178 protein-coding genes, 6 tRNA genes and 10 pseudogenes (2 of these 194 running past the window's edge) are annotated in these 230,686 nt (G+C 58.3%); 79 read left to right on the top strand and 115 right to left on the bottom strand.

Going from position 1 to position 230,686, the window contains the following annotated elements:
- Positions 1-456: the 5' portion of a GntR family transcriptional regulator gene (locus tag FFH21_RS09335; RefSeq protein ID WP_011168204.1), read on the bottom strand. It extends 297 nt beyond the left edge of the window; 456 of the gene's 753 nt are visible here — the first part of the coding sequence; its start codon is at positions 454-456; its stop codon lies beyond the left edge, outside the window.
- Between the two features lie 111 nt (positions 457-567).
- Complete coding sequence (uraH, locus tag FFH21_RS09330; RefSeq protein WP_004658401.1) at positions 568-921, bottom strand: hydroxyisourate hydrolase; 354 nt, start codon at positions 919-921, stop codon at positions 568-570.
- Between the two features lie 388 nt (positions 922-1,309).
- Between uraH and puuE the strand changes: the two genes are divergently transcribed.
- The 6 genes and pseudogenes from puuE to FFH21_RS09300 all read left to right on the top strand — a co-directional run bounded on the left by puuE (position 1,310) and on the right by FFH21_RS09300 (position 6,987).
- Positions 1,310-2,239 (top strand): allantoinase PuuE, encoded by a 930-nt coding sequence (puuE, locus tag FFH21_RS09325; RefSeq protein WP_004658400.1) that lies wholly within the window; start codon positions 1,310-1,312, stop codon positions 2,237-2,239.
- On the top strand, positions 2,236-2,751 hold the full coding sequence (uraD, locus tag FFH21_RS09320; RefSeq protein ID WP_004665858.1) for a 2-oxo-4-hydroxy-4-carboxy-5-ureidoimidazoline decarboxylase: 516 nt from the start codon (positions 2,236-2,238) through the stop codon (positions 2,749-2,751). The genes puuE and uraD overlap by 4 nt, the downstream gene beginning before the upstream one ends.
- Positions 2,752-2,792: 41 nt before the next feature.
- Positions 2,793-3,788 (top strand): allantoicase, encoded by a 996-nt coding sequence (gene alc, locus FFH21_RS09315; protein WP_004665859.1) that lies wholly within the window; start codon positions 2,793-2,795, stop codon positions 3,786-3,788.
- Positions 3,789-4,030: 242 nt separating this feature from the next.
- Complete coding sequence (locus FFH21_RS09310; protein WP_004643995.1) at positions 4,031-4,543, top strand: ureidoglycolate lyase; 513 nt, start codon at positions 4,031-4,033, stop codon at positions 4,541-4,543.
- A 5-nt stretch (positions 4,544-4,548) separates the two neighbouring features.
- Positions 4,549-5,823 (top strand): urate hydroxylase PuuD, encoded by a 1,275-nt coding sequence (locus tag FFH21_RS09305; protein ID WP_004665860.1) that lies wholly within the window; start codon positions 4,549-4,551, stop codon positions 5,821-5,823.
- A 391-nt stretch (positions 5,824-6,214) separates the two neighbouring features.
- Positions 6,215-6,987, top strand: a pseudogene (locus tag FFH21_RS09300) (outer membrane protein OmpK).
- 178 nt (positions 6,988-7,165) lie between these two features.
- On the opposite strand, the gene FFH21_RS09290 reads toward FFH21_RS09300, so the two are convergent.
- Entirely contained in the window at positions 7,166-8,074 is a 909-nt protein-coding gene (locus tag FFH21_RS09290; protein ID WP_011168203.1) for a DUF808 domain-containing protein, read from the bottom strand.
- Between the two features lie 149 nt (positions 8,075-8,223).
- Positions 8,224-8,730 carry an Lrp/AsnC family transcriptional regulator gene (locus FFH21_RS09285; RefSeq protein ID WP_004658394.1) on the bottom strand — a complete coding sequence of 169 codons (507 nt, stop codon included), beginning with the start codon at positions 8,728-8,730 and terminating at the stop codon, positions 8,224-8,226.
- Positions 8,731-8,916: 186 nt separating this feature from the next.
- Between FFH21_RS09285 and FFH21_RS09280 the strand changes: the two genes are divergently transcribed.
- The 3 genes from FFH21_RS09280 to FFH21_RS09270 all read left to right on the top strand — a co-directional run bounded on the left by FFH21_RS09280 (position 8,917) and on the right by FFH21_RS09270 (position 10,606).
- Positions 8,917-9,933: a 1-aminocyclopropane-1-carboxylate deaminase gene (locus tag FFH21_RS09280; protein ID WP_011168201.1), complete on the top strand. Its 1,017-nt coding sequence runs from the start codon at positions 8,917-8,919 to the stop codon at positions 9,931-9,933.
- Positions 9,934-10,092: 159 nt separating this feature from the next.
- A complete protein-coding gene (locus FFH21_RS09275; RefSeq protein WP_011168200.1) occupies positions 10,093-10,332 on the top strand; it encodes a CopG family ribbon-helix-helix protein in 240 nt (79 codons plus the stop codon).
- Positions 10,322-10,606, top strand: a complete 285-nt coding sequence (locus FFH21_RS09270) for a type II toxin-antitoxin system RelE/ParE family toxin (RefSeq protein ID WP_004658391.1) — start codon at positions 10,322-10,324, stop codon at positions 10,604-10,606. The genes FFH21_RS09275 and FFH21_RS09270 overlap by 11 nt, the downstream gene beginning before the upstream one ends.
- Before the next feature lie 36 nt (positions 10,607-10,642).
- On the opposite strand, the gene FFH21_RS09265 is transcribed toward FFH21_RS09270, so the two are convergent.
- Positions 10,643-11,497, bottom strand: a complete 855-nt coding sequence (locus tag FFH21_RS09265) for a LysR family transcriptional regulator (protein ID WP_004658390.1) — start codon at positions 11,495-11,497, stop codon at positions 10,643-10,645.
- 74 nt (positions 11,498-11,571) lie between these two features.
- Between FFH21_RS09265 and FFH21_RS09260 the strand changes: the two genes are divergently transcribed.
- Entirely contained in the window at positions 11,572-12,504 is a 933-nt protein-coding gene (locus tag FFH21_RS09260) for a DMT family transporter (protein ID WP_041924491.1), read from the top strand.
- Positions 12,505-12,534: 30 nt separating this feature from the next.
- On the opposite strand, the gene FFH21_RS31015 is transcribed toward FFH21_RS09260, so the two are convergent.
- The 3 genes and pseudogenes from FFH21_RS31015 to FFH21_RS09250 form a co-directional block, all read right to left on the bottom strand.
- Positions 12,535-13,239 carry a methyl-accepting chemotaxis protein gene (locus FFH21_RS31015; RefSeq protein WP_371217786.1) on the bottom strand — a complete coding sequence of 235 codons (705 nt, stop codon included), beginning with the start codon at positions 13,237-13,239 and terminating at the stop codon, positions 12,535-12,537.
- Between the two features lie 201 nt (positions 13,240-13,440).
- Positions 13,441-14,334 (bottom strand): annotated as a pseudogene (locus tag FFH21_RS31010) (methyl-accepting chemotaxis protein); the annotation flags it as partial.
- A 397-nt stretch (positions 14,335-14,731) separates the two neighbouring features.
- Positions 14,732-15,859, bottom strand: a complete 1,128-nt coding sequence (locus FFH21_RS09250) for a saccharopine dehydrogenase family protein (protein ID WP_004658386.1) — start codon at positions 15,857-15,859, stop codon at positions 14,732-14,734.
- Between the two features lie 154 nt (positions 15,860-16,013).
- Here FFH21_RS09250 and FFH21_RS09245 point away from each other — a divergent pair, with 154 nt between their 5' ends.
- Positions 16,014-16,529, top strand: a complete 516-nt coding sequence (locus FFH21_RS09245; RefSeq protein ID WP_004665866.1) for a GNAT family N-acetyltransferase — start codon at positions 16,014-16,016, stop codon at positions 16,527-16,529.
- A gap of 42 nt (positions 16,530-16,571) precedes the next feature.
- Here FFH21_RS09245 and FFH21_RS09240 read toward each other — a convergent pair whose 3' ends face one another.
- From FFH21_RS09240 to FFH21_RS09225, 4 genes are all read right to left on the bottom strand, one after another.
- Positions 16,572-17,441 (bottom strand): TauD/TfdA family dioxygenase, encoded by an 870-nt coding sequence (locus FFH21_RS09240; protein ID WP_004665867.1) that lies wholly within the window; start codon positions 17,439-17,441, stop codon positions 16,572-16,574.
- 98 nt (positions 17,442-17,539) lie between these two features.
- A complete protein-coding gene (locus FFH21_RS09235; protein WP_011168197.1) occupies positions 17,540-26,692 on the bottom strand; it encodes a non-ribosomal peptide synthetase in 9,153 nt (3,050 codons plus the stop codon).
- Complete coding sequence (locus tag FFH21_RS09230) at positions 26,692-30,804, bottom strand: non-ribosomal peptide synthetase (RefSeq protein ID WP_011168196.1); 4,113 nt, start codon at positions 30,802-30,804, stop codon at positions 26,692-26,694. Before FFH21_RS09230 ends, FFH21_RS09235 begins: the two co-directional genes overlap by 1 nt.
- Positions 30,801-39,836 carry a non-ribosomal peptide synthetase gene (locus tag FFH21_RS09225; protein WP_011168195.1) on the bottom strand — a complete coding sequence of 3,012 codons (9,036 nt, stop codon included), beginning with the start codon at positions 39,834-39,836 and terminating at the stop codon, positions 30,801-30,803. The genes FFH21_RS09230 and FFH21_RS09225 overlap by 4 nt, the downstream gene beginning before the upstream one ends.
- A 619-nt stretch (positions 39,837-40,455) precedes the next feature.
- Between FFH21_RS09225 and FFH21_RS09220 the strand changes: the two genes are divergently transcribed.
- The gene (locus FFH21_RS09220) at positions 40,456-40,974 is read left to right on the top strand and encodes a GNAT family N-acetyltransferase (protein WP_004665871.1); all 519 of its coding nucleotides are present in this window, start codon (positions 40,456-40,458) and stop codon (positions 40,972-40,974) included.
- A gap of 25 nt (positions 40,975-40,999) precedes the next feature.
- Here the strand turns inward: FFH21_RS09220 and FFH21_RS09215 are convergent, their stop codons facing one another.
- Positions 41,000-41,722, bottom strand: coding sequence for a haloacid dehalogenase type II (locus FFH21_RS09215; RefSeq protein ID WP_011168194.1), 723 nt, complete (start codon positions 41,720-41,722; stop codon positions 41,000-41,002).
- 157 nt (positions 41,723-41,879) lie between these two features.
- Between FFH21_RS09215 and FFH21_RS09210 the strand changes: the two genes are divergently transcribed.
- Together FFH21_RS09210 and FFH21_RS09205 are read left to right on the top strand one after the other, a co-directional pair.
- Positions 41,880-42,875, top strand: coding sequence for an aldo/keto reductase (locus FFH21_RS09210; RefSeq protein WP_004658376.1), 996 nt, complete (start codon positions 41,880-41,882; stop codon positions 42,873-42,875).
- A gap of 288 nt (positions 42,876-43,163) precedes the next feature.
- A complete protein-coding gene (locus FFH21_RS09205) occupies positions 43,164-44,804 on the top strand; it encodes a methyl-accepting chemotaxis protein (RefSeq protein WP_011168193.1) in 1,641 nt (546 codons plus the stop codon).
- 60 nt (positions 44,805-44,864) lie between these two features.
- On the opposite strand, the gene FFH21_RS09200 is transcribed toward FFH21_RS09205, so the two are convergent.
- The 7 genes from FFH21_RS09200 to FFH21_RS09170 all read right to left on the bottom strand — a co-directional run bounded on the left by FFH21_RS09200 (position 44,865) and on the right by FFH21_RS09170 (position 51,121).
- Positions 44,865-46,064 carry an MFS transporter gene (locus tag FFH21_RS09200; RefSeq protein WP_011168192.1) on the bottom strand — a complete coding sequence of 400 codons (1,200 nt, stop codon included), beginning with the start codon at positions 46,062-46,064 and terminating at the stop codon, positions 44,865-44,867.
- Between the two features lie 250 nt (positions 46,065-46,314).
- Complete coding sequence (locus tag FFH21_RS09195) at positions 46,315-47,607, bottom strand: sorbosone dehydrogenase family protein (protein WP_004665873.1); 1,293 nt, start codon at positions 47,605-47,607, stop codon at positions 46,315-46,317.
- On the bottom strand, positions 47,604-48,032 hold the full coding sequence (locus FFH21_RS09190) for a DUF2231 domain-containing protein (protein ID WP_002552775.1): 429 nt from the start codon (positions 48,030-48,032) through the stop codon (positions 47,604-47,606). Before FFH21_RS09190 ends, FFH21_RS09195 begins: the two co-directional genes overlap by 4 nt.
- A gap of 146 nt (positions 48,033-48,178) precedes the next feature.
- The gene (locus tag FFH21_RS09185) at positions 48,179-48,322 is read right to left on the bottom strand and encodes a DUF2256 domain-containing protein (protein ID WP_004658371.1); all 144 of its coding nucleotides are present in this window, start codon (positions 48,320-48,322) and stop codon (positions 48,179-48,181) included.
- On the bottom strand, positions 48,319-49,857 hold the full coding sequence (locus FFH21_RS09180) for a cryptochrome/photolyase family protein (RefSeq protein WP_011168191.1): 1,539 nt from the start codon (positions 49,855-49,857) through the stop codon (positions 48,319-48,321). The genes FFH21_RS09185 and FFH21_RS09180 overlap by 4 nt, the downstream gene beginning before the upstream one ends.
- Before the next feature lie 254 nt (positions 49,858-50,111).
- Entirely contained in the window at positions 50,112-50,696 is a 585-nt protein-coding gene (locus FFH21_RS09175; RefSeq protein WP_002552773.1) for a glutathione S-transferase family protein, read from the bottom strand.
- On the bottom strand, positions 50,693-51,121 hold the full coding sequence (locus tag FFH21_RS09170) for a VOC family protein (protein WP_005731427.1): 429 nt from the start codon (positions 51,119-51,121) through the stop codon (positions 50,693-50,695). Before FFH21_RS09170 ends, FFH21_RS09175 begins: the two co-directional genes overlap by 4 nt.
- Before the next feature lie 115 nt (positions 51,122-51,236).
- On the opposite strand from FFH21_RS09170, the gene FFH21_RS09165 reads away from it, so the two are divergent.
- The gene (locus FFH21_RS09165) at positions 51,237-52,145 is read left to right on the top strand and encodes a LysR family transcriptional regulator (RefSeq protein ID WP_011168190.1); all 909 of its coding nucleotides are present in this window, start codon (positions 51,237-51,239) and stop codon (positions 52,143-52,145) included.
- A gap of 185 nt (positions 52,146-52,330) precedes the next feature.
- Complete coding sequence (locus FFH21_RS09160; protein ID WP_011168189.1) at positions 52,331-54,499, top strand: TonB-dependent siderophore receptor; 2,169 nt, start codon at positions 52,331-52,333, stop codon at positions 54,497-54,499.
- A gap of 917 nt (positions 54,500-55,416) precedes the next feature.
- Here the strand turns inward: FFH21_RS09160 and FFH21_RS09155 are convergent.
- Positions 55,417-56,520 carry an IS5-like element ISPsy19 family transposase gene (locus FFH21_RS09155; protein ID WP_004665003.1) on the bottom strand — a complete coding sequence of 368 codons (1,104 nt, stop codon included), beginning with the start codon at positions 56,518-56,520 and terminating at the stop codon, positions 55,417-55,419.
- Between the two features lie 86 nt (positions 56,521-56,606).
- Complete coding sequence (locus tag FFH21_RS09150) at positions 56,607-57,290, bottom strand: helix-turn-helix transcriptional regulator (protein ID WP_004664385.1); 684 nt, start codon at positions 57,288-57,290, stop codon at positions 56,607-56,609.
- 73 nt (positions 57,291-57,363) lie between these two features.
- Between FFH21_RS09150 and FFH21_RS09145 the strand changes: the two are divergent.
- The 3 genes and pseudogenes from FFH21_RS09145 to FFH21_RS09135 all read left to right on the top strand — a co-directional run bounded on the left by FFH21_RS09145 (position 57,364) and on the right by FFH21_RS09135 (position 61,501).
- A pseudogene (locus tag FFH21_RS09145) lies at positions 57,364-58,591 on the top strand (MFS transporter).
- A gap of 297 nt (positions 58,592-58,888) precedes the next feature.
- A complete protein-coding gene (locus FFH21_RS09140) occupies positions 58,889-59,137 on the top strand; it encodes a hypothetical protein (RefSeq protein ID WP_004660712.1) in 249 nt (82 codons plus the stop codon).
- A 59-nt stretch (positions 59,138-59,196) separates the two neighbouring features.
- Positions 59,197-61,501 (top strand): annotated as a pseudogene (locus FFH21_RS09135) (glycoside hydrolase family 3 C-terminal domain-containing protein).
- Positions 61,502-61,575: 74 nt separating this feature from the next.
- Here FFH21_RS09135 and FFH21_RS09130 read toward each other — a convergent pair.
- Positions 61,576-62,229: a TetR/AcrR family transcriptional regulator gene (locus FFH21_RS09130; RefSeq protein ID WP_032704098.1), complete on the bottom strand. Its 654-nt coding sequence runs from the start codon at positions 62,227-62,229 to the stop codon at positions 61,576-61,578.
- A gap of 341 nt (positions 62,230-62,570) precedes the next feature.
- On the opposite strand from FFH21_RS09130, the gene FFH21_RS09125 reads away from it, so the two are divergent.
- The 6 genes from FFH21_RS09125 (at position 62,571) to FFH21_RS09100 (ending at position 71,991) form a co-directional block, all read left to right on the top strand.
- On the top strand, positions 62,571-65,441 hold the full coding sequence (locus tag FFH21_RS09125; protein ID WP_011168186.1) for a PAS domain-containing protein: 2,871 nt from the start codon (positions 62,571-62,573) through the stop codon (positions 65,439-65,441).
- Between the two features lie 106 nt (positions 65,442-65,547).
- On the top strand, positions 65,548-66,156 hold the full coding sequence (locus FFH21_RS09120; protein ID WP_004660707.1) for a TetR/AcrR family transcriptional regulator: 609 nt from the start codon (positions 65,548-65,550) through the stop codon (positions 66,154-66,156).
- Positions 66,157-66,511: 355 nt separating this feature from the next.
- On the top strand, positions 66,512-68,143 hold the full coding sequence (locus FFH21_RS09115) for a methyl-accepting chemotaxis protein (protein ID WP_081002624.1): 1,632 nt from the start codon (positions 66,512-66,514) through the stop codon (positions 68,141-68,143).
- Positions 68,144-68,246: 103 nt separating this feature from the next.
- A complete protein-coding gene (locus FFH21_RS09110; protein ID WP_011168184.1) occupies positions 68,247-69,068 on the top strand; it encodes an aldo/keto reductase in 822 nt (273 codons plus the stop codon).
- Positions 69,069-69,238: 170 nt separating this feature from the next.
- Positions 69,239-70,258: a transporter gene (locus tag FFH21_RS09105; protein WP_002552763.1), complete on the top strand. Its 1,020-nt coding sequence runs from the start codon at positions 69,239-69,241 to the stop codon at positions 70,256-70,258.
- A gap of 116 nt (positions 70,259-70,374) precedes the next feature.
- Positions 70,375-71,991, top strand: coding sequence for an inorganic phosphate transporter (locus FFH21_RS09100; protein WP_011168182.1), 1,617 nt, complete (start codon positions 70,375-70,377; stop codon positions 71,989-71,991).
- Between the two features lie 173 nt (positions 71,992-72,164).
- Here FFH21_RS09100 and FFH21_RS09090 read toward each other — a convergent pair whose 3' ends face one another.
- A complete protein-coding gene (locus tag FFH21_RS09090) occupies positions 72,165-73,322 on the bottom strand; it encodes an HlyD family secretion protein (RefSeq protein WP_011168181.1) in 1,158 nt (385 codons plus the stop codon).
- Entirely contained in the window at positions 73,319-74,998 is a 1,680-nt protein-coding gene (locus FFH21_RS09085) for an MFS transporter (RefSeq protein ID WP_041924490.1), read from the bottom strand. Before FFH21_RS09085 ends, FFH21_RS09090 begins: the two co-directional genes overlap by 4 nt.
- 278 nt (positions 74,999-75,276) lie before the next feature.
- On the opposite strand from FFH21_RS09085, the gene FFH21_RS09075 reads away from it, so the two are divergent.
- Both FFH21_RS09075 and FFH21_RS09070 read left to right on the top strand, forming a co-directional pair.
- On the top strand, positions 75,277-76,374 hold the full coding sequence (locus tag FFH21_RS09075; protein ID WP_011168179.1) for an enoyl-CoA hydratase/isomerase family protein: 1,098 nt from the start codon (positions 75,277-75,279) through the stop codon (positions 76,372-76,374).
- Positions 76,375-76,377: 3 nt separating this feature from the next.
- Positions 76,378-77,529, top strand: a complete 1,152-nt coding sequence (locus tag FFH21_RS09070) for an acyl-CoA dehydrogenase family protein (RefSeq protein WP_011168178.1) — start codon at positions 76,378-76,380, stop codon at positions 77,527-77,529.
- Positions 77,530-77,572: 43 nt separating this feature from the next.
- Here the strand turns inward: FFH21_RS09070 and FFH21_RS09065 are convergent, their stop codons facing one another.
- Both FFH21_RS09065 and FFH21_RS09060 read right to left on the bottom strand, forming a co-directional pair.
- On the bottom strand, positions 77,573-82,798 hold the full coding sequence (locus FFH21_RS09065; protein WP_011168177.1) for a dermonecrotic toxin domain-containing protein: 5,226 nt from the start codon (positions 82,796-82,798) through the stop codon (positions 77,573-77,575).
- Positions 82,799-82,935: 137 nt separating this feature from the next.
- Positions 82,936-83,505: an NADPH-dependent FMN reductase gene (locus FFH21_RS09060; RefSeq protein WP_004660698.1), complete on the bottom strand. Its 570-nt coding sequence runs from the start codon at positions 83,503-83,505 to the stop codon at positions 82,936-82,938.
- A 211-nt stretch (positions 83,506-83,716) separates the two neighbouring features.
- Between FFH21_RS09060 and FFH21_RS09055 the strand changes: the two genes are divergently transcribed.
- Complete coding sequence (locus FFH21_RS09055; RefSeq protein ID WP_002552753.1) at positions 83,717-83,932, top strand: hypothetical protein; 216 nt, start codon at positions 83,717-83,719, stop codon at positions 83,930-83,932.
- A gap of 46 nt (positions 83,933-83,978) precedes the next feature.
- On the opposite strand, the gene FFH21_RS09050 is transcribed toward FFH21_RS09055, so the two are convergent.
- Positions 83,979-84,533 carry a GNAT family N-acetyltransferase gene (locus tag FFH21_RS09050; RefSeq protein ID WP_011168175.1) on the bottom strand — a complete coding sequence of 185 codons (555 nt, stop codon included), beginning with the start codon at positions 84,531-84,533 and terminating at the stop codon, positions 83,979-83,981.
- A gap of 21 nt (positions 84,534-84,554) precedes the next feature.
- Positions 84,555-85,334: a DNA polymerase III subunit epsilon gene (dnaQ, locus tag FFH21_RS09045; protein ID WP_002552751.1), complete on the bottom strand. Its 780-nt coding sequence runs from the start codon at positions 85,332-85,334 to the stop codon at positions 84,555-84,557.
- Positions 85,335-85,593: 259 nt separating this feature from the next.
- Here dnaQ and epsC point away from each other — a divergent pair, with 259 nt between their 5' ends.
- Both epsC and FFH21_RS09035 read left to right on the top strand, forming a co-directional pair.
- A complete protein-coding gene (gene epsC, locus FFH21_RS09040) occupies positions 85,594-86,358 on the top strand; it encodes a serine O-acetyltransferase EpsC (protein ID WP_004660721.1) in 765 nt (254 codons plus the stop codon).
- Positions 86,359-86,373: 15 nt separating this feature from the next.
- Positions 86,374-87,279: a VOC family protein gene (locus tag FFH21_RS09035; protein ID WP_004664362.1), complete on the top strand. Its 906-nt coding sequence runs from the start codon at positions 86,374-86,376 to the stop codon at positions 87,277-87,279.
- A 21-nt stretch (positions 87,280-87,300) separates the two neighbouring features.
- Here the strand turns inward: FFH21_RS09035 and rnhA are convergent, their stop codons facing one another.
- On the bottom strand, positions 87,301-87,750 hold the full coding sequence (rnhA, locus tag FFH21_RS09030; RefSeq protein ID WP_011168174.1) for a ribonuclease HI: 450 nt from the start codon (positions 87,748-87,750) through the stop codon (positions 87,301-87,303).
- Between the two features lie 46 nt (positions 87,751-87,796).
- Positions 87,797-88,558: a methyltransferase domain-containing protein gene (locus FFH21_RS09025; protein ID WP_011168173.1), complete on the bottom strand. Its 762-nt coding sequence runs from the start codon at positions 88,556-88,558 to the stop codon at positions 87,797-87,799.
- A gap of 81 nt (positions 88,559-88,639) precedes the next feature.
- Between FFH21_RS09025 and gloB the strand changes: the two genes are divergently transcribed.
- The 8 genes from gloB (at position 88,640) to fabI (ending at position 99,446) form a co-directional block, all read left to right on the top strand.
- Positions 88,640-89,419, top strand: coding sequence for a hydroxyacylglutathione hydrolase (gene gloB, locus FFH21_RS09020; RefSeq protein WP_004664360.1), 780 nt, complete (start codon positions 88,640-88,642; stop codon positions 89,417-89,419).
- A gap of 99 nt (positions 89,420-89,518) precedes the next feature.
- Positions 89,519-91,105 (top strand): lytic transglycosylase domain-containing protein, encoded by a 1,587-nt coding sequence (locus FFH21_RS09015; protein ID WP_002552745.1) that lies wholly within the window; start codon positions 89,519-89,521, stop codon positions 91,103-91,105.
- Positions 91,106-91,242: 137 nt separating this feature from the next.
- The gene (locus tag FFH21_RS09010) at positions 91,243-93,072 is read left to right on the top strand and encodes an extracellular solute-binding protein (protein ID WP_041924764.1); all 1,830 of its coding nucleotides are present in this window, start codon (positions 91,243-91,245) and stop codon (positions 93,070-93,072) included.
- Positions 93,069-94,925 carry an extracellular solute-binding protein gene (locus FFH21_RS09005; protein WP_011168171.1) on the top strand — a complete coding sequence of 619 codons (1,857 nt, stop codon included), beginning with the start codon at positions 93,069-93,071 and terminating at the stop codon, positions 94,923-94,925. Before FFH21_RS09010 ends, FFH21_RS09005 begins: the two co-directional genes overlap by 4 nt.
- Position 94,926: 1 nt before the next feature.
- On the top strand, positions 94,927-96,000 hold the full coding sequence (locus tag FFH21_RS09000; protein WP_002552742.1) for a microcin C ABC transporter permease YejB: 1,074 nt from the start codon (positions 94,927-94,929) through the stop codon (positions 95,998-96,000).
- Position 96,001: 1 nt separating this feature from the next.
- On the top strand, positions 96,002-97,021 hold the full coding sequence (locus FFH21_RS08995; RefSeq protein WP_002552741.1) for an ABC transporter permease: 1,020 nt from the start codon (positions 96,002-96,004) through the stop codon (positions 97,019-97,021).
- Between the two features lies 1 nt (position 97,022).
- On the top strand, positions 97,023-98,633 hold the full coding sequence (locus FFH21_RS08990) for an ABC transporter ATP-binding protein (protein ID WP_011168170.1): 1,611 nt from the start codon (positions 97,023-97,025) through the stop codon (positions 98,631-98,633).
- A gap of 18 nt (positions 98,634-98,651) precedes the next feature.
- Positions 98,652-99,446 carry an enoyl-ACP reductase FabI gene (gene fabI, locus FFH21_RS08985; RefSeq protein ID WP_011168169.1) on the top strand — a complete coding sequence of 265 codons (795 nt, stop codon included), beginning with the start codon at positions 98,652-98,654 and terminating at the stop codon, positions 99,444-99,446.
- 112 nt (positions 99,447-99,558) lie between these two features.
- Here the strand turns inward: fabI and FFH21_RS08980 are convergent, their stop codons facing one another.
- From FFH21_RS08980 to tig, 6 genes are all read right to left on the bottom strand, one after another.
- Positions 99,559-101,442, bottom strand: coding sequence for a SurA N-terminal domain-containing protein (locus FFH21_RS08980; RefSeq protein WP_011168168.1), 1,884 nt, complete (start codon positions 101,440-101,442; stop codon positions 99,559-99,561).
- Positions 101,443-101,647: 205 nt separating this feature from the next.
- A complete protein-coding gene (locus FFH21_RS08975) occupies positions 101,648-101,920 on the bottom strand; it encodes an HU family DNA-binding protein (protein WP_002552737.1) in 273 nt (90 codons plus the stop codon).
- A 146-nt stretch (positions 101,921-102,066) separates the two neighbouring features.
- Positions 102,067-104,463 (bottom strand): endopeptidase La, encoded by a 2,397-nt coding sequence (gene lon / locus FFH21_RS08970; protein ID WP_002552736.1) that lies wholly within the window; start codon positions 104,461-104,463, stop codon positions 102,067-102,069.
- A 210-nt stretch (positions 104,464-104,673) separates the two neighbouring features.
- Positions 104,674-105,957 carry an ATP-dependent Clp protease ATP-binding subunit ClpX gene (gene clpX / locus FFH21_RS08965; protein WP_054088562.1) on the bottom strand — a complete coding sequence of 428 codons (1,284 nt, stop codon included), beginning with the start codon at positions 105,955-105,957 and terminating at the stop codon, positions 104,674-104,676.
- 106 nt (positions 105,958-106,063) lie between these two features.
- Positions 106,064-106,705, bottom strand: coding sequence for an ATP-dependent Clp endopeptidase proteolytic subunit ClpP (gene clpP, locus FFH21_RS08960; RefSeq protein ID WP_002552734.1), 642 nt, complete (start codon positions 106,703-106,705; stop codon positions 106,064-106,066).
- Positions 106,706-106,796: 91 nt separating this feature from the next.
- Positions 106,797-108,107 (bottom strand): trigger factor, encoded by a 1,311-nt coding sequence (tig, locus tag FFH21_RS08955; RefSeq protein ID WP_011168166.1) that lies wholly within the window; start codon positions 108,105-108,107, stop codon positions 106,797-106,799.
- Between the two features lie 1,122 nt (positions 108,108-109,229).
- Between tig and FFH21_RS31005 the strand changes: the two are divergent.
- Positions 109,230-109,412 (top strand): annotated as a pseudogene (locus tag FFH21_RS31005) (hypothetical protein); the annotation flags it as partial.
- Positions 109,413-109,578: 166 nt separating this feature from the next.
- Here FFH21_RS31005 and FFH21_RS08945 read toward each other — a convergent pair.
- The gene (locus FFH21_RS08945; protein ID WP_011168164.1) at positions 109,579-110,223 is read right to left on the bottom strand and encodes a hypothetical protein; all 645 of its coding nucleotides are present in this window, start codon (positions 110,221-110,223) and stop codon (positions 109,579-109,581) included.
- A 696-nt stretch (positions 110,224-110,919) separates the two neighbouring features.
- On the opposite strand from FFH21_RS08945, the gene FFH21_RS08940 reads away from it, so the two are divergent.
- On the top strand, positions 110,920-111,705 hold the full coding sequence (locus FFH21_RS08940; RefSeq protein WP_041924762.1) for a class I SAM-dependent methyltransferase: 786 nt from the start codon (positions 110,920-110,922) through the stop codon (positions 111,703-111,705).
- Between the two features lie 39 nt (positions 111,706-111,744).
- Here the strand turns inward: FFH21_RS08940 and FFH21_RS08935 are convergent, their stop codons facing one another.
- The 7 genes and pseudogenes from FFH21_RS08935 to FFH21_RS08905 all read right to left on the bottom strand — a co-directional run bounded on the left by FFH21_RS08935 (position 111,745) and on the right by FFH21_RS08905 (position 116,349).
- Entirely contained in the window at positions 111,745-113,853 is a 2,109-nt protein-coding gene (locus tag FFH21_RS08935) for a hypothetical protein (protein WP_011168162.1), read from the bottom strand.
- A gap of 24 nt (positions 113,854-113,877) precedes the next feature.
- Positions 113,878-114,492, bottom strand: a complete 615-nt coding sequence (locus tag FFH21_RS08930) for a hypothetical protein (protein ID WP_011168161.1) — start codon at positions 114,490-114,492, stop codon at positions 113,878-113,880.
- Positions 114,431-115,471 carry a hypothetical protein gene (locus FFH21_RS08925; protein ID WP_138858491.1) on the bottom strand — a complete coding sequence of 347 codons (1,041 nt, stop codon included), beginning with the start codon at positions 115,469-115,471 and terminating at the stop codon, positions 114,431-114,433. The genes FFH21_RS08930 and FFH21_RS08925 overlap by 62 nt, the downstream gene beginning before the upstream one ends.
- Positions 115,472-115,602: 131 nt before the next feature.
- Positions 115,603-115,818, bottom strand: a pseudogene (locus FFH21_RS08920) (IS5/IS1182 family transposase); the annotation flags it as partial.
- A 186-nt stretch (positions 115,819-116,004) separates the two neighbouring features.
- A tRNA-Leu gene (locus FFH21_RS08915) sits at positions 116,005-116,089 on the bottom strand.
- 56 nt (positions 116,090-116,145) lie between these two features.
- Positions 116,146-116,221 (bottom strand) — tRNA-His (locus FFH21_RS08910).
- Between the two features lie 51 nt (positions 116,222-116,272).
- Positions 116,273-116,349, bottom strand: a tRNA-Arg gene (locus tag FFH21_RS08905).
- Between the two features lie 293 nt (positions 116,350-116,642).
- On the opposite strand from FFH21_RS08905, the gene folD reads away from it, so the two are divergent.
- Positions 116,643-117,497 (top strand): bifunctional methylenetetrahydrofolate dehydrogenase/methenyltetrahydrofolate cyclohydrolase FolD, encoded by an 855-nt coding sequence (gene folD / locus FFH21_RS08900; protein ID WP_004664354.1) that lies wholly within the window; start codon positions 116,643-116,645, stop codon positions 117,495-117,497.
- A gap of 62 nt (positions 117,498-117,559) precedes the next feature.
- Here folD and FFH21_RS08895 read toward each other — a convergent pair whose 3' ends face one another.
- The 6 genes from FFH21_RS08895 to FFH21_RS08870 form a co-directional block, all read right to left on the bottom strand.
- On the bottom strand, positions 117,560-119,332 hold the full coding sequence (locus tag FFH21_RS08895) for an ABC transporter substrate-binding protein (RefSeq protein ID WP_011168159.1): 1,773 nt from the start codon (positions 119,330-119,332) through the stop codon (positions 117,560-117,562).
- An 85-nt stretch (positions 119,333-119,417) separates the two neighbouring features.
- The gene (locus FFH21_RS08890) at positions 119,418-119,690 is read right to left on the bottom strand and encodes a DUF2160 domain-containing protein (RefSeq protein ID WP_002552730.1); all 273 of its coding nucleotides are present in this window, start codon (positions 119,688-119,690) and stop codon (positions 119,418-119,420) included.
- A 12-nt stretch (positions 119,691-119,702) separates the two neighbouring features.
- Positions 119,703-120,503: a carbohydrate ABC transporter permease gene (locus FFH21_RS08885; protein ID WP_011168158.1), complete on the bottom strand. Its 801-nt coding sequence runs from the start codon at positions 120,501-120,503 to the stop codon at positions 119,703-119,705.
- 10 nt (positions 120,504-120,513) lie between these two features.
- A complete protein-coding gene (locus FFH21_RS08880) occupies positions 120,514-121,380 on the bottom strand; it encodes a carbohydrate ABC transporter permease (protein ID WP_002552729.1) in 867 nt (288 codons plus the stop codon).
- Complete coding sequence (locus tag FFH21_RS08875; RefSeq protein WP_011168156.1) at positions 121,373-122,488, bottom strand: ABC transporter ATP-binding protein; 1,116 nt, start codon at positions 122,486-122,488, stop codon at positions 121,373-121,375. The genes FFH21_RS08880 and FFH21_RS08875 overlap by 8 nt, the downstream gene beginning before the upstream one ends.
- On the bottom strand, positions 122,488-123,582 hold the full coding sequence (locus FFH21_RS08870) for an ABC transporter ATP-binding protein (RefSeq protein WP_004664348.1): 1,095 nt from the start codon (positions 123,580-123,582) through the stop codon (positions 122,488-122,490). Before FFH21_RS08870 ends, FFH21_RS08875 begins: the two co-directional genes overlap by 1 nt.
- A 299-nt stretch (positions 123,583-123,881) precedes the next feature.
- Between FFH21_RS08870 and FFH21_RS08865 the strand changes: the two genes are divergently transcribed.
- Entirely contained in the window at positions 123,882-125,735 is a 1,854-nt protein-coding gene (locus FFH21_RS08865) for a sigma-54-dependent Fis family transcriptional regulator (protein ID WP_011168155.1), read from the top strand.
- A 166-nt stretch (positions 125,736-125,901) separates the two neighbouring features.
- Here the strand turns inward: FFH21_RS08865 and cysS are convergent, their stop codons facing one another.
- Positions 125,902-127,284: a cysteine--tRNA ligase gene (cysS, locus tag FFH21_RS08860; RefSeq protein ID WP_011168154.1), complete on the bottom strand. Its 1,383-nt coding sequence runs from the start codon at positions 127,282-127,284 to the stop codon at positions 125,902-125,904.
- Between the two features lie 19 nt (positions 127,285-127,303).
- Complete coding sequence (locus tag FFH21_RS08855) at positions 127,304-128,998, bottom strand: glutamine--tRNA ligase/YqeY domain fusion protein (protein ID WP_041924489.1); 1,695 nt, start codon at positions 128,996-128,998, stop codon at positions 127,304-127,306.
- 207 nt (positions 128,999-129,205) lie between these two features.
- On the opposite strand from FFH21_RS08855, the gene FFH21_RS08850 reads away from it, so the two are divergent.
- Both FFH21_RS08850 and lpxH read left to right on the top strand, forming a co-directional pair.
- Positions 129,206-129,709 carry a peptidylprolyl isomerase gene (locus FFH21_RS08850; RefSeq protein WP_004661308.1) on the top strand — a complete coding sequence of 168 codons (504 nt, stop codon included), beginning with the start codon at positions 129,206-129,208 and terminating at the stop codon, positions 129,707-129,709.
- Positions 129,706-130,452, top strand: coding sequence for a UDP-2,3-diacylglucosamine diphosphatase (gene lpxH, locus FFH21_RS08845; RefSeq protein WP_004664344.1), 747 nt, complete (start codon positions 129,706-129,708; stop codon positions 130,450-130,452). Before FFH21_RS08850 ends, lpxH begins: the two co-directional genes overlap by 4 nt.
- A 258-nt stretch (positions 130,453-130,710) precedes the next feature.
- Here lpxH and FFH21_RS08840 read toward each other — a convergent pair.
- The 3 genes and pseudogenes from FFH21_RS08840 to FFH21_RS08830 form a co-directional block, all read right to left on the bottom strand.
- Positions 130,711-132,048 (bottom strand): annotated as a pseudogene (locus FFH21_RS08840) (MFS transporter).
- 148 nt (positions 132,049-132,196) lie between these two features.
- A complete protein-coding gene (locus FFH21_RS08835; RefSeq protein WP_011168149.1) occupies positions 132,197-133,141 on the bottom strand; it encodes a 1-aminocyclopropane-1-carboxylate deaminase/D-cysteine desulfhydrase in 945 nt (314 codons plus the stop codon).
- A 25-nt stretch (positions 133,142-133,166) separates the two neighbouring features.
- Positions 133,167-135,206 (bottom strand): NADPH-dependent 2,4-dienoyl-CoA reductase, encoded by a 2,040-nt coding sequence (locus tag FFH21_RS08830; RefSeq protein WP_004664342.1) that lies wholly within the window; start codon positions 135,204-135,206, stop codon positions 133,167-133,169.
- A gap of 203 nt (positions 135,207-135,409) precedes the next feature.
- Between FFH21_RS08830 and FFH21_RS08825 the strand changes: the two genes are divergently transcribed.
- Together FFH21_RS08825 and FFH21_RS08820 are read left to right on the top strand one after the other, a co-directional pair.
- Positions 135,410-136,543 (top strand): nitrilase-related carbon-nitrogen hydrolase, encoded by a 1,134-nt coding sequence (locus FFH21_RS08825; protein WP_004661297.1) that lies wholly within the window; start codon positions 135,410-135,412, stop codon positions 136,541-136,543.
- Positions 136,544-136,545: 2 nt separating this feature from the next.
- On the top strand, positions 136,546-137,586 hold the full coding sequence (locus tag FFH21_RS08820) for an AraC family transcriptional regulator (RefSeq protein WP_004664340.1): 1,041 nt from the start codon (positions 136,546-136,548) through the stop codon (positions 137,584-137,586).
- Positions 137,587-137,592: 6 nt separating this feature from the next.
- Here the strand turns inward: FFH21_RS08820 and FFH21_RS30520 are convergent, their stop codons facing one another.
- Entirely contained in the window at positions 137,593-138,012 is a 420-nt protein-coding gene (locus tag FFH21_RS30520) for a hypothetical protein (RefSeq protein ID WP_230383580.1), read from the bottom strand.
- Between the two features lie 121 nt (positions 138,013-138,133).
- Here FFH21_RS30520 and ilvA point away from each other — a divergent pair, with 121 nt between their 5' ends.
- Positions 138,134-139,669 (top strand): threonine ammonia-lyase, biosynthetic, encoded by a 1,536-nt coding sequence (gene ilvA, locus FFH21_RS08805; protein WP_011168148.1) that lies wholly within the window; start codon positions 138,134-138,136, stop codon positions 139,667-139,669.
- A 158-nt stretch (positions 139,670-139,827) separates the two neighbouring features.
- Here the strand turns inward: ilvA and FFH21_RS08800 are convergent, their stop codons facing one another.
- The 32 genes from FFH21_RS08800 to FFH21_RS08645 form a co-directional block, all read right to left on the bottom strand.
- Positions 139,828-140,646 carry a DUF2242 domain-containing protein gene (locus tag FFH21_RS08800; protein ID WP_004664337.1) on the bottom strand — a complete coding sequence of 273 codons (819 nt, stop codon included), beginning with the start codon at positions 140,644-140,646 and terminating at the stop codon, positions 139,828-139,830.
- A 233-nt stretch (positions 140,647-140,879) separates the two neighbouring features.
- Positions 140,880-140,956 (bottom strand) — tRNA-Asp (locus tag FFH21_RS08795).
- A 115-nt stretch (positions 140,957-141,071) separates the two neighbouring features.
- Positions 141,072-141,148: transfer RNA gene (locus tag FFH21_RS08790), tRNA-Asp, on the bottom strand.
- A 66-nt stretch (positions 141,149-141,214) separates the two neighbouring features.
- A tRNA-Val gene (locus FFH21_RS08785) sits at positions 141,215-141,290 on the bottom strand.
- Positions 141,291-141,439: 149 nt separating this feature from the next.
- Entirely contained in the window at positions 141,440-142,258 is an 819-nt protein-coding gene (locus FFH21_RS08780) for an SDR family oxidoreductase (RefSeq protein WP_041924488.1), read from the bottom strand.
- Complete coding sequence (locus FFH21_RS08775) at positions 142,255-143,466, bottom strand: O-succinylhomoserine sulfhydrylase (protein WP_004664336.1); 1,212 nt, start codon at positions 143,464-143,466, stop codon at positions 142,255-142,257. The genes FFH21_RS08780 and FFH21_RS08775 overlap by 4 nt, the downstream gene beginning before the upstream one ends.
- 21 nt (positions 143,467-143,487) lie before the next feature.
- Positions 143,488-144,996, bottom strand: a complete 1,509-nt coding sequence (gene purF, locus FFH21_RS08770; RefSeq protein ID WP_004657889.1) for an amidophosphoribosyltransferase — start codon at positions 144,994-144,996, stop codon at positions 143,488-143,490.
- 12 nt (positions 144,997-145,008) lie between these two features.
- The gene (locus FFH21_RS08765; RefSeq protein WP_002552712.1) at positions 145,009-145,596 is read right to left on the bottom strand and encodes a CvpA family protein; all 588 of its coding nucleotides are present in this window, start codon (positions 145,594-145,596) and stop codon (positions 145,009-145,011) included.
- A 118-nt stretch (positions 145,597-145,714) separates the two neighbouring features.
- A complete protein-coding gene (locus FFH21_RS08760) occupies positions 145,715-146,374 on the bottom strand; it encodes an SPOR domain-containing protein (RefSeq protein WP_011168146.1) in 660 nt (219 codons plus the stop codon).
- Positions 146,358-147,662 carry a bifunctional tetrahydrofolate synthase/dihydrofolate synthase gene (folC, locus tag FFH21_RS08755; protein ID WP_011168145.1) on the bottom strand — a complete coding sequence of 435 codons (1,305 nt, stop codon included), beginning with the start codon at positions 147,660-147,662 and terminating at the stop codon, positions 146,358-146,360. Before folC ends, FFH21_RS08760 begins: the two co-directional genes overlap by 17 nt.
- On the bottom strand, positions 147,659-148,579 hold the full coding sequence (gene accD / locus FFH21_RS08750; protein WP_002552709.1) for an acetyl-CoA carboxylase, carboxyltransferase subunit beta: 921 nt from the start codon (positions 148,577-148,579) through the stop codon (positions 147,659-147,661). The genes folC and accD overlap by 4 nt, the downstream gene beginning before the upstream one ends.
- A gap of 249 nt (positions 148,580-148,828) precedes the next feature.
- Positions 148,829-149,449, bottom strand: coding sequence for a phosphoribosylanthranilate isomerase (locus FFH21_RS08745; RefSeq protein ID WP_004664334.1), 621 nt, complete (start codon positions 149,447-149,449; stop codon positions 148,829-148,831).
- A gap of 61 nt (positions 149,450-149,510) precedes the next feature.
- Positions 149,511-150,335: a tRNA pseudouridine(38-40) synthase TruA gene (gene truA, locus FFH21_RS08740; RefSeq protein WP_011168144.1), complete on the bottom strand. Its 825-nt coding sequence runs from the start codon at positions 150,333-150,335 to the stop codon at positions 149,511-149,513.
- Positions 150,336-150,496: 161 nt separating this feature from the next.
- Entirely contained in the window at positions 150,497-153,328 is a 2,832-nt protein-coding gene (locus FFH21_RS08735; RefSeq protein WP_011168143.1) for a FimV/HubP family polar landmark protein, read from the bottom strand.
- Positions 153,329-153,437: 109 nt separating this feature from the next.
- Complete coding sequence (locus FFH21_RS08730) at positions 153,438-154,448, bottom strand: aspartate-semialdehyde dehydrogenase (protein WP_004664332.1); 1,011 nt, start codon at positions 154,446-154,448, stop codon at positions 153,438-153,440.
- A gap of 85 nt (positions 154,449-154,533) precedes the next feature.
- Positions 154,534-155,094 carry a DUF1285 domain-containing protein gene (locus FFH21_RS08725; RefSeq protein ID WP_004664331.1) on the bottom strand — a complete coding sequence of 187 codons (561 nt, stop codon included), beginning with the start codon at positions 155,092-155,094 and terminating at the stop codon, positions 154,534-154,536.
- A 20-nt stretch (positions 155,095-155,114) separates the two neighbouring features.
- A complete protein-coding gene (locus FFH21_RS08720; RefSeq protein ID WP_002552702.1) occupies positions 155,115-155,717 on the bottom strand; it encodes a DUF4823 domain-containing protein in 603 nt (200 codons plus the stop codon).
- 123 nt (positions 155,718-155,840) lie between these two features.
- Positions 155,841-156,503, bottom strand: a complete 663-nt coding sequence (locus FFH21_RS08715; protein WP_004657874.1) for a TetR/AcrR family transcriptional regulator — start codon at positions 156,501-156,503, stop codon at positions 155,841-155,843.
- A 155-nt stretch (positions 156,504-156,658) separates the two neighbouring features.
- Positions 156,659-157,312 carry a LysE family translocator gene (locus FFH21_RS08710; RefSeq protein WP_011168142.1) on the bottom strand — a complete coding sequence of 218 codons (654 nt, stop codon included), beginning with the start codon at positions 157,310-157,312 and terminating at the stop codon, positions 156,659-156,661.
- Between the two features lie 358 nt (positions 157,313-157,670).
- A complete protein-coding gene (locus tag FFH21_RS08705) occupies positions 157,671-158,456 on the bottom strand; it encodes a TatD family hydrolase (protein WP_004664327.1) in 786 nt (261 codons plus the stop codon).
- Positions 158,457-158,470: 14 nt separating this feature from the next.
- Positions 158,471-158,827 (bottom strand): PilZ domain-containing protein, encoded by a 357-nt coding sequence (locus FFH21_RS08700; protein ID WP_002552698.1) that lies wholly within the window; start codon positions 158,825-158,827, stop codon positions 158,471-158,473.
- Positions 158,828-158,861: 34 nt separating this feature from the next.
- A complete protein-coding gene (locus FFH21_RS08695; RefSeq protein WP_005758283.1) occupies positions 158,862-159,848 on the bottom strand; it encodes a DNA polymerase III subunit delta' in 987 nt (328 codons plus the stop codon).
- Positions 159,841-160,473, bottom strand: a complete 633-nt coding sequence (gene tmk / locus FFH21_RS08690; RefSeq protein ID WP_004667786.1) for a dTMP kinase — start codon at positions 160,471-160,473, stop codon at positions 159,841-159,843. Before tmk ends, FFH21_RS08695 begins: the two co-directional genes overlap by 8 nt.
- A gap of 22 nt (positions 160,474-160,495) precedes the next feature.
- Positions 160,496-161,647, bottom strand: coding sequence for an endolytic transglycosylase MltG (gene mltG, locus FFH21_RS08685; protein ID WP_041924487.1), 1,152 nt, complete (start codon positions 161,645-161,647; stop codon positions 160,496-160,498).
- 3 nt (positions 161,648-161,650) lie between these two features.
- Positions 161,651-162,466 (bottom strand): aminodeoxychorismate lyase, encoded by an 816-nt coding sequence (gene pabC, locus FFH21_RS08680; RefSeq protein WP_011168140.1) that lies wholly within the window; start codon positions 162,464-162,466, stop codon positions 161,651-161,653.
- Positions 162,466-163,710, bottom strand: a complete 1,245-nt coding sequence (gene fabF / locus FFH21_RS08675; RefSeq protein ID WP_011168139.1) for a beta-ketoacyl-ACP synthase II — start codon at positions 163,708-163,710, stop codon at positions 162,466-162,468. The genes pabC and fabF overlap by 1 nt, the downstream gene beginning before the upstream one ends.
- A gap of 128 nt (positions 163,711-163,838) precedes the next feature.
- Positions 163,839-164,075, bottom strand: coding sequence for an acyl carrier protein (gene acpP / locus FFH21_RS08670; RefSeq protein WP_002552692.1), 237 nt, complete (start codon positions 164,073-164,075; stop codon positions 163,839-163,841).
- A gap of 191 nt (positions 164,076-164,266) precedes the next feature.
- A complete protein-coding gene (fabG, locus tag FFH21_RS08665; protein ID WP_003318510.1) occupies positions 164,267-165,010 on the bottom strand; it encodes a 3-oxoacyl-ACP reductase FabG in 744 nt (247 codons plus the stop codon).
- Between the two features lie 15 nt (positions 165,011-165,025).
- Positions 165,026-165,964: an ACP S-malonyltransferase gene (fabD, locus tag FFH21_RS08660; protein WP_011168138.1), complete on the bottom strand. Its 939-nt coding sequence runs from the start codon at positions 165,962-165,964 to the stop codon at positions 165,026-165,028.
- 116 nt (positions 165,965-166,080) lie between these two features.
- Positions 166,081-167,103 (bottom strand): phosphate acyltransferase PlsX, encoded by a 1,023-nt coding sequence (gene plsX / locus FFH21_RS08655; RefSeq protein WP_011168137.1) that lies wholly within the window; start codon positions 167,101-167,103, stop codon positions 166,081-166,083.
- Positions 167,104-167,107: 4 nt separating this feature from the next.
- Positions 167,108-167,290 (bottom strand): 50S ribosomal protein L32, encoded by a 183-nt coding sequence (gene rpmF / locus FFH21_RS08650; RefSeq protein ID WP_002552688.1) that lies wholly within the window; start codon positions 167,288-167,290, stop codon positions 167,108-167,110.
- A gap of 13 nt (positions 167,291-167,303) precedes the next feature.
- Positions 167,304-167,831 carry a YceD family protein gene (locus FFH21_RS08645; RefSeq protein WP_011168136.1) on the bottom strand — a complete coding sequence of 176 codons (528 nt, stop codon included), beginning with the start codon at positions 167,829-167,831 and terminating at the stop codon, positions 167,304-167,306.
- A gap of 106 nt (positions 167,832-167,937) precedes the next feature.
- On the opposite strand from FFH21_RS08645, the gene FFH21_RS08640 reads away from it, so the two are divergent.
- Positions 167,938-168,516 (top strand): nucleoside triphosphate pyrophosphatase, encoded by a 579-nt coding sequence (locus tag FFH21_RS08640; protein ID WP_011168135.1) that lies wholly within the window; start codon positions 167,938-167,940, stop codon positions 168,514-168,516.
- Positions 168,517-168,571: 55 nt separating this feature from the next.
- On the opposite strand, the gene FFH21_RS08635 is transcribed toward FFH21_RS08640, so the two are convergent.
- Genes FFH21_RS08635 through rluC form a run of 3 tightly spaced genes read right to left on the bottom strand, consistent with a single transcriptional unit; the run spans position 168,572 to position 171,203 of the window.
- On the bottom strand, positions 168,572-169,570 hold the full coding sequence (locus tag FFH21_RS08635; RefSeq protein ID WP_004664322.1) for a S49 family peptidase: 999 nt from the start codon (positions 169,568-169,570) through the stop codon (positions 168,572-168,574).
- Between the two features lie 24 nt (positions 169,571-169,594).
- The gene (locus tag FFH21_RS08630; RefSeq protein ID WP_004664321.1) at positions 169,595-170,257 is read right to left on the bottom strand and encodes an HAD-IA family hydrolase; all 663 of its coding nucleotides are present in this window, start codon (positions 170,255-170,257) and stop codon (positions 169,595-169,597) included.
- Positions 170,247-171,203: a 23S rRNA pseudouridine(955/2504/2580) synthase RluC gene (gene rluC, locus FFH21_RS08625; protein ID WP_002552683.1), complete on the bottom strand. Its 957-nt coding sequence runs from the start codon at positions 171,201-171,203 to the stop codon at positions 170,247-170,249. Before rluC ends, FFH21_RS08630 begins: the two co-directional genes overlap by 11 nt.
- 726 nt (positions 171,204-171,929) lie before the next feature.
- On the opposite strand from rluC, the gene rne reads away from it, so the two are divergent.
- Positions 171,930-175,262, top strand: coding sequence for a ribonuclease E (gene rne / locus FFH21_RS08620; protein WP_041924486.1), 3,333 nt, complete (start codon positions 171,930-171,932; stop codon positions 175,260-175,262).
- Positions 175,263-175,550: 288 nt separating this feature from the next.
- On the opposite strand, the gene murB is transcribed toward rne, so the two are convergent.
- From murB to FFH21_RS08565, 10 genes and pseudogenes are all read right to left on the bottom strand, one after another.
- Positions 175,551-176,570 (bottom strand): UDP-N-acetylmuramate dehydrogenase, encoded by a 1,020-nt coding sequence (gene murB, locus FFH21_RS08610; RefSeq protein WP_004657846.1) that lies wholly within the window; start codon positions 176,568-176,570, stop codon positions 175,551-175,553.
- A 34-nt stretch (positions 176,571-176,604) separates the two neighbouring features.
- Positions 176,605-177,369: a 3-deoxy-manno-octulosonate cytidylyltransferase gene (gene kdsB, locus FFH21_RS08605; protein ID WP_004657844.1), complete on the bottom strand. Its 765-nt coding sequence runs from the start codon at positions 177,367-177,369 to the stop codon at positions 176,605-176,607.
- Complete coding sequence (locus FFH21_RS08600) at positions 177,366-177,551, bottom strand: Trm112 family protein (RefSeq protein ID WP_002552679.1); 186 nt, start codon at positions 177,549-177,551, stop codon at positions 177,366-177,368. The genes kdsB and FFH21_RS08600 overlap by 4 nt, the downstream gene beginning before the upstream one ends.
- 17 nt (positions 177,552-177,568) lie before the next feature.
- Positions 177,569-178,564: a tetraacyldisaccharide 4'-kinase gene (lpxK, locus tag FFH21_RS08595; RefSeq protein ID WP_054088529.1), complete on the bottom strand. Its 996-nt coding sequence runs from the start codon at positions 178,562-178,564 to the stop codon at positions 177,569-177,571.
- On the bottom strand, positions 178,564-178,995 hold the full coding sequence (locus tag FFH21_RS08590; protein WP_002552677.1) for a biopolymer transporter ExbD: 432 nt from the start codon (positions 178,993-178,995) through the stop codon (positions 178,564-178,566). The genes lpxK and FFH21_RS08590 overlap by 1 nt, the downstream gene beginning before the upstream one ends.
- Entirely contained in the window at positions 178,992-179,669 is a 678-nt protein-coding gene (locus FFH21_RS08585) for a MotA/TolQ/ExbB proton channel family protein (RefSeq protein ID WP_004667789.1), read from the bottom strand. Before FFH21_RS08585 ends, FFH21_RS08590 begins: the two co-directional genes overlap by 4 nt.
- Before the next feature lie 81 nt (positions 179,670-179,750).
- Positions 179,751-181,956: pseudogene (locus FFH21_RS08580) on the bottom strand (DNA internalization-related competence protein ComEC/Rec2).
- Positions 181,957-182,092: 136 nt separating this feature from the next.
- Complete coding sequence (locus FFH21_RS08575) at positions 182,093-182,881, bottom strand: ABC transporter permease (RefSeq protein ID WP_002552673.1); 789 nt, start codon at positions 182,879-182,881, stop codon at positions 182,093-182,095.
- A complete protein-coding gene (locus tag FFH21_RS08570) occupies positions 182,878-183,810 on the bottom strand; it encodes an ABC transporter ATP-binding protein (protein ID WP_005733932.1) in 933 nt (310 codons plus the stop codon). Before FFH21_RS08570 ends, FFH21_RS08575 begins: the two co-directional genes overlap by 4 nt.
- 183 nt (positions 183,811-183,993) lie before the next feature.
- Positions 183,994-184,617, bottom strand: coding sequence for a glutathione S-transferase (locus tag FFH21_RS08565; protein ID WP_011168130.1), 624 nt, complete (start codon positions 184,615-184,617; stop codon positions 183,994-183,996).
- A gap of 162 nt (positions 184,618-184,779) precedes the next feature.
- On the opposite strand from FFH21_RS08565, the gene FFH21_RS08560 reads away from it, so the two are divergent.
- The 3 genes from FFH21_RS08560 to FFH21_RS08550 all read left to right on the top strand — a co-directional run bounded on the left by FFH21_RS08560 (position 184,780) and on the right by FFH21_RS08550 (position 188,771).
- On the top strand, positions 184,780-187,227 hold the full coding sequence (locus FFH21_RS08560) for an acyl-CoA dehydrogenase (RefSeq protein ID WP_011168129.1): 2,448 nt from the start codon (positions 184,780-184,782) through the stop codon (positions 187,225-187,227).
- A 77-nt stretch (positions 187,228-187,304) separates the two neighbouring features.
- On the top strand, positions 187,305-187,715 hold the full coding sequence (locus FFH21_RS08555; RefSeq protein WP_011168128.1) for a PA2817 family protein: 411 nt from the start codon (positions 187,305-187,307) through the stop codon (positions 187,713-187,715).
- A gap of 201 nt (positions 187,716-187,916) precedes the next feature.
- On the top strand, positions 187,917-188,771 hold the full coding sequence (locus FFH21_RS08550) for a pirin family protein (RefSeq protein ID WP_004664316.1): 855 nt from the start codon (positions 187,917-187,919) through the stop codon (positions 188,769-188,771).
- Positions 188,772-188,878: 107 nt separating this feature from the next.
- Here the strand turns inward: FFH21_RS08550 and aceE are convergent.
- Positions 188,879-191,547 (bottom strand): annotated as a pseudogene (gene aceE / locus FFH21_RS08545) (pyruvate dehydrogenase (acetyl-transferring), homodimeric type).
- Positions 191,548-191,691: 144 nt separating this feature from the next.
- On the opposite strand from aceE, the gene FFH21_RS08540 reads away from it, so the two are divergent.
- Positions 191,692-192,144: a MarR family winged helix-turn-helix transcriptional regulator gene (locus FFH21_RS08540; RefSeq protein WP_004657820.1), complete on the top strand. Its 453-nt coding sequence runs from the start codon at positions 191,692-191,694 to the stop codon at positions 192,142-192,144.
- A gap of 2 nt (positions 192,145-192,146) precedes the next feature.
- Here FFH21_RS08540 and FFH21_RS08535 read toward each other — a convergent pair.
- Positions 192,147-193,250 (bottom strand): annotated as a pseudogene (locus FFH21_RS08535) (pyruvate dehydrogenase).
- A 331-nt stretch (positions 193,251-193,581) separates the two neighbouring features.
- Here FFH21_RS08535 and FFH21_RS08530 point away from each other — a divergent pair.
- Positions 193,582-194,283, top strand: a complete 702-nt coding sequence (locus FFH21_RS08530; RefSeq protein WP_004667792.1) for a LuxR family transcriptional regulator — start codon at positions 193,582-193,584, stop codon at positions 194,281-194,283.
- A gap of 1 nt (position 194,284) precedes the next feature.
- On the opposite strand, the gene FFH21_RS08525 is transcribed toward FFH21_RS08530, so the two are convergent.
- Positions 194,285-194,965: an acyl-homoserine-lactone synthase gene (locus FFH21_RS08525; protein ID WP_011168127.1), complete on the bottom strand. Its 681-nt coding sequence runs from the start codon at positions 194,963-194,965 to the stop codon at positions 194,285-194,287.
- 218 nt (positions 194,966-195,183) lie between these two features.
- Between FFH21_RS08525 and FFH21_RS08520 the strand changes: the two genes are divergently transcribed.
- Genes FFH21_RS08520 through FFH21_RS08500 form a run of 5 tightly spaced genes read left to right on the top strand, consistent with a single transcriptional unit; the run spans position 195,184 to position 198,755 of the window.
- Entirely contained in the window at positions 195,184-196,380 is a 1,197-nt protein-coding gene (locus FFH21_RS08520) for an aminotransferase class I/II-fold pyridoxal phosphate-dependent enzyme (protein ID WP_011168126.1), read from the top strand.
- On the top strand, positions 196,373-196,891 hold the full coding sequence (locus tag FFH21_RS08515; RefSeq protein WP_004657811.1) for a DUF6190 family protein: 519 nt from the start codon (positions 196,373-196,375) through the stop codon (positions 196,889-196,891). Before FFH21_RS08520 ends, FFH21_RS08515 begins: the two co-directional genes overlap by 8 nt.
- The gene (locus tag FFH21_RS08510) at positions 196,881-197,678 is read left to right on the top strand and encodes a dihydrodipicolinate synthase family protein (RefSeq protein WP_011168125.1); all 798 of its coding nucleotides are present in this window, start codon (positions 196,881-196,883) and stop codon (positions 197,676-197,678) included. Before FFH21_RS08515 ends, FFH21_RS08510 begins: the two co-directional genes overlap by 11 nt.
- A complete protein-coding gene (locus FFH21_RS08505) occupies positions 197,678-198,535 on the top strand; it encodes an iron-containing redox enzyme family protein (RefSeq protein WP_004664311.1) in 858 nt (285 codons plus the stop codon). Before FFH21_RS08510 ends, FFH21_RS08505 begins: the two co-directional genes overlap by 1 nt.
- A complete protein-coding gene (locus FFH21_RS08500; RefSeq protein WP_002552658.1) occupies positions 198,519-198,755 on the top strand; it encodes a Rieske 2Fe-2S domain-containing protein in 237 nt (78 codons plus the stop codon). The genes FFH21_RS08505 and FFH21_RS08500 overlap by 17 nt, the downstream gene beginning before the upstream one ends.
- Positions 198,756-198,796: 41 nt before the next feature.
- Here the strand turns inward: FFH21_RS08500 and FFH21_RS08495 are convergent, their stop codons facing one another.
- Positions 198,797-199,978 (bottom strand): patatin-like phospholipase family protein, encoded by a 1,182-nt coding sequence (locus FFH21_RS08495; RefSeq protein ID WP_011168124.1) that lies wholly within the window; start codon positions 199,976-199,978, stop codon positions 198,797-198,799.
- 33 nt (positions 199,979-200,011) lie between these two features.
- Positions 200,012-200,944, bottom strand: coding sequence for a lipid A biosynthesis lauroyl acyltransferase (locus FFH21_RS08490; RefSeq protein ID WP_002552656.1), 933 nt, complete (start codon positions 200,942-200,944; stop codon positions 200,012-200,014).
- A 120-nt stretch (positions 200,945-201,064) separates the two neighbouring features.
- Here FFH21_RS08490 and minC point away from each other — a divergent pair, with 120 nt between their 5' ends.
- The 5 genes from minC to FFH21_RS08465 all read left to right on the top strand — a co-directional run bounded on the left by minC (position 201,065) and on the right by FFH21_RS08465 (position 204,966).
- A complete protein-coding gene (gene minC / locus FFH21_RS08485) occupies positions 201,065-201,805 on the top strand; it encodes a septum site-determining protein MinC (RefSeq protein ID WP_002552655.1) in 741 nt (246 codons plus the stop codon).
- Between the two features lie 231 nt (positions 201,806-202,036).
- A complete protein-coding gene (gene minD, locus FFH21_RS08480) occupies positions 202,037-202,849 on the top strand; it encodes a septum site-determining protein MinD (RefSeq protein ID WP_002552654.1) in 813 nt (270 codons plus the stop codon).
- Positions 202,849-203,103, top strand: coding sequence for a cell division topological specificity factor MinE (gene minE, locus FFH21_RS08475; RefSeq protein ID WP_002552653.1), 255 nt, complete (start codon positions 202,849-202,851; stop codon positions 203,101-203,103). The genes minD and minE overlap by 1 nt, the downstream gene beginning before the upstream one ends.
- 90 nt (positions 203,104-203,193) lie before the next feature.
- Positions 203,194-203,829 (top strand): RluA family pseudouridine synthase, encoded by a 636-nt coding sequence (locus FFH21_RS08470; protein WP_004657795.1) that lies wholly within the window; start codon positions 203,194-203,196, stop codon positions 203,827-203,829.
- Positions 203,830-203,880: 51 nt separating this feature from the next.
- Positions 203,881-204,966 (top strand): IS5-like element ISPsy19 family transposase, encoded by a 1,086-nt coding sequence (locus FFH21_RS08465; RefSeq protein ID WP_082227000.1) that lies wholly within the window; start codon positions 203,881-203,883, stop codon positions 204,964-204,966.
- Positions 204,967-205,080: 114 nt separating this feature from the next.
- Here the strand turns inward: FFH21_RS08465 and FFH21_RS30515 are convergent, their stop codons facing one another.
- The gene (locus tag FFH21_RS30515; RefSeq protein ID WP_230383616.1) at positions 205,081-205,338 is read right to left on the bottom strand and encodes a DNA cytosine methyltransferase; all 258 of its coding nucleotides are present in this window, start codon (positions 205,336-205,338) and stop codon (positions 205,081-205,083) included.
- Positions 205,339-205,922: 584 nt separating this feature from the next.
- Here FFH21_RS30515 and FFH21_RS08450 point away from each other — a divergent pair.
- The 7 genes from FFH21_RS08450 to FFH21_RS08415 all read left to right on the top strand — a co-directional run bounded on the left by FFH21_RS08450 (position 205,923) and on the right by FFH21_RS08415 (position 212,803).
- Complete coding sequence (locus FFH21_RS08450) at positions 205,923-207,389, top strand: DUF6861 domain-containing protein (RefSeq protein WP_011168121.1); 1,467 nt, start codon at positions 205,923-205,925, stop codon at positions 207,387-207,389.
- Positions 207,389-207,973, top strand: a complete 585-nt coding sequence (locus tag FFH21_RS08445) for a hypothetical protein (protein ID WP_041924485.1) — start codon at positions 207,389-207,391, stop codon at positions 207,971-207,973. The genes FFH21_RS08450 and FFH21_RS08445 overlap by 1 nt, the downstream gene beginning before the upstream one ends.
- Positions 207,974-208,006: 33 nt before the next feature.
- Positions 208,007-208,582: a hypothetical protein gene (locus tag FFH21_RS08440; RefSeq protein ID WP_230383615.1), complete on the top strand. Its 576-nt coding sequence runs from the start codon at positions 208,007-208,009 to the stop codon at positions 208,580-208,582.
- Between the two features lie 33 nt (positions 208,583-208,615).
- Positions 208,616-209,185 (top strand): hypothetical protein, encoded by a 570-nt coding sequence (locus FFH21_RS08435; RefSeq protein WP_081002582.1) that lies wholly within the window; start codon positions 208,616-208,618, stop codon positions 209,183-209,185.
- Positions 209,186-209,221: 36 nt separating this feature from the next.
- On the top strand, positions 209,222-209,788 hold the full coding sequence (locus tag FFH21_RS08430; RefSeq protein WP_041924484.1) for a hypothetical protein: 567 nt from the start codon (positions 209,222-209,224) through the stop codon (positions 209,786-209,788).
- Positions 209,789-209,836: 48 nt separating this feature from the next.
- Positions 209,837-210,940 carry an IS5-like element ISPsy19 family transposase gene (locus tag FFH21_RS08425; protein WP_004663854.1) on the top strand — a complete coding sequence of 368 codons (1,104 nt, stop codon included), beginning with the start codon at positions 209,837-209,839 and terminating at the stop codon, positions 210,938-210,940.
- Between the two features lie 573 nt (positions 210,941-211,513).
- Complete coding sequence (locus FFH21_RS08415) at positions 211,514-212,803, top strand: M18 family aminopeptidase (protein ID WP_002552650.1); 1,290 nt, start codon at positions 211,514-211,516, stop codon at positions 212,801-212,803.
- A gap of 252 nt (positions 212,804-213,055) precedes the next feature.
- Here FFH21_RS08415 and FFH21_RS08410 read toward each other — a convergent pair whose 3' ends face one another.
- The 4 genes from FFH21_RS08410 to FFH21_RS08390 all read right to left on the bottom strand — a co-directional run bounded on the left by FFH21_RS08410 (position 213,056) and on the right by FFH21_RS08390 (position 219,387).
- Complete coding sequence (locus FFH21_RS08410; protein ID WP_306110114.1) at positions 213,056-216,484, bottom strand: Ice nucleation protein; 3,429 nt, start codon at positions 216,482-216,484, stop codon at positions 213,056-213,058.
- Between the two features lie 50 nt (positions 216,485-216,534).
- On the bottom strand, positions 216,535-217,794 hold the full coding sequence (locus FFH21_RS08400) for an IS256-like element ISPsy17 family transposase (RefSeq protein WP_004666928.1): 1,260 nt from the start codon (positions 217,792-217,794) through the stop codon (positions 216,535-216,537).
- 14 nt (positions 217,795-217,808) lie between these two features.
- The gene (locus FFH21_RS29920; protein WP_155490952.1) at positions 217,809-218,177 is read right to left on the bottom strand and encodes a hypothetical protein; all 369 of its coding nucleotides are present in this window, start codon (positions 218,175-218,177) and stop codon (positions 217,809-217,811) included.
- A gap of 487 nt (positions 218,178-218,664) precedes the next feature.
- Positions 218,665-219,387, bottom strand: coding sequence for a UTRA domain-containing protein (locus FFH21_RS08390; RefSeq protein ID WP_004667794.1), 723 nt, complete (start codon positions 219,385-219,387; stop codon positions 218,665-218,667).
- 354 nt (positions 219,388-219,741) lie between these two features.
- Here FFH21_RS08390 and FFH21_RS08385 point away from each other — a divergent pair, with 354 nt between their 5' ends.
- From FFH21_RS08385 to FFH21_RS08360, 6 genes are all read left to right on the top strand, one after another.
- On the top strand, positions 219,742-220,809 hold the full coding sequence (locus FFH21_RS08385) for an ABC transporter substrate-binding protein (RefSeq protein ID WP_002552647.1): 1,068 nt from the start codon (positions 219,742-219,744) through the stop codon (positions 220,807-220,809).
- A gap of 78 nt (positions 220,810-220,887) precedes the next feature.
- Positions 220,888-221,694, top strand: a complete 807-nt coding sequence (locus tag FFH21_RS08380; protein WP_004657771.1) for an alkaline phosphatase family protein — start codon at positions 220,888-220,890, stop codon at positions 221,692-221,694.
- Complete coding sequence (locus FFH21_RS08375) at positions 221,691-222,533, top strand: ABC transporter permease subunit (RefSeq protein ID WP_002552645.1); 843 nt, start codon at positions 221,691-221,693, stop codon at positions 222,531-222,533. Before FFH21_RS08380 ends, FFH21_RS08375 begins: the two co-directional genes overlap by 4 nt.
- Positions 222,520-223,317 (top strand): ABC transporter permease, encoded by a 798-nt coding sequence (locus tag FFH21_RS08370; protein WP_011168120.1) that lies wholly within the window; start codon positions 222,520-222,522, stop codon positions 223,315-223,317. The genes FFH21_RS08375 and FFH21_RS08370 overlap by 14 nt, the downstream gene beginning before the upstream one ends.
- Position 223,318: 1 nt before the next feature.
- The gene (locus tag FFH21_RS08365) at positions 223,319-224,308 is read left to right on the top strand and encodes an ABC transporter ATP-binding protein (RefSeq protein WP_002552643.1); all 990 of its coding nucleotides are present in this window, start codon (positions 223,319-223,321) and stop codon (positions 224,306-224,308) included.
- A 110-nt stretch (positions 224,309-224,418) separates the two neighbouring features.
- The gene (locus FFH21_RS08360) at positions 224,419-225,072 is read left to right on the top strand and encodes an HAD family phosphatase (protein ID WP_004657763.1); all 654 of its coding nucleotides are present in this window, start codon (positions 224,419-224,421) and stop codon (positions 225,070-225,072) included.
- 19 nt (positions 225,073-225,091) lie between these two features.
- Here the strand turns inward: FFH21_RS08360 and FFH21_RS08355 are convergent, their stop codons facing one another.
- Positions 225,092-226,054, bottom strand: coding sequence for an NAD(P)H-quinone oxidoreductase (locus FFH21_RS08355; protein ID WP_011168119.1), 963 nt, complete (start codon positions 226,052-226,054; stop codon positions 225,092-225,094).
- A gap of 138 nt (positions 226,055-226,192) precedes the next feature.
- Here FFH21_RS08355 and FFH21_RS08350 point away from each other — a divergent pair, with 138 nt between their 5' ends.
- Both FFH21_RS08350 and FFH21_RS08345 read left to right on the top strand, forming a co-directional pair.
- A complete protein-coding gene (locus tag FFH21_RS08350; protein ID WP_004657761.1) occupies positions 226,193-228,274 on the top strand; it encodes a carboxy terminal-processing peptidase in 2,082 nt (693 codons plus the stop codon).
- 117 nt (positions 228,275-228,391) lie between these two features.
- Positions 228,392-230,164: a bifunctional diguanylate cyclase/phosphodiesterase gene (locus tag FFH21_RS08345; protein WP_038820298.1), complete on the top strand. Its 1,773-nt coding sequence runs from the start codon at positions 228,392-228,394 to the stop codon at positions 230,162-230,164.
- 136 nt (positions 230,165-230,300) lie between these two features.
- On the opposite strand, the gene FFH21_RS08340 is transcribed toward FFH21_RS08345, so the two are convergent.
- Positions 230,301-230,672 carry a hypothetical protein gene (locus FFH21_RS08340; protein ID WP_002552638.1) on the bottom strand — a complete coding sequence of 124 codons (372 nt, stop codon included), beginning with the start codon at positions 230,670-230,672 and terminating at the stop codon, positions 230,301-230,303.
- Positions 230,669-230,686, bottom strand: partial view of a helix-turn-helix domain-containing protein gene (locus tag FFH21_RS08335; protein WP_011168116.1) — the final stretch only. 324 nt of this gene lie beyond the right edge of the window; the window shows 18 of its 342 coding nt (coding positions 325-342); its start codon lies off the right edge, out of view — the gene reads right to left on this strand; the stop codon is at positions 230,669-230,671. The genes FFH21_RS08340 and FFH21_RS08335 overlap by 4 nt, the downstream gene beginning before the upstream one ends.

Here is a 230,686-nt window from a genome sequence, read left to right as displayed (position 1 = left end):
CAGATGGAATTCGCCGGAGAGACGGATGCCTGCACCTCGATCACCGCGGGCAAAGCTGTCGCGCTCGTCGCTGACCATCTGACGCAGTTCGGCCAGTTGCTCGGCAGTGGCGTGCTCGACCGCCAGTTCAGTGATTGCCTTCTCGACCATACGCCGGGCGAAAAACACCTGGCGCGCCTCTTCGACGCTGGGGCTGGCGACCACCGCACCACGATTAGGGCGTAACAGCACCACACCTTCATGCCCCAGCCGTGATAAAGCGCGACGAATGATGGTGCGGCTGACACCAAAGATCTCGCCCAGCGCCTCTTCACTCAATTTGGTGCCCGGCGCCAGCCGCTGCTCCAGAATGGCATCGAAAATATGCTCGTAAACGACATCGTCCTGAGTAACGCTGCGGCTGGCGCTGGTCGTGCCGCGCGGCTTTTTCTTGAGAGGCAGGGACTGGTCGTTCATGGGCACTCGTGCGCAGATGGATTACGGCGTTGGGACTGGCGCATTGTACACAGGGCAAAACCGGAAACGCGCGCAAAAAAAGGCCCGCAGTGTGGGGCGGGCAAGAGGCACTCAGCTGCCCCGATACGTCGAGTAGCTGTACGGCGAGATTAACAGCGGCACATGAAAGTGTTCCTGACCTGCATCAATGCCAAAGCGCAGCACCACTTCATCGAGAAAGGCCGGTTCATTCAATACCACGCCTCGCGCACGGTAATAATCGCCAGCCTGAAAGTGCAGTTGATAAACCCCGGACTGATAAGTGTCTCCCTGCAACAGGGGCGCATCGCAACGTCCGTCGCTGTTGGTGACAGCGCTGACAACGTGCAGAAGCTGCTGGCCTTCGACCCGATACAATTCAATGCGGATGGCATTGCCTGGGCAACCGTGGGCAGCGTCCAGCACGTGTGTGGTCAATTTCCCCAAAACTTCACTCCTCACATCCGGCGATGGTGAAACAGTGCACCAATGAAGTGCTCTGCATGGTGCGATTGCGACCGATTAAGACACTTTCGCAAAAACCTGTACACAATAAAATCTTCAGTGGATTGCAGCTGACGCCTGTGCTGCTCGCCAATCGTCGAATTACCTGAAAAGAAAGGAAGCAAAGGAAAAATATCAGATTTTTTTCGATTAGCTGACCACTCAGGCAGGTTTCTTGCTTGCTTTATTTGAACCGGCACAAATCGGTAACGAAACCTACAGGGTTACAAGCCGAAAATAAAATTGTATACAATCTGCGCGTTGCAGTGCCTTGTCTGCCATTCGCACCGCACTTGGCTTAACGCACATAACGCACAAAAGGAAGCTTGCAGTGAGCGCTGACTACCCACGCGACCTGATCGGTTACGGCAACAACCCGCCTCATCCACGCTGGCCGGGCAACGCGCGCATTGCCTTGTCATTCGTGCTGAATTACGAGGAAGGTGGCGAGCGCAATATTCTGCATGGCGACAAGGAATCAGAAGCCTTTCTGTCCGAGATGGTTGCCGCGCAGCCATTGCAGGGCCAGCGCAACATGAGCATGGAATCGCTGTATGAATATGGCAGCCGCGCAGGTGTCTGGCGCATTCTCAGGCTGTTCAAGCAGTTCGATATTCCCCTGACCATCTTCGCCGTGGCCATGGCTGCGCAGCGTCACCCCGAGGTGATCCGCGCCATGGTCGCCGACGGTCACGAAATCTGCAGCCACGGTTATCGCTGGATCGACTATCAGAACATGGAAGAAGCCGACGAGCGTGAACACATGCGCCAGGCGATTCAGATCCTCACCGAGATCAGTGGCGAACGGCCGCTGGGCTGGTACACCGGGCGCACCGGCCCCAACACCCGGCGACTGGTGATGGAGGAAGGCGGTTTTCTCTATGATTGCGACACCTACGACGACGACCTGCCGTACTGGGAGCCGAACAACCCCACCGGCAAGCCGCATCTGGTCATCCCCTACACGCTGGACACCAACGACATGCGCTTCACCCAGGTGCAGGGCTTCAACAATGGCGAGCAATTCTTTCAATACCTCAAGGACGCGTTCGACGTGCTGTATGCCGAAGGCGAAGACGCGCCGAAGATGCTTTCCATCGGTCTGCATTGCCGCCTGATCGGTCGCCCTGCCCGGCTGGCCGCGCTCAAGCGTTTCATTGAGTACGTCAAAGGCCATGAGCAGGTGTGGTTCACCCGACGTGTCGATATCGCCAGGCACTGGCACACTGAACATCCGTTTACCGGCAAGGCCGAGCAATGAGCACGTTTAAAACACTGACACCTTCAAGCCTGGGCCGGGATGCATTCATCGCAGCCTTTGCCGACATCTACGAACACTCGCCTTGGGTCGCGCAGCAGGCCTTCGACGAGGGCGCTGGCCCCGAACTGGATCAGGTCGAGACCCTGCATGCGCGCATGAGCAAACTATTGCTCGGTGCCCCTCACGCGCAACAGCTGGCGCTGATCAATGCTCACCCGGACCTGGCCGGCAAGGCGGCTATCCAGGGTGAGCTGACTCAGGCCAGTACCGATGAACAGGCAGGCGCCGGTATCCACCACTGCACGCCTGAGGAGTTCCAGCGCTTTACCGAGCTGAACGAGGCTTACAAGGCCCGCTTCGGCTTTCCGTTCATCATGGCGGTCAAGGGCAGCGACAGGCACAAAATTCTGGCAGCGTTCGAACAACGCATCCACCACTCGCCCGAGGCCGAGTTTGCTTGCGCCCTGGCCGAGATCAACAAGATCGCACTGTTTCGTCTACAGGCGCTTTGAGCGTCGCAGTCATAACCGTATTCAGAAGGCAGACAAAGAGCATGAAAGTTTACGCCGCACCGTTCGAGAAGTTCGTGAACCTGGCCGACGCGCGTCTGGGCACCAAAATCCTTTCGGTCACCGATGACTGGTTCGCCGACGCCAACCGGCTGTTCCAGCCGACCCCGGCGGTCTGGAAAGAAGGCGTGTTCGACGACAACGGCAAGTGGATGGACGGCTGGGAGTCGCGCCGCAAGCGTTTCGAAGGATACGACAGCGCAGTGATCCGCCTCGGTGTAGCTGGCACCATCAAGGGTGTAGACATTGATACCTCGTTTTTCACCGGCAACTTTCCGCCTTCCGCTTCGCTGGAAGCGTGCTTTCTGGCCTCGGGCGAACCCGATGAAAACACCGCCTGGACCGAAGTGCTGCCGTCTGTGGAGCTGCAAGGCAACAGCCATCATTACCACGAGATCACCAACGATCAGGCGTTCAGCCACCTGCGCTTCAATATCTACCCGGACGGCGGCGTAGCGCGCCTGCGGGTCTACGGCGTGCCGCATCGCGACTGGTCGAAAGTCAGCGAGGACGAGCAGATCGATCTGGTGGCGGCACTCAACGGTGGCCGGTCGATTGCCTGCTCGGACGAGCACTACGGCAGCATGAGCAACATCCTCAACCCCGGCCGTGGCGTGAACATGGGCGACGGCTGGGAAACCGCGCGCCGCCGCACACCCGGCAACGACTGGGTGATTGTGGCGCTGGGGCACAAGGGCGAAGTCGAGAAAGTCATTGTCGACACTCTGCACTTCAAGGGCAATTACCCGGACAGCTGCTCGATCCAGGGTGCTTTCGTCAAGGGCGGTACCGACAGCCAGATCGAAACCCAGAGTTTGTTCTGGCGCGAGCTGCTGCCAAGCCAGAAGCTGACCATGCACGCCGAACACGAGTTCGCCGAGCAGATCAACGCCATCGGGCCGATCACCCATATCCGCCTGAACGTATTCCCTGACGGTGGCGTGAGCCGCCTGCGAGTGCTGGGCAAGGTGTCCAGGTAACAACGTGTGAACTCTCGTTCCCACGCTCCGCATCATACACAGGCCTGATTTGGATTCTGGCCGAAGGCTGTAGGAGCGAACTTGTTCGCGAAGGCTTTGTTCCAAACGGTACATCTTCAGGGGGTGTACCGGCCCTTTCGCGAACAAGTTCGCTCCCACGCCCTTCGGGCAGAAGCAGGCGAGAACCGTATTCCAGGCGCGCCAAGTGCGATAAACCCTGAAGCCATTGAAGAAGAACCCGCATGCGCAAACTGATAATCGAGCCACTGACCAAGGAAGCTTTTGCGCCATTCGGTGATGTGATCGAAACCGATGGCAGCGATCATTTCATGATCAATAACGGCTCGACCATGCGCTTTCATCGTCTGGCTGAAGTGCAGACCGCGCAACCGGATGACAAGGCGATCATCAGCATATTCCGCGCCGAAGCGCTGCCGATGCCATTGACCATTGGCATGCTGGAGCGTCACCCGCAGGGCAGCCAGGCCTTCATCCCGCTGCTCGGCAACCCCTTTCTGATCGTGGTCGCGCCGGTTGGCGATGCGCCTGAATCAGAGCTGACCCGCGCCTTCGTGTCGAACGGCAGGCAGGGTGTCAATTACCATCGCGGCGTCTGGCACCATCCGGTGCTGACGATCGAAAAGCGGGATGACTTCCTGGTGGTTGATCGCAGTGGCGAAGGTAACAACTGCGACGAGCATTACTTTGCCGAGAGCCAGTTGCTGGTTCTCGATCCCAACCCACTGGAAGGGTAAAAACCGTGCTGGCACATATGATGGAATGGCTGAATCTGGGCGTACGCTGGATTCACATGATTGTGGGCGTGGCCTGGATCGGCGCATCGTTCTACTTTGTCTGGCTGGAGAACAACCTCAACCGCAGCAACCCGCGTGAAGGGTTGTCCGGTGATTTATGGGCGATCCACGGCGGTGGCATTTATCACCTGGAGAAGTACAAGCTCGCGCCGCCGACCATGCCGGAGAATCTGCACTGGTTCAAATGGGAAGCGTATTCAACCTGGCTGTCGGGCGTGGCCCTGTTGTGCGTGGTGTTCTACGCCAATCCGACGTTGTACCTGTTGGCGCCGGGCAGCAGCCTCAGTGGTGCCGAAGGCGTACACATTGGCCTGGGTTCCTTGTTTGTCGGCTGGTTCATCTACAGTTTTTTGTGCGACTCGCCACTGGGCAAGCGCCCTGCACTGCTGGGCGTGGTCCTGTTCGTGCTGCTGGTCGCGGCGGCATACGGGTTCAGCAAAGTGTTCAGTGGTCGCGGTGCCTATCTGCATGTGGGCGCGATCATGGGCACCATCATGGTCGGCAACGTGTTCCGCATCATCATGCCGGCCCAGCGCGCGCTGGTAGCCGCCATTGCCGAGAACCGCACGCCGGACCCAAGCCTGCCGGCAAAAGGCCTATTACGTTCACGACACAACAACTACTTCACTCTGCCTGTGCTGTTCATCATGATCAGCAATCACTTTCCGAGCACATACGGCAGTGAGTACAACTGGCTGATTCTGGCGGGCATCGCACTGCTGGCGGTCCTGGTGCGCCACTATTTCAATACAAGACATGACAGCCATCGATTCGCCTGGACCCTGCCGGTCGCTGCGCTGGGCATGCTCTGCCTGGCGTACGTCACCGGCCCTGCGCAACCTCCCGCGAAAATCGTCTATCAACCGCTGCCCGGCACCGCAGTTGGCGGTCATCGGGCCGACGAGAAACCTCCGGAGCCGGTCACCGCGCCGGTCGAGGCCAAGCCTGCCAGTACCGGCGCGGACTTCGCCAAAGTGCATGAAGTGATTCAGCATCGTTGCACGGTGTGCCATTCGGCCACGCCTACCAGTCAGTTGTTCAGCGTTGCGCCTGCGGGAGTGATGTTCGATACGCCAGAACAGATTCAGCAGCAGGCCCCGCGCATCAAGGCGCAGGCCGTCACCTCGCCGATCATGCCATTGGGCAACATCACCCAGATGACTCAGCAGGAACGCGAACTGGTCGGTGCCTGGGTCGATCAAGGCGCACACACTAACTGAGCCCCTCGCTAACCAAGCGCTCCTGACACGGGGCGCACTCGCCCCACTTTCGCTCCAGACGCCCTGCGCTGGAGCACTTGAGCCAGACAACGCAAGTCAGTATTCTCCGCCGCCGCTGCAAAACCGGACAACCGCTCCTTGTACGCTGACTTTGACCGAACAGCCAACTAGCTGACTGTACGGTCAGGACTCTGTCGACCCGGAAAAATGACTTGAAACCGACACGTTGATGCCGGTTTGGGGATTACTTCAACTTTTTTCGCTGTTTGGCGCAGCTCTTGCTAACAACACAAAGCTGACCAGACAGACAAATTACTGCAACCACAGACAAGGCGTCATTTAGAGAACGCCAGTCTGAAAAAATCACGATCTACTTCAAGGGACTCACCGCATGAACCGTACGTTTTCCAGCGTGTTACTGGCCAGCAGTCTGCTGGCCGCTGCGCCAGCCATGGCCGGGGATATCTTCCAGTGGCAGAGCAATAGCCTGACCTATCTCAATGGACGAGACTTTGCCGTCAACCCGGCAAACCAGCAGACGTTCACCTTTGAACATGCTGACAGCTGGAAGTACGGCGACAACTTCTTCTTCGTCGACAAGATCTTCTACAACGGCAAGGGAGACGCAACGGCTGGCGATAACACCTATCGCCACGCTTGTCGCTGGGCAAGATATTTGGCCAGAAGTTCGAGTTCGGCCCGATCAGCGATGTGCTGATTGCGGCAACTTACGAATTTGGTGAAGGCGATAACGAGTCTTACCTGATCGGCCCGGCGTTCGATTTGAAGATCCCGGGTTTCGACTACTTCCAGCTGAACTTCTACCAGCGCCAGACCGAAGGCAACCGTCCGGGCGATGGTGTATGGCAGATTACCCCGGTGTGGTCCTACACCATACCCATGGGCAAATCGGATGTGCTGATCGACGGTTTCATGGACTGGGTAGTGAACAACGACAAGACGTCGCGTGGTACTTACCACTCCAACCTGCACTTCAACCCGCAGATCAAATATGACCTGGGCAAGGCACTGAATTACCCTGAGCGTCAGCTGTACGTCGGTATCGAATACGATTACTGGACCAACAAATACGGCATCAAGGACAGCCGCTCGTTCGACACCGACCAGAACACCGCGAGTTTGCTGGTGAAGGTATTCTTCTAAGCACGATCCGGTTGTGACGCTCGTTCCCGCGCTCAGCGCGGGAACGCATTTCTGAAGCCTCTGCGCCCAACCTTGAGAGGGTGTTGCTGCGCAGATCTGTGACGCGGAGCGTCACGGGATGCATGCCAACGCGGAGCATTGGCACGATATTCAACTCCTGCGCGGCGCCCGCCTCCACTCACTCCCTAGCCGCTTTCCAGACCTTGCCAATCAGCGTCACGACCAACACCAGCACCGCGCCAGCGATAACCCCGGCGACCGCATCGATCAGCGTCGGGACGACCATCGACAGCCCGCCCACCGCACCGGCTGCAGCTTCGGTCACGCCTTCGGCCCAATGGTGAGCAAATGGCAGACCGTGAACCAGAATCCCGCCGCCGACCATGAACATGGCCGCAGTACCGACAATCGACAGTACCTTCATCAATACCGGCGCAAGCCATAGCAAAGCACCACCGATTTTCTGCGCCGCAAAGCTTGCAGTCTTTTTCAGGTACAGGCCCAGGTCGTCAAGTTTGACGATACCTGCCACCAGTCCATAGACACCCACGGTAATCAGCACAGCGACAATAACCAGTACACCGACCTGATCCATGAACGGTCGGGCCGACACTACGCCCAGCGCCAGCACGATGATTTCTGCCGAAAGAATGAAGTCGGTGCGAATCGCGCCTTTGATACGGTCCTTTTCGAACGCCACCATGTCCACTGAAGCATCCGTGGCCGCCTGCTTGCGCTGATCATGCTCTTCGCCGGTTTCGGGATGCAGCCATTTATGGGCGATTTTCTCGAAACCTTCAAAGCATAGGAACGCGCCGCCGATCATCAACAAGGGAAGAATCGCCCAGGGCGCGAAGGCGCTGATCAACAGTGCCGCCGGAACCAGGATTGCCTTGTTGAGCAACGAGCCCTTGGCCACGGCCCAGACAACGGGCAGTTCGCGATCGGCTGAAACTCCGGTGACCTGCTGGGCATTGAGCGCCAGATCATCCCCCAGCACACCCGCGGTTTTCTTGGTGGCCAGTGCCACATCATCCAGCAGGGTCGCAATATCGTCGAGCAGGGTAAGCAAGCTTCCAGCAGCCAAAATAAAAATCCTTGAGCAAGTAAAAAAAGGAAATAGCACTGATTTAATCATGCGCCAGGGTCAATCGTGTGGCAGTCAACAACTCTGACCTTCATCAGACGTGAACGTTTGACGCGGCGTAGTACAAGCAGGCCACGTCGAGCAACCGGTTAAATGGGTAATTGCGTGGTCGACACCACCTGACGCAGTCCCATGAACGAGCGGATCTGTCTGACACCGGGCAAGTACAGCAGCTGTTCGGCATGCAGGCGGTTGAAACTCTGACTGTCTTTGGTGCGCAGCAGCATGAAGTAATCGAACTCGCCGGTGACCACATGAAACTCCATGCAGCCGGACACCTTCTGCGCGGCTTGTTCAAATTGCGCAAATGAGTCCGGTGTCGAGCGGTCGAGCACCACACCGATCAGCACCACCATGCCCGCGTCCAGAACGTCACCATTGAGCAACGCCACCACGCCCTTGATAACGCCCGCCTCCTTCAACCGCTCGACGCGCCGCAAACAAGCAGGCGGACTCAGCTTGACCTTCTCGGCGAGTGCCACGTTGGAAATCGAGGCGTCACGTTGCAGGGTCTTGAGAATGGCGCGGTCAATCCTGTCCAGCAGCGGTGCTACATCGCCAGCGGACTTTTTAGTGCGTTCATTTATTGCTTTCATGATGAATTTCACAAAATAAAAGTTTGCATTAGTGGCATGACACTAACGCTGATTTTGCAAATAGACAATTCTTTGCAACCACGATTATTCAGCTATTTCCTATGATAGGAACCACTTCAGGCACGCCGTTCAAACGTCGAACTCATTCCTTGCAGGCCTGAATCAACTTATCAACGGAGCCCCAATATGAACCTGAGCAAGTTCAAGCGCTACCCTCTGACCTTCGGCCCCTCGCCCATCACCCCTCTGAAACGCTTGAGCGAGCATCTGGGTGGCAAGGTCGAGTTGTATGCCAAGCGCGAGGATTGCAACAGCGGTCTGGCTTTTGGCGGTAACAAGACCCGCAAACTGGAATACCTGGTGCCGGAAGCCATCGACGGCGGCTACGACACACTGGTGTCGATCGGCGGCATCCAGTCCAACCAGACCCGTCAGGTGGCAGCAGTCGCGGCGCATCTGGGTATGAAATGCGTGCTGGTTCAGGAAAACTGGGTCAACTATTCAGACGCCCTGTACGACCGAGTGGGCAATATCGAGATGTCACGCATCATGGGGGCCGATGTGCGCCTGGACTCGGCAGGCTTCGATATCGGCATTCGGCCGAGCTGGGAAAAGGCCATGTCCGACGTCGAGGAAAGCGGTGGCAAGCCGTTCCCGATTCCTGCGGGCTGCTCGGAACACCCTTATGGCGGCCTGGGATTCGTGCGTTTTGCCGATGAGGTACGCCAGCAGGAAGAAGAACTCGGCTTCAAATTCGACTACATCGTGGTCTGCTCGGTGACCGGCAGCACTCACGCAGGCATGCTCGTCGGCTTCGCGGCCGATGGCCGGGCACAGCGTGTGATCGGTATCGATGCGTCGGCCAAACCGGAAAAGACCCGCGCACAAGTCCTGCGCATCGCTCAGAACACCGCAAAACTGGTGGAACTGGGCCGCGAAATCACCGCCGAAGACGTGGTGCTCGACACCCGCTACGCCTACCCCGAATACGGCCTGCCGAACGAGGGCACCCTTGAAGCCATTCGCCTTTGCGCGCGCCTTGAAGGCGTATTGACCGACCCGGTCTACGAAGGCAAATCCATGCACGGCATGATCGACATGGTGCGCAATGGTGAATTCCCCGAGGGCTCAAAAGTGCTCTACGCACATTTGGGCGGCGTACCGGCGTTGAATGCCTACAGTTTTCTGTTCAAGGACGGTTAAGCCATCCCGAAAGTTGCCTGAATGGCCCGCGAATTCGCGGGCCATTTTGCACCTGCTCAAAAAGCCGACAGACCTGAAACGGAAACTGCATCCACAGGTGTATTCACATGTATTACACTGCACCCTTATGTAATACAAATAACTACGTGTGAGGTGTATATGTCCACAATGTCTCTACGTCTGCCGGACGAAATGGCGGATACCCTTGCACACCTTGCAAAGGCGACCGGGCGCAGCAAGTCATTTTTGGCCCTCGACGCGCTCCGCGAATACCTGACTCGCGAGGCATGGCAGATTGCCGAAATTCAGCGCGCGATTGAAGAAGCCGACGCTGGCGAGTTCGCCAGTACAGAGGACGTAAAAGCTGTCATGGACAAATGGTCTGGCAATGCAGGTTGAGTGGCTTAAAACGGCGCTAAAGAATCTGGATGAGGAGGCAGCGTATATCGCACAGGACAATCCAGCTGCTGCCGCAGCTTTCGTGAAAGCAATTCAATCAAGCGTGACGCAGCTCGCGAGCTTTCCCGCCATGGGCCGGGAAGGACGGATTGCCGGAACCAGAGAATGGCCTCTGCCAGACCTGCCTTACCTGATTCCATATCGCATCCGTAGCGGCCGGCTACAGGTTCTAAGGATTTTCCACACCAGAAGACAATCGCCCCCCGTGTGGTGAACCGCAGACACGTTTACTGTGCACACAGCTTCACTATCAAAGCCGAAAATACTTCTGCAGCGCCTGCGCCAGCAGGCTCACCGCCTCGTCGTTCTGTGACGACGGCGAGCGCAGGAAGACGATTTCGTGCTCGGGAATTTCAGGCAGGTCATCGAGAATCTGCATGGCTTCCGTGACTCCGCTCCGATCAATAAGGCTGATCGCCAGGCCCGCTTCCACACAGGCTTTGATCGCCTGATTGGACGGGCTTTCGAGAACTACACGGATTTTGCGGCCGTTGTCTTTGAGTGACGCCATCATGGCTTCACGATAAGGACATTGCGCTGCGTGAATGGCCAGCGGCAACGGGTCCGCAGGTCCCAGTGCGACGCTGGCCGGCCCGACCCAGACCGGCTTGGTAGATACCAGAAACTGCGTATCAGCACTTGGCTGCCCTTTGGGTTGCGCGATCACTGCTGTCTGCAACTTGCCGCGCGCAACCTGCTCGCGCAGGGTGTAGCTGGGTGCGGTTTTCAATTCCAGCACCACATTGGGCCAGGCCGCAGCGAACACCGGCAGGATGTCGCGGATGACATGAACGGCGTACTCATCCGGAACACCCAGCGTGATGCGCCCAGCCAGATGAGTCCCTTGCAGGTCAGCCAGCACGCGGTCATGGGTGGACAGCAATTCCGTCGTCGAGACCAGCAAACGCTTGCCCAGCGCAGTGAGAGACACTGCCTGGTTGTCCCGATTGAGCAAACGCCCGCCCGCTACCGCCTCAAGCCGCTGGATATGCACACTGACTGCCGCGGGGCTTTTGTGAAGTTGCTCGGCAGCCGCAGAAAACTTCCCTATTCGCGCCACGGCATGAAAAGTACGTATCAGTTCGATATCGAGAATTGCGCTCATGATTCATAAATCCCGAACAACTACTGCACTTAATTTTGATTTATTAGATTACGCTGACTTCGTAACCTGTGTCCATGAATCAGCACCTATCGATTTCTCCGAGCGTAACGCGGCCTGCCTGGCATCAGGCCATTCCCCTTATCTTGCTGGAAGCAGCCCTTGTCCTGACATGGAGCTCGGGTTTCATCGGCGCGCGGTTTTCGCTTGATTACGCACCACCATTGCTGGTGGTGTTCTGGCGTTGTGTGGTGGTCACGTTGATCCTGATGCCTTTCGTCACCAGGCAACTGAGATCAATACCGCTTGCCACGCTGTTGAAAAATGCGGGCATCGGTCTGCTGGCCATGGCGGGCTATGTCGCAGGCGTTACGCAGGGCATCGCGCTGGGCGTACCTGCGGGACTCGCGGCGCTGTTTGCCGACTTGTTGCCGATGGGCATGGCACTGCTGGCTGCCGCCGTGCTCGGGCAGCGGCTTGTCTGGCAAATCTGGGCGGGGCTGGTGGTCGGTCTGGTCGGCGTGGTGCTGGTCACGTACAGCACGCTGGCGGTGGGAGATGCGCCGTTGTGGGCCTACGGCCTGCCACTGCTGGGCATGTTGTCACTGGCCATCGCGACACTGTGGCAGAAACATTCGACCCACATGCAGCCCATGGACCTGCTTCCCAACCTGTGGCTGCAATGTTTTATATCGAGCTTCGCGTTCGCCATTATCCAGGGAACACAGGGCAGCCTGGCCCCCATTCCCAGTACCGGGTTTGCGTTGAGCGTGATCTGGACGGTGGGGCTGGCAACTTTGGGCGGGTACGGACTTTACTGGGTGTGTCTGCGCCGCGCATCAGCCACCCGCGTTGCCAGCGTGCTGTACCTCAGCCCACCGGTGACAATGCTCTGGGCCTGGGTGATGTTCAACGAGCCGCTGTCCTGGCAGATGGCGTCAGGCATGGCGGTGTCGGGTGTCGGTGTGTGGATGGTCGTACGGGCGGAAGCGCGGCAGGTCGCCTCGTGACCGAGTCACAAGGCGCCTGATGCAGGGAAGTTAAATCTTGAAACGCGCCACCATGCTCTGCAAGTCGCTGCCCAGGCGGGCCAGTTCTACAGTCGATGCGGCGCTTTGCTCGGTTGCCGAAGCCGATTGATCGGCAATGTCGCGCACGCTAAGCACGCTGCGGTTGATTTCGTCGGTCACGGCGCTCTGCTGCTCGGCCGCGGCAGAAATCTGCTGGCTCATCTGTTCAATGGTGCCGATGGACTGATTGATCTCAACCAGTGCCTGCTCGGCCTGACGAGCCAGCACTACAGTGCCTTCGGTGCGTTGCAGGCTGGCATCCATCAGACCCGATGCGGCACCTGTACCTTTTTGCAACGCCTGAATCAGCGCTTCGATTTCCGTGGTGGAGTTCTGGGTACGCTGAGCCAGCGAACGTACTTCGTCAGCCACCACCGCAAAACCACGGCCCTGCTCACCCGCACGTGCAGCCTCGATGGCCGCGTTGAGCGCCAGCAGGTTGGTTTGTTCGGCAACGGCCTTGATCACGTCAATCACGCTACCGATCTTGCCACTGTCTTCGGTGAGGCGCTGCATGGCTTCGCCCAGCTGTTTCACTTCACCGGCCAATTGGCCGATTTCGCGAGTGGCGTGCTGCACCACACTGCTACCGTGAGCGGCACGTTCGCTGGCCTGTTTGGCCGCCAGCGAAGCGTCTTCAGTATTGCGTGCTACTTCCTGCACGGTCGACGCCATTTCGTTCATGGCGGTGGCAACCTGGTCGACTTCGTTTTTTTGCAACGTGACGCCGGCACTGGTCTGTTCACTGACAGCAGACAACTGTTCGGCCGCCGTGGCGATCTGCGTCACACCATTGCCGATGCCACCGATCAGGCCGCGCAGAGAAACCGTCATGTGCTGCATGGTGTTCTGCAACAGGCCCAGTTCGTCCTGGCGGGTGGTGCTGCTGTCATGGGTCAGATCGCCGTCGGCAATCCGGCGCGCCGCAATTACGGTGCTGTTCAACGGCACGGTAATCTGACGTGTGATCAGGAACGCAGCAAAGATGCCGACCAGCAGCACGACCAGCGCTACGCTCAGCAATTGCACCACAGCGGTTTGTTGTTCCTTCTTGGCACTGATGACCTGCAACGCCGCCAGATCATCGGCACGGGCAGCGGTCGCTATGGATTGCTGTTGCAGATCGGTACGGACTTGCTCGGTCTGCTGCAGCATGTCCGAAATCGACGACATCAGGACCTTGTATTGTTTCAACGCCACCAGCGCGGCATCCACTGCAGCATTTGCCTCGACAGGCAATTGGCTGCGAGCGGCGTCCACTTGTGCGATCAGGGCGTCGGCGGACTTATAGGTGGCCTGACGGTTGTCGGCATTCGGAACGCTCAGGTAGCGGCGAAACACCAGACGGAAATTGGTCATGCCGTTACGCAGGTCGCCAGCGATCTTGACCTGCCTGATGCCGGTTTCATTCGGCGAACGCAAGGTGTCGTCAATGGTCTTGTTCAGCAGATTCTCAAAGGTCGCGCTGACGTCATCGGAAACCTTGATGATCGGTTTCAACGCCTCGTCGACTTTCTGATTGATGCCGACCAATTGGTTGAACGTCTGCTTTAGACCGCCCACCTGTTCCTTGATATCGCGCAGTTTGGCCAGGTTGCTCGATATCACGAACACCTGCAGGCCCTGATCGACACTGCGGCTCAAGGTATCCAGCGCGCTGGCGTAGTTCTGCACACCCGCAGCGGTAGGGCCGGTCGCATAGGCTTGCGCAGCAATCCGGGCATTCAGAACGTCAGCCTTGATCTCGGCGACCTTGCTGCTTTTGCCCATGCGCTCGATCAGCAGGTTGGTGCTGGAGTAACCGATGGCGGTAACGGTCAGCACGCCCAGCAAAATAGCGGCAAAGCCCAGCCCTAATTTCTTGCTGACTTTCAAGTTGTCCAACCATTTTGCGCTCATTACGTGTGTGCCTCTGATTTTTCGGGATGCACGTGAATCGGCGCTGAAAGATTTAACTTGATAGTTAACGTTATCGGAATCACGCACGCGCCAATCGAAGGCACCCTGAAGCCCAAGAATTACATGGCCGGAGCGCGATGATGAATATTTATTTAAATCGCCTGAGCAGAATTTTTCCGATGATTGGCACCGCGCGAAACCGGAAGATCACGCAATGAAACTGCCTTGATCTTCGCCTGTACGGAGCCATCGGAGATTGGCAACAGCGTCAGACGTTGCGGTCGGTGAAATGAACATCCAGCCGGATGTTTTCCGGCTCGTTGATCGCTGCCAGGTACTCGTCTACGGTGATTTCTCCGACGCAGGCCCGTGCACCCGGTTGTGGGCGATAGCCACCGGCCATTTTGCCGCTCAGCGCGACGGCAGCACTGCCGGGGATCTCTGGGCCCTTGTCGTTCAGTGCAGTCAATTGCGCACGCATGTGCAACGGCTGGCCGGTGAGGTCGACGCCATCGACATCGATGTACATCGCGCTCTTTCGATCACCCCAGTGTTCAAAGCGCGCGCCCCAACGGTACAGGCGCTCGGCCCACGACGCAGGATCGCGCAGCAGCCCACAGCGAATCGCCAGCGCCAGCAGCCAGGTCGCGATGCCGCCGGCCTTGAGCGCGGAGCCGGCCTTGAAGCTCAGATGCTGCGCGGCATAACGTGTCGCGAATACATCCAGGTCCGGGACGTCGACATTGGCCACCAGCCGTGTGCCCATGCCGGGCATCCGGCGCAGGGTCAGGTCCATCCAGCCATGGACTTCGTGGACCTTGCCGTTGCGCAGTTGCCTGATCGGCCGCCCGGCATTGGCCAGCACGCCACGCACGGTCGACAGACCGGGCATTTTCGCTGCCGAGGAGATGCCATGCTCTATCGAATCGATGCGCAGAAAACGCTGGCGATGCTGATCGATGATGGCCGCCGAAAGCGTCGGTACCGAGCTGCAACCGCTCAGCACACAGACGCCCGCCTCACGCGCTAAGGCATCCAGAGTGGCGATACCGGAGACGAAGGTCCGGCAATCCGACAGGTCGCAATAATTCACACCCGCCGCGATGCAATGCCGGGCCACGGCATACGACTGCCCCTGAAAAGGCCCCGCCGTGTGGATAAGCAGATCAATGCCCAATTCACCCAGCTCACTGCCCGCGCCGTCCTGCATGATGTCCACGCACCAGCTCTGGCAGAATCTGCCAGCCAGCGTTTGCAGTGCGGCAACCTTTTCCGCCAGCTTGCGCGGGTCGCGACCGGAGATGACCAGTTCGATGTCCGGCATCATCGCCAGATGATTGCAGATAAGGCTGCCGAAGTTGCCGTAGCCGCCGATGACCAATACGCGAAATGCCATTGACTCGTCCCTGAAATGCTGAAGGGTATGACCATGCCTTGCTACTCAGCGATTGCCGCGAGCGATGGCGATGAAATGCGCGTGCATTATTGATCATTGGCCGAATGCCGAGTACAAAACCCTGTGCCTTTTTTGATTGTCCCGGGAGCAACGGATGCTGGAACTACACACCGAACGACTTTATCTGCGGACCCTGCTCGCCAGCGACTGGCCGCTGTTTTTCAGGCTGCACTCCGAGCCCGAGACCATGCGCTACGTATTCGGAGAAATCGAAGAAGCGCAGATCCGCAAAGGCTTCGATCATCGCCTCCCCGAATGGACGCCGGAGTCCGATCACTGGCTTTGCCTGGTGGTCACAGACACACAAAACGATGCAGAGCTGGGGGCCAGCGGCTTTCGCATCATGTCGCCAGGGCATGCCGAAGTAGGCTGTCTGTTGCTGCCGGAACATCAAGGCAAAGGCTTCGGCACCGAATCACGCCGGGCAATCATCGACTACGCTGCCGCCATCGGCCTCGATTCACTGGAATCGACCGTGACCGATGGCAACATTGCCTCCTGCAAGGTGCTGGAGAAATGCGGTTTCTCTTTCGAACGCCGCGTCCCGCAGGCCTATCAAATCGGCGATCAGTGGTTCGACGACCTGATATACCACCTGCCACTGCGCTGATGAAGCAGCTGACCGGCGTTCGCCGGTCAATCGCAAACGCCTTCAGGCTTTGGGCCGCCCTCCCAGAATCGTCACCCGCTCGCCATAGCGCGAGTGTGGAAAGTAATCCCACACCGCGTGGTGCTGAGTGCAGCGGTTATCCCAGAACACCAACGTGTTCGGCTCCCAGCGCACACGACAACTAAGCGAAGGTTCACGGGCGATCAGGTCGAACAGCATGTTCAGCAGCGTGCGGCTCTCTCCTGCGGACAGTTGCACGATATGCGAGGTGAAACCGGAATTGACGAACAGGCTGCGGCGTCCGGTTTCAGGGTGGCGAACCACCACCGGGTGCTCGCTTTTGGGAAGGTTGGCAGGCGGCTGATAGCCCTTCCACGGAATCTCGCCATCGTGAATGGCCGTCAGTTCGCCAAGAAACGCCTGCATCGCAGGCGAGAGCATTTCTATGGCCAGGTGCATGTTGGCAAACAGCGTGTCGCCACCGGTTCCAATGGCGGGCGTCTCTTTGACATACAGCATCGAGCCCATCGACGGCTCCAGGTCAGCGGTGCCATCGGTGTGCCACAGCTCGCCAGCAGCGAAGCGTGACTGGGCGTTGGCGCGCACCACGACCAGCTCCGGGTCATCGCCATCAATGCTTTCTACCGGCAAGGCACGTAACGGTCCAAACAGCCGGCCAAAGGCTTTATGCTGTTCGACCGTCAAGTGCTGATCACGAAACACCAGCACGTGATTCTCCAGAAAGGCACGGCGGATTTCCGTCAGTTGCTTCGCACTGAGTGGCTGCGACAGGTCGACACCGCCGACTTCGGCACCGATGATCGGTGTCAGGCGGTTGACCGTGATGCTGTGATACGGCGCGCGAGGCGCCCCCGCGGTGCCTTCGATGGCCTTGAGTGCCATTTGATCCATGATCCCTCACCCTTGAATGGTTGGCATGGTCGATCACCATGTCCGTAACTGGTTTACCGGGACATCAGCCCCGTCTGAAAAGCGTGCCGGTAACGCGTTCAGCCCTCCCCTGCTGGCAGGTCTGCGTTGATCATCTCGGCAATCAATTGCGCCCACGGCGCTGCGACAATGCCGTAATGATCAGTGTCCAGAGGCTGCCAGCTCAGCAGGTGCGGCAACAGGTCTTGCCAGGCACGCTGCAGGTCTGCCATTTGCCAGGCGCTGCCCATGCCATATGGATTTGGACGCGTGGCAATGAACAATCGCGCTCTGGTATCAATCAGTTGCGCGGGCCGATGATCAGCCATGCTCGCCATGTTGTTCTGGCAGCAGACGATCAGGCTTTGCAGGTAACGTGATGCGTCTTCACTGGCCGTGCTGGCGGCAGTGTTGAGGGCCCGCCGTGCAGAAAACTCGCGCTGGAAGACCTGCTGAATATGTTCTTCGTCGATCCGCGCCAGCTCGGTGCCAGCGTCCGGCGCAGGCGGATCGATCAGGTACAGCAACGGCTGCTCGCAACCGTCCGCCAGCAGGTTGCACATCGCCTGCGCCACCCACGCGCCGAACGACCAGCCGGCCAGCCGCCATGCTGTGCCGTCGGGGTGATGGGCCTGCAACGCGTCAAGATACAGCTGCGCCCGTTCGGCCAGGCTGATATTCGGCAGCTCGGGCAGGCGCAAGGCCGGGTCGGCAATTACCCACACACCCAGATCAGGGTGCAGCGCCGAGGCCAGCTCGCGATACGCCTGAACATCGCCGCCCACCGGATGGATCAGGTACAGGCGCTCGCGGTCAGCCCCCGCATGCCATTGGTCAATCCTAACCGCGTCGGTCCATTGGTCTTCGACTGCAGCCGCACCGCCCTGCGCTGACTGCACCAGCGCCAGTACCTCGCGCAGGCTGACCTTGTGGCTGAACTGTGACAACTGGAATACCACACCCGTCGCGGCCTGCAATTCGTCGATCAGGTCCAGCAAGGTCAGGGAATCAGCGCCCAGCTCGTACAGCGAGTCATCCGGATCCAGAGCGCTTACGCCAAGCCATTTGCACAGGCAGCCATGCAGACGCTCCGGCAGACCGGTTTCTGCCGCAACGGCTGGCGCAGTGTCGACCAGCGTCAAGCCAGCACCGCTATGACGAGCCGGGTAAAACTGGCGTGCGGTGTTCAGATCGGTCGTCGAAATCAACAATTGCGGCAGTTGTGCAGTCATGGCGGCGTCGAATACCTGGCAGCCCTCTTGCGCCGACATGCCGACCGCGAGATGCCGCTGATGCGCTTCATCGCCGATGCCGCTGGCAGCGGCCATACCGGTTTCCCTCCAGATATCCCAGTTGATACCCAGGCGCACGCAGCCATTTTCGGCATTCGGGCGATAATGGGCGAAGCCGTCTAGCACCGCACTGGCGGCGGCGTAATCCAGATGTCCGGCACCGCCGAACAGCGCCGACATCGATGAGCAGTACAGCACAAACCCTGGCGTCATCTGTTCGATCAACGCTTCGACCGCCAGCATGCCGCGGGTCTTGCTCGCCATCGCTTCAGACAGCAGGTAAGCATCGCGCTGACGAATCAGGCTGCCTGCTGCGGTCCCGGCAGCATGGATTACCCCGTCGAAGTGTCCATAACGCTCGCGCAGTTGCTCAAGCACCTTGGGCCAGCGTGCCAAATCGGCGATATCCGCCTGAACGCTATCGATACGCGCGGCATAATCGCCCAGCTCCTGCGGACATTCCCCACGGCGCGACAGCAGTACTACCCGCCGCTGGCTTGATCGCAGCAAGTGTTCACACAACGTGCGGCCGATGCCTCCTGTGCCGCCGAGCACCAGAAACGTGCCATTTACCGGCAGTAGATTCGAAGCGACCTTTGGCAGCGCGAGCGGGCCGGGCTGCAGTTGTGGTTGCCACAGATAACCGTCACGAATGGCCATGCGCCGTGGCAGCGATGTCGGTTCGGCAAGCAGCGACGCCAGTTGCAGCGCCTGGCTGCCCCATTGCGCAGTGGGGAGATCCAGCCAGTGACAGCGTATCGGGTATTCCTGCGGGGCCACTTCGGTAATACCTGCCAGCGCCGCCAGTTCCGGACGCATGACCTGACCATTTACCGGGCACGCCTGCCAGGACAGCAGCCAGAGTCGCAAAGCGGTCTTCTGTGCGCATTCCCCCCAGGCCTGCAAAAACGCGCTGAGCGTGTCCAGACACGCCCATTGCGCGGCGGCAAGGCTTTGCTCGTTGACCACCCCGCCAACCGAGAGTGGCAAGGCATGCAACCAGTCGAGTTCGGTCGCCACCTGCCCACTCTGATCAAGCTCGGCGATCAATCGGCTAAACGCCAGCGGGTCCAGTGGATCAAGCTCATAAAGGTTCGGGCCAAGCTGCTGATAACCATTACCGGCCTGCACCTCGATGACGTGCCGATAAACGCCCTGCAGGCTGCCAAGCAGTGCGGCATCAATGCGCTCGTGACTGCACACCACCAGCCTGTCGCGACGCTCGCCAATCGGTTGTGTGCCCAGACGACGCACTCGCTGCCACTGGCGCTGATAAAACCAGTCCGCCATTAACTCGCGCTCAGCGGTTTGCGGCGGCTGCTCGACATCGGCAGATGGCTTGAAGCGGAAGGTCTGCAGGTCGAACGCCGAGGGCGGCAAGTTCCACGGTGGCGGTGCCGAACGCGTCGCCACCTCGATACTGGCCCCTGCATACCAGGCTTCCAGCAACGCCTGCGGCGAGTGCTCACTGGCCTTCAGACGCAGGTCCGAGATCGTCACCCGTTTGATCGAAGAAGGTTGCAAACGCAGCGTTTGACCCTGCTGGCAGATCACCGCAAAGCGCCAGGGCAATGCGCGTCGCCCATTTTGCAGGTAACGCAGCAGCGCGGTCTGTTGTTCGGGAAAGGTATTGAGCCACGCATCGATTGCCGCGACGTCCCGCTCCAGCGCTGTACGGCTGTGCGCCGACAGCAGCAGGCACGGCGGGCATTCCTCGGCGCTGTCTGCCTGCGATGGCGGCGCGCCGACAATCACGTGCGCGTTGGTGCCGCCGATACCGAAACTGCTCACCCCGGCCAGCCGCCGACGGCCTTCGGGCCATGGCCGTGAGGTGGTGGGTATGTAGAACGGTGAGTGCTGCAGGTCGATTTGCGGGTTAATCCGGGCGAAGCCCAGATTGGGCGGGATCACCCCATGAAACACCGCAAGCGTCGCACGAATCAGCCCGACCACACCCGCTGCCGCGCCCAGATGGCCAACCTGGCTTTTCACTGACGCCAAAGCGCAACTGGCAGCGGGCGTTGCGCCGAACGCCTTGCTCAGTGCCGCCACTTCAATAGGGTCGCCCAGCAGCGTGCCTGTGCCGTGGGCATCGATGTAGCCCATGTCTGCACCTGTGACACTTGCCTTGCGCAGGGCCTCACTGATCACCGCGCTCTGCCCCGCCACCGACGGCGCGGTGTAGCTCATCTTGGCCCGGCCATCGTTGTTCAGCGCAGAGGCCTCGACCAGCGCATAGATTCGGTCGCCATCGGCTTGGGCGCGGGCCAGCGGTTTGAGCACCACCACCCCATAGCCGCTGGCCCCGATAGTCCCGCTGGCATCGTCACTGAAAGGACGGCACAGCCCGTCGCGAGAGAAAATGTGTTGCGGGCGATAACGGTAGCCATTCGTCAGAGTCGGGTCGACGAGCACCCCGGCGGCCAGCATTACATCACTGTCGCCCTGGCGCAGCATCGCCGCCGCAAGGTGCACTGCAATCAGCGAACTGCCGCACGCTGCCTGAACACTCAGCGCCGGGCCGCCGAGGTCCAAGTGGTACGCCGCCTTGGTGGCCAGAAAGTCCTTGTCGTGGTGCAACGCCATCTGAAAGCCGTCCGGCAGATCGCCCTCGGCGGTTTCGCGCAGCATTTGCTGGAAATACGTGGTTTCGCCGCAACTGGCGATCAGGCCAATGCGTGGGCCATCGGCTGTGGGCGTGATTGCAGCATGTTGCAGCGCCTGCACACAGCCCATCAACAGGTGCCGCTGTTGCGGGTCCATCAGCCGCGCTTCCTGAAGGCTGATGCCGAAGTATTCCGGGTCGAAATCCAGCATCCCCGCCAATTGACTACGCGCGCCGACCAATCCATCGGCGGCGTCGAACAGCTCGATGCCCAACTCGTTTCCCTGGACCATTGCCCAGAACTCGGCGAGGTTGCCGGCCCCCGCCACATTCACCGACATGCCGATGATTGCCATCGGCTGCTCGCCAGCATCGGAGCCTTGCGCACGCGCCACTGAAACCGATGGCGAGGCCGAAAGATGCTGCGCCAGACGGCGCACAGTGACATGTTCGAACAGCGCTGCCATCGCCACTGGTTGTGGCAGTTGTTCGTTGAAACGGGCATGCAGGCGCATCAGGCCGAGGCTGGTGGCACCGGCCTCGAAGAAGGTCTGATCAAGCTCGATATCACGGCCGATGACCGCCACGAACAACTCGCTCAGTTGCTGTTCAAGCGCGCTCAGCGGCACTTGCGCAAGTGCACTGCGACGCCGTTGCAGTGCCTCGCCCAGCGAACTCAACGCCTTTCGGTCGATCTTGCCGCTGGGCGTACGCGGCCAGGCATCGACACAGCGGTATTCGTCGATACGCACATGCGCAGGCAAGTGCAGCGTGACCTGGCGATCCAGCTGCTGCACGTCAGGCGGCGTGCCTTCGACCTGCAACCAGGCCACCAGACGTGGCGGTTGGCCGTGCATGGCCAGCACCGCATTGCTCACCTGAGCGTCCTGCATCAGTGCGGCTTCGATCTGCCCCAGCTCAAGACGCTGGCCACTCACCTTGACCTGTTGGTCGTCACGGCCAAGGTAGTGCAGGCAGGCATCGGCATCAGCCCGGGCGAGGTCGCCGGTGCGGTAGAACAGCATGTTGCCCTCGGGCTGCGGCAACTCGACAAACCGCGCGGCATTCAGCGCCGGGTCGGCCAGGTAGCAGCGCGAAATCATCGGCCCCGCCACCAGCAGATAACCCCGGCTGCCAACTGGCACTGGCCGGTCGTGTTCGTCCACCAGCAGCAGCTGCGCGTTGTTCACCGCCAGCCCGATGGGCGCTCGCAGTGGCCAGTCCTGAACCGCCGCTGGCAAACGCCAGGCGCTGACCACGTGGGTTTCGGTCGGCCCGTAATGATTGAACAGACGTGCCTGCGGCATGCCACCAAACCAGCTGCGCAGTGCATCGGTGCAGAGCAGTTGCTCGCCGGCCGTGATCACCTCACGCAACGCCTGCGGGTAAACGCCCTGGCTGACTGCCGTCTGCGCCAGATGCTGCAAGGCCACGCACGGCAGGAACAGCCGCTCGATGCGCGCCTGCTGCAGATAGCTCAACAATGCCTGGGCATCCTGCCGCCAGCGCGGGTTAATCAAGTGGTAACAGCCCCCGCCACAGAGGGTGCTGAAAATCTCCTGAAACGACACATCGAACGACAGCATGGAAAATTGCAGGGTCACCGACCTGGCTGGCAACTGACCTTGGTTACGCTGCCAGTGCAACAGGTTGCAGAGGGTTCGGTCCGGCACCTGAACGCCTTTCGGCGTACCCGTCGAGCCGGACGTGAACAGCGTGTACAACGGTCGCTCGCCCGCGTGACGGCGACGTTCGAATGACCGTGGCGCAGCGCTCAGGTCGACCCGATGACGGGCCACCCGACCAGCATTCAATTCATCCAGTGCCGCCTCGGTGACAGTGCTGTACAGCAGGCAACACGGCTGTGCCTGCTGCATGACCTGACGCTGCACCGCCAGTGGATAACCAGGGTCCAGCGGCACGGCCGTCAGGTTGAGTCTGGCCAGCGCCAGCAAGGCCACGATGTGCTCGACCGACGCTTCGAGGTACAGCACCACTTGCAGCGGTGCGTCATACCCTTCCGGTAATGGGCATCGCTCGACCAGAGTCGCCGCCAGGGTGTCGGCCAACGCATCCAGTTCGGCATAGCTGATACGCTGCTGATCAGCGACCAGCGCCGGGGCATCCGGTGTGCAATTGACCTGATGTTCGAACCAGTCGGCCAGGGTGCCGAACGGAGCCTCATCGCTGCCACCCTGACTGGCGGGCGGCAGGCTGAAGCGGTACGGCGTGAGCAGATCGTCAAGGATGGCCGAAGGTTTTTCCAGGAGCAGATCAAGCCCCTGTTGAAACACCTGATTGACGGAAGTCATTTGTACGGCGTCGAAATAGCTGCACTGGTATTCCCACCAGCATTCCAGTTGCGAACCGGCATCGACCACCGACAAGGTCAGCGGGCATTTGGCCTGCACGGTCTCGGTGAGTTCGAACGTCGCTCGCAAGCTGGTACGAGCGAGTCTGGCGTAGTCGGTGTTTTCCAGCACGAACATGAAATCGAACAACGCACTGCTCGACGACAGCCGCAGGTCTTCGACCAGATCAGCCAGGGCGACGTCCTGCAAGGCCAGCACCTCGCGCACTGTGCCAGTCTGGCGGTGCATCTGCTGGTCGAGCGTCATGCTGTTGTCGAGTACCGTCGGGATCAGCACGGTGTTGGCAAACATGCTGATTGCGTCTTCGAACTCGGTCAATGGACGGTTGGAGACCGGGCTGGCGATTCGCGGCCGTTCGCAGCCAGTCAGCGTGTACACGCTCCAGGCATAAACGCTGAACAACACTTCATAGCGGGTGACGCGTTGCTGGCTGCAAAACCGATCCAGTGCGGCACTGCGCATGGCCCCCAGCGGCTGGCGGTACAGCCGTGCCTGCGGGCCTGGTTCGCGAACCGCCACCAGCGGTGGAGAACATGCTGGCTGCTGGCGATGCAACCCGGCCAGGGCACGGCGCTGGTCGCGATAGTGCGGGTCGACACGCCATTGCCGTTGCCAGAGCGCAAATTCCAGCGTGCCCAGCCCAGGCAAAGGCTCCGCATTTGCCCGCCCGTGCAGCGCATCGTCGTACAGTTGCACCAGATCATCGAACAACAGGTTCATCGACCAGCCATCGATGACAATGTGGTGCAGGTTCATAAGCAAGCGACAACTGCCATCGGCAAACGGCAATAGCCAGGCCTGGCACAGGGCTGATGTCGCCAGATCGAAGGGTGTATCGAACACCAGCGTAGCGAAGCTACGCCAGGTCTGTTCGCTGAACGCCCCCACAGCAAAGGTGCGGCACAGCACGTCTCGCTCGCAAACCTCCTGATACAGCCCGTCGGCCACGGACACGAAGGCCGTGCGTAACCCGCTGTGTCGGGCCAGCAGGCGCTGCACGGCTTCGGCCAGCGCGGGCAATTGAATGCCCGCCGCAAGGTGCAGAATGAGCGGCACGTTGTAGGCCGTGGCTTGCGGCGTGCGTTGCTGCATCAGCCACAGGCGGCTTTGCTCGGCAGTGGCTGGCGCACGCCCGAACCTGTTGACGGGTGGCGCGGGTGGATAGGCAGACGCAGCGCCCTGTTCATCTCTCAGGCGTTCGGCCAGTGCTGCGAACGATTCGCCCAGCACCGCACCCAGCATAATTTCGCGTCGCCAGTGCGTGCGGATTGCAGAGCGCAGGCGCATGGCCTTGAGAGAGTCGCCACCACTGCCCAGCCAGTCATCCTGGCCGTTGAGGCCGGGCTGTGCCAACAGCCTGCGGGCCTGGGTCAACAGCCAGTCCAGTGCGGGCGAGTGCTGATCGTCAGGCAGTGAGCAGGCTTGCGGTCGCCATGGTTTCAAGGGCTGCTCCAGCAGCGCACGCTGATCGATCTTGCCATTGGCAGTCAGCGGCAGACGCTCAAGCAGAAACAGCTGATGCGGGCGCATCCATGCCGCCAGGTGTTCACGCAGGTGCTGGTCCAACTCGCGATAGTCCAGGCCTTCGCGTGGCACGATGAACGCCAGCAACTGATGGTCTTCGGCCGCTTGCCTGCGGGTACAGACATGCGCCTGCACTACCCGCGGATGGTCCAGAATGCGTTGTTCGACTTCACCCGGCTCGATACGAAAACCGCGCACCTTCACCTGTCTGTCGACGCGGCCCAGGTACTCGATCAGCCCCTCGGCATTGACCCGCACCTGATCGCCGGTGCGGTAATAAAGTGTGTCTGCAGCGTCGAGCGCGGGCAGGCGCACGAAACTGTGTTCGGTCTCTGCGGGACGGTGGCGGTAACCCCGTGCCACCCCGCTGCCACTCAGGTAAAGCTCGCCCGCCTCGCCGGTAGCAACAGGTCGCTGTTCCGGGCTCAGCACACGCACGCCTGTGTCAGGCAATGGCCGGCCAATTGGTACCGTATCACCGGTAAAGTCTCGGGCAATGGAATGGCACAGCGCAAAGGTGGTGCATTCAGTGGGTCCGTAGGCGTTGAAAATCCGGCAGCGGCTGTCGGGATTGGCCTGATACCAGGCGCGCACCGCAGCGGCGCTGACTTGCTCGCCGCCGATCAGTAGCTGGCGCAGGCTGGCAAAACAGCCGGGGTCATCCGCACTCAGCGTGTTGAACAGCGAAACGGTCATGAACAGGTTATCGACCTGTTGTGTTTCCAGCACTGTGGCCAGCCGCCGTGCGTCCTGCAGGTCTGCGTCGGCAATGATGACGCAGCAACCTCCATTGAGCAGCGGTGCCCACAGTTCGAAGTTACAGGCGTCAAACGCCGGGTTGGACAGGCAGGCGAAACGGTCGCCTGCACGAATCTCGATGTAGCTGTCGGCCCGGGCCAGACGCAACAGGCCGCGCTCGCCCACTTCCACTGCCTTGGGTGTGCCGGTGGTGCCCGAGGTGTAGAACAGAAAGCTCAGCTCGGCGAAGTCATCAGGCACAGGCTGCGGCGGCTGATCAGGGTAATCCAGCAGCGCCTCGACGCTGATGTGCCAGCCACGCAGCGTCGAAACGGCATCAGAATCTTGACCCAGGGTAACCAGCCCGACACACCTGCCATCTTCCAGCATCAATTCCCGACGCCGTAGCGGGCTGGCGCGATCCAGTGGCACCACGACGGCCCCCACCTTCAGGGCCGCCATGATTGTCGCCACCCACTGCCAGCCACGCGGCATGCACAGGGCAAGTGGATCACCGCGCCCTGCGCCTTGTGCCAGCAACCCCCTGGCGATGCGCTCGCTGGCGCTGGCCAGTTGCGCGTAGCTCAGCCTTACGTGCTGATCGATCACCGCCAGTGCCTCGGGATTGCGTCGCACCTGCTCGGCAAAGCGCAACAGCAGAGTCGCGGGGTGCCGGACCATACCCTCCTTGTGGCTGCTCATCATTGCGCCTCCTGCGTGTCGAAACGTTGCAATTCCTGCCTGAGCGTCTGCGAGACCCGATGCACCTCGGCACTTTCCAGCATGTCCCAGTGCCCGCCGTGCACCAGCTGGGCCTTGTAACCGTTACCCGCGCGGCGACGCCAGAAGCTGCGCAGCTCATGCAACTGCGCGCGGCTGAAGCCTTCACGGGCCTGAATCAGCACGATGCGCCCGGCGTGCGGTTCGCATTCGTAAGCAGCCATTGCCAGGCGGTTGTGGTTGTAGAGGTGGAAATAACGCTCGACCTGAGCGTCTTCGATACCGGGGTACATGCCGTTGAAGCGCACCAGCTTGTCGCGAAATTCAGCCATGTCGACGGTGCCGATCTGTTGCCGAAACCCCGAATCATCCGAGCCCTGGGTATCGAGCAGCACCACCGTGACCTGACGATTGCCAGCAGCCGTCAGGCGCCGGGCCATTTCGTAAGCCACCAGACCGCCGAACGACAGCCCGGTGAGTATCAGCGGTTGAGACGTTAATGGCGCGATGCGCCGTAGATAGGCGTCGGCCATCGCTTCGACGCTCGGCTCGGTGCTCTCTCCAGGGTTCAACCCCGGCGATTGCACACCGTACACACCGATAGCGTCCGGCAGTTCCTTGGCCAGCGACAGGTAGCAGAACGCAGTGCCGCCCGCCGGGTGAATGCACACCACGTTGCGTTGCCCGGCACCGCGGCGGAATTCGATCAGGTTGCCCTGCGCCGAAGTCAGGCTGGCCCCGGTACGCAGCCAACCGCCCAGCGCCTCGATGGTCGGGTGGCCGATGATCACACGCACCGGCACTTCGACGGCGAAGGCCCGGCCGATCTCGTAGGCCATCTTGATCGCCGCAATCGAGGTGCCGCCGACGTTGAAGAAGTTGTCGCGGATGCCGATTTGCGGCACCAGCAGCAGGTCTTTCCAGATCTGATACAACGCCAGCTCGATATGGTCCCTGGGGCTGCCGAGGTTGACCTGCCGTTCGGCCAGGTCCTGATCGGCCAGTGTCGCGAGAGCCACACGGTCGACCTTGCCATTGACCGTCAACGGCAAGGCGTCCAGCCACAGATAAGCGCCGGGCATGACGGCGCTGGACAGGGTCGTCGCCAAGTGAGCCCGCAGCGCGGACTCGTCCACTGCGCCGTCGGCGACACAGCACGCCACCAGACGCTGGTTCTGCGCGGTATCGCCAACGATCAGTGCCACACTGCTACGGATGCCGGGAAACAAGTCGAGCCGCGCTTCGATTTCACTCAACTCCAGGCGGATGCCGCGCAGCTTGACCTGAAAGTCATTGCGACCGAGAAACTCCAGCTGACCGTCCGGGCGATAGCGCGCCAGATCACCACTGCGGTAAAGCCGGTCGCCAGCAACAAACGGGTTGTCGATAAACCGCTCGGCTGTGAGTTCGGCCAATCCCATATAGCCCCGCGCAACACCGACGCCGCCAATGTGCAACTGACCGGTAACACCGGCTGGAACTGGCGCATTGCGCTCGTCGAGCACATAAAAACGGGTGTTGGCGATAGGTCGGCCGATGGGCAGTTGGCGCGGCGGAACCTCTGCGCCAGGCTGCAGCGTCCAGACACTGCTGATCACTGTGGTTTCGGTCGGGCCATAGACATTGTGCAAGCGGGCATGCGGCAGACGCTTCTGAAACAGTCTGGCCACTGCGGGCGACAGCTCCCCGCCGCCACTGAACACATCCTTCAGGGAGTGACAGGCGCTGACCTCTTCGACCTCCAGAAACAGTTGCAGCATGGCCGGGACAAATACCATCGCGGTGACGCTTTGTTCACGCACCACCTGCGCCAGATAACCGGGTTCGAAATGCCCGCCGGGACGGGCGATGACCAGTCGGCCGCCCGTGAGCAGCGGCCAGAAGAGCTCCCAGGCGGAAGCGTCGAAACCGAATGGAATCTTGTGCAGCATGCTTCCGGATTCGCCACAGAACTGCTGACACCAAAGCAGCAGGTTGCTCAGCCCCCGGTGCGTGACCATCGCCCCTTTGGGCAGGCCGGTAGTGCCCGAGGTGTAAAGCACGTACGCCAGATGGTCGGCGTTGACCCTGACACGCTGCGGGTCTGGATTGTCTGGCGAGCATTGAGCCCAGAGCGCGGCATCAGCCTGCACATCGAGGATCGGCACCTCGCAGTCTGCACCTTGCAGGGCATCGCGGAGAATCTTGCGCGTCGGCCCGAGAGCAAGCAACACCACCGGGCAAGTGTCGTCGAGAATATGACGCAAGCGTCCTGATGGATAATCCGGGTCCAGCGGCACATAGGCGCCACCGGCCTTGAGCACCGCCAATAAAGCCACCGGCAGTTCCAGCGAGCGCTCGATACAGACGGCTACGCGCACATCCGGGCCGACGCCAAGGGTGAGCAAGTGCTGCGCCAGTCGGTTGGCCTGGCTGTTGAGCTGGCTGTAACTCAGTGACTGACCTTCGAAAATGACCGCGCACTCATCTTCGCGACGCGCTACCTGAGCTTCGATCAGGCGATGCACGCAATCGACAGGCTGCGTCAGCGCCGCCGGGCTGTTCCAGCCGTGCAGAATCTGTTCACGTTCGGCGTCAGTGATCAGCGTCAGTGCGCCGACCGGCTGTTTCGGGTCCAGCGCAACCTGCTCCAGCAGGTGTCGATAATGCCCACTCAGGCGCTCGATGCTGGCCTGATCAAACAGATCAGTGTTGTATTCCACCAACAGGTTCAGCGCACCGTCGCGCTCGACCCATTCGAAGGCCAGATCAAACTTGGCCGTGGCACTGCCGGTGCCATATGGCGTCATGCTCAGCCCCGGCATCTGCACAGCGGTACCCGGAGTGTTCTGTAGCACCATCATCACCTGAAACAACGGCGAATAACCGGTATCACGCTGTGGGTTGACGGCCTCGACCACCCGGTCGAAAGGCACATCCTGATGGGCGTGGACATCCAGCAGCGTGGCACGTACCTCGCGCAACAGTTCAGCAAAGGTCTGCTGCGCATCGAGACGCTGGCGAATCACCTGGGTGTTGACGAAATGGCCGATCAGAGGCTCGATTTCAGGACGGCTGCGGTTGGCAAACGGCGTACCGATGCACAGGTCCCGCTGACCGCTGTGGCGCCAAAGCAGCACGGAAAGCGCGCCGATCAACACGTTGAACAGCGTGCCATGGGTTTGTCTGGCCAGTGCATTAAGACCGCGCAAGGTGCTGCCATCGACTGTCGAGCTGAAGGTCGCCCCAGCGTAACGCTGCACGGTCGGGCGTGGTCGGTCGGCAGGCATGTCGAGCAGCGGCGGCGCGTCGGCCAGCGTGCGCTGCCAGAAAGCCAGTTGCCCCGCCAGCGCCTCGCCGCTCAGACGCTGTTGCTGCCAGCAGGCGTAGTCGGCGTACTGCACCGCCAGCGGTGCCAGACTGGACGCCTGACCGCGCAGAAAATCGCCATACAAGGTGCTCACTTCGTGAAGGATCACTCCCATCGACCAGCCATCGGCGATGATGTGGTGCACGCTGTACAGCCACAGATACTCGTCATCGGCCAGACGCAGCAGCGAAGCCCGCAACAGCGGGCCGCTGGCCAGGTCGAATGGCGCTTTGGCCTCCCGATCGACAGCCATTCCGACCTGCACTTCACGCGCCTCTGGCGACAGGTCACGCAGGTCGACCTTCGGCATCGCCAGCGCCATCACCGGGTGCACGATCTGCCGTGGCTCGCCGTCCACACTGGCAAACGTGGTGCGCAGCATTTCGTGGCGCATGATCAATTCGTTCAGCGCCTTTTCCAGCACCGGCACATCCAGCGTGCCCTTCAGCAAGATCGCAGTGGGAACGTTATAGAACGCATTGCCCGGTTCCATCTGGTCGAGAAACCATAGCTGGCGTTGCGAAAAGGACAGCGGCAGCGCCGTTAGCCCGACAGCACGACGGGGGATCGCCGCCGGGTCGGTGCCGCTCAGCAAAGCGATCAGCTCTGCCTTGTGTTGCTTGAGTGCCTGCAACATCTCGTCATTGAGAAACCCGCGCGGAGCCTTGCAACGCAGTTTTTCGCCGTCCACTTCAAGCACCACGGCATGACGACCGAACAACTCCAGCAATTGATAGGCATTCATATCTCTATCTCCTCCATGTCGCTGGCGTCGTCCGTTTGATCCGCAGCAGAAGCGAACGCCTCGATCTGCGTGCGGCGATGTTCATCAGCAGTGCGCAGGCCGCCCACCATCGAGTAGATCAACTGATGATTCGGTCCCAGGTCGAACAGCGCCGACAATTGCTGCTCTTCGAGCGAGCCCATGCCGCACAGGCCAAGGCCCTGCTCCACCGCAGTCATGGTCAGCAATTGCGCCATGCCTCCGGCTTCGATATGGCAGAAGTCGCGACTGCGCTCGCCATACAGCGGCCGGATTGCGGCCATGTCGGCGATGAAGAACAGCGAGAACGCAGCGTTTTCGAACACCGGACGATTGACGAAATAGTCGTAGGTGTCCGGGTCCAGCACGTCAATGTCCAGCCTCAGCAGGCGGTGCTGAACCGGGTCGTAGTAATAGGCACCCGCTGCGACACCGATTACCCGCTGCGGCTTGACGTACAGGTAGCTCTGAATCGGGTACAGGCCGCCTGCGGACGGAAACTGGTACTTGATCTCTCCATCCAGTTGCCCCTGGGCCAGGCTGGCCAGCAAGCCGGCGAACGCCTCGGTAGGGATCGGCTGCGCAGCGAACTGACGTACCGAGCGGTAATCGCTGAAGCGCCGCACCAACGCCGGGTCATCCGGGCGCGCAAGGTCCAGCCCCGGAACCTGTGCGGTGAAGTTCCGACGCCCACGCTGATCGGCCTTGAAGCGCGCCCGCTGCTGCGGATCTTCAATCACCTGCTCGGGCGAAGCTGCCCGTTGCCGGACGCTGTCGACCACGCTGCCATCGGCCAGAGTCTGGCGGTACATGCCGAGCAGATTGAGCAGGGTCGGCTGCGCCAGCAATTGCGCAACGTTGGGGCGGAACTGCAGCTCGCCAGACAGCGCATTGCTGATCCTGACAATGTCGATCGAGGTTGCGCCCAGGTTCAGCAGATTGGCGTCGGCAGCAATCGAAGGACGCTTGAGCACGCCCTGCACAATCGTCACCAGTTGTTGCTCCTGTGGCCCTTCGACTTCAAGCGCGGGACCTGACGTCTGAGACTGCGTCGGCTCCGGCAGGCGTTTCTTATCGACCTTGCCGTTGGCCGACAGCGGCCATTCCTGCACGAAGGTAAACGAGCTCGGCACCATGTAGGCGGGCAACTTGTCTGCCAGGTACTGGGCAAAATCACTGGCCTGCAACGAGGCATCGGCCTTGAGTACGTAGCCCGCAAGCCGCTTCTCGCCCAGCGCTTCGCCCAACACCCGCACCACGGCGCTTTGCACGCCGGGATGGCGATTGAGCGCAGCTTCGATCTCGCCCAGCTCGATACGATGCCCCTGAACCTTGACCTGGGTGTCTTCGCGACCGAGAAACTCGATATTGCCATCGGGCAACCAACGGCCCAGATCGCCAGTGCGATACAAACGCTCGCCCGTCAGCGGGTGAGCGTAGAAGCTCCCGGCACTCAGGGTTTCATCGCGCCAATAGCCCTTTGCCAGACCGATACCGCCGATATACAACTGACCGGCCACCCACGTCGGGCGAACCTGCAACGCATCATCCAGCACATAGAAGCGCTGGTGATCCAGAGGTTTGCCGTAGGGAATGCTGCGCCAGTGGGGATCGACCTGTTGCAGCGGATACAGTATCGACCAGATGGACGCCTCGGTCGCCCCGCCCAGGCTGATCAGCTGCAACGTCGGCTGCAACGCCCAGGCGCGTTCGGGTAGCGTCAGGGGAATCCAGTCGCCCGACAGCATCGCTACCCGCAGGCTCGACGGCAATGCACTGCGCTCGCCTTCGGCATACTCCAGCAACATGCTGAACAAGGCTGGCACCGAATTCCACAGGCTGACCTGATGCCGCTCGATCAGCGCCAGCCAGTGCGCCGGGTCGAGCGCCTGCTGCGGTTCGAGCAACACCACCGCAGCGCCCGCAGCCAGCATGCCGAAGAAGTCATAGACCGACAGGTCGAAACTCAGCGAAGAAATCGCCAGCACCCGGTCCCTGGCACCGACGGCAAAACGCCGGTTGATGTCGAGCAACGTGTTGACCGCACCGCGATGATCGATGACCACGCCCTTGGGCATGCCGGTCGAGCCCGAGGTGTAGATCACATAGGCCAGGTCGTCTGGCGTGAGGTCTACAGCGTGCAATTCAGGCTGATCGGAAATGGCATCGCCGGAAATGACCGGGTCGGTCACGCTGATGACCTTGATCTGCTCGGGCCATTCGATACGTTGCAGCAGTGCGGGCTGAGTCAGGGCCAGACTCGCTTCGGCACGCTGCAAAATGTGCTCCAGACGCTCCGTCGGCAGCGTCGGGTCGAGCGGCAGGTAGGCACCGCCTGCGTACTGGATCGCCAGGGTTGCCACTACCTGTTCCCAGCCACGTTCCATGACCACCGCGACCAGCCTGTTGGGCACCACGCCCATACGCTGAAGCCGCGCCGCCAGATGCCGCGCTTCGGCTCGCAGCTGTCGATAACTCAACTGGCGCTGCGTGCCGATCACTGCCAGTGCGTCCGGGGCAGCAAGCGCCTGGCGGTCGAACAATTCGTGCATCAGCGCCGAGTCGACAGGAGCGGCATCCGGCATAGGCAAGTGTGCCAGCGGTATCAGCTGCGCGGTGTTGGCGCTCCAGGCATCCGGCGCCAGCAGACGGTCCAGCAGCGCGTTGTAGGCGACGAACATCTGCTCGATCATGCCCACCGGAAACAATTCGTCGATGCTGTCCCAGTTGAACAGCAGGTGCCCTTCCAGCTCCAGCAACGTGTGGTCCAGCCACACCTGCGGGGTCTGGGTGATGCTGTGCATGTGCTCGGCGTTCAGGGCGTCGGCCAGATTGAATTCGGCCAGTTCCGGCGCCGCCTCCGACAGCGTGCTATTGAAGACAACCGGCATGGCGGTCTGCTGCACACCACGGGCCTGAGACAGCTCGCGCAGCACTCGGACCCCACTGACCACTGAATGGTCGATGTCTTGCCACAACCTTGCCTGCACGGCACGCGCCTTGTCAGTGAAGCTCGCTGCCGCTTCGAGGCTGACTTCGAGCAAGATCAGCGAGGTGAAGTCGCCGATGATGTCATCGACATCCGCGTGCAAGGGCATGCGGTTGAACAACGGCAGACTCAAGGTGAAGCGCGGCTGCCGACTCCATAGCGCCAGCACTTCACTGAACGCGGTCAGCAGCATCACCGACGGCGTCACGGCAAATTGTCTGGCCAGTTCCTTCAGTCGCGACCACTGCTGCACCGACAGTTCGCGGTCGCGGCGGGTAAAGTGCGGCTGGCTGATGCTTTCCGGCTGACACACCAGCGGCAGGTCCGGTGCGGGTGCCAGCGTGGCAACCTTCTCGCGCCAGTAGCCCAGCGCCTGTTCGTAGCGGCGGTCACTGCGCAGGCGCTGTTCGGCCAGCACGTAGTCGCGAAAGGTCAAACCCGGCTCAGGCAGTTGTAACTGCGGGTCGGTATAAAATGCCATCAGTTCGCGAGCCAGAATCTGCGTGCTCGCCGCGTCGACGATCAGTGCATCAAGGCTGATGTGCAGATGGCTGATGCTGTCATCGAGCAACGACAGACTGAACTCGAACAGCGGCCAGCAACTGGCGTCCAGCACCTGATGGGACTGACGTTCGCGAGTGTCTTGCAGGGCCTGCTGCGCAGCGGCGACGGGCAAGCCGCGCAGATCACTGCGTGGCATCCAATACGTCGGCACGTCTTCCAAAACCTGCTGTGTGCCGTCGCTGCGAAACACCACGCGCAGCATGTCATGCCGCTGGATCATGCGGTTCAGCGCCTGCTCGAAACGTGGCACGTCGAGGCCGGGAATGCGCAGTTCTTCGTAGCCGTGGGCACTGACACCGCCGAGGCTGACCGAAGACTCGCGGCCAAACCAGTACGCTTGCTGGATATCGGTCAATGGAAATGGCGCGTAACGTGCGCCGCGATCAGCTTCAATCGGGGTAAACGGCGTTTCAACCAAATGGCCTTCGCCACGCCCGAGCCGTACCTGCTCTGCCAGATCCACCAACACAGGCGTCTTGAACAGGCTGCTCAGGGACAATTGCGCGCCCATGCGCTGGTTGATCATGTAGACCATTCGCGTGGCCAGCAGCGAATGCCCGCCCAGGTCGAAAAAGTTATCGTGGAGGCCGACCTGCGCGCATTTGAGCACCTCGGCCCAGATCTGCGCCATCTGCCGCTCGGTCTCATCACGCGGGGCCACGTAAGTGCTTGCGTTCTGGCGCTCTAGCGCAGGCAGGGCCGGACGGTCAAGCTTGCCGTTGCGGGTCAGTGGCAGTTGCGCCAGGGAAACCCAGGCGGTCGGGACCATGTGTTCCGGCAGGTGGCGCTGTAGCTCGGCGCGCAGGGTTTCAGCGCTTGCCGGGCCCACCACGTAAGCCACCAGACGCTTGTCGCCCGGCATGTCCTCGCGCAGCAGCACGACCGCTTCCTGCACGCCCGGCTGTTGTTGCAGAAGGCTGTCGATCTCGCCGAGTTCGACGCGAAAGCCGCGCAGCTTGACCTGCTGGTCGATCCGTCCCAGATACTGCACGTTGCCGTCGGCATGGAACCGCGCCAGGTCACCGCTGCGGTACATGCACGCGCCGGGCTGCGGATCGAACGGGTTCGGCAGAAAGCGTTCGGCGCTCAGCGCCGAACGATTCAGGTAGCCACGGGCCAGACAGGTGCCCGCGATGTACAACTCCCCGGCCACACCGACCGGCACCGGGTTCAAGTCGCCGTCCAGCACGTACAGACGCGCATTGGCGATAGGCCGGCCAATCGGTGGCGCATCCGGCCACTGTCCGGCTTCGTCACAGTTAAGACTGAATTGGCTGACCACATGGGTTTCGGTCGGGCCGTACTGATTGTGCAACTGCGCACCGCCAAGGCCGCAAACAAAGGCACGCAGTTCATCATTGATCAGCAACGCCTCGCCGGCCGTGAAGATTTCACAGCCATCCGCCGGACGCGCGGCATCGGACTCGCTGAGACCGGCCAGTTGCTGGAGCACGGCAAAGGGCAGAAACGCCCGTTGTACGCCTTCGGCCACCAGCGTCGGGCGCAGTGAAGCGAGGTCCTTGCGAGCAGTTTCGCTCATCAGCACCAGGCTGCCGCCCTGACACAAGGTGCTGCAGATTTCCTGAAAGGACACGTCGAAGTTCAACGAGGCGAATTGCAACACCCGTTGCGAAACAGGTGCCTGTTCCAGTTGCCAGGCGATCAGATTGTCCAGCGCGGCACGGCTGTGCGCCACGCCCTTGGGCCGCCCGGTCGAGCCGGAGGTGTAGAGCACGTAAGCCAGATTGCCGGGGCTGACGGGCACGTGCGGATTGGAAGCGGAACACTGCGCCCACTGCTGCGCATCCACGTCCAGGCAGCAGATCGACAGCGTGTCGCGCAGCGGCGGCAGGTCTGCGCGCAGGGAGGCCTGAGTCAGCAGCAGGGTCGGTGCGGCGTCACCGAACATGAACGCCAGCCGCTCGGCCGGGTACGCGGGATCGAACGGCACGTAAGCGGCACCGGCCTTGAGAATGGCCAGCAAACCGATAACCATCTGCGCCGAGCGCTCCAGACACAGGCCCACGCGCTGCTCGGGCTTTACACCTTGCTGGATCAGGTAATGTGCCAGCCGGTTGGCAGACTGATTCAGCTCGGCATAGGTCAACGCTTGCTCATCGGCAAGCAACGCCACGGCATTGGGCACGCGCTGCACGATAGCCTCGAAGCGCGTTACACAATCGGGCTGCCGCGAGGTGTCGCGTTCAGTGCGGTTCCAGTCATGCACAATCTGGCGATGTTGCTCGGTATTCAGCAAGGCGACCGTCGCAAGGGGCTGCTCACTGTCCTCGACCATCTGTGTCAGGATGCGGCGCAGGTACTCGCCCATCTGCATCACGGTCTCGGGCTCATACAGGCCCGAAGCATATTCCAGACCGCCGACTATCTGCCCGTCACGCTCGCTGAGCGCCAGTTGCAGGTCGAATTTGGCCACTGGCTGACTGCTTTGCAGCACGCTGACGTCAAGTCCGGACAACGTCAGGTCCGAATCCTGATGCTGTTCCCAGGCGAACAGCACCTGAAAGACCGGGCTGTAAGCCAGACTGCGCGGCGGGTTGAGCACTTCCACCACCTGATCGAACGGCAGGTCCTGATGTTCCTGAGCTGCAAGCGCGACCTGGCGCGCCTGTTGCAGCCAGCTTGCCACGGTCGGGCTTGCGGAGCGGGTCATGCGCAAGGCCAGGGTGTTGACGAAGAAACCGATCAAGCCCTCCAGCTCTTGCTGGCTGCGGTTCGCCGAAGGCACACCGATAACCACATCGTCCTGCCCCGACAGGCGCATCAACAACAGCGACCAGGCGGCAAGCAGGTTCATGAACAGCGTGGTGCCTTGTTGCGTTGCCAACGCGCGCAGCCGTGCGGTCAGCGCGCGGTCAAACATCAGCGGCACGAAGCCGCCACGGTAATTCTGGACCGCTGGACGTTTGTGATCGGTAGGCAACTCCAGCAGTACGGGTGCACCGCTCAACGTTTCACGCCAGTAACGTCGCTGCGCTTCCAGCACTTCGCCAGACAACCACTGGCGTTGCCAGACTGCGTAATCCACGTACTGGATCGACAGGGGCGGCAATGGGTCGGCCTGTTTGTGGAGGGCTGCTTCGTACAACACCCCCAGCTCACGCGTCAGCACGCCCATCGACCAGCCATCCGAAATGATGTGGTGCTGGGTCAGCAGGAGCACGTGATCGTCTTCGGCCAGCTTCACCAGGCTGACGCGCATCAGCGGCCCGACCGCCAGGTCGAACGGCCTGCTGCCCTCCTCGTCCATCAGCTCAAGCAGACGCGCCTGGGCATCAGGCTCGCCATGCAGTTCGATGATCGGCAATGCAGCAATCGTCCCCGTCGCAGCAACCCGCTGCCGCCCCTCACCCTCGACGGCGATGAACGTGGTACGCAACGCCTCATGGCGGGCCACCAGCCGGTTGAAACTGCTTTGCAGTGCAGCCATCTGCAACGGTCCGCGCAGGCGCAGATTCAACGGCATGTGATAGGCCGCTTTGCCGCCCTCCATCTGCGCCAGAAACCACAGCCGCTGTTGGGCAGACGACAACGCGTGTGCGCCGCAACGCTCTATGACTGTGATGGGCGGACGAGCGCTGCCCGAGGCGCTGCTCAGTTGCTCAGCAAACTGCTGCAGCACGGGGGCGGCAAACAGCGCAGACGGCGACACGTCCAGACGCAATGTCTGCCGAACCTTGGCCAGCACGCGCATCACCAGCAGCGAGTGGCCGCCAAGCGCAAAAAAGTGATCCTGACGACCGACCCGCTCCACGCCCAGCACCTCGGCCCAGATCGCCACGAGTGTCGTTTCCAGCGGGCCCTGAGCCGCCTCGAACGCGTGTTGATCGAACGCATCGGCACCCGGTTCCGGCAATGCACTACGGTCCAGCTTGCCGTTGGCGGTCAGCGGCAGCGCGTCCATGCGCACAAACGCTGCGGGGATCATGTAGTCCGGCAGGCTGAGTTGCAGGTGCTGGCGAAGGCTTTTCGGCGTCAGCCCTGCATCAGCCTGTTCGTGAAAATAGGCGACCAGCCTGGGCACACCGACGCTGTCCTCACGCAGCACCACCAGGTTGTCACGCACGCCGGTAACTTCGGCCAGACGCGCCTCGATTTCACCCAGCTCCAGACGCAGACCACGCAGCTTGGCCTGCGAGTCATTACGCCCGAGAAATTCCAGGTTGCCGTCTGCGCGATAACGCGCCAGGTCGCCGGTGCGGTACAAGCGCTCACCGGTCACGAACGGGCTGTCGACAAAGCGTTCAAGGGTCAATTGCGGCAAGTTCAGATAGCCGCGTGCGACACCTGCGCCGCCGATATACAGCTCCCCCGTAACACCTGGAGCAACCTGTTCGGCAAACGCATCGAGCAGGTAAATCCGTGTATTGGCCAACGCCCGCCCGATGGGCAGCACCGCATCAACGTGGCTGTTGCTATCGAACTCAAAACAGGTGCTGTCGATGCTTGCTTCAGTGACCCCATAGGCCTGAACAATCTGCACGCGCTCGCCACACAGCCTGCGCAGTTGCCGCGCGCTATGGGCAGTCCAGATGTCCGACCCGCAGACCACCGTGCTCATGAAAGACAGGTCGTGCCCCGTCTCCTGGGCCCAGACCAGCAACGGGTTGAGCACCGCAGGCACGAAGTCCGCAAAATCGATGCGCGCCTCGCTCAACAAGCGATACAGCGCGCGCGGGTCCATCAGCGTGTCGCGCGGGCACAGAACAAGCGTGCCGCCAAAGCCCAGTGCGCGAATCAGATCGGCGCTGAACACATCGAAGGAAAACCCGGCCATTTGCAGGTGATTGAGGGGTTTGTGCAGTGCGTATAGCCGCTCCCATGCAGCGCTCACCGCCATCAGCCCGCGATGCTCGACCATCACACCCTTGGGTGTGCCGGTCGAGCCCGAGGTGTAGATCACATAAGCCAGATGACGCGACGTGAGCCCGACCGCATGCGGGTCCGGATTGTCTACCGGTTGCGCTGCCCACAGCCGGGTATCGGCCAGATCAAGCAGCGGCGCTGACGCCGCACACTCCTCAAGCGCCGCCAACAACGCCAGACGCGCCGCTGCATGGCTCAGTAGCACACGCGGTGCACTGTCCGCCAGCATGTGTGCCAGACGCGCTTTTGGGTAAGCGGAGTCGAGCGGTACATAAGCGCCGCCCGCCTTGAGTATCGCAAGCACGCCGACCAGCATGTCCAGCGAGCGCTCCAGGCACACACCGACACGCACATCCGGCCCGACCCCGAGGCTGCGCAGGTAATGGGCCAGACGATTGGCCTGGGTATTGAGCGTCGCGTAGTCAAGCGCGTCCTGTTCGAAGCGCGCGGCTATGGCGTCGGGATTGCGCCGCACCTGAGCCTCGAACAGGCTGTGTACACACCGGTTTTCGGCAAAGGGTTGCTCTGTATCAGGACGAGCGAAGCCCGTCCCGCGCGAGGAAGATTTGTCGACCATCAGGAACCACCGTCCGTGAGCAGATTATTTTTATGAACGGACAGAGGCACAGAGCGTCCCGCCCGTCAGGCACGGCATAGGAAATGCCGGATGTACCTTGAGACTCAGGGAGAAGGTGCGGCGCGTGCTCTTGCGCTCACGTCATGACCAGACATGGAAGCGCTTGGGGGGATCGCAGAGAAATGACGGGCGAACGCGGCAAGGCGCGACTCGCATACAGAAAGGGGGGTGGCTGGCTCGTTGACGAGACTGATCGCTCTGCCCTTGGAACTGACGTTTGCATACCGCGTGACCAATTGAAACCTCATCTTCCGTTTGAGGGTCAACGACGGGGAACGGCCTGCGCCGGGTGTCAGCGCCAGGGTGGACCCGATCGGCTGCGACTGCGGGGTTGTAGCCCCATGGCAATCATTGACGCGGGGTTTTTGGCCCTGAGCGCCCGGGATAATAACCATGATTTTTGGCAGTGAGGCAAACAAAAAGTTACAAACCCCCAAAGTGTCCGTCAAACGGCACTGCTGCGCGAACCAGACGTCTGTTTAAAACCCAGCGTGCGGTTAAGACTTTTCCCGCCTCCGGGTGCAATACTCAACGCTTGAATCAGACGAATCCTGCTTTCATGACCCTTACTTACCGACGACTGACCCCGACCGATGCAGTGGCTTATCGCGCGTTGATGCTTGAGGCATATGATCGCCACCCGGACGCCTTTACCTCAGATGTGAAAGAGCGTGAAACGCTGCCTGGCGAATGGTGGGAAAACAGGCTGGATAACAGCAATGCGTCGACCGAAGCAGTGTTTGCCGCCGTCGAAGACAACAAACTGCTGGGCGTAGCCGGGTTGTCCGTTGAAACCCGAAACAAGGCCCGGCACAAGTCAACCTTGTTCGGGATGTATGTGCCTCAGGCTCACAGAAACAGAGGCATTGGCTACCAATTGATGTGCAGCGTGCTCGAGCATGCCAGATCCCGTCCTGAGCTTCTGGTCGTACAGCTCACCGTCACGCAGGGTAATGCCGCAGCACAGGGGCTTTATGAGCGCATGGGCTTTGTGACCTTTGGCGTTGAACCACTTGCAGTTGCCGTAGGCAGCCGGTTCGTCTCCAAGGTGCATATGTGGAAGGATTTACGGGAGTAAGTTATCCCCTAGCCATTATCTGCGTTCAGCATCCGAGCGCCTCGGCTGCGTCGGTCAGAGAGTCGACAATAACGTCCCAGTCCTGTTCGGCAGTAAGGTCAGACGTCTGGCCTGGCCCGTGCTCGGACGGGCGTCGGACGAATACAGTCTTGAAGCCATTCGCACGGGCAGCCGCGAGGTCGGAATTATGCGCAGCCACCATGGCGACTGCTTGCGGGGGCAGGCCCACGGCGTCTGCCGATTTCAGGTAGGTCTGCGGCGTTGGTTTGTAAGAGCCCGCTATTTGCGCGCCGACAATCACGTCCCACGGCAAGCCAGCGAACTTTGACAGGTTGAGCACGCCGGCAATATGCCCGTTGGAAAGCGTGCCAATCGAGAACCTGCGCTTGAGCCGCGTGAGGCCGGCGACGGAATCGGGCCATGGATCCAGCCGTTCCCAGGCCTTGTTGAGCTCAATCAGTTCGGTATCCGGAATGCTGCCGAAATCTACCTCGTGCCGTGCCAGCACGGTTTCCAGACTCTCCCGGTTGAGCACGTCAAGTGTCACGAAAGGACGCTCACCCGAGCGAACGCGCTGCATGAAAGGCTGGTAGAGCCCGCGCCATTGATCGGCAAAATCGAGGGGGTCGACGTTCACGCCATGACGCAGCAGAAAGGGCGCGGCGGCGCGTGCCACACCACCTCGCCAATCCACAACAGTGCCGAATACGTCGAACCCGAGAAAGCCTACCTGTTCAAATCTGGCCATATTATCGCTCCGGTAATGTGTATCGTCGCTTATAGTTCTACACAAGCAGTCGCTCGGAGGACAGTCGTTTCCGGGCAGACATTGCCCTCGTTGAAGAGGTAATGAGTGATATCGAAACCGGTCGGCGACTGGCCAATCAACGATGGATGGAGAATTCATGAACTACGTGAAGCTTGGAAACACAGGGCTGGATATTTCCAGACTGTGCCTTGGGTGCATGACCTTCGGCGAACCTGATGCCGGAACGCATCCCTGGACACTGGGCGAAGAAGCAAGCAGACCGATCATCAAGCACGCCGTCGAGCAAGGCATCAACTTTTTTGACACCGCCAACAGCTACTCGGCAGGCACCTCGGAAACCATCGTCGGAAAGTTGCTGAAAGAGTTCACGCGCCGCGACGAAACCGTGATCGCCACCAAGGTGTTCTTCCCGGCAAACATGTGGGAAGGCTCGACAAGGCCCAACGAGAAAGGGCTCTCGCGCAAAGCCATCATGTCCAGTATCGATGCGAGCCTGACGCGGCTCGGCACTGATTATGTCGACCTGTACCAGATTCACCGCTGGGACTATGACACGCCCATCGAGGAAACCATGGAAGCCCTGCACGATGTGGTCAAGGCAGGCAAAGCCCGATACATCGGCGCCTCGTCCATGTATGCGTGGCAGTTCGCCAAGGCCCAGCAGGTCGCAGTCGCGCACGGGTGGAGCAAGTTTGTGTCCATGCAGAATTATCTGAATCTGGTGTATCGCGAAGAAGAACGCGAGATGATCCCGCTGTGTATCGATCAGGGTGTCGGCCTGATGCCCTGGAGCCCGATGGCGCGTGGCAGGCTGACCCGGCCCCATGGGCAGCAGACCGAGCGGACCAGGACCGACATTTCCGGTCAGTCGTTTTACCAGGCGACGGAAAAAGAAGACGGTTGGGTGATCGACGTTGTGGAACAGGTCGCAGCAGAACGGGGTGTGCCGATGGCGCAGGTCGCACTGGCCTGGGTATTGGCCAAACGAGGGGTTTCAGCGCCGATTGTCGGCGCGTCCAAAGCGTCCCAACTGGACGATGCCATCGCCGCACTGGAGCTGGTGCTCAGCGACGAAGAGATCCAACGCCTTGAGGCACCTTATGTACCGCATCTGGTGACCGGATTCGTCTGATCCGCACAGCAGAAACCCGACGCCGGCGAACGTTACAGCGTCGCCGGTAACCTGATGGACCGCAGTCATCCGATAGAACGGTGACCAGCAACGCTTATATTACGAAGACAACATCACAGCACTCGTAACCGTCACACATTTCTGAAATAACACCTGCCTATCTCGCCGCACGCAAATATCTATTGGGCGACCGACCGGCTGCACGGTATTGTCTGACTATTCGCAATGAATGGCCGTTTGCCAGCGCTTGATTCGACTTTATCCACTTCCCCCGCTCGAGTTCCTTCCATGAAAAATCCGGTTTCTCTGGCTACCCGCATCGGCTTGGGGTTTGCCGCGGTCGTTTCACTGCTCATATTGATCACCGCTGTCGGCATTCAGCGGGTTGGCTTCATCGACAGCACCCTGGAAGACGTTGGAGACAATGCCGCAAAGGTGCAACGCTATGCGATCAACTTTCGTGGCAGCGTGCATAACCGGGCGATCGCCCTGCGCGATGCGGTGCTGGTCAACAATGATCAGGACCTCGCGCTCCATCTGGAAGAGATGACCCGGCTGGAAAAGGACTACATCGATTCGGCTGCACCGATGGATCAACTGTTTTCCAGGCCGACCGTAAGTGCCGAAGAGCGGCAACTGCTGCGTGGCATCAAGGAAATCGAACAGCAGACGCTGGGCTCTACCAAAAGCGTCATTGCATTGCGCCGTACCGGTGACATCGCCGGTGCCCAGGCCCTTTTGCTGAGCCAGACCTCGGGGGACTACAGCGAATGGCTGAAGCGCATCAACGCGCTCATCGACCATGAGGAAGCCTCGATCAGGGTTCAGCTGGATAATGTGCAGGCGACCGCCAGCCAGTTCCGTGGCCTGATGCTGCTGGCAACGGCTTTCGCCGTGCTGCTGAGTATCGTGCTGTCGGTTTTCATCATTCGCTTTGTGAAAAAGACGCTTGGCGCGGAGCCTGTAGAGGTTGCGCAGGCCATTCGACGATTGGCGGCCGGCGATCTGCAGCAAACCATCACCACCGCGCATCCCGACAGTGTCATGGGCGTACTGAAAATCGCGTTGACTCGTCTCTCGGAAACCATCACCGAGGTGAGGACGGCTGCCCAGGAGGTCAGCCAGTCATCCACCGTGCTGTCGGCGGCCTCCTCTGCCAACAATACCCAGATCATGGTGCAGACCCGTGAAGCCGAACAGGTGGCGACCGCCATCAGCCAGATGGCCGCCACGGTCAATGAAGTCTCGGGTTATGCAGCACAGGCGGCAGATGCTGCACGTTTGGCAGACAGCGAAGTGGCGACCGGTAACCGACTCGTCGAAGGCACTACCACTGCCATCGAGCAACTGGCGGCCACGCTGACTGAAACAACAAATACTGTGGAGCAGGTGTCCAGGCACAGCGAGCAGATCGAAACGGTGATCGAGGTGATCAACTCGATTGCCTCGCAAACCAATCTGCTGGCGCTTAATGCGGCCATTGAAGCAGCCCGTGCGGGTGAGCACGGCAGAGGCTTTGCGGTCGTCGCCGATGAAGTTCGTTCCCTGGCGAATCGTACCCAGCAGTCGACCCAGGAAATTCAAAACATGATCAGCACGCTGCAAGGCGGTACTGAAACTGCGGCGCAGAACATGCGCGACAGCTGCGAACTGGTCAATCGCGCCGTTGACCAGACACGCAACGCACAAAGTGCTCTGTCCAGAATCAATCAGGAAGTGGGCGCGATCAATCACATGAATGCGCAAATCGCCAGCGCTGCGGTTCAGCAAAGCTCGGTGGCAGAAGACGTTGCCATGAACATCAACAGCATTCACGACTCGACACTCAAGTCCGCCAATGGATCGCAGCAGGTGGCAAGCGCCAGCGAAGAGCTGGCACAGCTTGCAGATCGCCTTACCCGCAAGGTCGCGTTTTTCAACGCAGGCTGACGGTGTGAGCAGGTATTCGGCGATGGATGCTGCATCGCCGGATACCTCATTAGCGGCAAATCAGTCTGTGCAAATGACCGACCTGGAGCTACGTATCGCCAGCGCAACGGTGAACATGGACAGCGCGGCACATACCGCACCGATGACTATGGCGGCGGTAAAGCCGGCCCGACCGGACACCACGCCGCCGATGAACGCCCCACCGCCAATTGACAGATTCACCACACAGACCAGTAACGCCTGAACACCCTCCACGCGGTCATTGGAGGCCTCGAAACACCAGATCTGCGTGGTGATGGGGATCATCCCGAAAGCGAACCCCCAGACCAGAATCACCGGCCATAGCAGCCACGGGTTGCTGACAAACATCAGCAATGCGGTCAACGATCCCAGCATCAGTAGGGTCATGATCAGCACCGAGGACGGCGCGCTTCTGGCTGCCAGGGCTCCCCCGGCCAGATTCCCTGCCACCGCTGCCAGACCGAAGGCGAAGAGCAATGCTCCCAGGGCCTGCCCCTGGATATGCGCGAACTCCTGCACGAAGGGCGCGAGGTAGGTGTAAGCCGCGAAGTGCCCGACGTAGATCAACAGTGCGGCGGCGAACATACGACGAATGCGTTGCTTGCCAGCCAGCGACAGCATCTGACTGATGCCGGCAGAGCGCTCGCCCGGTAACGCCGGTAAAAACGCTGCGATCAACAGCCCTATCGCAACCGTGACCACTGCCGCTGTTTCAAATGCCGCCCGCCAGCCGAAGGCTTCACCGATCAACGTGCCAGCCGGAATACCGGCAACAGTGCCGATCGAGACGCCCGCCAGCACATACGCGGTGGCCTTTACGCCCTCCTTGCCGGGCCTCAAACGAGGCCCGAGCGAACCGGCAATCGTCCAGAAACCTCCCAGTGCGAAGCCAAGCAGGACCCGGCCGGCAAGCGTCAGCCAGAAGTGCGTCGACAGCGCCACGATCAGGTTGGACGCCAGCAATATCGACAGCAGCCCCAGCAGCAGGCGCTTGCGATCAACATGACTGAACAGAGCGATACAGGAAGGTGCTGAAATGGCCGCGAGGATGCCGGGGACAGCCATCATCAAGCCCGCTTGGCTGATGCTGGTTCCCAGGTCACGAGCAATATCGGGCAGCAGCCCGACAGGGAGAAATTCAGTAGTGACGGTAGCGAATGATCCAAGGGATACACTGCCTACAGCCCACCATGAAGCGGGTTTTATTACGAGGTTTCCAGCAGTTTCAAAACGACTCACAGCGGTTCCAGAATTCGGTGATGTCAGCAGCTGACCCGTCGGGCCAGCGCGTGGATGCGCGTAACCCTACCGTGTAAAGCGTTGACGAAGCCACCTTGCGAGAGAAATTCTGTGTCAACGACCCGCGATAATTTCTGCGGAAACTGGCTATCAGGCCGATGCTCTGCGTCGAGGTTTCGTCGGTGACGCAGAGCGTCACGAAAGGCGTTCCCATGCAGAGCATGGGAACGCTCACTCAGGCAGTCGTGACCTACTTGTTGCGGGTCACTCTCCAGACGGTGTTGGCCAGGTCGTCGGCGATGATGAGCGCGCCCTTCGGATCAACCGTCACGCCTACCGGCCGCCCGCGAGTCTTGCCATCAGCACCACGGAAACCCGTTGCGAAGTCCACCGGTTCACCCGCAGGACGTCCATTGCTGAACGGCACAAAGATGACCTTGTAGCCAACCGGATTATCGCGGTTCCAGCTGCCGTGCTCGCCAACGAAGACGCCGTCAGCGAACTTGTCACCCATGGCCGGGATGGAGAAATCCACACCCAGGGCGGCAACGTGCGAACCCAGGCTGTAATCCGGCTTGATCGCCGCAGCGACCTTGGCCGGGTTCTGTGGCTGGGCACGCGTGTCTACGTTCTGGCCCCAATAGCTATACGGCCAGCCATAGAACGCGCCCTCCTTCACCGAGGTCAGGTAATCGGGAACCAGGTCCGGGCCCAACTCGTCACGCTCATTGACCACCGTCCACAACTGCCCGGTACCCGGCTGAATCGTCAACGCGGTCGGGTTACGCAGACCGGTCGCATAAGGCTTGTGGGCACCGGTTGCGGCGTCGATCTGCCAGACCATCGCGCGATCGATTTCGACTTCCATGCCACGCTCGGTCACGTTGCTATTCGAGCCGTTGCCAACATACAGGGAGCGACCATCAGGGCTGACAGTCATTGCCTTGGTCCAGTGGTGGTTGATCGCCGAAGGCAGATCGGTAACCTTGACCGGCTCACCGCTGGCCTTGGTCTGACCGTCCTGATAATCGAAGCGAACCAGCGCGTCCTGATTGGCCACGTACAGCTTGCCATCGGCAAACGCCAAGCCATAAGGAGCATTGAGGTTTTCGGCAAAGACTGTCTTCAGCTCGTACTTGCCGTCACCGTCCGCGTCGCGCAGCAAGGTCAGGCGATTGCCGCCTTTGACCTTGGTATTGCCCTGGGCTTTGATGACGCTGGCAATCACATCCTTGGGCTTGAGCTTGGCAGCACTGCCGCCGCGACCTTCGGCGATGAGGATGTCGCCGTTCGGCAACACGAGGGACTGGCGCGGAATGCTCAAGTCGGTGGCAATCGCAGTGATGCTGAACCCCTCGGGTACGGTCGGCTTTTGATCGCCCCATGCAACGGGCTCGGCAATCTTCATGCTCGGCAACAGGCCACGTTGCGGTTCCGGTAGTTTCGGGTCCGGCCCGCGTGCCTGGGTACTGTCCGCTTCGCCACCACAGGCGCTCAGCAGCAGCGCCATGCTCAATACTGTCAGTGCGTGAGAGTGCTTCATTCTGCACCTCCCGAACGCAGGCTGGTCAGCCCTGTCCATGTCGCAACACCGGCCAGTACGGTCACGATAACCGACAGGATCAAGCCAGACGGCATGACCGCCCAAGCGTCTTTAGCATGCTCGAAAGCATTGACCAGACCCAGCACCCAGGTGACCAGCAACAACAGAAAGTACACCACGGGACGACCGGCCTTGTGATCCGCACGCACTAGATTGACCAGCGCGAACAGCAACGCCAGCCCGCAGAACAGCAAGCCTCCGGCAATCAGCCAGGCGGCAAAGTTGCTCCACTGAATCTGAAAGGTCTGGTAGTAGGCGATGTCGCTCAGCAATCCGCCAAGAAACAGAGGAACGGTTCCTGCAAGCAAGGTCGCGTGTAGCGGGCCTGGCGTATATCGGTAGACGGGATGGGTGGTTACGGTCATGACGGCTCCTTTTCGTTCGGCGACCCTGGATCAATGCTCAGTGCGAATGCACTCGCCTGTCGGGGTCGCGCTGAATGCGCATAGAAAAGGATCATGCTGGCGAAGCGATAGTTCAGCACTTTTCATTTCGAAATATTTTGAAAACGCTACTGGCTTGCAGTGCGCTTGTTTCGCCGGCAACGCTCAGAGCAATAAAGCACCTCATCCCAGCAGCGCGCCCACTTCTTGCGCCAGGTAAACGGCAGCCCGCAGACCACACAGGTTTTGACCGGCAGTTCACTCTTTTTCAAAGTGCCTCTCCGGCATCGAGCCTGGCCAGCAATGCCTCGCCTCGCTCCCACAGCGCCTGCTGTTTGGGTTCAGCCATGCGATCAAGGTTCTTGTAAATAATGCCCATACGCTGGTTGCGCCGCAAAAGATCGCCATGGCGCATCAGAAAATGCCAGTAGAGCGCATTGAACGGGCAGGCATCGTCAGTCGTGCTTTCAGTGACCTTGTAAGCGCAGCCACGGCAGTAGTCAGACATGCGCTTGATGTACTGGCCGCTGGCGCAGTAGGGCTTGGAGCCCAGATAGCCGCCATCGGCGTGCATGACCATGCCCAGCGTATTGGGCAGCTCGACCCAGTCGAAAGCGTCCATGTAAATCGCCAGATACCACTCGCAGATCTGGTTCGGCACGATACCGGCAAGCAGCGCAAAGTTGCCGGTCACCATCAGGCGCTGAATATGATGGGCATAGGCATGCTTGAGGCTCTGGCCGATCGCCTGACTCATGCAGTTCATCATCGTTTCGCCGGTCCAGTAAAACTCCGGCAGCGGCCTGCTGTTACCGAACAGGTTGCCATCGGCATACTCGGGCATTTTCAGCCAGTAAACGCCACGCACATATTCCCGCCAGCCGATCAATTGGCGAATGAAACCTTCGGCGGCATTCAGCGCTACCCTGCCCGACCAGTACGCGGACTCAACGTCACTGCAGATCTGGCGCAGATCCAGCAGGCCGATGTTCAGCGCAGCGCTGATCCGCGCGTGAAACAGAAACGGCTCATCAGTGGCCATTGCGTCCTGATAATCGCCGAAACCGGCCAGCCCGAAATCGAGAAAGTAGTCCCACAGCGCCTGAGCATCGACATGCGTCACCGGGTAATCGAAATCATCCAGCGAACCGTAATGACTGGCAAAACGTTCAGCTACCAGTGTCAGCACGTCGCGAGTGATCCCGTCTGCCGAGAAGCGCATCGGGTAAGGCGCAGCGACGCCCTTGGGCAGCGCCTTGCGGTTTTCCGCATCAAAATTCCAGGCACCGCCCACCGGTGTGCCATCGCCATTCAACAGCAACCGGCTCTTGCGCCGCATCTCCCGGTAGAAGAACTCCATGCGCAACTGCTTTTTACCCTGCGCCCACGACGAAAATTCTTCGCGGGAACAGAGAAAGCGCGTATCGGCATACCATTGAATCGGCAACCCGCTGTCCTTGATCGACTGCTCCAGCCGCCAGTCACCGCACTCGGTGACGTGCAGCTCTTTGGCTTGCAGCAGGGCCTGCCAGCGCCGCAACTCACCCGGCACTGAGCCTGTGTTCTGCGGATCGTCGAGCGTGACGTACTGCACCCGAACGCCGCGCTCACGCAGCGCCTCGGCAAAATGACGCATGGCGCTGAAGATCAGCACGATTTTCTGCGGATGATGCGGCACATGGCTCGCCTCCTCCATCACTTCGACCAGCAGGACCGTATCGCGCTCTGGGTTCAGGTCTTTCAGGGACGCGAGTTCGAAGGAAAGCTGATCGCCGAGGACAAGGTGGAGACGAGGGGCTTGGGTCAATGGAAGAGGCTCCGCATGGCGTCTGCAAGGATCTGAAAAGCTGTGGCGTCAGGCTGCAGCCAGCACATCAGGTCCAGCTATCCGATGCTCCGCAGCCATAAAACTTGTACCAATGTAATTTCATGTACAAGATTTTCATAGCGTTTTTCGATGAGTTACCTGTGATGGTTGTCGCAGGTACAGCTGCGATGGCCGAGTGGTGTCCTGCCAACTGGCAGGCACCTACACGATCAATGCCAGGCCACCGGCCCGAATCAAACCGACTGGTAACCCGCCAGCCCCGCCACCCGTTCAACCCACCGCAAAACACTCGGATACGCCCCCAGCTCCACACCGCCTTCCGGTGCCAGCACCACATACGGATAAACCGCACACTCGGCAATCGTAGGCCGCCCCATTGCCAGCCAGTCATGCTGTTCAAGGTGTTTGTCGAGTAGCCCCAACACAACAGACGATTTCTGCAGGGCCTCGGCCTTGTTCAGCGCAGCGCCGAATTTCTGCACCAGTCGCGCCGCGCAAAGGCTGTGCTGGATCTCGTTGCCGGCGAACGACAGCCATTGGGCGATTTCGGCCTGGCCTTGAGGGTGAGCGGGCCACCACGCCAGGCCGCCATATTCGCCAGCGAGGTAAATCAGAATGGCCTGCGAGTCGCGCAGGACGACCGGACCATCTTGTAGAACAGGTAATTCGCCCAGAGGATTGAGGTCAGACAGTGGTGGCTTTTTATGCTCGCCGTTCAGAAAGTCCACCGCGACCACTTCAAGCTCGATATGGGCCAGGGCAGCGAACAGGCGGACTTTGTAGCAGTTGCCGGAGGCTTGCAGATCGTACAGTTTCATTGTGTGTCTCCATCGACGAGTTGATTGAATTCCAGAACGTTGCCATCGGGGTCGCGGATGAACAGTGCAATTCGTCGCGGGCCGATGGGGTGCGGCCCTTCAGTGACGACAATTCCCTGCGCGTCGAGCCAGCGCTCTAGCGCCTGCAAGTCATCGACGATAAACGCCGGGTGCGTCATGCCGGGTAGTTTCAGCGGGGCATCCAGCAACACGTTGTGAGCACGGGGCACGCGAACGCCATTGAAGATCAGGTTGATGCGCACGCCGTCCGGGCTGAGCATCTCGTTGGCTTCGTAACGTGGAAAACGCGCACTCTCGACAAAACCAAGGGCCTGATAGAAGGCCAGTGCGCGGTTTTGGTCGCTGACGCGAATACCGATGTGGTCGTATGCGAGAATCCGGGCGGGGTTGGGTTGCAGACTCATGAGGTTGAAACTCCGGTTGGAAGCAGTTTCGCAAGTGTCGGCCACGGCAGCGTTTTCACCTATGCTGCGGACCTGACAAGACCTATGCACTAATCGCACAAATCAGAAGGTGGCAATGGACAGGCTCAAGGCAATGGCCAATTTCGCGCGGATCGTCGACAGCGGCAGTCTGAGTTCGGCGGCGGATGTCACCGGGCAATCGGTTGCGTCGCTGGTCCGCTCCCTGGCCGCTCTGGAAAGTCATCTGGGCGTACGCCTGTTGAACCGCAGCACGCGGCGCATGGCTCTGACCGATGAGGGCGAGGAGTATTTGCGCTGGACCCGGCGCATGCTCGCGGACTTCGATGATATGGAACAGCGCCTTGATGGCCGCGACGGCATCGTGCGGGGCTTGCTTCGGGTGACGGCACCTGTCGAGTTCGGGCAGCGTTATATCGCTCCGCTGGTAAACGCCTTTCTCAGCGAGCATCAGGACATCAACGTCGAGCTGAACCTCAATGACCAGATCGTGCCTCTGCTCGACGAGCGCCTTGATCTGGCGTTGCGCATCGGCCATCTCCCGGACTCGGCGATGGTCGCGCGCAGGATCGGGGCGACCCGGCTGGTGAGCTGCGCAAGCCCGGGCTACCTGCGCACCGCCCCGCTGCTGGACACCCCGAAATCCCTGCCTGAGCACGCGTGCATTACGCTGGCTTCGCACGGCCGGCAGTGGTACTTCCGGCATCAGGGTAAAGAGTTGATACAGGACATCACACCCAGACTGGTCTGTAATCAGGTCCGCGCCGCCAGCCTGGCCTGCATACAGGGTCTGGGCGTGACCCGGCTGATACATTACCAGGTTGCAGATGAACTGGCTGACGGTCGCCTGATCAGGGTACTCAATAACTTCGAAACGGCAGATCTGCCGATTCAACTGGTTTATCCGCACGCCTTGCAGCTCTCGCCACGGGTCAAGGCATTCGTCGAATGGGCAATTCCACAGCTGGAAAAATGCCTGCCTGATCCCTCTCTTCAAGACCGATAGCGCTGCCAAAAGCTCATCTGATGTACGGCACAGAGGCACCTGTGCTCGCAGTGGAAATGTGAAAATTTTGTTAACTATTTGTTCGCAATGTCTTTTTCTGACAGAAACAACCTGCCACAATAATGCGAAAAGTTATCAACATTATTATCATTCAGCCAAGGACGGCTTCAGGGAGTGTCGGGTTCATGCCGGGCCAGCAATCGCAAAGCCGTTTTCTTTTTACCCCTGCCCTGCTGACAATGGGCATCTGGATCGCAACTTCTCAGGCTGCCTACGGCGCTGAAACGCAAGCCACAGAAGCGTCATCGGCGACGACAATGGAGCTGGGCGCGACGCAAATCAGCAGCGACCAACTTGGCTCTACTACCGAAGACAGTCAGTCCTACACCACGGGCCCGATGCAGACAGCGACCAAATTGCCGCTGACCATCCGCGAAACCCCGCAGGCTGTGACCGTCGTCACTCGTCAGCGCATGGACGACCAGGCCATGACCAGCATCAACGACGTGGGGAAATACACCCCAGGTCTGTTTTTGGACCAGTCCAGCGGACCGGGTCGGCAAACCTATACCTCTCGCGGTTTCGACATCGACAACATCATGTACGACGGCCTGCCCGCCTCATACTCGGGCTACACGGCAGGCGTTCAGCCCAACCTGGCCATGTTCGATCATGTCGAGGTGATCAGAGGCGCTACAGGCCTGGCGACAGGGTCTGGCAACCCTTCAGCGGCGATCAATATGGTGCGCAAACGCCCTACCGCCGTTCCACAGGTCACCCTCACCGGCACGGTCGGGAGCTGGGACGACTACCGCGGCGTATTCGATGCCTCCGGACCACTGAACGATAGCCGCACGGTACGCGGCCGAATAGTCGGTTCCTACCAGGATGCCAACAGTTTCCGCGACAAGGAAAAAAGCGATCACGGCGTTTTCTACGGGGTTGTGGAGGCCGATCTGAACGATGCGACGACCGCCACTCTGGGCTTGTCTCGTCAGGAAGATCAGACCAATTACTTCTGGGGCGGCCTCCCACTCGGCACTGACGGCCATCACCTGAACCTGCCGCGTTCGACCTATTCCGGCTCGGATTGGGAAAACAAGAAAATCCGCATAGACACCGTGTTCGGTGAGCTGGAGCACCGTTTCGACAACGACTGGAAACTACGCGTAGCAGGCTCGAGCTCGTCGCTGGACGGCCTGTTTTCAGGCACTTACCTGTCGCGCTACAACGGCCCGCTGGAAACGACGGCCTATCAGTCCAAGCCTGAGGAGCAGCAGACTGCGTTCGATGTCTACGCCAGCGGACCGGTCGAAGCGTTTGGGCGCACCCATGAAGTGGTGGTCGGCACCAGCAGGCGCGTGTACGACAAGACCAGCAAGGAATACAGCCCCTACGACACAGGACTGCCGATTGGCGCGCCGAAGCCGGACTTCGTCCGCGATGGCAAGACGCATAGCATCGCCACTCAGGACGCGATTTACCTCACTACACGTCTGAGCCTGGCCGACCCGCTGACCCTGATCCTCGGCGGCCGTCTGGACTGGTACGACTACGACGATCGCTCTGGCGATGAAGACTACAAGGTCACCCGCAATCTGACCCGCTACGCGGGGCTGATCTACAAGCTGGATGAACATCATTCCCTGTACACCAGCTACACCGATGTCTTCCAGCCACAGAGCGCGCAAAGCTTGTCTGGCAAGGTGCTAGACCCCGTCGTGGGCGAAAACTATGAAGTCGGCATCAAGGGCGAATATTTCAACGGCGCCCTCAATGCCAGCCTGGCAGTGTTCCGGATCGACCAGAAAAACCTCAAGACCGAGTCACCGACCCAAGCGGGCTGCGCGGTCCTGACCTGTTACGACGCAGCCGGTCTGGTACGCAGTCAGGGCATCGAGATAGAACTGCAAGGCGCGCTGACCGAGAACTGGCAAGTCGGCGCAGGCTACACCTATGCCCGCACCCACTACCTCAAGGACACCGATCCGGCGAACAAGAACCAGCAATTCAACACCGACACACCTGAGCACCTGTTCAAGGTATCGACCGTCTACCGCCTGCAAGGCGCACTGGAAAAGATGCGCGTCGGCGGCAACGTCTACTGGCAGAGCCGCATGTACAACGACATCGCGCTCACCGATGGAAGCTATCGCCTGGAACAAGGCAGCTACGCCGTCGCAGACTTGATGGCGGGGTATCAGGTGAGCAAGAACCTCGACTTGCAACTGAACGCCAACAACATCTTTGACCGCACCTACTACACGGCGATTGGCGCAAGCTCGGTATGGGGCTCCACCGACGTCTACGGCAACCCGCGCAGCTATGCGTTGACGGCCAAGTACAGCTTTTGAGCAAACAAGATTGCTATGTTTTGCAGCCTGCTCATAAAAATTAATGGTCGGTCATTAAATATTGTGAGGACCCGCTAACTGAAGAGCCTTGAGGGATTTCGCCGAAGTTTACGAAATCCCTCATATAGGCGCTGGTAACGACCACTGCCTTGGGCGAACCAGCTTTTGATAGTGTTCTTGTCGATGCTGCTCACAGGACTGAGCACCCTGTCGATGCCAGAAGCATTTACAGCGATATCCGTTGCTTGAATACTGGCGCCGAAACCCATCAACCCGCTCAGGCAATTCTTACTACTGCAGTGACCCTAAAAACAACGCGCCTCCGAAACATTCTTAATCGTTGCCTGATTCACTCAAATTCTTACTTGATAATTTATTTAAAGCCAACGATATAAAACACACTATCAATAGTCCTATACCGTGAAGCCGAAGCGCTGATATCAAAGCTCTCTTCGACCGCTGGCGCGTCATTTCATGTGTCAGCACCTCTTCACCATTTACAATTATACTGGCTACTTTGTTACCTTTTTTATTTGAAAAAATGCTTTGCCTGTACCATTGTATGGTTGTCGGCATACCGATTGACCCGCGACTTCTCACGTCATCCAAACAATTGCTATAACCGATCATTCCAAGCGAACATGTGAACAGCCGTTCTGAATCAGGCCCCGCAAGACTTATAAATGTGTCCCTCCCTACACTCACCGTTGAATAAGTACCCGATGAAACCTCAAACTTCAAGGGTACAAGCGTAGATACATATTTATCACTTACAATCAAGATCGCAATGAACAAATATAAGCATGGCATTACTAATATCGACTTATACTTCCCAAACCTTTCAGATTTTTCCGCTGATGCACACATGAAACCTCCCTGTTGCTTAAAAACGTGCATCTAGGAGGGTGTAGACAAAATCATGTAGTGAGTCGGCGCGCGAGTATTCGAGCCTCGGCCAACCAAACCCATGCCTCGCTTACCGCAAAAAGGCAATCATGATGCATGATCAGTCGCCGAGCTCTCTCATTCCAGGCATGAGTTCGCTCCACTACCCATCGCTTGGGCATGACCACAAATCCAGTCTGAACAGGCTCCACGGAAAATAGATCGCCTTGTTCAGAGTGCCATTGCCCTGTTCTTCTGTTATTCGGGCCACGGATCACTTGAACATCGATAGCGTGCAGTTGATGGGTGCGCTGTGCCCATTTTCCTGCGTACGCACTATCAACAAAAAGCGTGCTCAGTGACGGATATTTTTCCTTCGAGTACGCCACCGCATCATCCGCCGCGTCACGATCCTGCACGCTTGCAGCACTGATACTGACAGCCAGCAGCAGGCCCAATGTATCGACAATCAGACTTCGTTTACGCCCCTTCACTTTTTTGCCTGCGTCGTAGCCGCTGTCACCGCCTTGAGGAGAACTGCGGGTCGACTGTGAATCCAGGATCGCTGCTGACGGGCTGTCAGCGCGTTCTTCCCGCTCACGCCATTGAGCTCGCAAGCGATCATGCATTTGCTCGAACTTGCCTTGAGCGCTCCACCGGCGGAACGTTTTGTAGACATTGTCCCAATGAGGAAAATCGCGGGGTAGCATTCGCCATGAGCACCCCGTGCGTACGACATAGCAACAGGCTTCCAGCAACGTGCGCCGAGAGTGAAGCGGTGGCACTCCTCGTCCGCCCTGGCTTTCAAACAGGTCGGCGACCAGTGCCCACTCGGTATCTGTCAAGCAACTCGGATATAGCTGCTCCGGCAGTTGGCGGCGGTGGGTTTCATTGTAGCCATAGGCTTTATTAGGTTCAGGTGACTGAAAACTTCCCTTGGCCCGCTGCTTTACACGCGTAATCCCTGCCATTTTCAACGCTTTTGCAAAGGTGTCGGGATGCGCAGTGATACCGGTTTCGGCGAAGAATACGAGCGCCAATTCGGCCTGGCTGGAATAGGGCTGTGCATGAGCGAGTTTCACCAGCACGGGATAGTGCTCGGCGGCAATCGAGCGAGGACGTCCGGTTTTAGGCATGGCTTGAGGGCTATTCAGACAAGGGAGTGAAAGTTTAATTTATTTTGTCTACACCCTCCTAGGTTATCAATTGCACACCTCACGCCTCACACCCCAAACACCTTCGCCATACCGCCCACCCCTTTGGCCGTCAGCTTCAGTGCTCTGGAGTCCAGATGGCGGCTTACCCAGCCGCGCGTGAGCATCAGCTCCAGCAGCGCCGCCCCCAGAGCGCCACCAATGTGCGGGGCGCGTTCGCTCCAATCCAGACAGGCGTAGGCCAGACGTCTGCGTTGCTGACGTACTGCGTCCACATCGATGCCCAGCGCATTCAGTGATTCGACACCCCGCTCACTGATCACATAGTCCTTGCCCTGCTCATTTAACCAGCCGGCCTTCAGTAAGGCGTCGTGCAACTTGACGGCGACTTCACCGGCGCAGTGGTCGTAACAGGTTCGAGCCTGTCTCAAGGCCGAAGGCGTGTTGGGTTTGAAGGGCGCAGCGCTGTGTTGAGTCAGTAACAGCAAGGCTTCCAGCGCTTGCGCCACCTGCGCATTGGTCAGTCGATAGTAACGATGCCGGCCCTGTACGAGCATTTCCACCAGCCCCTGCTCACGCAAACGCGCGAAATGGCCGCTGGCACTCGATGCGCCTATATCGGCCAGCGCCGCCAGCTCGGTCGCGGTTCGTGCGCGCCCGTCCAGTAGCGCGCAAAGCATTCGGGATCGTGCTGGGTCAGCAATGGCACCCGCCACTGCCGCCAGCGAGAGGTCTGCGGCTTCAACATCCATAGTTCAGCCATCCCTGAAGTTTTCTCGTAGGCGGTCATCATACTGCTGCCAAACCACTTGAAGGGATTCACCTATGCATCAATCGAGTTTTTTTGGCAGAAAAGTCGTCGCTGCTACATTTCTGATGGCTGTGTTTGGCTGGGGCATAGGCTTTTACGGTCCGCCGATATTCATGTATGCCGTGATTCATAGAACCGGCTGGTCGACCGCGCTGTGCTCGGCTGCGGTCACGGTACATTTTCTGGCAGGTACGTTGGTCGTGGTCAACCTGCCTGTGTTGTACAAAAGGTATGGCCTCCCGTGGATTACGGTTTCAGGGGCGGCAACCCTTGCTGTCGGTGTGTACGGCTGGTCGATCGCCAATCAGCCCTGGCAATTGTTCATCGCCGCGGCGCTGAGCGGATTCGGTTGGGTAACCATGGGCGCGGCAGCGGTCAACGCTACCATCTCGCCATGGTTTGTCAGCAAGCGCCCTGGCGCATTGGCGATGGCCTATAACGGCGCGAGCATCGGCGGTGTAGTCTTTTCATCGGGCTGGGTGTACCTGATCGACCGGTTCGGGTTCAGCCTTGCTGCGGTCGTGGTGGGTGTGCTTTCAACAGGTGTGATCGCGCTCCTCGCTTTCGGTGTGTTCCGCTTCAGGCCTGAACATCTGGGTCAGCAGCCCGACGGCATTCTGCAGATAACCACTGACCTGCCTCCATTCCAGGACACTGCGCCCTTAACGTTACGGAGTAACCGACCATTCCTTACGCTGGCGGCAGCCATGTCGCTCGGGCTGTTTGCGCAGATCGGCCTGATCAGCCAATTATTCCTGCTGCTGTATTGATCACGTCACACAGCAGACCGCAGGTATGGCCATGGGTGTCGCTACCTGCAGCGCTATCTTCGGCAGATTTCTGTCCAGCAGGCTATTAGCGCCAGGCACCTGTCGACGCCACGTCGCCTGCCTGAGTTACGCCTGCCAGTGCCTGGGCTGTGTGGTGCTGATGTTTATAGGCACAAGCCCTGCCCTGTTATGTGCCGGCATGATTCTTTTCGGTGTGGGTATCGGCAATGCGACATCACTGCCTCCGCTAATTGCCCAAGCGGAATTTCCCAGGCATCAGGTTGCGCGCGTGGTGACGTTGATCGTCGCCATAGCTCAAGACTGCTACGCCTTTGCGCCAGCACTCTTCGGTGGTGTCCGGACTTTATTCAACGGGCCTGACAGCGACCTGATAGCGCTGGCACTTGCTGCCAGTATTCAGGCGGCAGCGATACTTGTCCTCATCAGCACGCGGCCACATGGAAAACCGTAGTCAATGTCAAAAACAGAGTGAGCACTCTGCTTTAAAAAAAGAATATTAATTTCTATAAAATAGTAAAAAACACTAATTTATTGCCGTAAATATGAATTTTATGGGATTAAATCAAAGTTAAATCCGTATAGTTGATACCTGAATTTACATACCATCAAATATATAAAATTGTATTCGTGTATTTTACCGTTCAGCAATTTTCTGCTTGTCACGCACGTTTTGAAGAACCTGTCGGCCGCCCCGAGCTGCCGACTTGCCTGTCTGCCTGTTTCATATTTCTATTTGGAGACTCTCCCGATGGCCAGCCCCCTGCTGCCTGTTGTTGCCACTTTACTGATGTCCCTTGCCGCCCTGCCGGTGTCTGCCGCTGACAGGCAGAACCCGCTGCCATCCACGTCGAGCGAGCGCCGCGCAGAGGTCGACGCTCAGCGTGAGCAGATCACCGGTGCCGACGCTGCCGTACAGAAAACGCCCAATGGCGCGCAAACGGTGGTGGATGCGCCGATCGACACTGCTGACGCCCCTGCCGGCAGTGAAGACCACTGAGTGACCCAATGACTGCAACCGATCAACCTATGAATGACGTAAGGAATAACTCCGTGTCCATGATCAAACAAGGCCTGGGCCTGAGCCTGCTGGCGCTCGGTATCGCCCAGGCAGGCAGCGTGTTCGCTGTGACGCCGATGACAGGCAATGAAGTCGAAGCGCGCGTAGGCGCAATGCTGGACAACATGACGCAATCGGAAAAAATCAATTTCTCGCGCGTTGACGACGGCCGGATGATTCCGAAGCTGGACAAGTTCAACCTGCAGGGTACGGTCGCCTACGATTCGGCAATGGGCGTGCTGGTTGGCGGCAAGACGTTCGGTGCGCAGTACCCTTCCCCGTCAGCACTCGCAGCCACCTGGAGCATCAACCGGGCCAAGGAATTCGGTCTGGCTATCGGCTACGAAACCCGCATAGCAGGTGGGCAGCAAATGCTCTCGCCAGCCATCAACCTCTACCGTACGCCTTTCAACGGGCGAGCGGCTGAGTACATGAGCGGCGAAGACCCGTTTCTCGGTGCCGTACTGGCGCCTGCCGTGACCAACGGCATTCAGGTGCAAGGCGTCCAGGCGGCCGCCAAGCACTACCTGATGAACGAGCAGGAAGCGAACCGTCATTATCTGGATGTGAAGATTGACGAGCGAGCGATGCAAGAGCTGTATCTGCCTGGCTTCGAGTCACTGGTCAAGAACGCCAATATCGCCTCGATCATGTGCGGCTACAACAAGATCAACGGCGAATATGCGTGTGAAAACCACCACCTCATCACCGACATCCTGAAAGGCCAATGGGGTTTTCAAGGTAACGTCATGAGCGATTTCAACTCGGTTCAGGACGCCTTCAAAGGCGCCTGGGCGGGTACCGATATCGACATGCCCAGCGGCCTTCAGTTTACTGAAGCCAAACTGCTGCCTTATGTCTGGAATGGTCAACTGCATCAGAACGTGATTGATGACAAGGTGCGCAGAAACCTGAGAGCACTGGTCAGCTATGGTTTTGACAAGGGAATCAACAAGGCGCAACCGCTGGAGCACCGTGAATACGGGCAACTGGCCGCATTGAACGTGGCCAGAGAGTCGATAGTCCTGCTGCGCAACCAGCCGGTAGACGGAAACAAGCCTCTGCTGCCACTGTCCAGAAACGCAAAGATAGCGGTCATTGGTGATCTGGCCATGCAGACGCCGACCGCGCCGTTTGGTACGGCTTATTCGGCGCCCGCAAGCTATGTCACTGAACTGAGCGGCCTCAAGCAACTGGCGTCGAATACATCCAACGTGGAATACCTTTCACAGATGAGCCTGAACCCGAAGTCGTCGGTCTGGTACCGAGTACGACGTGCGCCTGGAATATCGCCGGCTTAAAGGCAACTTCACTCCGGTACTGGGCGGCATGAACGGTGTGCAGATGAGCTGGGCATCGTTGCGTCCACCGAAGAACCTGGGGGATTACGACGCTGTCGTGGTAGCCGCCGGCAATAACTTCGAATACGAGGGTGAGTCGCTTGATCGGCCGTTCGAACTGCCGCAATTCCAGTCCGAGTTGATCAGCTTCATTCAGAAAGCCAACCCCAAAACCATCGTCGTACTGCACGGTGGCGGTGGTATGGATATGCAGCCCTGGGCTGACAAGGTAGCTGCGTCTCTGCACGCATGGTATCCGGGGCAACAGGGTGGTCAGGCACTGGCCGAAATTCTGTATGGCAAGGTCAATCCGTCGGGCAAGCTTCCGATCACCCTGGACAAGAAGGCGCAGGACAACCCCAGCTATGCTTCCTACTCGAACCCGGTGCCGTACTATTTCAGCAGCGCCAACCCTCCAGTTGAAATGACCTACAGCGAAGGCCTGTACCTGGGCTATCGCGGTTACGACAAGAAGCACACCAAACCGCTCTATCCATTCGGCTTCGGGCTTTCCTATACCACGTACGAGTACAGTGATCTGAAACTGTCGAGCAACGTATTGGCTCCGGGCGCGACCATTCAGGCCTCTTTCAAGGTCACCAATACTGGCGACAAGGCAGGTTTTAAAGTTGCTCAGCTTTATGTGCAGCCATCCAGGCCTCAGGTTGATCGCCCGGAGAAAGAGTTGAAGGGCTTTACCAAGGTTTACCTGAAGCCAGGCGAAAGCAAAACCGTCACGATTGAACTGGACTCGCGTTCTTTCGCTTATTACTCACCCGATTCGGTGAGCTGGAACGTCGACCCTGGCAAGTTCAAGGTCCTGGTGGGCAAGGACTCGGAAAACCTGGCACTCGACCGCACGGTAGTAGCGCTTTATCCGGAGCAACTGACCACACGAGATTCAAACCCCCTTCCAGTCCCCCTGCGCAAGGCAGTACAAGTCAAGGCAGAGCAGGCTTACTAAGCAACAGCCATTCTGAGTAGCGGTAATCGGTGGTCGATGCCACCACCGATTACTCTCATGCGATTGATCGTTGATCAGCGCCCTGTCAGATCCTGCGCCAGTCGTTCGAGAAACCTGGCAAATGCGCTGTCTATCTGCACATCTGCTGGCGATCGAAGCCACTGAATCTGCATGCCATCCATCATCGCAACTATCTCAAGGCTGATTTGCCTGACATCAACGTCCTGGCGAATTTCACCTGCCTGAGCCAGCACATTCAGATGCGTCTGAAGATGACTGTGCACAACCTGGAAACGCTCACTGAACCAGCGGTGTGCAGGGTGCGTGACCGACAGACTTTCAGTGTTGATGATCATCAGCGCCTGGCTGACGGAGGCGTCTTCGATGCTGAAACTCATGACCTGCTTCAGAAAGGCCATGAACCCCTCCAGCGAAGCGACTTGCCCGGCGTCATGTAGCCTGGCAGCAACGTACTGATCCCTATGTTCAAGAACAGCTTGCAACAACACCAGTTTGGTCGGGAAATGATGCAGCAATCCGACCTGAGAGAGACCTGCAACCTTGGCAATGTTAGACAACGAGGCCCCCGCATAGCCATCCCGGGCGAAGATGGTCATGGCTGCCTGAATGATCTCTGCCTTGCGCACCTCCCCTTTGGGAAGACGTCGCTTCACCGCAGGTTGCTTGACTGTGGCGGGTGTATCAGAACTGTTTGAATTCACGGACATACGAAGGGCACTGTTCGCACAACGAAAGGATAAATCGTAGCATGCGACCGGAAGAAACCCGGAAAAAAGGCCTGAGCACCGATATTGACGCCCTTTAAAGAAACCCGCACGCATGCCGATGCATACCGAAGCCCGACTGTATGTCGATAGCCATAGAGAGACATACCCAAAGTACGGCACCTGACACTCGGACGCTAGGGGCACTGGCAAGCGTCGACCTCGACAGTGAGATTGCAGTGCGAAAAGCAGCCACGGGCAGTTGCCCGACCATGCAGACAATTAACGTGTGAGCCGGAGGCGCTCTGAAATACCTGACAAGAGAAGAGCTGGAAGCACAGGTCGTGCACCTGCGCGCAGCACTTGAAGAAGCCGGTATCGACGCCGGGCCGGAAAACGGCGCAGCAGCACTGCCCAGCCGGGAGGCGCGCAAGCGTGCGGCTTTTGACAGCGCGCTGGACTTTGCCATGATCCTCACGGATCCAGACGGCACCATTACCGACTGGAATCCGGGTGCAGAACAGGTGTTAGGCTGGTCCGCTGCACAAATGGTCGGGCAGGATGCGGAGTGTTTCTTCACGCCGGAGGACCGCGCCTGCGGCCGGATCGAACATGAAATGCAACTCGCTCTGAGCGTCGGCCGAGCGTCGGACGAACGCTGGCACCTGCGCAGGGATGGTCAGCTGTTCTGGGCGTCTGGCGAAATGATGCCGCTGTATGACGAGGAAAATACTCACCTTGGCTTCGTCAAGATCCTGCGCGACCGCACCCGGGAGCATCTGGTGGCACGCGCAACCGAAGAAGCCCAGGAACGTTACCGGTTGGCCGCCAAGGCTACCAATGACGCAATATGGGATTGGGATTTTACCGCCAACCACGTGCTCTGGAATGACGCACTGGAACATGCATACGGCCACCCCCTGACGACACTGGACACCTCCGGTAACTGGTGGATAGCCCAGATCCATCCCGACGACCAGACACGCATTTACCACTCTATCCATGCAGTGATTGACGGCAGCGGCACTGCCTGGACCGATGAATACCGTTTTCGCCGATTCGATGGTACTTATGCCAATGTCCTGGACCGTGGTCATGTGATACGCAACAACGAGGGCAAAGCCGTACGCATGATCGGCGCGATGCTCGACATGTCACAGATGCAACAGGCAGAAAACGCGCTGCGCCAGAGCGAAGAGCGCTCCAGAGCCATGCTGGAGACCATCGAAGCAGCGTTCGCCATCATTCAGGTCAAGTTCGATGCAGACGACAGCCCGGTAGACTACCGGTTCATCGAGGTCAATCCTGCCTTTGAACGTCAGGCCGGTGTCGATTTGCGTGGCAAGTGGGTGACCGAGTTTGCTCCAGACCTGGAGCGTTTCTGGTTTGAGGCTTATGGCCATGTCGCCAAAACCGGCGAACCTGCCAATTTCGAGAATTACGCCAAGGCGTTCGAGCGCTGGTTTGAAGTCAGAGCGGTGCGTGTCGGTGAACCGGCTGATCGACAGATTGCAGTCATCTTCAGTGACGTAACGGAAAGACGCAACGCCGAGGAGCGATTGCGCACCAGCGAAGCCGTCGCACGCGCGAACGTCGACCGCGTTCAGCTCGCCCTCGCCGCGGGTGCGATTATCGGTACCTGGCATTGGGACTTGACGGCCGACCGCTTTACCGTCGACGAAGCCTTCGCCAAGGCGTTTGGTCTTGACCCCGCTCTGGGCTTCGATGGTTTGAGTCTGGAACAGGTCATTGCCACTGTTCATCCCGAAGACAAGCAAGGCTTGATCGATGCGATCAACGCGGTCATCACCAGTGGGCGTGTTTATGCCCACCAGTATCGGGTCCGCCGTGCCGACGGCCTCTACTACTGGATCGAGGCGAACGGTCGTGTCGACCGTGCCGATGACGGCACTCCACTGAGCTTCCCGGGCGTGCTCATCAACGTCGATGAACGACGTGCTGTGGCGGCCGAGCGCGACCGGGCCACTGCAGCGCTGCGCTCGCTCAACGACACGCTTGAACAGCGCGTGGCAGCACGCACTGCGGAACTGATGCAGGCTGAAGAAAAGCTGCGTCAGTCGCAGAAAATGGAAGCTGTGGGGCAACTGACTGGCGGTCTCGCCCATGATTTCAACAACCTGCTGGCGGGCATTTCCGGTGCTCTGGAATTGATGAACACCCGTATTGCACAGGGGCGCTGGAACGATGTAGACAAATACATCGTCACCGCACAGGGCGCTGCCAAGCGCGCAGCGGCCTTGACGCACAGGCTTCTGGCCTTCTCCCGACGCCAGACACTGGACCCACAGCCGACCGACGTGAACAGGCTGATGAAAGGCATGACAGACCTTATCCAGCGCACGGTAGGCCCCAGCATCGTGGTCGAAACCATTGGCACCATAGGTCTATGGCCAACGCTGGTCGATGCAAGCCAGCTGGAGAACGCGCTGCTGAATCTGTGTATCAACGCCCGCGACGCGATGCCGGACGGCGGGCGCATCACGATCGAGGCCAACAACCAATGGATAGAAGGTGATGTGGCGCGGATGCACGATATGCCTGAGGGTCACTATCTGTCGCTGTGCGTGACCGATACCGGCACAGGCATGACGCCCGATGTCATCGCCAAGGCATTCGACCCCTTCTTCACCACCAAGCCCATTGGTCAGGGCACCGGTCTTGGTCTGTCGATGATTTACGGGTTCGCCAATCAGTCCGGCGGTCGGGTGCGCATTCAGTCGCAGGTGGGCAAAGGAACCTCGATATCCCTGTATCTGCCACGTTACGACGGTACAGCGACCAGAGACGAGAGCGATGTGCACCAGGCGCCGTTCGAGTTTACCCAGTCTGGAGAGACCATTCTGATCGTGGACGACGAACCGACGGTACGCATGCTGCTCACCGACGCGCTCGGGGATCTGGGTTATACCCTGATCGAGGCGGCCGACAGCCTGGCCGGCCTCAAACTGCTGCGCTCGGACGTGCATATCGATCTGCTCATCACCGACGTGGGCTTGCCCGGTGGCATGAACGGGCGACAGATGGCCGACGCGGGACGCGAAGTACGTCCGCATCTGAAAACCCTGTTCATCACCGGTTATGCAGAAAACGCTGCCATTGGTGACGAGCAGCTCGGGCCAGGCATGCGGGTACTGACCAAGCCGTTTGCGATTGATGCTCTGGCTGCCCGAGTCCAGGAATTGATGAGCGCCTGATGCAACCGGCTCGTTGCGATCCTGCTTCGGGCCGTCAACATTGAGCGCTGCGCGAACCCGGTGCTAACATGCGCGACCGCCATGCAGGCAAGGGAATAACCGGGTCATGAGCAGTATCCGCGAGCGCAACAAAGAACTCATCCTGCGCGCTGCCAGCGAAGAATTCGCCGACAAGGGCTTCGCCGCCAGCAAGACCAGCGATATCGCGGCCAAGGCCGGTGTCCCCAAGCCCAACGTCTATTACTACTTCAAATCCAAGGAAAACCTCTATCGCGAGGTGCTGGAAAGCATCATCGAGCCCATCCTGCAAGCGTCGACGCCGTTCAATCCTCAAGGTGTACCGGCCGACGTGCTGAGCAGCTACATCCGTTCGAAGATCCAGATTTCCCGTGACCTGCCCTTCGCCTCAAAAGTGTTCGCCAGCGAGATCATGCACGGCGCCCCGCACCTTACGTCAGAGCAGATCGAACAGCTCAATGGGCAGGCGCGGCACAATATCGAATGCATTCAAGCCTGGATCGACAGCGGGCAGATCGCCCCGCTCGATCCCCATCACCTGATGTTCACCATCTGGGCCGCGACCCAGACCTATGCAGATTTCGACTGGCAGATCGCAACCGTCACCGGCAAGGCGAAACTGGAGGACGCTGATTACGAGGCCGCGACCCGGACCATTCTCAGGCTGGTGCTCAAGGGTTGCGAGCCGGACCGCTGAACCCCACCCCGCTTTGCTGCAGACGCAAAAAACCCGCCGAAGCGGGTGGTTTTGCAACATGACCATTCCGACATCCTGTCAGTAGCCTCCTGGCAATGGTCGATCTTCCCTGATCGCTGCGGCGTTCCTTCGCTGCAGCTGTTGAATTGGATCCTACATTCACTGAGGGTCCGTCGATAGAGCCAATCGCGTCTGTTGCTGTAAGCCTTTCGCCATAGCGATGTACGCCGTTAAAAAGTGTGACCGGCCGCTCATGTTTGGTCAGGATGCGCCGAGATGCTTAAAAGGCTCTGAATCGCGCGTTGCGCGGATCGGAGTCATCAGAAGAAAAAAAATAATGCATGGGATGCCAATCATGAGTATGCGCAGTTTGTCCATCAGTCGCCGTCTGTGGCTGATTCTTGTCGTTTCAGTGCTGATGCTCTTCGTCCTGTCGGCGACGCTGCTCAGGCAGCTGCATAACGACCTGTATCAGGCCAAGGCCGAGAAAACCATGCATGTGGTGCAGACTGCCAGCGGCATCCTCTCGTTTTATCAGGGGCTTGAAGCTGCAGGCGGCATGACACGCGAGGCTGCGCAACAGCAGGCCTTGAAAGAGATAAAGAGCCTGCGTTACAGCCAGAGCGACTACTTCTGGATCAACGACCTGCGCCCGGTGATGATCATGCACCCCACCAACCCCAAACTTGAAGGCCAGGACATATCGACCATCAAGGACCCGGACGGCTTTGCGGTGTTCAACGAAATGGTCACGCTGGTAAAAGCCCAGGGTGCCGGGATGGTGAATTACCGCTGGCCCAAGCCCGGTGCCAGCGAGCCGGTGAAAAAAACTTCTTACGTGCAGCTTTTTCAGCCCTGGGGCTGGATTCTGGGGTCGGGCGTATACGTCGATGACGTAGCGTCAGAGTTCAAGGCAAAGCTATGGAACGCCGGCATCTTCATCGCAGGCATCGTGCTGGTCATGGTCCTGCTACTGGTCATGATTGTGCGCAGTATCGTGCGACCGCTGAGAGCGGCGGTCGGTGCAATGGCCAGCATCGCCAGTGGCGAAAGTGACCTGACCCGTACGCTGGAAACCCACGGCAAGGATGAAATCACCGAGCTGGGCGTTCACTTCAACGCCTTTGTCGCCAAGCTGCGCAATGTCGTCGGCCAGTTGCAGAATTCGGCAGTAGCGCTGGGCCAGGCCTCAACGGATCTGGGCAGCAATGCCGGGCAGGCGCAGAAACGCAGCGAGCAGCAGTCCCAACAAATGGACCTGGTTGCCACCGCGATCAACGAAGTGACCTATGGCGTACAAGACGTGGCCAAGAACGCCGAGCAGGCCGCCAACGAAATGCGTGATGCCGAGTCACAGGCGCAGCAGGGTCAGGTCAACATCGATAACAGCCTGCGCCAGATCGGGCACCTGTCCGCCACCATCGGCCAAGCCGTTGAAGTGATGCAGAGTCTGGCCAGCGAGAGCACGCAGATCGGCAGCGTACTGGAAGTCATCAGTTCGATTGCCGAGCAGACCAACCTGCTGGCACTGAACGCCGCCATCGAAGCGGCACGCGCAGGTGAACAGGGTCGTGGCTTTGCCGTAGTGGCTGACGAAGTACGTCTGCTGGCCCAGCGCACCCAGAAGTCGACTGCAGAAATCCAGGCCATGATCGAACGCCTGCAAAAGCATTCCGACGCGGCGGTCAAGGTAATCGGCGACAGCAGCCGTTCCTCGCAACTGACTATCGAGCAGGCCAACCAGGCAGGCCAGAGCCTGACGTCCATCAGTCAGGCGCTACGCAACCTCAATAGCCTGAACACCTCCATTGCCAGCGCTACTCTGCAACAGACGCATGTGGTGGACGACATCAACCAGAACGTGACCCAGGCCGCGCAATTGTCCCAAAGCACTGCACTCGCCGCTGAACAATCGACTTCGGCCAGCCTGCACCTGCGCGACTTGAGCGAAGAACTGAACGGGCTGCTGAAGCAGTTCCGGGTTTAAATCTGCATTGCGATGGGGTGCACGGAACCTAGTGCGCCTCTTGTTGCCTGACACCTGCTTAATCAATCGCTCATTTAGCTGCTTATTTATTGCAGGGGGTCACATGCGCACACTGGAATTGGCAGGCAGAACTGTACCAGTGCTGGGTCAGGGCACCTGGCACATGGGTGAAAAAGGGCACCTGCGCTCGGCAGAAATTGCTGGCCTTTGCCTAGGTATCGAACAGGGCCTGACCCTGATCGACACCGCCGAGATGTACGCCGACGGCGCTGCCGAAGAGATCGTCGGGCAAGCCATCACCGGGCAACGCGACAAGGTATTCGTGGTCAGCAAGGTCTACCCGCACAATGCCAGCCGCAGCGGTATCCCGGCCGCGTGCGAAGCAAGCCTGCGAAGGATGAACACCGACTATATCGACCTTTATCTGTTGCACTGGCCGGGCCAGTACCCACTGACCGAAACCGTCGAAGCCTTCGAACGCTTGCAGGAAGCGGGTAAAATCGGCGCCTGGGGTGTTTCCAACTTTGATGTCCCGGACATGATCGAGCTGAACAACCCGCGTTGCGCGACCAATCAGGTGCTGTACAACCCGGAACAACGCGGCATCGAGTTCGACCTCATGCTGTGGAGCGCTGATCGCCACCTGCCATTGATGGCGTATTGCCCGATTGGCCAGGCAGGCGATCTGCTCTATCACCCTGCCCTGCACGAAATCGCCAAACGCCATGACGCAACACCGGCGCAGATTTCCCTGGCGTGGGTGCTGCGTCAGGACAACATGATCGCCATTCCCAAGGCGACCAACCCGGAGCATATTCGTCTGAACATCGCTGCCGAGCAGATTCGCCTCACCGAGCGCGACCTGGCCGACATTGACCTGGCCTGGCCAGCGCCGACTCGCAAAGTACCGCTGGCAATGGTCTGACCGGTTTCGATGCAGTCGCAGCTGTCGATTGACTGAACGGCCGCCAGTGCGGCCGTCTCTTCATGTGACAGATGACACACCTGGCAACAAGCTGTCACAAATATGAAATAACGCCTTGTCATCATGCGGCCTTCGCCTCCCTGCCCGGGCCAGGCCGCATGTGGACAGCCATGAACCACAGTATTGCTCACCACCATCAGGACTCCGACCTTTTCGGTCTGCTCTACGGCTTCCGTTTTCGCCACGCTGAAAGTGGCCAGGAAATCGGCTCGGCCGCCGCGCTGGATTACCTGCAAAACCCTCCCGAAGAGAACGACTTCATCTGGCTGCACCTGAACCTGTCGCACGCAGCCTGCGAGCGCTGGATGAAAACCCATCTGGACCTTCCGGAAGAGTTTTTCGAGGCCCTGCATGAGGGTTCGCGTTCCACCCGAATCGAGCACGTCGACGCCACGTTGCTGGCAGTAGTCAACGATGTGGTGTTCGATTTCAACAGGCTCTCGACCGACATCTCGACCTTGTGGGTCTGCGCCCGCCAGCGCTTGCTGATCACCGCCCGGCTGCAGCCACTGCGCTCGGTAGACAAGTTGCGCTCGGCGGTCAAACGCGGCGAACAGTTCGATTCACCGCTGGAACTGCTCGCTCACCTGCTCAGTGACCAAGGCGAAGTGCTTACCCAGTTTCTGCGCAAGACCAGCGTCAACGTCGACCGCATTGAGGACCAGTTGCTTTCACAGCGACTGAGCAACAATCGCTCCGAACTCGGTGCCATGCGCCGGGTGCTGGTGCGACTGCAACGTCTGCTGGCGCTGGAACCGGGCTCTTTGATGCGCCTGTTGCACAAGCCTCCGCAATGGCTACGCGAGCAGGATGTCCAGGCGCTGCGCCAGTCCATTGAAGAGTCCTCGCTGGTGATCAACGACCTCACGGCACTGGGCGAGCGCATCAAACTGTTGCAGGAAGAGATTGCCGCCAACCTCAATGAACAGAGCAGCAGAACCCTGTTTACCCTGACCGTGGTAACGGTTCTGGCATTGCCGATCAACATTGTCGCGGGCTTTTTCGGCATGAACGTGGGGGGTGTACCACTGGCGTCCGACCCTGAAGGCTTCTGGATTCTGGTGGCACTGGTCGCGACGTTTACGCTGGTCGCGGGACGCTGGGCATTTCGCAAACGTGGCGATTATTGACCCGGCCTGCCGGTTGTCAGAAATCTGGCGCAAAAGGCCACTGATTACTCGCATGTCGCATCTCTGTCACATTTTGCAATGACCATGTCAATATTCTTTCAATCAGGATTGCGAACATGGCTATAAACGCACTTTCTCCCGATGCGACGGGCCGGGCGGGCCTGTCGGCAACTCACTTCGGGCGCAAACCGGGTCGACTGACCATGGTCATTTTCTTCGCGATACTCATCGCCGGCCTGCTATTTACTGGCTACAGCCTCAAGCAGGATGTCGATGACATGGGCACGGTGGTTACCACCTGGACCCCGTTCGTGCTGCTGGGCGTGGCGTTGCTGATTGCACTGGGGTTTGAGTTCGTCAACGGTTTCCATGACACCGCCAACGCAGTCGCAACCGTGATCTATACCCATTCCCTGCCACCCGGCTTCGCGGTGGTCTGGTCGGGGTTCTTCAACTTTCTCGGCGTGATGCTCTCCAGCGGTGCAGTAGCGTTCGGCATCATCGCACTGCTGCCGGTGGAGCTGATTCTGCAAACCGGATCATCGGCAGGCTTCGCCATGATCTTCGCCCTGCTGATCGCGGCGATCATCTGGAACCTGGGCACCTGGTGGCTGGGCTTGCCAGCGTCCTCGTCGCATACGCTGATCGGCTCAATCATCGGTGTCGGCATCGCCAACGCCTTGATGCACGGACGGGACGGCACCAGCGGCGTGGACTGGTCTCAGGCGACCAAAATAGGCTACTCACTGTTACTGTCGCCGCTAGTGGGCTTCGGCTGTGCCGCCTTGCTGTTGCTGGCCATGCGCATGCTCATCAAGAACCGCGCGCTGTACAAGGCACCAGAAGGCAATGCACCGCCACCGCTGTGGATTCGCGCCATGCTGATCGTGACCTGCACCGGCGTATCATTTGCTCATGGCTCCAATGACGGGCAGAAAGGCATGGGGCTGATCATGCTGATTCTGGTCGGTACCCTGCCGATGGCCTATGCGCTCAACCGCACCATGCCGGCCGATCAGGCCACTCAGTTCGGCGCGGTGGCAGAGGTCACCCAACAGGCACTGATGCGCAGTGCTCCCCTGCCTGCCCCGGCTGACTCGCGCCAGACCCTGTCGGATTATCTGGTCAGCAAACAGGCAGGCCCCGACCTGATCCCTGCGCTGGCGGTCATGACCGGCAAGATCGGCAATCAGGTCGCCAGTTACGGCTCGCTCTCGAAGGTGCCTGCGGAAGCGGTGACCAACGTTCGAAACGATATGTACCTCACCTCGGAAGCCATTCGGGTGATGGATAAGAACAAGGTAGGCAATTTCGACGCCGATACCCAGACCAAGCTCGATGCGTTCAAAGGGCAGATCGACAGCGCGACGCGTTTTATTCCGACCTGGGTCAAGATTGTGGTCGCTATCGCCTTGGGGCTGGGCACGATGGTCGGCTGGAAACGCATCGTCGTGACGGTAGGTGAGCGCATAGGCAAGACGCACATGACCTACGCACAAGGCGCGTCGGCAGAAGTCGTGGCAATGTTCACCATCGGCGCGGCGGACGTGTACGGGCTGCCAGTATCAACCACCCACGTGCTGTCATCCGGGGTAGCGGGGTCGATGGTCGCCAACGGTTCAGGCCTGCAAATGCGCACCTTACGCAACCTGGCCACCGCCTGGGTGTTGACCCTGCCGGCTGCCATCCTGCTTTCGGGTTCGCTGTACTGGGTGTTCAGCAAACTGTTTTGAGGTCTTCGGCGAGCGGTGCCTGCTGCCATCAAGTCTTGATGCAGGTCGCAAAGAGGACGCGGAGCGTCCAGAAATGCATGCGACGCGGAGCGTCGCACGATATATCGTTCCGCACGCTCCAGCGTGGGAATGCAGGTCGCGACGCTCTGCGTCGCACAATAGGGGTGGCGAGATTATCGTGCCTCGGGACCCGATGGTTCATCACCCTCTACGCTGGTATCGATACTCACCACCACCGACATGCCCGGCCGTAAATGCTCGAGCATTGGCTGATCGGCATCGACCACGATGCGCACCGGGATGCGCTGGGAAATCTTCACAAAGTTGCCGGTCGCGTTATCGGCAGGCAGCAGGCTGAATTCAGAACCTGCGGCAGGCGAAATTCGTTGTACGTGGCCGCGCATCTCGTGGCCGTCTAGCGCATCGACGGTAAAGCTTACCGGCTGGCCAAGGCGCACATGGGCCATCTGGGTTTCTTTCATGTTGGCAACGATCCAGCGCTGCTCGGGTACCAGCGCCATCAATTGTGCACCCGAGTTGACGTAGGCACCCAGGCGCACGCCGATCTGCCCCAACTGCCCGTCACGCGGGGCGACAATGCGGGTGTTGTCCAGGTCGATGCGCGCCAGTTCGATGGCCGCCTGAGCATTGGCCACTGAAGCTTCCAGTGAGCCACGGTTGACGATCACCGTTTGCAGATCCTCGCGGGCGATCTGCAATACGGCCCTGGCTTCAGCGACCGCGGCATTTGCCTGCGCATCGGCAGCACGGGTCACATCAAGCTCGCTTTTCGATACCGAGCCATCGGTCACCAGTGCCTGATTGCGGCGCAGATCGGCAGCACTCTTGCGGCTCTGGGCGATGCTGTTCTGCAGTTCAGCCTGGCGCTGGCCGATGGTCGCTTCGGCACTGCGTCGCTGTTGCAGGTTATTAGCCAGAGAGGCTTTCTGTACCGCCAGTTGCGCAATGGCCTGATCCAGGCGCTGGCGATAAATACGATCATCCAGACGCACCAGCAAGTCGCCGGCCTTGACGAACTGGAAGTCCTGAACCGGCACTTCGTAAACATACCCGCTCAACTGCGGCCCGATCAGCGTGGTCTGGCCCTTTACCTGGGCGTTCTCGGTGCTCTCGATCGGACTTGCGAACGGTGGCAGTTGCCAGGCGTATAGCACAACCAGCACCCCGACCAGCGCGACGGCAGCGAAAATCACCGAAGACACGACTCGCTTGCGGGTCGAGCGCGGCTTGCTGGTCACCGGCGACGTCAACGGTGCAGGTGGCGGCGCGCTGCGGGTTGCTTCTGTATCTGAGGTCGTGGATTCGTTCATGAAGATTTAACGCCGGAATTGGATACGGAAGGCGAAGCGGCAGGTGCTACAGGTGCCAACGCCAAAGGTTGAGTGGTCATTTTCAGCCACAGGACCCGGGCTGAAATCCAGATCATGGTCAGTACGGCAATCAGGGAGATCAGCATGAACACATCGTTGTAGGCCAGCACATTGGCTTCTCGGGTCGCAGCCGTAGCCATCGCGCGCATGCCTTGAGTGTTGCGCAGCGACGGGTCGGCAATCACTGAACTGTAACTGGCGCTGTAGCTCTGCAATCGCGCCTGAACCAGCGGGTCGATAAGGGTCAAGTGCTCAACGATGTGACTGGAGTGAAACTTCTCGCGCACGATCTGAAAAGTGCCCAGTGCAGCAGACCCGATCAGGCCGCCAATGTTTTGTGTGATCCCGAACAACACCGAAAAACTCACCATGTTGCGCGGGTTGGCCAGTACACCACTGATCCCCAGCACCAGCGTCGGACCGAGAAAAAACGTACCGCCGAATGCCAGCAGGAATTGACTGAGGTACATGTTCGACTGACGGGTCAGATTGGTCGAATGACTGTCCATCCAGGCACCGACTGCCATCATCGCCAGAGAAATCAGCAATGGCTTGATCAGGTGCGCAGGGTTGATGGTCAGCGCACTGACCGCCAACCCGGCCACACTTCCCAGCAACATCACCATGTACAGCGTGTGCAGTTGCTGACTGCCCATGTTCAGCGCCTGAAGAAAGCCTACGGCGCCCACTGACTGCTCGGACAGCACCACGCGAAACAGGATAACGGCCAGCCCTAGACGCAGAATAGCCCCGCTGCCGAGCCAGCGCGTGATCAGCAACGGATTGCTTCGGTTATGCTCGATGGCCAGTCCGGCGCAGATCAGCACAATGGAGGCCGCCGACGCCAGACCTATCCACTGCGCTTCCAGCCACCATTCAATGCGCCCCAGCGAGAGAACGGCACAGAGCAGCGCAAAACCGCCAGCCAACAGGCCGAAGGTCAGGAAATCCAGCTTTTCGAACGCCTTGAAACGATCACCCGGTGGCAGCTTTAGCAGCAGTACGCAACCCAGCGAGAATAGCGCCATACCCAGTTCAAACAGGTACAAACCGCGCCACTGGGCGATCTGCAACAAGTCTTCTGACACCAGCCGGGCCAGCGGCGTCGCCAGCTGGGCGGTGCCAAGCCCGAGCACCAGCGCCTTGAGCCGCCATTTCTGCGGAAACGCCTGAATCATGTAATACAGCCCAAGGGTACTGAGTGCAGCGCCAACCATGCCGTGCGCCGCACGCACGGCGATGGCTGAATCAATATCGTTGACGAACAGGTGCGCCAGCGTCACCAGTGCATAAAGCACTAGAAACAGTTCGGTGAACGCGCGCAAACCGAACTGCTGACGAAACTTCACCAGCAGCAGATTCATCGACACATTGGTCATGATGTACGCAGCCGGCAACCAGGCGATGTCCTGCGACGTCGCACCCAGCGCACCCTGCAAATAGGGCAGGTTGGCAACCACCAGCGCGTTGCCGAGCCCACCAGTCAGCGCAACGATCACCCCCACCAGCGCAAATGCCCAGCGCCGCGCATCGGAATGCAGAGGCGTCGAAGGCGAGCCGGGCATGGTTGGACGCTCATGGGCGGCCCACTCGCGCGGGGCATATTTATCAGTCATAGAGAACGGTCATGGAGACTTTCATGGGTGCACCCGAGGAATTCCCTTTTGTGACACTAATGACAGTCATAATACTCATCAGCCAGGCAATGATTCACCCCGGTCAGCCCGGCGCATTAAACTCAGTCTCGCCGCAAACGCTCTAAATAGTGGCTTTGTAAAACTTCAGGCTATGCTTAAACGCAGTTTTGCTTTGCACATTTGCGCTGCTAGGATCTTCTGCGACGCTCCAACAAGACTCGAACAAGAAGAAAGCGCAACCGAACAAGGAGTTCAGAATGAGTTCACAGGTTTCATCGGCCCGCCCGGTTCGGCAACCCTCCAGCCGGGATTCGATCGTTGTCGAGGTGCGTAACCACATGGGTCACCTGACCCTCAATCGCCCGGAAGGCCTGAACGCAATCGATCTGGATATGGTCCGCACACTTCGCCAGCAGCTTGACCTCTGGGCTGACGACCCGTCTGTTCATGCAGTGGTTCTGCGCGGCGCAGGTAGCAAAGCATTCTGCGCTGGCGGCGATATCCGTTCACTGTACGAAAGCCATCAGAACGGCCAGGACCTGCACTACACATTCTTTGCCGAAGAGTATGAGCTGGACCTGACCATTCACCGTTACCGCAAACCGATACTGGCCCTGATGGACGGTCTGGTGCTGGGCGGCGGCATGGGCCTGGTCCAGGGCGCTGACCTGCGCGTGGTAACCGAACGCAGCCGGCTAGGCATGCCGGAAGTCGCCATTGGCTACTTTCCGGATGTCGGTGGCAGTTATTTCCTGTCGCGTCTTCCAGGCGAGCTGGGCACCTGGCTGGGCGTGACCGGGTCCCAGATCGGCGCTGCCGATGCCTTGTACTGCGGGCTTGCCAACTGGTCGATGAACAGCGAAATGCTGCCGCGCCTCGACCATATGCTCGACCACCTGAAATGGAAATCGACGCCGCTCAAGGACCTGCAGGGTGCCCTCGCCAAGCTGGCGACCCAGCGCCTGCCCTACCCGCCTCTGGAAACCCTGCGCCCGGCGATTGATCATTTTTTCGGCTTGCCGGATATCCCCAGCATACTCGAGCAGTTGCAAGAGGTGGTCATCGGCGACACCCGCGAGTGGGCGCTGGATACCGTCGGCCGCATGAAGCGTCACTCGCCGCTGGCGATGGCCGTGACCCTGGAAATGCTCCGTCGTGGCCGTCACTTGCCACTACAGGATTGCTTTGCCATGGAACTGCACCTGGACCGCCAATGGTTCGAGCGCGGCGACCTGATTGAGGGCATACGCGCCCTGATAATCGATAAAGACAAGAAGCCGCAATGGAAACACGCCAGCGCGCAGGACGTCAGCAGCGCGCATGTGCAGGGTTTCTTCAGCGGTGTGGAGAATTAAGTCGTGCACGACCTTGAATTGACCGAAGAACAGGTAATGATTCGCGACATGGCGCGCGACTTTGCCCGCAACGAAATCGCCCCGCACGCCCAGGCCTGGGAAAAGGCCGGCTGGATCGATGATGCGCTGGTCGCCAAACTTGGCGAGCTGGGCCTTTTAGGCATGGTGGTGCCGGAGCAGTGGGGCGGTACCTACATCGACTATGTCGCCTATGCATTGGCGGTTGAAGAGATCTCCGCTGCCGACGCAGCTACCGGCACGCTGATGAGCGTACACAGCTCAGTTGGCTGCGGGCCAGTGCTCAATTACGGGACTGATGAGCAGAAACACACCTGGCTGGAAAAGCTCGCCACCGGTCGGGCTATAGGTTGCTTTTGCCTGACCGAACCGCATGCGGGCTCCGAAGCACATAACCTGCGCACTCGTGCCGAGTTGCAAGGTGATGAGTGGATCATCAACGGTGCCAAACAGTTCGTCAGCAACGGCAAACGCGCACAACTGGCCATTGTGTTTGCCGTGACCGACCCGCAGCTTGGTAAAAAGGGCCTGTCAGCGTTTCTGGTACCCACCGAAAACCCGGGGTTCGTGGTTGACCGCAGCGAACACAAGATGGGCATCAGGGCGTCCGACACCTGCGCCGTCACCTTGAACAATTGCCGAATCCCGGCGGCCAACCTGCTGGGCGAGCGCGGCAAGGGGCTGTCAATTGCCCTCTCCAATCTGGAAGGTGGCCGTATCGGCATCGCGGCGCAGGCCCTGGGCATCGCCCGCGCCGCGTTTGAGGCCGCGCTGGCCTATGCGCGTGAGCGCGTGCAGTTCGACAAGCCGATCATCGAGCACCAGAGCATCGCCAACCTGTTGGCCGATATGCACACCCGCATCAATGCCTCGCGGCTGTTGATTCTGCATGCCGCGCGCCTGCGCAGCGCCGGGCAGCCCTGCCTGTCCGAAGCCTCGCAAGCCAAGCTGTTCGCTTCGGAGATGGCCGAGTGGGTGTGTTCCAAAGCAATCCAGATTCATGGCGGCTACGGCTACCTGGAAGACTACCCTGTCGAAAGGTACTACCGCGACGCGCGCATCACCCAGATCTACGAAGGCTCCAGTGAGATCCAGCGTCTGCTGATTGCCCGCGAACTGCGTCACTACCTGGTCTGATAAACGCGACTGCCCCGGCGATGCCTGTCGCCGGGGCATGCTGTCAGCGCGTCATGAATCGCTCCCGCCCAAGCAGTGTCACCAGCAACGCGACCGAGTCGGCGTTTTTAAGCGTGATGTCGATACGCTTGCGAACATCGTCGTAAAACACGTCTCGAGCCTCATCTAGGGTCTTCTTACCCGCTATCCGCAGAATCGTCTGCTTACCATTACCGTCCGTTCGCCTCAAGTCGCGCCACGCGTCTTCATCCAGCTGCCTGAACAGTTTGTCGCGGTCAGTGTGGTAGGACAGGGTCTTCTGCTGTTGATAGGTCAGCTCGTTTCTGATGTGCAGTCGATACTCCGATGCATCATCCAGCAAATCAACAAATGGCGCCTGAGATTCGAGATAGGCAATGTCGTCAGTCTTGAGCACCAGGTGAGATAACTCATGAATCAGGATCGTGGCGCGATAATGCGGACCATGTTTGAATTCACCCGAGCGAATGACGTTGAGCTTGAAACGGTAGGTAGGCAAACGAAAGAACTGCTCAGTCAGAAAAACCCGCCTTAATGGGTCAGCTTCGAAGATAAACGCACTGGCGGACTCGTTGCCCACCCGGTTAATGCCGACCACGTAACGCTTGGAGTCGATAGGCGACATCGAAGGGCTCATCAACTCCTCGTAAATCTTGGTAACGGCCTTTTTGGTGACTTTATACACATGCTCATCCGGGACCTTCTGAGCAAAAAAATCAGCCAGTATCTTTTCCGTCCGTGGATCTGGCTTTCCGTCCGGCGATCGCCTGGTCAGGTTGGCCAGGCAGTTTTCCAGATAATGCTGAGCCTGAACATATGCATCTTCGATGGCCTGGGCCATTTCTCGATAGGAATGTCGAATCTCGGACATACCTCGAGCATTGATGACTATCAGGTCGTCAACCAGATCATCAATGACGCTGCCTTCAATACGGGTAAGCGCACCACCGCCACCTTTTAGTCCGCCCTGAATATCGAGTTTCCATTGCTGATCGGCATCAAGACTGACCGAGGGGCCAATCTTCTTGCCCGCAATAATGAACCAACCGTCCTCATCGGACTGCAATTCATAAGTCTTACCACCAATGGCTGCATACTTTCTATCGGTGGCCGGATCGCGGTAGACACTTAACAGCTCATCCCTTTGCAGCGTGTCCAAGGCGATCTCATGAGCTTCGAATTCGCGCAGGCGGTCTCTTATCTGCTGCGTCAGTGAGCTATTGCTCCAGGAAAACCCGGACTCATTGGGCTCATCTTCCAGTTGCAAAAGCGTGTCGGACAGAGCAGCGTCGTCCGGTAACGTGCTGGTCTCGTCAACCGTACGTGATGTGAATGCCGAAGAGTTCTGCCCGGAAGAGATCATTACGCTCAAGGCAGCCATGAACTCCGACAGGGCCTTGCCCCAGTGCTGCCCCCCGGCCGAGATGACCGACAGATTCAATAGCGCCTGCCCCTGGATGATACCAACCAATGCACCCAGACGCCCCGGCATCAGTGCCATGACTTGCTCGGCCCCCAGAGTGAACAGGTACCGGGAAGCAGCGCGGCGCTGTTCGGCATTAGTGACGCTGTGCTGTTGCACTTGTAACTTCAGGGTATCCAGAGCGCCCTCGAACATCAGCAGCAGACAGTTACCGTTATAGGGATCGATTTGCACGGTCACCGGTGCAGGAGTATCAAAGGGCACGTCAAAAGAGGATTCTGCACTGAAAGGTAGATGCGGCTCCACGAAGCCACCTTTGTCATAGACTTTGCGCAAATGGGGATCAACACGATCCAGAATGTACGCTTGAAGATAGGTAGAGGTATGGATGTCCCTCAACAGCGCAGCCTGGTCCGGGTACTCCTTGAAAACAAATTCGTCGTGCAGTGGCGCGTAAAGCACCCACGGTCCCGATTGGCTTTCATGCGGCCCCATCAGATACGTATTGAGTACGAGGGTCGGCTCCCAGCCTTCCTTGGCAGGGAGCAACTGCAGGGGGCTGAATACCATCTTGCAGCCGTTGACGGGAAGGCGTGCAATGGCATCAGGCATATCAAGAACGTTTTCGATAACCATATAAGCTTGCTCGGACAACTCATTCTTGAGCCTGAGCGCAAACGCTCGCAGTATATCCAGCGAAGGGATCTGATCGACGAACAGTTTGCGTCGCTTGAGGTAATCAGGAGCAGTCGCGGCAAGGATCGGCTCGAGCATGCTCCGGTAACCCGCAGCGATGTCCAGCGACCTCACCAGATCACGAACGTAAGCCGGAGTGAGCGACGCGTTCAGTGGCTTATCGTCCGCTGATGAGAGAAGGATGACCCCGTCCTGCCTGGACAGGAAACGGTCGATGGCATATTCCACAAGGGTTTCGCTGACTGATTGTGTGGCCGCCGGTATCGACTGGGGTGTCTGCCCCGGTGCGACCGGGACGGGAATGTAATGCGCCATTGTCACCCGGACGCTTTCAGGGTCAGGGCGAGGCTCGGTGAAATCGGTGTTGAACCTGCTTTTCAGTCGCTCGCAGGAGTAGTCATAGAGACTGGGTATATCAAACAAAAAATCTTTCTGGCCGACACAGGTCACATAGAACCGCTGCAGGGCATTCACCAGCGTAATCTGATCATTCCCCGACGCTTCGCTGACCCATGAAGGGACGATGGCTTTGTAGATGATGAACTGGATGGCAACGCCCAGATAGCCAAGAGCCTGGCGATTTCGGTCATCGCGCTCTCCTGCACTCAGCAGGTTGACGAAAAGTTCTGACGGTACCCGCCAAGTCACGGCCTGCTGATAAAGATACGCCACGGTGCTTCGCTGACGTTCCACCTCGCCACGTTGTAACGTTTCGATGAAATGCTCTTCAATGCGTTGCAGTTTTACCTTGAGATCCAGCGTGCCAGTCCGGGTACGATGATCAAGCAGCCTCTGCCTGTCCGGCTCGGCAAGAACCCCCGACAAGTGCGAAACCAGTTCGAAACCTGTCAACCGCGCAGCAATGTAGTCTTTCAGTGCCTGCAGGGTTTCGAAACATACAAGTCCCTTGCTCAGTACCCACAGAGCGGGCGAGCTGTGAGCAAGCCTGTTATTGATCACGAACGCGTTGGGCACCTGGATTGCAGGTGATTCAGGATCGAACTGAACAGAAACGGTGAACGCATCGACCTGTGACTCACCCAGCGCCTCCCTGAGACCAGGCAGTGGCCGGTCCAGTAATTGCTGAACGCTCTCGATGACCGACTCGGGAAGCAAACCTGTACGCTTTTCAACAAGCAAATCCAGGCGCAGTGCATACTCGCGGACCAGGCCGGATATCACACCGGGGCGCTCGCTGCTATCCAGCTGACGAACCGTACGTGAATAGAATTGGCTGATTTGCTCTTCGAAGCGGCGAGGAAACTCCTCCTGTACACAGACCAGTATGTGTTCGAGCAATGCCAACGGCAGGCGTTGCAATGGCCGATTCAGAACCGGAGTTATCAGCCCTGCCACCACCACGCTGTCTGACAGGGGGTCCTGCGTGTAGCCGCAAACGCGGTCAAGCGCCAACGAAAGCAGCCGCACAGGCACCGCATCCATGGCAGCCGGCAAGATCCAAAGGGCGCGGGCATCCAGAGGTGGTCCTCCAATTACAGCCAGGTAACGGTTCAGCGCGTGACGCATGCAGCCCTCTACACCGGCATGCAGAACATCAACGCGCTCAAGCAACACATCAAGCTTCTTCAGTTTGCCAATCCAGTTGTAAGAAGGCTCGGAAACAAGCTTCGGATGCTCCCCCACGCTAGCCTGGATCGAGGCTCCCCAGGTTTGGCCAAAGGGCAGCACTTCCGGACGCCAGCGCCCTGAGTCGTGGAGGTTTGATAGCCGGCCATCCAGGAGTCCGCGAATATCCAGTGCATCATCAACCCGAACCGGATTTTTTTCATATTGGATCGGTGGCAGGCCCAGGACATAACGCAGATTGCGCTTTTGCAGAGCGATCACAGAGTCAGCGAATTCACTGAAAAACACGTTGGCGAACGCATCCTGATACGACTCGACCTTACCCTTCTCTTTAATGGCAAGGTGATCGTTCAGGGATGAATAAAACAGCAGCTCGGCACGTAAGGGGTCGCTCAGTACGTGCGCTATTGCACGAGCCGGATCATCAAAGCGCAAGAAGCCCGACAGCGAGAAGTAGAGAAACGCACTCGACGGCTGTTCTGCGGGAAAATCAATCAGGAACACGCCCACCAGCTTGACAGGCTCCTGTCCCGCAACGGTGACTGACAACCGTTGAACGCGTATCGACTGTGCATTCCCAGGTTGCGAGGGTAACAGGCTGAGCAAACAGCGATACTCTGCTTCAGTCATCGTGCCATGTGCCCGGCTCGATAAAAGATGCTGAAGAAAACACTCAGCGAGCGCATGACCAATAAAGTCTCTTACTGTACGGCCGTCCTGTCGTTTTGACATCCAGTAGTCAGACAGCAATTGCTCGTATGCATCGCGGACTCCCGAAACCACGTCAGCCAGCGCCAGCTCGAAAAGCTCGCTCTGCGCTTGCGGCAAGACAAGGCCCCGCGCATCCAGAAATTGCCGTATCAGCCCCGTCGGAAGAACGTTCAGGGAAAATGCCTGCACAGCAGCATCAGCCAGATACTGAGTGCCCACTACCGATGACACCACCGGATTGGCTCCGGGGTCAGTGCCCAGAATCTGCACCACCTGACTGAAAACGTCGACGCTGTCTGCGACGCCTCTCTGCACTAACGCCGTCTGCAAGGCCTTGCCTGCCGCAGCTCGCAGGTCCGGCAGCTCCTGCAACTGGACCAACAGGCGTTCCAGATGCCCGGCCTGCTGGCGCATGATCGCCAGCGTACGCGCTTCGAAGAGCGAGCCCTCGACACGCTCTGCCTCGATAGTCGATATATCGCTGACGTCGCCAAACCGCTGCTGCAAGGCAATTAGCAGCGAAGTGCGGCTCTCGAATCGCTCAACCCCGAAGGTCAGGGTACTCAAAAAGACTGGCGCGACACCTGGCGTGGGGTCGCTGATTAACAAGGCACCCGCAAGTTCGGCGTTATCGGGCGAATTGTCGCCTATGATCAGCCGATCAGCTCTTGGACGGGGTGCATCGCTGTTGGGCTCAACACTTACTCCGACCAATAATTGCAGCCACTTGCCATCTTCACTGCTGATGCGTGAGCTGCCGACTGCGTCATGAATGTCCTGTGTGAATCGGCTGCGCAGAGAGTCGCTGAAAAAATAGGGAAGTACTGTTGGCATGTGCTGTTTCCTTTGAATAGCCCTCATCGCTCACTGCGCCGGGGCACGTGGCAGAGGAAAAGGAAACAGCTTATTGAGGTAGCACGACGCGCCTGCGTTACATAAAGCAATGGGGCCGCAGGCGCACGTCGCTCACATCAGTTAACGGAAGGCTGGACGTTCTTTTCAACCCATGCAGCGAAGGCGTTGATGAACTTCTCCAGAAATGGCCGTGTCTTGTCGGACAGTGCGCCCGCTTCATCGAAAAAGCTTCCAGCGCCACCCAGGTATGCCTCAGGCTGCTGAAGGCACAGCACGTCCAGAAATACCAGAGACTGGCGCAGGTGATGGTTGGCACCAAAGCCACCGACAGCACCCGGAGAAGCGCTTATGACCGCGCCGGGTTTGCCGCTGAAAGCGCTTTTGCCGTAAGGACGCGAGCCCACATCAATGGCATTTTTCAGGGCACCCGGCACCGAACGGTTGTATTCCGGTGTTACAAAAAGCACGCCGTCGGCAGCGCCCAACTGGTCGCGAAATGCACTGTAGGCTGGCGGCGGAGAAGCGCCATCAATGTCTTCGTTATACAGAGGCAAATCGCCAATTTCGACGATATTCAGTTTAAGGCTGGCAGGTGCCAGCTCCGCGAGGGCAAGCGCAATTTTTCGGTTGATGGAGTCTTTTCGCAGACTGCCGACCAATACGGCAATGGTATGAACCTGGCTCATGAAAATATCCGTCATCTGATTAATAGGGAAGATCAGGTATACAACAACAGCCGCCTTTAGACGACCATTGCCCTGGTCAATTCCCCGACGCGCCACAACCGCCCGGATTATTTTTTTTCTGCCGGCAAACTCACCTATAGATCAGTGGTCTACTAGCCTCGATGGATTCGTAAACCAGCAGTTATATTCAGTTTCAGAGGTTACAGAGCAAATGGCTTCAGTTCTCGTCGGACAATTTCATGCCAGAGACGCCGAAGGTCGCGTCTACCCGGTCCATGAATTCCAGGAATCGCAGCCGGGTGAGGTGCAGGGCGGGCAGCCGGTAATCACTTACAGACTGGCAATTGGTGACCGGGTCAAGCATCTGGGCGGTGAAGACTTTCAACTGGTGCAATCGGGCGTGAAAATCACCCGTACAACGCCGTAATACAAACAGAACTCCCGCTCGAGCTACCGCTGCCAGCGGGAAGTTGCTAGTCAGAAAAGATCAGATACCAGAAAATCGCCGTTTCACGTGTGTTGGGATCTATGCCTCGATAGCGCATATGATCCACCCCGCCTACCACGTATCCACAACGCTCATACAACCTGCAGGCACCCAGGTTATTGTTCTGGGTTTCCAGAACGATGCCGGGCAGATTGCGCTTGCGGCTCCAGAATTGAGCGACATCGAGCAATGAACGCGCGACCCCATGACGACGCGCCGACTCGTCTACCGCCAATTCATCGATATAGGCGAACCCGCTCCAGTGAGTGCTCATCACGATATGGCCAACCGGGCGGTCATCCAGCCAGGCCACCATCACCGAACTCGTGGCGGCATCGCGATGATCGGCAAACTCCTGAGAATCGATACCATAATTCTTGCTGTACGGCTCGACCGACTCAACCTGCCATGAATCAACGCTTTCGCCGATACGCGGTTGGGCATAGCCAAGCACTGTAAACGTGAATTCGCTATTGAGAATGTAGTCCTCGAAGCATTCGTCTGCGATCCGAATGCTCAAGGCAGGGTTTGCCACGTTCATGTCACCACTCGCTGGTTGCTGTCAGGAGGACGTCTGCGCTGCGGCTTCCAGCATTTGTACCCACAAAGCAGGTGCACCGGATGCCTTGGCAATGGTGCTCATACGGACTTCATGCTCGGCCAGTTCACTTTCCGAAGCACGAATGATGCGGCAAGGTTTGCGATCGGCAGGCAAACGGCGGATTTCGCTGCCTCGGTTGCCAGAGCCTTCACCGGAGCCGTTGCCGTCAGAGGCATTACCAGCCAGCGACAGGCTGGTCTGTCCGCCGGTCATCGCCAGGTAGACGTCGGCCAGAATTTCAGAGTCGAGCAGTGCGCCGTGCAGCTCGCGGCCCGAGTTGTCGACGCCGTAGCGCTTGCACAGGGCATCCAGACTGTTGCGCTGCCCCGGATGGCGCTCGCGGGCCATCATCAGGGTGTCGAGGATCGAACAGTGCTGGGTGATATCAGCCCTGTCCTGCGAACCCATCAAGGCAAATTCGTTGTTGATGAAGCCAACATCGAACGCTGCGTTGTGAATGATCAGTTGCGCGCCTTTGATGAATTCGAAAAATTCATCGGCGACTTCGGCAAACCGGGGCTTGCCGACCAGAAATTCGTTGGTGATACCGTGAACGCCAATCGCGCCTTCGTCACTTTCGCGATCAGGTTGCAGGTAGACGTGAAAATGCCGACCGGTCAGGCGCCGGCCAATCAACTCGACACAACCGATCTCGATGATCCGGTGACCATCTGTCACCGGCATACCGGTGGTTTCGGTATCGAGAACGATTGATCTGTTATCCAGGTTTTGTAATGCCATTGACTGTCGCCTCATCTACAGGCCGCGATTCTAACACGCCATGGAAGCTGCGAGCCTGTCGGATCCATCCGCAATTGAAAGGGATAAACGTCAGCAGGCGCTGCAGGGATACAACGGATTCGGCGATTTTACCCGGAACTCGCACGCCTCCGAGTTGCACCATGAGTTGCGATAAAGGCAACAGAGTTCCGAGTTTGCGATGATTGCTGACGCGTCTGCCGCGTGTCCATACTCGACCCATCGGCAACAGGAGATCGATATGAGCCCTCTTTGGCAGCGCCTTCGCGATCAAGCCCGGCAACTGACCGAGCGCAACCCGGTACTCGGCGATTATGCGACAAGCCACCTGCTGGTCTATTCGACTTTCGAGGATGCGCTCGCTGCGAACCTTGCCCGACAGATGCAGGCCCAAGCGAGTAACGTGGCGCTGGAAGACTGGTTCAAGGCGATCATAAAGGCCAGCCCGTCCGTCGCTCAGTCAGCGGCTGCCGATATCAACCATCTGGAAACCGTCAATCCTGCCTGCCCGGATCACCTCACCGCCTTTCTGACCTTCCGTGGCATACAGGCCGTTCAGGCATACCGCATCGCCCATGCACTGTGGGCTGAGGGCGATGAGCAAAGCGCGGTGCTAGTACAGAACTGGGCGGCCAACACCTGGAGCATCGATATTCACCCGGCGGCACGCCTCGGCAAATCCTTGTTTGTCGACCATGGCATCGGCCTTGTTATCGGGGAAACCGCTGTAGTCGAAGATCAAGTGAGCCTCTGGCACGGTGTCACGCTGGGCAGCACCCTCAACGAAGCAGGCGACCGACACCCGAAAATCCGCAGAGGCGCACTTATTTGCGCCGGAGCAACCGTTCTGGGAAACATCGAAGTAGGAGCCAATGCCATTGTGGCGGCCAACTCGGTCGTACTCAAAGCTGTGGGCGCTGGAACGGTCGTCGCTGGCACACCGGCAAAGGTGGTGGGTAATGCCCCTGCTTTTCTGGCGACCTTTACGACAAAATCCAAAGGCTAATCAGGAGCTATTACCATGACAGCCGTCGCTCAATTTGCGCAGGGTATCGATCATCCTCTTGTCACCGTGCGTAATCATGCCGAGGCTCTGGAGCTGTATCGCAGAATGGGCTTCGCGCCGTCGCCGGTCAGCTACCACCCTTGGGGAACCGTCACCTCGTTGATGATGTTTCCCAGTAACTTTATCGAATTGATCGGCGTCGAAGATGCTTCGAAATTCGGCACCCACTCGGTAAACGGTTTCTGCTTCGGACGTCAGCTGGGTCAATTCCTCGACCGCGGCGAAGAAGGCGTTTCGCTGGTGGCGCTGCACAGTAAAGATGCCGACGATGACCACGCGCGTATGGCGGCTGCAGGGCTTGAAAGCCAGGGCCGTATTGATTTTCGTCGAAAAATGACGCTCCCCGATGGTCGCGACGATGAAGCTGTTGTTTCGTTGGCGCTCTTCATCGACCCGGAACTCCCGGACGCCTCCAACTTTATCTGCCATCAGCATCGTCCTGAACTGATCTGGGTGCGCGGCTGGCAGAACCACCCCAATGGTGCAGACGGGATTCTGGCAATCACTTATCTGGCAGCCCCCAAACGGCTTGAACCCCGCTGGCGAGCTATCTATGGCGATGCAGTGAAATACAACGGTACTGTGCTGGAAGCTGATACCGGATGCGGCTTATTGCGAGCGATTGACGCCGCTACAGCTGCCCTGGAATTTCCGGGCGTCGAACTACCTGCAATTACCAGGGAGCGCCCCCATGCGATTTCCATCCGGCTGCGCACCACGAGCCTCAACGATCTGCGCGCAATACTGGCGCGTAATGACGTGGCTCATCATGAAATACGGGGCCATGAAATACCGGACCGCGTCCTCGTGGCGCCGCACGCGGCAGGCAATGTCATCCTCGATTTCGTACAGAGTGTCTGACTGAACGTCGACTGACGACTATCAGCTTTTTATACCACGCACTTCGTCAACACCACGGTTGGCGAGCTGGTCGGCACGCTCGTTGCCGGGATGGCCGATATGGCCTCGTACCCACTGCCATTTCACGTTATGCCGGCTGACCTGTTCATCGAGCAGCTGCCACAGATCGGCATTTTTGACCGGTTCCTTGGCCGCGGTTTTCCAGCCGCGTTTCTTCCAGTTGACCATCCACTCGGTAATGCCTTTCATCACGTACTGAGAGTCGGTCACCAGCGTCACTTCGCAGGGACGCTTGAGCTCTTCGAGCCCGCGAATGGCACCCGTCAGCTCCATGCGGTTGTTGGTGGTGTTGGCCTCGCCACCCCACAGCTCCTTTTCGACACCCTTGAACACCAGCAGGGCACCCCACCCGCCCGGGCCAGGATTGCCCTTGCAGGCACCGTCGGTGAAGAGTTCAACGCTATCGCTCATTACGACCTTTCCAGAATGATGGGCTTCATGTGCAGCAGGGCATTGCTCAGGAATGATCCTGAGTGTTGCGACTGACCTTGGCCATCGGCATGGGAATCAGCTTGCCGATAGGGTCGCGGCGTACCTGACGTACAGGCCTCAGGCCTACCACCAGTTTACGCGCCACCAGAAGGTAGAAGCCGCCACCGGGGCTCTGACGTCCTTCGCCGAGGCTTTCGAGCCCAGCAAGGCGTGACTGCCATGCCGCTGAAGCAAGGGGCGGACGATAGCATCCGAAGCGCCGTTTCTCCAGCGCGAAGCCCAGCAGGTTCAGCCAGTCGGCGACCCGCGAGGATGAGATGCAGCGCGCCTTGCCCAGCGCATCCCGAGCGAACACGTGACGCATGCCCCAGGCGCTCCAGGGGTTGATGCCGATAATCAGCAAGTGCCCGCCCGGCCGAACACTGCTGGCTGCTTCACGAAGTAGCCCGTGGGGCGACAGGCAGAAATCCAGGCCGTGTTGCAGTACCACGACATCCGCCGCGTGTTCGCTCAATGGCCAGGCCTGCTCTTCGCAGACAATCTCGACGCCCGGCAATGGTGCTCCGAGCCGCACATTGCGTTGCACCTGCGGGGCAACCGGCGGCGCTTGCGCCGACAGGCCGTAATGCACCAGATAGCCGCCGAAATACCGCCCCAGCTCTTCGTCGAGAATGCGCCGTTCCTCTTCGAGCAGAAGCTGCCCCAGCGGCCCGGAAAGCCATTCACGGGCAGCGCGGATCAATGCAAGCCACTCAGGATCAGCCTGAGCGAACGCTTCATCGGTCATGAGTTCTCCTCCAGAGGTGCTCGCGTACAGCGGCAACAGACTCTAAGATGCACCATTGTCCGCCGCTATGCGAACTGCGCCATGATACAGATCCACGCCCTTCCTGCTTTCAATGACAACTACATATGGTTGTTACAAGACCTTTCGAGCCAGCAATGCGCGGTGGTCGATCCTGGCGACGCGAAACCGGTGCTGGGCTGGCTGACGGAGCATCCAGACTACCGGTTGACCGATATTCTCATCACCCACCACCACAATGATCATGTCGGCGGCGTGGCGGAACTCAAGCAGGCGACCCGGGCACGCGTACTCGGCCCTGCGGCAGAGACTATTCCGGCACGCGATGTCGCACTGGTCGACCATGACCGACTGACAGTGCTCGGCCTCGAGTTTGTGGTGCATGCAGTTCCCGGCCACACGCTCGGTCATATCGCCTTCTACCATGAAGACGCTACAACGCCCTTGCTGTTCAGCGGCGATACGCTGTTCGCAGCAGGCTGTGGACGTCTGTTCGAGGGTACGCCAGAGCAGATGCATGACTCCCTCGAGCGTCTGGCCAAACTGCCGGACAGCACGCTGATTTATTGCGCCCACGAATACACGCTGAGTAATCTGCGCTTCGCCCAGGCCGTCGAGCCCGATAATCAGGATATTGCCCAACGCCTCGCCGAAGTCATCCGCTGGCGTAGTGAAAATCGCATCAGCCTTCCTTCAAACCTGGCTCTGGAAAAACGCACCAACCCGTTCCTGCGAACCCGGGAAACATCTGTTAAAGAAAAAGCGGACGAACGGAGCAGCGGGCAAAACACCTCGCAGAGTGCGGTCTTTGCCAGCTTGAGGGCATGGAAAGATAAGTTCTGACCCGACCATAAAACCGCAATAAAATTCTGAAAGGTTGACCGACGGCAGGCTGCTTCCTAGAATCGCCCGACATTTTCGTCTGGATGTACCCCCCGAACAATGTCGTCATCTATCAGCAAGCCTTCACATTCGGACGCATTGACTCGGTTGGCTCAGGCCATGGCTGTCACCGCGAGTGCGCTTCTGGCCGGTTGCCAGAGCACTGCCAGCGTCGACCCGGTCAGCAGCCATCGCACGCCTAATCTGGCCGCCGGCATCAAGCAAAAACCGATTTTCCTGTCTCACAAGCCCGTCACTCCCCTCGCCCCGCCACAAGATGTGTGGGAGCGCATGCGTCAGGGCTTTCAACTGCAACAAGGCAACGATCAAAACCCCCGTATCGACCAGCAGCGCCTGTGGTTCGCCAACAACCCTTCCTTTCTGGAAAACGCTGGCGAGCGTGGCAGCCTGTATATGCATTACATCGTCGAGCGCCTTGAAGAACGCAACATGCCGCTGGAGCTGGCTCTGCTCCCTGTCATCGAAAGCGCTTACAACCCGATGGCCGTTTCACGCAGCCAGGCTGTAGGTCTATGGCAGTTCATCCCCTCGACCGGGCGTTATTTCAATCTGCGTCAGACCAGCTTTTACGACGGACGTCGTGATATCCAGGCCTCGACTGTTGCCGCATTGGATTACCTGACCCGCCTGCATGACATGTTCAACGGCGACTGGTTGCTGGCCCTGGCGGCCTACAACGCGGGCGAAGGCACAGTGAGCCGTGCCATCGAGCGCAATGACAAGCTCAACCTGCCGACCGACTACTGGAATCTGCCACTTCCGCAGGAAACACGGGACTATGTGCCCAAGCTGCTGGCCTTGTCCCAGGTAGTACTGTCGCCGGAAGCCTATGGCGTCAACCTCAATCCGATCGCCAACCAGCCCTATTTCGAAGTCGTCGAACTCAACAAGCGCGTCGATCTGTCCAAAGTGGCCAGCGCTGCCGATATTGACGAAGATGAGCTTATCCAGCTCAACCCTGCCTACAAGAAGCGTCTGACCGTCGATGGGCCTCAGCATCTGCTGGTGCCAACGTCCAAGGCGCAACTGCTGACTGCCAGCCTGCTGACCATGAAACAGGAAGAGCTGGTCGCCTGGCAGCCTTACCGCGTACGCAAGGGCGATACTCTGGAAAGCCTGGCGAGTCGCTATCAGGTCACGGTCAGCTCGCTCAAGGGCAATAACAAGCTGTCCGGCAACCGCCTGAAGGTCGGTCAATCACTGAGCATACCGGTCAAGCCGGGCATGCAGAATTCACAGCCCGTGTTCGAAGCGTTGGCCAGCAACGACAAGCCGTCACGTACCCGAAGTTACAAGGTGCGCAGCGGTGACAACCTGACCACCATCGCGCAAGCCAACAAGGTGGATGTCGAAGACCTGCAACGCTGGAACAAGCTGACCGGCAAGAAGCTCAAGGTCGGCCAGACGCTGGTCATGCAGGACACCAGCAAATCCAGCAGTAAAACGGTCGCCAGCGCCAAAGACGGCGAAAAGAAATCCATGCAGTACAAGATCCAGAAAGGCGACTCGATGTACCTGGTCGCCAAGCGCTTTAACGTCGAGATGCAGCATCTCAAGCGCTGGAATCCACGTAGCGGGCAGGCCCTCAAACCCGGTCAGACCCTGACCGTTTACCTGCCGCACTGATGACCTCGGCCACTTGCCCTTCGATAACCTTGGGGCGGGTGGCCGATGCAGCCCCGGCGGCGCAGTCACCTGCAGTCTTTTTCCAGCTGGAACAAGCTGTTACTGTTAGCGACCCGAAAGCCCAAGTCGCCTGGATCGTGATACGTCCCTTCCTGCTAACCATCAGCCTGGCCTTGAGCTTCTGCGCCAACGCAGCCATCACAGAAAGTCATGGCTACGCGCAGTTTGGTGTTCTCAAGTACCCGGCCAGCTTTACTCATTTCGACTGGGTCAATCCCGAGGCGCCGAAAGGTGGCACCTTGAGAATGATGGCGTTTGGTACGTTCGACACGCTCAACCCTTACACATTCAAGGGCAGCAGCCCGGTCTCGACCGGAAACTTCCTGCAATACGGCGTCAATGAACTGAACGAGCCGTTGATGGTGGGCACAGGGCAGTACGACCCGTCCGGCGATGAACCGACCTCCAGTTACGGGCTGATCGCCCAGTCCGTTGAATACAGCGAGGACCGCAGCTGGGTGGTGTTCAACCTGCGCCCGCAGGCGCGCTTTCACGATGGCAAGCCCATCACCGCCTACGACGTCGCGTTTTCCTACCGAACGCTGCTCAAGGACGGTCATCCTCAATACCGCACCGCCTTGCAGGAAGTGCAGCTCATCGACATCCTCAATCGTCATCGCATCCGGTTTGTCTTCAAGCGCTCTGGCAATCCGTTGCTGATTCTGCGTCTTGGGGAACTGCCAGTGCTGCCCCAGCATTACTGGAAGAACAGAGACTTCAAAGCGACTACCTTCGAACCGCCGCTGGGCAGTGGTCCCTACCGCATCACCCGCGTGCAGCCCGGACGTCAGCTGGTGTTCGAGCGGGTCAAGGATTACTGGGGCAAGGACCTGCCGGTCAACCGCGGCAAATACAATTTCGACCGGGTGGAAGTCGAGTTCTACCGCGACAGCGATGTGGCGTTCGAAGCATTCAAGGCGGGCGAATTCGATATCTACATCGAGCATCAGGCCAAGAACTGGGCCAATGGCTATAACTTCCCGGCAGTCGCAAACGGTCAGGTAATCAAGGCGCAGATTCCGCACCGCATACCGACCCAGACCCAAGGCCTGTTCATGAACACCCGGCGCGCGGCCTTCGCCGATATCCGCGTACGCGAAGCACTGGGGCTGTTGTTCAATTTCGAATGGACCAACCGCACACTGTTCAGCGACGCTTATGAGCGTTCGACCAGCTATTACCCCAACAGCGAGTTTTCAGCGACGGGCCTGCCGAGCGGGGCTGAATGGTTATTGCTGGCGCCTTATCGCGATCAGTTGCCCGCCAGTCTGTTTACCCAGCCATTTGCCCCATCGAAAACCGATGGCGGCGGCATCCCGCGCGACACTCTGCGCAAGGCCTTGAAACTGCTTGCCGATGCTGGCTGGACGCTGTCGGACAAGGGCTTGCTCAACGCCGACAAGCAACCGCTGCGCTTCGAGATCCTGCTGGTCAACCCCAACCTCGAACGCATCCTGCAGCCCTACATTGAAGACCTGCGACGCCTGGGTATCTATGCAGGGCTGCGCACCGTCGATCGCGCCCAGTACAAACAACGCCTGGACCGTTTCGACTTCGACATGATTCTCATGACACTGCAACAGACGCTGAGCCCTGGTCTTGAGCAGTGGCAATATTTTCATTCAAGCCAGGCCGCGATCAACGGCAGCAAGAACTACGCCGGCATTGCCAACCCGGTGGTCGACGCCCTGCTGAACAAACTGCTCGGCGCGCAAACCCGCGATGAACAGGTCGCGGCTGCGCGAGCGCTGGACCGCGTGCTGCTGGCTCAGCACTACAGCATTCCCAACTGGTATCTGAACAATCATCGGCTTGCCTATCGCAACCGATTCGCCATGGTCACCACCCCGCCCTACACACTGGGGCTGCGTGCGTGGTGGCTCAAGACTCTGGAGAAGCCCCGATGAACCCATTGCATTCCCTGCGCGCGCAAGCGGCCGGCCTGCTGTTGGCCAGCCTCGCCTGCACGGTACAGGCTGCGCCTCAGCATGGCGTGACGCTGTACGACGAGCCGCCCAAGTACCCGGCCGACTTCAAGCACTTCGACTACGTGAACCCGGATGCGCCCAAGGGTGGCACGTTCCGCCAGGCAAGCTTCGGCGGTTTCGACAGCCTCAACCCGTTCATCAACAAGGGCGTGCCGGCAGATGACATCGGCCTGATCTACGACACCCTGGCCCGTGCAAGCCTGGATGAACCGTTCAGTGAGTACGGGCTGGTTGCCGGTAAAATCGAGAAAGCCCCGGACAACAGCTGGGTACGCTTCTACCTGCGCCCGGAAGCGCGCTTTCATGACGGCCACCCGATGCGTGCAGAAGACGTGGAGTTCAGCTTCAAGACACTGATGGAGCACGGGTCGCCCATGTACAAGGGTTACTACGCCGACGTCGATCAGGTGGTCGTCGAAGACCCGCTGCGCGTGCTGTTCAAATTCAAGCACAAGGGCAATCGGGAGATGCCGCTGATTCTTGGCCAGTTACCCGTGCTGCCCAAACATTTTTGGGCAGATCGCGACTTCAGCAAGGGCAACCTGGACTTCCCGCTGGGCAGCGGGCCGTACAAGGTCGCCGATGTAAAAGCCGGGCGCTCGGTGCGCTATGAACGGGTCAAGGATTACTGGGCCAAGGACCTGCCGATCAATAAGGGCTTCTACAACTTCGATGTGCTGACCACCGACTACTATCGCGACAACACCGTCGCGCTGGAAGCGGGCAAAGCCGGGCAGTTCGATTATTGGGTGGAAACCAGCGCCAAGAACTGGGCAACTGCATATGACACGCCAGCAGTCCGGGATGGCAGGCTGATCAAGGAAGAGCTTCCCAATGGCAATCCGACGGGCATGCAGGGTTTTGTCTTCAACCTGCGCAAGCCGGTGTTTCAAGACGTCAGGGTCCGTGAGGCGCTGACTCTGCTGCTGGACTTCGAGTGGACCAACAAACAGCTGTTCAACGGCTCGTACAGCCGCACCAAAAGCTATTTCGACAACTCGGAAATGGCCACCAGCGGCCTGCCGTCCGCCGAAGAACTGAAAATTCTTGAACCGTTGCGCGGCAAGATTCCGGATCGAGTGTTCACCGAACCCTTCACGCTGCCGGTAACCGATGGCAGTGGCATGATTCGTCCACAGCAACGCCGGGCCTTCCAGCTGTTGCAGGAAGCGGGCTGGAAGATCGTCGACGACAAGATGGTAGATGCACAGGGCAACCCGGTGAAGCTGGAGTTTCTGATCGCCCAGACCGAGTTCGAGCGCATTCTGTTGCCTTACAAACGTAACCTGAGTGATCTGGGCATCGAGCTGGTGATTCGCCGCGCCGACGTGTCGCAATACATCAACCGCCTGCGCTCGCGGGACTACGACATGATCGTCACTGGCTATCCGCAGTCCAGCTCACCCGGTAACGAGCAGCGCGTGTATTTCGACTCATCCAGCGCCGACAACCCGGGCAGCCGCAACTTCATGGGCCTCAAGGACCCGGCGGTAGACACGCTGGTCAACGGGCTGATCAACGCCGACTCCCGGGAAAGCCTGATCACCCATACCAAAGCGCTGGACCGCGTATTACTGTGGGGTTTTTACGTTGTACCCAACTGGCACATCAAAACCTGGCGGGTGGCTTACTGGAATCACATCGACCATCCCAAGGCCAAGGCGCTTTCCGATATCGGCCTGATGACCTGGTGGGCGAAGCCGGATGTCAAACCCGCCACCGCGACCCCGTCAGCCACTGATCAGGCCAAGCCTGCGAACGCGGAGCAATAACATGCTGGCTTATATTCTGCGACGGCTGCTGCTGATCATCCCTACCCTGCTCGGCATTCTGATCATCAACTTCGTCATCATTCAGGCCGCACCCGGTGGACCGGTCGAGCAGATGATCGCCAAGATCGAAGGCTTCGATGGCGCTACCAGCCGAATTGCGGGTGGCGGTGCCGAGGTATCGGTGGCGGGCTCCAACTACCGTGGCGCGCAGGGCCTGGACCCGGCACTGATCAAAGAAATCGAACGCATGTACGGCTTCGATAAATCGGCACCGGAACGCCTGTGGATCATGATCAAGAACTACGCCACGCTGGATTTCGGCGACAGCTTCTTTCGCGATGCCAAGGTGATCGACCTGATCGTCGAGAAGATGCCGGTCTCCATCTCTCTGGGGTTATGGAGCACGCTGATCATGTACCTGGTGTCGATCCCGCTGGGGATCGCCAAAGCCACTCGCCACGGCAGTCAGTTCGACGTGTGGACCAGCTCGGCGATCATCGTCGGCTACGCCATCCCGGCGTTTCTGTTCGCGATTCTGCTGATCGTGGTGTTTGCCGGTGGCAGCTACTTCAACTGGTTCCCGCTGCGTGGGCTGACCTCGAACAACTATGACGAACTGAGCACCCTGGGCAAGGTCTTCGACTACTTCTGGCATCTGGTGCTGCCGGTCACCGCGCTGGTGATCGGCAACTTCGCCACCATGACCCTGCTGACCAAGAACAGCTTTCTCGACGAAATCAGCAAGCAATATGTCACCACCGCCAAAGCCAAGGGCCTGAGCAACCACAAGGTGCTCTACGGCCATGTGTTTCGCAACGCGATGCTGCTAGTGATCGCTGGCTTCCCGTCGGCGTTCATCGGTATCTTCTTCACCGGCTCGCTGCTGGTGGAAGTGATCTTTTCGCTGGACGGCCTAGGCCTGATGAGCTTTGAAGCCGCTATCAACCGCGACTACCCGGTGGTGTTCGGCACCCTGTTCATCTTCACCCTGCTGGGGTTGGTGGTGAAGCTGATCGGCGACATCACCTACACCCTGGTAGACCCGCGCATCGACTTCGAAAGCAGGAAGCATTGATATGAAGCTGTCTCCTCTCAATCGCCGTCGCTTCGAACGCTTCAAAGCCAACCGACGCGGCTGGTGGTCACTGTGGCTGTTCCTCATCCTGTTCGGCCTGAGCCTGGGCGCCGAACTGATCGCCAACGATAAACCGCTCGCCGTGCGCTACGACGGTCACTGGTACTTCCCGGTGCTGGAGCGTTACCCGGAGACCACCTTCGGCGGCGAATTCCCGCTGGAAGCCAATTACAAGAGCCCGTACATCAAGGAATTGCTCGCGGCGAAGGATGGCTGGACCCTGTGGGCGCCCATCCCGTTCAGTTACCAGAGCATCAACTACGACCTGAAAGTCCCCGCCCCTGCGCCACCGTCCCGGGAAAACCTGCTGGGCACCGACGATCAGGGCCGTGATGTGCTGGCACGAGTGATCTACGGCTTCAGGATTTCCGTGCTGTTCGCCCTGACCCTGACCATCCTCAGCTCGATCATCGGCGTCATCGCCGGTGCCCTGCAGGGTTTCTATGGCGGCTGGGTCGACCTGCTGGGCCAGCGTTTTCTGGAGGTGTGGTCGGGCCTGCCCGTGCTGTATCTGTTGATCATTCTCGCCAGCTTCGTGCAACCCAACTTCTGGTGGCTGCTGGGCATCATGCTGCTGTTCTCCTGGATGAACCTGGTGGACGTGGTGCGTGCCGAGTTCCTGCGTGGCCGGAATCTGGAATATGTAAGAGCCGCGCGAGCGCTGGGCATGGAGAACGGCGCGATCATGTTCCGCCATATCCTGCCCAACGCCATGGTCTCGACCATGACCTTCATGCCGTTCATCCTCACCGGGGCCATCGGCACCTTGACTGCACTGGACTTCCTGGGCTTCGGCCTGCCCGCCGGATCACCTTCGCTGGGCGAACTGGTGGCGCAGGGCAAATCCAACCTGCAGGCACCCTGGCTGGGCATCAGCGCGTTCGCTGTGCTGGCCATTATGCTGAGCCTGCTGGTGTTCATCGGCGAATCTGCCCGCGATGCTTTCGACCCAAGGAAATAAGATGAGCAATGACAATCTGATCGAAATCCGCGATCTGGCGGTCGAGTTCGTGACGGGCGACTCACGGCAACGGGTGGTCGAGAACATCAGTTTTGACATCCGTCGGGGTGAAACCCTCGCACTGGTCGGCGAAAGCGGCTCGGGCAAATCGGTTACAGCGCATTCGATCCTGCGCCTGCTGCCCTACCCCATTGCCAGTCATCCGAGCGGCACTATCCGCTACGGCGGTGAAGACCTGCTGAAAGTGGAAGAGAAAAAGCTGCGCTCGATCCGTGGCAACCGTATCGCCATGATCTTCCAGGAACCGATGACTTCGCTGAACCCACTGCACTCGGTCGAAAAACAAATCAACGAGGTACTGGGCCTGCACAAGGGCCTGACCGGCAAGGATGCCACCAAACGCACGCTGGAGCTTCTTGAGCTGGTCGGCATACCTGAGCCACACAAACAGCTCAAAGCCTTGCCACACGAGCTGTCAGGCGGCCAACGCCAGCGTGTAATGATAGCGATGGCACTGGCCAACGAGCCGGAGCTGCTGATTGCCGACGAACCGACCACTGCACTGGACGTCACGGTACAGCTGAAAATTCTTGAGTTGCTCAAGCAACTGCAGGCTCGTCTGGGCATGGCATTGCTGCTTATCAGCCACGATTTGAACGTGGTAAGGCAAATAGCCAACCGAGTATGTGTCATGCAGCGCGGTTGCATCGTCGAACAGGCATCGTGCGAAGAATTGTTCCGTTCGCCGCAACACCCTTACACCAAAGTGTTGCTCAGCGCAGAGCCCAGCGGCGGTCCTTCGACCAACCCGGCCGGCGCCCCGCTGCTTGAAGTCGAGGACCTGAAAGTCTGGTTCCCGATCAAAAAGGGCCTGCTCAAGCGCACGGTCGACCACGTCAAGGCGGTGGACGGCATACGCTTCAGCCTGCCGCGAGGGCAAACACTGGGCATCGTGGGTGAAAGCGGGTCGGGCAAATCGACGCTGGGGCTGGCGATTCTTCGGCTGATCGGCAGCCAGGGCACCATACGTTTCAAGGGCAACGCGCTAGAATCTCTGTCGCAACAGCAGATCCGTCCGCTGCGCAGGCAGATGCAGGTGGTGTTCCAGGACCCGTTTGGTAGTTTGAGCCCGCGTATGTCAGTGGGTGAAATCGTTGGCGAAGGCTTGCGAATCCATGGCATGGGCACGGCCGCCGAGCAACAGACGGCGATCATCGAAGCACTCAGGGAGGTTGGCCTGGATCCGGATACCCGGCACCGCTACCCTCACGAGTTCTCCGGTGGCCAACGGCAGAGGATCGCCATTGCACGTGCGCTGGTATTGAAACCGGCGCTTATCTTGCTGGACGAGCCGACGTCAGCCCTCGACCGGACCGTACAGCGTCAGGTCGTCGAGCTGCTTCGCTCGCTGCAAGCCAAGTACAATCTGACGTATTTGTTCATCAGCCATGACCTGGCTGTCGTCAAAGCGCTAAGCCACCAGCTGATGGTGGTCAAGCAAGGCCAAGTGGTCGAACAGGGTGCAGCGCAGGACATCTTCGCCGCACCGCAACATCCTTATACACAGCAGCTGCTGGAAGCCGCCTTTTTGGCGCCGGTAGCTGTCGATTAACCTGAAGAGGAACAACACATGGGTTTTCTCGCCGGTAAGCGCGTCCTGATCGTCGGTGTCGCCAGTAAACTGTCCATCGCATCCGGCATTGCTGCCACCATGCATCGTGAAGGTGCAGAACTTGCTTTCACCTACCAGAACGACAAGCTCAAGGGCCGTGTCGAAGAGTTCGCCGCAGGCTGGGGCTCAGGTCCTGAGCTGTGCTTCCCTTGCGATGTGGCCAGCGACGAAGAGATCACCAAGGTCTTTGAAGAGCTGAGCAAGAAGTGGGACGGCCTGGACGTGATCGTTCACTCGGTCGGCTTTGCTCCGGGTGACCAGCTCGACGGCGACTTCACCGACGCCACCACTCGCGAAGGTTTCCGCATCGCTCACGACATCAGCGCCTACAGCTTCGTGGCCCTGGCCAAGGCTGGTCGCGAAATGATGAAAGGCCGCAATGGCAGCCTGCTGACCCTATCGTACCTGGGCGCAGAGCGCACCATGCCCAACTACAACGTCATGGGCATGGCCAAGGCCAGCCTGGAAGCAGGCGTTCGTTACCTGGCCGGCAGCCTCGGCCCGGAAGGTACTCGCGTCAATGCTGTATCGGCCGGCCCGATCCGCACACTGGCTGCTTCGGGTATCAAGAACTTCCGCAAAATGCTGGCTGCCAACGAAGCGCAGACTCCTCTGCGCCGCAACGTGACCATCGACGAAGTCGGCAATGCCGGCGCGTTCCTGTGCTCTGACCTGGCGTCGGGCATCAGTGGTGAGATCATGTACGTCGACGGCGGTTTCAACACCACCGCGATGGGCAGCATGGAAGAGTAAGACGGCAAGCGCCGCTCCTCGCGAGCGGCATTTTCCGGCAGGCAACTTTCCTGCACTCAAAAAGAAGGCCGCTCAGTGAGCGGCCTTCTTTTTTGTGCGGGTTTCGAGATGCTTAGAACTTCTCGATCTTCGCCTTGCTTTCCAGCTGTGCGCGGTACGCAGCGAAATCCTGCTGACCCGCACGCGACGCGAGGAAGCGACGGTATTGCGCCTTTTCCGCATCAGTCGGTGCAGCAGCCTGATTCACGCCGTTGAGACGCACAATCACGAAGCTGCCATCGGCTGCAGTAATGCTGGCGAATTCCGGCTTGCCCTTGCCATCAGGCTTGGGCATGCGGAACAGCGTCTGCAGTACTTGAGGATCAACGCCTTCCTGACTGCGAGTGACTGCTTCCATCGATTTCCAGTCACGTCCATCCTGCTTCGCAGCCAGCGGGATCTTGCCATCACGCAGCCCGGCCAGCAGAGCCTCGCCCTTGGCCTTGGCAGCGGCCGTGGCGTGCTCCTTGACCAGTTGAGTGCGAATCGAGCTGGCAACGCTCTCAAGCGGCAACTGCTGAGGTTGCAGATGCTCTTTGGAGCGCACCACCACGACGGTCTCCGGATCCAGCTCCAGCGTGTTGCTGTTGGAGCCTTCTTCCAGCACTTCCGGGCTGAACGCAGCCTGGATAACCGCACGGTTGGCTGTAATACCCTCACCGCCTTCACGACCGAATGGCGCAGTGGTCTGAACCTTCAGGCCCAGGTCCTGTGCCGGTTGAGACAGATCGGACGATTCAAACGCAGAATCTTCCAGCTGCTTGGTCACTTCGACAAATTTCTGCTCGACCAGCTGCGATTTCAAATCCGTGGTCAGTTTGTCTTTCAGACTGGCGAAGGTCGGCACCGATGGAGCCTCGACGCCCAGCAACTTGATCAGGTGCCAGCCGAAGTCGGTACGCACAGGCTGCGATACCTGGTCCTTGTTCAAGGCATACAATGTGTCTTCGAACGCAGGGTCATAGACACCCTTGCCTGCGTAACCAAGATCACCGCCCTTGCTGGACGAACCAGGGTCCTGCGAATATTCCTTGGCCAGCGCCGCAAAATCTTCACCCTTGGCCAGACGCTGTTGAATTTCTTCAATCTTCGCCTTGGCCTGCTCGTCGTTCAGTTTGTCGTTCACCTCGATCAGGATGTGCGCAGCACGACGCTGTTCGGACAGATTGGCGATTTCCTTCTGATAAGCCGCCTGCAAGTCCTCATCCTTGACCTGCACCTTGTCGAAGAAAGACGACTTCTTCAATTCGATGTAATCAAGCACAACCTGCTCAGGGCTCATGAACTCCTTGGCATGCTGGTCGTAGTGGGCCTTGACTTCGTCATCCGTCACTTTGACCGCCGTGGTATCGGCGGGCAGGGTCAGCGACGCGAAATCACGGGTCTGCTTTTCCAGACGGGCAAAAGCGTCAACCTGTGCATCGGTTACGAAAGCACTGCCGGCAACCCCCGCACGCACCTGACCGATGAGCATTTCCTGGCCAAGCATCTGGCGGAACTGCAAACGGCTGTAACCCAGCTGGCGAATGACCTGATCGAAACGGTCAGCACTGAACTTGCCATCGACCTGAAACTCAGGCGTCTGCAAAAGCTGCTGATCCAGTGCCGCGTCGGAAAACGAGAATTTCGCATCCGTTGCACCTTGCAGCAGCAGCTTGCGGTCGATCAGGCCTTTGAGGGCTGATTCACGCAACAGCTTTTCATCCAGCATCGCAGAATCGAAATCCTTGCCCAACTGCTGCGCGAGCTGCTGAGCCAACTGACGCCGCTGCATGTCGACGGCCTGGCTCAACTCATTCTGAGAGATGTCCTCGCCGTTCACTTCAGCCGCGTTCTGCTTATTGCTGGTAGCGGTAAACAACGCCTCGATGCCGGTGAAGGCCATCAAAGCGATGATGATTCCGATAATTGTCTTGGCAATCCAGCCTTGTGAATTGTCCCTGATGTTCTGCAGCATTGCGTCCCCCAAAACGGTTGAACTGACTAACCAACCGCGGAGCGTGGGTAGAAAGCGGATAGAAGAAAGGCGCATCCGAGGATGCGCCTTCTCGTAACTGACGGAGCGGTAGGGCTCGAACCCCTCGGTGTTGCAACCGAATGCACCACCGCTCCGCTACTGGATCAGGACAGACCCGACCCAGCGGGCAAAGGCATCGAGAGGCTTAGTTGACAGCTTCTTTGAGGGCTTTACCAGCTTTGAAACCTGGTTTTTTAGCAGCAGCGATTTCCAGCGTCTTACCAGTCTGAGGGTTGCGACCGATGCGAGCAGGACGATCAGTCACGGAGAACGTACCAAAGCCAACCAAAACAACCGAGTCGCCAGCCTTCAGAGCGCCAGTGACGGATTCGATCACTGCGTCCAGCGCACGGCCAGCAGCAGCTTTCGGGATATCAGCAGATGCAGCGATAGCATCAATCAGTTCCGACTTGTTCACTCTAAGTCCCCTTATCTCTATATTGAGTATGTTTCTAAGTTTTAGGTGTTAAGCAAAACGAGCGCTGGAAGGCTTGCTGGTGCTTGCTTTAAAGAGCCGCTTTATAACAAGGGCTCTAAAAAGCTGTCAAGGAAGCCTACCCAGTCTTAATGCGTGCTAATTCTGTCCTTAGAGTCAGACTCGCGTTTTTCTTCCTTTGCGACCAGATCTGTAGCCACGTCCGGCAACGGCTCCGGCGCGTATTGCAGCGCAATTTGCAGGACTTCGTCAATCCATTTAACGGGCTTGATTTGCAGATCCTGCTTGATATTGTCAGGAATCTCCTTCAAATCACGCACGTTTTCTTCCGGAATGATCACCGTCTTGATTCCGCCGCGATGCGCAGCCAGAAGTTTTTCCTTCAGACCACCAATCGCCAGCACCTGCCCGCGCAAGGTAATCTCGCCCGTCATTGCCACATCGGCACGTACCGGGATCTGTGTAAGCGCTGATACCAGAGCAGTACACATGCCTACGCCAGCGCTTGGTCCATCCTTGGGCGTCGCGCCTTCCGGCATGTGGATATGCGTGTCGTGTTTCTCGTGGAAATCGGCTGGAATGCCCAGACTACGGGCACGACTGCGCACCACGGTCTGCGCGGCTGTAATGGATTCGACCATGACATCACCCAGCGAACCGGTCTTGATCAACTGGCCCTTGCCCGATACAACCGCAGCCTCGATGGTCAGCAATTCACCGCCCACCTGAGTCCACGCCAGGCCTGTGACCTGACCGATCTGATCCTGTTGCTCGGCCAGTCCGTAGCGGAATTTGCGCACACCCAGGAAGTGTTCGAGCATCTCGGCAGTAACCTGCACGGAGAAGCGTTTTTCCATGGCGTGTTCTTTGACCGCCTTGCGGCAAACCTTGGCAATCTGGCGCTCTAGACCGCGTACGCCCGCTTCACGGGTGTAGTAGCGAATGATGTCGCGGATTGCTTCCTCGTCGAACTGGATCTCGCCTTTCTTCAAGCCATTGGCCTGAATCTGCTTGGGCGAGAGGTATTTGACGGCGATGTTGATCTTTTCGTCTTCGGTGTAACCCGGCAGGCGAATGACTTCCATCCGGTCCAGCAAGGCTGGCGGAATATTCATCGAGTTCGACGTGCACAGGAACATTACGTCGGAAAGATCGTAGTCGACTTCGAGGTAGTGATCATTGAAGTTATGGTTCTGCTCGGGGTCCAGGACCTCAAGCAATGCCGACGCCGGATCGCCGCGCATGTCACTGCCCATCTTGTCGATTTCATCAAGCAGGAACAGCGGGTTGCGGACGCCCACTTTTGTCATCTTTTGTATCAATCTTCCTGGCATCGAACCGATGTAAGTCCGGCGATGACCACGAATTTCAGCCTCGTCACGCACGCCACCGAGTGCCATACGCACGAATTTACGATTGGTTGCGTTGGCGATGGACTCGGCCAGGGAAGTTTTACCCACACCCGGTGGACCTACCAGACACAGTACAGGGCCACGAATCTTCTTCACGCGCTTTTGCACGGCGAGGTATTCGAGAATGCGTTCCTTGACCTCATCCAGACCATAATGGTCTGCATCCAGGATCGCTTCGGCGCGCGCAAGGTCCAGACGCACCTTGCTCTGAGCCTTCCACGGCACCTGAACCAGCCAGTCGATGTAGGAGCGCACCACAGTCGCCTCGGCCGACATCGGCGACATCTGCTTGAGCTTGTTCAGCTCGGCAGTCGCCTTTGTCAGAGCGTCCTTGGGCAGCCCGGCAGCGTCGATGCGCTTTTTCAGCTCTTCAATTTCGTTATGGCCTTCGTCGCCATCGCCCAGTTCTTTCTGAATGGCCTTCATCTGCTCATTCAGGTAGTACTCGCGCTGGCTGCGCTCCATTTGTTTTTTCACACGACCGCGAATTCGCTTTTCAACCTGCAGCAGGTCGATTTCGGCATCCAGCAAGGCCAGCACGTGCTCGACACGGGCCGACAGGTCGATAATCTCGAGAATTTCCTGCTTCTGCTCGATCTTGAGCGCCATGTGCGCTGCCATGGTGTCAACCAGGCGACCGGGCTCATCGATGCTGTTGAGCGACGAGAGGACTTCTGCGGGGACTTTCTTGCCAAGCTGCACATACTGCTCGAACTGAGCCAGCAGGCTGCGCACAAATACTTCGGACTCGCGATCCGGCGCATCGACTTCGTCGATCAACGCGACGTCGGCGCGGTAATGGCCATCGACTTCGATGAAACGCTCTACCGAACCACGCTGCTCACCTTCGACCAGCACCTTGACGGTGCCATCAGGCAGCTTGAGCAACTGCAATACGGTGGCAATAGTGCCGACGTTGTACAACGCCTTTTCATCAGGATCGTCGTCAGCCGGGTTTCTTTGCGCCAGCAGCAGAATCTGCTTGTCGCCCGTCATTGCCGCTTCAAGGGCTTCGATAGACTTCTCGCGCCCCACGAACAGCGGGATAACCATGTGCGGATAAACCACGACATCACGCAATGGCAAGAGAGGCAATTCAATAGTGGTCTTCATGATTTCGCCTCTACGGCGGCCAATTGGCCGGGACAGATGGAATTAGCTTGAAGCCAAGATGGGGGTAGCGTCCAAAAAAAACAAGCTCTAGAGCCACGACCCGCCAAGATCAATTTCTTTATACAAAACGAATGAACGGCTGAAAAATGCAAAAGGGGGCCAAAAAGGCCCCCTTCCGTATTACTTCACACGCCCATACACCTGCGTGTGTTACGCGTCAGGGGCAACCTTGGCAGGCGGCTCACTGTTTTCGTAGATCAGCAGCGGCTTGGACGTACCATCGATAACGCTCTCATCGATCACCACCTTGCTCACGTCACTTTGCGACGGAATTTCGTACATGGTGTCGAACAGCACGCCTTCGAGGATGGAACGCAAGCCACGGGCACCGGTCTTGCGCTCCAGCGCGCGACGGGCAACCGACTTCAACGCGTCGGTGCGGAACTCGAGGTCCACGCCTTCCATCTCGAACAGCTTGGCATACTGCTTGGTCAGCGCATTCTTCGGCTCGGTGAGGATCTGTATCAAAGCAGCCTCATCCAGCTCGTCCAGCGTTGCAAGCACTGGCAGACGGCCCACGAACTCAGGGATCAGACCGAACTTGACCAGATCGTCAGGCTCGACTTCACGCAGGGACTCGCCAACCTTCTTGCCCTCCTCCTTGCTGCGAACCTCGGCGTTGAAGCCGATGCCGCCACGGGTGGAACGGTTCTGAATGACCTTTTCCAGGCCCGAGAAGGCACCACCGCAGATAAAGAGGATGTTGCGTGTGTCCACTTGCAGGAATTCCTGCTGCGGATGCTTGCGACCGCCTTGCGGAGGAACGGAAGCCACGGTGCCCTCGATCAGCTTCAGCAAGGCTTGCTGCACGCCTTCGCCGGAAACGTCACGAGTGATCGAAGGGTTGTCGGATTTGCGCGAAATCTTGTCAATTTCATCGATGTAGACAATGCCCATCTGGGCCTTATCGACATCGTAATCACATTTCTGCAACAGCTTCTGGATAATGTTTTCAACGTCCTCACCCACATAACCGGCTTCGGTCAGGGTGGTGGCGTCAGCGATGGTGAACGGCACATTGAGCAGACGGGCCAGTGTTTCGGCCAGCAGCGTCTTGCCGGAGCCCGTAGGGCCGATCAGCAGGATGTTGCTCTTGCCCAGTTCAACGTCGTCATTCTTCTTGTCGCGCTGGTTCAGACGCTTGTAGTGGTTGTACACCGCTACTGCGAGCACCTTTTTGGCACGTTCCTGACCGATTACATACTGGTCAAGGATGCCGCTGATTTCTTTAGGCGAAGGCAATTTATGCGCGCTGCTTTCGGCCTGTGCTTCCTGCACCTCCTCGCGGATGATGTCGTTGCACAGGTCGACGCACTCGTCGCAGATAAAGACCGAGGGGCCGGCAATCAATTTGCGCACTTCATGCTGGCTTTTGCCACAGAAGGAGCAATAGAGCAATTTGCCGTTGTCCTCGCCGTTGCGGGTGTCAGTCATTCGATCGATCCAATCCGGTAGGCTTGCAACACAAGATGAAGGCTATTGCGGGCTTTTTCAAGTCCGCAGGCGGTCGGTTGTGCCGACCCCCTACATTTTGAGCCGCTTAGGCAGGCATTTGACGCTTGTTGATCACGGAGTCGATCAGGCCGTATTCAGCCGCACGCTCTGCGCTCATGAAGTTGTCACGCTCGGTGTCGCGCTCAATGGTTTCGAGGCTCTGGCCGGTGTGATGCGCCAGCAGCGAGTTGAGACGATGACGAATGTGCAGGATTTCCTTGGCATGGATGTCGATATCCGACGCCTGACCCTGGAAACCGCCCAGCGGCTGGTGAATCATCATCCGCGAGTTGGGCAGGCAATGACGCTTGCCTTCTGCACCACCGGCCAGCAGGAATGCCCCCATGCTGCAAGCCTGACCGATACAGATCGTCGAAACGTCCGGCTTGATGAACTGCATGGTGTCGTAGATCGACATGCCTGCTGTCACCGAACCGCCCGGCGAGTTGATGTAGAGATGGATATCCTTGTCCGGGTTTTCCGCTTCAAGGAAGAGCAGTTGTGCCGCGATAAGGTTGGCCATGTAGTCCTCTACCGGACCAACCATAAAGATGACTCGCTCCTTGAGAAGGCGAGAATAGATGTCATAGGCGCGTTCGCCACGGGCGGACTGCTCGATAACCATCGGGACCAGGCCGCCAGCGGCCTGGATGTCAGAGTTCTGCTGAATATAAGAATTGCGGGACATGTCCTGCATTCACTCCCAAATAGTCGAGTCTTGAATACGCACAAGCCAGCGCGAAGGCTGGCTTGTGGGTGTTTTCGCACGAAAAGAGAAATCAGTCGGCTTTTGGAGCTTCCACCGGCTTGACAGCTTCTTCGTAGGAGACCGATTTGTCGGTCACGCTAGCTTTCTGCAAAACAGTATCTACAACTTGCTCTTCAAGCACAACAGAACGTACCTCGTTCATTTGCTGCTCGTTCTTGTAGTACCAGGCAACAACCTGCTCAGGCTCCTGATAGGCGGATGCCATTTCCTGAATCATTTCACGTACGCGAGCATCATCAGGCTTGAGGTCGAACTGCTTGACGACCTCGGCAACGATCAGACCCAGCTCGACGCGACGCTTGGCCTGCTCTTCGAACAGCTCAGCCGGCAACTGGTCTGGCTTGATGTTGCCGCCGAACTGTTGAACAGCCTGGACGCGCAGACGGTTGACTTCGTTTTCCAGCAGCGCTTTAGGCACTTCGATAGGGTTGGCAGCCAGCAGACCGTCCATGACCTGATTCTTGACCTTGGACTTGATCGCCTGACGCAGCTCGCGCTCCATGTTCTTGCGAACCTCGGTGCGGAAGCCTTCGATACCGGTTTCCTTGATACCGAACTGCTTGAAGAACTCTTCGTTCAGCTCAGGCAGCTTTGGCTCGGAAACGGTATTGACGGTCACGGTGAACTCGGCAGCCTTGCCGGCCAGCTCAAGGTTCTGATAGTCCTCGGGGAAGGTCACGTTCAGAACGCGCTCTTCGCCAGCCTTGGCGCCAACCAGACCGTCTTCGAAACCAGGAATCATGCGACCGGAACCCAGCACCAGCTGGGTAGCCGTAGCAGAACCGCCAGCGAACACTTCGCCGTCGACCTTGCCCACGAAATCAATGTTCAGCTGGTCTTCGTTCTGGGCAGCACGGTCGGCCACTTCAAAACGAACGTTCTGCTTGCGCAGCACTTCCAGCATGTTGTCCAGATCGCTGTCCACCACGTCGGCAGACAGGCGCTCTACGGCGATGGTGTCGAAACCGGCAACGGTGAATTCCGGGAATACTTCGAAAGTAGCCACGTATTCCAGGTCTTTGCCTTTTTCGAAAGATTTCGGCTCTACAGCAGGAGCACCGGCCGGGTTCAGCTTCTGCTCAACCACAGCTTCGTAGAAAGTAGCCTGAATCAGATCGCCCAATGCTTCCTGACGTGCGCCGTCTTCATAACGCTGACGGATCACGCTCATAGGCACCTTGCCTGGGCGGAAGCCCGGGATCTTGGCTTTACGTGCGGTCTGCTGCAGACGCTTGTTGACTTCAGTCTCGATGCGTTCGGCAGGCACGCCAATGGTCATGCGGCGCTCAAGAGCGGAAGTATTTTCAACAGAAACTTGCATGGATATTCCTCGTTGCACAGACGTTAGCCGGCCGTTTCCGACCCCAGAATCAAGGGCATGCATTCTAGTGGGTCAAACTCAAGAAGTCACCCTACTGAAAAAGGGTGGATTTATAGGACGAAAGCGGAGCGCTGCAGCGCAAGGAAGAAAAAAGCCTCACACCCTCGGCGACGCGTCTGGCACGGCCTCTATATAAAGAAGCATCAGCGCCGGAGACGACCGACTCCATCCAGGTAGCACGTCCCACTCGACCGACGGCGGCAAGCCACCGGACCCGTGAAACGGTAAAGCGAATACGCTGAAACAAAAAAAGCCGCTTCACGCGGCTTGCAGCGACCCGGGCTTTCGCTTGAATCACTTCTGCTCTGGCGAACGGAGAACACAAAGAAATCTCCGCACACCTGCCATGCAAGGCTTCAGCCTCGAAGCCTGATGAATCAACGCACATTTTGCGCTGCTGATTCCATAGCGCCGGGCTGCTTGCAGCCTTATTCAACCCGGCGCGCATCGTACACAACGCAACCCACGCGCGCCACCCATTGCAAGCAATTGACGCGCCTGACAATTTTACTCTCGGATAAGCCCTACAACTTGTCACCCACCAGAGGCAAAAGCTGGCGTACGCTCAAACACCTTGCGGCAGCAGCCACACTGCGCACCACGGAAAGGCGGTGCAACTTACCGAGGTAACGCTTCTGACCTGCAACTCTGCACTACGCCATGATTAAAAAGATTAACGACTGAGGAAGCAAACACCACAGTGACACGCTCGGCACGACCGCAATCATGCGGACCTCCCAACGCCAGGCCATGACGCCTCAACCTAAACCAGACACAACGTCGAAAACCGACCATCTTCCGCGTGACCATACCGGCCTCCGGCACCCGCCAACCTTGCGGCACAGCAAGACCTGACGAGAGCCAGCACCTCCGCCGCCCCCCTGTACTGCTTAGCCATCCGCTACATAATCCGACCACTGATTTCACCGCTGCTGGCAACAATAATGAAGCCTGCGCCAAGAATGAACTGCACTGTTTTCGCACCACACCAGCAGCATCGCCCGAGCTCTTACACGCCAAGAAATCAATGCCCTTAAACATTGAAACCCGTCAGGAAAAACCATGTACAAGATGATTGCTGCACTTACTTTTCTCGCCATCACCTCAGCAACACTGACGGGGTGCAACGACAAGGAGGGGAGCACGGGAAACGCAGCAGCCACTAAAACCACTTATTATTCTTCCTACAAATGCAACATTGACTCAATTGCCGGAAAGATCAGCCCGGAACTCACCTCTTCTGTGCCAGAGCAAGGTGTTGCTTGTCATCGAATAACCAGAAAGCCTGATGGCGAGACTGAGCCTCGACAATCTGGTAGCTTTCTTTTCCACTTCAACGCAAAAGCCCAGGCCGCTGGGGCTTTTTGGTTTCTGCCAGATGCAAAAACCGCCCAATGACGGGCGGTGCTGGTCAGTTTTTGCAGACCACCTGCGGAGGTGCCGCAGGTGTCAGCTTTTGGGGAATCACGATTGAAGTTCCGGGCAGAGACACGAGCTCGATGACTCCAAACATGCAAATAATCGCTTGCTCACCATCGTTGCTTGATCTGCTACGTACCCCTACTAAAGCCTCGTAGTCCTTCCCTGGTTCCAGCTTGTAAACGACCGCCTGGCCAGCACAGGACAAGTAAGTGCTGCCATTGCCACCAATCGTCGCGCCCAGGGTTGCAATTTGAAACGGGAGATCAGTCCTGACGCGATACTCGGTCACAACCTCTTTATAGACACCTTCACCCATCCGGGTGGCTGGGACGTATTCAGTAAGCGTGGGCGCAACTCGCTTCGGCATGCGAACGCTTGCCGATTTCAGGGGGTACTGCGGATAGTTGATATTCGCCGTGCCGTCTCGCCCGAAACGTCCAGCATCAGCCATCTTGTGGCGGGTAGCAGGGGCACAACTACCCATAATGCTATCTCCATACACACTGGAGTTCGTGATAACGCGAACATGTGCCAAGTCTTCTGACTGAGCAGGCTCTTCGTAGGGTACTGAAGATATTCCGGAGCAACCAGTAAGCGCTACAGCAAAAAAAATTACGAAAGTGACAGCCCGCATTACGATGTCCTTATTGACTTGCCAACCAAAAAACCGACGCGATGGCCGGTTTTTTTGTCCCCTTTCCTACGCATGCACAAAGGAAGCAATGGCCAAATGATGGCTTTGTGACCCACTGCTGTCAAGCAGCTGCCGCATTCATTAGTCTCTCGCGAATACCCCGCCCCAGCGCTACCGCCTTTGTCAGTGCGTTTCGATTGCCAGACGGCGGATCAGTGAAACGGAAGCATGAGTACATCACCAGCAAGCCAATTCAGGATGTACTCATTAACGTACTAAAAAAATCCAGACACCGGCAAATACTCATGAAACTCAACGCAACAAAAAGCCCGCACTAGGCGGGCTTCTCTTAGCTTTCGCAGTTCTCAGTGGAACCCGCCAAAAGCACATCTGGTGCGGACGGAGAGAACCAAATTTAAGCTCCGAATGCCCGTCCCACGGGGCCATAAAATGTCAGCCCCAAACCAGTGTACTTTTTGATGTACTAATTTGATAACGCTGGGCCATGTCCAGCCTGACCTGACCCGGCGCGCATCGTACACAACGAAGGGACGACGCGCCACCGTAGCGGAGTGCCTGAAAAAAGATGCCGTTCAGCCCATTACCACAGGTCTGCCAGTCCAGCCTGAAAATACTGTGCTATTAATGCGGGCTGAGGTTCACTCGGATGAGCCATCCATAGCAAAGGGAACGGACATGAAGTCGCAGCTCTGCACGCAGGAAAAGCTCGCATCGAAGCTTTATCAAGACTGGGCCGCCTTCTTTGGCACGCCCAACCACATGCACCGAAAAATATGGGAATGGGTGTTTGCAGCTGAGGCACTGCACAGCAACGGTTTTTTACAGCCAGGTCGTGAGGGACTTGGGTTCGCCGTTGGTTCGGAACCACTGGCGTCAGCCTTCGCAAGCAAGGGCGCGAAAATCCTGGCCACCGATCTGGCCACTGATTCAGCAGTTGAGAAAGGATGGCTCATCAACAATGAGCATGCAGAAAACAAGTCATCGTTGAACGAGCGAAAGCTTTGTGACGAAGACGAGTTCAACAGGCTCGTAACCTTCGAGTTCGCAGACATGAACAATATCCCGCCAGAATATGAGGGCCGCTTTGACTTCAACTGGTCTTCATGCGCTTTTGAACACCTGGGTAGTATTGAGCTTGGTATTGAGTTTGTCAGAAACTCTATGAAGGTATTGAAGCCGGGCGGGATGGCAGTGCACACCACTGAGTTCAATGTCTGTTCAAATGAAGAAACAGTAGAGGAAGGCCCTACTGTTATTTTCCGACGTAAAGACATTCAGGCATTGATTGATACGCTCACGCACGACGGATATCGAGTGGAGGAAATGGACTGGAACATGGGCACTAACCCACTCGACTATCACATAGACCTTCCTCCGTACAAGCAAGAAGTACACTTAAAGCTTCAACTCCAAGGCTACACGACTACATCTATTGGGCTGATAATGCACAAGCCTTACTGAGTAAAGACCCGATGGCGCCGGTGCCATCGGGTAATAGTCTTACGCCTGTTCGGATATATCCGCATCCCAGCTAAAGTACGAAGTCCCGCTGTTGGATGTCCGAGTTGATACCCGGAACGTAGTGCCATTAACTGCGCTCACATACGCAGGAGTCGCCATGTCCGTGTTGGGCGTAATGCTAATTTCCTGAATTTTCGGAACGCGAGACAGTGTATGTGGGACGTCTACAAATGTCTGTCCAGCTGGAAGAGCCGTTACATTCTTCGCACGGGTGATGTAGTTTGCGTTGAATGCAGCTCGCCGAAATACGTTTCCAGCATCTTCAAAGATCGACCCGGATGCATTGTCAAAAAAGTTGTTGGCGATCAGCGCATAGTTTGAACAATTGATACCGACCAGCAGGCCGAATGTCTGGAAGCCAACGACGCCCTTTCCGCCAGTACCGTTAGCCACAGTGAAGCGGGTCGAGTTGCTGATTAATACACCTGGCGAACCTTCTGCACCGTCTACGGAATTTGCCGTAACGTCGATACTGTCAACAGTAAAGTCTGTACAAAAGGTAATGAACAGACCCGCCCCACCACAGTTGTAGCCTTGATAACCCTTTATCGTGAAATGGCTGCAGCCGAGGAAGCTCATACCGGGGGCTGCCACACCCCGGCCATTGCTGGCCCAGCAATCGGTAAAATGTAAATGCTCGGCGTTGGTGAATACCGCACCTCGCGTGGTCCCATCAAAAAACACTGAGTTAAAAGTGCAGTAGCGCATGCCACCTGTGCCCAGATCATCACAGGTGAAGGAATAGACACCGCCTATCCCGTCACCTTTGCCGATCATCAGAGCTTCTAATCGACCCAGCACACGGAAATGGCCAAGCGCAAACTTGGTGTTGTCGTTGCTACCAATAAACCAATCGGATATGAAGATATCGTTCAAGAACAGAGTCGGCGCATTGCCCGCGAACAGAAATCCTGTATTGCGGCAGTCGCTGATATCAAGCCGCTGAAACTTGTGCATTGCACCCGAACGAATTACAACACCATCAAATACACCACCAATGACAAAGTCGGTAGCGGTGAAATTATGGTCATTGACCTCTATGCCGATTGACCCGGAGACGCCCTCGCTAGAAGTTGCCAGCTCACAACCTACGACAAAGCAGTACGGTGCACTGATTTTTACTATGGGTTTATTGAGCGCGGTGCTTCGGAAAAACGTGGCATGCCCGCCTTGTCCTTTTAACGTACAGCATTGAGCGTCGAGCAATAGAGTTCCAGAAATAGTAAATATTCCATTGGGGGCCTCTATCACTCCACCACGTCCCGACAACCCGAAGTTCTTTACCGCTTGGATTGCTGCGTTGATCGCCGGGTAACTGTCAAACTCAAAACCGCTTTTGGCTCCAAACTGGAGAATGTTCACCTTCCCGGAATGCAAAAGCCGCCAGCCTGTACCGGTCTCGTAGATGTAATCCCCGCCGCCGCCGTCGCCAGCAGCGTAATAGCCAAGTGTTTTCGCCCGAATGTTCCGCGTCGGTGACAAGGCGAGTAGAGCGGCGTAGTTATCGACGCTTCGGACTACCCCAAACCTCAGATAATCAAAAAGCGTACCGGCGTCATACACGATGCCCAGCGTGTTGTTGATCGCTCCTGATACTGAGTCTATGAACAAGCCTACCCAGTTCTTTGTCACTGCATCTTGCGGGTTTACAGGGTCGCGCAGATCAGCAATGCCGTTGCCCTTGGCCCGGTAGTATCCTGCGCCGTCGATATCGAACGCACCCAGGGTAAGTGCCCGGCCAGTGAATCTCAGCAATTGCTTGATGGCCTGCCAGAGCCGGTCGAAATCTTTGTTGACCGTTATAGCCAGAAAGTCGCCGTTCTCTTGGTAATCCGTGAGGCGCTGAAACGGCACGTTCAGCTCCAGTAACAGATCACCCGACGGTGGCGTAGCGAATACAGGCGGGATGAATGTGATCGTGCTGGCTGGATTGCCCACACCTGTCAGGGTGAAACCAGCAGTAATGACGGTCCCGTTGAGCGTCACCTGCAGGTCGCTGGCTTCCAGTAAGAGGAATGGAATTGAATACGACGTCGCGACACCATTGGCGGCATATCGCTTTTCTGTTGGACCGGGTTGAACAGCCATACTTTGCCCCTTGGTGGTAGCGGGCTAGTAGTCAACTTGCACTTCGTGCACGCCCGCATCTGGGCGCCAATCGTCACGCCGGGTCTCGGTCGGTTTCCCGACTATTCGCCCAATGCGCACGGGGGTTTGTAGGATCGCGCCTGCACCTGAGTCGATGTAATCGTCATCCTGATCAGCGAGGGCTGGATTGAAATCCCGCATCTGGTCCCAGACCATGCGCACCACGTCGACATGAGCCCACAGGAAGCGGGCCGACAACGGAGACTCAAGGGCATCAAGAATGCGTTTCTGTTTGTTGGTCTTGCTGTGCTCTTCGCCAACACCACAGCCGGTCCCCTTCAATGCCTGCCTGAGAATCGCCGGGGCAAATCCGCCCGGCCCGTTGGTTTCTATGATCACCCGGGGGATTTGGTACTGGATCACCAGTTCGCGGATCTGGTGTACCTGGCCACCGATGATGCGGTCTCTGTCGTCAAACTCGGCAATCTCGCCGGTCAGGCCTTTGGCAACGTGCCAATAGAGCTGACCCCGTGCATCGGTAAGGATCAAGGAAAAAGCCGAGGCATCAGACTTGACCTTACCCAGAGAGCAGTCCCAGTAAGCGATAGCGCCCACAATCTGAATGGTGCCAAGGTACATGCCCACGCCGCCGTTGGCCTCGCGCATGGTCGGCTGTGCGTCGTAAGGGATAAGGCGCTCTGGGTTTAAACGAACCTCCGTAACGGGCTTCGAATGCAGCTGATACTGCGAATCCCACTCGTTGATGGTCCGGGTCGCCGCCCACGCTGCCAGCCTGGGTGCCTTGGCGTAGAGTCGCCCGCGTCATGATGCCCGGCAGGATCGAGGTAAATTCTGATTCCTCCTGGATGTAGCCCAGCAGCTTGCCGATGGCATCGTTCTTCTGCTTGGAGCTGAAACCCTGCATGGACGCCACTGATTCAGGCGTCAACATCTGGTGCCCGCGCCAATCCTCAGGCGTTGCAGCCTGCCAGACAGCCCAGTCCTCCTGGGTAATGCCGTGGCGCTCAAGACGGGATTGCAGCACCGGGTCGTCGCCCCACGCCTTGCGGGTGTCACCGGCCATGCGCGACATGATCTCGACGGAGAAGCCCCGTCGCATTGCGTTCGTCCAGCCCTCGAGCAGTGTCACCTTCATGATTGCGTTGGCCAGCTTCGAGGTCCAGCCCGCCGACAGGTTGTCAGTGTGAAAGCTGACCATGTCTGAGGTAATGCTATCCATGCCGATGGACATGCGTCCGGCCTCGGTGCGGTAGTCCTTCGAAACGCTCTTGAGCGCGCTTACCAGCGTCTTGCCGATGGGCAGGCCGTGGTAGGCGCTGGTGATGGCGAGCGACTGCACGTCACCGATCACAGAGGCGATCAGCGTGGCCTGGAGCTTTGCCGCCACCATGAAGTTACGGATACCTTGATTGAACTCGGCGAACCGGGCGTTCACCGGCACGCCCAGGCTACCGTTGAGGACGTTCCAGACCATGTCAGGCGTAGCGCCGAATTCGGTACCGGCGAACGCACCGCTACCGCCAGCGTCCTTCTGCTTGGCGGTGTCGTGCAGCAAGCGGTAGGTCTGCGCGGCGTTGGGCCCGAGCTGCTCAGTCAAGACGGTGTCTTTGATCTGGGCATGCACAGAACCATTCATTGCCTCGAAAACAGACGTCGGCCCGAAGTCGCGCATGTACTCCAGATAGGAATCACCATCCTTGAAGTGGATCTGCCGGTGGGCGTTGTCGTGCTTGGCAGCGCGGCTGGAGCCGTTCCCGGTACACGCGTAATCCCTGCCATTTTCAACGCTTTTGCAAAGGTGTCGGGATGCGCAGTGATACCGGTTTCGGCGAAGAATACGAGCGCCAATTCGGCCTGGCTGGAATAGGGCTGTGCATGAGCGAGTTTCACCAGCACGGGATAGTGCTCGGCGGCAATCGAGCGAGGACGTCCGGTTTTAGGCATGGCTTGAGGGCTATTCAGACAAGGGAGTGAAAGTTTAATTTATTTTGTCTACACCCTCTAACCAATGTACTAAAAAAACGTGGATTCCGGTGGATGATCGCGGAACTCAACGCAATAAAAAAGCCCGCACTAGGCGGGCTTCTCTTGGCTTTCGCGGTTCTCAGTGGAACCCGGCGAAAGTACATCTGGTGCGGACGGAGAGACTCGAACTCTCACACCTTGCGGCGCTGGAACCTAAATCCAGTGTGTCTACCAATTCCACCACATCCGCATTTCAGACTTTTAAAGCAAAGGCGCCAGACTATGAATCTGGCGCCCTTCTTAATATGGGGTGGACGATGGGGTTCGAACCCACGACCGCAGGAGTCACAATCCTGTGCTCTACCAACTGAGCTACGCCCACCATATTGCGCGTGACGATACAACTTACTTGCTGTGCCAAAGCTGCCTTGAATGGCGCACCCGGCAGGACTCGAACCTGCGACCATCCGCTTAGAAGGCGGATGCTCTATCCAGCTGAGCTACGGGCACTTATATAATTTGTATTCTTGCGATAACAAACTAAAAGGCTTTCAATCACACCGAGCTGATTTGCAACTCTGCCTGACCTAATCAACCAGTGCTAGCTTAACCAGTGCTGGGCTCTGCCCGGCAAGTGCGACGAATCTTATAGACGGCCCCCGGGGTCGTCAACCTTTTTTTGAAAAAAATTCAGCTAGATAAAGGAGTTAGCAGAATATACAAAGCAATCGCCTTTGCCCTCGCGCCATGTCATGCGAGAATGCGCGCTCATTTTATTTCCTCTCGATGGTTAATCACGCGTCATGACTGCAAAACTAATCGACGGCAAGGCGATCGCCGCCAGCCTGCGCCAGCAGATCGCCAAACGTGTCGCCGAACGTAGCCAGCAAGGTCTGCGTACGCCGGGCCTCGCGGTGATTCTGGTCGGCAGCGACCCTGCCTCTCAGGTCTATGTCTCTCACAAGCGCAAGGACTGCGAGGAAGTCGGCTTTATCTCCCAGGCCTACGACTTGCCCGCTGAGACCACTCAGACCGCACTGACCGATCTGATCGACCGCCTCAACGAGGATGCCGCTGTCGACGGCATCCTCCTGCAATTGCCTTTGCCAGCCCATCTGGACGCATCGCTGCTGCTGGAACGCATCCGCCCTGACAAGGACGTGGACGGTTTCCATCCTTATAACGTCGGCCGTCTGGCTCAGCGCATTCCCCTGCTGCGACCGTGCACACCCAAAGGGATCATTACCCTGCTGGAAAGCACCGGAGTCGATCTGTACGGTCTGGATGCTGTGGTGGTTGGCGCGTCGAACATTGTCGGCCGCCCCATGGCCATGGAATTGCTTCTGGCGGGCTGCACGGTCACCGTGACCCACCGTTTCACCAAGGATCTGGCAGGCCATGTAGGTCGCGCCGATCTGGTGGTGGTTGCCGCCGGCAAGCCCGGCCTGATCAAGGGCGAATGGATCAAGCCCGGCGCGATTGTCATCGACGTCGGCATCAACCGTCAGGACGATGGCAAGCTGGTTGGCGACGTGGTTTACGAAACTGCCCTGCCCCGCGCTGGCTGGATCACTCCGGTTCCGGGCGGCGTTGGCCCCATGACCCGCGCCTGCCTGCTGGAAAACACGCTGTACGCAGCGGAAACCCTGCACGACTGATCAGCCTGCAGCAATAAAAAACGGCACCTTCTAGGTGCCGTTTTTTTTACCTCGACAAAACCTTACTTCTTGCCAGCCTCCCAGCTTTTCAGCAGGTCAGCGTAGGCGATGGTTTCACCCTTGGGTTTCTCGTTGGCCAGTTTGCGCTGTGGCGCGAGGAATTTGCCATGGCTTTTCTCAGCCTTTACATACCACTCCTCAGCAGACGTTTCGGGGTTCATCTTCGGCGCACACTTGCTGGCTTCCTGAACCTTGGAACGTTCGATGCGCGTCATGATTGCATCCTGGTCCTTGGCCAGACCGTTGAGGGCCTCCTGCGCAGTCTTCTCGCCAGTGACCGCCTCGGCCACATGGCTCCACCACAGCTGTGCCAGTTTCGGATAATCAGGCACGTTGGTGCCGGTAGGCGACCATTGCACACGTGCCGGGCTGCGATAGAACTCCACCAGACCACCCAGTTTCGGTGCCAGCGCGGTCATCTCCTTGGAGTTGATATCGGACTCGCGAATCGGCGTCAGACCGACAATGGTTTTCTTCAGCGAAACACTTTTCGAGGTCACGAACTGCGCATACAGCCAGGCCGCCAGGCGCTTCTTCTCGTCGGAAGACTTCAGGAAGGTCCATGAACCCACATCCTGATAGCCGAGCTTCATGCCTTCTTTCCAGTACGGCCCTTTGGGTGACGGGGCCATGCGCCATTTCGGCGTGCCATCGGCGTTCATGACTGGCAGGCCCGGCTTGGTCATGTCGGCAGTAAAGGCGGTGTACCAGAAGATCTGTTGCGCGACGTTACCCTGCGACGGAACCGGACCGGACTCCGAAAAGGTCATGCCCGCAGCTTCAGGCGGTGCGTAGGCTTTCAGCCAGTCGATGTATTTCTGAGTCGCGAATACCGCTGCCGGCCCGTTGGTGTCGCCACCGCGGGTAATGCTGGAGCCGACCGGGTGGCAATCCTCGACGCGGATGCCCCACTCGTCCACAGGCAGACCGTTAGGCAAGCCCTTGTCGCCGCTGCCAGCCATGGAGAACCAGGCATCGGTGAAGCGCCAGCCCAGCGACGGGTCCTTCTTGCCGTAATCCATGTGCCCGAAGACTTTCTTGCCGTCGATCTCCTTGACGTCTTCGCTGAAGAATTTGGCAATGTCTTCGTAGGCCGACCAGTTGACCGGGACGCCCAGCTCATAGCCGTACTTGTCTTTGAACTTCTTTTTCAGGTCGGGACGTTCGAACCAGTCGGCACGGAACCAGTACAGGTTGGCGAATTGCTGATCAGGCAGCTGGTAAAGCTTGCCGTCCGGCGCGGTGGTGAACGAGGTGCCGATGAAGTCTTTCAGGTCCAGAGTCGGCGAGGTGACCTTGCTGCCTTCCGGACTGGCCATCAGGTCGGTCAGCGACAGTGCCTTGCCGTAGCGGAAGTGTGTCCCGATCAGGTCCGAGTCGTTGACCCAGCCGTCGTAGATACTTTTGTCCGACTGCATGGCGGTCTGCAGTTTTTCGATCACATCACCCTCTTGCAGCAGGTCATGGGTGACTTTGATACCAGTGATTTCAGTGAAGGCCTTGGCCAGGGTTTTCGATTCGTACTCGTGGGTGGTCAGGGTTTCCGACACCACCTTGATGTCCATGCCACGGAACGGCTCGGCGGCCTTGATGAACCACTCCAGCTCTTTCAACTGTTCTGCATCGGAAAGCGTACTCGGTTTGAATTCACTGGCCGCCCACTTCTTCGCCGCATCTTCGTACTGATCTGCCCACGCCGAAACACTCAACCCGCTGAGCATCATCATGGTCGCCAGCGTCACGCTATGTTGCAGCTTGTTTTTCTTATTGAACATAGTCATCTCCAATGTTGCTTTTATGTAGTCCCGCTTTTCGAATATCGCCGACCGGATCACCCCGGCAATCGCGCCCGGCCGCCCTCTAACCCCAACGCATCACCACCAACAGCCACACCAGGGAGGCCCCTGAAGCGATCCAGACACTCCAGTCGGTCGCGCCTATCACCAGCAAATGCAGGTAAGCGCTACCCAGAAGCCCAATGAACAAACGGTCGCCACGCGTGGTGGCAATCGGCAGAAAACCACGGCGCTCGATACTTGCCGAGCGCAACTCCCATACGGTCATCCCCGCCAGAAGCAATGCGATGCTGATGAAAAAGGCCGCAGTGGGCAGTGTCCAGGACATCCACTCCATTTTTTCGACTCCTCAGACACGACCAAGAGCAAAGCCCTTGACCACATGGTTGCGAACGAACCAGATCACCAGCATACCCGGCAGGATAGTCAACACCCCCGCCGCCGCCAGCACTCCCCAATCGATACCCGACGCCGAGACCGTGCGAGTCATTACCGCAGCAATCGGTTTGGCATTGACCGATGTCAGGGTGCGCGCCAGCAGTAGCTCGACCCAGGAGAACATGAAGCAGAAAAACGCGGTAACACCGATACCCGAGCCAATCAGTGGTATGAAAATCTTCACGAAAAACTTGGGAAAGCTATAACCATCGATGTAGGCCGTTTCATCGATTTCCTTGGGAACGCCGGACATGAAGCCCTCCAGAATCCATACCGCCAGCGGAACGTTGAACAAGCAATGCGCCAGTGCAACGGCGATGTGCTTGTCAAACAGGCCAATGGACGAGTAGAGCTGGAAAAACGGCAGCAGGAACACGGCCGGTGGTGCCATGCGATTGGTCAGCAGCCAGAAGAACAGGTGCTTGTCGCCGAGAAAACGATAGCGAGAGAACGCGTAGGCTGCCGGAAGCGCAACGCTCAGCGATATCACGGTATTGAGGCACACGTAGTACAGCGAGTTCAGATAACCGCTGTACCAGCTTTCGTCGGTGAAAATCACCTTGTAGTTGGCCAGGGTAAAGTCCTGCGGCCACAGGGTCAGGCCACCGAGGATCTCGGTATTGGTCTTGAACGACATGTTGATCAGCCAGTAGATCGGCACCAGCAGAAACAACAGGTAAATCCACAGCGGTATGATTTTGCGCAGACTCATGACCAACCCCTCAATTCTTTTCGCTGTGAGTCATGGCAGTGTAGAACACCCATGACACCAACAGAATGATCAGGAAATACACCAGCGAGAACGCCGCCGCAGGCCCCAGGTCGAACTGCCCGAGCGCCATGGTGGTCAGGGTCTGACTGAGGAACGTGGTGGAGTTGCCAGGACCGCCACCGGTGAGCACGAACGGCTCGGTGTAGATCATGAAGCTGTCCATGAAGCGCAGCATCACCGCGATCAATAGCACGCTTTTCATCTTCGGCAGCTGGATATGCCGGAAGATGGCCCAGCCGGAGGCACGATCAATCCGCGCCGCCTGATAGTAGACATCCGGGATGGCTCGCAGCCCTGAATAGCACAGCAAAGCCACCAGCGAAGTCCAGTGCCAGACGTCGATGACCAGCACTGTCACCCAGGCATCCGAAGCATTGGCGGCGTAGTTGTAGTTGATGCCCAGCACGTTGTTCAACGTGTAACCCAGCAAGCCGATATCGCCACGGCCGAAGATCTGCCAGATGGTACCGACCACGTTCCACGGAATCAGCAACGGAATGGTCATCACAATCAGGCACAGCGAAGACCAGCGGCCTTTGGTGGGCATGGTCAGGGCAATCGCGATACCCAGCGGGATCTCGATCAGCAGTACACAACCCGAGTAAATGAACTGGCGCAGCAGCGAATCGTGCAGACGTGGGTCCTGCAAGACCTGCCGGAACCAGTCAGTACCGACAAAATAGCGGCTGGACTGGTCGAAGATGTCCTGCACCGAGTAGTTGACCACAGTCATCATCGGGATAATCGCGCTGAATGCCACCAGCAAAAACACCGGCATCACCAGCCACCAGGCTTTGTTGTTCTGCACCTTACGCATGGGACACCTCACTGGCCGGGCCGGCTTCAAGCAGGTAATCGTCGGCATAGAGCATCAGCCATTGCCCTGGAAAGCTGATCCAGGCCTGGCCGTGCGGCACCGGTTTGTCTTCCTGCAAACGAACCTTGAGCAGTTGCCCGGCCAGTTTCAGGGTAATGATCTTGTAGGTGCCAAGGTCTTCCACATAGGTCACGTCGGCGCACATCGCATCGTCGTAAGGCCCGTCCCAGATATGCACGAACTCTGGACGAATGCCCACTTTCAGGCTTTTCCACGGTGTACTGGCAAGCTTTTGCTGCAACGACTCAGGCAGCGGCAGATGAATGTCGGCAAAACCGACACCGCCCGGTTGAGGCGTAACGTCAATCAGGTTCATGCCAGGGCTGCCGATGAAATAGCCGACAAAGGTGTGCGAAGGCTTTTCAAACAGCTCCCGCGGCGTGCCGAACTGCACAATCTGTCCGCCATACATCACGGCGATCTTGTCGGCGAAAGTCGACGCCTCCAGTTGATCGTGGGTGACGTAAACCATGGTGATATTGAACTGCTCGTGGATCTGCTTGAGCTTGCGCCGCAGCTTCCACTTCAGGTGCGGGTCAATCACGGTCAGCGGTTCGTCGAAGAGGATCGCCGACACGTCATCGCGCACCAGCCCGCGACCCATGGAGACTTTCTGCTTTTCGTCCGCGCTGAGGTTGCGCGCTTTCTTTTCCAGCAGCGGCTGCAGGTCCAGGACATCGGCAATTTCATTGACCTTGATGAGAATCCGCGCCTCGTCCAGGCCCTGATTGCGCAACGGAAAGGCCAGATTATCGAACACCGTCATGGTGTCGTAGATCACTGGAAACTGGAAAACCTGAGCGATGTTGCGACGCTCCGGGGGCAGCTCATTGACTACTTTCGAGTCGAACAGCACCTGACCCTGCGACGGACTGAGCAGACCGGAAATGATGTTGAGCAGGGTTGACTTGCCACACCCGGAAGGCCCGAGCAGCGCGTAAGCACCACCCTGCTCCCAGACGTGGCTCATCTCGCGAATTGCATAGTCGTCAGGGCCAGGCTTGGCACTGTAGCTGTGCGCAAGGTTCTGCAAGCGGATCTCGGCCATCAGGCAACCCTCGCCATGCGCAGGCCCGGCGCCTGAATCAGGCCGCCCTGCTGATCGAATACAAACAATTTGTGGGTCGGGATGTACACCCGAATCGCCGCATCGACGTCATAGGCATGCACGCCTGGCAGATGCAGGACCAGCGAGAACAACTCGTTGCGCACATGCAGGAAGGTTTCCGAACCACTGATTTCCGCCAGCTCGACGGTGACCGCCAGTTCCAGATCGTCATCGTTGGACGGCACCAGGCTCAAATGGCTGGGGCGCACGCCGAAACGATACTCGCCGTCGCCGACAGCCCGCAGGTCGACGTTGAGCGGGAAATGCACGAAGTTGGCGAAGCTGACTTCATTGCCGTCTATACGGCCCGGCATGAGGTTGATCGGCGGTTCGGAGAACAGCTCGGCGGCCAGCACAGTCGCGGGTCGATGATAGACCTCAGGAGTCTTGCCGCTCTGCACCACGCGCCCTTCATGCAGGATGGTGGTGGTGCCGCCCAGCGCCAGCGCTTCATTGGGCTCGGTAGTGGCGTAGATGGCGATGGTATGGCGAGCGGCGAACAGCTCGCGCATTTCCTGGCGCAGCTCTTCGCGCAGCTTGTAATCGAGGTTGACCAGCGGTTCATCGAAGAGGATCAGCTCGGCGTCCTTGACCAGCGCTCTGGCCATCGCGGTGCGCTGCTGCTGCCCACCGGACAGTTCAAGGGGATGGCGTTGCAGGAATTTTTCGATGCGCAGCATCTTCGCCGTTTCCTGCACACGGCTGTGGATAACATCCTTGGACAGACCGGCCTGACGCAGCGGCGAGGCGATGTTTTCGAACACCGTCATGCTTGGGTAATTGATGAACTGCTGATAAACCATCGAGACGTTGCGCAGACGAACCGGTCGATTTGTAACATCGACCCCGTTCATCAGCACCCGCCCGCTGTCAGGCTTGTCCAGCCCGGCCATCAGGCGCATCAGGCTGGTTTTGCCGGACAGGGTTCGCCCCAGCAGAACGTTGAAAGATCCTGGCTCAAAGCTCAGGGAAGCGTCGTCGATCCAGACCTGACCATCGACCGCGCGACTGACGTGCTCCAGCGTGAGAGACATGGCGTGCCCTTTGTTGTTTTTTTCTTAAGGGTGAATGCGTGACTGTTTGCAGATAGCGACATTCGTGCCAGCTCGGCCAGACTGCTTGCGAGCCGCGAAACAGAGCCTTCCCCTGTATTCATGGGGCGAAAGCGCTTTCACAGCTGAACAATAATGAACAGTAAACACTGAACACTTGAACAAAATGAACATTGACTTTGAACAAAACTGAACGACACTGGACGGACGTTGCGGGCAAGGATGGTCACGCCGACGGGACCTAAAAACAAAAACAACACGTCATATTCGCAGGCATCCTCATGTCTCAATCCAGCGCTTCGCTCGTTCACGACATCATCATTCAGGATTCATGGAGGCGCTGCCGGGATTTCGGTCTCAGCCATCAGACGCGCCCTTCATTCGGCCAATTGCCGAACGCTGAGGTTTCCAGGCTGCTGGAGCGCCATCACGGGCTGGTGCAGACCACCCATCAGGAAGTCCTGCCAGTTTATGAAAACATTCTGAGCAACTCCAATTGCCTGATTCTGCTGGCCGACCCTCAAGGCCAGTTGCTCAAATCCTGGGGAGCGCAACGCTTCGTCGAGTCTTCTCAGGCACAGGGCTTCATGGCTGGCGCCAGCTGGAGCGAACGGGGCACCGGCACCAATGCCATCGGCACAGCACTGGCCTGTGAGCAGGCCATTCACATTGAACCGGACGAGCACTTCCTCAAGGCAAATCGCTTCATGACCGGTTCAGCTTCACCGATCTTCGATGCCGATCGGCGGATCATTGCCGTGCTGGATGTATCCAGTGACAGTTTCCTGCCCCCCTCGCATACCCTGGGTATGGTCAAGATGATGAGCCAGTCGGTGGAAAACCGACTGATCCTCGATCAGTTCCGCGACTCCCACTATCAGTTGATCTTCAATACGGGCCTGAACAATCTCGACAGCCAATGGGCAGGCCTGCTGATTTTTGACGAAAGCGGCCAGATCCTTTGCGCCAATCGACGCGCTGACAATTTGTTGGGGACGACGCCGTCCGGTGCCAGTATCGAAACGTTGTTCAAATGCCCGATCCTGCAACTGCTCAGCGAGACAGAAGCGCGGCCGTTTGCGCTGCACGCGTTTGGCAACAATCGCTTTCAATGTCTGCTCAAGCGTCCGACCCGCAAGCCGCTGAAGCTGCACAGCGTCCAAACGGCTCAGGCACCTGTCGCGCCGCGGAGCCTGGATCTGGAGGCGATCAGCCTGGGTGATGCAAAAATCGAGAAAGCCGTGAATCAGGCGCAGCGGCTGCTGGAAAAAGACATCCCGCTGCTGATCCACGGGGAAACCGGGGTCGGCAAGGAAGTGTTTGTCAAAGCCCTGCATCAGGCCAATGCGCGCGCCGGCCAGCCTCTGATCGCCGTCAACTGCGCAGCGATCCCGGCCGAACTGGTCGAGGCCGAGCTGTTTGGCTATGAAAGAGGCGCCTTCACCGGGGCCAATCAGAAGGGCAGCATCGGCCTGATCCGCAAGGCCGACAAAGGCACGCTGTTTCTCGACGAAGTGGGCGACATGCCGATGCCGGTACAGGCGCGGCTGCTGCGCGTGCTTCAAGAGCGCTGCGTTCAGCCACTGGGCAGCAGCGAGTTGTATCCGGTCGACATACGCCTGATTTCAGCCACCAACCGAAGCCTGCGCGATCAGGTCCAGGCGGGGCTTTTCCGCCAGGATCTTTATTACCGGATCAGCGGCCTGAGCATCGAACTTCCTCCCCTGCGCGAGCGGACTGACAAGCATGCGCTTATCCAGCGAATCTGGGAGCGGCACCGTGATGCCCATCAGCGTGCAGGCTTCTCCAGAGAGGTACTTGAGTTATTCGAGCATCACCCTTGGCCGGGTAATCTGCGCCAGCTCAACAGTGTGATTCAGGTGGCGCTGGCACTGGCCGACGAACAGCCGATCGGCACTGACCATTTGCCCGAGGACTTTCTGCTCGATGCACAGGTGAATGAGGAATGCCCTATCCCGGTCAGAACTCAGGAATCGGCCACGCGCCTTCACGCGACCGAAGACCTCGGCCAATTGTTTCAAGCGGCAGGCGGGAATATTTCACAGCTGGCCAAACGCCTGGGCGTCAGCCGCAACACACTGTACAAGCGGTTGCGGGAACAGCGGATCGTTTAGTGTTCGACGCTCGGCAGGCCGAGCATCGAGGACAGGACGCGGAGCGTCCGGAACAGCATGCCCACGCGGAGCGTAGGCACGATAGTCTTCCGGGTCATTATCGTTCCCATGCTCCGCGTGGGAATGCACTTCATGACGCTTCGCGTCACCCAGCCGCCTTACTTGATCAGTCCGCCAGACGCCAGGTCGTGCCGCCCTTGCCGTCTTCCAGCAGTACGCCCATGGCGGTGATCTGGTCGCGAATCCGGTCGGATTCGGCCCAGTCCTTCGCCGCACGTGCAGCCAGACGTGCCTGAATCAGCGCTTCCACTTGCGCTGCATCGACCCGCCCTTCCGCGCCTGCACGCAAAAAGTCGTCGGCTTCGAGCTGCAGAACACCCAGCACACTGGCCAACTGCTTCAAGCGCGCCGCCAGACCCGCCGCTGCGGTGACATCGGATTCACGCAGGCGGTTGATCTCACGGACCATTTCGAACAGTACCGCACACGCTTCCGGCGTGCCGAAGTCATCATTCATCGCCGTGCTGAAACGCTCGACGAACGCTTCCCCACCCGCAGGCTCGGCAACCGGCAACCCCTTGAGCGCGTGATAGAAGCGTTCCAGCGCCGCCTTCGACTCACGCAGGCTGTCTTCGGAGTAGTTGATCGCGCTGCGGTAGTGGCTGGATACCAGCAGGTAACGCACCACTTCCGGATGGTATTTCTCCAGCACGTCGCGGATGGTGAAGAAGTTGTTCAAGGACTTGGACATCTTCTCGCCATTGATGCGAATCATCCCGCAGTGCAACCAGGCATTGGCGTAGGTCTTGCCAGTGGCCGCTTCGCTTTGGGCAATTTCGTTTTCATGGTGCGGAAACTCCAGATCGCTGCCGCCACCATGAATATCGAAGGTGTCACCCAGGCAGCAGGTCGACATCACCGAGCATTCGATATGCCAGCCCGGACGCCCTGCGCCCCACGGTGACTCCCAGCTCGGCTCGCCAGGCTTGACGCCTTTCCAGAGCACGAAGTCCAGTGGGTCTTCCTTGGACTCATCCACTTCGATCCGCGCGCCGATGCGCAGGTCTTCGATCTTCTTGCGTGACAGCTTGCCGTAACCCTGAAACTTGCCGACCCGGTAATACACATCGCCGTTACCCGGCGCGTAGGCATAGCCCTTGTCGATCAGGGTCTGGATCATCGCGTGCATGCCAGCGATGTGATCGGTGGCACGGGGCTCCATGTCCGGCTTGAGGATATTGAGGCGCGCCTCGTCCTCGTGCATGGCGTCGATCATGCGCGCAGTCAGCGCGTCGAACGACTCACCGTTGTCACGCGCACGATTGATGATCTTGTCGTCAATGTCGGTGATGTTGCGCACATAAGTCAGCTCATAACCGCTGAAGCGCAACCAGCGAGTCACCAGATCGAACGCCACCATGCTGCGGCCATGGCCCAGATGGCAGTAGTCGTACACGGTCATCCCGCAGACGTACATGCGCACCTTGTTGCCATCCAGCGGTTTGAATACTTCTTTGCTCTTGGTGAGCGTGTTGTAAATAGAAAGCACTATCTGCCCCTCGGACATCTCAGGTCCAGGAATCCCGCAACGTGACCGTGCGGTTGAAGACTGGTTGACCAGGTTTCGAGTCCTTGATGTCCGCGCAGAAATAACCTTCGCGTTCGAACTGGAAACGGTCTTCCGGTTGCGCGTGTCCCAATGATGGTTCAGCACGACAACCGGTCAGCACTTGCAGGGAATCAGGGTTGATATTGTCCAGAAAGCTCGCGCCGTCTTCGGCTTTTTCCGGGTTGGCGGAGCGGAACAGGCGGTCATACAGACGCACTTCGCATTCAACGCTCTCGGCCGCTGGCACCCAGTGCACAACGCCCTTGACCTTGCGGCCTTCAGGGTTCTTGCCCAGGGTCTCCGGATCGTAGGAGCAACGCAGTTCGACGATGTTGCCCTCTGCGTCCTTGATCGCTTCGTCGGCGCGAATCACATAGCTGCCACGCAAACGTACTTCACCATTGGGTTCAAGACGTTTGTAGCCTTTTGGCGGCTCTTCCATGTAATCGTCGCGATCGATGTAGATCTCCCGCGAAAACGGCAGCTCGCGCATGCCCAGGTCTTCTTTCGGATGGCGCGGCAGTTCCAGCTTCTCGACCTGACCTTCCGGGTAGTTGGTGATGACCACTTTCAGGGGGCGCAGCACACACATGGCGCGCGGCGCGCTGTGGTCCAGGTCGTCGCGAATGCTGAATTCGAGCATACCGAAATCGACCACCCCATCAGAGCGGTTGGTGCCGATCATTTCGCAGAAATTGCGAATCGATTTCGGCGTGTAGCCACGACGACGAAAACCGGACAGCGTCGACATGCGCGGGTCATCCCAGCCACTGACGTGTTTCTCGTCAACCAGTTGCTTGAGCTTGCGCTTGCTGGTGATGGTGTAGTTCAGGTTCAGCCGCGAGAACTCATACTGACGCGGTTTGCACGGCACCGGCAGGTTGTCGAGGAACCAGTCGTACAGCGGACGATGGCTTTCGAACTCCAGGGTGCAGATCGAGTGGGTGATGCCTTCAAGGGCATCCGACTGACCGTGGGTGAAGTCATAGATCGGGTAGATGCACCACTTGTCGCCGGTCTGATGGTGATGCGCATGACGAATGCGGTAGATGATCGGGTCACGCAGGTTCATGTTCGGCGAGGCCATGTCGATTTTGGCACGCAGTACACGAGCGCCATCTTCGAATTCACCAGCCTTCATACGCGCGAACAGGTCGAGGTTGTCCTCGACGCTGCGCTCACGGAACGGACTGTTCTTGCCCGGCTCGGTCAGGGTGCCGCGGTATTCGCGCGCCTGCTCGGGGGTCAGATCGTCAACGTAAGCCTTGCCTGCCTTGATCAGCTCGACCGCCCAGTCGTGCAACTGGTCGAAATACTGCGAGGCGTAGCGCACTTCGCCCGCCCACTCGAAGCCCAGCCACTTGACGTCGCTCATGATGGCGTCGATGTATTCCTGGTCTTCCTTGGCCGGGTTGGTGTCATCGAAACGCAGGTGCGTATCGCCACCGAACTCCTTGGCCAGACCGAAGTTCACGCAGATCGACTTGGCGTGACCGATGTGCAGATAACCGTTGGGCTCTGGCGGAAAGCGCGTGATGATTTTACTGTGCTTGCCCGAGTCCAGGTCTGCCTGCACGATTGGACGCAGGAAATTGGTCGGTACGGCTGGGCCTGCCTTGGAATGGGCAGCGGGTTCTGGAGTGGGCTTGCTCATAGGATCCTTGGACATACGTGCGCGGCCAGGGTAGGCCGACTAAATCAAAGCGCTTATCATAGCCGAAGCTGTCAAGTCCCTGACAACAGAGTGCACATTTGAGGGCATAAAAGCTGCAAAAGCGCTGAAAAATGTAACCTCGTCCGTAAACTGCGCGTCAGGGTCATAATGTGCCCATTCATGCATGACTATAGAGCGACTTTCCACATGTCCAAAGTAAAGCTGACCACCAACCACGGCGACATCGTTCTGCAACTGAACGCAGAAAAGGCGCCACTGACCGTAGCCAACTTCATCGAATACGTTAACGCTGGCCACTACGAAAACACGGTTTTCCACCGTGTAATCGGTAACTTCATGGTTCAGGGCGGCGGTTTCGAGCCTGGCATGAAAGAAAAGAAAGACAAGCGCCCAAGCATCCAGAACGAAGCCGACAACGGTCTGCCGAACAAGAAGTACAGCGTCGCCATGGCCCGCACCATGGAGCCGCATTCGGCCTCTGCGCAGTTCTTCATCAACGTGGCTGACAACGCCTTCCTGAACCACAGCGCCAAGACCGTTCAGGGCTGGGGTTACGCTGTATTCGGTGAAGTGATCGAAGGCACTGATGTCGTCGACAAGATCAAGGGCGTTGCGACTACCAGCAAAGCCGGTCATCAGGACGTGCCTGCAGAAGACGTGATCATCGAGAAAGCCGAGATCGTTGAGTGATACTGCTGATCTCAGATCTGCACCTTGAACAGGATCGCCCGGACATTACCCGGGCGTTTCTGGATCTGCTCGCGGGCCGCGCCCGCGAAGCCGAAGCGCTGTATATCCTCGGGGATTTCTTTGAAGTCTGGATCGGTGACGACGCCATGTCACCGTTTCAGCTTTCAATCTGCAAGGCCCTGCGCGCATTGAGTGACAGCGGCACACGAATTTTTCTGATGCACGGCAACCGCGACTTCATGATCGGCAAGGGTTTCTGCAAGGCAGCGGGTTGCACCCTGTTGAGCGATCCGAGCGTCGTGCAGTTGAACGGTGAGCGCGTGCTATTGATGCATGGCGATAGCCTGTGCACCCGCGATGAAGGTTACATCCGGATGCGCCGTTATCTGCGCCATCCGCTGACGCTTTTCATTCTGCGCCATTTGCCGCTGGGCACCCGTCACAAGCTGGCGCGCAAGTTGCGCAATGAAAGCCGTGCGCAAACCCGTATGAAGGCCAATGATATTGTCGATGTGACGCCAGACGAGGTGCCGCGGATCATGCAGCAGTTCGGCGTGCGCACCTTAGTCCACGGCCACACTCATCGCCCCGCGATTCATAAGTTGCAGATCGGCGATCAGGCAGCCAGACGCATTGTGCTGGGCGACTGGGATCGTCAGGGCTGGGTGTTGCAGGTGGATGAGCAGGGTTTCAGTCTGAACTCATTCGACTTTGTGCCCGAGACGACTGCGCTGTTGAATTGATGGCGCGGGAACGCGGCTGAGAGCACAGCGGTTCTGCGATGTCAGGTGGATTGGGGTTCGACTCAGGTCACCTTTTTCGCCCCTCGGCGAGTTACTTTGAGGGGCCATAGTAACCAAAGCCCCTCGCTCCTGTTTCCGGCCCGACTTCGTCATTCCTTCACCCTGTCACTAAGATCGCACTCTGCGTCGCCAGTGCCATCGCGGTTGAAACGCACTGCGTTGGCAGCTGCTATTTATATGACATGCCGATCGTGACGCTCAGGCAATCGACCCCATCACCGGCTCTTCGCCTGCAACGGGCACATCATGCAGCGAGATTTTCGAGGTCTCCGGTAAGGCCAGGCCGCCAGCCATCGCCAATACAGCTACGGCAATGAGGTAGAACGCTGGCGACAGGTTGCTGCCCGTGACACCGATCAGCCAGGTCGCCACCAGCGGCGTGGTGCCGCCGAACAGGGTGTAGGCCATGTTTTAGGTGATTGCCGAGGCGGTATAGCGGGTGCGGGTCGGGAAGGTTTCCGACAACAGCGCTGCCGTCACTACACCGCACAGCACTGCGCCCACAGCAAGCAGCATGACCCCGATGATCGAGGCAATGAACGAGCCGGAGCTGGCCATGAGGAATGACGGAAACACCACGACCATCAACAGAGTACAGGCCGTTGCCATGGTGACCCGACGGCCTACCCGATCCGAATAGGCACCGGCCAGCGGACAGAGAGCAGCGGCGAAGGCCAGTGCGATCAACGAAACCAGCAGCGCCGTCGCCCTGCTCAACCCGCCGGCCACTTGCAGGTAGGTCGCAAAGTAAGTGGTGAACATATAGAACGACAGCGCCGTCAACGACACGAACGCTCCCAGACAACACATGGCCGCTGCATGATGGCGCAAGGTGTCCTTGAGTGGCGAGTGAGCCACGGCGTGCTCTTGCGTGACAGCCTGAAAGGCCGGGGTTTCGTCGAGCTTCCAGCGCAAGTACAAGCCGACCAGCCCCAAGGGCGCTGCAATCAGAAACGGCAGGCGCCAGCCCCAACTGCCCATGGCTTCGGTCGACAGTGACGACTCCAGCGCGTAAGCCACCACTGCTGCGGCAGAGAAGGCGGAAAACGTCGACACCGGCACGAAGCTGCCGTACCAGGCCCGCTGCGTGCGTGGCGCGTGCTCCATGAGGTAGGCGCAGGCCCCGGCATACTCGCCACCGGCCGAGAAACCCTGCGCACAACGAATAACGGTCAGCAGAATCGGCGCCATCACGCCAATCGCCGCATACGTCGGCAACAGACCGATCAGTGTGGTCGCGCCTGCCATCAACAGGATGGTCATCGCCAGGGTCTTCTTGCGCCCGATGCGGTCACCCAGCATGCCAAAGAAAATCCCGCCCAATGGCCGGAATGCGAAGGCCACGGCAAACACGGCGAAGGTTTTCAACAACGCGGCGCTGCTGTCACCGCTGGGGAAAAACTGCAGCGCGATGGTGGTTGCCAGAAAGCCGTACACGGCGAAATCGAACCATTCGACGAAGTTGCCGATGGCCGCCGCGACGATGACCTTTTTCAGCGTGGCAGGATCGACTTGCTCTACGGCGGTAGTTGTCATGGCTGACCTCAGCGTATTGATCTGGAATGGACCAATTATCGAGACAGCGACCCGGATGCCTCACTCCAGAAGTGTCATCCACGTAGTCATGGCCGACGTCTCGCCACCGATCTGCGCAGATTTCATGCCAAAGGCTCTGCCACAAGGCTTACAGGCCCATCGCGCGCCGCCCCTGCAGGCCACCGGTATGGACGAAGACCAGACGGCTGCCTGACTTGAACCGACCGGCCAGCACCTCATCGTGCAGGGCCAGCAAAGCCTTGCCGGTGTACAAGGGCTCCAGAGGTACGCCGGTATGCGCCTCGCTGCTGGCGATGAAGTCGAGCAGCGCGGCATCGGTCCTGGCGAAACCGCCCCGGCTGGCCTCCAGCAGGACACAGGCAGCGGGCAGGTTCGGCGAGGCGTTCACCTGCGACCCTGCGGCTTCTTTCAACACAGCCACGATGTTTTGAGCAACGCCATGATCGTCCGGCACCGCCATCGCGCCATATACCGGATGGGCGCCGGCCTCGGCCAACAGCAAACCGGCAAGCGTTGTGCCGGTGCCGACTGCCAGCCACCAGCCGTGATAATCGTCCCAGCCAAGGTGCCCGAGCTGGCTATCGACCATCTCCCGCAACCTTGCGCAGCCCAGCGCACCGGCAAGCCCGCCACCGCCTTCGGCAATCGGATACAGCTCAGGATATTGCGCCTGCCAGGGCAGCCAGAAATCCGCAGCATGTCGTGCTCGATAACCCGCATAACCCAACCAATGCAATTGCATGCCAAAAGCTTGCAGGTCCAGTACCGTCGGCGTCTGCTGGGCGTGACCACGCAACAGGCCCACCGTCGGGAAACCGAAGCGCCTGCCCGCTGCTGCCAGAGCATGGAGATGATTGGAGTATGCGCCGCCCAGGCTGATCAATCCCTCTGCACCCGCCTCTACAGCCTGGGTCAGGTGTTCGCTGAGCTTGAACCATTTGTTGCCGCTGATGAGCGAGTCAATAAGGTCAAGACGCAGGATCGCCACCTCGACCCCGGCATCTTGCAGCCAGGGCAGGTTCAAGCGTTGCAGCGCAGCAGTGGGCTGCCAGTCAAGGGCGTCAACGATCATCCGCGCAGTTTACAGACAAGCTCAATCAGAGCGCAGCGGCCAGACGCGAACCCTGATCGATAGCGCGCTTGGCATCCAGCTCGGCGGCAACGTCTGCACCGCCGATCAGATGGACGCTTTGCCCGGCGCTGACCAGATCGTCATACAGCTCGCGCAGCGGGTCCTGCCCGGCGCAAATCACAATGTTATCTACCGCCAGCAGCTTTTCCTCGCCGTCTTCACCAATGCGAATATGCAACCCGGCATCGTCGATTTTCAGGTACTGGACACTGTTTAGCATCTGCACTTGCTTGTTTTTCAACCCGGTGCGGTGAATCCAGCCGGTGGTCTTGCCCAGGCCGTCGCCCACCTTGGAACTCTTGCGTTGCAGCAGGTACACCTGGCGTGCCGGGGCGTGCACATCAGGTTTGATCCCGGCCACGCCGCCGCGCGCTTCAAGCGTGGTATCGATGCCCCACTCTTTCCAGAACGCCTCACGATCCAGGCTGGTGGCCACGCCCTGATGCACGAGAAATTCCGACACATCGAAACCGATACCGCCTGCGCCGATCACTGCCACGCTGCGCCCGACCGGCTTGCGCTGCAAAATGACATCCAGATAGCTGAGCACTTTTTGGTTATCGATACCTGGGATGGCAGGAGTGCGCGGTGCGATGCCCGTTGCCAAAATCACCTCGTCAAAGCCGGCCCCCAGCAAGTCTTCTGCTTTTATGCGAGTGCCGAGGCGCAACTGCACGCCGGTTTCTTCCACTTTGTTGCGGAAGTAACGCAGCGTCTCGGAGAACTCTTCCTTGCCCGGCACGCGCTTGGCGATATTGAACTGGCCGCCGATTTCGCTGGCCGAATCGAACAACGTCACCTCATGTCCGCGCTGTGCAGCAACGGTTGCAGCAGCCAGGCCGGCAGGACCGGCACCCACCACGGCAATTTTCTTCACCTGCCGGGTGGGCAGGTAGTTGAGCTCGGTCTCGTGACAGGCGCGCGGGTTGACCAGGCAACTGGTGAGCTTGCCGCCGAAGGTGTGGTCAAGGCAGGCCTGATTACAACCGATGCAGATGTTGATCCGTTCGGCGTGCCCCGCCGCAGCCTTGTTGACGAAGTCCGGGTCGGCCAGAAAAGGACGAGCCATCGAGACCATGTCGGCGTCGCCTTCGCTGAGGATGCGCTCGGCAACTTCCGGGGTATTGATGCGGTTGGTAGTGATCAGCGGCACCTTCACCGAACCACGCAGTTTGGCAGTGACCTTGCTGAACGCTGCACGCGGCACCTTGGTGGCGATGGTCGGAATACGTGCCTCGTGCCAACCGATCCCGGTGTTGATCAGCGTCGCACCCGCCTGCTCGACCGCCTTGGCCAGCTGGACGATCTCTTCCCAGGTGCTACCACCCTCCACAAGATCCAGCATCGACAGTCGAAAGATAATGATGAAATCCGCACCGACCGCCTCACGCACCCGCGTAACGATCTCGACCGCCAGGCGCATGCGGTTTTCATAGCTGCCGCCCCAGCGATCGGTGCGGTGGTTGGTATGTGCGGCGAGGAATTGATTGATGAAATAGCCTTCCGAACCCATGATTTCGACACCGTCATACCCGGCACTGCGGGCCAGCGTGGAACAGGTCACGAAATCAGCGATCTGCTTTTCGATGCCCTCTTCGTCCAGCTCACGCGGCGTGAACGGGTTGATCGGTGCCTGGATAGCACTCGGCGCAACCTGCTTGCGGCTATAGGCGTAGCGACCGGCATGCAGGATCTGCAGGCAGATCTTGCCGCCAGCCTCGTGGACCGCACGGGTAACGATGCGATGCTGCTCCGCCTCTTCGGCATTGGTGAGTTTTGCCGCACCGTCGTAGACACCACCCTCTTCGTTGGGCGCGATCCCGCCGGTCACCATCAACCCGACCCCGCCGCGTGCCCGCTCGGCAAAATAAGCCGCCATGCGCTCGAAACCACCCGGCCGCTCTTCAAGACCAGTGTGCATCGAGCCCATCAAGGTCCGGTTGCGCAAGGTTGTGAAGCCCAGGTCCAGCGGGGCCAGCAGGTGCGGGTAATGAGCAGCAGTCATGGCGAAGCTCCATCGAGTCAATCACGGGAAAACAAGGACCTCTGCGGGTCCTCTCATGGGCAACAGTAAAGACGCATCCAGCCCCACACTCAATGACCGAAAGTGACAAGTTATTGATCCAAACGCGCAGCGGCACTTGGCAAGCGCCTGACGTCGTCCTACCCTAGTCGACAATTCCCTGATGGCAGCCAGCCGGCCTTTTTATGCGCAAACTCTTCGCCATCTGTCTGATCCTGCTGAGCATAGCCAGCCTTGTCAGCTACGCAGTCTGGACCGGACAACGTCCGGCGGGCCACTACCTGTCCGATCTGCGCATTCGCCTGGCAATCAATGAAGGCGAGCCCAGTGAACGCGGAAACCTGCTGGGCATCGAGCCGGAGCTGTTCCCAACGGACTATCAGAACACTGACCGACTGCACCGCAAGCTGGCCGCCTATCTGCAACAGGCCCGCGATTACGGGCTGATCAACCACAGAACGGTGGTAGTACTCCCCGAGCATATCGGCACCTGGCTGTTCGCCAGTGGCGAGAAGGATGAGCTCTATCAAGCAGCAACAGTCGATGAAGCGATGGACTGGCTGTCCTGGAGCAATCCGCTGCAATTCATCACGGCGATGCTCAGTGCCGAAGGCCGGGACCGTGTGGATGACGCCCATCTGCGCCTCAAGGCACGATCGATGGCACGCGACTATCAGGCACTGTTCGGCGGTCTGGCCAAAGAGTTCGGCATAACACTGGTGGCAGGCTCGATTGTGCTGCCGGAACCAAGCGTTGAAAACGGTCAGTTGAAAGTCGGTAAAGGCGCACTGTACAACATCAGCCTGACATTCGGCAGCGATGGCCAGCCGCTCGGCCAGCCTCAGCGTCAGCTGTATCCGGACCGTTTTCAGAAACGCTACGTGCACACGGCGAGCGACGCATCATTGAATGTGCTCGACACGCCCGCAGGGCGTCTGGCCGTGCTGATCGGTAGCGACAGTTGGTACGCGGACAATTACGCACGCTTGAATCAGAGCGGTGCGCAGCTGATTGCGGTGCCTGCTTTTGTGATCGGCAAGGCCACTTGGTCCGAACCGTGGCGCAAGCCTCGGCACTCAAGCATCGATATGGCAGCCGACAATCCAAGCGAGGGCGAAGCCTGGCATCGCCTGACCCTGATCGGCCGTCCAGCGCAAAGCAGTGCACAGGCAGGGGTCAGCGTGTTCATGCGCGGGCAATTCTGGAATCAGGGCGTTGCCGGGCAAAGTTTTGCCAGCCACGCAGGTCAGACAATTGCCGAACCGTCGTCTGACAATGGCCCCGCTGGCGGTGCCCGCCTGATCAACCTCTGGCTTTGACGATGCCGACCTTGACCCTGCGCCTTGGTGACCTGTCGGTGGGCTACATCCAGAGTCTGGCCGGTGCGGTCACTCGTTTAGGCAAGAATCCTGATCCGCTGCTCGAGCAGTACGGTCTGGACCCCGCCCGCCTGAGTCAGGCGCGTGCGCGACTGTCTATCCCACGCTACATGCGCCTGGGGCATGCTGCCATACAGCTTACCGGCCAGCCCGGGCTCGGCTTGCACATGGGCCAGCTCAGTCGTTTCGCGCATGCAGGTCTGGCGGGCGTGACCGCCGCCCAGGCTCCCACAGTGCGCGAGGCCGCCCGCACGCTGATCCGTTTCGAGCCATTGTATGCCTCCAACTATCGCGGTCAGTCGAGCTTTCACGAGGATGCGCAAGGCGCCTGGATGCGCTTCTATTCAATCAGCCCCTATAACGCTTACAACCGCTTTGTTGTGGACTCGATTTTGGCTGGCTGGCTGGCTCAGCTCTCAACACTGGCGGGCACCAGACTACGTGCACAACGTGTCGAGATCGAATTCGATGCGCCTGACTACGCCGCGCAATATGCCAGCCTGAGCGACAGCCCGGTGATATTTGCCGCAGCCACCAATCAACTGCGCCTGGATCAGAGCTGTCTTGCATTACGCAACCCTGACCACTGCCCGAGTACCTGGCGGCATCTGCTGCAATTATGCGAAGGCGAACTGGAGCAACAGACCCGTACCCGCAGCTTGCGTGAACGCATCATTCAACTGCTTGGTCCGCTATTGAACGGCGGCAGGGAACCGGATCTGGAAGAGGTGGCGGCAAGGCTCAAGCTGCCGACCTGGACACTGCGACGCAAGCTGGCCGAGGAAGGCACATGCTTTCGCGCCGTGCTCAATGACACGCGGCGTGATCTGGCGATGACTTATATTCGCGACACTGAACTGGCGTTCGGGGAGATCGCCTACCTGCTGGGGTTCGCTTCTGCCGAAGCCTTTCAACGCGCCTTCAAACGCTGGAACGGACAGACTCCGGGAGAGTTCCGCCGCAGCCAGCGCCAAAGCGCATGAAGCTGTTCATAGCTCGGTAGCGTCGTCGGCAGGCTCTACCGGGTCCAGCTCCGATGCACGGTATTCAAGCAGTTCTTCCTGGTATTCGTCCATTTCTTCGCCCTCTTGGCTGATTGAGTATGGGTGATAATTAAAGCTGAAATAACTGACCGCAAGATCAACATTAAAGTGCCAATGTGAAATAAAAATGTTGCTCCCTATCAAACAGACGAAAAAGATCGTCGCCGATTCAGCACGTCTCTCGATACGCGGCCAGCCAGGCACTATTGACTTGCAGGCCCGTGTCGACCTAACCTCAGGGCCATGAACCTCATCAAGCAAAACCTCGGCCAGATTATTATTACCGTCATTCCAGTCATGGCGGGTTAGCAGACGTTTGCAAAAACCCGCCCTGGAGGCGGGTTTCTTCTGTCTCCTGGGCAACATTATTGAACCAGGAGTCAGACATGATCGTTATCCCTCGCTCTATCGCCCTTCGCGCCTTCCTGAACCTGATTATCGCTCTGCCACCTGTTGTCGCACTGCGCATGTATGAGGGATCGACGCGATGAGCCAAGGCCAGCACGATCTGCTCAATCATTACGCCCGCAAGATCCTCACCTCCCGTGTTTATGACGTGGCTATCGAAACCCCGCTGCACGGCGCTCGCCAGCTGTCAGAGCGGCTGGGCAATCAGGTGCTGCTAAAACGAGAAGACCTGCAGCCAGTGTTCTCCTTCAAGATTCGCGGCGCGTACAACAAGCTGGCGCAATTGACCGCAGAAGAGGCCGCACGCGGCGTGGTCACGGCCTCGGCGGGTAACCACGCGCAAGGTCTGGCACTGGCGGCACGCGAACTGGGCATTCTGGCGACTATCGTCATGCCGCGCACCACCCCGGAAATCAAGGTCGAAGGCGTGCGCTCACGGGGCGCCACGGTGGTGCTGCACGGCGACTCCTTTCCCGAAGCGCTGGCCTATTCGCTGAAACTGGTCGACGAACAGGGTTTCGTCTACATCCACCCGTATGACGACCCCGATACGATTGCCGGGCAAGGCACCGTGGCGATGGAGATTCTTCGTCAGCAACCGGGCCAACTGGATGCGATCTTTGTTCCGGTCGGGGGCGGCGGTCTGATCGCCGGTATCGCAGCGTATGTGAAATACCTGCGCCCGGAGATCAAGGTGATCGGCGTCGAGCCGGACGACTCCAACTGCCTGCAAGCGGCGATGGCCGCGGGGGAGCGCGTGGTGCTGAGCCAGGTCGGGCTATTTGCCGATGGTGTGGCGGTGGCGCAAATCGGCCATCACACCTTTGAAGTGTGCCGTCATTATGTCGATGAGGTGATCACCGTCAGCACCGATGAAATCTGCGCGGCGATCAAGGACATCTACGACGACACCCGCTCGATCACCGAGCCTGCGGGCGCGCTGGGTGTTGCCGGGATCAAGAAATACGTCGAGCAGCGCGGCATCAGCGGTCAGACACTGGTGGCCATCGACTCCGGGGCCAACGTCAACTTCGACCGCTTGCGCCATGTGGCAGAGCGCGCCGAGCTGGGCGAAGGCCGCGAGGCGATCATCGCCGTGACCATTCCCGAGCAGCCGGGCAGCTTCAAGGCGTTCTGCGAGGCCATCGGCAAGCGGCAGATCACCGAATTCAACTACCGCTACCACACCGATCGCGAGGCGCACATCTTCGTCGGCGTGCAGACTCACCCGGAGAACGACCCGCGCAGCGCGCTGATCACCAGCCTGACCGGGCAGGGTTTTCCGGTGCTGGACCTGACCGACAACGAACTGGCCAAACTGCATATTCGCCACATGGTTGGCGGGCATGCCGAGCGGGTCAATGATGAAGTGGTGCTGCGCTTCGAGTTCCCGGAGCGACCGGGCGCGCTGTTCAACTTCCTCAACCGTCTGGGCGGCCGCTGGACCATCTCGATGTTCCACTACCGCAACCACGGCGCTGCTGACGGCCGGGTGGTTGCCGGGCTGGTGGTGTCGGAGGAAGAGCGGCATCTGGTCGGTACTGCTCTGGATGAGATTGGTTACCCGTATTGGGACGAGAGCGAGAACCCGGCGTACCGGTTGTTTCTGGGCTGAGGACGTGGATACCTTTCGTTCCTCATGCGGACCGGCATACCCACGCGGAGCATGGGCACGATAGAGGTTCTCTGGACACCTTGATTATCGTCCCCACGCTCTGCGTGGGGATGCAGTTCTGGACGCTCTGCTTCCGCCGTGCATGATCACGACAGCCGTTATTGAGCGGGCTCAGCCTCGGTTGGCTTGGTACTGTCTATTGGCTCGGCTGCCGGTGTGTCGACCGTTTCCGCCTTGAACGATGCAGGCTCGGCTGGCGCTGGCAGTGGTTCGCTTGCCGCGGGCGGCGTGGCTGATTCGGCAGCGGGTTCGGCCTTGGCGGGCGACTCCGTTGCTGCTGGAGCCAGTTTGGCGGGTTCGGCCGCCTTGGCCGGCTCGGCTGCGGCAGGGGCTACATCAGGAACACCCAGATCTGCTTTGGGCTTCTCGACAATATGCGCAGCCTTTTTCACTTCCGGTGGCAGGAAGTTTTCCACCAGACCGAAAAAGCGCTCGTAGAACTTCGCCGATGACACGGTTTCACTGGCCACCTTGACCATCGAGTCGTCAGTGGAGCCTATCGGCATCGAGACAGAGCCCAGCACTCCAACCCCGAGGCTGGCCGAGTTGTTGGTCTTCTTCAGCGCATAGCGATCCTGCAGAGCGTTTGCGAACATGGTCGAACTGCCATCCTTCGCATCAGCGGCGCACACCAGATTAAAGCTGATTTCAATATGCGCATCGCCGGTCTGTTGAAAGCTCTTGCGACCGGCAATCATCTTCGGGTCGCTGCTGGTGATGATATAGCCCTGGCTCAACAAGGCACGCCGCCCCGCTTCGCAATAAGCCAGGTCGGTTGCAGGATAACTGCGGGAGAAGGTCCCGGCGTCATCGAAATGTTCGTGGTCATAAACCGCCTGCTTCGGCGATGAACAACCAGCTGCCATCAACACGGCAGAGATCCAGAATGCGGTACGAACGTTCAGTAGCTTAAACATCGAAAATCCTGAGGAAGGAAAAGACTGCCAGCAAGACTGCGAACTGGGAAATGGCGGTAAGTCTGCAACAAGGCCGACGCTGGATCAACGTACAGACCAAAAGGATTTGGATACAACACGTGTTCAGGCCAACCACCCTACTCGCCTACGGACAAAACGCAGACAACAAAAAAGCGACCCTAGGGTCGCTTTCGTGTTTGCTTCAAGGAGTTCAAGGGCCTTGAAGCGGTGTATGGCGCAGCGGACGGGACTCGAACCCGCGACCCCCGGCGTGACAGGCCGGTATTCTAACCGACTGAACTACCGCTGCGTATCGCTGTAAACCTGTTTGAAACAAACCTTCGGTAGTTTGCTTCCTGTACTGGTGACTGAAAGACCCTTGGGCTTTTCAATCGCAGACCCGGCGAACCCGATCTTTACAAATATGGCGCAGCGGACGGGACTCGAACCCGCGACCCCCGGCGTGACAGGCCGGTATTCTAACCGACTGAACTACCGCTGCGCATTGTGGACTTGCGTCCTTTTGATACCTTGAAAGCCCTGGTACTTCAGCTTTCAAACTCAACGATGGTGGGTGATGACGGGATCGAACCGCCGACCCGCTGCTTGTAAGGCAGCTGCTCTCCCAGCTGAGCTAATCACCCTTTGCTTCGTTGAGGCCGCGAAATTTACGCACCTAACGAACCTAAGTCAATAGCCTGATTGAAGTTTTTTAAAAAACAGGCTCAATCGCAAAACCGCTACCACACATCAAAAGCACAACAAAGAGTCAATGTTGGCAGACTGCACGAAACTATTCGGCGTAGACCATCTTGCGCGTCATGCCGCCGTCGAACACAAATTCCTGCCCGGTCACAAAACCGGCGTTTCTGGACAACAACCACGCAACCATCGCGGCCACATCTTCTACCGTCCCTACCCTGCCGGCAGGATGCTGGGCGTGATCGGTCTCGGACAACGGCTCGGCCTTGCGCAACGAGGGGTCGCGCGCATCAATCCAGCCGGGACTGACGGCGTTTACACGTATCTCCGGCCCCAGACTGATTGCCAGCGCGTGCGTCAGCGCCATCAGGCCGCCCTTGCTGGCCGCATAAGCTTCGGTATCGGCCTCGGACTGGCGGGAGCGAGTAGAGGTAAGGTTGACGATGCTGCCACAGTGCGCACGCAGGTAAGGCGCGCAATGCTTGGCCAGCAGCATCGGACCGCCGAGGTTGACTGCCAGTACACGGTTCCAGTGCGACAGCTCAAGGCTTTCCAGCGTAGTGTTGTGCGGATCGGCAATCGCGGCGTTGCACACCAGCGCATCGAGACGGCCAAACTGCCTGAGCACCTCGGCCACACCTGCCGCAACCTGCTCTTCACTGGCAACGTCCATGGCAATGAACAGGGCATTTTCACCCAGTGCACCCGCCACCTTGAAGCCCCTTGCACGATCCAGATCGGTCAGCACGACTTGCCAGCCTTCGGCAATCAGCCACGCTGCAATGCCGAGCCCGATCCCACGAGCGGCACCGGTCACCAGGGCGACACGACCATTGTGGACGCTGGAAAATTTCAACGCCCACGCCTCACCCGGCTTGCCACTGGCCGGTTTGCTGGCCTCGCTACTCACAATGCCGCCAGACCACGAGCCAGGTCGGCTTGCAGGTCCGTCACATCTTCCAGGCCCACTGCAACCCGTATCAGGCTGTCCCGAATGCCCGCTGCCTCACGCTCCTGAGGTGCCAAACGACCGTGAGAGGTGGTGCTCGGGTGAGTGATCGTGGTTTTGCTGTCGCCCAGGTTGGCGGTGATCGAAATCAGTCGCGTGGCATCGATGAAGCGCCATGCGCCGTCCTTGCCACCCTTGACCTCGAAGCTCACCACCGCACCGAAACCCTTTTGCTGACGCTGGGCCAACTCGTGCTGCGGGTGGCTCTTCAGCCCCGCGTAATGGACTTTTTCGATGCCATCCTGCTGCTCGAGCCACTGTGCCAGTGCCTGGGCATTGGCACAGTGAGCGCGCATGCGCAGGTTCAGGGTTTCGAGACCCTTGAGGAAGATCCACGCGTTGAACGGGCTGAGCGTTGGCCCGGCCGTTCGCAGGAAGCCGACCACTTCCTTCATCTGCTCGCTGCGCCCGGCAACCACGCCGCCCATGCAGCGACCCTGGCCGTCGATGAACTTGGTAGCCGAATGCACGACGATATCAGCACCCAGCAACAGCGGCTGCTGCAAGGCCGGCGTGCAGAAACAGTTGTCGACGATCAGCATCGTACCTTTGGCGTGAGCGATTTCAGCCAGTGCAGCGATGTCCACCAACTCGGCCAATGGGTTGGACGGCGACTCGACAAACAGCATTTTGGTGTTGGGCTTGATCGCCGCGTCCCAGCCGCTCAGCTCTGCAAGCGGAACGTAATCCACCTCAATGCCAAAGCGTTTGAAGTACTTGTCGAACAGGCTGATGGTCGAGCCAAAGACGCTGCGCGACACCAGCACATGGTCACCGGCACTGCACAGGCTCATCACGACCGCCAAGGTCGCCGCCATGCCAGTGGCCGTAGCAACGGCCTGTTCGGCGCCTTCCAGCGCGGCGATGCGCTCTTCAAAAGAGCGCACGGTCGGGTTGGTATAACGCGAGTAGACGTTGCCGGGCACCTCGCCAGCAAAACGCGCGGCCGCATCGGCAGCCGTGCGAAAGACATAGCTGGAGGTGAAGAACATGGGATCGCCATGCTCACCTTCCGGGGTGCGGTGTTGCCCGGCACGTACGGCAAGGGTATCGAAACCCACACCTTCAAGGTCGCTATCCAGCCGACCTGCATCCCATTCCTGAGTCATGCCGCCCACTCCTTGTCCAATTTAGTTGTTGTACAGATCGATGATCGCGCTCACGGCCTGAGTCTTGATCTTGGAGGCGTCGTTACGCGCGCTCTCGATCCTGTTCAGATAATGCTCGTCGATGTCACCGGTCACGTACTTGCCGTCGAAAACCGAGCAATCGAAGTTGTCGATCTTGATTTTCTTGCTGCCGCTGACCGCTTCGATCAGGTCATTCAGATCCTGATAAACCAGCCAGTCGGCACCGATAAGGTCGGCAACGTCCTGAGTGGAACGGTTGTGGGCGATCAGCTCGTGAGCACTCGGCATGTCGATGCCGTAGACGTTGGGGTAGCGCACGGCCGGGGCCGCCGAACAGAAGTAGACATTCTTGGCACCGGCTTCACGGGCCATCTGGATGATCTGTTTGCAGGTCGTGCCGCGCACGATGGAGTCATCCACCAGCATCACGTTCTTGCCGCGGAACTCCAGCTCGATTGCGTTGAGCTTCTGACGCACGGATTTCTTGCGTGCTGCCTGGCCCGGCATGATGAAGGTCCGGCCGATGTAGCGGTTCTTGACGAAACCTTCGCGGAACTTGACGCCCAGATGATTGGCCAGCTCCAGCGCAGCGGTACGGCTGGTGTCCGGAATCGGGATGACCACATCGATATCGTGATCCGGACGCTCGCGCAGGATCTTGTCGGCCAGCTTCTCGCCCATGCGCAAACGCGCCTTGTAGACCGAAATGCCGTCGATGATAGAGTCAGGACGTGCCAGATAAACGTGTTCGAAGATGCACGGTGCATATTTGGGGTTGGCCGCACACTGACGGGTATGCAGCTTGCCGTCTTCAGTGATGTAGACCGCTTCGCCCGGTGCCAGGTCGCGAATCAGGGTAAAGCCGAGCACGTCCAGCGACACGCTTTCCGATGCGATCATGTATTCGACGCCTTCGTCGGTATGACGCTGGCCAAACACGATAGGACGAATGGCGTCCGGGTCACGGAAACCGACAATGCCGTAGCCGGTGATCATTGCCACGACCGCATAGCCGCCACGGCAGCGATTATGCACGTCGGTCACTGCGGCGAAGATATCCTCTTCGGTCGGCTGCAACTTGCCACGCACGGCCAGCTCATGGGCGAAAACGTTGAGCAGCACTTCCGAATCGGAATTGGTGTTCACATGGCGCAGGTCGGATTCGTAAATCTCCTTGGCCAGTTGTTCGACGTTGGTGAGGTTGCCGTTGTGCGCCAACGTGATGCCATAAGGCGAGTTGACGTAGAACGGCTGGGCCTCTGCAGACGTCGAGCTGCCCGCCGTTGGATAGCGCACATGACCGATGCCCATATGCCCGACCAAGCGCTGCATATGGCGTTGATGAAACACATCACGCACCAATCCGTTGTCCTTGCGCAGGAATAACCGGCCATCGTGGCTGGTTACGATACCGGCAGCGTCCTGGCCGCGGTGCTGGAGGACGGTAAGCGCGTCATACAGCGCCTGATTGACGTTCGACTTGCCGACGATACCGACGATGCCACACATGCGACACAACCCCTACTTAGTGGAACTGGATTTACCGAGCACATCCTGCGGCATTGTAGACGGCAGGATCTGTTCCTTGAACGGCAGATCAGCGGGTACGCTGATGCCGCTGGCGAGCCACTTGCTGGACATCCCTAGAATCAGGTTTTTCGACCAGTCAGCGACCATGAGAAATTGCGGCACCAGCCTGGACTGCTGCCACCATTGATCCTGTTGCACCGGCCCCAGGCTCAACAGCCCTACCGCTACAACGACAAGCAGGCCTCCGCGCGCTGCGCCGAAGACCATGCCGAGAAAACGATCGGTCCCGGAAAGCCCGGTGACGCGAATCAGCTCGCCTATCAGAAAGTTGACCATGGCGCCTACCAGCAAGGTGGCGACAAAAAGAATGGTGCAGCTCGCAATCACGCGGGCCGAAGGTGTTTCTATGTAATTGACCAGATACTGCGACAGCCCCGCGCCAAACATCCAGGCCACAACGCCTGCAATGATCCACGTCGTCAACGACAGTGCTTCTTTTACGAAGCCGCGCTTCAGACTGATCAGGGCGGAGATGGCGACAATTCCCAGAATTGCCCAGTCAACCGGAGTAAATGGCACGTTGCAGCCTGCAGACGGATAAGGCGGCGCATTTTAGCAGAGCGCCCGCCTGCCGGTAAGCAGCGATTACCGGCGCGAGGCATTTTCCTTTAACGCAAGGGCACGAGGTGCCGAACGGTCAGCCCCGCTCAGGCTGAAAGCGCACCACAATACCTTTGAGCTTTTGCTGTTTGTCGAGCTGATCGCGCAGACGATCAGCTTCGGCACGCTCGATAAGCGGGCCGACAAATACCCGATTAACGCCATCGGCAGTGCGAATGTAAGCGTTGTAGCCTTGAGTTCGCAGGGTCTTTTGCAGGTTGTCGGCGTTGGCACGGTTGGACATGCTTGCCAGTTGAACCGACCAGCTGATCGACAGCCCGTTGGCATCGACGCCAGCAGGTGCTGCTGGCTTGGCGGGTGCCGCAGGGGCTGCCGGGGCCGGAGCAGGCGCAGGTGCCGGCTTGGCAGCAGGCTTCGGGGCCGGGGCGCTGGCAACCGGGGGTGCAGCCGGAGTACTTGGGGCAGGTGCGATCGGCATGGAAGGCGGCTGGCGGCTGCTCATGTCATCGTCGTTGGGCACAGGCTCCTTAGGCAGGGCCTGAGGCTCTGGAACAGGCACCGGGTCGACCCGGATCTGTGAAGCCGCAGGTGCCTGGGGTGCGGACGGTGCATCGACCTGCACCTGACGCGTTTCATCTTCCCGCGTGAAGAGCATGGGCAAGAAGATGACCGCCACAGCGATCAGCACCAGTGCTCCAACCATTCGCTGCTTGAATACGTTATCCAGCAAAGCCATTTGCAGCGTCCTCATCGGTGTACCGGGCCACCCATTCCAGGGCCTCGGCAACACAGTAAAATGATCCGAACAGCAGAATCTCGTCATCGGGCGTGGCGTGCGCGCACTGAGCTTCCAGCGCCAACGCAACACTCTGATAGGACGTCACGCAGGCGCCAAGGTTCTGCAAGGCCGAATGCAACTCTTCTGCCGGTCGGCTGCGCGAGGTAGGAAGCGGCGCAACGGCCCACTCATCGATGACCGACACCAGATGCGCGACCACACCCTCGAGGTCCTTGTCGTTCAACAGGCCAAATACGGCGCGACGCTTGCCGACAAACGTCTGGCGCGCAAGGCATTGCTCCAGAAATTGCGCCGCATGGGGGTTGTGACCCACATCGAGAAGCAGATTGAGCCGCTTGCCTTGCCAGCTGACAGTTCTGCGATCAAGACGACCGGCGAGCCGGGTCTGCGCCAGAACCTGCCCTACTGCATCCGTTTGCAGCGGGTACCCAAGCAAGGCAAACGCCTGAAGTGCCAACGCTGCGTTCTGCATAGGCAGGTCCAGCAGTGGCAGACCGCGCAGTTCGACCTGTTCGCCGTGAGCAACACCACGCCAGTCCCAACTTTCCTTGCCTATCGAGAGGTCGAAATCACGACCACGCATCAGCAGCGGGCAACCCAACTCACGAGCCTTGGCCAGCAGCGGCTCGGGTGGTTCCGGATCGCCGCACAACGCTGGGCAACCGGCACGAAAGATTCCGGCCTTTTCGAAGGCGACCGACTCACGGGTGTTACCCAGATACTCGGCGTGATCAACACCGATACTGGTGACCAGCGCGAAATCCGCATCAACAAGATTTACCGCATCCAGGCGACCACCCAGACCGACCTCCAGAACGACCGCATCCAGCCGGGCCTGTTCGAACAGCCAGAATGCCGCCAGCGTGCCCATTTCGAAATAAGTCAGGGTTACATCACCACGCGCCGCTTCAACCGCCGCGAACGCATCGCATAACTCCAGGTCGGTTGCCTCGACACCCTGCACTTTCACCCGCTCGTTATAGCGAATCAAATGTGGGGAGCTGTAGACACCGACTTTCAAGCCCTGAGCCTGCAACAAGGCAGCGACAAAGGCACAGGTTGACCCCTTGCCGTTGGTGCCCGTCACCGTAATCACCCTGGGAGCCAGACGCGTCAGCCCCAACTGCTGCGCTACCTGCCGAGAACGATCCAGCCCCATGTCGATGGCGGATGGATGCAGTTGCTCCAGGTAAGCGAGCCAGTCGCTCAGGGATGTAGAGGTCATATCGTGGCCGGTGCCGGTGGAACGACGATAGGCTCGATGACCGGCGCTACAAAACGAGGCGTCGGCAGGTTCATCATCTGCGCCAGCAGGTTACCCAGACGCGGACGAAGCTCGCTACGCGAGATGATCATGTCGATAGCACCGTGATCCAGCAGGAACTCGCTACGCTGGAAGCCCTCTGGCAGCTTCTCGCGAACGGTTTGCTCGATCACGCGAGGACCGGCGAAACCGATCAGCGCCTTGGGCTCGGCAACGATAACATCGCCCAGCATGGCCAGACTGGCGGAAACGCCGCCGTAGACCGGGTCCGTCAACACCGAGATAAAGGGCAGTCCTTCTTCGCGAAGACGTGCCAGAACGGCCGAGGTCTTGGCCATCTGCATCAGCGAGATCAGTGCTTCCTGCATGCGCGCACCGCCGGAAGCGGCGAAGCAGATCATCGGGCAACGATTTTCCAGGGCGTAGTTGGCGGCGCGCACGAAACGCTCGCCGACGATGGCGCCCATAGAACCGCCCATGAACGAGAACTCGAATGCTGACGCCACCACCGGCATGCCCAGCAGGGTGCCGCTCATGGAAATCAGCGCATCCATTTCACCGGTCTGCTTCTGCGCAGCGGTCAGGCGGTCCTTGTATTTCTTGCCGTCACGGAATTTCAGACGGTCGACCGGCTCAAGATCTGCACCCAGCTCTTCGCGGCCTTCAACATCCAGAAAAATGTTCAGGCGTGCGCGCGCACCGATACGCATGTGGTGGTTGCACTTGGGGCAGACGTCCAGGGTCTTTTCCAGCTCCGGGCGATACAGAACCGCCTCGCAGGACGGGCATTTGTGCCAGAGGCCTTCGGGAACCGAGCTCTTTTTGACCTCGGAACGCATGATCGATGGGATCAGTTTGTCTACCAACCAGTTGCTCATGCTTTATATCTCCAGTACCGGTGTGGCTCGAACGGCTGGCGATCACGCGCCAGTCGCATGCCCTCGGATAAATTCGTGTATGGACGATGATGAAGGATAGCGATCGACCCAAGCCAGACCTGCACATCCCTCACCCCGATTTTTCACAACGACGGCATTGCACTCTGGCACCACCGCTTACTTGATTCGACCCGCATGCCTCGTGGCAGGGACAGGCTTATGGACGGAGGCCGACCGGTAACCGTCACATCAGGTGCCATGCACCGCACTCATGAACGCAAGGATCTTTTCCCGATCCTTGATGCCCTTGCTCTTTTCGACACCGCCGCTGACATCCACGGCGTAGGGCCGAACCTGAGCAATGGCCTGTGCCACATTCGCCGACGTCAGCCCGCCCGCCAGAATGACCGGTTTATCCAGATCGTCCGGAATCAGCGCCCAATCGAAGGTTTCTCCGGTGCCGCCAGGAACACCCTCTACATAGGTGTCGAGCAGCACGCCTCGCGCATTGCGATAGGTACGGCAAACCTGAGCGATGTCATCACCCGCCTTGACCCGCAAAGCCTTGATGTAGGGGCGATGATAACCATCGCATTCATCAGGTGTTTCATCGCCATGAAACTGCAGCATGTCCAGCGCAACCGCATCCAGCGTCTCGTTGAGTTCGCAGCGGCTGGCGTTGACGAACAGGCCGACGGTGGTAATGAACGGCGGCAACGCGGCAATGATAGCGCGAGCCTGCAGCACTGTTACTGCACGCGGACTTTTCGGGTAGAACACCAGGCCAATTGCATCGGCTCCTGCCTCGGCTGCAGCCAGAGCATCCTCTATGCGGGTAATCCCGCAGATCTTGCTGCGAACGGCTGACATATAGTGAGCAACCTCAGACCTTTCGGAAAGTCCCGGATGTTAGCAAATGCTGCTCGGGTCGTCAGCCGTCCAGTTCTGCAAAGCCCGTAAGAAAATGCGGACCTACAAAACGCTCGGGCAGCGGAAATTCATCACGGTACTCGACCTGAACAAGGTACAGACCATAAGGATGGGCCGTCACACCACCGGTACGCCGAACCCGGCTTTCCAGCACGTCTCGCGCCCATTCGACCGGACGTTCGCCAGTGCCGATGGTCATCAAAACACCGGCGATGTTGCGCACCATATGGTGCAGGAAGGCATTGGCGCGCACGTCGATCACGATCATCTTGCCGTGACGCGTCACGCGCAGGTGATGCAACTGCTTGACTGGCGACTTGGCCTGACACTGGCCGGCGCGGAAAGCGCTGAAGTCGTGAGTACCGACCAGATACTCGGCTGCCAGTGCCATCCGCTCTACATCCAGCGGGCGATGATTCCAGGTAATTTCCTGATTCAGGTGCGCCGGGCGAATCTGATCGTTGTAGATCACGTAGCGATAACGACGGGCAATGGCCTTGAAGCGGGCATGAAACGTAGCGGGCATGACCCGGGCCCAGGTTACGCTGACGTCATGGGGCAGATTGATATTTGCGCCCATGACCCAGGCCTTCATGGTGCGCTCGGCCTGCGTATCGAAATGCACCACCTGCCCGCAGGCATGCACGCCAGCATCTGTGCGGCCGGCACACATCAGTGATACCGGTGATGCAGCCACTTTTGACAAAGCGTCTTCAAGAGTTTCCTGCACGGTCAGCACACCGGATGCCTGACGTTGCCAGCCGCAATAGCGCGAGCCCTTGTATTCAACGCCCAGCGCGATTCGGGAAAAACCCTCGGCAGCCATTTCGGCTGCCGGGTTGTCTATGTTCGCCAAAGTGGTACAGCCTGTCGGTTCGCAAAAAGTCGGTCATTATACGGCCGCAAGAAAAACACGCTACCAAGCCGGGCAATTGAAATGCAAACGGCCGCATAAGCGGCCGTTTGCAGGTTGTTGCCTTAGGGGGATCAGGCCAGCCGCGAAAGCATCTCCCGCGCTTCGCTTTTCTGTCCGTCATCGCCCTCGGTGACCACTTCGTCAAGAATATCCCGGGCACCGTCTGCATCGCCCATGTCGATATAGGCGCGCGCCAGATCAAGCTTGGTCGCGGCTTCGTCAGTACCGGCCATGAAGTCGAAGTCCGGCTCGTCTTCCAGTGCCGCGGCATCTTCGGCCGTGAACCTTGGTTCATCGAGCGGCGGATGCTCGAGATTCTGCGAAAGGCGGTCCAGCTCGGCATTGACGTCGTCGATTTCGGTCGCGAATGCCTGGCTGGCCTGATCGGTTTCAATCTCGTCCGCCAGCGACAGATCAAAGTCTTCCGGAAGCTCAAGGTCATCACTGACAGGCGGCACAGACTGCGTTTCACCCAGATCAAGTGGATCATTGCCAAGGCCGAGCAGGAAGTCATCCTCGTTCTTGAGCGCCGGATCTTCTTCGGACAGGTCCAGATCGAAGTCGGCAAGGTCTTCCGGCGTAGTCGCCGCACGGGCCTCTTCCTGTTGCTGCATGATCGACTCGAAGCTCAGCTCCTCGTCATCCGCTGCTGCCTGCACCTTCGGCTCATCCAGCATCAGGTCGTCAAGCTCGTTCACAGTGGTGACTTCAGGCGTGGGCGCTTCTTCGAACTCATCCAGGCTCAAGTCAAAATCGTGATCGAACGGGTCCGCTTCTTCAGCAGGTTCAGCGGCCAGCGGCGTAACCACTTCAGGTGCGGGCTCGGGATCTGCTGTTACAGCGACTTCAGGCTCAGGTTCAACCTCTTGCTCTGCCGAATCATCGGCCAACAGCTCTTCAACATACTTGGCGTCAAGCTCTGCAACCAGCGCAGCAGCACTGGCAGCTGCTGCCGCCGCGGCCACTGCCGGAGCAGCCGACGCAGTAGCAGATTCAGAAACCGCTGGCGCAGCAACAGGCGCTACCGGCTTCAGGGTCGAGTTAAGTTCTTCCTGCTGCTCGACCTCAGCTTCACGCTTTCCCGCTGCCACCAGTTTGCGTTCGTGGGCGGCGTAAGCTTTGTTATTACCCTGCTCGGCGTAGATTTCCATCAGCTTGAGGCGAATATCATCGCGCTTCGGATCTTCCTTCACTGCTTCTTCAAGCAGTTCGACAGCCTGATTCATGCGCCCGTAAGCAATATGGATCTCGGCCTGAAGCAGCGGATCGGCAGGACGTTCGCGAGCGGCGGTGGCAGCGGCGGCACCAGCAGCCCCCATGCGAACGTTCGGTGGTGGCACGTCCAGGCCATCGAAGCTGGCTGGCGGTGCATTCATGTCCATGTCTGAAACAAAATCCGACTCCTCAGCCAGAGCACGCGCCATACGCTTGTGCTTCTCGGCTTCGGCCTTCGCAGCGCGACGACGCGCCAGGAACAACAGCAACAAGGCCAGAATCAACAATACGGCACCGCCGATCAGGCCAAGCAGTACCGGGTTGTTGAGGATTTTCTGCAGCACGTCTTCATCTTCGGCTGCAGCCACCGGCTCCACAGCCAGCGGCTGATCGGCTGCAGGAGTCGCAACCTCGGCGGCACCTGCCGGCAATGCATCCTCAGGAGCAATCTCCCCAGCCGGTTTGACCGGAGCTCCATTGGCATCGACCAGCGAAGCAGGCACTGCCGCATTGGCAGGCGTAGTGGCTTCCGGGGTGGCAGCAGCCGGAGGCACAGCTGCACCGGCGGCCTGCATTTTGGCCAACTGACCGTTTTTCAGCTCAATCAGTCGCTGTAGCTTGTCGAGCTGGCTTTGCAGGTCGTTCATGCGGCTTTTCAGCTCGGCATTGTCACGGCGCGTGGTGTCCAGAGCTTCCTGAGCCACCGCCAGCTTGTTGCCAAGATCACTGTCACCCGCTGCACCTTTTGCCGCAGGCTTGCCGCTTGCCGAAACCAGGCTCAGGTTGTCGGAGGTATCGACCTTTGAAGGAGCAGCGCCAGCGCGATCACGGCGGGTGGCATCGACCTGGCGCGTGCCGGCAGGCAGGCGACGGCCTTCACGCCAGGCGCTGTACTGCCGGGAAACTTCTGCAACTGCCTGCGGTTGTGGCAACGCGGTGGTTTGCTGCGGAGTCGGAAGGCGCAGCACCTGCCCCTTCTTCAAGCGGTTGATGTTGCCGCCGATGAAGGCTTCCGGGTTCAACGCCTGAATGGCCAGCATGGTTTGCTGGACAGTGCCGCCAGTACGTACCTTCGCGGCAATTTCCCACAAGGTATCGTTATTGGCGGTGAAATATTGTGCCTGTTTGTCCGCGGCTGGCGGCGGCAATACCGGCGCACTGGCGGCAGGTGCTGGAGCCTCGGGTGCCGCAGCCTCTGTCGACGGCGCGACTGTCGCCAGTTGCGCGGGTGCGGCAGGAGCAGCAGCTGGTGCCGGGGCGGCGGCCGCAGCGGCGGCCTCTGGAGAAAACTTCGGTGGATCGAGCAGAAGGCTGTATTCACGCAGCAACCGGCCATTTGGCCAGAGCACCTGAACCAGGAACTTCACGTAAGGCTCACGCACCGGCTTGCTGGAAGTAATGCGCAGGACACTTTTACCGCTGGCGTTGATAACCGGGGTAAAAGTGAGATCGTTGAGAAATGCCTGACGGGTAACGCCCGCCTGAGCGAAGTCGGCAGTGGTCGCCAGGCTCGGCACAACTTGCGCTGCGTTAAGCCCCTGCGCCTCAGTCAACTCTATTTCCGCTACCAAGGGCTGATTCAGGGTCGACTTGACCGACAATTCCCCGAGCCCCAGCGCCTGCGCCATACCCGATGACAGCGCTGAAGCCGCAGCGATTGCTAATACCAGTTTACGAACCTGAACCATAGCCCATCCCTTGTTTAAAGATTCCCCGAGATCCGGGGAGGTAGTCCTGCATTTGGGTGTAAGGCGTATCGCCGCTAAAACAATTATTCAAATTGTTGCCAAGTATCTTTTACACATAGTCTTTTATCAACAATTCGCCAACCTGCACAGCATTCAGCGCAGCGCCTTTTCGTACATTATCTGACGTCAGCCACAGATTCAGCTGCTCGGGATCGTCGATTCCCGCCCGAACGCGCCCCACATAAACCACGTCCTGCCCTACGGCATCACCCACCGGCGTAGGGTAATCACCCTCATCGACCAGTTCGATTCCGGCGGCAGACTCGAGTGCCGCATTGATCGCCGCAACATCGACCGAACCTGCGGTGCGCAGCGTTACGGTAAAGCTGTCGCCAAAGAACACCGGCACTTGAATGCAGGTAGCAGACACTTTGAGCAATGGCAGCGTCAGCAGTTCGCGTAATTCATCGACCAGACGCCTTTCCAGCGGCAAATGCCCCGACTCGTCAGGCGTACCCACCTGGGCCAGTACGTTGAACGCCATCTGACGATCAAAAAAGCGGGTTTCCAGCGGGCGGACATTCAATAGCTCGGTAGTCTGACGCGCCAGCTCACTGACGCCTTCGCGCCCGAGTGCGGAGACCGCCAGACAGGCCGTTACTGTCACAGACTGGATATCGATCAACCCGCGCAACGGCGCCAAAGCCAGTGCGACCGCAGTGGCAGAGGCGCTCGGGCTGGCCACCAGCGACGCGGCCGCGCCGCTGTGCAAAAGCGTAGCATTTATTTCCGGCACGATATTAGGTGCCTGCACGGCGGGAAATGCACCGGACAAGTCGACGACCGAGCACCCCGCCGCCACGGCCTTTTCGGCGTAACTGCGGCTTACCGCCGGGCCAGCGGCGAAGAATGCCAGGCGCACCTTGCTGAAGTCGAACTCATCGACTTCCCGTACGCGTACATTCTTGCCCCGAAACGGCACCGAGTGACCAGCAGACTCGATACTTGCCAGCAGGTGCAGATTGCCGACCGGGAAGTTGCGCTCCTCCAGCACCTGGACAACGGTTTCGCCGACAGTACCGGTTGCGCCGATTACGGCGATATCAAAGGACTGGCTCATGCAAAAACCTCAGGGAAATCAGGGAGCGGCACTTTAACTGTCGCACTGGCGACAGGCAATTCAAGCCGGCAAATAGCCGTGTTTTTCAAGGTTCAAGACCCACCGGAAAAAACACGCCATGACTCCAGACACCCAGCCAGCGCTGCCCGTTGATCTCGCGGGAGACCGCCAGCTCGACCAGTTGATAAAAGACATTGCGGTGAATCAGCGCCTCAAGATTGCTCCGCACATGGATATACGGCGCTGGCTCCTGAGTATCAGGGTTTGTAACAACCCGCAAAGGGTGCTCCGGCCCCGCTTCAGTCTGATCCTCGACATTGGTCAGGAAGCGCAGCACCTGACCCTCACCCTCTCCCAGCACCTCAAGGGTTACGGCGACAAAAGGCGCGTCATCGACCTTGATGCCGACTTTCTCGACAGGGGTAATCAGAAAATAGTCATCGCCGTCGCGACGCATGATCGTCGAGAACAACCTGACCATTGGTTTGCGGCCGATCGGCGTGCCCAGGTAATACCATGTCCCGTCTCGGGCGATACGCATGTCGATATCGCCACAGAAATCCGGATTCCACAAATGAACAGGCGGCAACCCCTTGGTTTTGGGGATCTGCGCAAACAGATCACCCGCCTTGTTTGAATCGGTCACTCCACTCTCCTGACGCTGGCTTAACGTTCGACGCCCAATAAGGTACGAGCGTAGTCCTCAAGAGGCGGACCCAGCAAATCTTCGGGGCTTTTGTCGTAAAGCGTCAGCAATCCGCCACGGCTGCGAATGCGCGCGCTGTCGATCAGGTAACGGGTGCTGGTTTCGATCAGCATCAGTTGAATGACACCGCTGTCGACACCCAGACGGTCCACGGCTTCCTGATCGGCCCACTGATCGCCGGTGCCGATGCGATCATCGGCCTTGGCGAAACGGGTGTAGAGCAAATAATGTGCGCCTGCACTGCGCGCCTCGATCATGGCCTCATCCAGGCCCATTGGCCCACGGGCACGGCGGACCATCGGGAAGTACTCGATGAACCCCTTGAAGGCCTCTTCAGCCACCACGTTGGGCCGCGGATAGGCATTGCCTGGCGGCACGAAGGCACCTTGCGCGATGTAAATGAACGAGTCGGGCTGCACACGCCAGTTGGCAGTACGGCGAGTGTCACTGTGATCGAGCAGACCCGCATCGCTGAATTGCTCGCGAACCCCCTCGCCCATGTCACTGACTTTCATGCAGCCACTCAACGCCAAAAGCGCGAGCAGCATAACCAGGCTACGCATCATCCCCTCCCAAATACCGGTGACGGAAAACCGGCGAATGGTCGTCGGATGCAGCTTCCGCGCCATCTCTGGCACAGCAGGCACCAAAGCCTTGAAGCAGATGCTCAAGACCGGGCCGGGGCGTTATTCCGTAGCAGGGTCGGGTTTGGGCTCGGCGATGACGTCGGCATCGCGCTTGCGCTTGTTGCCCATACGCACGCCGATGTCCATGAGGAAGTGGAAGAAGCCTTCCTGATCTTCCAGCACATTGCTCCAGAACGGCGAGTGGTACAGCGCAACGGCGCCATGCACCAGCGCCCAGGCGGCACAGTAGTGGTAGTAAGGCGGGACATCTTCGAGCTTGCCTTCGGTGATGCGGCCTTTGATCAGCAGGGTCAGGTGTTCGAAGTTGGAGGCGCGGATCTTGTGGAGCTCTTCGACCAGCTCGGGCACCTGATTGCCCTTGACCACTTTTTCCTCCAGGCGGTCGAACAGGCGATAGCGCTGCGGATCACGCATACGGAATTCGAAGTAGGCACGTGAGAGCGCCTCCTTGTCCTTGTCGACATCAGCGGAGTGCAGCAGCTCGTTCAGGTCTCGCTCATAGTCGAGCATCAGGCGCAGATAGATTTCTGCCTTGGACTTGAAGTGCTTGTAGATGGTGCCTTTACCAATGCCGACGGCGTCCGCGATCATCTCGACAGTGACGCTGTCTTCGCCCTGCTCCAGGAACAGCTTTAGCGCGGTGTCGAGAATTTCCTGCTCACGGCGGCGAAATTCACGGACCTTACGAGGTTCTTTCTGCATAGAGAGGTCTGTCAGGATCGAAATCGAAGCCGGGTATTATGCCCAATCGGCGCTAAATTGCACGGATCATCCTTACTTGTCGACCTTTATGAACGAAACCGGCGAAAAATTCGCATTTTGGCGTCCGCTTCGCAAACCGGACACACGACGGTATGCTACGACGCAGGCAGTACCGGGGATGCAGCGACAAACTCCAGGTAACCCGTGATCACTACATACAACGTGAAATAGGCAAAGATCAGCGCCGAGGCAATGTAGGACCAGCGCAACATACGCTCCCCCATGAAACGCCCACCCTGATGTGCCAGCGCACACAGCGAGATCGACCAGACCACGCCCGCCGCAACGAACCCGGCAAGAAAGGTCGAGGCACTGGCAAGATCAGAACCCTGTCGAGCAATCAGCGCACCGCCGACTGCAGCAAACCAGAGAATGGCGCTGGGTGATGACATCGCCAGAAAAATTCCGCGCAGGGACAACGCCAGGCTGGATTTTTCCGATTGAACATCCTGATTATCGAGGCCGGCGCTGACCGCGGTGGCACTCATGACCATCCTGAAGCAGAACCAGGCCAACACCGCCGTACCGCCGAGCCAGAGCACGTAGCGTACGGCTTCATATTGCAGCAGCACCGCCATGCCGAGCATGGCCAGGACCGCATAGGCCAGATCGCCGACACAGGTTCCCAACCCAAGCCACAGCCCCTTGGAAAAGCCGCGCTGCATGGACAGCGTGATCATGGCTATGTTTGCCAGGCCAATATCCAGGCATAACGACAGACTCAGTAGAAAACCGTTGGAAAACTCCACTCGAACACTACGACCAGGCACTGAAAAACCTCGGCATGCCTGACCTGCTGGCGTACACGGGCAAATTTGATGCGATGGCCTTGTATCCCGTCCGGCAAAAAGTGCTCATCAAGGACTCAAGAATCGCTTTAGTATTCCAAAACTGTTTAAAAAACGATCACAAGGCACTGGACGGTACGCCATGCTGGGCAATACTTAAGCCACTGACGGGTCATCATTCCCCAAATGACTCGCCAGTAAAGGTGCCTAAGGACTAGCGTGCCTTTGTTTTACTCCTAATGGTCTTAACCCGGCTTCACCCCCCCAGAATCCGGGTTTTTTTTGCCCGCGATTTGCCGTCAGTCAACGTGTACGCCACTCAGCGTTGAACATGCGCCAGCGGGAACAGGCGAGCGAAGTTAGCGGTGGTCTGCTCGGCGAAATGCTCGTAGGACTCGCCCCGTAGCATCGCCAGAAACTCGGCAACTTCGCGTACGTACTGCGGCAGATTCGGTTTGCCCCGATAAGGGATAGGCGCAAGGTATGGGGAATCGGTCTCGACCAGCAGCCGGTCAGCGGGGACTTGCCTTGCGACATCCCGCAGGGCGTCGGCGTTGCGAAAGGTCACGATGCCGGACAGCGAGATGTAGTAACCCATATCCAGCGCCGCCCTGGCCATCTCCCAGTCTTCGGTGAAGCAATGCAGAACGCCCGCTTGAGGCAGCGCCGCATCACGCAGAAGGCTCAATGTATCGGCGCGCGCGCCACGGGTATGGATGATCACCGGCTTGCCAGTGACACTGGCTGCCTCCAGGTGCAACCGAAAAGAAGCCTGCTGCAGCTCGGCAGCTTCGGGTTCGTAGTGATAGTCCAGACCGGTTTCACCTATCGCCACCACTCGCGGGTGATCCAGCTCCTTGAGCAACCAGTCCAGGGGCGGCATTTCGCCGGGCTTCACGTCCAGCGGATGAATGCCCACCGAGCAATCGACATCCGCGTAGCGTTCGGCGAGTGCCTTGACCGCACTCGCATTGTCGGCGCTGACACCGATGCAGAGAAAATGCCCGACTCCCCTGCCCCGGGCGGCTTCTAGGGCTGCATCCAGCGAGCCATTGTGCTGGGCAAGGTCAAGGCGATCGAGGTGACAATGGGAATCTACAAGCATGGGTTAAAACACAACTACATGGTATGGGTTGGACGATCGGACTTCAGAGCACCGACCAGATGAGTTTCGATCAGATTGCGCGCGGTATTGTCGCCATCATTGAATTGCACGCCGACACCGGCAGTCCGGTTGCCCTGCGCACCTTTTGGCGTAATCCAGGCGACGCGGCCAGCCACCGGAACCTTCTCCGGTTCGTCCATCAGATTGAGCAGCATGAACACTTCATCACCCAGCTTGTAGCTTTTGCTGGTGGGGATGAACAGCCCGCCGTTTCTGATGAATGGCATGTAGGCAGCGTAAAGCACGGATTTGTCCTTGATGGTCAGGGACAGAATGCCATTACGTGGACCTGTGTTCAGCGGCAGACTCATGACAACACCTCAACGGTTCCGGATAACGCAGAGTCTACGCCTGTCCCGGCAGGCCTGCCCACTGCACCAGTAATGCTTCAAGCAGCAAGACCCGGTTTAGATTGGCCTTGGACATGACTTTTTGCCTCTGTGCCAGAATCCAGTCCTGAATCTCCAGCACTTTTGCGCGAGAAGACTTCTGCGCCAGGTATTGAACGACCTTGCGCATGTCGCCCAGACCAAGGCCTTCCTCGTCCTGCGTCATCTGATAGCGCAGGATCAGGTGCGACCAGTCACAGAACCAGTCGAACAACAATAACAACGGGATATCCTTCCAGCCTTCGGCCAGCTGGGTAGCCGATTGCTGTTGCTTGAGCAGCTTCTTGACGCCATCCACCACCAGCGCGCGTTGCTCGCGAACGCCTTGCGTGTGAAGTGCCACGGCAGCCAGCGGCGACCCCGCTGCCAGCGTCAGCAATTCGAACCGTTCTTCCTGCGTGCAATCAGGCAGGGCATTGCCCAGCCAGTCCAGGCTCATCTGTTCGCTGGGCAACGGGCAGGCTTGCTGCACACAGCGACTTTTTACCGTTGGCAGCAAGCGGCTCGGCTGATGGCTGACCAGCAATAGAACGGTATTGCCCGACGGCTCCTCAAGACTCTTCAACAAGGCATTGGCAGCGTTGATGTTCATCGCTTCCACCGGCTCGACGAGCACCACCTTGCGACCGCCCATCTGGGCGGTCTGCACCACAAAGCTCACCAGGTCACGGACCTGATCAACCTTGATCGGCTTGTCTGCTTCTTCCGGCTCCAGCACATAGTTGTCCGGATGACTGCCAGCCGCCAGCAACAGGCAGGATTTGCAATGCCCGCAGGCCTCAAGCGCTTCGGGAGCCTTGCACAGCAGGCTGGCCATCAGGCGCTCGGCCAGTGCCCGCTTGCCGATACCGGCCGGACCGTGCAGCAGATAGGCATGAGCATGTTGAGCACGACCGGCCATCTGCTGCCAGAGTGATGCCTGCCAGGGGTAGGCTTCAGCCACGTCGCAGCTCCAGCAACTGCGGCAGCAATGTATCAAGGGAAGCCTGAACGTCGGCCAGCGGCTGGGCCGCGTCCACCAGACGATACCGCGCAGGATCAGCCTTCGCCCGCTGCAGATAAGTCGAGCGCACCGCGTCGAAGAAAGCCCGGCCTTCCTGCTCGAAGCGATCGAGTCGGCCACGTGCTGCGGCACGTGACAGACCGATTTCCACCGGCAGGTCAAATACCAGCGTCAGATCAGGCCGCAGATCGCCTTGAACAAACTCTTCCAACACGGCAATACGCTGCTGAGACAGGCCGCGGCCACCACCTTGATAAGCGTAGGTTGCATCGGTAAACCGATCACAAAGCACCACCTCGCCACGGGCCAGAGCCGGGCGAATGACCTCGGCCAGGTGTTGTGCGCGCGCGGCAAACACCAGCAGCAGTTCGGTGTCGGCACTCATGGCTTCATCACTGGGAGCCAGCAGCAGTTCGCGAATGCGCTCGGCCAGCGGAGTGCCGCCCGGCTCGCGGGTCAGCAATACCTGAACGCCCTGCGCGCGCAGCTGTGCCGCCAAGTATTCGCGATTGGTACTTTTGCCAGCACCTTCCGGACCTTCAAGGGTGATAAACAAGCCAGTCACAGGTAATCCTTAATTGTTTCCATCATTGCGCATTCGGCTCGGGCTGCGGGGCATCCGTTGCAGTCGCAGGCTCGGGCTCTGAAGAGGGAGAATCAGTTGATGGTGCCGGTGCAGCAGGCGCAGCAGGCGCAGCAGGCGCAGCAGGTGCCGGGCTGGAGCGATAATCTGCGCGGCGCTTGAGCTGATAGTCACGCACCGCTGAGTTATGGGCATCCAGATCGTCCGAGAACACATGGCTGCCGTCCCCCTTGGCCACGAAATACAGGCTGCTGCCCGCTACCGGGTTGAGCGCGGCATGAATCGCCTCGCGCCCCACCAGTGAAATCGGTGTCGGCGGCATACCGGCTATCACGTAGGTATTGTACGGCGTGGGTTCCTTGAGATTGGCCCGGGTCAACTTGCCGTTGTAGCGCTCGCCCATGCCATAGATCACGGTCGGATCGGTCTGCAACTGCATGCCCAGCTTCAAGCGACGCACGAACACACCCGCGATCTGGCCACGCTCCTGAGGCACACCGGTTTCCTTCTCGACCAGCGACGCCATGATCAGGGCCTGATAGGGATTGGAATACGGAGCATCAGACGACCTGGCATTCCATTCTTCATCCAGCACTTCCTCCAGACGACTGTAAGCCTGCCTGAGCAATTCGGCATCGGTCATGCCGCGCACATAGCGATAGGTATCAGGAAAGAAACGCCCTTCAGGGAATACATCAGGATGGCCGATTTTTGCCATCAGCTCGCCGTCGGACAAGCCAGCCAGCGTTTGATCGAGCTTGGCCTGTTTGGCCAGCGCAGCCCGCACCTGACGGAAATTCCAGCCCTCGACCAGCGTCAGGCTGTATTGCACAACCTCCTTGCGCTTCCAGACGTCGAACAGCCCCTTGACGTTCATGCCCGGCACCATGCGGTATTCGCCGCTGTGCAGTGCCTGTCCGGAGAGGTTGAAACGCCAGTAGAGGCGCAACCAGAAGGCGTCCTTGATCACGCCATCGGCCTGCAGTCGATTAAGCACACCGGTCGGCGTTGAGCCGGCCGGGACATCCAGCAGTTGCTCCTGAGCGACTTCGAGCGGCTGGTTCAGCGCCTGATGTTGCTGCCAGAACGCAAAGCCGAGCAGAAGGCCTGCCAGAACGACAGCTGTTTCCAGCAACACCAATATTTTTCGGATCACAAATCAGATATCCAGAAGGGTGCGAGCAATACCTTGCAGTTTACGGGTGAGCGGCCCGACCGGCCAGCTCAAGACTGTAAAGCCGCGAACCGGCCAGACGCCGTAGACGCTATTGCATAGAAACACTTCGTCCGCCGATTCAAGGTCGGACAGGTGCAAATCACGGATATCGACAACCAGTCCCAGGTTTCGTGCCTGATCCAGCAACTCGGCACGCATCACCCCCGCTACCCCGCAGCGGCTCAGATCGGCAGTCAGCAGGCGGCCCTGGCTTACCAGAAACAGATTGCTGTAGACACCCTCGATCAATCGCCCGGAGGTATCGCGCATCAAGCCTTCGGCATGCTCGCTATCGCTCCATTCCGAGCGGGCCAGCACCTGTTCCAGACGATTCAGATGCTTGAGTCCAGCCAGAAGCGGCTGTTCCGCCAGACGCGTCTGGCAGGCAAACAGGCGCATGCCCTGCTCGGCATGCACACCCGGATAGGCTGGCGCAGGGCCGCCCTGCAGGATTCGACGCGATTGGGCATTGGGGGCTGGAGCGTAACCGCGCTGGCTGTCGCCGCGGGTAACGATCAGCTTCATGACCCCATCGCCAAGCTCTGCAGCGAAGCGGGTCATTTCTGCACGGATAAGCGCATGATCGGTTGCGATCGACAAGCGCGCGCATCCGTTTTCGAGACGCTGCAGATGGCGCTCCAGGAGCAATGGCTGCCCGGCCTTGACGACGATGGTTTCAAACAGTCCATCGCCGTAGGCCAGCCCCCGGTCCTTGAGGGACAAGGCGTCTGCGGGGCAGCCATCGACCCAGGCGGGCATTACTCGGCGAACCGACGGAATACCAGCGAACCGTTGGTGCCACCGAAGCCGAACGAGTTCGAAAGAACAACGTCGATCGGCATGCGGCGTGCTTCGTGAGGCACGAAATCCAGATCGCAGCCTTCGCTTGGCTCATCCAGGTTGATGGTCGGCGGAGCCACCTGATCAACCATTGCCAGCACACTGAAGATCGCCTCGACAGCACCAGCAGCGCCCAGCAGGTGGCCGGTCATCGACTTGGTCGAACTGACAGCCAGCTTGTAGGCATGATCGCCAAATACCGACTTGATCGCAGAAGCCTCGGCCAGATCGCCCGCAGGCGTCGACGTACCGTGTGCGTTGATGTACTGAACCTGATCGGCATTGACCTTGGCGTCACGCAACGCATTGACGATGCAGCGTGCAGCACCGGCACCGTCATCAGGTGGCGAGGTCATGTGATAGGCATCGCCGCTCATGCCGAACCCGACCAGCTCAGCGTAGATGGTCGCACCACGCGCCTTGGCGTGCTCAAGTTCTTCAAGCACCATCGCACCTGCACCGTCGGACAGGACGAAACCATCACGGCCTTCGTCCCAGGGACGACTGGCACGGGTCGGGTCGTCGTTGCGGGTCGACAGCGCACGCGCGGCACCGAAACCACCCAGCCCCAGGCCACAGGCAGCCATTTCAGCGCCACCGGCAATCATCACGTCCGCTTCGTCATAGGCGATGTTGCGAGCCGCCATGCCGATGCAGTGGGTCGCCGTGGTGCAAGCCGTGGCGATGGAGTAATTAGGCCCCTGTGCACCCAGATGGATAGACAGGAAACCGGAAATCATGTTGATGATCGAGCCCGGCACGAAAAACGGAGAAATCCGTCCTGGCCCTTGCTCGTGCAGCAGACGACTGCTGTTTTCGATATTGGTCAGACCACCGATACCCGAACCCATCGCGACGCCGATGCGTTCACGGTTTGCATCAGTGACTTCGAGGCCTGCATTACGCACCGCCTGAAAGCTGGCCGCGAGACCATACTGAATGAAGAGATCGAGCCGGCGCGCTTCTTTGGGCGCGAGGTATTCTTCGACGTTGAAACCCTTGACCGAACCGCCGAAACGGGTGGTGAAGGCCGACAAGTCCGTGTGCTCGATAAGGCCAATGCCACTGCGGCCCGCCAGAATGCCCTGCCAACTGCTGGGCACGTCATTGCCCAGTGGCGAAAGCATGCCCATCCCGGTGACCACGACGCGTCTACGCGACACAGGACTCTCCTTCTCTCTTGTTTACGGAACAATCATTTACGAACAATCACAGCGTTTTCTAAAGAAAAAACCGCACGCCGGTTAAAGCAGTGCGGTTTTCCCGTGACAGCAGTCAGCGATTACAAATCTTAAGCCTGATGGCTAGTGACGTAGTCGATTGCTGCTTGAACGGTAGTGATCTTTTCCGCTTCTTCGTCAGGGATTTCGGTCTCGAATTCCTCTTCCAGAGCCATTACCAGCTCGACAGTGTCCAGGGAGTCAGCGCCCAGGTCTTCAACGAAAGAAGCAGTGTTGACAACCTCTTCTGATTTGACGCCAAGTTGCTCTGCAACGATTTTCTTGACGCGCTCTTCGATGGTGCTCATACCTAGTTTTAACTCCTAGTGGAAATGTTCAGGCATCTGGCCAGTGGGTAAGTGTATAGAAGAGGTTTTGCGAATTTCAAGCTTAACGCTCTCCCCTTATGCCCAACCGTACCTTTGCCCATGCATAGATTGCAGCTTTATAACGGATTTTAGACAGCTCGTATGACATTTTTTTGAAACAGATGGTCACATTAGCTCATGTACATGCCGCCGTTAACAGGGATTGTGGCCCCGGTAACGTACCCTGCGCCTTCGGAGGCAAGAAAAGCGACTACATGCGCAATCTCTTCAGCCTGCCCCAGACGGCCCAGGGGTATCTGGGTAATCAGTGACTCACGCTGAGCCTCAGGCAGCTCACGCGTCATATCGGTGTCGATGAAACCGGGCGCAACCGAATTCACGGTTACTGCCCGCGAGCCCACTTCACGGGCCAGAGCCCTGCTGAAACCTTCCAGCCCGGCCTTCGCGGAAGCATAGTTTACTTGACCGGCGTTGCCCATGGCACCCACAACCGAACCAATGCTGATAATACGGCCCCAACGCGCTTTGGTCATGCCGCGCAAAACACCCTTGGAAAGACGGAAAAGGCTGTTCAGGTTGGTGTTGACGACGTCATACCATTCGTCATCTTTCATGCGCATCATCAGATTATCACGGGTGATGCCGGCATTATTGACCAGAATCAACGGTGCCCCGACACGCTCCTGGATGGTCGACAGGACCGAATTCACGGACTCGGCATCGCAGACATCGAGCATCAGGCCAAAGCCTTCGATGCCGTTTTCCTTGAACGTCGCACTGATGCGCTCGGCGCCGGACTCAGAGGTCGCGGTGCCCACGACGACAGCACCATTGCGCCCCAATTCCAGGGCGATGGCTTGACCAATACCGCGACTCGCACCGGTGACCAGTGCAACTTTACCTTGAAGGCTCATACAGGCTTCTCCTAATCAGGCCAGTGCCGCGCGCGCGGCGGCAAAGGCGTCCGGGGTATCAAGGTTGTAAGTAATCACGCCTTCGGCGCAACGCTTGTTCAGACCGGCCAGGACTTTGCCCGGCCCACATTCCACAAGCTGGGTCGCACCACGGCTCGCCAGGCATTGAATGGATTCAACCCAGCGAACCGGCTTGTACAACTGTTCCAGCAAGTCACGCTTGAGCGTCGCCAGATCACTGACCGCGCTGGCGCTGACGTTCTGTACCAATGCGATTTCAGGTGCCTGCCATTCAATGGCTTCAACAGCCTCGGCGAAACGCTCGGCGGCCGGGCGCATCAGTTCGCAGTGCGACGGCACGCTGACCGGCAACGACAATGCACGCTTGGCACCCCGCGCCTTGCACAGCTCCATGGCGCGCTTGACGGCCTCGGCGGAACCGGCGATCACCACCTGGCCCGGCGAGTTGAAATTCACCGCACTGACAACTTCGCCCTGCGCTGCTTCGGCACAGGCAGCGATAACGTCGGCGTCATCAAGACCCAGAATAGCGGCCATGCCGCCTTGACCGGCCGGCACCGCTTCCTGCATCAACTGGCCACGACACTCGACGAGCTTTACCGCATCAGCCAGGCTCAGGCTTTGCGCAGCTACCAGCGCACTGTATTCACCCAGACTGTGACCTGCGACGAACGCAGGAACGGCGCCGCCCTCGGCCAGCCACACATGCCACAAGGCTATGGAAGCAGTCAGAATGGCAGGCTGGGTCTTGTCGGTCTGATTGAGCAACTCGACAGGACCGCTCTGGGTCAACGCCCACAGGTCATAGTCAAGGGCTTCGGAAGCCTGCTCGAAAGTATCGAGAATCAACGGATGTTGCGCGCCTTGCTCGGCGAGCATGCCGAGCGATTGCGATCCTTGACCCGGAAAGACGAATGCGAGGGATGCAGACATTTGACAAGCCTCTGAATTATTGTCGCCAAAATGGGCGTCCGGACAGGCCGAACGCGGGTATTCAAATTTACATGACTGATCGGTTGGATGACTGACCAGTCTGATGCGTCACATTTTCAGGTTTGGCCGTTCTGAAGCAGCAATTCAAGCCGCCCCTTCAGGCGCTGCGGCAGGTTTTCACGGGATTCAACGATCGCTCGCTGAATCGCACTCTGGAACCCTGAAACACTGGCCGAACCGTGGCTTTTCACCACGATCCCCTGCAACCCGAGCAAGCTCGCGCCATTATGACGAGCAGGTGCCAGATCAGTCTGCAGTCGCTTGAGCAACGGCAACGCCAGCGCTCCGACCGCCCTGCTCAGCAGGTTGCGGTTGAACAGTGTATCGATTCTGGCGGCAATCATGCTCGCCAGCCCCTCGCTCGACTTGAGCAGTACATTGCCGACAAAGCCATCACACACCACGACGTCAGCCTCACCCCGGTACAAGCCGTCGCCTTCGATGTAGCCAATGTAGTTGAGCCCCTGGGCTGCCTGCAAAAGACCGGCGGCAAGCTTGACCTGCTGATTGCCCTTGATGTCTTCCGTGCCCACGTTAAGCAAGGCAACCCTGGGCTTTTTGACACCCAGGGTTTCTGCAAGAACAGAGCCCATTACCGCAAACTGATAGAGCGCCTCAGCGCTGCAATCGACATTCGCACCCAGGTCGAGCATCTGACAATGGCCAGACCGAGTGGGAATGGCTGCGATCATCGCGGGACGATCGATACCGGGCAGCGTCTTGAGCACAAACCGCGAAAGCGCCATCAGCGCACCGGTATTACCAGCGCTGACACATGCCTGGGCCTGCCCGCTTGCAACAAGCTCAAGAGCAACACGCATGGACGAGTCAGGCTTGCCACGCAGAGCCTGGGACGGACGCTCGTCCATTGCAATGGCTTCATTGGCGTTTACGACACGCAGGCGCGAGCGATCCACAGCACCATGACGGGCAATGAGTTCTTCAATCAGGGAGGCTTGGCCTACGAGGACCAGATGAAGCGAGGGTGTAGCTGTCAGGCACGCGAGGCTTGCCTGAACAATGTTGCGGGGACCGAAGTCCCCGCCCATTGCGTCGATCGCGATGATCGGAGCGGACAAGAAATTACTCGTCAGCGCCCTTGTCGATCACTTTACGACCACGGTATACGCCTTCTGGCGATACGTGGTGACGCAGGTGAATTTCACCAGTGGTCTTTTCTACCGACAGAGTGCTTGCCTCAAGAGCGTCGTGCGAACGACGCATGTCACGGGCAGAGCGGGATTTTTTGTTCTGCTGAACAGCCATAATTGATTAACTCCTAAACGTTTGGGTCACGCTTTAACTGCGCCAATACACTGAACGGGTTGGACCGCATTACCTCGTCCACGCTCGGTTCGGGCTCATCGAGACCCGCCGGTTGCTGGCATTCTTCAGGATGATGAGCAGGCACAATGGGCAAGGCGAGCAATAGCTCCTCCTCGATCAATGCCAGCAGATCCAAAGGATCTTCGCCCAGTTCCAGCACGTCATAACCTTTCGGTAACGACTGGGTATTCGCACCCTCCTTCACCACGGCGTAACTGCATTCGCTGTGGATCGGCAGGGTCACCAGCTCAAGACAACGCTGGCAAACCATCTTGACCGGGACGTCTATCGAACTGTGGATGACCACAGAACGGCGTTCGTCACGCTCAAAAACGAATTTCGCCTGCACCGTACCGACAGTGTCGGCAAGCGGGTCGCAGAGTCTCTTCAAATCGCCCAGCAGCACTTCACCCTGAAGGGTAGTGCCGCGATCAGACAATTTGCGCGGGTCAACGTGAGATGGAATCGGGTCATTCAACATAGGCGCAGCATTCTAGGGATGCCCCCTTGGCATGTCAAAGGAAATTCAGGCCTGTTCGTCACTCCGGCCACTCTTTAGAATCGACGCTCAGCCTACGGAGAACCGCATGCCATCCCTGCTCCTTGCCTCCAGCTCTTCATACCGGCGCGAACTGCTCACTCGCCTGCGCCTGCCATTCACCTGCAAGTCTCCGGACATTGATGAAAGTCACCGACTGGACGAAACCGCACACGACCTCGTTCGACGCCTTGCCTTAGAGAAAGCCAGGGCGCTGGCGGGCGAATATCCGCATCACCTGATCATTGGCTCCGATCAGGTTGCCGTCCTAAACGGGCAGATACTCGGCAAGCCACATACCTTCGAGCGCGCACTTGAGCAACTGACGGCTGCCAGTGGCACCAGCGTAACCTTCCTGACCGGACTGGCCCTGCTTAATAGCTCGACAGGCGAGCATCAGGTCGATTGCGTACCCTTTACCGTGCACATGCGCGAACTCGATCAAGCCAGCATCGAACGCTATCTGCATGCAGAGCAACCTTATGACTGCGCCGGCAGCTTCAAGGCTGAAGGGTTGGGGGTCAGCCTGTTTCGCAGCACCGAAGGCAGCGACGCGACCAGCCTGATCGGCCTGCCACTGATACGCCTTGTGGACATGCTAATAAAGGAAGGGGTCAGCGTACCCTGACGCTCAGACAAAGAACCCGGCCATTGGCCGGGTTCTTCATTTCTGCATCAAGCCGTCAGCGCAGGCTTGGACCGTTGAAGCCGACCAGCATGGCAATGCGCTCAGCGATACTGGTGCCCAGCTTTTTCGAAAAGCGGTCGAAAGGCGACTCTTCGACGGTATATTCGACGATATCCTTTTCCTTGATCACATCCCGCGCGACATAACTGGCACTGCCCAGGCCGTCCACCAGACCGAGCGCAACGGCCTGCTCACCGGTCCAGATCAGCCCCGAAAACAGTTCGGGATGATCCTTGTCCTTCAGACGATCGCCACGACCCTGCTTGACGCTGGCGATGAACTGACGATGCGTTGTGTCCAGCACCCCCTGCCAGAACTGCGTCTCATCGGCCTTCTGCGGCTGGAACGGATCAAGGAAAGCTTTGTGCTCGCCCGATGTGTAGGTACGACGATCAACGCCGAGCTTGTCCATGGCACCGACAAACCCGAACCCCGCCGCCGTCACACCTATCGACCCCACCAGACTGGCCTTGTCGGCGTAGATCTGGTCGGCAGCACTGGCAATGTAATAAGCCCCCGAAGCACCCAGATCAGTAATGACCGCATACACCTTGATATCCGGTTTTGCAGCACGCAGACGACGGATTTCGTCATAAACATAGCCCGACTGCACAGGACTGCCGCCCGGACTGTTGATACGCAGAATAACGCCCCTGGTCTTTTCATCCTCGAACGCCTTCTGCAGCGCCGTGACGATATTCTCGGCACTGGCCGACTCCTTGTCGGCAATCACACCCTGCACATCGATCAGCGCTGTGTGGCTGGAGCGGCGCGATGTACCGCCTTCAAAGTCCAGCATCGGAACGACCACTGCGACAAACAGAAACGCGAACGTCAGCAGCTTGAAGAAAATTCCCCAGCGACGCGCACGACGCTGCTCCTGAACACTGGCCAGCAGCGTCTTTTCCAGAAGTTTCCAGCTTTTTGCTTCTTCCTTGCCATTGATTCCCTCGTCCGCGCTTTGCGAGACGGGTGCCTTCCATTCGTCAGACATGTTCCAATCACTCCAACCCTAAAACTAGACGCCGCGCCCATTCAACCAGGTGCGCAGCTCGGAAAAATGCTCAATAGCCAATCGTGGCTGAAACTGGCGCAACGACTCCAGCGACTGAGCGCCATAACCCACCGCAACCGAATCCATACCTGCGTTGCGGGCCATCAGCAGATCGAACGACGCATCGCCGATCATCAACGAACGCTGCGGCGCAACATCACAATGCGCCATGATCTCGTTCAACATCAGCGGGTCCGGCTTGCTGGCGGTTTCGTCGGCAGCCCGGGTGGCATCGAAGTAATCGCCCCAGCCATTGGCTTGTAGCACCCGATCCAGCCCACGGCGCGCCTTGCCGGTAGCGACCGCCAGACGATAGCCGTCCTCGCGAAACGCTTGCATCGACTCCAGAACGCCCTCGAACAGCGGCGAAGGCACGTTATCCATTGCCATATAGCTGTCAGCATAGCGCTGCCGAAAGTCGATCACCTGATTGTCACTGATCTGCGGATAAAGGGTTCGAATCGCCTCGGGCAGACCCAGACCGATAATGCCCTTGATCGCCGGATCGTCACGAACCTCCAGATCAGTCTCGATAGCCGCGGTACGCATGGCCAGAACAATTCGCCCCACAGAGTCGGCCAGCGTGCCGTCCCAGTCAAAAATCAACAGGTCGTAATTACGGCGCACTCAAACGCTCCACTGTCTTGGCCCACATTTCATCCACAGGCGCCTGCACATTCAGTTTGCTGCCATCGGGCATCGGCACCGTCAGCATGTAGGCGTGCAGGAACAGACGCTTGCCGCCCAGATCACGAATCTCGCGACTGAAATTCTCGTCACCGTATTTGGTATCGCCTGCAATGGCGTGCCCCGCATGCAGCGTGTGCACGCGGATCTGGTGCGTGCGCCCGGTCACCGGCTTGGCTTCGACCATGGTGGCAAAGTCACCGAAACGACGCAGTACCTTGAAGATCGTCAGAGCCTCCTTGCCCTCTTCATTGACCTCGACCATGCGCTCGCCGGAGCGCAGATTGCTTTTCATCAGCGGCGCACGCACCTGTTTCTGAGCCGTTGCCCAGTTACCGCGGACGAGCGCCATGTAGCGCTTGTCGACGCCGTCGCCGCGCAGGGCTTCGTGCAGATGACGCAGCATGCTGCGTTTCTTGGCAATCATCAGCAGACCGGACGTGTCGCGATCGAGACGGTGCACCAGTTCGAGCTCCTTGGCATCCGGACGCAACTGACGAAATGCTTCGATTACCCCGAAACTCAGACCGCTGCCGCCATGCACAGCGATACCCGCAGGCTTGTTGAGCACGATCAGCGCCTTGTCTTCGTAGACAATCGCGGCCTCGAGGCGCTGCAGCAGAGCCTGCGCAACCGGCACCGGCTCGTCGCGCTCAGGCACGCGCACAGGAGGAATGCGCACGATATCGCCTGCCTGCAACTTATACTCCGGCTTGATCCGCCCCTTGTTCACACGCACTTCGCCTTTGCGCAAAATGCGGTAAATCAAGGTTTTGGGCACACCCTTGAGATAAGTGATCAGAAAATTATCGATGCGTTGACCGGCAAGTTCCGGGGCAACCTCAACCAGCTGGACGCCGGGGGTTGGAGGGGCAATATTCGTCATGCCGCAAATGATAACAATTTTTTATGGATTTGAAGCACTTAATGATTGCTGCTATAGTCGCGAACGCCGCCAAAAGCGGCCGGACAGCGGACCAACGGTTGACAACCGGCCCTGACCAACGCAATTCACAAGGACGGGAGGCCGTCCTACGCAGTGTTCGGTGACAACGGAGCACGCTGAAAACGTAACGAGCGCAGGTGACATGAGGCCGGAAACACGCCTGACAGCAGAGCAGACAGCTCGCTGCCGGTGCGGACAGTTCATGGCCAGTTCACAAAGTGCAGTCGCTTTCAGACGCTACGAGCGAATGCTTCGGGAACAACGCCTCAAGCCATGATGCGCGACCTTCCCTATCGAAGATCGCGGTAAATGCCAACCCGCTGCGGATTCTGCGCGCGGCAGCACCCGAATTATCAGGGATACGTGTAGGGTGGAGACGCACAACCATCGGACTGTGTAGCACAAGGCTTGTTCTAGACGCTTCATCTCGTCCGCTACCGATGGTCGATTCCTCCTCCTGACAAAGCTTTTGCTGAAAAGGGTGTCTTATGCCACCACAGCAAGCAGGAAACGTCGTCGCGACCCTACGCCCCCTCTGGGCGAGGACCTCGCTAGACACTGGAGTGTCCAACCACTCCTGACGTGCCCTGACACCGACCGTGAGAAGTCGTGTGTGCCGAACGCCGTTTCCGGCAGCCCGGAAACCGACGGTACTACATGAAAAGAATGCTGATTAACGCAACTCAACCCGAAGAGTTGCGTGTTGCACTGGTAGACGGCCAGCGCCTCTACGACCTGGACATCGAGTCAGGTGCACGCGAGCAGAAGAAGGCCAACATCTACAAAGGCCGAATCACTCGCATCGAACCCAGCCTTGAGGCTGCCTTTGTCGATTTCGGCTCTGAGCGCCACGGCTTTCTGCCCCTCAAGGAAATCTCCCGCGAGTACTTCAAGAAAGCCCCTGAAGGCCGCGTCAACATCAAGGACGTCCTGAGCGAAGGCCAGGAAGTCATCGTTCAGGTCGAGAAAGAAGAGCGTGGCAACAAGGGCGCAGCCCTGACCACCTTCATCAGTCTTGCAGGCCGTTATCTGGTCCTGATGCCGAACAACCCTCGCGCCGGTGGCATCTCGCGCCGTATCGAAGGCGAAGAGCGCAACGAACTGCGTGAAGCCCTCAACGGCCTGATCGCTCCAGCCGACATGGGTCTGATCGTTCGTACTGCCGGCCTGGGCCGCAGCAGCGAGGAAATGCAGTGGGACCTCGATTACCTGCTGCAACTGTGGACCGCCATCAAGGAAGCGTCCCTGGACCGTTCGGCCCCTTTCCTGATCTATCAGGAAAGCAACGTCATTATCCGCGCCATCCGTGACTACCTGCGTCAGGATATCGGCGAAGTCCTGATCGACAGCGTCGAAGCCCAGGAAGAAGCCCTGACCTTCATCCGCCAGGTGATGCCGCAGTACGCCAGCAAGATCAAACTGTACGAAGACAGCGTTCCACTGTTCAACCGCTTCCAGATCGAAAGCCAGATCGAAACCGCCTTCCAGCGCGTGGTCGAACTGCCTTCCGGCGGCTCCATCGTCATCGATCCGACCGAAGCCCTGGTGTCCATCGACATCAACTCGGCGCGCGCCACCAAAGGCAGCGACATCGAAGAAACCGCCCTGCAGACCAACCTTGAAGCGGCTGAGGAAATCGCCCGTCAATTGCGTCTGCGCGACATCGGCGGCCTGATCGTCATCGACTTCATCGACATGACACCGGCCAAGAACCAGCGCGCCGTGGAAGAAAAAGTCCGCGAAAGCCTGGAAGCCGACCGCGCCCGCGTTCAGATCGGTCGCATTTCACGCTTCGGCCTACTGGAAATGTCCCGCCAGCGTCTGCGCCCATCGTTGGGCGAAAGCAGCGGCATCGTCTGCCCTCGTTGCAATGGCACCGGCATCATCCGTGACGTCGAATCGCTTTCTCTGGCCATTCTGCGCCTGATCGAAGAAGAAGCCCTGAAAGACCGCACTGCAGAAGTGCGCGCTCAGGTGCCGATCCCGGTCGCTGCGTTCCTGCTCAACGAGAAACGCAACTCGATCACCAAGATCGAACTGCGCACCCGTGCGCGCATCATCATCCTGCCGAACGACCAGCTGGAAACCCCGCACTTCGAAGTTCAGCGTCTGCGTGATGACAGCCCGGAAGCACACAACAGCCAGACCAGCTACGAAATCGCCGCGGCTGCAGCCGAAGTGGAAGAAATCGCCCCGCTGGCTGCCGCAACCCGCACTCTTGTTCGCCAGGAAGCAGCCGTCAAGACTGCACCTGCTCGTGCCAATGCGCCGGTTCCGGTAGAAGCCGTTGCGCCTGCCCCAACGCCTGCACCGGTCGCTCACGAGCCGAGCCTGTTCAAGGGCCTGGTGAAATCCCTGGTCAGCCTGTTTGCGACCAAGGAAGAGCCTGCCGCTCCGGTAGTGGTTGAAAAACCTGCTGCCGAACAGCGTCCGGCCCGTAACGAGGAACGCCGCAACGGTCGCCAACAGAGCCGTGGCCGTAACAACCGTCGTGACGAAGAGCGTAAGCCTCGTGAAGAACGCGCCCCCCGTGAAGAACGGGCCGAACGCGCGCCGCGCGAAGAGCGCGCCCCACGTGAGGAACGTGCTCCTCGTGAAGAACGCGCACCTCGTGAAGAGCGTACCGTTCGCGAACCGCGTGAAGCCCGCGAGGATTCAGCACCACGTGAAGAGCGTCCAGCCCGTACTTCCCGCGAGCGCAAGCCACGTGAAGCACGCGAAGATCGTCCGGTCCGCGAACTGCGCGAGCCTCTGGATGCAGCCCCTGCCGTAAACCTTGCTCGTGAAGAGCGTCCTGAACGCGCACCACGCGAAGAACGCCAGCCGCGCGCGCCTCGCGAAGAACGTCAACCACGCGCCGAACAGGCCGCGGCTGCCGTGAGCGAAGAGGAAGTGCTGCTCAACGAAGAGCAGATCAATGACGAGAACCAGGAAGGCAACGACGGTAGCGAAGGCGACCGCCCTCGCCGCCGCTCCCGCGGTCAGCGTCGTCGCAGCAACCGTCGTGAGCGTCAACGTGATGCCAATGGCAACGTGATCGAAGGCTCTGAAGAAAACGGTTCCGAAGAAAACGGTTCGGCAGAAAATGCTGAACAAGGCAGCAGCGCCACCGATCTGTCGGCTGGTCTGGGATTCACCGCAGCAGCTGCGGCTGGCGGCGTGATCAGCGCCACAGCAGAAGCCGATGCACACCAGCAGGCCGAGCGAGCCAACAGCACTGCCGTAGACGCTCCAGCCGTAGAGCCTGCGCAGCAAGCGCCTGTTGCCGAAGCCAATACTGCCAAGGCACCGGAAGCTGACGCACCGGCAATTGAAGCATCCACTCCAGAAACTCCGGCAGCAGCAGAACCGGTCGTTGAAGTGCCTGCCGTTGAAGCGCCGGTTGCAGACGATGCGCCAGTCGCCAAACCGGCTCCGGAAGTGGAGGTTCAGCCTGCAGCGATCGAAGCACCTGCCATTGCCGCGCAGACCGAGCTGTTCGAAGCGCCGCATGCCGAGCGCGTCGTGCCGTTCACACCAACGCCAGAGCCAGCGCTACAAGCGCCTGTCGAAGCAGCGGCTCATGAAGAAGTGCCAGCCACTGAATCGTCCGAACTGCCAACGCCTGCAGCTACTGCTGCCGAGCCTGTCGTCGTGAAGGAGGAGCCTGCTCCTTACGTCGCGCCCAAGGCCGTCGAAGAAGCAGCGCCTGCACCTGCAGAGCAACAACCTGTGATCGTGGAAACACCGGTCGCACCGGTCAGCAGCACCGGCCGTGCACCGAACGATCCTCGTGAAGTTCGTCGTCGCAAGCGTGAAGAAGAAGCACGCCGTCAGCAGGAAGCCGCTGCGGCCAGCACTCCAGTCATCGCCGAAGCAGCACCTGTTGCCGCTGAAGCAGAATCGGTCCAGCCTTCTCAGGCTATCGAGGAAAAGACTGAAGAAGCGGCGACTGAGCAACCAGCAGTCAAACCGCAACATGAAGCCGAGAAAGAAAACGAGCCTAAACCACTCGTCTAACTCCGGCCCATGAAAAAGCCTCGCCTGTGCAAACAGGCGGGGCTTTTTTACGTCTGTGACTCAGGGAAATACATCGACTGCAGGAGCGGACCGGGCGACGCTTCGCTTGTCCGCGAACTGCCGGGAACCGGCAGCAAAACCAGCTGCCTCGGTGCACCAGATACAAACAAGATGGCCGGTTTTGGGTCCGCTTCGCAGCCCATCGCGGACGAGCCCGCTCCTACATTTCCAAAGATCGCGGACGAGCAAAGCGTCGCCCGGTTTCACTACTAGGGTGGCAGTCAGACCTCAGTAGAGGTTCGGCTCCATTTCCAGCTCTACACCAAAACGCTCGACGATGTCGCTTTGGATGCGGCGCGCAAGGTTCAATAGCTGCAAGCCACTGGCCTGCCCGTAATTGACCAGTACCAGCGACTGGAGCTTATGCACGCCAGCGTCGCCGTCACGATAACCCTTCCAGCCAGCCTGCTCGATCAACCACCCCGCTGCCAGCTTCACCCGGCCATCGTCCTGCGGGTAGCCGACGACACCAGGGTGCTGCTGTTTGATCGTCGCGTACAGTTGGGCAGGGATAATCGGGTTTTTGAAGAAACTGCCAGCATTGCCCAGCACCGCTGGGTCAGGCAGCTTTTCACTGCGAATGGCGCAGATTGCCCGGCTGACATCGAAAGGCGTCGGTTTATCGATACCCAACTCGTCGAGACGCTGACGAACCGGACCATATTCAAGATGCAGGTTGGCTACGCGGCTAAGCTTGAAGCGCACCCGCAGGATCAACCAGCGCGCGACCTGATGCTTGAACACGCTGTCGCGGTAGCCGAACGCACAGTCCTCCAGGGAAAACTCGCGCAATTCACCCGTTTCACGATCCAGCGCAGTCAGGCTATGGAATACATCCTTGATCTCGACGCCATAAGCACCGATGTTCTGCATGGGTGCCGCCCCAACGGTGCCTGGAATCAGACTGAGGTTTTCCAGCCCCGCCAGCCCCAGTTCCAGACAGGACTGCACGAACGGATGCCAAGGCTCGCCAGCCTCTGCCTCGACAATCGACTCGAGACAGTCCTCATGCACGATGCGAATGCCGCGACTGGCCATGCGCAGCACCAATGACTGCACGTCACCGCTGAGCAGCAGGTTACTGCCACCGCCAATAACCAGCAGCGATACATCGTGCTCGACCGAATACGCCAGCGCCTCGCGAACATCGTCATCGCTATGCGCTTCGGCAAACAAGCGGGCCTGAACATCCACGCCAAAGGTGTTGAAAGGTTTGAGGGAAATCGCGGACTGCACCTGCAAGGTCATACTCTCGCCTTCCCGAACCACTGGACGAAGCGCATCAACCCTCCAGCAAGCGCCTTACGCGCTCCAGGTCTTCAGGCGTATCGACGCCACCGGGTGGCGCTTCAAGCGCGTCGGCAACGTGAATTCGCACGCCATTCCACAACGCACGCAGTTGCTCCAGGCTTTCGGTGTTTTCCAGCCAGCATGGACCCCAACTAACGAAGTCATGAAGAAAGCCCGCACGATAGGCGTAAATACCGATATGACGACGATAAGGCACGCCAGCGGGCAACTCGTCCCTGTTTGCGGCCAGCGCGTCACGCGCCCAAGGCAATGGGGCACGGCTGAACGTCAGCGCCAGGCCGTTGATGTCTGTTGCGACCTTGACGATGTTCGGGTTGAACAACGCGGCCACATCGTCGATAGGCTCGGCCAGCGTAGACATGCCGGCTTCGGGGTGAGCCGCCAGGTTGGACGCCACCTGATCGATCACCGCAGGCGGGATCATCGGCTCGTCGCCTTGCACATTGACCACAATCGCATCAGCAGCCAGCCCCAGTTGCGCAGCCACCTCGGCCAGACGATCGGTGCCGGAATTGTGATCCTCGCGGGTCAGCAGCACTTCTGCACCAAAAGCCTGACAAGCCTCGACAATGCGCGCATCATCGGTGGCAATCACGACACGCTCGGCGCTGCTTTTGCACGCCTGCTCCCAGACAAGCTGAACCATGGGCTTGCCAGCAATGGTTTTCAGTGGCTTGCCGGGAAAACGGCTGGAGCCGTAACGCGCAGGAATGACAACGGTGAACGCTGCTGTCATTTTTCCAGCCGCTCATCGGTGCTCAAGGTGCGCGCTTCGCTTTCGAGCATCACCGGGATGCCGTCGCGTACCGGGTAGGCAAGGCCTGCCCCTTTGCTGATCAGCTCGGTCTTGTCGGCGCTGAGCTTCAATGGTCCCTTGCACACAGGGCAAGCGAGGATATCGAGTAGTTTGGTGTCCATAGGAGATCCTGAAGCAATCATGGAGAGAGACGTAGCAGTTGCTCATCGAACCAGTCGACAAAAGCATCGGACGGTACTGCATCCACTGCCAGATACCACCAGTCATCGGCTGCAAAGGCACGACATTTCACCGCATCCTTCTCGGTCATGACCAAGGGCAATGCCGGTGTGAATGTCAGCGCCTGGGCACTGTAGACCGCATGGTCGGCGAACGCGTGAGCCACCGGCCGCCAGTGTAATCCTTCGAGGGTATTGAAGAAACGTTGAGGATTGCCGATTCCGGCGACCGCATGCAGCGCCTGCCCGGCCGGGAAATAATCCACCGGCTGGCGTTCGCCACTGCGCAGATTGATAAGGGCTGACGGTTTGAGCATAAAGGCGTAGCCATCGTCACGATCAGCCGTCGCGCCGTTGTAAAGCAAGGCGTCGACACTGCCTAGGCGCTCAACCGGCTCGCGCAATGGCCCGGCAGGCAGACAACGACGGTTGCCCAGCCCGCGGGCGGCATCGATCAGCACCAGCTCCAGATCGCGGGCCAGACGATAATGTTGCAGGCCATCGTCGGAAAGAATCAGATCCAGAGGCTCGGCAGCGAGCAGGGCCTGCACGGCGCGACTGCGATCCGGATCGATCATCAGCGGCACGCCACTGCGTTTGACGATGAGCAAAGGTTCATCGCCCGCCTCGCTGGCACTCTGGTCGGCCTTGACGCGCCACGGCAGGCTGGGAGGTTTGGCACCGTAACCGCGACTGACCACACCAACGCGCAGGCCACGACGACGGCAGTGCTCGATCATCCATAGAATCAGTGGCGTCTTGCCAGTGCCGCCGATGGTGATATTACCCACCACAATAACCGGCTCCGGAGCGCGGTAGATAGTGCCCTCACCCGCCAGAAAACGCGCGCGCTTGCCCTCTACGACGCGCCGATAAAGGCCTTCGAGCGGACGCAAAAGCGCCAGCGCAGGGTGGCCCTTGTACCAGGCATCAAGCAAACGGTCGGTAAATGCCATCAGTTAGCCGGTGTGGCCTCGACAGTGGTCATGCGCAAATGGCTGAAACCCAGTTTACCCGCCGCATCCATGGCCGTAATCACCGATTGGTGCGGGGTCTTGCCGTCGGCACTGATCGACAACGGCAGACTGGTATCGCCCGCCGACTCGCGTTGCAGCGCTTCGATCAGGGTTGCCAGATCGTTCTTGGGCAACAGTTGGTTGTTCAGCGAGAAGATCCCGTCGGCGTTGATGGCGATGTCCAGATGCTTAGCGCTGGCGTCCACCTCCGGCGTACCGGTGACCGCCTGTGGCAGATCCACCCGCAACTGGGTTTCACGGGTGAACGTGGTCGTCACGATGAAAAACAGCAGCAGGATGAACACCACATCAATCAGAGAGACCAGATTGATGTCGATGTTTTCCCGGGGTCTGCGACGGCGAAATTTCACTTCTTCTTGCCCCCGCCCGCTCTGGCCAGCGACTTGAGATCGATTTTGGCGTCGATCAGATCGACATCGCGGTCGCCCTGCACCACTTCAACCAGACGAATGGCCTGCTGCTCCATGCCGACCACCAGCTCATCGACGCGACTTTGCAGAAAGCGATGAAAGAAGATTGCCGGAATAGCCACGATAAGGCCCGACGCGGTACAGATCAGCGCCTTGGAGATACCACTGGCGAGTACACCGGCATTGGCCGTGGCCCCCGAACTGTTGAACGAGCCGAAAATATCGATCATGCCCAGCACCGTACCCAGCAAGCCAAGCAGCGGTGCCATGGCGGCAATCGAACCCAGCGCGCTCAGGTAGCGCTCCAGTTCATGGATAACCCGGGCGGCGGCTTCTTCGATGCATTCCTTCATGATCTCGCGACCGTGCCTGGAATTGGCCAGACCTGCGGCGAGAATCTCACCCAGAGGCGAGTCGGCGCGCAGTTGCTTGAGCTTTTCGCCGTCGAGCTTCTTTTCCTGAATCCACTGCCAGACCTGTCCGAGCAGATGCGGCGGCGTGATACGGCTGGCACGCAGCGTCCACAGACGCTCGATGATAATGCCAGCAGCGGCGATGGAGCTCAAAATAATCGGCAGCATCATCCAGCCGCCAGATTTGACCAGTTCCCACACAGTGATCACTCCCTCGAAAAATTGGCGCCACTCTATCATAGGGTCGCCAAGTGCCGAACGCCGAGATCGATATCCATTCACTCAGTCACGCCAGAAACGCCGTTGCGCGCGCTCTGCCTGCGGCGTGCCGAACGTACCCAGCCGCAGACTGACAGCGCCCAGCTCAGCGCTGTCATAACTGGCCATACCCAGCCATCGATAACGCGCCATGACCAACGGATGCGGGTGGCCGAAGGCGTTGTTACGGCCACGGGAGATCAGCACGCCAACCGCTCCGACGGCCTGAAGAAATACTTTGGATGACGAGGTCCGGCTGCCGTGATGCGGGGACTGCAACCAATGGGCACGAAGGTCGAAACCGCTGGCGATTGCCGCAAGTTCCGCGTCGACGTCGATATCACCCGTCAGCAGCAGACGCTCGCCCCCGGCGTCGACACTCAACATGCAGGACGCGGGATTGCCATCAGGGCCCTGCTCCCAGCGCCAGGTGGAGAACACCACCCCATCCCACTCCCAGCGCGCATCGCTCTCACACAACCGCGCGTCGAGTTGCGGCGCGAGCCTGGCCAGCTCACCGCCCAGTACACGGTCAACCGGAAATGCCTGATGAACCGCCGCTGCGCCCCCGGCATGATCGGAGTCGGCGTGACTGATCAACATCAGGTCCAGATGACGCACACCGGCCTTGCGCATGGCGGGCACGACCACACGCTGACCGATATCGAACTCGCCGAAACGTGGACCTGCGTCGTACAAGAGCGTGTGATTTCGAGTGCGCAGGAGAATGGCCAGGCCCTGCCCCACGTCCAGCTGCAATACTTCTGCCTGGCCTGCAGGCACTGAGTCGAGCGGCGGAAAAACGCACAACAACAGCAATGGCCAACCCAGCGGACGCATCGGCACGCCTTTGGGCAGTAATAAAATGAAGGCCCCGAGCAGACTAAGCAGCCACGCCCAGCCCGACATTGCACTGGGCAACCAGGCGGGCAAGACCGCGGCAACCCAGCCGAGAAACATAAACAGCCACTCCAGCGCACCTCCGGCCAGCCAGAGCAAGCCTTCGCCCACAACAGGGACCGGCAGCAGCAGTGTTCCAAGCAACGCAGGCGGCAGGACGATCAAGCTGACCCAAGGCACAGCCAGCAAATTGGCAAACGGACCGCTGAGGCTGATCGGCAGGTTCAGCGCCAGCAGAATAGGCAGCAAGCCAATTGCGATCAGCCACTGCGCACGCGTCCAGCTTTGCCACCAATTCCAGGCACCGAGACATCCACTGAAAATCAGCACCAGAATGCCAACCGCCGCGAAAGACAGCCAGAACCCCGGCTGCAGTGTCACCAGCGGCTCGAAAATCAGCACCGCGTTGAATGGGCCAGACAACGCCCAGGTGCCGAAAGCGCAAACGCCACAGCAGCACCATCGCGACCATCACACAGGCACGCCGTACCGGCACCTCGAAACCGGCCAGCAGCCCGTAACCCAGCGCAGCGATGAACGCCAGCGCACAGGCACAAGGCAGCCAGGGTAAAGCCCGTGGCCACAGCCCCCAGCGTGCAAGGCCTGCGACCAGCGCGTAAATCACCCCGGCCAGCAAACCGATATGCTGGCCGGAAATCACCAGCAAATGCACCGTGCCGGTGTCCTGCAGCACCTGCCAATCGGTGCTCGACAACCCGGAGCCATCGCCCAGCACCAGCGCCGCCAAGCCGCCCTCTCTGCCCTGCGCATCGACCGCCAGCAAGCGCTGACGAATAAGGTCGCGCCACGCCCCGCGCGCAGGTGTCAGCAGTTGACCATCCACCACCGTACCGGTGGCACCGATGCGCTGCGCCAACAGCCAGGCTTCGTAATCAAAAGCATCAGGATTGACCAGCCCGGCCGGCCGCTTGAGTTTGACCGCCATGCGCCAGCGCTCACCGCTGTTGACCTGCGGACCGCCGTACCACGCCACCCGGATGCGTGCAGGCAATATCGCCCTGCGCGACCTTGCCCCCTCCAGTTCGAAACGCACCACGCCCTCGGCGACACTGGGCAAACCGACTACCTTGCCTTGCAGCCACAGCGTCTGACCGTCCAGACGATGAACCAGACGGTCATTCAACGCCCACTGCGCAGAAACACACGCCCAGGTAAAACCGAGCAGGAACAGCGCCAGTGGATAGGTACGAAACGGTAGCAGCATCAACGCCAGTATCGGCATCAGCAGCAACAGCCAGGTCGGCGGCAAAGCAGGCAGAAAGCGTAAGGCCACAAGCCCCGACGCGAGCGCGATCATCCCTGTGCGCATGGTGATTCCTTGAAGCGGAAAGCTTCAAGGATCAGCGCAATATGGAAATGTCGGAAGTGATGGTGTGTTGCAAAACCTGAACAGCCGGTCTCGGCAGACAGGCGACCCGCCAGGCTGGCGGGTCGCAAAGCATGTGTTACTGACGCATACCGCGCCCGCTCACCAGCAACCGTGCGCAGCCGAAGTACAGCACAAACGTTGCCACGATCATGAACGCCAAGGCGATGCTGATCTTGATGTCGGAGACGCCCAGAATGCCGTAGCGGAAGGCATTGACCATGTGCAGGACCGGGTTGGCCAGCGACACGGTCTGCCAGAACGGCGGCAACAGGTTGATCGAATAGAACACGCCGCCCAGATAGGTCAGCGGGGTCAGGACGAAGGTCGGGATGATCGAGATATCATCGAAGTTGCGCGCGAACACTGCGTTGATGAAGCCCAGCAGCGAGAAGATGGTGGCGGTCAACACCACCACTAGGATGGTTACACCCAGGTGATGCACTTGCAGATCGGTGAAAAACATCGACAGCATGGTGACAATGAAACCCACCATCAGCCCGCGCAACACGCCGCCCAGGGTGTAACCGATCAGAATGGTGTGCGGGGAAACCGGCGAGACCATCAGTTCTTCGATGGAGTGCTGAAACTTGGCACCAAAGAAGCTGGATACCACGTTGCCGTAGGAGTTGGTGATCACCGACATCATGATCAGCCCCGGCACGATGTACTGCATGTAGGTAAAGCCGCCCATGTCGCCAATCTGGCGGCCGATCAGGTTACCGAAGATCACGAAGTACAGAACCATGGTGATCGCTGGCGGCAGCAGGGTCTGCGGCCAGATACGCATGAAGCGATGGACCTCGCGGTAAACGATGGTCTTCAAGGCAATCAGGTTGGGGCGCAACTCGCCGCTCTGCACGGTCATAGCGCCACCTTCGCAAGGTTTTTTTCCACCAGGGACACAAACAACTCCTCAAGGCGATTGGATTTATTGCGCAGGCTCAACACTTCGATGTTCTGGAAAGCGAGCTGGCTAAACAGCGCGGTGATGCCGACATTCTTGTCGACCTGAACTTCCAGGGTGTGGCTGTCGAGCAACCGGCAAGGGAAACCGGGCAGCTGCGGCGCGGTCTGCCAGGACGCCTTCAGATCCAGCACGAAGGTTTCGACAGTCAGGGTGCTGAGCAATTGCTTCATGCCGGTGTTCTGCACGATCACCCCGTGGTCGATAATGCCGATGTTGCGGCACAGCTGCTCGGCCTCTTCCAGGTAGTGCGTGGTGAGGATGATGGTGATGCCTTTTTGATTCAGTTCGGTCAGGAACGTCCACATCGAACGGCGCAACTCGATGTCCACACCAGCAGTGGGCTCATCGAGGATCAGCAGACGCGGCTCGTGAATCAGCGCACGGGCGATCATCAAGCGCCGCTTCATGCCGCCTGACAGCGACCGTGAAGGAACGTCGCGCTTGTCCCACAGGCCCAGTTGAGTCAGGTACTGCTCGGCGCGCTCCTTGGCGATCTTTGCCGGGATGCCGTAATAACCCGCCTGGGTGACGACGATGTCGAAGGTCTTCTCGAACTGGTTGAAGTTGAACTCCTGCGGCACGACACCGATGCAACGCTTGAGCGCAGCGGGCTCGCGATCCAGGTCGTGGCCAAAGATGTTCACCGTACCGCTGGTCTTGTTGACCAGCGTCGAGATGATACCGATGGTGGTGGACTTGCCTGCGCCATTAGGGCCAAGCAAAGCGAAGAAATCACCCTCGGCCACGTCCAGATCAATGCCACTCAAGGCCTGGAAACCGTTGCCGTAGGTTTTGGTTAGCTGCCGAATGGACAGAGCGGAAGACATATCGGAAAGAGTACTCATCAGGAAAAAGGAATGAAGCTGACCGGGAACACACGCCTGTCATGACGACCCAGGCGTGCAATGGTGCTCGGCTGGGTCATTCAAGTACAGACACATCTGTTAATAGTAAATATCAAGAGCCGGACATGAGCCCGATCAACTGTTTTAAAGGCTCAGACTGCATGCTCAGGTCAGCGGACTCATGACGGCCTTGCGATACGCCGGACGCGTCTTGAGGCGTTCATACCAGGCTTGGAGGTGGGGCAGCGGCGGACGTTCAATCGGCATTTCGAACCAGCCGTAAGCGAAGCACCCCAGGGGAATGTCGCCCATGCCAAAAGCTTCGCCGGACAGGTAAGGCTGGCGAGACAGGGCCTCATCGGCGACAAGCAAAAGACTGTGCAGGGTCTTGATGCCTTGCTCGATGGCCGGCCAGTCCTGTTTCTCGGGCGGGGTGCGTACCACGCCCCAGAATACCGGGCTGAACGGGGCCGCGATGGTCGAGGAGGTCCAGTCCATCCACTTGTCTGCGTTGGCGCGAGCCTGAAGGTCAGCGGGGTATAAGTCCGAGTCCGGGGCATGGCGGGCGGCCAGATAGCGTACGATCGCGTTCGACTCCCAGAGCACGAAGTCGCCGTCTTCAATCATGGGAATCCGGCCATTGGGGTTTTTCGCGCGGTAAGCTGCTTCATTGACCAGCCCGAATGCCCCACCGGCGTCCTGCGTCTCGTAGGGCACGCCCACTTCTTCGGCAATCCAGAGTGCATTGCGCACATTGCTGGAATTCTTCCGTCCCCATATCTTGAGCATTGCGTTCCCCTCGCAGTCGCTGATAAATAAAGGCTCACAGTCTACCCCGAAGCGGCGGCAACTTCCTCGTCAACCAGGGGTCACTATCGATGTCGCCTCACCACTGCCCGGCGACCAGTTCTTGATCGCTGCCACGGCGGCGGTCATCACGGAGGAATACCTATGCTGTTGTTGTGGATTGTAGTGCTGGTCGTCGGCATTGCCTGGCTGGCCCATCGGCGTACCGCCCCGCTCCCGGCGCTTGGCGTGGTAGCCGTCTACCTGCTGGCCATGGGCATTTTCAGCCACGCGCCAGGATGGCTGCTGACTGTTTTCTGGGTGCTGTGGCTGGCAGTGTTCGTACCTGTTGTGCTGCCCGACCTGCGCCGCAAGCACTTCACTGCGCCCATGTTCAGCTGGTTTCAGAAAGTGCTGCCGCCCATGTCGGAAACCGAGCGCGATGCGATTGACGCCGGTACGGTCTGGTGGGATGGCGAGCTGTTCAGCGGTCGCCCGGACTGGGACAAGCTGCTGGCCTATCCAAAAGTCCAGCTCACCGAAGAAGAACAGGCCTTTATCGACGGGCCGACCGAAGAACTCTGCGCGATGGTCAGCGACTGGGAAATAGGTCAGGCCATGGACCTGCCGCCTGAAGCCTGGGCGCACATGAAAGAGCACGGGTTCTTTGCCCTGATCATTCCGAAAGAATTCGGTGGCAAGGGCTTCTCGGCCTACGCCCACTCTCAGGTGGCCATGAAACTGGCCACCCGCAGCGGCGACCTGGCCTCCACCGTGATGGTGCCCAACTCCCTCGGCCCTGCAGAATTGCTGCTGCATTACGGCACCGACGAACAGCGCAACCATTACCTGCCACGTCTGGCACGTGGCGAAGATATCCCCTGCTTCGCGCTGACGGGTCCATTGGCAGGTTCCGATGCGGGCGCGATGCCCGACACCGGGGTTATCTGCAAAGGTCAGTGGCAAGGCGAGGAAGTCATCGGCCTGCGCCTGACCTGGGAAAAGCGCTACATCACCCTTGGCCCGGTCGCCACCCTGCTCGGCCTGGCTTTCAAGGCTTACGACCCTGAGCACTTGCTAGGCGAAGAGGAAGATCTCGGCATCAGCCTGGCATTGATTCCGACCGACACGCCAGGCGTTGAAATCGGCCGTCGCCACTTGCCGCTGGGCGCAGCGTTCATGAACGGCCCGAATTCAGGCAAGGACGTCTTTGTTCCGCTGAGCTACCTGATCGGCGGCCAGCCAATGCTCGGCAAAGGCTGGATGATGCTGATGAACTGCCTGTCGGTAGGACGTTCGATTTCGCTGCCCGCGGTCGGCACCGGCGCTGCCAAGTACACTAGCCTGGTCACCGGCCAGTACGCCAAGGTGCGCGAGCAATTCAATGTGCCGCTGTCGGCGTTCGAAGGTATTCAGGAAGCGCTGGCGCGCATCGGCGGCAACGCCTGGCTGATGGACAGCGCGCGCATGCTGACCGCCAATGCGGTCGATCTGGGAGAAAAACCCTCGGTGCTCTCCGCGATCCTCAAATACCACCTGACCGAGCGTGGCCGCGAATGTATCGGTCACGCCATGGATGTGCATGGCGGCAAGGGCATCATCATGGGCCCGAACAACTACCTGGGCCGCAACTGGCAAGGCGCGCCGATTTTCATCACCGTTGAAGGGGCGAATATCCTTTCACGTAACCTGATGATCTTCGGCCAGGGTGCCATTCGCTGCCATCCATTCGTGCTCAAGGAAATGGCCTTGGCCGGTCGCGAAGACAAGCAGCAGGCGCTGCTCGAGTTTGACGCGCTCCTGCTCAAGCACATCGGTTTTGCGGTGAGCAACGCCGCCAGCACCCTGATTCTTAATCTGGGCTTTGGCCATTTTGAAAGAGCACCGGGCAACAGCCTGAGCCAAGGCTACTTCCGCGCGTTGAACCGTCAGGCAGCAGCTTTCGCGATGTTGGCGGACTTGAGCATGATGCTGCTGGGCGGCGAGTTGAAACGCCGCGAACGCCTGTCGGCGCGTCTGGGGGATGTGCTCAGTCATATGTATCTGGCTTCGGCGGCACTCAAGCGCTACCACGATCTTGGCTCGCCAGATCACATGAGCCCGCTGTTTCGCTGGGCCATGGAAGAAAGTCTGGGCCATTCGGAACGTGCCATGGACGAAATCCTCGGCAACTTCCCTAACCGTGTACTGGGTGGGCTGTTGCGTGCAGTGGTGTTCCCGTTCGGTCGTCGCCACAAGGGCCCTTCGGACAAGCTGGACGCCGAAGTTGCACAGGTACTGGGCCGCGCCAAGGGCGATCCGACACTGGAAGAGTTGCTCGCAGGCTGCTATCGCCCGCAATCGGCAGAAGATCCGGTTGGCGCGCTGCAACATGCCATCGACTTGCTGACTACTGCGTATCCGCTGCACAAGAAGCTGCAAACGGCGCTCAAGAGTGGTCAGATCAAACCGGCCGCAGGCGAGCATGCCATCGACGCTGCGTTGCGCATCGGTGTATTGCAGGCAGAAGAGGCACAGACACTGCGTACAGCCGAAGCCGCCCGTCGCAAGGTGATCGACGTGGATGATTTCGACAAGGAAGAACTGACCCTGGCAGCGGGCAAGATTCGCTGACGTTCAAGGTCACACCACACAGCAGGCGCGTAGAGCTTTATACTCTCGCGCCTGTTTTTGCATTTGAGGATTACCCGATGGCCGACGCCACTCTCGATCACCAACTTGGCCTGCTGGCACACCTGCGCAGCATTCTGGTCGCGCTGGGCGAGGCCGAGCAGGTTCCGGAAGAAAGCCACGCGCTGTTCATGGAGCGCTTCGACGAACTGGTCGAGCAACTGCCGCAGGACCCGATAGAAAGCCAGTACCTGGGCCAGGACATCCTGTGTCAGGTCATCCAGCGCTACCCGCAAATCGCCCACCTGGTGCCTCGCGACCTGCTGTGGTTTTTTGCCGGTGACTGCCTGCATTTCATGCCTGATGATGAAATCGAGCTGTATCAGGCGCTGGAAGAGCGCCGTTACGAAGCCGAGCATAACGACGAACCATTTGACTGGAACCAGGAAAAGCAGCTGCTGGCCATGTCGACACAGGGCAGCAAACACTGATCACCTCTCGTTGTAACGCCTGGCCCGGAGTCTGTTCCGGGCAGGTTGCCTGTTACTCACGCCAATGCGTACCAGCAGGCGACACATCGATAAATACGATCATTCCGTTCCGGGATTCGAATCAGTTAATCGAATAGACAGGCATACCATGACACTCCCTTGCGCCTGAAAAGGCCACCTGATAAGGAGTGCTCTCTTTCCATGACTCAATTTCGTAAAGTCCTGTCGATTCAGGCAGGCCAACCTGCCTCTGACGGCGCGGGAGTCAAACTGACACGCGTTTTCGGCGGACGGGGCGTGGAACAATTCGATCCATTCCTGATGCTGGACGAGTTCGGGTCGGACGTGCCTGATGATTATATCGCGGGCTTTCCACCTCATCCGCACCGTGGCTTCGAAACGGTGACCTACATGCTTGAAGGCCGTATGCGTCACGAAGACCATATGGGCAATGTAGGCCTGCTGCAGGGCGGCGGCGTACAGTGGATGACCGCCGCACGCGGGATCATTCACAGCGAAATGCCTGAACAGGAAGAAGGCACCATGCGAGGTTTTCAGCTATGGCTGAACCTGCCGGGCAAGAACAAGCTGAACGACGCCAGTTATCAGGACATCCAGCCGGAAAACGTTCCTCGCCTGACCACTGAAGCCGGTGTGCAGGTGGTGGTATTGGCCGGGCATTTCGACGATGGCCAGGTTCGACAGGCCGGTGCGGTACAGCGCCCGGATACCGAGCCCTTGTACTTTGACTTCGACATGCCTGCCGGCAGTCGTATCAGCCCGCGCTTGCCCGAAGGGCATCTTGCATTGCTGTACGTGTACGAAGGCAGTATCGAAATAGAAGGCAGCGCACAGTCAGTGAGCAAGCGCCATCTTGCGTGCCTGTCTGACACAGGGGATTTGCAGATCAGCAGCACCAAGGGTGCGCGCGTCTTGTTGATTGCAGGCAAGCCCTTACGCGAGCCGATCGTGCAGTACGGGCCGTTCGTGATGAACACCCGCGAAGAGATTGACCAGGCGTTGCGTGATTTCCGGGAAGATCGTCTGACGGCGTGACAGGCTAAAGTGAGCAGATACTCTCACGCAGGTAATCAGGAAACCGTGCACCTCGCTTGAAGTGCACGGTTTCGCAACTACTGTCTCGTGACAGAGACGAGCGCGACTCAGACCAGCACAGGGTTCTGCTTGCCTGGGTCGATCTTGTAGCGTTCGATGGCCTGGGCCACGACCTTACGCTCGACCTTGCCGTCATCGGCCAGCGCCTTGAGCGCAGCCACAGCCACGAAGTAACGGTCCACCTCGAAGAAATGACGCAGCGATTCACGGGTATCGGACTGACCAAAACCATCCGTACCCAGCGCCACGAAACGACGCAGTGGGACGAATGGGCGGATCTGGTCAGCGAAGATCTTCATGTAATCCGTTGCCACGACAACCGGCCCTTCCCTGTCGGCGAGACAGCTTTCAACGTAGCTCAGGCGCGGCTCCTGCTCAGGGTGCAGCAGGTTCCAGCGCTCGACGTCCTGGCCTTCACGGCGCAGCTCGGTGAGGCTGGTAACACTCCAGATTTCACTGCTCACACCAAAGTCGTCCTCCAGCAATCTGGCGGCCGCGATGACTTCCAGAAGGATCGACCCGCAGCCCATCAACTGCACGTGCTTGCCGGAGTTGACCGATGCACTGGCCTGCAATGGATACATGCCCTTGATAATGCCGGCTTCGGCGCCCTCGGGCAGATCAGGGTGCGGGTAGTTCTCGTTGAGCAAGGTGATGTAGTAATAAATGTCCTCATTTTCGGCAAACATGCGGCGCATGCCATCCTGAATGATCACCGCCAGTTCAAAGGCAAACGTCGGGTCATAAGATACACAGCACGGTATCGTCGACGACATCACGTGACTGTGCCCGTCATCATGCTGCAGGCCTTCGCCCATCAGCGTGGTCCGGCCTGAGGTGGCCCCCAGCAGAAAGCCCCTGGCCCGGGCATCACCCGCCGCCCAGGCCAGATAGCCCACACGTTGGAAACCAAACATCGAATAGAAGATATAGAACGGCACGGTCATCACGCCATGGTTGGCGTAGGACGTACTGGCGGCAATCCACGAGGAAATGGCACCGGACTCGTTCAGCCCTTCCTGCATGATCTGCCCGTCGGTGCTTTCCTTGTAGTAGCTCAGTTGCCCTGCATCCTGTGGCGTGTACAACTGACCGACATGGGAATGGATGCCGATCTGGCGGAACAGGTTCTCCATACCAAAGGTTCGCGACTCGTCCGGCACAATCGGCACGATCACTTGCCGATGTTCGGGTCCTTGAGCAGCGTCGAGAGGATGCGCACAAAGGCCATGGTCGTCGATATACCGCGATCACCGGTGCTTTTCAGCTGGGTATCCAGCACCGAAAGCGGTGGAACCTGCAAGGTGGCCGCGTCACTGAAACGCGCCGGAATGTAACCGCCCAACTGAGCCCGGCGGGCCTTGAGGTACAGCGCTTCGGTACTGCCCTCGGCGGGTTTCAGATAAAGCATGTCGCCCAGTTGATCATCGGTGATGTCCAGAGAGAAACGGTCGCGGAAGGCCTTGATTGCCTCTGCACCGAGTTTTTTCAACTGGTGGTTGATGTTCTGCCCCTCGCCCGCCTCGCCCATGCCGAAACCTTTGACCGTCTTGGCCAGAATCACGGTCGGCCCGCCCTTGTGACGCATTGCGGCAGCGTAGGCGTTGTAGACTTTTTCCGGATCGTGCCCGCCCCGCGAGAGCTTCCAGATATGGTCGTCGCTCATGTCGCTGACCAGCTCCAGCAACTCAGGGTACTTGCCGAAGAAATGCTCACGCACGTAGGCGCCGTTCTGGGATTTGTAGTTCTGGTACTCGCCGTCCACGCATTCCATCATGCGCTGACGCAGCAGCCCGCTCTTGTCCTTCTCCAGCAGCGCATCCCAGCCACTGCCCCAGATGACCTTGATTACGTTCCAGCCAGCGGCGCGATACAGGCTTTCGAATTCCTGAATGACCTTGCTGTTACCACGCACCGGGCCGTCGAGACGCTGCAGGTTGCAGTTGACCACGAAGATGATGTTGTCGAGCTTTTCGCGCCCGGCCAGCGCAATGGCCGCCTGAGACTCGGGCTGGTCCATTTCGCCATCGCCAAGAAAAGCCCAGACCTTGCGCCCCTGATGCTCCTTGAGCCCGCGATTTTCCAGGTAACGCATGAAACGCGCCTGATACGCCGCCGTGATTGGCCCAAGCCCCATTGAAACAGTAGGGAACTGCCAGAAGTCCGGCATCAGGCGCGGGTGCGGATAAGACGAGATGCCATCACGGTCCGTTTCACGACGGAAGTTGTCCAGTTGCTCTTCGCTCAGGCGACCTTCCAGGTACGCCCTGCCGTAAATGCCCGGCGAAGAATGGCCCTGGATGTAGACCAGATCGCCGGCGAACTGCTCGGTACGACCCCGGAAGAAGTGATCAAACCCCACGTCATAGAGCACGGCGGCAGACGCATAGTAGGCAATATGGCCGCCCACACCGGAATGCTTGCCGGCACGCAGTACCATCGCCAGGGCGTTCCAGCGGATGAACGCGTTGATACGCTTTTCAACCTGGAGGTCACCCGGATAAGGCTGCTGACGGTCGCCGGGAATGGTGTTGACGTAGGGCGTCGTGACCCGACCATAGAAATCGCCGTGTTGAGCGACATCGAAGTCCAGCAACTGATCGATCAGGTAGTGCGCGCGCGGGCGCCCTTCACTGTTGAGTACCGACTCAATCGATTCGAGCCATTCGCGGGTTTCTTGCGGATCCTCGTCAAGAAACCGGGATTGCTGTGCCATCGTCGTCTCCTACTGTGATGCGGCAGTGGACGCCGGACAGGCGTCTGCCTTGAAAAATCTGATTGCAATTGCAATCATATGCCGGAATTTATCCCGTGCTCGGTTACTATTGCAACCCTCAAGAATTTCAGACAAAGGTGATTCATGTCGTCAGCCGAACCGGATACGTGGTTCAGATTCGTCAGGGCGCACCGCTGTCTTATTCGCGAGATCGAACGCCGTCTGGCGGCGGCCGAGCTGCCCCCATACGCTTGGTATGACGCGCTCTGGGGTGTGGAAAGCGGGCCTCAGGGCATGCGCCGCATGCATGAACTGGCCGATGTCATGGCCATCGAACGCTACAACCTGACCCGCCTCATCGACCGCCTTGAAAGCGAAGGGCTGGTGGAACGCCACAGATCCGACAGCGACGGCCGGGGCGCGGTGGCAGCGATCACCGACAAGGGCCGGACACTGCGCAAACAGATGTGGCAGATCTATGAAACGGCGGTCGACGAGCTGTTTCTGGCGCAATTCGACGCCCCGCAGCGCCGCGTGTTTGCTGATGCGCTGGAGCGTGCCGCACTGGCAGCCCGACAAAGTGGCAGTAAAAGCTGACATCAGACCAGCAGATAGCGTTGCAGGGCGAGTTTCAACGGCTCGTAACTCAGTTGCCCGCCCTCCGCAAGCGCAGTCAGGGCCTGAACGACAATCCACTCGGGGCTGATTGCAGGCTTACCTTGCGGCGCAGCGGAATCGGCTCCCAAGGCAACAAACCGTCCGGGGACATGTTCACGCAGTTGCTCGGCCACGGCCTACGGATAACCGGTGACCGCCACCACGGCGTCGTGCCCTTCGCCGAGGCAATCACGCAAGTGCCAGGACCGAGGGGTCTTCAAGGGATGGAAACGATTCCAGCGTCGGCCCGAACCGGCATCGCGCGCCAGTCGGGTATAGCTGGGGCAGCTCCAGACTTCGCAATCGACATTCCAGTGCTCCTTGAGCAGGCTGGCCGCCTGACGTACTGACCGCAGGGCCAGGCCCGCACCCAACAGGCGCACGCGACGGCCGTCGTTGCCGGAAACGACATCGCCAACCCGATACATACCTTGCACAGCCGCCGCAGCCTGCGTCTCGCTTAACGCACTGACCTGATCATTGGATTCGTCATGCAACGCCATGTAATAGAAACCGGCCCGGCCTTCAACATACAGACTGTGCAAGGCGTGCAGCGTGATCGCCCGCGCCTCCGCAGCATCCGCAGGGTCGTAAGGCTGACACTTGCTGTTTGAAAGGAGTCACAACGGCAGCCACGGATGAGCGCCCTTGGGCCAGCGAGATGGCAACGTCTCGATGTCGTTGCAGAAAATTCCACGTTGGGATGACTCCGATGCCAGCGCGCTCAGTTCGGCCGAGGTTTCGCTGCTGATCATGTAGATCAGAGGCAATTCGACCTTGCCGGCCTGTGCAGCAAATCGCAAAGGCCAGGCGCTGGCGAGCACGCCCTCCTGTTCGCAGGCCATGTGCTTGCTGGCTCGCACCACGGATATGCGCCGCGAGGTAGACGGGTCTCGGGTCAGACGCTCGACGATGTCGGCCATCGCAAACAGGGGTGAACAGCACCCGCGCAGCGCAAGCCCCGCAGCCGCTTGAATCTTTTCCATGCAAGCCAGCGCTGCAACCCGGGTTTGCGGCGCCAACTGGTGGCCATTTGCGCTGTTCATCACTACTCCTTGCTGTCGGACAAGCGTCCTTGCACCTTAATGGAACGAAGAATATGATTGCAATCGCAACAAAATCCCATCCGGTGTGCGTGATCGCAGTGCAGGGCCCAACGCCCAAACACGCGTGCGCTCGTATGCAAATGCTTCGACGAGCGCACTTTTTTACAGCCTTGACCGGTGTTCAAAATCAAAAGACACAGGTAGTCCATGTTTTCATGTACTACTTAAATTACACATGCGGATAATGAGTACAGCCAGGCCGAGAACAAAATAATAAACAAGGTATTACATGGAGGTTCGTACCGTGAAAGCCTAACTTGACTGCCCACCGTTGAAGATAAACGGGGCCCCTGCCCCTCTCCGTCAACTGATCGAAGACTTTGAAAACGATCTGCACCACATTGGCGATTTTACCTACGCCTACTTTTCCACGCCCAAGACGCGCAATGTCAAACCCGTCATTTTGTCCAATTACCCAGACTCCTGGCTGAAATCTTATGTAGCCTCAAACTATCACCTCATTGATCCGATCATCAAACATGCCTGGCATAGCATTACGCCATTTTTCTGGAGAGAGGCCCGCAATGCTGTTCAGGGCGTCGAAACCGACGATTTCCTGAAGCGGTCAGCCAAATATCAGCTGTCCTCGGGGGCCACTTTCACCCTGCACGATGCCAGTGGGCTTTTTGCCGCACTGAGTCTTTGCAATGCCCGGCAGCAGAACGATTTCGATCAGCGAATCCGCGAAAAAGCCGCCGATATCCAGATGAGCCTCATCCGCTTCCATGACCGTTTGATCAAGACCCGAGCGCCCCATGAACTCTTTCCGCAGCCCGCCCAGTGCAAGTTGTCCACCCGCGAAACAGGTGTGTTGAAATGGGTGGCGATGGGCAAGTCGTACAGCGAAATCGCTGAAATATTTTCCATCTCGGAACGCACTGTGAAGTTTCACATGTCCAATGTCTCCAGCAAGCTCGAAGTGCGCACTGCCAAGCAGGCGGTCTACAAAGCCATCAACATTGGCATGGTCTGATTCAGGCAGCGCTGTGCATGTAGGCTTGCGGTGCGGAGCCTGATACGCCAAGCGCTATCGGCCAACGCAGCAGGTCATCCGTGACAGGCTGTCTGAGGGCAATATTCTCGAGCAGCCGCTGATGGTTGTCGGCCGTCACCGGCATCTCGAGCAACAGCACTGTCTCGCCTGGCGATGCTTCACCGGTCGACAGCACACGGTGCTCCCATCCAGACTTGCGCACGATCCGCGCCATTGCCTTGCTGACCACCGTGATGATCGATTGCAAACCGGACAACGCAGCATGGTTGTGCATGGAGAACAGCAGCATTTCGGTCAGTGGTGCGTGCAGAATACCCAACGAGCGTGCCCGAGCCGTGTCGACAAAGAACCTGCTCGACTCCGCCATGGCGGCATTTTTGGGCGCAGCGCAGTCAAAAAAGCTGCGGAATGGGCCTTCCAGCATGTAGGGATCACAGGTGTTGATCAGCCTTAGCCCGGCCAGCGGAACCCCCTTCCAGCTTCCGACAAGGTAAGTGGTAGCGGCATTGTCGTATTCATCAAATTCAAATGCGTGACTCACACGAACTTTCCATTCAAGACGATCTGAAAAAATCTTCTTGCTCATGGAATACAGTGTTTCCAGCAACGTAACGGGCATCGTAGTGTAACTGGCTAACTGAAACTCAAACCCGCTCGACATTATAAACTCCACTCCGCACAACCAGTGTCAAGCATCGCGTATTTCAAAGGGTAAATCTACTGTACCTAAGAACAGGTCAACACCTTGAAATATAACCTTCTGTTATTTGCACTTAGGTACAGTGTTATTTCAGCCAAAAATAAGGAAGTCTGCTTCGGCGCTCTGGATATCCAGGACGGCTGCACCCCAAACAATAATGACTCCATAGGGATAATGATATGAACAGTCTATATGCCGGTATCGACACCTTGAACGCGGTTCCAGTTCTGGACGATATTACCCAACACGAAATCTCTGCCCTGAAAACCCGTTTCAGCCTGGCCGATGCACACACTCATCAGGATCAGAGCGACACTCAGCGCATGATCGTCGCCAGCCTGCCCGAGCTGGGGTATCAGGCGCAGAACCAGACCCAATACCGGAGTGAGCAGGCCTTCATTCATGCGTTTTTCACCTTCCATGGTCAGCACCATGCGCTGAAACGCCACGACGAAATCTATCTCGTCTACGCAGCGTCCATCGCCATGCACATTACCGCGACCTACCTGCGCAAACAGAACATGAGTGTCGGGCTGATCGAGCCTTGCTTCGACAACCTGCACGATCTCTTGAAACAGATGGAAGTGCCTATGTCGGCACTCGATGAAAGCCTGTTCACCTCATCCACCGAGGTGTACGCAAACTTGCAGAAAGCGGCCATCGGGCTGGATGCGATCTTTCTGGTCGACCCCGATAACCCGACCGGTTCCAGCCTGTTTGCCGACGGACCGGATACGTTCGTCGAAGTGGCCAGATACTGCCGCGATTACAACAAACTGCTGATACTCGATTTCTGTTTCGCCTCGTTCTTCAAGGCGGCCGGTCGGGAACGCGTGGACGCCTACGCGATTCTCGACGATATCGGCACGCAATACCTGGTCATGGAAGACACTGGCAAGACCTGGCCGCTGCAAGACACCAAATGCGCCACCCTCATGGCCAGCCAGGACATCAACGCCGATATCTATAGCATCGTCACCAGCGTCCTTTTGAACGTCTCGCCATTCATCCTCAATGTGGTTACCCGCTACATCGAGGACAGCAAGGACGATGACTTCAACTCAGTGCGTTCGGTACTGGACGTCAACCGCCGCATGGCCCGCGCGGGTCTTGAAGGCCGGTTTTTGCAGTATGTGGAGCCGATGATCGACACCAGCGTGGCGTGGTTCGAGATTCTGCCCACTGGCATTAACGCCGATGAGTTGCAGGCTTATCTGTTGCAATGGGACGTGTACGTACTGCCGGGCAAATATTTCTACTGGAGCCAGCCCGAAAAAGGCCAGCGTTACATACGTCTGGCGCTGGCACGCAAACCGGAAGAATTTGCGGCCGCCGTTCAGGTCATCGCAAAGGCCCTGGAGAACTTCCATGTCTGACTTCGACCTGCCAATGATCGACGCAACAGTGTTCATGGGCATGCACCACGCCGATCCCGGCGTGCGTGAAAAATCCCTGGGTTTGTTTTCCCGGTTCTATGAAAGCAGCGTGCAGATGAATTTCGCCCAGATAGGCATTTGCGACGCCATTATCTGGAAGAAAAGCCGCGCCTTGCAGGACGTGTACTACCCGTTCATGGATGTACTGCACACTGACATGGCCATCCAGCGCCAGGGTTGTAGCGAACACATACTCCAGCGCGCCGCGACGGACACACTGCTCAAAGGCCTGCCCGTCGAAAAGAAACTGCTGGCAGCGCAGGTACTGGAGCAGGAAATCCCGTTTTATACCCATGATCCAGAGCTGCTGCGCCTGCACGTCCTGCAGCCTTTCCTGCAGCCGTTCGAAAGCCCCGTCAGACAGCCTGCGTTCCCGGAGATGTTGCAACGTCTCTATGACCAGTCGAGTGCCATGGTGATCCGCAACGAGGACTTTGAACATGTCTGGTAAAACCATTCTGGTGCCGCTGGTAACGCCTCTGAACGTACAGGCGCAGGTCTGCGAAACCAGTCTTGAACGTCTTTTGAGCAGCCTCGCAGCCCACGTCGACGGCTACATTCCATGCCTGACCTCCGGAGAAGGCTGGCGGCTGTCGCGTCAGCAATGGCTACAGATGCTGGAGCTGACCCTACGCTACGCAGGCGACAAGCTGGTCATCGCCGGGATTGAGCGCGGTTCGACGCAGGAGGTACTGGACTTTGCCCTGATGGCTCAGGATGCCGGCGCGCAAGCGGTGATGTTCACCTCGCCGTTTACACCCGGTATCAGTCAGCAGGTGATCATCGACCATTACCAGACCATTCATGACGCGACGCATCTGGATATCTTCATGTACAACGAGGCCGCCCTGTCAGGCAACGAAAAGACCTTCGCCACCCTCGAGGCCATCGCGCAGTTACCCAGAGTGATTGGCCTCAAGGACTCGCCGCCCATGTCTCGCTCGCAGGATCAGGTGGATGCCATTCGGCAACAGGGCGTCGACTACTTTATCGGTTGGGAAATGCAGCTGGCTGGCGAACTGGAGTTAGACGGCAATGTGGTGTCCCTCGCCAACCTGGAACCGCTGCTCTGTCGGCAAGCGGCTGACCGCCAACAGCCAGCGCTCAGTCAGGAAATCGCGACGCTCAATGAACGGTATCTGCTGAGTGCGTCCGACTGGTACGCCCAGGTCAAGCGCGAGCTTAAAGCCCGTGGCGTGATCGACAGCGACCGGGTTATGACCGAGGAGGCTGCCTGATGGAAAACATGCAAAAGCAACTGTTTCTGGCCAATCGTGCACTTATCGAAAAACTCGTGCCTATCCCACAGGAGCTCCTGGCATTCGAACAGCGCTGGATCGACGACGCCATCGAACGCAGCATGACTGCGGATGTTCCTGGTGATCTCGCTGGTCTGCGCAGAATGCTGGCCGAACTGGTCGAGCTGGAGAGCAGCGAAGTGCCGCCCAGCGCGCACTATGTCGGCAGCGACATGACGCTCGACGAGTTCCGGATTCTGGTTCAGGAGTTTGCGCTGGATGGTCTGACCGAAGCGCAGGTTTTCTATCATCTGATGCCCAGGCTCAGCCTGCCCGCGCAAATGCCCATGCTGCGCATGATGATCGACGAGTTTGGCTCGGGAAACCTCAAGCGCTCGCATACCACGCTGTATCAGGACCTGCTGCGCGAACTGGACATGCCGCTGGACCTGCAATTCTATGTGGAGGCCAACTCCAGTGCCGGTTTCACCTTTCCCAACATGTTCTGCTGGCTGGCCATTCGCGCGGATGATCCATCATGGTTTGCCGGGGTCATTACCTACTTCGAGACCGTGGTGCCGTTCTTTTTCGAGTGTTACACCCAGCTCTGCGAGCGATTGCAGATCCAGGCTCATACCTACTACTCCGAACACGTTCATATCGACGTTTTCCATGCCATCGAGGGGCAGCGCCTGCTCAAGGCCATGGACGTCAGCGGTGATCTGGACCCGGTGAAAGCCTGGCGAGGCATCTGCATGGGGCGCGAGATCACCAATCTGGCATTCGACCTGGCCGTAGAGAAAGCTCGTCGAGTCAAGCACTTCAACAAGGAGGCCAACCTTGAACGAGCCTGCTGAGTTTCGTCGTCCCGACACGTTCACCGTGCATATCGGCCAGGAGCAATACCTGGTACCGAGTAGTTGCCCGCATCGTGAGGGGTGGCTGGAGCATGGAGTGGTCAACGAGAAACGCCGATCCATTACCTGTCCCCTGCACTTCTCGGTGTTCAGCCTCGAAACCGGAGAGCAATTGAGCGGCCCGCCTTGTGGCAACCTGCAGGTTCGGCGACTGAGGTAGAAGCGCGTCCCACGGCAGGATTCGCTCCTGCCGTGGAGGCGTCATGTGAGGCGCAGGAACCTTTTCAATTCCGCACCTTGGGCAATCGCATCGTGTCGGCCCAATTCGATCAGTTCACTGCAATAACCCGATTCGAACAACAGATAGCTCAGGACACTGGCGCCACTGCTTTTGGTCGCGCCCGGCCCGCGCAGGAACGTGCGCAATGCAGGCGGAAGTTCACGGCGGTGCCGGGCAGCGATTTCGTCCAGCGGGCGGCTTGGGGAAATCACCAGCACTTCCACCGGCTCCATACCCGGCTGCCTGATCTGATCGCAAGGCAGCAACGCGCTGGCCATGTTCAAGCGCTCCAGCAACTCGATATCGCTTTCCAGATTATCGATGAAGGTGCTGTTGAGCATGTGGCCGCTGATCTGCGCCAGACTTGGCTGTATGCCGATTGGCGCACGCGGTGCCGGCCTTTCAGTTTTCAGCCCGCGCGGATTGCCACTCACGCCTACGACCAGAACACGATTGGCACCCAAGTGCAGCGCCGGACTGATCGGTGCCGACTGACGCACGGCACCGTCACCAAAGTATTCCTGATCCAGCATTACGGGGGCGAACAGCAAGGGAATGGCTGAACTGGCAAGCAGGTGATCCACGGTCAGTTGAGTCGGGCGGCCGATACGTCGATGACGCAGCCAGGGCTCGATGGTGCCGCGGCCCTGATAGAACGTGACTGCCTGCCCTGATTCATAGCCAAAGGCTGTTACCGCCACGGCGCGCAGGTGATGGGCATCAATGGCGGCCTCGATCCCGGACAGGTCCAGCCGCACATTGAGCAGTTCACGCAGAGGCGAGCTGTTGAGTAAGGCAACCGGGATATTTCGCCCGAAGCCCATCAGGCTGCGGCCAAAAAAACGGCTGGCCTGATGAATCACACCAGACCAGTCGCTGCGCAGCACCTGATGGCTGCGGAACGACCGCCAGAATTCGGTCAACTGGTGAATGGCAATGCGAAAGTGCAGCGCGCCGCTGGCCAGTTTCACCGCGTTGATTGCCCCGGCTGACGTACCGACAATGACCGGAAAGGGATTGGGAGAACCGGGCGGCAGCAAGTCGGCAATGCCTGCAAGTACGCCAACCTGATACGCAGCACGCGCACCGCCACCTGACAAAATAAGCCCGGTCACGGGCTCGACTTCGGTTACAGCCTGGGTCACTACTGCGGTATCTGGCATCTACAACTGGCCTCGATGGTCAACGACGCTTTTTTATCTACGTTTGTTATATAGCTTCGGTTCGCCAGCCGGTCGACTCTTGAAGCGCCGATGCGCCCAAAGATACTGTTCCGGGCATTCAGTGATAGCACTTTCTACCCATTGATTGATACGCAAGCAATCGGCTTCGTCGCTTTCACCCGGAAAATCCTGCAGCGGTGGGTGAATCACCAGCCTGTAACCGCTGCCGTCAGCCAGACGCTGCTGAGTGAACGGCACCACTTGAGCACGGCCCAGACGCGCAAATTTGCTGGTAGCGGTCACGGTCGCGGCCTGAATGCCGAACAGCGGCACAAAGATGCTCTGTTTAGCGCCATAGTCCTGATCCGGTGCATACCAGATGGCCCGGCCGGCACGCAGCAACTTGAGCATGCCGCGCACGTCATCGCGCTCGACAGCCAGCGAATCAAGGTTGTGCCGCTCGCGTCCGCGACGCTGGACGAAATCGAACAGTGGGCTCTTGTGTTCGCGGTACATGCCGTCGATGGTGTGTTGCTGGCCCAGCAGTGCCGCACCGATCTCCAGCGTGGTGAAGTGCAGCGCCATCAGAATCACGCCCTCGCCTTTCTCCTGAGCATTCTGCAGGTGCTCGAGCCCTTCGATATGAGCAAGTCTGGCCAGACGTTTTTTCGACCACCACCAGCTCATGGCCATCTCGAAGAAGGCGATCCCGGTGGAGGCGAAGTTTTCCTTGAGCAGACGCTTGCGCTCGGCGGCGGACAAATGAGGAAAACACAGCTCAAGATTGCGTGACGCGATATTTTTTCGATCAGTGGCCACTCGGTACATGACCGCACCCAATGCCCGACCGATGGCCAGCAGGGCGCGAAACGGCAACTGGACAACCAGCCATAAAAGCCCCAGCCCCAGCCACAACGGCCAGAAACGGGGGTGAAGGAAACTGGCTTTAAAGCGCGGGCGATCCATTTGGGCTTCCGTCAGAACAAAGGCCGCGCATTCTACAACGGTTCTACCTGCTTGCGGCTCGCGGGCGTTCTCGCTATAAGTCTCGGCACTTTTAGCGACAAGCTGTTGTGTATATCAACCATGAGCCAGATTGAATCGCAAAACCCGGAACCTGTATTTCAGCTCAAGGGCAGCATGCTCGCCATCACTGTGATGGAGCTGGCCCGGACCAACCTTGAAGCGCTCGACAGGCAACTGGCGGCGAAAGTGGCACAAGCCCCCAACTTCTTCAGCAATACGCCGTTGATCCTGGCTCTGGACAAACTCGCTCCGAACGAAGGCCCGGTGGATCTCCCCGGGCTTGTGCGTATCTGTCGCCAGCACGGTCTGCGCACCCTGGCGATCCGTGCCAACCGCATCGAAGACATCGCTGCAGCCATTGCCGTTGATCTTCCAGTGCTGCCGCCGTCCGGCGCACGTGAGCGCGTAATCGACCCGATTGAAGTCGAAGCGCCGAAAAAGATCCCGGAAAAACCACCCGAACCGCTCATCAAGCCGACCCGCGTGATAACCGCTCCGGTGCGCGGCGGTCAGCAGATTTATGCCCAGGGCGGCGATCTGGTTGTGGTTGCGCCGGTCAGTCCCGGTGCGGAACTTCTGGCCGATGGAAACATCCATGTGTACGGCCCAATGCGCGGCAGGGCACTGGCGGGAATAAAAGGCGACACGAAAGCACGAATCTTCTGTCAGCAGTTGAGTGCAGAGCTGATTTCGATTGCCGGGCAATACAAGGTTTCCGAGGACTTGCGCAGGGACCCTCTATGGGGCTCGCCGGTCCAGGTCAGCCTGTCAGGTGATGTGTTGAACATCATTCGTCTTTAACGGATACTGCCGCAATTTTCAAAGTATCTCTGATTCGTCGCGAAACCGTCGTGAAGGCGGCAGGAAGTTCTGACAAGCACTGCTTTTCAGCGGGTATATGAGTTGAAAGTAATAGCTTAACGCTACCTTTCCGGAATCAGTCCCCAGAATTGACACAATGCTTCGACGGGCGCGGCGCCAGGAGATGCTCTTCAGGGACTTAATGTCCTTTTCCTCTAGGGGTGATACACCTTGGCCAAGATTCTCGTTGTTACATCCGGCAAGGGTGGTGTGGGCAAGACCACCACCAGCGCCGCTATCGGTACCGGTCTCGCATTGCGTGGTCACAAGACAGTCATCGTCGACTTCGACGTCGGCCTGCGTAACCTCGACCTGATCATGGGTTGCGAGCGTCGGGTCGTGTATGACTTCGTCAACGTGGTCAATGGCGAAGCCAACCTGCAACAGGCGCTGATCAAGGACAAGAAGATCGAAGGCCTGTACGTGCTGGCTGCCAGCCAGACCCGTGACAAGGAAGCACTGACCAAGGAGGGCGTTGAAAAAGTCCTCATGGAGCTGAAGGAATCGTTCGAATACATCGTCTGCGATTCGCCGGCAGGTATCGAGACCGGTGCTCACCTGGCCATGTATTTCGCCGATGAAGCGATCGTCGTGACCAACCCCGAAGTATCCTCTGTGCGTGACTCCGACCGTATGCTGGGCCTGCTGGCCAGCAAATCACGTCGTGCCGAACGCGGCGAAGACCCGATCAAGGAACACCTGCTGCTGACTCGCTACAACCCTGAGCGTGTCAGCAAGGGCGAAATGCTTGGTGTGGAAGACGTCAAGGAAATCCTTGCTGTTACCCTGCTCGGCGTGATCCCCGAATCCCAGGCTGTCCTGAAAGCCTCCAACCAGGGCGTGCCGGTCATCCTCGATGACCAGAGCGATGCTGGCCAGGCCTACAGCGATGCCGTTGACCGCCTGCTGGGCAAAGACCGGGAACATCGCTTCCTGGATGTGCAGAAGAAAGGATTCTTTGAACGTCTATTCGGGGGTAATTAATGAATATTTTTGACTTCTTTCGTGACCGCAAAAAAGAAAGCACGGCCTCGGTAGCGAAAGAGCGTCTGCAGATCATCGTTGCGCACGAACGCGGCCAGCGCAGTACCCCGGACTACCTTCCTGCACTGCAGAAAGAGCTGGTGGAAGTGATCCGTAAATACGTCAATATCGAGTCCGATCAAGTTCAGGTTGCGTTGGAAAGCCAAGGCAGCTGCTCGATTCTGGAACTCAATATCACCCTGCCAGATCGCTGATCAGGCAGTCGCTTGCGGCGGTATCGGCGCACTTCTCAGGAAGCTGCGCCCTTACCGCCGTTGGCGTTTCTAGTGTTTCGAGGCCGTTGCATGCCGTTGTCGAACATCCGCATCATTTATCAGGACGCAGCCGTTCTGGTAATCGATAAGCCTACCCTGCTGCTTTCCGTCCCCGGCCGCGCCGATGACAACAAGGATTGCCTGATTACCCGCCTGCAGGAAAACGGCTTCCCCGAAGCCCGCATCGTCCATCGTCTGGACTGGGAAACGTCGGGCATCATCCTGCTGGCCCGCGATGCAGACACGCACCGCGAGCTGTCGCGTCAGTTTCATGATCGCGAAACCGAAAAAGCCTACACCGCACTGTGCTGGGGCCAGCCGTCGCTGGACAGCGGCAGTATCGACCTGCCGTTACGCTACGACCCGCCTACCAAGCCCCGGCATGTCGTGGATCACGAGGGTGGCAAACACGCGCTGACATTCTGGAAAGTCGTCGAACGTCACGACACCTACTGTCGGGTCGAACTTACCCCTATTACCGGTCGCTCGCACCAACTGCGGGTGCACATGCTGTCGATCGGTCATCCGCTGTTGGGCGATGGTCTGTATGCCCACCCCGAAGCGCTGGCGGCGTACCCGCGCCTGTGCCTGCATGCCAGCATGTTGAGCTTTACCCATCCGGGCACCGGCGAGCGGTTGACCTTCGAGTGCCCCGCGCCTTTCTGATCTGAATGACACGCTGGCTATCGTGCAGATGCTCCGCGTCATACAGCTGCTCTGACTATCGTTGCCGCCGAGCACTATCCCGTGCTGGTGAAACTCGCTCATGCACAGCCCTATTCCAGCCAGGCCGAATTGGCGCTCGTATTCTTCGCCGAAACCGGTATCACTGCGCATCCCGACACCTTTGCAAAAGCGTTGAAAATGGCAGGGATTACGCGTGTAAAGCAGCGGGCCAAGGGAAGTTTTCAGTCACCTGAACCTAATAAAGCCTATGGCTACAATGAAACCCACCGCCGCCAACTGCCGGAGCAGCTATATCCGAGTTGCTTGACAGATACCGAGTGGGCACTGGTCGCCGACCTGTTTGAAAGCCAGGGCGGACGAGGAGTGCCACCGCTTCACTCTCGGCGCACGTTGCTGGAAGCCTGTTGCTATGTCGTACGCACGGGGTGCTCATGGCGAATGCTACCCCGCGATTTTCCTCATTGGGACAATGTCTACAAAACGTTCCGCCGGTGGAGCGCTCAAGGCAAGTTCGAGCAAATGCATGATCGCTTGCGAGCTCAATGGCGTGAGCGGGAAGAACGCGCTGACAGCCCGTCAGCAGCGATCCTGGATTCACAGTCGACCCGCAGTTCTCCTCAAGGCGGTGACAGCGGCTACGACGCAGGCAAAAAAGTGAAGGGGCGTAAACGAAGTCTGATTGTCGATACATTGGGCCTGCTGCTGGCTGTCAGTATCAGTGCTGCAAGCGTGCAGGATCGTGACGCGGCGGATGATGCGGTGGCGTACTCGAAGGAAAAATATCCGTCACTGAGCACGCTTTTTGTTGATAGTGCGTACGCAGGAAAATGGGCACAGCGCACCCATCAACTGCACGCTATCGATGTTCAAGTGATCCGTGGCCCGAATAACAGAAGAACAGGGCAATGGCACTCTGAACAAGGCGATCTATTTTCCGTGGAGCCTGTTCAGACTGGATTTGTGGTCATGCCCAAGCGATGGGTAGTGGAGCGAACTCATGCCTGGAATGAGAGAGCTCGGCGACTGATCATGCATCATGATCGCCTTTTTGCGGTAAGCGAGGCATGGGTTTGGTTGGCCGAGGCTCGAATACTCGCGCGACGACTCACTACATGATTTTGTCTACACCCTCCTAGCGCGGGCGGCAAGGTGGAGTACATCCTTACACCTAAATGCTCTATTGTTCTCGGATCAAACTTCATCTCAAACTCAGCCATATCTAACCACTCCTTAGTTAAAATAACTTATATGCTTCTTAAACTCTAGCGCGTGACGCCTTATAAATTCTGGAGGAAGTGCGTTTCCGATCATAAGTGCAACTGAATAGCGTCCTTTAGCTAAAGAAAATTTATATTTCCTTGGAAAGGTTTGAAGGAGAGCTGCTTCTCTAAGAGTTATAGCCCTATCTTGCGTAGGATGAAGAAATCGACCTTTTGATGGGCTGATACATCCACCTGTTATCGTAGGCGACACAGTCTCCCAAACCATCCGACCATATACATCTGTGTACCCATCCGGCTTTCTAATGTGACATGGAAGCCAATATTCAACGGGTAGATCTTTGCGCGACCCGCCATTTTTAGGGATAAGCTTGATTAAAGCTTCAATCTTTTGGGTCCTTTCCACAGGAAGATCATGTAGTAAATCACCAGATTTTCCAGGAGAAGTCAGTGAACCTATAGCGCTCCAAACGGTTAGAGGTTTTTTTACCTGGACAGGTTCATCTATAAAGCCAAACAGTATCTAGATTGCCAGCATGGGTAAAGCGAAGCCCCGAGAGCGACCGTTCTGGATGAGACACGCGAGCAGTCCACCAAAGGTGCGCCACGTCTCTTTTTTGATGATCCACCAAAAACTTTCCAAGCGAAATGCTTAGAAAAAACGCCGATAATTCAAGGCACAGCAGTCCATACGCCTCTTACGATCACGAATGATGACTTATTGACATCATTGCTATTCGTTACTCTGATGAGAAAAATGGTGTCACCCGAAACCTTATCGGGCACGTTAGAATTCGATGGCTCAGGGATCGAGACTCGGGACTTACCTTTTTCAAGGACAGGGATGAGTGAATGGATCTTTTAGCCAACTTCCCCAAATGGGACGACATCGAGCGAACCCTCGATAACAAATTCAACCATCTGAATCAGTCTTTCGATCAAGGCTGGGAAAGCGCTTTCGATGGTTGGAACGGTTTCACTCGACGAGTCAGTAACGAGGCCACATTGGCCTTCGGCAGTATCGGCGGAAACCGCATTGAGTCGGTGAAGCTGGCGATGGCCAAGTCTTACCCAATCATCCAGCTAAATCTGATGCGCAAATGGGCTTCCATAGACATTACGGAAATCCTTCCTGTCTTGCTGCAACTGGTCAAAGAGGTCGCCATGATTATGGGCGGCAGCGTGGCGGTCGGGACTCTTGTTGGTGGTGCTGCTGGGTCGCTAGCGTTCGGAGCGGGCGCTGTACTAGGAGCCATAGCAGGCAGCGGCATAGGCTTACAGGTCGGCAACCTGATTCTGCTGGGCATGGGGCTTTCAGCCATCGCTGATTATTTTTATCAAGGCCTCCCAGCCTGTCTCGCAACCCTTTATGACGGCATGATCACAGCCTGGAACGCAGAGGAAGGTGTCAAACCGCCGGGGCTCGATCCCACAGGCGCTTCTGCGTGGTTGATTGATGAGCGTATAGACGCAGCCGCGCGGCAACTTGCCAGAGGTCAGGAGCAATTAGTCATGCTCCTACTGACTGCCATTGTTACCTACATCACACGAGGTCAGATCAAGGCAGGGGTCGTAGGCAGCCTGGATGGCATTGCGGCACGTAGCGCAAAGCTTCAAGCGGACATGACTAATAAACAAATTGCGGGTTGGTTGGCTCGCAATGAGCAGAAGCTGCTGGCTCATCCAGAATTGCGGGTTACGGACTCAACGCCGCTAAAAATGGCAGAGCTCAAATCTGACAGCATTAGCCGACCGTCAACCGCTAGCAACGACATGGTCAAAAATCCCGAACCAATACCTGAACCGGTCTACGAGAAGCCGAAGCCTCCAGAAGAGATGCCAGATGAAATACCGGCAACCTCCGCCCTGGCCAGAGACGGTTTGCGTGAGGACCTGGCTGAACAGGCAGGTATACCTCGAAACATCGTGGACAAACCTGAGAGTATTTGGGGAAAAACGATAGAGGATATCAAGCAGTCGTTTACTATGGATGGCGCTAAAGTAACTGATGTGCCGCCTAGAGCAAGTTCATCGTTTAACTCACAAACGTTTAAAATTGAAGGTAGCGCAACGGGAATTAAGAAAATTCAATACAGCCCCTCTACCCTCGACAAAAAACTTAAATCAGAACACATTGGCGAGTATTACAAAATAACACTTAACGACGGCAGCAAAATAAAAGTTGTAGATCCTACCACCTACAGACCAAAATTCTTAGGCAAAAACATAGTAAACTATGATAACAACACTATCTTTTTAAATCCAGAAGGACAAAAGGTAATTTTCAACCCTGGAAACAACACTTGGATACCCGAATAATGTCAAATTCAAACTTTGAAATCTCATGGAATGCTCCAATTGTACCTTGCAAATCTTTAGCAGGAATACCGTTGCACATCAATGCGGAATTAGTAGAGTGCTCTTTAGCGAAATACGTTATTGACAGAAATAAGCATTTATATCAATTTGAGAACTCTCCAATCCTTCAATCAAAAAAATTTGAATTAGACAGCAGCGGCGATGGTGGTTACGAGTTTTTTCTTTTCGATGAGTGTGTCGTAGACTTAAATAATAGAGCATTACCCGCTTTATCCATAGTGATAAAAAATAAAAAAGTTTTCGTTATAAAAGTATATAACTTTAGTTTTCCTGGCGACTCCGCAGAGGAATTTATCTACAAAGGAAAACTACCCGGCGGGCTAGCTTTAGGCAGCAAGATATCTGAACTTATACCCTTTACAGATCTGGATTTTGACGAAGAATTAGAATGGTTTTACACCGACAGAAACTATGGGGAAGTCGAAATAGGCGGATGGGGTGTTCCGCTCGAAGAACAACCAGAACAAATAATAAATAGTATATGCATCATCCCAGCAGCTTCTGCACAGACTGCAGACTGCTAAAATTACTATTTACATAGGATACAATACCCAACCATGATGAAAATTGAAAACACCAATGAAAACATAAATATCTCGTCAACTGCACCAACAACCCCGAATAAATCAATCTCGGGAATTTCGCTAGGTACCAGTGCAAATTCGCTTGAGCTTGCACTACCGCGATGCCTAGTCAACCAAAAAAACTCACTATACCAATTTGAAGACTCACCAATACTACGTTTAACCATGCACGAATTAGACGGCGACGGGAGCGGGGGCTATGAATTCTCACTTCATGACGACCACATAATAAACAAGCTATTAAGAGGCACTCCCGCGCTATCAATTGCAATTGAAAAAAACAAAGTATTCACCTTGAAGGTTTATGATTTTAGTTTTTCTGAAGATGCCGCCCTTGAACGTATTTACAAAGGAACTCTCCCTGGTAATATAGGGCTTGGGAGTCTAGTTTCCGAGCTTCTACCCTATACACAGCTTGAGTTCGATGAAGCCGAAGAGTGGTTCTACACTGACGACAAATATGGTGAGGTCGAAGTCACGGGCTTGGGCGTCCCTCTTGAAGACATACCAGATCAGCACATCTCAGCTATTTTTATTGTATCTAAATGAAATCAGATATACGCCACTCACAGAGATACAAAGGTGTCAGCTGAAGATTTTAAAATCTCATGGGAAGCAGAGATAGTCCCATGCAAATCGCTGGCTGGCATACCGTTAAACGCCTGTGCTGGCGCACTCGATACAATACTATCTAGCTATCGCATAGACACCACAGATAAACTATATAGATTCAAAAATGGCCCGACACTTCGTTTACACTTATATTCCATGGATGATAACGGCGACGGCGGCTATCAATTCAGGCTTTCCGATGATGAAATAATACATAAAAATCTTAAAGGAACACCTGCTTTATCTATTGAAGTCAGAAACAAAAAAGTCTTTACTTTAACCGTATATAATTTCAGCTTTCCGAACGATCCTGCAAGTGACTTCATCTACAAAGGATCTTTACCAGGAGGTGTAAAGCTAGGCAGCCCAGTGTCGGATCTTCTCCCTCTGACGCAACTAGAGTTCGATGAAGGCGAAGAGTGGTTTTATACAGACCGACTTTATGGGGAGGTTGAAATCACAGGTTGGTGTGTTCCCCTAGAGGACAAACCCAACCAGATCATTACGGCAATATGCGTAGTACCGGACGAGCAACCATGAATGCAAACCTATTTAAGAAACCAGGAGGTTAGAACCATGTCAACTGAAGATTTTAAAATCTCATGGAAAGCGCCTATTATTCCATGTAAATCGCTGGCTGGCATCCCCATGTATGCCAGTGCAAAACTATTGAAATCTGTGCTCTCTCGGTATGTGGTGGATGAAGAGGGTTTACTGTATCAGTTCGGAGATTCACCAATTCTAGAGGTGGAAATTTACAAGCCTGATTCAGATGGCGATAGTGGCTACGCATTCTCGCTTTCTGACGACACGGTAATAAACAGACTACTCAAGGGTACACCAGCGCTGTCCATTTCATTGAGAAGCGATAGAGTTACCTTTATAAAGATTTATAATTTTAGTTTCTCTGGAGACGCAGCTCAAAACCATATTTACAAAGGAACTCTCCCTGGGGATATAGGACTTGGGAGTCTAGTTTCCGAACTTCTACCCTACACCCGGCTTGAGCTGGATGAGACCGAAGAGTTCTTCTACACTGATGATAACTACGGAGCGGTCGAGATCACCGGACTGGGTGTCCCTCTTGAATACATACCAGATCAGCACATCACAGCGATTTGCCTTATACCTAAGAGGGTGTAGACAAAATAAATTAAACTTTCACTCCCTTGTCTGAATAGCCCTCAAGCCATGCCTAAAACCGGACGTCCTCGCTCGATTGCCGCCGAGCACTATCCCGTGCTGGTGAAACTCGCTCATGCACAGCCCTATTCCAGCCAGGCCGAATTGGCGCTCGTATTCTTCGCCGAAACCGGTATCACTGCGCATCCCGACACCTTTGCAAAAGCGTTGAAAATGGCAGGGATTACGCGTGTAAAGCAGCGGGCCAAGGGAAGTTTTCAGTCACCTGAACCTAATAAAGCCTATGGCTACAATGAAACCCACCGCCGCCAACTGCCGGAGCAGCTATATCCGAGTTGCTTGACAGATACCGAGTGGGCACTGGTCGCCGACCTGTTTGAAAGCCAGGGCGGACGAGGAGTGCCACCGCTTCACTCTCGGCGCACGTTGCTGGAAGCCTGTTGCTATGTCGTACGCACGGGGTGCTCATGGCGAATGCTACCCCGCGATTTTCCTCATTGGGACAATGTCTACAAAACGTTCCGCCGGTGGAGCGCTCAAGGCAAGTTCGAGCAAATGCATGATCGCTTGCGAGCTCAATGGCGTGAGCGGGAAGAACGCGCTGACAGCCCGTCAGCAGCGATCCTGGATTCACAGTCGACCCGCAGTTCTCCTCAAGGCGGTGACAGCGGCTACGACGCAGGCAAAAAAGTGAAGGGGCGTAAACGAAGTCTGATTGTCGATACATTGGGCCTGCTGCTGGCTGTCAGTATCAGTGCTGCAAGCGTGCAGGATCGTGACGCGGCGGATGATGCGGTGGCGTACTCGAAGGAAAAATATCCGTCACTGAGCACGCTTTTTGTTGATAGTGCGTACGCAGGAAAATGGGCACAGCGCACCCATCAACTGCACGCTATCGATGTTCAAGTGATCCGTGGCCCGAATAACAGAAGAACAGGGCAATGGCACTCTGAACAAGGCGATCTATTTTCCGTGGAGCCTGTTCAGACTGGATTTGTGGTCATGCCCAAGCGATGGGTAGTGGAGCGAACTCATGCCTGGAATGAGAGAGCTCGGCGACTGATCATGCATCATGATCGCCTTTTTGCGGTAAGCGAGGCATGGGTTTGGTTGGCCGAGGCTCGAATACTCGCGCGCCGACTCACTACATGATTTTGTCTACACCCTCTTAAGTCACCTTTTCGCCCCTCGGCGAGTTACTTTGATGGGGCCAAAGTAACCAAAGCCCCCCGCTCCTGTTTCCGGCCCGACTTCGTCGGGTTCCTTCGCCCTGTCACTGATCCGGGGGTCGCCGCAACGGGCCATCCATGGCCCGGTGCGGCTAGCCTGGCGTCCTGCCAGGCTACCCCCGGATCAGCGCCAGGACTCAGCCGTCACTAACGTCGCACTCTGCGTCGTCAGTGCCACCGCGGTTGAAAAGCGCTTTTACTCTCGGCGCTGTGCGTCAGCTTAGACTATCGTGCCTGCGCTCCGCGTAGGCATGCAGTTCGTGACGCTCCGCGTCACACAGCGGTTCTGCGACTTCAGGTGGATTGGCGTTCGGCTCAAGTTACCTTTTCCCCCCTCGGCGACTCACTTTGAGGGACCGAAGTGAGCAAGGCCCTTGTGGCTCCGGTTTCCGGCTCAACTTCGTCAGGCTCCTTCACGGTCGAAAAGCGTTTCTGTGGCAGCGGCAACGACTGAGCCAATGGGGTAAACTCGCGCCATTGCTGTCTGGAGCTATTTATGCGCGCAGAGTTGAACAACGGCCTCATCGATTTTCTGAAGGCTTCTCCCACCCCGTTCCACGCCACCGCCACCCTCGTGCAACACTTCGAAGCTGCGGGTTTTCAGCGGCTGGATGAACGTGATACCTGGGCAATAGAAACTGGAGGTCGTTACTTCGTCACCCGTAATGACTCCTCTATCGTCGCCTTCCGCATGGGCCGTCAGTCGCCACTCACCGGCGGGATTCGCATGGTTGGCGCACACACGGACAGCCCTTGCCTGCGGGTCAAACCGCAACCGGAACTACAACGTCAGGGCTTCTGGCAACTGGGCGTCGAAGTCTACGGCGGCGCGCTGCTGGCACCGTGGTTTGACCGTGATCTGTCGTTGGCAGGTCGCGTCACCTTCCGCCGCGATGGCAAGGTTGAAAGTCAGTTAATCGACTTCAAGCTGCCGATTGCCGTGATTCCCAATCTGGCCATCCACTTGAACCGCACTGCCAATGAAGGTTGGGCGATCAATGCGCAAAACGAACTGCCGCCAATCCTCGCGCAAGTGGCTGGCGACGAACGCGCGGACTTCCGTGCGCTTCTGACTGATCAACTGGCCCGCGAACACGGGCTGAATGCAGACGTGGTGCTCGATTACGAGCTGAGTTTCTATGACACACAGAGTGCCGCCGTTGTCGGCCTCAATGGGGACTTCCTGGCAGGCGCACGCCTGGATAACCTGCTGTCGTGTTATGCCGGGATGCAAGCACTGCTGAACAGCGAAAGTGACGAAACCGCTCTGCTGGTATGCACCGATCATGAAGAAGTCGGTTCGTCGTCGACCTGTGGCGCAGACGGCGCAATGCTTGAGCAGATCGTCCAGCGCCTGCTGCCGAGCAGCGAAGACTACGTGCGGACCATTCAGAAATCGCTACTGATATCGGCCGACAACGCCCACGGCATACACCCCAACTACGCCGAAAAACATGACGCCAATCATGGTCCCAAGCTCAACGCCGGGCCGGTGATCAAGGTCAACAGCAACCAGCGTTACGCCACCAACAGTGAAACGGCCGGTTTCTTCCGCCATCTGTGCATGGCTGAAGAAGTACCGGTGCAGAGTTTCGTGGTGCGCAGCGACATGGCCTGTGGCTCGACTATCGGGCCAATCACCGCCAGCCATTTGGGGATCCGCACGGTAGACATCGGCCTGCCGACGTTCGCCATGCATTCGATTCGCGAACTGGCTGGCAGTCATGATCTGGCGCATCTGGTCAAGGTATTGAGCGCGTTCTATGCCAGCCACGAGCTGCCATAACGCCTGCAATGATTGATTCTCGTGGGGGCGGCGTGCTGCTCCCGCGTAACAGTTCTGACGCCCGGCCGAATACCCTGATTGAAAAAATAAAGTTTCGCGGCTTACACATAAAAAACAACGCAGGTTTTATCGGTTTTACCCCTGGCACCTTTGTGCCGTACACCGTTGATTCGTTTATAAAGGGACATCATGTCCCGAACCGCACCGACGTACACTGTCGATGATTCAGTACGAATAACCCGGTTACGTGACTCAGGTATCGTCCTCGTCGGTTTTATTGACGATATCGTCATCGTCGTTCACGTAATACGGAATGTCGGCTTCAACACCGTTCTCTCCCGTCCTGGCCACCAATTGTCTGTACCGCTTACCGTCCCAGAGCCTGAAAACAAGCGTGGAGTCTTCTCCTGCCGATAACGTGGAACCTTCACTGCCAATAAGTTTGCTGCGAGCGCCTGCTGTCAACACACTGTTCTTTCCAGCGGTCAGTCTGCTTTGGTCTCCCGCCATCAACGTGCAGTCATGCCCGCCGGTCAACTTGCTTCTGTCTCCAGCGGTGAGGTAACTGTTGTTACCGGCCAGTAGTTTACTGCGGTCCCCCGCCGTCTGATTACTGTCTGCACCGGCGATAAGTCTGCTGCGGTCACCTGCCAGCTGTACGCTGCCTGCACCGGCTATCAGCGTGCTGCGAAAACCTGCGGTCTGCGAACTGCCCTTGCCGGCGATAAGCATGCTTTTGTGTCCGGCCACCTGAATACTTTCATGGCCCGCAATCAACGAGCTGCCATAACTTGCAATCTGGTTACTGCCGTAGCCCGCAGTCAATGTGCTGCGAATGCCCGATGTGAGACTGCTGCCATAACCGGCAATCAACACACTGCGAAGTCCGGCGATCAACGCACTGCCATAGCCTGCCGTCAGAAAACTTCGGATTCCGCTGGTCAGGGAACTGCCATAACCGGCGATCAATGAGCTGTCCTGCCCGGCCGTTGCCGTACTGCCATACCCCGCCGTCAGTGAACTTCCATGCTCGGCAGTCTGGGTACTGCCATAACCTGCCGTGAGCGTACTTTTATAGCCTGCCGTCTGCGTACAGCCGTAACCCGCGATCAGCGAACTCTCATAGCCGGCGGTGGAGATACTTCCGTAGCCGGTGGTGAGCGAGCTTTTTTCCTGCGCGGTTTGCGTACTGCCATAACCGGCTGTCAACGTGCTCTCGTAACCTGCCGTCTGCGTGCTGCCGTAACCCGCGATCAGCGAACTTGCATAACCTGCGGTGGAAGTGCTTCCGTAGCCTGTAACCAGGTCACTGCGTTCCTGCGCCGTTTGCGTACTGCCATAACCCGCAGTCAACGTGCTCTCGTAACCTGCCGTCTGCGTGCTGCCGTAACCCGCGATCAGCGAACTTGCATAACCTGCGGTGGAAGTGCTTCCGTAGCCTGTAACCAGGTCACTGCGTTCCTGCGCCGTTTGCGTACTGCCATAACCCGCAGTCAACGTGCTCTCGTAGCCTGCCGTCTGCGTACTGCCATAGCCAGCAATCAGGGAGCTTGCGTAACCCGCAGTCGACGTGCTTCCGTAACCTGTGACCAGGTCACTGCGTTCCTGTGCCGTCTGGGTACTCCCATAACCGGCAGTCAATATGCTTTTGAAGCTCGCCGTTTGGGTGCTTCCATATCCGGCGATAAGCGAACTGTTTGAGCCTGCCGTTGAAGTGCTGCCATAACCTGCGACCAGGTCACTGTACTCTCTGGCCGTCTGAGTACTCCCATAACCGGCGGTCAGCATGCTTCTGTAACTCGCGGTCTGGGTGCTGCCATACCCTGCGATCAGCGAACTGCCCGAACCTGCTGTTCCAGTACTGCCATAGCCCGCGATCAGGTCGCTACCGTCCCTGGCAGTCTGAGTGCTTCCGTAGCCAGCGGTCAGAATACTTTTGTGGCCTGCTGTCTGCGTACTTCCATAGCCCGCAATGATGAAGCTCTCATGACCCGCGGTGCCCGTGCTTCCATAGCCTGCGGTCAGGTTACTGTCAGCGCCGGCCGTTTGCGTGCTGCCGTAACCGGCAATCAGCGAGCTGTCGGCACCGGCTGTCCCGGTACTTCCATATCCGGCCGTCAGGGTGCTGCCTTCACGGGCAGTCTGGGTGCTGCCGTAACCTGCAGTGAGCGAACTGCCGCTGCCCGAGGTTTGCGTACTGCCGTAACCGGCAATCAACGAGCTGTCGGAACCTGCCGTGCCAGTGCTGCCGTACCCAGCCGTCAGGTTGCTGCCTTCCTGAGCCGTTTGGGTACTGCCATAGCCCGCTGTGAGTGAGCTGTCGCCTCCAGAGGTTTGCGTGCTGCCGTAACCGGCGATCAACGAGCTGTCGGAACCTGCCGTGCCGGTGCTGCCGTATCCGGCGGTCAGATTGCTGCCTTCCTGTGCGGTTTGCGTACTGCCGTAGCCCGCTGTCAGTGCGCTGTCCCCTCCTGACGTTTGCGTACTGCCGTAACCGGCAATCAGAGAACTGTCAGAGCCTGCTGTGCCGGTGCTACCGTATCCAGCGGTCAGGTTGCTGCCCTCCTGCGCAGTCTGCGTACTGCCGTAGCCTGCCGTCAGTGCGCTGTCACTTCCTGATGTCTGGGTGCTGCCATATCCGGCGATCAATGAGCTATCCGCGCCTGCGGTGCCGGTGCTGCCGTACCCAGCCGTCAGGTTGCTGCCTTCCTGTGCAGTCTGGGTACTGCCGTAGCCCGCCGTCAGTGCGCTGTCCCCTCCTGAAGTTTGCGTGCTGCCGTAACCGGCGATCAGCGAGCTGTCCGAACCTGCGGTACCGGTGCTGCCGTATCCGGCGGTCAGGTTGCTGCCTTCCTGTGCAGTCTGCGTACTGCCGTAGCCTGCCGTCAGTGCGCTGTCACTTCCTGATGTCTGGGTGCTGCCATATCCGGCGATCAATGAGCTATCCGCGCCTGCGGTGCCGGTGCTGCCGTACCCAGCGGTCAGGTTGCTGCCCTCCTGCGCAGTCTGGGTACTGCCGTAGCCTGCCGTAAGTGCGCTGTCCCCTCCTGACGTTTGCGTACTGCCGTAACCGGCGATCAGCGAGCTGTCGGAACCTGCGGTACCGGTGCTGCCGTATCCGGCGGTCAGGTTGCTGCCCTCCTGCGCAGTCTGCGTACTGCCGTAGCCTGCCGTCAGTGCGCTGTCACTACCTGATGTCTGGGTGCTGCCATATCCGGCGATCAATGAGCTATCCGCGCCTGCGGTGCCGGTGCTGCCGTACCCAGCGGTCAGGTTGCTGCCTTCCTGTGCAGTCTGGGTACTGCCATAACCAGCCCTGAGCGAGCTGTCACTCCCGGAAGTTTGCGTACTGCCATAACCTGCAGTCAGCGAGCTGTCGGAGCCTGCCGTGCCGGTGCTGCCGTACCCAGCGGTCAGATCACTATGGCTTCCCGCCGTTTCGGTGCTGCCGTAACCCGCGACAAGCTGGCTGTGGCTGTCACCAATCAACGTGCTGCCGTAGGTCGCTGTCTGCAGCGTCTGCGTGGTGACGGCGGGAAGATTGCCATCCGCGCCGACAGCGGCACTCACTGATGCCACGTCAAATACTTCATGACTGACAACAAGCTCGCCACTGGCCGGACGAACCTCGACAGCCGCAGGGGGACTTGTCGATGAGTAACTGGCCCTCGGGAGTATCAGTTTTTTTGTGTTCGGGCTGGTTAGGGCCTGCCGTCAGGCAGGCCCTTGTTTTACCAGCTCGGTCTGGTAAATCGGTCTCCGTACAGGATCGCAAATTGATTCATTGCCACTTTCCAGTCGTGTGCCGCATGACCCCAGTTGGCGGTGATGTTGCGCAACCCAAGCCATATCAGTTTCGTCGCAGCCTCATCGGTCGGGAAGTGCCCTCGAGTCTTGATGATCTTGCGTAACTGGGCATTGATGCTCTCGATGGCATTGGTCGTGTAAACCACTTTGCGAATGCCCGCCGGAAAAACAAAAAACGGTATAACCCGATCCCAGGCGCGACGCCATGCAGCAACTACAGTCGGATACTGCTTGCCCCAGGGGCCCGCTTCAAAGGCGTTAAGCTCTTGCTCAGCCACATCGGCATTGATCGCCTGGTAGATCGGCTTGAGTGCTTTGGCCAGTGCCCGACGTTTATCCCAAGCGGCATAGTCCAAGCTGTTGCGGATCAGATGCACGATGCAGGTTTGCAGCGTCGTGGCAGGAAAAACCGCCCCCAACGCCTCCGGTATTCCTTTGAGGCCATCCGTGACGGCGATCAGAACATCTTCAACGCCACGAGTCTTGAGGTCGTTGAACACCTTCATCCAAAACTTGGCACCCTCGGTGCTCTCGATCCATATACCCAGAATGTCGCGCGTGCCATCAGGTAATACCCCCAGCGCCAGATAAATAGCCTTGTTGCACACTAACCCCTCGTCCCGGATTTTGACCCGTAACGCATCGAAGAAGATCACCGGATACATCGGTTCCAAGGGTCGTTGCTGCCAAGCGCCCACCTCTTCCATGACCGCATCGGTGACTGAGCTGATGAAGTCATGGGACACGTCAGTTCCATACTGCTCAGATAGAAAAGCGCGGATCTCACGCACCGTCATGCCCCGGGCGTACATGGCAATTATCTTGTCGTCGAAGCCTGTAAAACGGCGTTCGTGCTTGGGAATCAGGATCGGGGCGAAGCTACCATCGCGGTCTCTGGGGATATCCAGGCGAAGCGGCCCGTCGTCGGTCAGAACCGTCTTGCTGCTTTTGCCATTGCGCTGATTGGTCGACTCCTCAGGGCGCTCCGCGCCCTGAGGATAACCAAGGTGGTGACCCAGCTCGGCGCCTAGCGCACGCTCGATCAGAGCCTTCTTGAACGCCATGGACGCGTCTTGAATGGCTTCGGCGCTCATCGGGCCTTTAACAAACTGCTCGATCAGCTCTTGGGGAATCGAGGGCAACTCCCTCGCTGTTGCATTGGCGGACTTCTTTTTGGTCGGCATACATGCACCTCTAGCTACATGTTATGCCCGAACACAAAATTTCTGACAGTCTCGGCCCGGTGCATCAAGAGGTAATGTGCAGCACTGCTTTTGTCACCGACATGAACGACTTGCGCCCGCTGGAATTTCACCATTCCGCTCTCGGACAACGCAATGAGGTCGGCAACGGCCACTTCACAGACAACCCATCGCGCATCGGCATGAACACTCAAAAAGGCGCTGGTTCCAACACCCCACAATAAACCTGCCAGTCCATTTTCATGTGCTTTTGTGGGTTGCCAGTGCCTGCACTCAACGGTCCCTGAAACGGGCCACACCAAACCACAGTGATCGGCCATGTTATTTGCACATGTCCGTAATACCAACGCTTTTTCAAGATTCATTACAGCGCCCTCATAGATCCTTTAAATGAAAGTAGCCGCACTCATCAATTCACACGTTAACGGCCAGCTACGATATCAACCTTCACATCCCACACGCGAAACTGCGCCAGGCAATCCACTTACCGACCACGCGCAATGACGCTCTAAAAACGTATCACACCCAACTAATAAATATTAATCAATACGGATTTTTACTATTTATTTTCGACAACCGGAATAAAAAAACCTTAACTTTTTCACCTCAAAAACTTTTTAAATTACGCTCACCCCTTTGCAGCTTAAAGTTATTTTCTCATTAAATTTTTAAATAAGCCGGACGTCTGCGCGCACGCACTCGACCTGAGCGGCCCGCACAGCCAAGGTTTTCAATGAAGAGGAAGGTCACGTCTTACTGGCTGGCACCCGCAACTAACAACGCGCTGAATACACCGATATTAATTTACTGAAACTTGCCGCATGCCCGGAGTTTTTGAAGAGCCGCACTCAACTACAACTTGCCACGCACATTGGCGCGCACATGGATAGCATCATGACGCCAGTATTCAAGATCGCAATCAATCAGTCGATCACGCTGGTCATAGTTTATTCTTGCAATACGCAGGCCGGGGCTGCCCAGGGAAACCTTCAAGGCGGCTGCAGCGTCGGCATGCAGTGCCGTGGGGACCATATCGAAACGTACTTGTCCGTAATGCAGGTTATAACAGCGGGCATAAAGCTCGGTGAGTGACTCGTTCAGGTCGTGATCGAGGATGCCGGGGAATAATTCCGGCCTCAGGTAATGCTCGACATAGAGCACCAGCCGCTGATCGATACGCCGGGCGCGGCAGATCTGGATCACGCTCGACAGCGCAGGCAGTTCGAGCATTTCGCAGATCATCGCCGAAGCCGGTTGCAGACGTGCCGACAGCAGCTGAGTGTGAGCCACTCTTCCCTGCGCGCAGACCATTGCGTGAAAATGGCTGCGCCGAATCAAGTCATACGCCAGTCGTGGCGGGGAAATGAACCAGCCGCGACGCTCTTCACGGTAAATAAGCCCTTGCGCCTCCAGTTGCACGAGGGCCTCACGCAACGTGATACGGGTGGTAGCAAACACCTCGCTAAGCTTGCGTTCCGCAGGCAGCTTGCTGCCATGCGGCAACAAGCCATGTTCGATCTGCTCCTGCAGAGCACTGCAAATCGTTGTTACCGCCCGTGGCACATCGTCGCGCATTCCGGTATCCGTCTGGACTAGACCAGCTCTATTGCGGGGCACACCTCAGTGCAACCGACGCCATTAACTCCATTGCTTCAAGCCTAGGCCGGGCACATGACCATTCTGTGACATAACAAAACACGATCCATGCCAACTGCTCTGAAAAAAGGCCTTTAACCGTTGAAAAGCAAGCATGATCCCATGGTCTACGCTTAGCGCCAGGCACTGCCGAACCACGTTAAAAACAGCTTCTGGCACTGAACACGACACGAAAATGTCATGCAAAAAGCCTAACTTGGCTCAGGTATTGCTGATCTAGACCAAACAATCCGAAACGAACACTTCTTGCAAGAAGTGCACTAGGAGCTCCGAATGAAACATCTTTTGTTGGCATCACTCCTCGGTTCAGCCATGGCAATGAGTTCGCTGGTCATGGCTGCGGACACAGACCTTAAAACGCTGGAGGCTGCGGCCAAGGCTGAAGGTGCGGTCAATAGTCTCGGCATGCCGGATGACTGGGCTAACTGGGGTGGCATCTGGAAAGACCTGGAAACCAAATACGGCCTCAAGCACATGGACACCGACATGAGTTCGGCCCAGGAGATCGCCAAATTCGATGCGGAGAAAGACAACGCCAGCGGTGACATCGGCGACGTGGGTGCCGCGTTCGGTCCTATAGCCGTTGCCAAAGGCGTGACCCAGCCTTACAAGCCAACCACTTGGGAGCAGATTCCGGACTGGGCCAAGGACAAGGACGGCCATTGGGCGCTGGCCTACACCGGCACCATCGCCTTTATCGTCAACAAGAACCTGTTGCACGGCTCTGAAATACCGAAAAGCTGGGCCGACCTGAAAACCGGCAAATACAAGGTTTCCATTGGCGATGTGAGCACTGCCGCGCAAGCAACCAATGGCGTACTGGCCGCAGCCATTGCCATGAAAGGCGACGAAAGCAACATCGAGCCAGGCCTGGCACTGTTCACCGACCTGGCCAAGCAGAAACGCCTGTCACTGGCCAACCCGACCATTCAAACCATCGAAAAAGGCGAAATCGAGGTCGGCGTGGTCTGGGACTTCAACGGTCTCAACTACAAAGCCAAGATGGCCAAACCGGATGACTACGTGGTGCTGATCCCGTCGGACGGCTCGGTGGTTTCCGGCTACACCACCATCATCAACAAATACGCCAAGCACCCGAACGCCGCCAAACTGGCGCGTGAATACACCTTCAGCGATGCCGGTCAGATCAACCTGGCCAAAGGCAATGCGCGTCCGATTCGCGTTGAACACATCAAGCTGCCAGACGACGTGAAAGCCCAGTTGCTGCCGCATGAGCAATACCTCAATGCCAAGCCGATCAAGGACGCGGATGCCTGGGAAAAAACCTCCAAAGCGCTGCCTCAGAAGTGGAACGAGCAGGTCATCATCGAGATGAACTGATTCTCTCCTGCAGCTCAGGGATGAAGTCGTGTACATCGGGCGAGCCAGACTCGCCCGTTCTTTTAAAGCGAGTCGCCCATGAAACACAACGTCATCCTGATCGTGCTTGATGGCCTCAACTACGACGTGGCCCGCCACGCAATGGGCCATCTTCAAGCCTGGCATGATGCTGGCCGCGCCGCGCTCTACAAGCTGGAATGCGAGCTACCCGCCCTCTCCCGCCCCCTGTACGAATGCATATTGACCGGGGTCGCGCCTATCGACAGCGGCATCGTGCATAACAACGTTTCCCGCCTGTCTAACCAGCGTAGCGTCTTTCACTACGCTCGTGACGCCGGCCTGACCACTGCAGCGGCGGCCTATCACTGGTTCAGCGAGCTGTATAACCGCACGCCGTTCGACACGGCACGCGATCGTCATACCGAGGCAACGGAACTACCCATTCAGCACGGGCTGTTCTACTGGGCCGATCACTACCCGGACTCGCACCTGTTCGCCGACGCTGAAAGCCTGCGCCTGAAACATGCACCGAACTTTCTGCTGATTCACCCCATGAACATCGACGACGCCGGGCACAAGCACGGCCTCGACACTGCGCAATATCGCAACACCGCCCGCAATGCCGACATCATTCTGGCTGACTACCTGCAACGCTGGCTGGACGCGGGTTATCAAGTGCTGGTGACCGCCGACCACGGCATGAACAACGACCGCTCGCACAATGGCCTGCTGCCGGAGGAACGCGAAGTGCCGCTGTTCGTGCTGGGTGATGCGTTCAGCCTGAATGTCCATGCAGCGCCACGCCAGACCGACCTGTGCGGCACCATCTGCGAATTGCTCGGCATACATCACGACAAACCGGTCTGCCGGGAGATGCTCAATTGACCCGATTTTCCCGAGGCAAGTGGCTGGGGCTGTTGTGCCTGGTGCCCTTTGCCGTGTTCTTCATTGTGTTTCAGATTGCGCCGCTGCTCTGGGTGGCGATTCACAGCCTGCAAAGCGACGCCGGTTGGGGCTGGGAAAACTTCACCAAAGCGTTCAGCTCGAAGTTCTATCGGCAGGCGATCCAGTACAGCCTGGAGATCAGCTTCTGGTCGAGCCTGTTCGGCATCATCATCTCTGTGCTGGGTGCCTATTCGCTGCGCAAGGTAGACTCGCGGCTGCGCGATTTCGTCAATTCGTTCGCCAACATGACCAGCAACTTTGCCGGCGTTCCATTGGCGTTCGCGTTCATCATTCTGCTGGGTTTCAACGGCGCATTGACCCTGATCCTCAAGCAAACCGGGATCATTGATGACTTCAACCTGTACTCCAAGACCGGGTTGATAATCCTCTACACCTACTTCCAGATCCCGCTTGGCGTGCTGCTGCTCTACCCGGCATTTGACGCGGTGCGCGAGGACTGGAACGAGTCGGCGGCGCTATTGGGTGCCAGCAGTTATCAATTCTGGCGCTATATCGGCCTGCCGGTCCTGACCCCTGCGCTGCTCGGTACGTTCGTGATTCTGCTGGCCAACGCGCTGGGCGCGTATGCCACGGTGTACGCCCTGACCACCGGCAATTTCAACGTGCTGCCGATCCGCATTGCCGCGATGGTGGCAGGCGATATCACCCTTGACCCGAACATGGCCAGCGCTCTGGCGATGATTCTGGTCGGCCTCATGACTCTGGTCACAGTCGTCCATCAGTGGCTGTTGAAGAGGAGCTACCATGTCGCGCGCTGAACGACGGCATGCGGGCATTTATCACAAAACCGTGGTTTACCTGCTGTTCCTGATCCTGTTATTACCGCTGGCCGGGACCTTTCTGTACTCGATTTCCACCAGTTGGTCGGCGACCATTCTGCCCAGTGGCCTGACCTTCAAGTGGTACGTGGCGCTGTGGAGCGATCCGCGCTTTCTGGCGGCGTTCGGCCAGTCACTACTGGTATGCGTCGGCGCGTTGATACTCTCGGTGGTGCTGATTCTGCCGCTGCTGTTTGTCGTGCATTACTACTTCCCGCGCCTCGACGGGCTGATGAACATCCTGATCCTGCTGCCGTTCGCCGTGCCTCCCGTGGTCTCGTCGGTCGGCCTGCTGCAACTCTATGGCTCAGGCCCCATGGCCATGGTCGGCACGCCGTGGATTCTGATCGGCTGCTATTTCACTGTTGCCCTGCCTTTCATGTACCGCGCCATCACCAATAACCTGCAGGCCATCAACCTCACGGACCTGATGGACGCCGCCCAGTTGCTCGGCGCCAGTACCTGGCAAGCAGCGTTCATGGTCGTGCTGCCTAACCTGCGCAAGGGCCTGATGATCGCGCTGCTGCTGTCATTCTCGTTCCTGTTTGGCGAATTCGTGTTCGCCAACCTGCTGGTCGGCACCCGCTATGAAACCTTGCAGGTCTACCTGAACAACATGCGCAACAGCAGCGGTCACTTCAACAGCGCGCTGGTGATTTCCTATTTCCTCTTCGTGCTGGTGCTGACCTGGGCCGCCAATCGACTGAATAAGGACAAAGACTGAAATGAGTTTTGTCAGCATTGAAAACCTGCAGAAAAGCTATGCCAGCACGTCAGTGTTCAGCGACATCAACTGCAGTATCACGAAAGGCGAGTTTGTCACCTTGCTCGGCCCGTCCGGCTGTGGCAAGTCCACGTTATTGCGCTGCATTGCCGGGCTGACACCGGTCAATAGCGGGCGCATCCTGCTTGATGGCACTGACCTGGTGCCGCTCACTCCACAAAAACGCAACATCGGCATGGTGTTCCAGAGCTACGCGCTGTTTCCCAACATGACCGTCGAGCAAAACGTCGCGTTCGGCCTGCGGATTCAGAAAGTCAGTGCGGCCGACAGCGAAAAGCGCGTTGCCGATATTCTGCGCATGGTCGAGCTGCACGACTTTGCCACGCGTTACCCGCATCAGTTGTCCGGCGGGCAATGCCAGCGCGTGGCTCTGGCGCGCTCGCTGGTCACTCGCCCACGCCTGCTGTTGCTTGATGAGCCGCTGTCGGCACTGGATGCGCGAATTCGCAAAAACCTGCGTGAGCAGATCCGCGCCATTCAGCGCGAGCTGGGCCTTACCACGATCTTCGTGACCCACGATCAGGAGGAGGCGCTGACCATGTCCGACCGCATCTTCCTGATGAACGAAGGCCGGATCGTGCAGAGTGGTGACGCAGAAACCCTTTACACCGCTCCGGTTGACGTGTTCGCTGCGGGCTTCATCGGCAACTACAACCTGCTGGAAGCCGAAGATGCCACACGCCTGATGCAACGCCCGATCACCAGCCGCATTGCGATTCGCCCTGAATCGATCCAATTGAGCCTGACCGGCGAACTGGAAGGCGAAGTACGCAGTCACAGTCTGCTCGGCAACGTCATCCGCTACCGGATACAGGCCCGCGGCGTGGAACTGGTGGTCGACGTACTGAACCGCAGCGCCGACGACCTGCACCCGGATGGAAGGCGTGTAACACTGAACATCGAACCGTCGGCGCTCTGTGCTCTGAACTAACCGTGCTCTGAACTGATTTTGTTCTGCACGGATAACGCCACACACTTGCCGATCAAGACGCCAAGCGTGAAGCTGACAGCTGATTCAACAGACTTTTAGGAGAAACGCACATGCCCCTGGCAATTTTCGACCTGGACGAGACCCTGATCGGCGGCGACTGTGCCACGCTCTGGAGCGAGCAGATGGGTCGCTTGGGCTGGGTCGACTCAACCTCGTTCATGCAGCGCAACGACGAACTGATGGCCGCCTACAGCGCAGGCGAGCTGGCAATGGAAGACTACATGGCGTTCAGCCTTGAACCCATGGCTGGCCGTACGCCTGAAGAAATCGATCATCTGGTCGGCCCGTGGGTTGAGGACGTCATCGAGCCGATCATCTACAGCGACGCCTGCAAATGTATTGCTCAGCATCGCGCCAAAGGCGACCGGATTCTGGTGATCTCGGCGTCAGGTGTGCACTTGGTAAAACCCATCGCAGAACGCCTCGGGATCGAAGAAGTGCTGGGTATCGAACTGGACGTGCAACATGGCGTGTACAGCGGTGCCACGGTCGGCGTGCTGACCTATCGGGAAGGCAAGATCACGCGCCTGATGGAATGGCTGGACGCCGAAGGGGAAAACCTTGAGGGGGCGAGCTTCTACTCGGATTCACGCAATGACCTGCCGCTGCTGCTCAAGGTTGACCACCCCAATGTGGTCAACCCCGATGCCGTGTTACTGGAACACGCGCAGAAAGCAGGCTGGCCGGTGCACGACTGGAGCTGAGTCCAGAGGCACCGACGGGTCAGACCAGGCTTTCGTCGATGACCAGCACGATCTTGCCGGATACCGTGTTGGTCGCCAGCTCTTCGAACGCAGCGTCGGCATCCTTGATCGCAAAGGATTTCGCCAGTTGCGGCTTGAGGCGGCCTTCAGTGAACAGCGGCCAGACGTGCTGGCCCAGGTCGCTGAGCAGGTCGGCCTTGAATGTGTCATCGCGACTGCGCAAGGTCGAACCCATCAACTGGATACGTTTGCCCAGCACGTGCGCCAGATCCACCTGCGCCTCGCGCCCGCTCATGATACCGATCAGCACCCAGCGACCGTCCAGAGCCAGCAGTTTGACGTTAAGTTCGGCGTAGCTTGCGCCCACCGGGTCGAGAATGACGTTGAACGGTGCAAAATCGTTCAGGCCTTCAAGACTTTCGCCACGTACTACGCCTCCCTGTGCTCCCAGTTCGACGCAATAGGCCAGACGCTCGGTCGAACCGACACTGACCCAGACCGGGTTGCCGAACGCTTTGCAAAGCTGAATACCGGCTGAACCAACCCCACTTGCGCCTGCGTGCAACAACACCTTTTCACCCGGCTTGAGGCCTGCCAGCTGAAACAGATTGAGCCACGCGGTGGCATACACCTCAGGGATGGCGGCGGCCTCATGCAGCGACAGCCCTTCCGGGACCGGTAATACGTGTCGCCCGTCGACCACCACTTCTTCAGCCATCGCCCCGCCCGCCAACAGCGCGCAGACGCGGTCTCCGACCACCCAGGACGTACCCGGACCCACTTCGGCGATCACCCCCGAGCACTCCAGACCGAGCGTTTGAGTGACCCCGGGCGGCGGCGGATACTTGCCCTCGCGCTGTAACAGATCGGCTCGATTCAAACCTGCCGCAGCCACTTTGATACGTACCTGCCCCACATCAAGGGCCGGACTCGGCTCCTCGACCCATTCCACATGTCCTTCAACGCCTTGCAATGCCTTCACGGTGCCTCCATAGTGAGTCCAGACTGAGCCCGTGGCTGTTTTGCCCGGGCTTTTGCATTATGCGGCCGGGTCCGAAGGAACCGGCGACCTCAAAGACGGCCTAATATGCGTTATCAATTGTCCTCGCGTCGAATCAGCATGAAGCAATTATTCCCCAGCACTGCCCTCGCACTGTTTGTCGGCCTTAGCGTTTTGCCGATGTCAGCCAGTACCTTTGCCGCCAACAGCTGGGATAATCTTCAGCCGGACCGCGACGAAGTGATTGCCAGCCTCAACGTGGTTGAGCTGCTCAAACGACATCACTACAGCAAGCCGCCCCTGGACGACAAGCGTTCAGCGATTATTTACCAGAGCTACATCAAGCAACTGGACCCCTCGCGCAGCTATTTCATGGCCAGCGACATTGCCGAATTCGACAAATGGCAGTTCCAGTTCGACGACTTCCTCAAAAGTGGCGACCTGAATCCGGGTTTCACTATCTACAAGCGCTACCTGGACCGCATCAAGGCGCGTCTGGACTTCGCGCTGGCTGAGTTGAGCAAGGGCGTCGACAAGCTTGACTTCAATACCAAGGAAACCCTGCTGGTGGACCGCAAGGACGCCGCATGGCCCAAGGACACTGCCGAGCTGGACGAGCTATGGCGCAAGCGCATAAAAGATGAAGTCCTGCGCCTGAAGATCGCAGGCAAGGATCCGGCGAAGATTCAGGAAACCCTGACCAAGCGTTACAAGAATCAGCAGGCCCGTCTGAACCAGACTCGCGCCGAAGATATCTTCCAGGCCTACATCAACACTTTCGCCATGTCTTATGACCCGCACACCAACTACCTGTCGCCTGACAGCGCGGAAAACTTCGACATCAACATGAGCCTGTCGCTGGAAGGCATCGGCGCTGTGTTGCAGAGCGATAACGACAACGTGAAAATCGTGCGTCTGGTCCCGGCAGGACCTGCGGCCAAAACCAAGCAGGTCGCGCCAGCCGACAAGATCGTGGCCGTTGCCCAGGGCGACAAGGAAATGGTCGATGTGATCGGCTGGCGTCTGGATGAAGTCGTCAAGCTGATCCGCGGTCCGAAAGGTTCCGTGGTCCGTCTGGAGATCATCCCGGCCAGCAATGCGCCGAATGACCAGACCAGCAAGATTGTCGCCATCACCCGTGAAGCGGTGAAACTCGAAGAACAGGCGGCCAAGAAGTCGATCCTGCACCTCAAACAGGATGGCAAGGACTACAAACTCGGGGTCATCGACATCCCTGCGTTCTATCTGGACTTCAAGGCCTACCGTGCTGGCGATCCGGAATACAAGAGCACCACCCGTGACGTGAAGAAACTGCTTACCGAGCTGCAGGCCGAGAAGGTCGATGGTGTGGTACTGGATCTGCGTAACAATGGTGGCGGTTCGTTGCAGGAAGCGACCGAGCTGACCAGTCTGTTCATCGACAAGGGCCCGACCGTGCTGGTGCGTAACGCCGACGGCAAGGTCGATGTGCTGGAAGACGAAGCCAAAGGCGCGTTCTACAAAGGCCCTATGGCCTTGCTGGTCAACCGCCTGTCCGCTTCGGCATCTGAGATTTTCGCTGGCGCGATGCAGGATTATCACCGTGCGCTGGTGATCGGTGGCCAGACCTTCGGCAAGGGCACCGTGCAGACCATTCAGCCGCTCAATCATGGCGAACTGAAGCTGACTCTGGCCAAGTTCTATCGGGTTTCCGGTCAGAGCACCCAGCATCAGGGTGTAGTGCCGGACATCACTTACCCGTCGCTGATCGATACCAAGGAAATCGGCGAGAGCGCGCTGCCCGAGGCCATGCCGTGGGACAGCATCAAACCGGCGATCAAGCCGGCAATCGACCCGTTCAAGCCGTTCCTGGCGCAGTTGCAGGCGCGTCATGAAGCACGTTCGGCGAAAGACGCCGAGTTCGTGTTCATTGAAGACCGTCTGGCGCTGGCCAAGAAGCTGATGAACGAAAAAACGGTCAGCCTCAATGAAGCCGACCGTCGTGCCGAGCATGCGTCCATCGAAAGCAAGCAGCTCGCGCTGGAAAACACCCGCCGCAAGGCCAAGGGTGAAGAGCCGCTCAAAGAGTTGAAGAAGGAAGACGAAGACGCGCTGCCGGTGGAAGACGAGAAAACCAAACCCGAGGACGATGCCTACCTGGCAGAGACCGGGCGTATTCTGATCGACTATCTGGGGCTAAGCGCCGCTGTGGCAAAAAAATAAGACAGACTCATTGATGGCCATTTAGCTTCAACGTCATCAAACAGTCATGAAGCTGTCGTGAAATACGGGGCTGAACGCGCAAGCGCTCAGCCCTTTTTTATTCTCTTTGAGACGACCATGACCCTAACCGAGCAGTTGAGCACACTGAGTTCGATTCTGGCTCGTGGTGATTTGCACAGCTTGTTCCAGCCTATCGTGTCGCTATCGGAACGTCGCATTCTGGGTTATGAAGCCTTGACCCGCGGACCGTCCAACAGCGCATTGCATTCGCCCCTGAACCTGTTTTCCATCGCTCGACAGGCAGGCCGCCTGAGTGAGCTGGAACTGAGTTGCCGTGACAGCGCCTGCCGGCGTTTCAGCCAGCAGAAGTTGCCGGGCAAGCTGTTTCTCAACGTCTCTCCCGAATCGCTGCTCGAAACGTCTCATCCACCGGGCCGCACCCTGGAAATGCTGCGCCGTTATCAAATCGCGCCCAAGGATGTAGTCATCGAACTGACCGAGCAGATGCCCACCGATGATTTCGACCTGCTGTACAACGCGCTGCACCACTACCGCGACATGGGCTTCTCCATCGCGCTGGATGACCTGGGTGCCGGTTATTCGAGCTTGCGACTCTGGTCGGAGCTGCGCCCGGACTACGTGAAAATCGATCGGCACTTCATCGACGGAATTCACCAGGATGCGGTGAAACGCGAGTTTGTTGGCTCCATGCTGCAGATGGCCAAGGCTTCCAGAGCGACCGTGATTGCCGAAGGCATCGAATTGCCCGAAGAGCTGGCGGCGCTGAAGGACATGGGCGTGGATCTGGTTCAGGGCTATCTGCTTGCCCGTCCGCAAGAGCGCCCACCACGCGACACCCGCGCCATGCTGCCCAAGGCAGAGACCACCAGCGCGCCGTTGAACGAAGAAGCGGCAGACCTTTCTGCCCTGCTCAACCCGCAACCATCAGTCAGCCAGTCCACGCCCACAGCTGAGGTGCTGGAAGCGTTTCGCAGGCAGGCCAATCTCAATTCGCTGGCCGTGCTGGACGACGAGGCCAGGCCCTGCGGCATCGTCCATAGGCATTCATTGTCCGAGGCACTGCTCAAGCCCTTTGGTACCGAACTGTTTGCCCGCAAGCCAATCAGCCGCCTGATGAGTGATGACTTTCTGGCCGTGGAAGTCAGCCAGTCACTGCAACAGGTCAGCCGACTGTTGACCAGCCGAGCCCGGCAGCGCATCGAAGAGGATTTCATCATCATCTCCAACGGTACCTATCTGGGCCTGGGACGGGTCATCGATGTTCTGAAGCTGATTACCGAGATGAAAATCCAGCAGGCACGTTACGCTAACCCGCTGACCCTGCTGCCCGGCAATGTTCCGATCCAGCAATGCCTGATGCGTCTGCTGCAACAGGGCCGCGAATCGGTGATCTGCTATGTGGACATTGACAGCTTCAAGCCTTTCAACGACATCTACGGCTACGCCCGTGGCGATGAAGTGCTGCTGTGTCTCGCGCAGTGTCTGAACGACCGTATCGACCCAAGCAGAGACTTTGTCGGACACATCGGCGGGGATGATTTTCTGATGGTGCTGGGCATTGAGGATTGGGAGCGCCGCCTGAAAACCCTGCTGGATGATTTCCAGAATCAATGCCGACGTTTCTACCGCGCGGAGCATCTGGAAGCCGGTTGCTTCGTCGCCCTCAACCGACAGGGGCAGCGTCAGGAATTCCCGTTGTTATCGCTGTCGATTGGCGTAGTGCATCTGCACGAAGAAAGCTGCACGCTGGTCGATGCCAGCCAGCTGGCCGACCTGGCCTCACAAGCCAAACATTTCGCCAAGGACGTTGCTGGCGCGAGCATTCATGTGATCGATTCGACGCGGCTGGATTTATTGGTACAAGCGTGAGGATAAATGAGCTGAACGTGCGACTTCGCGAGCAAGCTCGCTCCCTCAGGTTCGCTGTCGTGGGAGTGACCGGGCGGCGATCCGCATTACTCACGAAGGGGTCGATACAGCCACTGAAAATTCGGGGGCCGAATCGCTACTGCACCTCCACTTCCGGGTAGCTGTATTCAAACACCCGAACCACTTCGGCGGCGTGCCACGAAGCGGCGGCGACGCCATCTGACGGGCCAGAGAAGCGTCCGAGACGCTCTGCGCATTCAAAAAAACCTGGGCGCGGCAAGCGGCTTGCGCCCTGGCTGATCACCAGCGAGCTGCGCAAAGGCTGTTCCGCGCGGGCGTCCATGGCGGCCAGATGCTCCAGGGCTGCGGTCAGGGTCTGCATGGCTGGGCTGGGCAATTGCAAACGCTCGACCAACGCGCGATAGGTCAGCAGATGACGCTGGCGGCGCGCCTGATCGAGCTCATTGAGCAGACCGTCCCAATGCTGACGGCTGATGCGCACGCTCACGACTCGCCTCGCCA

Source organism: Pseudomonas sp. KBS0707 (genome assembly GCF_005937945.2).
In the GTDB taxonomy this organism is placed as follows: domain Bacteria; phylum Pseudomonadota; class Gammaproteobacteria; order Pseudomonadales; family Pseudomonadaceae; genus Aquipseudomonas; species Aquipseudomonas amygdali.
Note: the sequence above shows the minus strand (reverse complement) of the source record. Positions and strands in the feature narration are given on the sequence as shown.

Coding starts and splice junctions, on each gene's coding strand:
- FFH21_RS09075 (WP_011168179.1), top strand. CDS start 75,277: ATGAGTTCACAGGTTTCATCGGCCCGCCCGGTTCGGCAACCCTCCAGC.
- FFH21_RS09205 (WP_011168193.1), top strand. CDS start 43,164: ATGAAAAATCCGGTTTCTCTGGCTACCCGCATCGGCTTGGGGTTTGCC.
- FFH21_RS08565 (WP_011168130.1), bottom strand. CDS start 184,617: ATGCTCAAGATATGGGGACGGAAGAATTCCAGCAATGTGCGCAATGCA.
- FFH21_RS08400 (WP_004666928.1), bottom strand. CDS start 217,794: ATGCCGACCAAAAAGAAGTCCGCCAATGCAACAGCGAGGGAGTTGCCC.
- truA (WP_011168144.1), bottom strand. CDS start 150,335: ATGGCTGCCGAGGGTTTTTCCCGAATCGCGCTGGGCGTTGAATACAAG.
- rnhA (WP_011168174.1), bottom strand. CDS start 87,750: ATGAGCGATAGCGTTGAACTCTTCACCGACGGTGCCTGCAAGGGCAAT.
- FFH21_RS08380 (WP_004657771.1), top strand. CDS start 220,888: ATGAAACACAACGTCATCCTGATCGTGCTTGATGGCCTCAACTACGAC.
- FFH21_RS09215 (WP_011168194.1), bottom strand. CDS start 41,722: ATGGCCAGATTTGAACAGGTAGGCTTTCTCGGGTTCGACGTATTCGGC.
- FFH21_RS08945 (WP_011168164.1), bottom strand. CDS start 110,223: ATGCGGGCTGTCACTTTCGTAATTTTTTTTGCTGTAGCGCTTACTGGT.
- ilvA (WP_011168148.1), top strand. CDS start 138,134: ATGAGCCAAGGCCAGCACGATCTGCTCAATCATTACGCCCGCAAGATC.
- FFH21_RS08600 (WP_002552679.1), bottom strand. CDS start 177,551: ATGGACACCAAACTACTCGATATCCTCGCTTGCCCTGTGTGCAAGGGA.
- FFH21_RS09175 (WP_002552773.1), bottom strand. CDS start 50,696: ATGAAACTGTACGATCTGCAAGCCTCCGGCAACTGCTACAAAGTCCGC.
- FFH21_RS08775 (WP_004664336.1), bottom strand. CDS start 143,466: ATGACTCAGGAATGGGATGCAGGTCGGCTGGATAGCGACCTTGAAGGT.
- FFH21_RS08980 (WP_011168168.1), bottom strand. CDS start 101,442: ATGCTGCAGAACATCAGGGACAATTCACAAGGCTGGATTGCCAAGACA.
- FFH21_RS09140 (WP_004660712.1), top strand. CDS start 58,889: ATGGCCAGCCCCCTGCTGCCTGTTGTTGCCACTTTACTGATGTCCCTT.
- FFH21_RS09115 (WP_081002624.1), top strand. CDS start 66,512: ATGAGTATGCGCAGTTTGTCCATCAGTCGCCGTCTGTGGCTGATTCTT.
- minE (WP_002552653.1), top strand. CDS start 202,849: ATGAATATTTTTGACTTCTTTCGTGACCGCAAAAAAGAAAGCACGGCC.
- FFH21_RS08550 (WP_004664316.1), top strand. CDS start 187,917: ATGACTCAATTTCGTAAAGTCCTGTCGATTCAGGCAGGCCAACCTGCC.
- FFH21_RS29920 (WP_155490952.1), bottom strand. CDS start 218,177: ATGAATCTTGAAAAAGCGTTGGTATTACGGACATGTGCAAATAACATG.
- FFH21_RS09310 (WP_004643995.1), top strand. CDS start 4,031: ATGCGCAAACTGATAATCGAGCCACTGACCAAGGAAGCTTTTGCGCCA.
- FFH21_RS09235 (WP_011168197.1), bottom strand. CDS start 26,692: ATGAGCAGCCACAAGGAGGGTATGGTCCGGCACCCCGCGACTCTGCTG.
- FFH21_RS09025 (WP_011168173.1), bottom strand. CDS start 88,558: ATGACCGATGAAGCGTTCGCTCAGGCTGATCCTGAGTGGCTTGCATTG.
- FFH21_RS08940 (WP_041924762.1), top strand. CDS start 110,920: ATGAAGTCGCAGCTCTGCACGCAGGAAAAGCTCGCATCGAAGCTTTAT.
- FFH21_RS08705 (WP_004664327.1), bottom strand. CDS start 158,456: ATGCTTGTAGATTCCCATTGTCACCTCGATCGCCTTGACCTTGCCCAG.
- FFH21_RS09170 (WP_005731427.1), bottom strand. CDS start 51,121: ATGAGTCTGCAACCCAACCCCGCCCGGATTCTCGCATACGACCACATC.
- FFH21_RS08560 (WP_011168129.1), top strand. CDS start 184,780: ATGCTGTTGTTGTGGATTGTAGTGCTGGTCGTCGGCATTGCCTGGCTG.
- dnaQ (WP_002552751.1), bottom strand. CDS start 85,334: ATGGCATTACAAAACCTGGATAACAGATCAATCGTTCTCGATACCGAA.
- murB (WP_004657846.1), bottom strand. CDS start 176,570: ATGACCTTGCAGGTGCAGTCCGCGATTTCCCTCAAACCTTTCAACACC.
- rluC (WP_002552683.1), bottom strand. CDS start 171,203: ATGACGAATATTGCCCCTCCAACCCCCGGCGTCCAGCTGGTTGAGGTT.
- FFH21_RS09150 (WP_004664385.1), bottom strand. CDS start 57,290: ATGGATGTTGAAGCCGCAGACCTCTCGCTGGCGGCAGTGGCGGGTGCC.
- FFH21_RS08450 (WP_011168121.1), top strand. CDS start 205,923: ATGGATCTTTTAGCCAACTTCCCCAAATGGGACGACATCGAGCGAACC.
- FFH21_RS08425 (WP_004663854.1), top strand. CDS start 209,837: ATGCCTAAAACCGGACGTCCTCGCTCGATTGCCGCCGAGCACTATCCC.
- FFH21_RS08825 (WP_004661297.1), top strand. CDS start 135,410: ATGCGCAAACTCTTCGCCATCTGTCTGATCCTGCTGAGCATAGCCAGC.
- epsC (WP_004660721.1), top strand. CDS start 85,594: ATGAGCCCTCTTTGGCAGCGCCTTCGCGATCAAGCCCGGCAACTGACC.
- FFH21_RS08820 (WP_004664340.1), top strand. CDS start 136,546: ATGCCGACCTTGACCCTGCGCCTTGGTGACCTGTCGGTGGGCTACATC.
- FFH21_RS08365 (WP_002552643.1), top strand. CDS start 223,319: ATGAGTTTTGTCAGCATTGAAAACCTGCAGAAAAGCTATGCCAGCACG.
- FFH21_RS08510 (WP_011168125.1), top strand. CDS start 196,881: ATGTCTGGTAAAACCATTCTGGTGCCGCTGGTAACGCCTCTGAACGTA.
- FFH21_RS09110 (WP_011168184.1), top strand. CDS start 68,247: ATGCGCACACTGGAATTGGCAGGCAGAACTGTACCAGTGCTGGGTCAG.
- minC (WP_002552655.1), top strand. CDS start 201,065: ATGAGCCAGATTGAATCGCAAAACCCGGAACCTGTATTTCAGCTCAAG.
- FFH21_RS09130 (WP_032704098.1), bottom strand. CDS start 62,229: ATGTCCGTGAATTCAAACAGTTCTGATACACCCGCCACAGTCAAGCAA.
- FFH21_RS08390 (WP_004667794.1), bottom strand. CDS start 219,387: ATGCGCGACGATGTGCCACGGGCGGTAACAACGATTTGCAGTGCTCTG.
- FFH21_RS08495 (WP_011168124.1), bottom strand. CDS start 199,978: ATGCCAGATACCGCAGTAGTGACCCAGGCTGTAACCGAAGTCGAGCCC.
- FFH21_RS08735 (WP_011168143.1), bottom strand. CDS start 153,328: ATGGTTCAGGTTCGTAAACTGGTATTAGCAATCGCTGCGGCTTCAGCG.
- alc (WP_004665859.1), top strand. CDS start 2,793: ATGAAAGTTTACGCCGCACCGTTCGAGAAGTTCGTGAACCTGGCCGAC.
- FFH21_RS08515 (WP_004657811.1), top strand. CDS start 196,373: ATGTCTGACTTCGACCTGCCAATGATCGACGCAACAGTGTTCATGGGC.
- FFH21_RS08350 (WP_004657761.1), top strand. CDS start 226,193: ATGAAGCAATTATTCCCCAGCACTGCCCTCGCACTGTTTGTCGGCCTT.
- FFH21_RS08875 (WP_011168156.1), bottom strand. CDS start 122,488: ATGGCCGAGATCCGCTTGCAGAACCTTGCGCACAGCTACAGTGCCAAG.
- uraD (WP_004665858.1), top strand. CDS start 2,236: ATGAGCACGTTTAAAACACTGACACCTTCAAGCCTGGGCCGGGATGCA.
- FFH21_RS08520 (WP_011168126.1), top strand. CDS start 195,184: ATGAACAGTCTATATGCCGGTATCGACACCTTGAACGCGGTTCCAGTT.
- FFH21_RS08870 (WP_004664348.1), bottom strand. CDS start 123,582: ATGTCTCTCACGCTGGAGCACGTCAGTCGCGCGGTCGATGGTCAGGTC.
- FFH21_RS08570 (WP_005733932.1), bottom strand. CDS start 183,810: ATGTCTTCCGCTCTGTCCATTCGGCAGCTAACCAAAACCTACGGCAAC.
- FFH21_RS08370 (WP_011168120.1), top strand. CDS start 222,520: ATGTCGCGCGCTGAACGACGGCATGCGGGCATTTATCACAAAACCGTG.
- lpxK (WP_054088529.1), bottom strand. CDS start 178,564: ATGGCATTTACCGACCGTTTGCTTGATGCCTGGTACAAGGGCCACCCT.
- gloB (WP_004664360.1), top strand. CDS start 88,640: ATGATACAGATCCACGCCCTTCCTGCTTTCAATGACAACTACATATGG.
- FFH21_RS08430 (WP_041924484.1), top strand. CDS start 209,222: ATGTCAACTGAAGATTTTAAAATCTCATGGAAAGCGCCTATTATTCCA.
- FFH21_RS08385 (WP_002552647.1), top strand. CDS start 219,742: ATGAAACATCTTTTGTTGGCATCACTCCTCGGTTCAGCCATGGCAATG.
- FFH21_RS09260 (WP_041924491.1), top strand. CDS start 11,572: ATGAATCAGCACCTATCGATTTCTCCGAGCGTAACGCGGCCTGCCTGG.
- FFH21_RS08505 (WP_004664311.1), top strand. CDS start 197,678: ATGGAAAACATGCAAAAGCAACTGTTTCTGGCCAATCGTGCACTTATC.
- FFH21_RS08835 (WP_011168149.1), bottom strand. CDS start 133,141: ATGATCGTTGACGCCCTTGACTGGCAGCCCACTGCTGCGCTGCAACGC.
- FFH21_RS08830 (WP_004664342.1), bottom strand. CDS start 135,206: ATGACTGCTGCTCATTACCCGCACCTGCTGGCCCCGCTGGACCTGGGC.
- FFH21_RS09280 (WP_011168201.1), top strand. CDS start 8,917: ATGAACCTGAGCAAGTTCAAGCGCTACCCTCTGACCTTCGGCCCCTCG.
- FFH21_RS09265 (WP_004658390.1), bottom strand. CDS start 11,497: ATGAGCGCAATTCTCGATATCGAACTGATACGTACTTTTCATGCCGTG.
- FFH21_RS08575 (WP_002552673.1), bottom strand. CDS start 182,881: ATGACCGTGCAGAGCGGCGAGTTGCGCCCCAACCTGATTGCCTTGAAG.
- folD (WP_004664354.1), top strand. CDS start 116,643: ATGACTGCAAAACTAATCGACGGCAAGGCGATCGCCGCCAGCCTGCGC.
- fabI (WP_011168169.1), top strand. CDS start 98,652: ATGGGTTTTCTCGCCGGTAAGCGCGTCCTGATCGTCGGTGTCGCCAGT.
- FFH21_RS09225 (WP_011168195.1), bottom strand. CDS start 39,836: ATGGTCGACAAATCTTCCTCGCGCGGGACGGGCTTCGCTCGTCCTGAT.
- FFH21_RS08895 (WP_011168159.1), bottom strand. CDS start 119,332: ATGTTCAATAAGAAAAACAAGCTGCAACATAGCGTGACGCTGGCGACC.
- FFH21_RS09285 (WP_004658394.1), bottom strand. CDS start 8,730: ATGAAAGCAATAAATGAACGCACTAAAAAGTCCGCTGGCGATGTAGCA.
- tig (WP_011168166.1), bottom strand. CDS start 108,107: ATGCAAGTTTCTGTTGAAAATACTTCCGCTCTTGAGCGCCGCATGACC.
- FFH21_RS08850 (WP_004661308.1), top strand. CDS start 129,206: ATGTCCAAAGTAAAGCTGACCACCAACCACGGCGACATCGTTCTGCAA.
- FFH21_RS08935 (WP_011168162.1), bottom strand. CDS start 113,853: ATGGCTGTTCAACCCGGTCCAACAGAAAAGCGATATGCCGCCAATGGT.
- FFH21_RS09085 (WP_041924490.1), bottom strand. CDS start 74,998: ATGACTGATAAATATGCCCCGCGCGAGTGGGCCGCCCATGAGCGTCCA.
- FFH21_RS09245 (WP_004665866.1), top strand. CDS start 16,014: ATGCTGGAACTACACACCGAACGACTTTATCTGCGGACCCTGCTCGCC.
- FFH21_RS08540 (WP_004657820.1), top strand. CDS start 191,692: ATGTCGTCAGCCGAACCGGATACGTGGTTCAGATTCGTCAGGGCGCAC.
- FFH21_RS08445 (WP_041924485.1), top strand. CDS start 207,389: ATGTCAAATTCAAACTTTGAAATCTCATGGAATGCTCCAATTGTACCT.
- FFH21_RS09060 (WP_004660698.1), bottom strand. CDS start 83,505: ATGAGCCAGGTTCATACCATTGCCGTATTGGTCGGCAGTCTGCGAAAA.
- FFH21_RS08490 (WP_002552656.1), bottom strand. CDS start 200,944: ATGGATCGCCCGCGCTTTAAAGCCAGTTTCCTTCACCCCCGTTTCTGG.
- FFH21_RS08800 (WP_004664337.1), bottom strand. CDS start 140,646: ATGTTTAAGCTACTGAACGTTCGTACCGCATTCTGGATCTCTGCCGTG.
- FFH21_RS09195 (WP_004665873.1), bottom strand. CDS start 47,607: ATGAAGCACTCTCACGCACTGACAGTATTGAGCATGGCGCTGCTGCTG.
- FFH21_RS08470 (WP_004657795.1), top strand. CDS start 203,194: ATGCCGTTGTCGAACATCCGCATCATTTATCAGGACGCAGCCGTTCTG.
- FFH21_RS08440 (WP_230383615.1), top strand. CDS start 208,007: ATGATGAAAATTGAAAACACCAATGAAAACATAAATATCTCGTCAACT.
- FFH21_RS09090 (WP_011168181.1), bottom strand. CDS start 73,322: ATGAACGAATCCACGACCTCAGATACAGAAGCAACCCGCAGCGCGCCG.
- FFH21_RS30520 (WP_230383580.1), bottom strand. CDS start 138,012: ATGTTGCCCAGGAGACAGAAGAAACCCGCCTCCAGGGCGGGTTTTTGC.
- FFH21_RS08700 (WP_002552698.1), bottom strand. CDS start 158,827: ATGAGTCTGCCGCTGAACACAGGTCCACGTAATGGCATTCTGTCCCTG.
- FFH21_RS09035 (WP_004664362.1), top strand. CDS start 86,374: ATGACAGCCGTCGCTCAATTTGCGCAGGGTATCGATCATCCTCTTGTC.
- FFH21_RS08715 (WP_004657874.1), bottom strand. CDS start 156,503: ATGCAGAAAGAACCTCGTAAGGTCCGTGAATTTCGCCGCCGTGAGCAG.
- FFH21_RS08930 (WP_011168161.1), bottom strand. CDS start 114,492: ATGTACCTTGGCACCATTCAGATTGTGGGCGCTATCGCTTACTGGGAC.
- FFH21_RS09100 (WP_011168182.1), top strand. CDS start 70,375: ATGGCTATAAACGCACTTTCTCCCGATGCGACGGGCCGGGCGGGCCTG.
- accD (WP_002552709.1), bottom strand. CDS start 148,579: ATGAGCAACTGGTTGGTAGACAAACTGATCCCATCGATCATGCGTTCC.
- FFH21_RS09005 (WP_011168171.1), top strand. CDS start 93,069: ATGAACCCATTGCATTCCCTGCGCGCGCAAGCGGCCGGCCTGCTGTTG.
- rne (WP_041924486.1), top strand. CDS start 171,930: ATGCTGATTAACGCAACTCAACCCGAAGAGTTGCGTGTTGCACTGGTA.
- FFH21_RS09055 (WP_002552753.1), top strand. CDS start 83,717: ATGGCTTCAGTTCTCGTCGGACAATTTCATGCCAGAGACGCCGAAGGT.
- fabD (WP_011168138.1), bottom strand. CDS start 165,964: ATGTCTGCATCCCTCGCATTCGTCTTTCCGGGTCAAGGATCGCAATCG.
- FFH21_RS08525 (WP_011168127.1), bottom strand. CDS start 194,965: ATGTCGAGCGGGTTTGAGTTTCAGTTAGCCAGTTACACTACGATGCCC.
- FFH21_RS09230 (WP_011168196.1), bottom strand. CDS start 30,804: ATGAATGCCTATCAATTGCTGGAGTTGTTCGGTCGTCATGCCGTGGTG.
- FFH21_RS09275 (WP_011168200.1), top strand. CDS start 10,093: ATGTCCACAATGTCTCTACGTCTGCCGGACGAAATGGCGGATACCCTT.
- purF (WP_004657889.1), bottom strand. CDS start 144,996: ATGTGTGGCATCGTCGGTATCGTCGGCAAGTCGAACGTCAATCAGGCG.
- FFH21_RS09015 (WP_002552745.1), top strand. CDS start 89,519: ATGTCGTCATCTATCAGCAAGCCTTCACATTCGGACGCATTGACTCGG.
- FFH21_RS08890 (WP_002552730.1), bottom strand. CDS start 119,690: ATGGAGTGGATGTCCTGGACACTGCCCACTGCGGCCTTTTTCATCAGC.
- FFH21_RS09155 (WP_004665003.1), bottom strand. CDS start 56,520: ATGCCTAAAACCGGACGTCCTCGCTCGATTGCCGCCGAGCACTATCCC.
- fabG (WP_003318510.1), bottom strand. CDS start 165,010: ATGAGCCTTCAAGGTAAAGTTGCACTGGTCACCGGTGCGAGTCGCGGT.
- folC (WP_011168145.1), bottom strand. CDS start 147,662: ATGACCTCTACATCCCTGAGCGACTGGCTCGCTTACCTGGAGCAACTG.
- lon (WP_002552736.1), bottom strand. CDS start 104,463: ATGAAGACCACTATTGAATTGCCTCTCTTGCCATTGCGTGATGTCGTG.
- FFH21_RS09000 (WP_002552742.1), top strand. CDS start 94,927: ATGCTGGCTTATATTCTGCGACGGCTGCTGCTGATCATCCCTACCCTG.
- kdsB (WP_004657844.1), bottom strand. CDS start 177,369: ATGACAGCAGCGTTCACCGTTGTCATTCCTGCGCGTTACGGCTCCAGC.
- FFH21_RS08360 (WP_004657763.1), top strand. CDS start 224,419: ATGCCCCTGGCAATTTTCGACCTGGACGAGACCCTGATCGGCGGCGAC.
- clpP (WP_002552734.1), bottom strand. CDS start 106,705: ATGTCCCGCAATTCTTATATTCAGCAGAACTCTGACATCCAGGCCGCT.
- FFH21_RS31015 (WP_371217786.1), bottom strand. CDS start 13,239: ATGGCGTCGACCGTGCAGGAAGTAGCACGCAATACTGAAGACGCTTCG.
- FFH21_RS09165 (WP_011168190.1), top strand. CDS start 51,237: ATGGACAGGCTCAAGGCAATGGCCAATTTCGCGCGGATCGTCGACAGC.
- FFH21_RS08865 (WP_011168155.1), top strand. CDS start 123,882: ATGTCTCAATCCAGCGCTTCGCTCGTTCACGACATCATCATTCAGGAT.
- FFH21_RS30515 (WP_230383616.1), bottom strand. CDS start 205,338: ATGGTTTGGGAGACTGTGTCGCCTACGATAACAGGTGGATGTATCAGC.
- clpX (WP_054088562.1), bottom strand. CDS start 105,957: ATGACTGACACCCGCAACGGCGAGGACAACGGCAAATTGCTCTATTGC.
- rpmF (WP_002552688.1), bottom strand. CDS start 167,290: ATGGCTGTTCAGCAGAACAAAAAATCCCGCTCTGCCCGTGACATGCGT.
- FFH21_RS08635 (WP_004664322.1), bottom strand. CDS start 169,570: ATGTCTGACGAATGGAAGGCACCCGTCTCGCAAAGCGCGGACGAGGGA.
- FFH21_RS08760 (WP_011168146.1), bottom strand. CDS start 146,374: ATGGCTTTGCTGGATAACGTATTCAAGCAGCGAATGGTTGGAGCACTG.
- FFH21_RS08720 (WP_002552702.1), bottom strand. CDS start 155,717: ATGCGTAGCCTGGTTATGCTGCTCGCGCTTTTGGCGTTGAGTGGCTGC.
- FFH21_RS08730 (WP_004664332.1), bottom strand. CDS start 154,448: ATGAGCCAGTCCTTTGATATCGCCGTAATCGGCGCAACCGGTACTGTC.
- FFH21_RS09105 (WP_002552763.1), top strand. CDS start 69,239: ATGAACCACAGTATTGCTCACCACCATCAGGACTCCGACCTTTTCGGT.
- FFH21_RS08880 (WP_002552729.1), bottom strand. CDS start 121,380: ATGCGTAAGGTGCAGAACAACAAAGCCTGGTGGCTGGTGATGCCGGTG.
- FFH21_RS09050 (WP_011168175.1), bottom strand. CDS start 84,533: ATGAACGTGGCAAACCCTGCCTTGAGCATTCGGATCGCAGACGAATGC.
- FFH21_RS09270 (WP_004658391.1), top strand. CDS start 10,322: ATGCAGGTTGAGTGGCTTAAAACGGCGCTAAAGAATCTGGATGAGGAG.
- FFH21_RS09190 (WP_002552775.1), bottom strand. CDS start 48,032: ATGACCGTAACCACCCATCCCGTCTACCGATATACGCCAGGCCCGCTA.
- FFH21_RS09065 (WP_011168177.1), bottom strand. CDS start 82,798: ATGCCAACAGTACTTCCCTATTTTTTCAGCGACTCTCTGCGCAGCCGA.
- FFH21_RS08640 (WP_011168135.1), top strand. CDS start 167,938: ATGCCATCCCTGCTCCTTGCCTCCAGCTCTTCATACCGGCGCGAACTG.
- FFH21_RS08855 (WP_041924489.1), bottom strand. CDS start 128,998: ATGAGCAAGCCCACTCCAGAACCCGCTGCCCATTCCAAGGCAGGCCCA.
- pabC (WP_011168140.1), bottom strand. CDS start 162,466: ATGCCCGCCTGGGTCGATGGCTGCCCCGCAGACGCCTTGTCCCTCAAG.
- FFH21_RS08555 (WP_011168128.1), top strand. CDS start 187,305: ATGGCCGACGCCACTCTCGATCACCAACTTGGCCTGCTGGCACACCTG.
- FFH21_RS09160 (WP_011168189.1), top strand. CDS start 52,331: ATGCCGGGCCAGCAATCGCAAAGCCGTTTTCTTTTTACCCCTGCCCTG.
- acpP (WP_002552692.1), bottom strand. CDS start 164,075: ATGAGCACCATCGAAGAGCGCGTCAAGAAAATCGTTGCAGAGCAACTT.
- FFH21_RS08995 (WP_002552741.1), top strand. CDS start 96,002: ATGAAGCTGTCTCCTCTCAATCGCCGTCGCTTCGAACGCTTCAAAGCC.
- FFH21_RS09250 (WP_004658386.1), bottom strand. CDS start 15,859: ATGGCATTTCGCGTATTGGTCATCGGCGGCTACGGCAACTTCGGCAGC.
- FFH21_RS08345 (WP_038820298.1), top strand. CDS start 228,392: ATGACCCTAACCGAGCAGTTGAGCACACTGAGTTCGATTCTGGCTCGT.
- FFH21_RS08990 (WP_011168170.1), top strand. CDS start 97,023: ATGAGCAATGACAATCTGATCGAAATCCGCGATCTGGCGGTCGAGTTC.
- FFH21_RS08745 (WP_004664334.1), bottom strand. CDS start 149,449: ATGTCAGCCGTTCGCAGCAAGATCTGCGGGATTACCCGCATAGAGGAT.
- FFH21_RS08645 (WP_011168136.1), bottom strand. CDS start 167,831: ATGTTGAATGACCCGATTCCATCTCACGTTGACCCGCGCAAATTGTCT.
- FFH21_RS09220 (WP_004665871.1), top strand. CDS start 40,456: ATGACCCTTACTTACCGACGACTGACCCCGACCGATGCAGTGGCTTAT.
- FFH21_RS08415 (WP_002552650.1), top strand. CDS start 211,514: ATGCGCGCAGAGTTGAACAACGGCCTCATCGATTTTCTGAAGGCTTCT.
- FFH21_RS08885 (WP_011168158.1), bottom strand. CDS start 120,503: ATGAGTCTGCGCAAAATCATACCGCTGTGGATTTACCTGTTGTTTCTG.
- FFH21_RS09210 (WP_004658376.1), top strand. CDS start 41,880: ATGAACTACGTGAAGCTTGGAAACACAGGGCTGGATATTTCCAGACTG.
- FFH21_RS09240 (WP_004665867.1), bottom strand. CDS start 17,441: ATGGATCAAATGGCACTCAAGGCCATCGAAGGCACCGCGGGGGCGCCT.
- FFH21_RS09120 (WP_004660707.1), top strand. CDS start 65,548: ATGAGCAGTATCCGCGAGCGCAACAAAGAACTCATCCTGCGCGCTGCC.